Genomic DNA, 230686 nt, shown 5'->3' with positions numbered 1-230686 from the left:
ATGGTCAAGAAATCGAATTCCAACAAAATAGCCAACTCAACTATATCAAGCAAGGTTTGCACGCGCCTATCGGAAAAATCTCAAGCGACAACAACGAAACAATCGCCTTCACACTCAGCTTACATATCGATGGTATCGAACAGTTCTCCTTGGTTCCAATCGCAAAAAATAATCAAGTGACGATACGTTCTAAATGGGAACATCCACAGTTTTATGGTCGCTTCTTACCATCGCCTAAAGAGCGTAAAATCGATGCCAGCGGCTTTCAGGCTACTTGGAAAATTTCTTCCTTGTCTAGCAATGCACAACAACAATTTTTGGCGAACGAATACGGTCAACAAGAGACGAGAGTAATGACTAGCGCTCCGAACGGCGTCGAAGCCGCCGCACAAAGTGTGGCAAGCATCGATAGCTTTGGCGTTGCCTTTATTGAGCCGATTAATATCTACTCACAATCTGATCGCGCCATTAAATATGGTCTGTTATTTGTCGCGCTGAGTTTTGCTGCTTTCTTTCTGTTTGAGCTATTAAAGCAATTGCCTATCCATCCAATTCAATATGCTTTAGTTGGACTAGCATTGGTTCTGTTTTTCCTGCTGTTGGTGAGTTTGTCTGAACATCTACAATTTGTTTGGGCTTATATCATTGCGAGCACCGCTTGTTTATCCTTGATCAGCTTTTATCTCAGCTATGCATTAAGAAGTTGGAAACGCGGGGTCGGCTTTGGTGTCGCACTCACGCTCTTGTATGGCGTGCTCTTCGGCCTGCTTCAATCTGAGAATAATGCCTTGGTCATGGGAAGTATCTTACTGTTTAGCGTGCTGGCAGCCATCATGTTGATCACTCGCAAAGTCGATTGGTATCAAATCGGCAAACAATCCCTAAGCAATAATCCAACGACGACAGCTTAAGTCATCAACAATTCATCAAAAAACGCGGCTAGTGCTCATCTTAGGCTAGCCGCCATCCATGCGATAAAGCATTTCATTCTTAGGAGTAAGTGTCGCTATTTTCAGCGATCACTAACACATAAATTTTCATAAACATTTTCATATAAGCCGCCGAAAAACCACGAAACATCAATTGCAGATGCATACTCTATAAATGTGGTCTAAGATTACTCGGAGACAAATATTGTCGAACAATTTGTGGACACAAGTTCACCCTAGTTCGCACAAATCGCATCGTTTTCGCGCCTACCGATTTGCATTCCATTATCGAGTAAGCTGAACTTTTCATGAAGATTGGTTTTACGCTGTTACGATTGCTAGGAACTTGGCGATATACGCTAAGTATGCTGCTATGCTACGCGATATTTCCCGCTACTTTAGCCGCTAATTTAGACTCGCTACGTTTCGATCACATTAACCCTGACCAAGGCTTTAGCTATCAATCGATTACTGCAATTACACAAGATCAGCAAGGTTTTATGTGGTTTGGTACGCAAGCAGGCTTGATTAAATTTGATGGTTATCGCAGCACAGTGTTTCGCAGTGATCCGCTCAACCCGAAAACATTGAGTGACAATTTTACTTCTGCGCTTTACGTTCACCGTGACGGCAATCTATGGGTAGGCACGCAATCTGGTTTAAGTGTTTACGATCGCCACAGCAATAGTTTTACCAACTTTCTGCGGGGTGGAAAAGACGCTGTCTTATCGGGTAATTACAAAGTCTATGCCATCGTCAACGATGGTGCCGAAGGCCTGTGGCTGGCAACCGATTATGGCTTAATGCATTTTGATATGCGCAGCCATCAGTTTGAGGACTATCAACACGACAAAGACGATCCCACAAGTTTGCGTAACAATCTAATCACCGACATAGTCAGTGATGGTCAGCGCAATTTATGGATAGGCACGCCAGTCGGTTTAGATCAATTTAATCCAGTCACCAAGAAATTTACGCACATCCAACTCGACTTAAATAATCGCTCTAAGTTAAGCCAAAATAGCATTATTTCCCTGTCTATCCACCGCCAACAAGTCTTGTGGATAGCTAGCGATGCAGGTTTAAGCAAAATCGCACTCACTAGTGAAAACAAACAAGTTCAAGCATTTGGCGATGCTGAAGGTTTTGAGCTTGCACATATTCAAACCCTGTATCACGATAAAAACGATACGCTTTGGGTAGGCACGGTGAATCAAGGATTGTTTCGACTCAATCAAGCAAGTGAAAAATTTGAGCAATTTCGACATCGCCCACTCGATCCTAACAGCCTGCTCCATAACCATGTCAGTAAAATTCTGCAAGGTCAAACTGGTGTACTGTGGATAGGGACAAGATCATCCGGTTTAAGTCGTGTCGATCTGGCGAGTGGTGGCTTTCATCGCTATGTTCAACTACAAGATGACGCCACCGGCACCAGCGACAATCGGATTCGTGCGATCACAGCAGCGGATCCCGATCATTTATGGCTAGGCACTTACTCTGGCGGTTTGTTAAAAATGAACTTAAACAATCGCAAGGTCGAAGTCTGGCAAAAACAGCCTGGAAAAAAACTCGCGCTACAAGATAATCAAATCGTTAGCTTTTTGGCGGAGAAAAACGGCAGGATGTGGATAGGAACACGAACCGGTCTGACTTTTTTTGATCCAGCAAAAAACACCTTTACGCCCGTATTTATCAGCCATGATGCGAACGATAATTATATTGAACGTTCGATACTCGATCGCACCGGCACCTTGTGGGTTTCTAGCCGTGGCGGCCTACACCGAAAACTGCCGGGTCAAAATCACTTCACCACATTCCGACATGATGCGGATGATCCACATAGCCTAGCCAACAATTGGGCGTTGGCTTTAGTGGAAGATCATCATGGTGGAATCTGGATTGGCACCATGAATGGCTTAGATTATTTTGATAAACAAACCGAGCGCTTTGTGCATTTCCGCCATGATGAGAAAGATACGCGTAGTCTAAGCCACAATCGTGTGCACAGTTTATTCGTTGATAGCAAAAGTCATTTGTGGATAGGCACCTCAGGCGGTTTGAATCAAATGAAACAAGGCGCCGATGGGCGTATGCAGTTTCAATTTTTCCCTACACGTGCCGATGGGTCTGCCGAATCAGTGGGCGGAATCTTAGAGGACAAATCTGGCAATATTTGGATCAGCAGTACGGCAGGGATTTCGCGCTTGGATATCAACACTGGTAAGTTCAAAAATTTCACAGATAAAGACGGCATGATACAAGGTTCGTTTTTAATCGGTGCGGTGTATCAGTCCGAAGATGGCATTATGAATTTCGGAGGCTGGACAGGTTTGACTCGATTCAAACCGGAAGAAATTTCAGATAACCCCGTCCCTCCTAAAGTTCTGATCACGGACTTTCTAATCTCGAATCAATCGCTTAGCAAATTGCATAAAGATGGTGAGCCGCGTCTGCAAACTTCGATACACGAAGTCAAAGATATTTATTTAAGCTACCTTGATTCGATTTTTTCTATCGAATTTTCCGCGCTGCATTACGCCGATCCCAACGAAAATCGCTATGCCTATCAGCTAGAAGGATTTGATCAAAATTGGGTTGAAACGGATGCCAAGAAACGTTTTGCGACGTATACCAATCTTGATCCAGGTCGTTATGTATTTAGGGTAAAGGCCAGCAATAAAAATGATGTGTGGAGTGAGCAAGCGCAGGAATTAGTGATTTATATCGCACCACCGTTTTGGAAAACTTGGTGGTTCAGAATTTTGGTACTGGTTTTCTTGATCGGGCTGACCTATGCCATCTTCTTACTCAGAGTTCGTCAACTGATGCAGCAAAAACTTTTGCTGGAAGAGCAAGTCGTACACCGCACGCAAGAATTACAAAACCAAAAAGTAGCGGTCGAAAAACAAAAAGAAACACTCGAACATGCGCACAGAAATATCTCGCTATTAAGCGAGATAGGAAAACGAATCACCGCCACACTCAACACCGAAGCGATTATTGATTTACTGTACCGCAATGTAAATAATTTGATGGACGCGACTGTGTTTGGGATCGGTTTCTATGATAGAGACCGACAACTAATTGAATTTCCATTCGTGATTGAAGATGGAAAACCATACGCTCCATACGTGCGCGATTTCAACAATAAAAATCAACTGCCGGTCTGGTGTATTGAGCATAAGCGTGAGATTTTTATCGCAGACTTGTACCAAGAGTATCAAAACTATATTCAAGACTTGTCATTCACGATTAATCCAGAAACTTGGGGCGCGGTGTTAGAAGATGGCAGTCCTTCTGGAACACCACTTTCTGTCTTATACGTACCATTTTTCGTCAAATCAGAAATTCGCGGCATCATCTGTGTGCAAAGCTACCAGACACATGCCTATGAAACGACCGATCTCGACGTGCTACGCACATTGGCATCGTACGTGGGAATTGCGATGGATAATGCAGAAGCCTATCAACGGCTACAAGAAACGCAGGCGCAATTGGTCGAACGCGAGAAACTGGCAGCGCTAGGATCTCTAGTTGCAGGTGTTGCGCATGAGTTAAATACACCACTCGGCAATAGCTTGCTCATCGCCAGTTCAATTGAAGACAATGTGCAACAGATTTCGGAAAAAATTGAATCGGGTCCAGTGAAACGTTCTGATTTCAAAAATTTTGCTGAACGCTGCCAAGAAGCGGTCACGATGCTGCTACGTAGCTTAAACATCAGTGCCAATTTGGTTAGTAGTTTTAAGCAAGTCGCTGTCGATCAAGCCAGTGCACAGCTAAGACATTTCGATTTAAAACAAACTACCGCCGAAATCATCGCCACCATGATGAATCAAGTGCGGCATGCAGAACACCAACTGGTCGTCGATATTCCTGAAAAAATTGCGATGCACAGTTACCCCGGCCCTTACGGACAAGTGCTGATTAATTTATTGCAAAACGCCATGCTGCATGCATTTGATGGTCGCAAGCATGGACAGATGACGATTAGCGCGCAAAGCTTAGGTAATGATCAAGTGCAAATCACATTTAAAGATAATGGCGTCGGCATTCCTGAAGATTTTCTGCACCGTATTTTTGAACCATTCTTTACCACCAAGCTCGGTCACGGCGGCTCCGGATTGGGCTTAAACGTCACTTACAATATCGTGACCTCGCTATTGGGCGGGCAAATTTTTGTTAAGAGTGTGATGGGCGAGGGCACGACGTTCCGTTTAGAACTGCCGCTTAATGTGACTTAGGTGGTGCAAAAAACGCTGTAAAGATGCATCAACAAAATAATTCAAGAAATATAAACAATCCAAACACTTTATTGACGTGTGAGATCGACTTCTTGTTGTGGTCGATCTCACACCATTGCAGCTTACTTCAATCAACTTAGCTTAGCTAACTTAACTTACTTAACTAAGCTCAAGCTGTTTATCTCAGATTCTAGCCTCAACTCTTGATTGGCGTGACCAAACCCTTTTGCTTGGCGGTCTGTATCAAGCTCCAGATTTGCTGCTCTGCTTGTTGCGACATTTTATCCATCTGTTTGCCCATCTGGTCCATTTGCCTACCGAGGGCTTCCATTGGCTTAGCCGCATCCGCCATTTGTTTCTCTAAGGCTTTTAGTGGCTCAAGCGATTTCTCGTATTGTTGACTTAATTGTTGTTGCTGTTGTTGAAAGACCTGCGCATTTTTTTGGAAATCTTGCATTAGATGCTGATACTTTGATTGCTCTTTCTGTAGTGCGCTCAAAGCATCTTGACGTGCTTGTGCATCTTTAGCGTTTTCGACTTTTGCAGCTGCCGCTTGCATTTTCAATTCAAACGCAGCCATTTTTGCTTCATGGGCGCGCATTTTTGCATCGAACTGAGCACTGATTTTTTCATCAAATCCTGGCTGCACATCGCTCAATGTTTGCATTTGTTCGCCCAATCTTTCCATCACTGCGCCATGCGCTTCCATCTTTTTGCCTTGCGCTTCCATCTGCTCGCCCAAGTCCTGCATCGGTTTATATGCAGCGTTGGCTTGCTCCAATATGGCCTGGTCTTTGATTAAATATGACTGCCCTTTCTCGACAAACCACAGAAATTCTTGCGAATTCTCGCGCTTGAGCTTTTCAATTTCAGCCATTCCTTTGCCGTCACTACGCACGAAAGTCGTAGCGCTGCGATCGGGCTTAACCAAGGCAAACTGCATCACATTTTTTTCGCTTTTACTTTGCACTAGTGGTGACATCGCGGCGACGCTGGTTGTCAGTGATGTGTTAGTTGAAGTGTTAGCTGAAGTGGTGGTCACCATGGTGCTAGCGCTTGTATTAGAAGTTGTACTAGCAATCGTAGTCGAGCCAATGTTAGAGATTGCCTCAGCAGCGACGGCTGGTACAGAATGTGGCGACGAAATCGGTGTCGCCGGACTCAATACATTGGCCTGCGCAAATAATGCGAGGCAAGTGGCTCCCAGCCCAAAACTTGGCAGCACCAGTTTCCAGCCCGCGGTCTTGATTGTTGCATCGGTTTGTATCAATCGTTTAATACGTAACATAAGATTTCCTCCATGTGCCCCTTGGGCGAGTTGAGGTTGAATAAACTGGAATTGCTCCAGCTCGGATAATGCAAGTGCTAGACGCCGCGGTTCGCCTAACAGACTTGCAGCTAAATCATCTGCAATTTGTTCTCGCTCTTGTCGAATTTGCTTGGATAACCACCAAACAACAGGGTGATAAAACAAGACAATTTCAATCAAGCTCTGCAACAAATTAATCAGATAATCAAAACGTTTTATATGTGCGACTTCATGCGCCAATAAGGCTTCCACCAAGTGCGGGGGCATACCACTCAATAGTGAGGCGGGCACTATCACAATTGGTCGCCACCAACCAGCCGTAACCGGAAACGGCAACTGCGTTGAGATTCCCAAACGTAGAACCGATTTCACTCCCATTGCGGTCGCCATCTGTTGCAGCTTGGCTTGCCAAATCGGATCACTGAACTGTTTCGCACTCTTCACTTGTTGCGATACCCAACGCAAACCCAGCAACAGTCGCAAGATCAAAACAGCGACACCGATTGCCCACATCACCGCCAAATACGGCAACACAGGCTGAAGTGCAACCCACTGCTGATGGGCGAAATGTGACACGTCCATTTGCTCCACTGGATCGACCGCTTGCAAGACGCTGTTCGCAGGAACCAGTGATGAGTCCTTGATATGTGTCTGCGAAGTCGTTTGTGCGCTAGCTTGAGCAGGCGCATTTTGAATCAGGTAATTAATTGGAAGCAGTAAGCAAAAACTGAGCGCGATGCAGTTCAACAGATAACGCGACTGCGCCGACGCTTGACGTAATAAGCGCAGCAAGCCAGCGACAACAACGGCGATCACCACGCCTTGCCAGACAAAGTGGAGTAAGGCAGTGGCGCCCAGCATGATCCATGCGTCGAAATTGGCACTCATTTGTTGTCCCCGTTTTTGTCTTCGTGCAAGAAAGCTTGAATTTCGGCACGATCTTTATCGCTAACATGCTCCTTCAAAGCCGCCATGATTAATTCTTTGCCCGAGCCGGAAAAAGCTCGCTGTATAAAATCCTTGAGCAAGTTGGTTTGTAATTTCTCTTGCGGCTGCGCTGCGGCGTACACATGCGAACGCGCACTTTCATCCCGCGTAAGCAAATTATCGGCATGCATAATTTGTAGCTGGCGCAAAACTGTCGCTTGATTGATCTCTGGCCGATCTGCCTGCACCCGCTCGAAAACTTGTTTTGCCGTTGCTGGACCTTGTTGCCACAACACGCGCAATAAGGCTAATTCTGCCGCTGTCGGCTTACGAACCGGCGAAGTGATAGCACTCGTTTCGGGCGTTGTTGCTTTATTTTGCGTTGCGGAGTGATTGGCTTTTTTTGCGATCGACATACAGTTTCCTTTTCTGAATATCGTCAGCATAGAACATCTAGAAAATTTTTTCTAGAAAAATTTTTCTAGATAGATTGAAATCTTTCGAGAAGCCGTCGAGACCAAACTAGACGACTCAATATTTGCCACTTAGCAATAGTCATTAATCATCACTTAAAGGCAACAAAAAACAACAGTTTTCATACAAATTAATACAATTTTCTGAAAATCTGTTTGTTTAACTTAGTTGTTGAATACATACTTCGATTTGATGCTGAGTTTGATATAAATCAAATCCTTAGTATCAGATGAACAATTATGAAAAGACTGTTGGTTTTGATTAATTGATTTAAATTAAAAACAGTTGATACATAATTGGAGTTAGAACGTGTCAATTTATCGACAGTTCATGCAATTCAACTTACTTTTAATGCCAAACCTGGGGAGGCAAAATTATAATGAAAAAATTAGTAAAACTTACATTGGCTGCATCTGCCGTGATGTCTTGCTTTGCAGCACAAGCTGGTGAAATCCGTGGAATCAATGCTTCAAATGTGATTCCAAATCGTTACATTGTGGTGTTCAAAGACAATGCAATGATGAGCGCTAGGGGAGAGCGCCAAACATCCGAGATTGTTGCCAAGGGTGTGGGTATGCGCTTCGGTGCCAAAGTCGAACGCTCATTCAACCATGTTTTAAATGGTGCAGTAATTACAACGGATGTAGAAAACGCGAAGCGCATGGCGGATGATCCAGAAGTTGCGTATGTAGAAGCTGATCAAATTATGCGTATCAGCGGCACACAAACCAGCGCAACTTGGGGTCTTGATCGCATTGATCAAACCAACTTACCTTTGAATGGTTCTTTCACTTATCCATCGAGCAGCGGCGTACACGCTTACATTTTGGACACTGGTATTCGCGGTACGCACAATGACTTCACTGGCCGTATGGGTAACGGCTACACAGCAGTCAATGATGGTCAAGGCACAAACGATTGCCAAGGTCACGGCACACACGTTGCGGGTACGGTTGGCGGCACCACTTGGGGCGTCGCTAAAAACGTTACTTTGCATCCAGTACGCGTATTGGGTTGTGATGGTAGCGGTTCAAATTCTGGCGTGATCGCGGGGATGGACTGGGTTACTGCCAATGCAGTAAAGCCAGCAGTTGCTAATATGTCTTTGGGTGGCGGTGCTTCTCAGGCAACCGATGATGCGATTGCGCGCATGACTAATGCGGGGATTACCACAGTGGTTGCAGCAGGTAACGACTCAAGCAATGCATGTAACTATTCACCAGCACGCGCACCGAGCGCCATCACCGTCGGTTCCACCACTAGCAGCGATGCGATGTCTAGCTTCTCGAACTATGGTTCTTGCGTTGATGTCTATGGCCCAGGTTCCAATATCACATCTGCGTCTTATAGCTCCAACACTGGCTCCACATCCATGTCAGGTACTTCGATGGCATCACCACATTTAGCTGGTGTTGCAGCATTGTATTTGGCAGCCAATCCTAACGCTACGCCATCACAAGTGACAACTGCTATTGTCAATAATTCTTTGACTGGCAAAATCACTGGCATCCCATCGGGTGTGAATAAATTCGTCAACATTCAGTTCTTGAATGGTGACGTGGTGACTCCGCCAACAGGTGGCGAATTAACTAAAGATGTGGCGAAATCCTTCTCTGCCGCAGCTGGTCAAAGTGCAGCTTATACTTTCGTCGTACCCAGTGGCGCAAGCAATCTGACTTTCAAAATGTCAGGTGGTACTGGTGATGGCGACTTGTACACCAAGTTAGGCTCAGCACCAACTACTACTTCTTATTTGGCGAAATCAGATGGCTCTACCAATACCGAGACCATCACGATTGCAGCACCAGCCGCAGGTACTTACCATCTATTGGCGAATGCTTATGCCGCAGTCAATGGCGCATCAATCGTGGCCAGCTATCAAACCGGCACGACACCACCGACTGGCACAGCATTGGTAAGTGGCACGGCGCAAGGTGTGACATTGGCGACTAATGCATCGAAGCTGTACTACATCACAGTGCCATCTGGTAAAACCAGCCTGACATTTACTTTGTCTGGCGGCACCGGTGATGGCGATTTGTATGCACGTATGACAACCGCACCAACCACAACCAGCTACACGAAGAAATCGGATGGTTCCACTAACACCGAAACCATTACATTTAGTGCGCCAACTGCAGGTACTTACTACCTGCTAGTCAACGCATACGCTGCTGTGAATGGTGCAAGCGTGAAAGCGGTCGTGCAATAAGTTGTTAACTCAGGTCATCAACGATTTATCAAACCAATGAACCAATGGACCAATTCCCATCGAGACCAAGTCGATGGGGTGGCACTAACTAGTTGATGTGAATGCCTGAAATTGCCTGAGACTGCGTGAGATTGATCTCCATAAAACGAGAAAAATCTCACCAACAAAAAGCCGCTGACTCTGATATCAGCGGCTTTTTCTTTACTGATCAATCAAGCGTATAGATTCTCTGCTCTTTGCAACAAAACCCAACTCGTCAAAATGTATTTGTCGCCTGAAACCGGCACACACCCACGATGGGTATGTGTGAAATAGGCAGGCGCGATTACCATACGTCCCATGCGCGGCGTGATCGACTTCTTTTGATAATAGAACTCGGTCTCACCGCCTTGTTCAACATCATTTAGATAAAACATAAATAGCAAACTACGGTGCAACTGTTCATTATGTGGTGCCATGGGGAACACTTCACAATGCCAATAACGATAATTACCTAAACCTTGCGGATATTTTTGCGCTTGTACATTTCCCAGACGATACAGATACTTCATTAAATCTGCCGTCTTACCGCTAGCTAACTCGTCATAATTCTCAATCGTTAAAGGGGTCGCTTGCCCAGTCAACGGATGAGGCAAAGTGAGTGCCAATGGAGCGATCAGTGCAAACCGATATTTCTCCATATAGGCAGTAAGATATTCTGCCGTCACGCTAGAAATGTGCTGCAATAATTGTGCGTATTCAGGATGCGAATTCAGCAGTAGGTCTTGACTGATTTTTTTACTGGTGTCCACCAAACCACCCGCCTTACCTTGGATTAAATGCGGGCTTTGTTCAAATACGGCGATCATCTGCTGACAAAATTCGGGGCTCAAGGCCCCGTCATACACTTCAATAAAATCGTCCATTTGTCCCCCATTACTTGCTTTGGTTTTTATCGTTTTGTTGCAATCAGATTTATCCGAAAATCTGCATAGACATTCAATTTTATCAACCAATGCATAACGGGGGAAACACTTTACTCAACCGCTATGTTTAGCGCCGACAAACGGTCCCGCGAATAAGCTTTTCCACGCAGAATCACATGGCTAATGGTGTCGTATGCGCTTATTTCGCGTAATGGATTACGCTTAAGCAAGAGCAAATCAGCCTGCTTGCCAATCTCAACGCTACCGATACTATCTTGCATACCGAGTGCACGAGCATTCTGTATCGTCAATGCGCGAAATAGCTGTGGCAAACCAATCCCCGCTTCTAACCAGCGATCCATTTCCCAGCGCCCATTCAAGCCCGGAAATTGGGTGTAAAACGGACCACTTGGTGTGTCACTGCCGAACAACAGTGGCACATCACGCTGATTCAGCTTTTTCGTCATATTCACCACAGTTGCCAAAGGCTTGGCGTAACTATTCTTGATAGCCTGATACATCACGGCGGGAGATTGATTTTCTTTGACAACTTCTTGCGCCAACAAATTTCTCATCCATTGACCAGACTCCGTTTGATACCACGCCGCCAATCGTGCGGGAATCGCATGCGAGACAGCGGCTTGTTGAAAGAAATCTGGATTCAGCATTTCTTGTTCGCCGTAGAGAACTTGTATGGTTGGCTGCACCGAAATTCCAGCGCGTTTAAGTTCATCGGCAATCTGTGCAAGCCTTTGCTGGTTAGCAAATTGCTCGACATTTTTTGTTTCATGCCACAATCCATGCACCAAAGTTGTAACACCCGTTTTTAAAGCAAATTCATACGCCGCTTGTGAATTGCCATGCAAGTAGACAGGCATCTGCAAACTTTTCGCCTGTGCCACGACCTTTTGAATCAATTCGACCGAAGGCACGGGCAAGTTCTTTTGTGCACCAAATCCGGTTTCATAAAATACCTTGATGCACTGAGCACCGTCATTTTTAGCATTGGTCACCACGGCTTCGGCTGTATGCTGCGCGGGCTCGAAGCTGGCTGGATAAACTTGCGCTTGGGCGGGGTCAAATAGCATGTACTTAGTACCAGCGACTTGGAACTGCAATTCTTTTCCGATCCAAACCGCCGGATAGCCATTGGGTATGGTCACAGGTGCGCAAAAATGTGCGGTGGGCGCAAGCGCTTGCTTATTCCAATTCGCGATAAATGTTGGATCGCCTGTCAAATCCAGTACAGTGGTAAAACCAAAGTAGGCATAACTCCGAGGCATTTGTTGTTGCGCCTGATTGAGCATGACAAGATCTTTTTCCTGCCCCGCTCGATAACCGGGAATACCATCAAGATGAACATGGCTATCGATCAAACCAGGTATCAAGAATTGCCCACGCGCATCAATTTCTTGATCGATTTTGATTGCCGCTACGGCGGCCGACTTGCTTAGATTTTTCGTAATCCGGTCGATTTTACCGTCGCGAATTAACACATCGGTCGGCGCAGAAACTTTCGTTTGATCACCGCTAATGATTTGTACTTGCTTAATCAATAAAGTATCAGCGTGCGCATCGGTGCCATGCAGTGTTGCCAGACTGATCAAACTAAGTAGGCTAGAAAAACGTAAAGTGGATGAATAAAGTAGCGCTTGAAACATCATCTGTCCTCCATAAAAAAGAAGTCAGTGTGCTGATGCGCTCGCACATTTTCGACCTAAAACGCGATTAAGGTCAGAAAAGTAGCTAGAAAACACTTAAAAACGCAGTAAAAATATGTTTTATTTAACAAAATCAGGTTTGAGATGTTTTTTTGATGATGTGAAGAAAATCGCACATGCATCGATGGCAGATCGTTTATCATGATCAATATGACATCAATTATCAGCCACATTCAAACTGCCAACGCCGTTTTATGCTTATTAATGGCAGTGCAATTACTCAGCATGTCGGCGATGCGCCCAACGCCAAAACGCTTACTTGCGCTCAATTGCTTGCTATATGCACATCAAAGTTTGGCCTTGGTAATTATCTTCAACAGCAACATAGGCCACAGCTTAAGTGGATTTGGTTTCACCCGACCACTATTTGCCATGCTACTCGGTCCTGCCTTGTATCTCTATTTTTCTTGTGTGCATCGCCAGCCTTCGCAAATCAAGCTAAGTGATGCAATCCACTTCTTGATTGGCATTCTCATTTTTGCCCTTTTGGTTTGGATCAAACCTTTGCGCGCCTTTATTGATCTTGCAATTACGAGCAGCTTTGTGATCTATTTTTGCTTGATCGCGCTACGAATGCGTGCTGGAAAGCGAGCGCTTGCTCACCTAGATAGTTATGCCGATCCAGCCTATCGCTGGTTGGTATGTTTGATGATCATGGCATTGATTAACATCACGCTTGAATTAGCGGTGAATTTAGAAATGCGTGGGGGTGTCAAATTACCCGAATCAACTTCCTTGCTAATTGCCAGTCTTGCTTTCTTTCTCATCAATATCACAATGATCGTGGCGGCACTCCGCCGCAGTGCGTGGCTAGAATGGATGTATCAATTTGGACAACAAACTCTGCAAGCCACGATCCAAGCAAACCCTAGTGCGATTGACCCGGAGCTTGCTCAACAGACCTTTGAACGCTGGCAAAATCTAGTCAAAACCGAACGACTACATCAACTTGAATTTGGCATTACTTTGGCGCAAGCAGCAAAAAAGTTACAAGTGCCAGCACGCCAATTATCGAATGCGATCAACCAAATTTACGGTCACAGCTTTTCGGTGTATTTGAATGATCAACGCATACAAGAAGCGCAAAAACGCTTAATTGAACATCCCGACATGAGCATCATCGATGTCATGCAAGCATCTGGCTTTAGTAGTAAATCCAATTTCAATAAAGAGTTTTTGCGCGTTTGTGGCACTTCACCTTCCGCATATCGCGACATGCACAGACAAGCTGCATCGACTGCGCCACACGAACCTGCCTAAATTCAGTGGCGCAGGCTATTTCAAAGCAGCCTATTTTTGCCCAGGGTGATAACGACGCTTCGTATGCTTGGCGATGTCTTCTGGATAAAACAACACGTCTTTAAATTCGCCTTTGCTGTACATCTCGCCTTGGTCATTAAAATGCGGCGACGCTGGATCACCGCTATTGCCACCTGCCAAAATACTCTTAGCCTGCACCCGCGGACCAAATGACACCGCGGCAACAAAGCTATTCCCACGATCACCATAAATGCGCTTGGTGGTTTGCTTGCCGACCATACCAAATGCGGCTAACGATCCCCAGTTACCCGAAGCAAACGCCACTGGCCAACTTGGTTTGTTGTCGTCATAAGTTGCCTGAGTATCGCCAGATAGGCGCTGAAAGCGATTGATTTCGCCCCACGGCGTTTGCCATTGTCCGAAATCATCTTGCAAACGCTGGCTTGCGCGCTTCAATGCTGCCAGCAGAGCAGGTGCCGAAACGCTAGGCAAGTAATCAACGATAGGAATGTTTTTATGCTTTGCTTCACCGCCATGCTGCAATACTAGGTCTTGTGCCCAGTAAATGGCGAGCGAAGTCGCGCTTGAATTTAAGGTAGCACGCATGTCCCAGCTACGCAGTGCTTGAATTTGTTCCGCAAGCATCGGATCTGGTTTGGCTTCATACGCTTTAAACAAAGGCGGTAACAATGATTCGAATGCAGTTAATTCGCTGTCGTACGCCAGTTTGATTAAACCGTTCAAGTCGAGATTTTTCGCGTCCTTTAACATCTTCACAGCATGTAAGCCGCGCGCATTTTCGCCGTTACTCCACATATAGCGCGGAAAATCTTGCACACGAGGGCTACTGCTTTCTGCCCCAACACCAGAAGCCGAGAATGGCCAGTTATTGGTATTTTGTATCCATCCGGTTGCTGGATTGAAAATCTGAATAATCTCTTTAACGGGATGCAATCCCTGCCAATCTGCAGAACGCAAACTGCCATCAACTGGTTTGGTCCAATCAAGCTGCGGGTTGCGGCGCGGCACAAAATTGCCGTGGAAGTAGGCGATATTGCCATCTCGATCAGCGTACACCGTGTTGTTCGATGAGTTCGCACGCAACTCCATCACTTTGGCAAAACCCGCATAATCGCGCGTCTTCGTACGCAAATATGATTGCATTAAAGCCTTGGTCGGCTCATTCATCAATTGCACCGCGATCCACTTTCCATTTGCTGAACGCACCACCGGACCATGATGACTAAAGTAAGTTTTAATCTTACGGTTCACCATGCCATTAAATGCTTTAAAAGGCAGCGTCTGCTCGACTACTTTGAGTGGGCGTAATTGCCCTTCATACAGATAAAAATACTTATCGCCCTTTTGCGTTACATTCAAAGCAAACTCATCAATCACATCCGCCGCATTTGACGTGTGCATCCAACCGTTGTATTGATTAAAACCTTGGTACACGAAAAACTGTCCCCACGTCACGGCACCATAGGCATTCAAACCTTGCCCACTCATGACATGCACTTCTGGGCGGAAATAAAATGAGGTGTGTGGATTAATCATGAGCATCGCTTGCCCATTCGCGGTACGCGATGGCGCAATCGCAAAACCGTTAGAACCGCGCGGCTCAGGTAAGCTTACTGGCTCTTGTTGCGCTAACAATTCCGGCTTATCACCGTATAAAGCCTCCAAATCTTTCAAGTTGATCGACTCAATATCGCCGCCAATACTACCCTCACTAAACGCTAAGGCCATCCACGGTTCAAAATGGCTGATCAAACGTGGCTTTACTTCAGGATGGGTATGCAGGTAATAATTCAAACCATCGGCAAAGGCGATCATCAGCTGCTTTAGCCATGCAGGACTTTTCGCGTATTGCTGCTTTAGCTGCGCGGGCTGGATAAATAACTTCATCCGCAAATCACGCCAAATTTCAACTTCACCTTCAACCTCTGCCAGACGCCCGAGAGCATTGATGTAATTGAGCTCGATGCGCTTAAAGTCATCCTCCGCCTGCGCGTACAAAAGACCAAACACCGCATCTGCATCACTCTTGCCCTGCACATGCGGAATCCCCCACTGATCGCGAGAAATCGTCACCTTTTTTGCAGTCGCTTGCCAACGAGCGCGGTCTTTTGCATCCGCAGCTGGGGCAATTGGCGCCATTGGGGCACTATGCGCAACGGCCAAACTACTAAAACCTGAGCCCAGCAACAAGCAGATTGCCAACATTTTTTTGTGGAACAAAAAGGTCTTCAAGCCTGTCTGAGAATTGTTTAAAACATGTAAGCGCATATCTTGTCCGTATTCAAGTTAAGCAGAAATATTCTGCGTGAAAGACTAACACAGCTAACATGCAATGCAGCAGAATAAGGCGAGCTCATAGAACAGTCTTGTCTCAATTAACTACCGCCATTGCATGATGAAGCACGAATAAGTTAGAGACTCACCGAGGATAGATGAAGTTCCCAAACTGCATAAAGTACATCGCATGCGTAACGCGATAGTCTAAATAGATAAAAAAAGAAGATGACTGGGCAGGTTACTGAGCAGATCGGGAAACAAACTGAACAAGGGCATTCAACCGAAACACGTAATCAAGGCGAAACGAGGTGCATCATGATCAAACTAGTTCGATATGGATTCTATCTATGGATGCTTATTTTTACGCATGCTATCGCAGCGCAAGCGCTTCCCGAAAAGTTCCAGCCCGGTCTGATATCGAATGGCGGTGTATTCGGCTTTACGCTCTCACCTGATGGCAAGACTGCATTATGGGTAGAATCCCAAGGCAAACGAGAAAAACTCGTGATCATGGAATCGCATCTTCAAAACGGTCAATGGTCGCAACCCAAAGTCGCGCCATTCTCAACTGACAAGGGAGAATGGAAAGACATCGACCCTATCTTTAGTCCCGATGGACAAACCGTACTATTTCAGTCAAACCGCCCTGTGAACACCAATTCAGCCTATCCAGCAAACCAAACAAGCAAACAAGAACCAAAAAAAGATTTTGATATCTGGGCGGTAAAACGAAACGCCATAGGCTGGAGCGAGGCTTTTCACATGGGTGATGTGATCAATACCCAAGCCTCAGAATCGTACGCATCTATCGCAAACAATGGCAACATCTACTTTATGAAAGACCATGAAAGCCAAGCTGGCAATTCTGATCTATTCGTCGCCAAGCTAATTGATGGAAGATACCAAAAACCAGTCAATCTAGGCGCACCAATCAACACCGAGCAGTTCAGAGAATCCAATCCATTTATCTCGCCTGATGAAGACTATCTCATCTATTTTTCTTCTGACACCGCTGGCCATGGCGAGGTAGATCTCTACATCAGCTTCAATGAAAAAGGACGATGGTCAAAACCAGTCAATTTAGGTTTACCGATCAACTCAACATTCGCCGAGTTCTGTCCGTTTGTACATCAAGGAAAATTGTATTTCACTCGCCAGAAAAAAGAAGCAGACAGAATGATTGAGGATGTTTACGTGGTCGATTTTGATCCTTATTCCTACAAAGCGCTGGTGAGATAAATATAGTGCTTATACCGAATCGCGTCCTTGACGCGATCTTGAAGCTTGGTAGAATGCAAAATGATTACAGTGACGGTTTTCATAGAAAATTTAACACTAATTAAATACGCAGTACATTCATGAAGATCCTTACTACAAAAGGGTTTTAAGAAATTTTTATGCGAACTGCTTCGGGTTTATTCTACGAACTGTCACGGAAAACACGTTGTGCATTGAGGAGATCAAGATTGAGATTCGCTGATTTTTTTGAAAATGATGAGCCAGCGTACGATGTTTTTAATGCTTGTCATCAGATTGTATTCGCTGAAAGTAATGGAAGCACGGAGTATTTAGAACGAATCGGACTAGAAGCGAGACTTGTATATTTGTTGTGGTGCTTTGATGGCGAAGTTCACAATGGAGGTTTTGATCAGTTATTCTTTAACTCTCTAGGCGATCATTGTCTCGAAATACTAGAGGGTTTGCGAAGAATACGCGCCAATAAATCAACGGAACTACTTGAAAAGGCACTAAGCTGGTTTCCCGAATCTATGCCTTCCAGTGACCGAGAAACAAGATGGAAACAACTAGAGCAATATGAGGATGATGAGAATTATGAATCAGGATTAGATGACCTTGATAAAGAATTTTACAAGTATGAGGATAATTTGGCGGAATTATTACATAACTTTGTTCGCTCTAATAAAGAGGCATCTGTATATGCATAACAAAACATTCGAGTTCACTCCACTTCGTCCCCACGGACTTGCAGGCGCGTGCCGCTCAATTTTGCGTTACGCCTTATGACAGAAACTGTCGCGACCTCTACTACCGAAAACAACGAACGCCTTCTTGCTAAGATCGAAGACCTTGGTGGTGGATACTGCTGGGATGCCGAAAATTTTGCAGTAACACTGATGAACGTTACAGTCGAGGATGCAGACGCGGCAATCCTTTGTGAGCTTGTTGGTGTTCAACAGATAGCACTCGACGCCTCACTGTTGTCTTTCCTTGCGCTTGAACGAATTGCTCAAATTCCAGGATTGCAATCGTTGATTCTAAATGTATCAAAAGTATCAGCTTCGGAACTTGATGTGCTGAAACGCTTCGTTCCCGAAGTTCTCGCGGTTGACGAATAAGGAATAGCATGACTTTAGAAAATGACGCGCGAATGGGTGCGCTCTAAATCGATTGATTTACAGGCGCAGTTGGTTCCTAGTAGTTTTGAATTTGCTTTGAACTATTTGAACAATCACGAAACACTTGTCGAACTCTGTTCTTTTGTACACCAAGGCAAATTGTATTTACCCGTCAGAAAAAAGAAGCTGACAGAATTTGTGAAATAAGCCGGGAACAAATGCAACAGCACACACCAACACCACAGCTTAAAAATTGTGTTCAAAATTCAGCCGCATCGTGCGATACGCGGCCTTTGTTTCTAACTTAGTAGTGGTGAATCTTCGGTCATAAAACTCAAAACCATCGGCGTAAGCGCGCTTTAATGCGTTATCAATGCTAAAGCGCAATTGCGTTTTCTTATCAAACTTCCAGACCCCATACATATCAAGATAAGTTTGGGCCTGATGTAATTGACGTTGACTCAAACTGACCATGAGTGGATTGCCGTCACGGTAACGCAAACTAGCGCCTAGGCTTAAGGGAATATCTTTCGCGGTGTAGTCGATATTTGTGTTTGCGCTCAAACTGATTGGTGTGAGACGATTGTCTGGTGGTGGTAAATTCGAGAGCGAAGTCCAGTTCTTCGACACGGCAAAACTGAAATTCAATTCAGGTGCGTTAGCAACAAATCGCTTCAAAGGAAACTGCGTATCGAAACTGAGGCTCTTACTAATTGCATGCCCAGCATTCACGTATTGCTTCCACCAATCATTGCCAATTTTAAGTATATCTTGTCGGTGTAAATCATCGATCTTACGAAAGACTGTCCGTAAGTTATAGTTCCATTTATCGGCACCGTTATGCTCATACGCAGCTTCAAATGACCACGCCAACTCCGGTCTGAGACGCGGGTTAGCTAGATCACTAGGATTTTCTATTGAATTATTAATGAGCTTGAATCCTGGATTGACCAATTGAAAGTTCGTTGGCGCGTTATAAGTTCGCGCAACACCAATACGTATGCGATCAGTATTTTCAGAATTTGATCGAGGTAACTGCCATAAAGTTTGTACAATCGGACTCCAAACATGGGCGTTAAAACGGCCAGAAATCAATTGATTTCCAGCGGTCTCTACCTGCACCGTCTCCCAACGCAAACCGATAGATGCGGAAGATGTTTTTTGAAAACGCCAATCATCTTGGGCAAAAAATGCTAAGCGCGACACGACCGAGCGAGTACGCTGATCATTGACTAACTGCGTCACAGTGCCACTACTACCAAGCTTACTATCGACACTCAAGCTGCGCTCATTCACTACCTGACTGCTGGCATTCCACCCAGCTACGACATCATGATTTTCAAATCCGGGCGCCCTTAATTTCAGAGTACTATCGACACCACCACTGCGACGAACTCGCTTGATATCTCGATCCAAAACTAAGGCCGCATCGTCGGTAAAGTGCAGTTGGTTCAAATAATTTTTTGTGTAGCCGCCATTCAAACCCAAGGTCAAATCAATATTCACATCCTTCCAAATGCGATCACCGATTCTTAATACGCTATTCGCTGATTTTGTATAGTCGTTGACGCGCACGTTTTCATGAGTAACCAGAAAAGCAGGGTCTTTTAGAAAGCGATAGTCCTCAGTAATCTCAACCGGAAAATTGTAAAACGCGAATCCAGAATCCAAACCAACATAAAAACCATCGGGTGCTTTATATTGGATTTTTGGATAGATACTGATCATCTTGCTTTTAAATTTGCTTTCAAAGCGTGTGTCATACTCGCTGACAACGATATTGTCAGAATCACGTGTGCGAACTGAAGAGCGTTTCGGTGGGCCGAAGGCGTTACGATCAATTCCTGCTGCAATCGATAAGGCATATGACAACTTGTCATGCGTTGCCGATCCTCGCCAATCCAGTTTAGCCGCAGGCAAATACGCATCACTTGCGCTTAACTTGATTTGTTGCTGTGCTTCACGCGGAACTTTTTTCAAAATAATGTTGATCGTTCCTGCGATTGCAGCACTACTGAATTCCGCATTACCGAGTCGATAGATTTCAACGCGGTCAATCATACTCATCGGAATATGGTCGATATTTGTACCGCGTAGCGGCTCACCATCGAGCAAAATTTGCGTGTACTGTCCACCCATGCCGGTCAATTGTATCGCGCCGTTATTCACAATCACACCGGGTACACGTTTGATCGCATCGGTAACAGTGGTATCACCAAAACGCATCAATTCGGCATTTTCCACAACCAGCTTTGACGAAGCATCGCGCTTTGCATTTTCAGTAGCTGACTTGGCTTTTACCTCAACTTGCTGAGCTTGTTGAACTTTTTGCTCGAGGTTTTGGGCTTGAATGTTCGAACTGAAACCCGCTAGTAGAGCGCAAACAAGATTGACTGGAAGCTGGTTTGTACCAAGAGTTTTTTTCATCTGATCAAGCTCATTTTCCTTGCGCACCAATGACGAGAAAAACGATATATAGAGCGATAAAAGTCACGCCTAAAATACGCCATGCATAGTTCGAAACGTTTTTCTTATTTGAAGTCATCAGAATTGTGAATTCAACAAACTGCCTTCGTCCAACGAGGATAAATCCTAAACTCCGCTTGTTACATAGGCTTAAACCGCCAAGCATAGGCCTGACTTACTTTTAAAACTTCTTTGCTGCCGCGTAATTCAACCGTGACCTTGCCTAGTTCGTCGCGATGTGCTTTAGCGATGGCGTCGGCGCGGACGACGACGCTGCGGTGTATTTGCCAGAACACCTCTGGATCGAGTCCTTCGATAATTTCTTTTAAGGGCTTGCGCACATGGGCTTCATCGTCGGTACATACGACACGGGTATATTTTTCGTCCGAGGTGAAAAATAGGATTTTATCGATAGGGAACATCTTGATCGTATCGCCGACGCTGGCGCTAATCCAACGTATGCGTTCGACATTTTGTGGCCGTAGTCGCTTGTCTAATTCTTGCATCAGACTACTTAAATCTGTTGGTGTGGCTTTGACTTCTAAGCGGGCTTTGAGCCTTGCGATGGCATCGACTAGGCGTTCTCGTGAAATCGGTTTGAGCAAATAATCAATCGCGCCTGCCGAGAATGCCTCCAGCGCATGATTATCGTAAGCAGTGGTAAACACCGCATGACAACGGCCTTTGGTCGCATTGGCAACATCGAGACCTGTCATGCCTGGCATGCGAATATCAAGAAATGCAATGTCAGGATGATGCTGATGGATTGCTTCTAAGGCGTCGGCGCCATGTTCGCATTCGGCGATGATGTCGAGTTCGGGCCACAAGTCGTTTAGCATGCGGCGTAAGTCTTTGCGCGGTAAATCTTCGTCGTCGGCAATAATCGCTGTGGTCATAGTTATCCTTATTCTTGTATCTCGATGCTATTTTTAAATAGTTTTTTTACGTTTTACATTATCAATGAATTTCTACTGCCTAAGCAATTAAATACTTCGCGAAGGACGCGCTCAATTAGCGTCGCGCAAAAACTCAATGAAGTTACCGCTAAGCGATCAAAGGAATAACAATGCTGGCAATCACACCACCTTCAGGTCGTGCTTTTAAAGTGAGCTTCGCTTTATCGCCATACATGGATTCTAGACGTTCACGGATATTGGCTAGACCGATACCGGAACCAGAAGTAGTGCCGCCAAAACCCACACCGTTATCGCTCACTGATACTTCTAATTTTTCTTCATCACCATCGTCAAAATAGCGCGCATTGACAGCAACATGAACCGGGCCAATTTTTGGTTCTATGCCATGTTTAATCGCGTTTTCAACTAAAGAGATCAAAAGCAAAGGTGGGAAGGCCGCGTCTTTTAATTCTGATTCAACGCTATAACTAAGGCGCGGGATTCTGGCCTGCATTAAGCCTAGATAGGCGCGCGCAGCCTCTAGTTGTTTGGCTAAGCGACCTTGTTCGCTTGTGCCATCACCGCGCATTTGTGGAATGGTTGAACGTAAATAATCCACCAAATGATCGACGATCGCGGTAGCACGCAACGGTTCCGTCAAGATCGCTGAGCGTACGCCTGCCAAAGTATTGAATAAGAAATGTGGTTCGACTTGGGCAACCAATACGGATAAGCGCAACTCGGCTTCGCGACGCGCGTCTTGCGCGCGTTTTAATTCTTGTTGACGTAATGCCTCTGCAAGACGCTTACGTTGGCGGAAGAAAAACCATAAGTCGAAACCACTCGCGGTATAAATAATTAAAAATGCGATAGGGAAGGAACCAATGATCAATTGAATTAACTTGTCCAGCTTGACACTGTCGTTGTCCACGGGTTTTTCCTTAGTTTCAGGCTTTGCCACGCTCGCTGAATTTGCCTCGCTCTTTGTCGAGGAAGCTGCAGAAGTTTCAGCTGGAACGGAGGCAGGTGTTTGCGCTGAAGCTGAAGCCGCATCCGCCGTCGCTGATGCACTTGGTTGTTGATGATCCGCGTTGCTCTTTTTGTTTTTTGAAACGACTTTGTAATTCGCATCGCCATAGATCACAAACTTTGCCAAGTTATCTGTCGCCTGCGCAACGCCATAACTAATCGCGACGCCTGAAAGCAAGGCTACGCACAATAAGATCGTCTCTTTACGACTCGCAAAATTCTTTTGTCTCACCCACACCGCCATTGCTTGACCAACGGTCGTCAAGCTAAGCGCCGCCAACATCACTGGTACCATGGTAACGGCATAGACTTTCCAATCCCCCTTGGTGACCGCAGCAATCACCGTCACCAAAGCGGCGATAAAAATATAGACGCCAACAAAGGCAACGGTACGATAGCGAAACCACGTCTTCGAAAAGACCGGGAAGTTACGATAGCGATTTAACCAAGTATCACTTTGAATCGATACTTCTGACGGTAGAGCTTGTTCAGACATAGCAGGTTGGGTGGGAATTGATGACGGATTCATGACGCCTCCTTATTGATAACATCTACTATAAGTGAGTGCTGAATGCAGAAGTAAAGTTGCGATGAAATCGATTATGGCTAGACAAAAGCTGCCGTTCGGAAGATGAAATCAAAAGTTCAAATCGAACTAAACAAAGTGCTAGTTCAGACCAAACAAAGCCCATTTAAGCTGGACTACTTGGTGGATCACCAGCGCTAGCCGGTGTCTCTGAACTTGATTCGGCTTGCTGCTTTGAACGAGCCTGGCCAGCGATACGCAATATCGTATTACGAATGGATGTTAGCACCGCTGTAGTATTGAATGGTTTCACAATAAAACCAACAACGCCGCGACTTTGTGCGGCAGTGATCATTTCTGCATCCATCTTTGCGGACACCAGAAAAATCAGAGCTTTTGGTAATTGCGCTCGCACATTGTCTAACAAGGCAAGTCCGGTTTGATCTGCTTCACCGATATCCATACAGACAATTTGCGGTTGCAGTTTCACCATTTTGGCGAGATTGACTGAACTATGATTGCCATCACCAATGACTTCATGCCCGCCATTCATCAGCACCGAGCTCAACAAATTGCGCGCAACGGCTTGATTGTCGAGAATATAAACTTTTAACATGGTGAACTAAAGAGAGAATAAGTTGAGTTCATCATAATGGAAAACCTCGTGCTTGTATTCACAAAAGCGGCGAAATCCTAAGATTCGCAACAAGCTTCACCACAAGCCTCCGAGGATTTCATTATTTTGCGGCTGGCTTTGCGTTCTTTACATAACGATTGAGCCATTGGTCTTGTTCCCAAAGCATGTGCATTAAGGATTCTCTCGATCGATAAAAATGACTCTCGTGCGGTAGCATGACCAAGCGTGATGGCGTTCCCAAACCTTGCAAAGCTTGATACATACGCTCACTCTGCATCGGGAAAGTACCGGGATTATTATCGTCTTCGCCATGAATCAAGAGCAAAGGCGCATCAATATCGTCGGCATAATTAAACGGTGACATTTCTTTATAGGTGTTAAATGCGCGCCAATAATTACGATCTTCTGATTGAAAGCCAAATGGCGTCAAACTGCGGTTATAAGCGCCAGAACGCGCAATGCCGGCTTTGAACAAACTGGTATGCGCCAACAAATTGGCCGCCATGAAAGCACCATAACTATGACCGCCAATCGCGATCCGATGACGATCAGCGACCCCCAATTTCACTACTTCATCCACCGCTGCTTGGGCGTTCATTTTGAGTTGTTCGATAAAGGTATCGTTTGGTTCTTTGCGCCCTTCACCAATAATCGGCATAGAAAAACCATCTAAAACCGTGTATCCACGTGCCAGCATCACTTGTGGACCTTGCACATTGATACGATTAAATTTATACATGGAGCCGCTAACCTGACCAGCACTTTCGGCAGATTTGAATTCGCGTGGATACGCCCACATCAACATCGGTCGAGGGCCATCACGTTTTTCATCGTAACCTGGCGGTAAATAAAGTGTTGCGCTTAGACTCACGCCGTCTTCGCGTTCGTAATGAATTTGGCGTTTCTGGATGCCACGAAATTTAGGTGTTGGATGCGGATAATTGGTCAATGCTTTCGGCGCAGCGGTGCCTGCCAAATTACGCAAGAATAGATTCGGTCTTTCATCTGCTGCTTCGCGACTGGTAATGATTTGATGACCTTGATCATCTAACACGCCTAATACTTCTTCGTAATAGGGCGCTTTCGAACGCCATAAACGAATCACTTTTTCTGTAGGAATATAGTAACGATCAAGGAATGGTCGATCACCTTCTGGGCTAGCACCAACACCCGTCAAAAACATCGATTGCTCATCAGAGGTGAGGCGAATTACCGAGCGACCATATTGATTTAATTCCATTACCGGTGAGCCAGGATTGCTGTACTGATCTTCGGTTTTTCGGTGAAACAATAAGTCTGGCTTGGTAAAAGGCGCACCCGGTTGTATCCGCCAAGTGCGCGTTTCTCGGGTTTTAGCGGAACTCTCGGTGACCAAAGCGACATGATCATTACCCCACAAAACTTGGTTAAAGCGCCAAGGCATTTCCATCAACTTTTGTGGAGCACCGCCAAACGGAACACCGTGCTGCCACAATACGTCAGAAATGCGAGCATTCGCGTCGGCTTCTACACCATGTGCTTCAAGCCAATACAAGGTCGCAGGCTGATCATTACGCCAAGCAAAATTACGTGGACCGGCTTGTACTGCATCGCTAGCGCTTGGTAGACGTTCACGCATCACCACATCGGCGACGGTTTTGAGTTTCTTGCCGTCGATGCTCCAAACTTCAATCAAGTGACCAAATCGCTCCCACGGCAATTGATAGGAGTACGGGCGTTTCAATTGCGTTGTAAGTACCCACTTGCCATCTGGTGATGCTAGGACTTTGGATAAAGTCATAACAGGACCAAAACGACGTACCGATCCATCGATATGTACCACGGCTAATTGGGTTTGCAATTGCCAATCCAGCATATCGGCATCATGCGCATTTTTTAACAAATCTGGATAAGTACGTGTCTGCGCCAATTTGCCGCCACGGGTTTCTTGCATATTTGGGCCAATCGGCACGCGAGGTTCAATCGGTGCTGGCTTTTGCGAGCGTGGTAATAGTCTAACCAGTAATTGATCACTGCCGTTTAACCATGAAAAACCGGCGCCCATTACTGCATTCAGTTTCTCGTAAATCAATGGACGAGCCGTCGCTTGTTTCACATCGAGCAACCACAACTCCACGCCATTGCGCGCCCAGACGCTAAATGCCAACCATTTCTCGTCAGCAGACCAAGCCATATCGGCAATTTTGATCTTGCTTGGCAAACCCGTCACCTTACGAATTTTGCCGCTAGGGATATCTAATAAACTCAAACCGTCACTAAAACCACTACGCGATGCAGCACGCAATTTGGGATGTATGCGCAGTCCTGCTAGCTTTAATTCGGGTTGCGCAATCTCGGCAATACTTGGTAGGCCAGGAATATTGACTAACAAACCCGTCTTATTTTTTGGCCCAAGCCGAAACTCGGGACCACGCGGTGCATCCACCAAAGATTGCAGTTCAGCAGATGGCAATTGATAGCGACTATCGCTGGCAATAGCGGGGGCAAGCAAACCAAGGCTGAAACTGATTCCTAGGCTGACAAGCAAACCAACAAGTGAGTTGCTAGCAAACACACCGCCACGCTGGGTAAATCTTGACGACATGACTTCGTCCTTATGAATTCATCAAATAGCGTATGCGGCGTTCCTTCACATTCGCGCTACATACCGAAAAGCAGGCATTATAAAGACAAAAGCAGGCATATTCTCGCAGGGTGGGCGAACTAGCGGTCAGCGGGAAATCCCTAGCACATTAAAAATTTCATTTTCTACATCCCTATTTCCTATACTTATTAAACGCACAAAAACGCAGACAGTCTGTTGTTTTGCGATGAATTCCAAGACGAAAATACGCTCTTTGAAATGCTTTATTGGCATTTCCAAAGTAGACTAGAACGCTGATTAACCATGCAAAAAGGGCGAGCATTTGCCCAAGACGATAGAAATCATGTCTGAACTCACTCAGTTACAAATCGCGCAAAGATTGCAGCACTTGACCGAACTCAGTCTAGCTCTGAATGGTCTGGCAGATACGAATTCCTTACTGGAGCGAATTCTGCAAACTGCAAAAAAGTTGACCAATGCGGACGGCGGCACCCTGTATCGCATAGACAAAACGAAAACACAGCTTGATTTTGACATCGCGATCAATGACAGTTTGCATATTCATGTCGGCGGTTCGCAGCCGCGTAGTACCGATATGCGGGCGATCCCGTTATTCGATGAAAACGGCCAACAAAACTTGCAAGCGGTGGTCGCCTATGCAGCGAACTTGAAGCAATCAATACGTATTGCGGATGTCTATGCGGCGGATTTATTTAGTTTTTCTGAGATGCGACGCTTTGACGAACGCAATCACTATCACTGTCAATCCTTATTGACGGTGCCTATGCTCAATCACGAATCTGAATTAATTGGGGTTTTACAGTTAATCAATGCTACTGACCCGACAAACCAGCAAATCATTCCGTTTAGTGAAACCGATCAAAGCTTTATTGAGGCACTCGCCTCACAAGCCGCGATTGCACTGAGCAACCAAGAATTAATTTATCAGCTAGAAAACTTGTTTGAATCCTTGGTCAATTTGATCAATATTGGGATCGACGAAAAGTCACCGAATACCGGACGCCATTGCCAACATGTACCCGAGCTAACCATGATGCTAGCCGAAGCTGTGCATCGTAGCGAATTGGCCGTGTTCAAAGATTTTAAGATGAGTGAACGCGATCGTCGCGAATTATGGATGGCAGGCCTATTGCACGATTGCGGAAAAATCACAACGCCGGTTCATGTGATTGAAAAATCCACCAAATTAGAAACCATTTTTGACCGCATTCACTTGATCGATGCGCGCTTTGAGATTCTAAGACGCGATATAGAAATTCGTTATCTCAAAATGGCTGCGGAACAGCCTGGCAATCAACATAAGTTCATGACCGAAATGCAGCAAGCCTTGGCACAAGTCGAACTCGACCGCGCCTTTTTGCGTCATGCCAATATTGGTGGTGAACGCATGCGCGATGAAGATCAAGAGCGGGTACAAGAGATAGCCAAACAAAGTTGGATCGATAGTCATGGCGTACAACAGCATTTACTCAACAATGATGAAGTTGAGAATCTCACCATCAAAGCGGGAACCTTAACCTCAGAAGAACGCAAGATTATCAATAACCACATCGCCGTCACGATCCGAATGTTAGAAGCGTTGCCTTGGCCTAAACATTTAAAAAATGTACCCGAGTTTGCGGGTGGCCATCATGAACGCATGGATGGCAAAGGATATCCGCGCGGCTTAACTGGCGAACAAATGTCCGTACAAGCCCGAATTATGGCGATCGCTGATATTTTTGAAGCCTTGTCCGCCAAAGACCGTCCTTATAAAACTGGAAAAACTCTGACTGAATCTTTAGATATTCTTGGCAAATTTAGCCTAAATGGACACATCGACCCTGATCTGTTTCACGTTTTTGTCAAAGAAAAAGTGTATTTGGAATATGCGAAAAAATTCATGGATAGCGCACAAATTGACGAAGTCGATGAAAGCAAAATTCCCGGTTACCACCTAGCGATTCCCACTTAAGTCAGAACTTATCCGTCAACATCAAGCATGATCATGAAACGACGCTTCGGGTTTATTCCCTTATTCAGCTTGATATTTGTATTGATCGCGACTGCCGAAATCGTATGGCTGCACAAGCTACAACGATTGGATCATTTACTGTCCGACTTTCTGGTCAAAACACATGCAGAAAAATTGCAAGCAGATCCCGATATCGTGATCATCACGATCGACGACGCAAGTTTGGCGGAAATGGAAGCAAAAGTAGGGAAATGGGTATGGCCACGCTCAGTGCACGCTGAAATACTTGAAGCAATCTACCAACAACAGCCCAAAGCCATCGTCTTTGATTTAACTTTCAATGAAAAAGATAAAGATCGTCCCGAAAGCGATCAATTATTTAATGAGGCAATTCGTGGCAAGCAACATGTTTATTTTCCGATTACCTTACGCTCATTAAATAACGACGCCTATGTGGGACGTTTAAGCGATCTGCAACAAGCACTTGGCTTGATCAAAACCGCACAAGCAGATCCTGAAGCGCGCGGTGGTTTTCTACCGCCGCTGGCGATTGACATGGCATCTTGGCAGGTCGGTACCATCAATTTTAATCATGATCGCGGCATCGGTCGCAGCTACGATTTATATAGCAATTTATCGGGCTGGTTAATGCCTTCCTTGCCCGCCAAAGTGATGCAAAGCCTGGGTTATCCAGTACCGCAGCAAGCTGAGATCTTGTTATCGTGGCGTGGTAGCAAATATCCATACAAGCGTATTTCTTATAGCGAACTATATGCAGATATCGACCGCGCTAAGTCTTTACGCCCAGCCAATGAATTCCACAATAAGATCGTGATCATTGGTGCTGATGCCTCGTCTTTACACGATATTCGTCCAACACCAATTGATAACGAATACTCCGGCCTCGATATTCTGGCGACCGCGATGGACAATCTAAAGAATCAGCGTGCCATGCAGATGCCTTCGCAATGGCCATTCTTGTTAGTCACTTTGATGGCGATTGCTGCCATTTACATTTGCTTTGTGAAACGCATCAATGCACTCATTCCTGCGGTGGCACTCAGCATGATCACACCGCTAAGTATCGTGCTTGCCTATCTAGCCTTATCGCAATTGTGGATCATTCACATCATCACGCCGCTGTTGATCGTGTGGACGTATTACTTCAGTTTAGCCTTGCGTGAGTATTGGATAGTTCATCGCTCTTATCAAGCAACCATCAAAGAATTTGGACGTTACGTCAATCCCCATGTAGTCAAAGATTGGATCGCAAAAGAAGGCTCTGAGCATGTCGGTGAGAAAGCCGAAAGTCGCAACATCACTGTCCTGTTTTCAGATATTCGCGGCTTCACTAGTCTCTCGGAAAATCGCAGCCCTGAAGAAGTAGTAGCATTACTCAATCGCTATTTCACGCTACAAGTCGAAGTGATATTCCGCTTCAACGGCACCGTTGATAAATTTATAGGCGATTGCATTATGGCATTTTGGGGTGCGCCACTGGATAACCCGCAACATGCGCGCGATGCGGTGATGGCGGCAATTGAAATGTCTAAAGTATTGGAGAAATTTAAAGCAGAGCTTGAGGATACGAACCTCGATTTTGATGTTGGTATCGGTCTGCATTCCGGGCCTGCGGTGGTCGGTTCGATTGGTTCTGCTGAGCGAAAAGAATTTACCGCAATTGGCGACACCGTTAATCTCGCTAGTCGAATCGAAGGCTTAACCAAAGGCGTGTCGCGTATCTTGGTATCCGCCGAAACGATGCGACTATGTGGTGACGCGCTTGACTTTCACCCGGTTGGCTCCTATAAGGTAAAAGGACGTGAACAAGAAGTCATTTTGTTTTCACCACTCGCTCCAATTTGTCCTCCCTCGCCACAAAACGATAAGGATGCAATATGAATCATCAGCAAAAAGTCTTAGCACTTGCTTGCGTAATTGGCTTATCCAACAGTCCATTACATGCAAATGCACAAAATACTGGACAAGCTACGGTAGCCCGTAGCGCCGAGCTCAAAGCCCAACCTTTTAGTGATGCCGCGACGGTAAAAATGCTGGCAGAAAATCAAAAACTGGACGTACTCTCACGCAAAGCTAGCTGGATGGAAGTGCGAGATCAAGCACAAACAGGCTGGGTCAAAATGCTTAGTTTGCGTTTTGAAAGTAAGGGCGCGGAAACCAGCAGCAAAACCGGTGATACCGTCAAAAGCCTGTTGAGCTTTGTAAAAACAGGTTCTAGCGGCAGTACCACTACCACTGGGGCAAAAGGCTGGAGCAAAGAAAGTTTTGCGAACCTCACACCAAACCCTGATGCGTTCGAAAAAATGAAGTTATTGTATAGCGATAAATCTGATGCGATTAGTTTTGCAAAACAAGAGAACTTAAAAGAGCAAGAACAAGCCTATCTAAAAACCAAGGGAGAGCAACCATGAAGCCAATCATGCGTTCATCTGTGGGTTCAGCAGTGCGTTCCCGCCTACGTTCTCCCATTCGTATCAGTATCCTGTTAGCCAGCCTGCTATTTGCTACGCAAATTTCTGCAGAGCCACAATTTAAATTGGACATAGGCAAAGCTTTTTCTGCACTAAAAAACACCAAGAGTGCGGTCGTTCCGTTAACCGAACAAGAAGAGATCGCTTTGGGTCAAGGTGTGGCCAGCAATTTGATGAATCTAGCGCCTTTGGTCGCTGACAAGGAAGTCCAGCAGTACGTGAATCGAGTCGGACGTTGGATCAGTTTACATAGCGAACGCCCCGACTTACCTTGGACATTTGCCGTGCTCGATCATGACGATGTCAATGCCTTTGCCGCGCCCGGTGGTTATGTGGTGCTTACCAAAGGAATGCTGCTCAAATTGCGAAACGAAGCGGAGTTAGCCGGTGTGTTAGCGCATGAGATTGCCCACATTGTACGCAAGCATCATTTAAATGCGATTCAAAGTAGCAGTGGCAAACTTGCACTTAAAGAAGGTGCGAGTCTGCTCATGGACGCAAAAGGCAAGACGGATCAACGTTTGCTAACTGCAATCAGTGCTGGTACAGAAATTTACGGCAAAGGCTTAGATAAAGAAGATGAGTTTGATTCTGACCGTGTTGGTATCGTACTGGCGGCTAGAGCTGGTTATGATCCATACGGTTTGCCTGCGGCGCTACAGACCTTGCAAAGTATCACTGCGGACAGCTCTAGCTTGCAATTGATGCTAGAGACACATCCAAAACCGAATGATCGATTGGCACAACTAGATCAAATCATGGGTAAAGATTTTGATCGCTACGACAATTTGCCTGCACTACCAGGGCGCTTTGAAAAAATGATTGGCCGCTTAAAAGTAGCGTCGAAATAAATGCACTAAATAAGCGTGCTAAATCATTGCGCAAAATCATTGCCCGCTTAAATCGGCACAAAAAAACCTGCAAGTTGGAGCTTGCAGGTTTTTTTTATGGTCAATACATATAATCAACGCATCTGATTAATGTATTAAGATACTAAGGCACTAAACCATCATCGCATTAACGCTCAATCGCCAGCGCAACACCCATACCGCCACCGATACACAAACTCGCCAAACCTTTTTTGGCATCGCGGCGTATCATTTCGTGAATCAAGCTCACCAGAATACGGCAACCTGATGCACCGATAGGATGACCAATCGCAATCGCACCGCCATTCACGTTGATCTTATTGGTATCCCAGCCCATTTCACGATTGACACCGATTGCTTGTGCAGCAAAGGCTTCATTGATTTCCATCAAGTCGACTTCTTCATGCGTCCAACCAGCTTTTTTCAAACACAATTGTGCTGCTGGTACTGGGCCTAAGCCCATGATCGTTGGATCGATACCGGCGGATGAATATGCCTTGATTTTTGCTAACACTGGCAAACCCAATTCGGCTGCTTTTTTGGCGGACATCATAATTACTGCTGCGGCACCATCATTCAAACCAGAGGCATTTCCTGCGGTGACTGTACCTGCTTTATCAAAGGCTGGGCGTAATGCCGCCAAGGATTCTAAGGTGCAACCGTGTTTGATAAATTCATCCGTATCGAACACGGTCGTTCCTTTTTTGCTGACGATTTCGTAAGGAATAATTTCATCAACAAACTTACCAGCCTTTTGTGCGGTCTCAGCTTTGTTTTGTGAAGCTAAGGCAAAGGCATCTTGCTCTTCACGCGTAATGCCATGTTTTTTTGCGACGTTCTCAGCCGTAATACCCATGTGATATTGGTTATAGACATCCCACAAGCCGTCAACAATCATCGTATCGACGAGTTTTGCATCGCCCATACGGAAACCATCACGCGAACCCGCTAACACGTGTGGGGAGGCACTCATGTTTTCTTGGCCACCTGCGATCACGATATCTGCATCGCCCGCCATGATTGCCTGTGCTGCTAAGTGCGTTGCTTTCAAACCGCTACCACACACTTTATTAATCGTCATGGCAGGGACCATATTCGGTAAGCCGGCACGAATCACCGCTTGGCGCGCGGCATTTTGTCCCACACCTGCAGTCAATACTTGCCCCAAAATCACTTCATTGACGGCTTCTCCGCTCAAGCCAGTTTTTGCTAATAAGGCTTTAATCACATGCGCGCCTAAATCAGATGCGGCGACTTTAGCCAAGGAACCACCGAATTTACCAACCGCGGTACGTCCAGCGGCAACGATTACGACTTCTTGCATGTGTAACTCCCTAAAGAATTAAGTCAAAGTTGGGGGGAATTCATAAGAGTACACCAGTCTGTTCGGCTTCGTACGCAATTGGCTAGGAAAATATTGCATTGCGTCAGAATTGCTGATTTTTTATGCAACTAATCTGGTTTTTATAAAAATTACGGACGAAAAAAAAGCCTTCTTTTCAGAAAGCTTTTTTGCGCTGCCACTTCTAGGATTCGAACAAGTTCAATTGGACTTGTGGTCGAGAGCGGCGGCTTCTTAGTCGTTTAGGGCGTGGTTTAAGCACGCCCTGATCGGCTAAATTACTTCTTTTTTGCAGTTGTGGTTGCTTTTTCAGCAGCTTGTGTGAATTGCTTGGTTGCATTCGCCAAGTTGTCTTCCAAAGTTGCCACAGCTTGTTTGGTTGTTTTAGACAATTGTTCGTAACCAGCGTTGATGTTACCAACCACTGTTTTCAATGCAGTTACTGCTTGCTCGGAACCTGCTGGTGCATTTTTTGTTACTTCGTCGATTAAAGAAACAACTTTTGCATTAGTGTCAGCGATATGAGATTCCACTGCTTTAGTGAATTCTTGTTGTGTTGCTGAAGTGATGCTTGCCAAGTGACGGCCATATGCCAATGCTTTCTCTGCATTTGGTTTTGCTTGTGCAGAAGCCAAAGCGATCAATTCTTGTGCGTCTTTTGCTTTCAACAACTGTTGTGTTGCTGCTGTGCCTTCTTCGAAAGTTGCTTTAGCAGCGTTCACGTTCAAGGACACGAATTGTTCCAAACCTTCAAATGCTTTTTGGTTCAATGCGGTGATTGCAGCGAATTGCGCTTCTAAGTTTGTCTTAGTAGCAGCGATAAATTGTTCTGGTGTTGTGTACATGGAATTCTCCGATAAGTTGAGGATTTAGTTTGAATCAAAACGGCAGTGAGTCCAAAAAATCTTAAACATGGTGCACCGCAACAATTCGCATTCTACTGACTATTTTTTAAGCGTCAAGCTTTTTTTGTGCATCGCATCAAAATAGTTATCGGAGAGGGTATTTTTATTTGCTTTACGATAATTTTCTTTTGTTTTTCAAGGATTTAGCCGATTGTTTCAAAATATGGCTGGTCGTATTAAGTGAGTAAAATTTAATCATCATTTGACGATTTAATGCCCATTTTCTGTTGCTGATTTTTATTGACGACTTTCTAGTAACAATAAGCGCCGTTTATTTTCTAAACCGCCTGCATAGCCTTGTAAATCACCATTGGCGGCAATGACTCGATGACAAGGAATTACGATCGATAAGGGATTACGCCCGTTTGCCGCACCTACGGCACGAATTGCGTTAGGCCTGCCTATTTGCTGCGCCACTGCAGAATAACTACGCACTTCGCCGTAAGGTATCGTTTGCAAGGCTCGCCAAACCTCTTGCTGAAATGGCGTACCTTGGGTGCAATCTAAAGGCAAATCAAACTCACGTAACTGACCAGCAAAATACGCATCTAACTGTTGTGCAGCATCTTTTAGCAAAGCATCATTCGAATCTGCTTGCCAAGCACTATCGAGCTGCAAATGTTTGTGTTCAGAAAAATAGATACCCGCCAAGCCTAGCTCACTCGCCAGCAAACGCAATGCTCCGTATGGCGAGGGATGAATCAGATATTTTTTAAGCATAATTTATTCGCTAAAACAATTTTATAAAGATTGCCAAAGTAAGAGGGCAGCATAGCTACGCCACGGTGACCACGCTTCCGCACGTTGAAGTAGTTGCTTTTCCGTGCAACGCAAGGCAGTCTGCGATGGATCATGACTGACCGCCTTTTGTAAACCAAGATCACCGGCCGGAAAAGCATTAGAAAAACGCAAAGCGCGCATGGCGATGTATTGGGCAGTCCATTCACCAATCCCTGGCAATGCCTTTAATATTCGAATTACCTCGTGTAAGCTAATACCAGGCTTAAATTGCAAACCACCCGCTGCTGTAAATGCAGCGAACTGCTGTATCGTCGCAGCGCGTGTCTTCGGTACCCCTATGGTCGCGATCTGTTCTACGCTCAATTGCGCTAAACAGTCGGGGCTGGGAAAGTGATGCGAAATACCCTGCCAAGGGCTCTGCATAGACACACCAAATTTCTGCACCAAACGCCCGGCAACCGTGGTCGCGCCAGCGACACTGACTTGTTGCCCAAGAATTGCGCGAATCGCTAATTCGAATGCATCAAAACTTCCGGGTACCCGTAAACCTGGGGTACGACTCATTTGCTGTGCCAGTAGTAGATCTTGTTGCAAATGTTGTGCGATCACGATCGGGTTTGCTTCGACATCGAATTGTTGACGAATCCTTGCAAGCAAAGGCAAAAGAACCGAACTCAAACTAGGTGCGATGTGCAAAAGTAACTGCTGTTTATCGGCCGCGTGACTTACCTCAACCCAGCCAGTTTTTCCATCTAGCTGCACGCTACGACGGTAACAAGCTTGTTGCAGATCGACCTGTTCTAAACCTAACATCGCGCGCCCATGCAAATAGGCTAATAGCTGATTCCATGCATACGGTGGTCGATATGCCAGACGCAAGCTGATTCCTTGCTGACTTTCAGTAGGCGTTTGTGTGCGCCGGATGGAGGCTGGCGACATTTTGTAACGCGTCTCAAACAAGGCATTAAACCGACGCACGCTGCCAAAGCCAGAAGCAAACGCGATTTCTGTCATGCTTAACTTGGTCTCTTGTATCAGTTTTTTAGCAAATAACAAGCGCTGGGTCTGTGCCAATTCAACTGGACTGACACCAAATTCCTGCAACATGACACGCCGCAATTGACGTGAAGATAAACCGACCTGCTCAGCCAATGTTTCAACGCTTGCTTCGTTTAACGCACCCGCACTAATTTTTTGCCATATCGCGTGCGCCAGATTTTGTTGCAAGTTATACGGCGCTAACTCTGGCCGACAACGCAAACAAGGCCGAAAACCCGCCGCTTCTGCCGCCGCTTGTGAACTAAAAAAGACACAGGAAGTCTGACGAGGTGTTTTGACGCGGCAAATTGGGCGACAATAAATTCCCGTGGTCGTGATACCTGCAAAGAAGACGCCATCAAAGCGTGCATCTTTTGCGGCAAGCGCGCGGTAAAAATCATGATCTTGTGCGGAAATGTGCGGCTGCATTTTTTCTATTATCAAGTGAAACAAAACAGGTAAAACGAATCAGAACCCAAATTGCAGACAATTCGTCAAATCGACAACAAGGTCACACAATAGTTAATTAGGTAAGTACAGTTGCTCGTTAGCTTAACCCCGAATATCCTAAGCGACTAGCCATTTTCGGACAAACAAATGTTGGACTAGCCAAATAAAAAAGCAGCACATGAACGATCTCATCCAACGCATAGAAGAATGCTCACGACGCCATCCGCAATTGGCGATTTCGCTATTTCAAAAATTAGAACAACGTGCCTACCAAGAAAAACGTTTGTCGCAGGCATTAAATGCCTTGGTTCGCCGTTTTTTTATTTGCGAACGTTTAGGTAGTGGAGATACGCTCAATGACGCGCTGTATTCAGGTCTACAAAGCGCAGAGCACCAAGGTTTAACCTATCAAGCGGGTCGTGTCATGCTTTGCCTTGGTCGCATTCGCTATACACAGGGCATTTATAAAGAAGCGATCTATTTTTGGACCCGTTGTATCGATCTCTGCAAGATCACCCACGATACCGAGGTCGCGATTGAAGCTCGTATCGGGCTCGGGCAAATTTATGATGCGATGGGAGATTGGGAAACCGGCGCCAGCTTCCACCGACAAGCGGGCACCCAATTAGAAACCTTTGATCGCCCTTATCTCAAAAGTAAGCAAACGATCAATTTAGGTGTTAATTGCATGCAGTTGGGCCAAATTGAGCAGGCGACGGAACTATTTCATCAAGCGCTCGCACAAGCAAAGCGTGGCAATATCGCAGAATATGTGGCTGAGGCCCATTGGTATTTGGGCGTATTAGCGCAACGCAAAGGACAAACGCAAGTTGCCTACGATGAAGTGCAATTGTCGATTCAGTTAGCACAGGCATGTAAATATCAATGGTTAATGAGCCCGGCATTCAATACTTTGGGCGAAATTTTCATTGAACAGCAACTAACTGCACAGGCAATCGAAATCTATCTTCAAGCATTACAGTATGCAGAACAAACTGGCTCTCGCAAACAAAGTGCGCAATGTTGTCAGGCACTTTCCGCACTATATGAGGCAAACGGTGAACCTGCATTCGCACTGAAATACGCGCGTCTTCATCATCAGATCTCGACTGAAATTGCCGAAGTCAATGTGATTGATCAATTCAGTGCGCTACGTGAATATGATTTATCAAAAAAGCCGCCGGTTGAACTATTGCTTGATTTATCGTCGAATAGCCAATTAGAAAACAAGAGCTTATCCGAAGCATTAAATTATGTCGGCAATGAAGCAATCAATATTTTGGAAATTGATACCGTCTGCTTATGGCTGAAAGATGGGCAGAAATTACGCTGCGAAATGTTAGCGAATAGCTCTGCGAATGAATATCCTGAAGAACTTACCAAGCAAACTTCTTTGGGTTTCGGGGTTGGAAAAATTCTTGAACCGCAAGAATTTCTCAAATATTTTCAAGTAGTGCAAAACTTGCACACGCCAATTGCCATACATGATTTGCGCATCCACCCAGCGGCTGCTGAACTGAGCGCTTTGTATCAACCATTAGCTCTGTGTTCACTATTAGAGATTTCCGTGCGTTTGCACGGCAATCAAATTGGCGTGATTAGTTTTGGTAAAGCAGGACAAAGAAAAAATTGGTCGCGCGAAGATCTTTTATTCGGCAGCCATATCGCCAATTTAATTCAACAAATTTTAAGCCTAGACGAACATCGAAAAGCGCAAAGCCGTCTAGAAAATCGGGTGGCAGAACGCACCCAAGAGTTACAAGAACGAACCGAGCTGCTTCGAACCGCCCACCAAAATATTTTTATTCTCAGTGAAATCGGTAGAGAAATTACGTCTCAACTTGACCGTGAAGGCATCATTCGTACCTTGTATCAACATGTGCATAAACTGATGCCTGCAGAATTCTTATCGGTCGGTGTGTACAAGGCCGAACAAGGCTTAATCGACTTTCCTTGCAATATTTTGCACGGAAAAGATCTATTGCCCTATCACCGCGATTTGCAAGATCCTGATTTGTTATCGGTATGGTGTATTCAACATAAAAAAGCAATTTACATCAATGATGTGCATGAAGACTATTTGCATTACATCGGTATCGATGGCTTAGATAAACTGTTTGCCGAAGAATCTCTCGATGATACAGACATTCATTTTGCGCCGCTGTCTTTGATCTATGTGCCTTTGATTGTTAAAGACCGTTTACTTGGCTTACTTTCAATGCAAAGCTCGCGGCGAAATGCTTTTGAACGCATGCACGTTGATATGTTAACGACGCTGGCAGCTTATACCGCGGTTGCATTCGATAATGCAGATACCTACCAACAACTATCTTCGGCACAGCAGCTGTTGATGTCGAAAGAAAAGCTAGCTGCTTTAGGCGCTCTGGTGGCTGGGATAGCGCATGAAATCAATACGCCACTGGGAAACTGCTTGCTCACGGCAACCACCTTAAAAGAAAGCTCAAACAAATTTATTCGTCTTTATACCGAGAACCAATTAAAGCGTTCGGACTTTAATCATTTCACCAGTGTCTTACACGAAGCCAACGAAATGTTGATGCGAAACTTATTGAACGCGAGTGATTTGGTCAGTAGTTTTAAACAAGTGTCGGTCGATCAAACTAGCCAGCAACGTCGTTCGTTTAATTTGCTAAAAACCAGTCAAGAAATCGTGCGCACCATGCAAAGTCGGATCAACAAACAGAATCACCAATTGTTGATTGATATCCCAGAACAAATCGAAATCGATAGTTATCCAGGTCCATATGGTCAGGTGATTACCAATTTCATCAACAATGCACTCTTACATGGCTTTGAAGGTCACGATGCGGGTACCATGCAATTAAGTGCTAAACAAATCGATCGCAGACATATCAAGATATGCTTTAGCGATAATGGTAATGGCATTCGCCCTGAACATTTGCGACGCGTGTTCGATCCGTTCTTCACTACTAAATTAGGGCAAGGCGGCAGCGGCTTGGGTTTAAATATCGTACATAACATCGTCACAGATTTGCTACGCGGTACGATCAAGGTAGACAGCAAACTCGGCGAAGGAACAAAAATCACCCTGCAATTACCAGTATGTGTGGATTAAAATAAAAAAAACGCCTCCCAAGCTACTGAGAGGCGCGAAGTCCCACCAAGAAACAGTACAAATCAAATTGTTATTGTGTACGAGCGGTAGCAATGAATTTGAGTTTAGAACATCATCCAAAAGGTCTTTAAAGACGGATTTCAAAACTCACTGCACAACGCATTTTAAAACTTTGTCGAGATAGGATTCAGAGTCAGTTATTACGCCCAACTCTGAATCGTACTCACATTACTAAGAGTGATAAGCGGATTCACCATGACTAGTGATATCCAAGCCCTCACGTTCTTCATCTTCCGCCACGCGCAAACCAATCACCAAATCGACCAATTTGTAAGCGATCACAGAAACCACGGCTGACCAAATGATTGTCACACCAACTGCAGTTGCCTGAGTCGTTACTTGACCAACGATGCTGTAGGCGTCTGCGGACATTTTGTTGGCAACGTAATCAAAAATGCCTTGGCCGCCCAATGAAGGGGACGCAAACACGCCAGTCAACAAGGCACCTAAAATACCGCCGACGCCATGTACGCCAAACACATCAAGGGAATCATCCGCGCCCAACATACGTTTGAGTCCATTCACACCCCACAAACAAACGATACCCGAAGCCAAACCGATCAATAAACCACCCATAGGGCCAACGAAACCACATGCTGGGGTAATCGCGACTAGGCCAGCAACAGCGCCGGAAGCAGCACCTAACATCGATGGCTTACCCTTGCTCATCCATTCGCCGAAAACCCAAGATACCGTCGCAGCGGCAGTCGCTAATAAAGTATTCACAAAAGCTAAGGCCGCAATATCATTGGCTTCATAAGCAGAACCCGCATTAAAACCAAACCAACCTACCCACAACAATGAGGCACCAATCATCGTCATAGTCAAAGAGTGTGGTGCCATCGCTTCTTTACCGTAGCCGACGCGCTTACCGATCATGAAAGCACCAACCAAACCCGCAACTGCGGCATTAATATGAACCACAGTGCCACCAGCGAAATCTAACGCGCCCATTTGGAACAAGAAGCCCGCTTTTGCTGTTTCTGTCGCCAAAGTCGTAACGTCTTTGATCGCATCCGGACCAGTCCAGAACCACACCATGTGTGCGACTGGTAAGTAACTGAAGGTGAACCAAATCACGACAAACGCCAACACCGCTTTGAATTTTGCACGTTCCGCAAACGCACCAATAATCAAGGCACAGGTGATTGCTGCAAAAGTCGCTTGGAATGCGACGAAAACAAACTCTGGTATCACCACGCCTTTTGAAAAAGTCGCAGCACTCGTGAAACTAGCTTGCACAGGATCCCAAATTCCTTGCAGTAAGACACGATCAAATTTACCAATAAAACGACTGCCTTCAGTGAACGCAAGTGAGTAACCGTAAATACACCAAAGTACAACGATCACTGAAAAAATCATGAACACCTGTAATAAAACAGAGAGCATATTTTTGGCACGCACTAAACCGCCGTAAAACAGCGCCAAGCCTGGGATCGACATCATGGTGACCAATAAAGTAGCCACTAACATCCACGCGGTGTCGCCTTTATTTGCGGTTGGCGCAGGTGCAGCGGCGGCTGGCGTAGCTTCTGCTACGGCAGGAGCTACACTTGCAGCAACAGGCTCACTGCTAGCAGTCGCACTTGCTGTCGATGCAGCAGCGACCTCGGCAACGGCAGATGCCACACTCGCAGCAGCACTAGCGCTCGCCGCTAAATCTTCGGTATTTGCCCAAACAGTTTGCGCCATCGCCAGCACACAAACAAAGGCGGCAAGAGATTTCAATAGTTTTTTCATTTTCTTCTCTCGTCGATTAAAGTGCTTCGTTGCCAGTTTCGCCAGTACGAATACGGACGACTTGCTCTAAGGAATAGACAAAAATTTTGCCATCGCCAATCTTGCCTGTACGTGCCGCTGTTTCAATCGCTTCTATCGCACGATCAACGATGTTGTCTTCAACCGCAGCTTCGATTTTTGTCTTAGGCAAAAAATCGACGACATATTCAGCGCCACGATAAAGTTCGGTATGCCCTTTTTGACGACCAAAGCCCTTAACTTCAGTCACAGTAATACCTTGTACGCCTAATTCAGAAAGTGCTTCACGCACTTCGTCTAACTTGAATGGTTTAATGATTGCCGTTATCAGTTTCATGATGGTCTCGGTAATGTTTTAGTTTGGTCTTCGATTTGAACTAGAACTTAGAATGCTTTTACTGCCGACAGGACTAAACTGGTTTTGCCAGTGAACTTGCCTGCTGGTGTGTAGTAGTACTTAACGTCAGTGTTGGTACCAATGACTGCTAAGCTGAAATTGACGCCGACCAATTCTTTGGTCACGCCGAGTTTCCAATCGTTGTACGAGTAGGAAGAATTGTTTTTGATGGTCTGACGACCGTAGTGCAAGTTCAGGGTATAGCCTTCACCCATATCCAAGTTCGCGCCTAAGTCCAAGTAGCCACTATTTTTGCTGTCAACAAAGCCAAATAAGTTCGTCACAGAGTGAGAATATTTTGCATAGACTGGACCTGTGCTGATTTGGCCATAAATTTCGGTCGTATTGGCATCGACAAATCCAGCCACATTTTTTAATCCATTACTCGGATAAACATAAGACAAAACGCCGACGTCATAACTCACATCATCGGTAATCGAACCACGTTTGCCCGCATACAAATCCATTTCGATTTCGCCGCTACCACCTGCATCTTTAGTCCATTTAATCGTTGATAACCACGTTCCAGCATACAAGCCGTATGTGTTGTTCACGTAATCAGCACCGCCTTGTAATGCAGGTTTCAAACGAGATTGCGAAATTCCGCGATAGCGATAATCGCTAACCGCACCCAAATTAAAACTCACTTCGTGTTCAGGCTTTGCTTCTTGAGCTGAGACATTGCTCGCAAATAAACCACTAGCAAAACAACTACTCATTGCTGCACAGAATAAAATCTTTTTCATGGCGCTTCCCTCAGTTAGTTAAATATCAGTTCGTGTCAGTTCGAAAATTGGTGGCGCAAAATTGAACGCTTTCTTGCTTACTAGCAGATCTCGTGCCAGCTTTATTGCAGTGCGCAAATTCAGATTGATTTGTAGCGAGAAGCTTAGGTTTAAGCCCATTTGAGAGGCACAATTTCGCCTGTTTTAGGCTATTACGCTTGAGGCGCTATGAGAAAACTACGATTTAGCATCAATAAATACTCTACGCCTCAGGAGTAATTTATTTGCATTTATTTATATTAATTTTTTATTTCTCGCACTAAAATGACGCAAATTCATGTTGAGAAAAATCTATAATGCACCGGAAAAGTACTTTTCTATTTTCCATCCACTGGTAGTCATACATTAAGGCCTACCAATTCACATTAGGACAACTCTCATGGAACCGAATCAATTTTTTAATGATATGCAAGCCAAGATGCAACAGGCTTTAGAAAACTCACCTGCTAAAGATATTGAAAAAAACCTGAAGGCGATGATGGCCCAAGGTTTTGCCAAACTCGATTTGGTCACACGTGAAGAATTTGATATTCAGGCGCAGGTGTTAGCAAAAACGCGCAGCAAACTCGAAGCTTTGGAGTTACGGATTGCTGAATTGGAAGCACAATTACGAGACGAATAGCAGCACGCTCGTCTCTATTATGGGATAAGCAAACAGGATGGCACTCGCAGTTCTTAAAAGTCGCGCCTTAAATGGCATGGATGCACCAGAAGTCACTGTCGAAGTCCATCTTGCAAATGGTCTACCCGCATTTACGATCGTTGGCTTACCTGAAACCGAAGTTAAAGAATCCAAAGATCGGGTTCGAGCCGCGTTACAAAACGCCCGTTTTGATTTTCCAGCGCAGCGTATTACCGTCAACTTAGCTCCCGCTGATTTACCCAAAGAATCGGGACGCTTTGACCTACCAATCGCCTTAGGAATTTTGGCAGCATCAGGTCAAATTCCAGATGATGCTTTAGATCAGTATGAGTTTGCTGGCGAATTATCACTCTCTGGCGAACTAAGACCTATCCGCGGTGCGCTTGCGATGACTTTCGCGATTTGCAAAAGTGCGCAGCGCAATCAAACCGCAGCACGCGCATTTATGCTTCCAAAACAAAATGCTGAGGAAGCAGCATTAGTCAGTGATGCAAAAATCTATCCCGCCGAATCTTTGCTACAAGTCTGCGCCCATTTTGCAGCACGTGATCCAGATTCGAAAATTTCACCGCATCAAAGTCAGCCACATAAAAATACAATTTGCTATCCTGATTTCAGCGATGTGAAAGCGCAAACCCAAGCCAAACGCGCCCTAGAAGTAGCGGCGGCAGGGCGGCACAGTATCTTGCTAATGGGGCCACCAGGAACAGGTAAATCCATGCTGGCGAGCCGTTTTCCCGGAATCTTACCTGGCATGACAGACCAAGAAGCGCTTGAATCTGCCGCAGTGCAATCCCTCAGTAATGGCTTTAGCTTAGCAAGGTGGAAGCAACGCCCCTATCGCAACCCGCACCATACTGCTTCTGCAGTCGCGCTGGTCGGTGGTGGTGGAACACCTCGACCTGGAGAGATATCTTTAGCGCATCATGGCGTACTTTTTTTAGATGAATTACCAGAGTTTGACCGCAAAGTATTAGAGGTATTACGCGAACCTTTGGAGTCAGGGCAAATTCATATTTCGCGCGCTGCCAAACAAGCTAGTTTTCCTGCACGCTTTCAGTTAATTGCGGCAATGAACCCTTGCCCATGCGGCTACTTCGGTCATAGTAATAATAAGTGCCGTTGTACGCCGGATGCCGTGTTGCGATATCAAGGAAAAATTTCAGGCCCGTTAATTGATCGCATTGATATGCAAATTGTCGTACAAGCGCTGCCACAAGATGAATTATTTGCTTCTCATCAAAGTGAGAATAATGCAGCTATTCAAGCTCGTGTCGAATCAGCATTTCATCGGCAAATCAACAGGCAAGGCAAACCCAATAATCTACTCGACACCAAAGAAATCGATTTGTTTTGCACAGCCGACGCAGCCACAGAACAATTGCTACGTAGTGCGATGCTGAAATTAAATTGGTCGGCACGCGCCTATCACCGCGTATTAAAAGTTGCCCGCAGCATTGCAGATCTGGCAAACTCTCCAAGTATATTACCGGCGCATGTGGCGGAAGCGATACAGTATCGACGTGCTTTGCGTGAACATTAACTTCCAACAACAAGAGCTTCGCAATTTTCAAAACTTTGGCTTACACTGTTACTTAACGGTAAGTACACAAGGCACACATTACCGCAACTATTATTCGCCTTCTCGCTCGCTTCAATTCTCTTTTTCTAAGCAGAAATAAACTAAGCAAATTCTCTTTTTCACGAAATACGATTGTGCAGCTTGTTAGCTAAGGTCGGAAAACGATAGACGCCGACAGTTTTTTACAACATAAGTCGAGGTTTCTACATGAGTATCAAACGCAGAATTTGGGCCCTTCCTGTCATCGCGACCGTGATTTTTGGTGTTGGTATTGCAGCCAGTGTCTATTTTTCGACAACGGCGATGAAATCCATCAAAACGACGGAAACGATTGATTATCCGGTACTAGACCGATCAAAAAATATCCAAGCGGATGTTCAGGGCATTGTCGACGCACTCAAACAAGCCGTTGGTGAGGATGATAAGAAAGGTCTTGATGCTATTGCCGAGCGCGCGAAGAAAGTCAAAGAGAAATTTAAGAATCTCGCCAGCCTACCGGGTCAGCAAGCCTTAGGCGATCGCTTAGGAAAAGAATTTGATGCGTATTACACGCCAGCGATTTCGGTTGCCAAGATTATGCTCGGGGTCGATCAAGGTGATCCGCAAGCGGCGATTGGACAAATGCAATCCTCATTAAAAGTGCTAGAAGACGATTTAAAGAAAACTGTTGATACAGCACAAGCGCAGTTCACTGCCGGCGTTGATCGTAGTGCAGATAATGTGAGCCGTGTATTATGGACAGTGATTATTGCCGGTTTGATCGTGATTCTAGTACTTGGTGTTGTCTCCTACTTCATCATTCGTACCGTATGGGCGCAATTAGGTGGCGAGCCAGAATACGCACAAGAGATTGCTTCTGCTGTGGCGTCTGGCGATTTGACCATGCATATTGAGGTCGAACGAGGCGACACAAGCAGCTTGTTGGCGGCACTCGCTGAAATGCAAAGCCGTTTGCAAAACATGGTTTCTGAAATTAAGACTTCAGCCGAAACGATCAAAGTAGCAAGTGCAGAAATCGCCTCGGGCAATACAGATTTGTCCTCTCGTACTGAATCACAAGCCAGCAGCTTAGAAGAAACGTCTAGCTCAATGGAAACCATGACCGAAACGGTTAAACAAAATGCGGACAATGCCCGTCAAGCAAACAAAATGGTGCAAACCGCGTCAGAAGTGGCGGTGAAGGGTGGTGATGTAGTTAGCCAAGTCGTCACAACAATGGATGACATTAATCAATCGTCTAAGAAAATCGTCGACATTATTAGCGTGATCGATGGCATTGCATTCCAAACCAATATTTTGGCCTTGAATGCAGCGGTTGAGGCAGCTCGGGCAGGTGAACAAGGTCGTGGTTTTGCGGTGGTTGCGTCCGAGGTTCGCAGTCTGGCACAACGTAGCGCGGCAGCGGCAAAAGAAATCAAAACCTTGATTGGTGACTCAGTTGATAAAGTTGCGACCGGCTCTACTCTAGTCGATCAGGCAGGCCAGACCATGGAAGAAATTGTTGCGTCTGTTCGCCGCGTCAGTGACATTATGTCGGAAATTACCGCAGCAAGTCAGGAACAAAGTACCGGCATTCAAGAGATTGGTTCCGCAATTAATCAAATGGATGAAATGACGCAGCAAAATGCAGCATTGGTTGAAGAAGCTGCGGCGGCTGCAGAGTCATTGGAAGAACAAGCGGATTTGTTAACCAAAGCTTTGGACGTCTTCAAATTGAATAACATACACAGCTCGGCCAAACCAGCCAGTCGTGCCGCACCAGTCAAATCAAGCAGCAAAGCGTCGCCAGTCAGAATCGCCGCGACACCGTCATCAAGCAATACCAAAACGGAAAAAGCAAACGATGATTGGGAAGAGTTTTAAATTGAACTACTAGCACTTCTAGCCAAAAAAGCCAGCGTATCTCTATTGAATACGCTGGCTTTTTTATTGAAAATTTTATGGAGAAATTTAAAGTGCACGTCCCTCAACAAGGACAAGCTTAAACTTCTATACAACTGAGCTTGAGCAATACGATTTTATTTAGCTTTCAAAAATGCTTGTGTCAAAGCGACCCAATAACTCGCGCCAATTGGTAACAAGTCATCATTAAAATCATAACTTGGATTATGTAGATTGCATGGTCCTAAACCGTGACCAGCGCTGCGATGATCGCCCGTACCATTTCCTAAGAACACATAACAGCCAGGCTTGGCTTGCAACATGTAGGCGAAATCTTCTGCCCCCATCGTCGCTTCGACTTGGGTCTCGACATGATCACTACCTACCAAGTCGCGCATTACCTGTATCGCAAATTCGGTTTCATTCACATGATTGATTAATGGCGGATAGTTGCGCTGAAACTTGAATTCTATTTGTGCATCAAAAGCCTCTGCCGTTGATCTTGTGATGGTCTCCATGCGCCGTTCAATTAAATCGAGTGCATCAGTGCTAAAGGTTCTGACGGTGCCTATTAATTTAGCCTCATCAGGAATCACATTGGTCGCGCTACCCGAATGAATCTGGGTTAAAGATAATACGGCGGGTTCTAAAGGATTGACATTACGGCTAACGATGGTTTGCCAACTTTGCGCAATTTGGACTGCGATCATGACTGGATCAATGCCTTTTTGCGGTTGTGCTGCGTGAGCGCCTTTTCCAATTACAGTCACTTCAAACTCGTTGGAAGAAGCCATCATCCCGCCTGTCTTCACAGCGAATTGACCAGCCGCAATTCCTGGCCAATTATGCATACCAAATACCGCATCCATCGGGCATTTCGTAAACAAGCCATCTTCAATCATACGACGTGCACCGCCACCGCCTTCTTCAGCTGGCTGGAAAATCACATAAACCGTGCCATCAAAATCGCCAGCTTGCTGTAAATAACGCGCAGCGCCCAACAGCATCGCCGTATGTCCATCATGACCGCATGCGTGCATTTTTCCTGGATGTTTTGATGTATGAGAAAACTGATTGATCTCTTGCATAGGCAAGGCATCCATATCCGCACGCAAACCCAAAGCACGCGAGCTAGAACCGCGCTGAATCACGCCGACCACACCAGTGCCAGCCATACCGCGAATCACAGGAATTCCCCATTCCTCAAGCTTTTGCGCAACCACATCAGCTGTGCGAAATTCTTCAAAACACAATTCAGGATGTGCATGGATATCTCGCCGAATTGCTTGGATTTCTTGTTGGAATTGTAGAATAGGGTCAAATAGTTTCATGCTTTTCTCCAGACTGCTTTTATGCGAATACAGAGCTAAAGTGTAAAGCATTTCCCTTAAAAACAATGCGGCTTAAGATGGATGACATCAAGGAAGTAGCAAGGCGCGGAAAATTGGGCGATAGAAGCGGCGGTAGAAACAAATAGAAATGCGAAAGCCAAGATGCTAGATGAAAGATAAAGAAAATAGACAGAAAATTAAAAACAATTAAAGAAAATAGCTGAATGAACAATAAAAATTCAAGATATATATTTGGTTTATATCTGGTATACGAAAAATCAAGCAGACTTATTTGCTGCACTGCGATAAAGTAACTCCTGTCTCCTCCAACACCTCCTAAAGGTTTGGACTTAACCCGCAGCCTAGGCTAGCGGGTTTTTTTTCGCCGCAACAAGTTACGATTCAATTAAGCAAAAGAAAACAGCGCTAATTTTTCAATTAGCGCTGTTGATTATTCGAGAAGAAATGGGATTTTAGTGCAGCAAAACAGCCTGTCCCATATAGGAGTCAAATTTAGCAAGAAACTCGTCAATTTCTTCTATGCTAGGCTCATTTGAAATCAATTCTTGTACATCGTGACGGAAGGTCTCGGCCTGAATCCCACCAATAAAGCATTCACGGCGCACGGATTTATCGGTAATTTCGTATCCACCAAAACGTAATACTTCATGATCTGTTTGTGCACCAAACTCGACCACGCTGTATTGGTCGCTGTTATAAATAATATTCATTTTGTTCTTCCTCGCTGGTATTTATCTCTATTCAAGAACAAACCAAGGTGCTTTTGATCGATTTTTGGAGGCTAGACGAAGCTGCCTCCGTATGAATAGTTACGGCAAGGAAATGGCTGAACTTTAGCTCAAAGTATTATTTCATTTTCGCGCTGCAAAATGCTCGCGTAAGTTGGGCTTGATAAGGAAGTATTAAGTGCGGGTAAATGTTCTGCATCGTTCATAGCGATAAACAAATGACTAAGCCCTTGGCGCAATAAGCGATTTAAGGTCACACGCATGGCAATCTGGCCGATACAACAAAAACAGCCTGGTGCGATCCGTTCCAATTTGATGTTTGATGATGCTTGCAAAGACATTGAACCCGTTGGCAATCCTTCTAGCAATACACCATATTTTTGATACTCTGCAGCAGATTGAGCGCAGAGTTTTTGTAGCGCGGTAGTTATCCAAGCTTCCCGCTCAGAATAACTACCTCCAGCAACAATGGTTAACTTGGTTAGCTTAGTTGACTCAAGCTTACTCGCCACGCTTACCATATTTCACAGATTCAACGCCCAGTTGCTTCAATTTACGATACAAATGGGTACGCTCTAAGCCGGTTTTTTCAGCTACGCGAGTCATGCTTCCGCCTTCGCGATGCAGATGGTATTCAAAATAAATTCGTTCAAATGCATCACGCGCTTCGCGTAAAGGCAAATCAAAAGATAAATTATTAAATGAATGTTGATGGTTCTGCAGCATGTGATTTCCCATTGAGAAATCACGATTTTCATAGTTGGCTGGTGTCGCTGAAAACTGTGTAGTAGCAACGACATTCGAGGTCGTTTCCGATACATTGACGCGTGCAACAGGCACCACTGGACGTGGTACTTCAATATTTCTGGTCAATCCTTGCTGTACCGCTTTTAATAACTTTTGCAGGGCAATTGGTTTTTCTAAGAAATTGAGCGCGCCAATACGGGTCGCTTCAACCGCAGTATCAATCGTCGCGTGACCCGACATCATAATAACTGGCATCGTCAATAAACCATCACGCTGCCACTCTTTTAGCAAAGTCACGCCATCGGTATCAGGCATCCAAATATCTAACAAAACCAAGTCAGGGCGCGATTGCGCTCTTGCTTCGCGAGCTTGTTGTGCATTTTCTGCTAATTGAACGACGTGTCCCTCATCGCCCAAAATTTCCGAGAGTAGCTCTCGAATTCCCATTTCGTCATCGACGACTAATATGTTTGCCATAAATCTACCCTAAACCCTACTCCGCTATATTTACGTGATGTCATTCTTCTCTAAGGAAGCTCTTGAACTATTTTTGACCTTAGTTTTATCTTGATGAGATCAAACCTCGCATCATACTAAGGTATTTACATCTGGTGCTAACTTTAACAGCAAAATCGAAACTTTGGCACCGTTTGAATCAGTTCGATTTTGAATATCGATCTTACCGCCATGTTCATCGACAATTTTTTTCACCATCGCCAAACCTAAACCTGTACCGCGCGGTTTAGAAGTGGCATAGGGCTCAAACGCACGAGCCAATATTTTATTGGAAAACCCCGGTCCATTATCGATCACTGACAAACGTACAGCGACTCGCTCTGTCTTATCAGCGCTAATGTAATGAACGATTTCAGCAATCACATCGATACGAGGAATCTGTCCAGATTTTGCATTTTCACTCACCGCATCCTGCGCATTTTGCAGCAAGTTATGTATGACTTGGCGAATCTGAGTCGCATCACCCATGATTAAAGGCAAATCATTCGCGATTTGTAAGTGAATAATATCGCGTCCATCACCTGATAAGTATAAATGCAAAACATCATCAATTAAGGCAGATAAATTAATCTTCGACAAAACTGCTTGCGGTATTTTGGCGTAATCACGGAAATCATCTACCATCCGCTTCATCGAGGTCACTTGATTGACGATGGTGGTCGTACTTTTACTCAAAAATTGTGCATCGAGCTCGTTCAATTTATCCACCAATTTCATTTGCAAACGTTCTGCTGACAACTGAATTGGCGTTAAGGGGTTTTTGATTTCATGCGCTAATCGACGCGCTACCTCACCCCACGCAATCGAGCGTTGCGCTGAAATAATGTTCGTAATATCGTCGAAAACAATCACATAACCTACGCCGGAATTAACTGGTAGATGTGAGCCGCGCGCTAATAAGGTAACGCCTTTTTCTTCTTCGCTATTGGCGACTAATTTATCGGCTTCATTAATCCCTTCAAAAATCGAACTAGGCAATTCGATTTGTTGTTGCCAATGTTCTTGCTCAGGACCGCCAGCTGATTGCGCATGTTGTTCTGAAAATGCTTTATCAATTGCTGCCGCAAATACTTGCAGTCCTTGAATCTGCGATAAAGGTTTACCGATTTCTTTATCCAAGGCGCGTCGTAAAATTCGCTCAACGGAATGATTACAACTCACCAGACAAGCATTTTGATCTAACACCATCACACCGGCAGACATACTACCTAACACCGACTCTAAGTAAGCCTTGGCGTTTTCAAGTTCATTACGATTTTTTTCTACCGCGGATCTGGCTTCAAATAATTGATGCGTCATCGTATTAAACGACTGCGTCAAACTACCTAATTCATCTGAAGTGGTAGTGATAGGGCGGGGCGACAAATTACCTTCTGCGACCGCTTTGGTACCTTCAGCCAATAATAATAACGGTCGAGCTAGTTCACCAGAGATAAAAAATGCAGCGGTAATAGCTCCAAAAATCGCGAACAGGAGCAGCAAAGTTAAGGTGACTAAATACATATTTTTCAAACCATTACGGCTTGAAGATCGCTCTCGATGTTCTGCAATCGCGTTGGTAAATACTTTTGCTTGCGTATCTAGTAATTCGGGAACCGCTTGAATGACTTGTAGATAGTTTCGTTCTTTTTGAAAGCGAGAATCAATACCCGAAGATTGCAGAGGAATAATCACCCGCAAAAATTCTTGATTGCTGTTTTCGGTATTAGTATGTTGATGTGCTTCTGTGAACAAATTACGGGTTGCGTCTTCGCCAGCATGGTCTACATGACTACTAAATTGCGAATACTTACCTTCGGCACGCACCGTTTGTATCATTCCTGCGGTGGGTAACTCCGGCACCAATACACCTGGGTTTTCGTTGGATGTCGCAATCACACGACCACGGTGACTTACGATGGTGGCTTCCTTCACCTGCATTTGTTCCCGCAAACGAGATAAGCGGATAGGCAAAGAAGATGACATCGAACTATCAGCGATATCAGCAAGTTGATTCGCCATACTGCGTGCCTTACCTTCGAGATCTTTTAAGGTGTAATCTAAAGCCGTATGCCCTAAGTTCACACCAGAATTTAGCAAGGGATCAAGCTTAACGATAAACCACGAATCAATCGAACGAGTAACGAATTGCACTGAGACCAGATAAATCAAAGAGCCCGGCAAAATCCCCGTCAACGCAAATAGAATCACCAATCGCGTCATGATCCGCGAGCCAAATTCGCGTTGACGATAACGGCGTATCAATTGCCACAGCAAGGTGGTTACCATTGCTAACAAACCACAAGCAACCACCGCATTCGCCATTAATAGCAAAGGCAGATTTTCATTGATTGCACGAAAACGACTTGAGTTTTCTGTCGCTGTCATCAAGATGAACAACAAGACGCTCATCAGAACGCCGCCAATCACCAAACCTTGCCGCAAAAATCTTGTCACTTGTCGTCAGCCTTGAACGTAAATCGTTTCCACTCAGAGGCCAAACGCCAATCACTATTGCTAAACGAAGTTATTAACATGGGTTTTGATAATTGATTGCTGTCCAGCTTAAGACGCACTGCAACATTGTAGGTAGCACTCGGGTTTAGCGCTTTTTTATCAGCTACTAGCCAGCGCCGTGGACGCCACACTAAAGCCATCGCTTCTTCTAAGCTAGCAAAATTCTGTTTTAAACCACCATTCACCGCGGCAGTATATTGGCGTCGCCACAAATCATATTGGATTCTGACTGTCTGCGAAGAACGTATTGTTTTTTCATCGAACCAATACCAACGTGGTCGATTGATTTCAACTTCGGCCGTAAATGAAACTGGAATCCCTTCGTTGATCGCATTCTTTAAATCCGATCCCAATTCAAAAGAGAATGAGACAAAAACGCGATAGCCTTCATCAGTGCTTTCCAGTTTCGCATTCATTACTTCAACGTCAGCGGCTTGAACATAGGCGGACGAAAACAGCATGGGCGCGAAACACATCAGCGCCCATGCAAGAAATATTGATCTCGAAATGTGGATCAAGCCTTTGAACATGTGAAAACCAGAAATTCCCAAACCAAACTAAGTAGTACAATAAATAGTAAATTATTAAAACTCAACAAGTCTTATTGACATCATAACTTGAAACAAGTTTCAAACTTCTGGTTTTTGAAACAAGGCGTAAAACAAACCATCGTGTTCGTTGTTGATTTCTGACGTTGGTAGTAACTGTCCAGGCGTATCCAAGCGAATTGCCGAGTGCCTTTGTGCAAATGCTTTTGCTTGATTTTCTGATTCAATCGGCCAAATTGAACAGGTCGCTAGTAATAACTTTCCACCTGGTTTTAGCATACGCCATAAGTTATCCAAAATACGACTCGAAGTGACTGCCAATTGTGCCGCATCGGTTTTACGACGTAACCAACGTATGTCAGGATGACGACGCACAACGCCCGAAGCGGTGCAAGGCACATCAGCCAAAATTCGATCAAATTGTTGACCATCCCACCAATTCGACCAACTCGCATCACCTTCTTTGATGGTGGCAAACAATTGGAGGCGCGCCAAGTTTTCATGTATTTTGTCTAAACGCTTAACATCAACGTCAAGTGCCAATAAATCGACTTTTGCCAATTCCAAAATATGTCCGGTCTTTCCACCGGGTGCGGCACATGCGTCTAATACTTTATGACCATCTTGTAGATCCAACAAAGGCGCAGCCAATTGCGCAGCGGCGTCTTGCACCGACACCATGCCTTGGGCAAACCCTGGAATATTTTGTACCGGCATCGCTTTATGTAAGCGAATCGCAACAGGGCCAATTTGACTTGCCTCGATCTGCCCTTGTTTAAGCAATTCCAAATAATGTTCAACCGAACTCATTCTTTGATTGACACGCAAGGTCATTGGCGGCGGCGTACTAGCGGCATTTAAAATCGCTTGCCAATCTTGTGGATAGGCGGCTTTGCATTGGTCGACCCACCATTGAGGATAATTCCAACGTGCTGCAGCTTGTTTCACGACGATCGGTAATAGTTCATTTTTCTCGCGCAAAAATCGACGCAGAACTGCATTAACCATGCCTTTAGCAAAAATCATATTAGGTGAAGAAGCTGCCGCATTAACAGCTTGATCAACCACAATAAAATCATCGTAAGGCGCTTCTTCAATATCTTCTGTGACGAGTAAGCTCAAAGCACAGCACAACAGTCCATAAAGTACCGGTGGTTCTGGTGCTTTTGAAGTCATTAAAGAAATCAAAGCATCAACACGACCAATTTGTCGCATAGTGCGATAAGAGATATCTTGAATCGCGCCACGTGCTTGTGGGCTAGCATCTGTTTGTGTAAAAACTCGCGATAATGCCTGCGGTAAAGCGATGCCCTCTAAAACATAAGCAACGGCTTGTGCAGCACCGACCAAACTAAATGCCAAGGAATCTGACTTAATCTGCAAAGTTTCTGGCTCAACCTGCATTGGCTTTGTTGACTGAATTGGTTTCGTCGACTTGCTTGCAGTTTTTGACTGAATGGGTTCTTTATTAAGCTGCGCTTGCGATGCTTTGCGAGTTGGACGCGTTAATATTTTTCTGCTCGGTTCTACCATAAGAATTCCATTATTCTTTGCTTATTTAAATTCGATTGTATTCAGTGATTTCATCGACGAATCTTAGCGTCTTCGTAGTTACTGTTGATTGCTTTTGATTACTGTCGGTGACGTGGACTGACTTAAACTAATCCTTCATCTGGGATGAAATTTTGTTGATCCAACCAGATTCGTACATCTTCAAATACTGTTAATGCTTCTAATTCATTAAAAACTTCGTGATAAAAACCGGGATAAATTTTTGTTTGTAAAAGATGGCCATTTGCTGAAGCTTGCAGTTTTGCTTGAAAATTTTTTGCTCCTTGCGGATTGACGACGACATCGCCATCTGCAATCAATAGCAGGCTTGGAATTTTTAATGCAGTCGCATGATCTTTCACGTACTGCATCGTAGTTAGCATGCTTTGAAACAAACTCGCACTGATTCTGGCATGGACTAAGGGGTCATTTTGATAAGCTGCAACGACCTCACTGTCATGCGATAAATAACGTCCATTGGTACCATGCCCAACCGCTAAATGCGGAACAACAACGCGGCTAACTTTAAATAAACATTTTTCTAACCAACTAGTATGAACCGAGAAGGCTGGTGAAGACAAAATCAAACCACTTAAGGGTGTTAATCCTTCCAATGCAAATCGGGTTGCGAACAAACCACCCATGCTGTGTGCCAATATCAGTGGCGCTTGAGTTAATTGTTTGGAAAAGTCATGAATGACTAATCGCATATCACGTAAGATTGCATCAGCATCGGGAATATCACCACGAGCTCCAGCAGATTGGCCGTGCCCACGAAGATCAAAACTTCTTACCTTAAAACCTAAAGCATTAAAAAATCTGGCGACATGTACATAGCGACCAGAGTGTTCACCAAGACCATGCATGATCACGATTCCAGGTGCATGTTCAGAATGCTCTAAAGGCCAATCACGGATAAACAGAGAAGTACCGTCAACAGCGTCTAAAAAAAATTCATTGGTATGTTCTACATGCGCGGTCATCGCTTTATATTCCCCACAAAACATCCGTTTGTTTTTTATTTGCGGCTTTGAGCATTTCTAATATGGGATAAAGACGCGCTGATAAGCTAACGAAATCGCGTTTCTTTCTTTTTTCAAATTCATCTAAATCTTCTTCGTCTTCCAACTGCATTTTTTCTTGTTGTAGACGTTGTTGTTTGTCTGCTTCGATTAATTGTTCAATTTGCTGTATCGCATTTTCACTTTCAGCTGCAGTAATCACGCCACGATCGACATTTTTATTCAACATCTCTAATACCGAGGCGATATGTTCTTTATACATAATCACTTCAGCCGCTGCTTTTGATTTAAAAGTAACTAGCATGATAATTTTTCAAAATAAATTTTGTCGATAAGAGTAAATCAGAATCTACGCTTCAATTGAGTTTGATCGAGTCAAAAAACATATCCGCAATATCGGGGGTAAAAGATTTTTCTTCCCCCATCATCACAATTTGCATAATCCAAGGGCCATGCTGAGTAAAGCGAGCCACCATCTTGATCGCTTGTCCATTTTGTTTCTTGCCGATCGCGGTAATCGTGTTTTTGGGACTCGAATGATGACTAGAATTAGCGCCAGATGAAGCACTTGCCTGAACTATTGTGCCCTGAATATTTTTCAACATCCCTGCTTGCATAGCACTCAAAGCACGTTGCTGCTGTTGTGCTTGTAAACTTTTATCATTGTTTTCAATTTTTGCATAGGCGATCGCAAAGCTGAGTTGATTCACATCAGCGGCTGTCATATGTAATTTGACTTTGATTCCATCAAGTTCTATGTCTCGGCTATGTGTTGCTGGTTTTCCTGGAAAAGTAGCGATAAATGGCGCGTCTGTGTTTCTAATTTCACGCCAATCAAATTTAGGTGTACAGGCGGTAATACCAAGCGCTATCAAGATGATAGAAAACGACTTGAGTAAGTTATTCATACATTTTTTCCTACATATTTTTTGAGCAATATTTATAAGATAGAAATTTAAAAATTTTTATCAAATAATCGAATGGACTCCATTGTAGGTCATGTATCGCTTGAACTGACATTCAAATTCATCTCTTCAAGATTTTATCCAGTCATTGCGCTGATTTACTTGGCGCTTACTTGGCATTTGCTTGCCATTTATCCGCTCAATTTACCGTTGATCTATAGCTTTGCACGCTTAATCGCAGAAGCATAGAACGGTTTTTTTTCTATTGCTATTGTGTAGTCATAGCAGGAACCGAAAGCGGTAAATCAAATACCAACAATGAGGAGAACAACATGAATGCACAAAATTTAGAAACACAAGCCAATTCATCGACAACAGAGTTGATAGTGCTTGAAAACGCTTCATCCGAATATGCAGAAAAATCGACTAACTCAGGAGCAGAAAACATGAACACAAATACTAAAAACCCAGTGCTTGATTTTGTTTTAAACGTGGCAGAAACAGCTAAATATGTTTGGCAACGTTATGCAGAATGGATTATCGATGTCTCTTGGGGAAAATTATTGCTGGCTAGTTTATTGACATTGATTGTCGGTGGTTTGTTATCTATCCAATCCTTCGCAAATTGGCTTGTCATTGGTTCTTTATTACTGAAGTGTTTTATTGGCAAAGAAGATCAAGTGCAAACTAACACAACCGAAACACATAAGCCGGCAGAACAAAAGCCTGATGAGGAGAGCTAACATGAAAACGGATGATAAGAATAAAGTACTTTTGTTCATGCTGGATTTGATAGAGACAGGCAAAGTATTTTGGTGGAAGTTTTTTGATTGGCTAGCCGTCATTTCATGGAGCTACCTCATCTTTGTCTCCTTCTTAGCAATGATCATTGGTGCGATCTTAGGCTTAGGCGGATTTATACCTCTGTTAGCTTTTGTATCAATCATGATTAAAAGTTTGGCAGGCGGCAAACGTAAGGCGGAGTTAGTGGCGACTGATGCGGTGACACGTGCTGATGTTGAAGCTTTAGAGCGTCGTGTTTTAGAAGCCGAAATGGCGACTTTGCAAGCGCAGATTGAACCACATTTTTTATTTAATACCTTGGCTTTGATTGGCCAATTGATAGAAACGGATCCGCATCAAGCGTCGATTGTTCATCATCACTTAATTAAATATTTACGTGCCGCTTTACCGCAAATTCGCGAACAAGGTGGTGGCAAACTAGGACAACAATTAGAACTGTCACGCGCTTACTTGAATATCATGCAAGCACGTATGCAAGAACGTTTGACTTATCAAATCGAATGCCCAGCTGCATTAGAGCATGTCGCATTTCCATCGATGATGATACAAACTTTGGTTGAAAATGCGATTAAACATGGATTAGAACCGAAAACTGATGGCGGTCACATTCGGATTATTGCGCGTCAAGGTGAAGGGGAAATTCAAGTTGAGGTTAGTGATAACGGTATTGGTTTCGATTTACATGCGGACGATGGAATTGGTTTAAGCAATATTCGTGAACGTTTAAAAGTTTTATATGGTTTGAAAGCGAGTTTAGTGATCGAGATTCCTGAAACCGGTGGCGCTAAATTGACATTACATATTCCAGAAACAAACAATGAACATGCATAAAATCACAGCAATGATCGTGGATGATGAAGCCCCAATGCGGGCACATCTACGTAGCAAATTAAATCAAATTTGGCCTGAACTCAGCATTATTGCAGAAGCACAAAATGGTATTGTGGCGATAGAAGAAGCAGAAAAATTGCAACCACAAATTATTTTTTTAGATATTCGTATGCCAGGAAAAAATGGTATCGAAGCAGCAGCTCAGTTAGCGCAAAATGCGATGCTTATTTTTGTTACTGCTTATGATGAATATGCAATTCAGGCGTTTGAACGCGGTGCGATGGATTATCTATTAAAGCCTATCGATGTAGAACGTTTGCAGCAAACTTGTCAGCGCTTGCAACAAAGAATTGCAGAAAAAAATACTAGTCAGTTAGTTCTATCAAACAGCGATCAAGATCAAATAAAAAAGCAAGAATATCAATCAAAACAAGTAGAACAATTATTGACACAATTAATGCAGCAACAAGCACAACAAAAAGAATATTTGCGTTGGATACAAGCCAGTGTTGGCAGTAGTTTGCGCATGATTAGTACCAAAGAAATTATATTTTTTAAATCGGATGAAAAATACACTTTGGTACAAACAGAACAAGCAGAATTTTTGATTCGTAAAACCTTAAAAGAATTGGAAGATGAATTAGATCCTAAAGAATTTTGGCGTATTCATCGATCAACACTAGTCAGAGTCAGTGCGATTGCGGAAGTTACGCGTGATTTCCGTGGTCGACAAATGCTAGGTTTGAAAGGATGTTCCGAAAAACTCGAAGTGAGCCGCAATCATACCCATTTATTTCAACAAATGTGAATTATTTAAGCAGTTTTTTTGAGACGAAAAAAGTGTCCTTTTTCTTTTAATTGAATAAGTTTATATATATGAATAGTAGTAGTTGTTAACGTTGAAGTATTTTGTGGATAAGCGAAGTTAACCATGCAAAATCAAAGCGCTACAGAAAATATAAGTAGGCGGAAAATCTTTGTATGATAGCTCAACAAAATTTGTATAGGTTTTTGTGCTTGAACAAGTAAGTGAGTTTTACACAAAATCTCCAACACTTATACACAGCCTTATCCACAAAAAATATTTTTCTTATTGTTGTTTTTGTTGGAAATAGTGTCTTAGTCAATTTGTATTTTTCGATTTTCAAAATAATTCTTTAGAATTTCTAAGCTATACGGTGCGGCAACGTTTTTTACAAAACTAAGAAAGTCGACATCTGCCGTTTCATCCGCGCCATCAGATATAGTGCGTAAAATCGCAAACGGTAAGTTTTGTTCATTACAAACTTGCGCTATCGCTGCACCTTCCATTTCTACCGCCAATAAATCTGGTAAGGCTTGTTTTAACTCGCTTAACACATGGCTATCGTGAATAAATTGATCACCACTAGCAATTAATCCTGTACGTGTTTTTACCGTTTGCAGTTGAAACTCTTCAATTTGGCTTGCAGAGAAATGTGTCGGCATCGTTTGTATAAATTGGCTGGTCGCATTTTGCAGTGCTTTTTGCAGATTTTGATCTACAAGAAAGCGTGATTTTCCCGTTAAAGGAATTTCAAAACGTGGAAATAACGGTGAAGCATTCATATCGTGCTGTAGTAAGGCATTAGCGATGACGATATCGCCGACCTTTAAGCTTGGATCAGCAGCACCAGCAACCCCACTTAAAATCAATTGTGTCACGCCAAAATGATGGATTAAGAGGTTCGTAGTACTTGCTGCGGCTACTTTTCCTATACCTGCCAGTACCATGACTATCGGATGTCCGCAAAACTCGCCTTGTATGAACTCACGTTTAGCGATGTGGTGGATTTTTTTATTGCTGATGAAGTTTTGTAATCCTTCTTGTTCTTCACGCATAGCAAAGATGAGACCAGTGGTGTTGGGTTTAATAGAAATAGACATGCTTGGTAAAAATGATTGGGTGAGAGTAGGCAGCTTTGTTTTGTATACATAAGGTATATATATACATAGTAATAGTAGTTAACGTTGGCAAATTTTGTGGATAAGCGCGTTTACTGAATTGAAATCAAGGATTTAGCGCAAGGATAAAGACTAGGACAATGCTTGTACAGAAAAAGAATAGTTTCTGCATAAGATTTAGGCTGTGGAAAGCATCTGTGGTTTTGCACATAAGCTCCTCAAGATATGCAAAGACTTATCCACAGATTTTTGGCGTATTTTGGTGTTAAGTGAGTATGAATTTTTGTAAATAATCAATTGGTTTTATTTTTTTTCAAACACAAATAGGGAGCCATATAGTGCGCAACGATCTTTGCTTTGTAATTCTTGATTCCTAAGAGGATTGGTTTGCCAATGCGATTCTGTCGATTGAAAGACACGTTGTGGAAGTGGTAATTGCGTGCCTAAACTACGAATAAGCACTTTGGCACCCGGCGCAGCGCAACGATTAATTTCTTGCCATAACGAGTTGATATCGTTCGGATGTAAATAATCGAGGTGATCTTGTAAGACGAAGGCGTCGATCGAATCAGCATGTTGCTGTTGTAGAAAATCGATTAGGCGACTTTGTTGAGGATGTATCCGATGTGCGTATTGGCGTAGATGTGGAAAGACCTCCTTTTGTAAATACAGAGGTAGGCTTTGTTGTTGTGTGATTTGGTAAGTTTGGCCTAGTACTTGCTGTGCAAAATGGTTATCGTGAAGCGCAAAATCACAAAATAGGCGACGTAATCTTTGTATCAAAATTTGTGAAACTTCGTCTTGATTGGCGTTTTTGAGGCGACTGATTTGGTTTTGCTTAAAGCCCAATCGATGTAATACGAAGCGATGACGCATTAAGAACAGAAAGTAAGGATTCTGTAATGCTGGCAAAATATCTTGCTCAAAAATACGATTTTGCTGTTCTAGATTTTGTGCTTGTTGCAGCTTGTCAAAACGAGCCCCGAGCTTGGTTAATAAAAATCGTAGAGAACGTAGGCTATGATTGTAGTAGCCATGTTCTTGTAAATTTTGGCTAAAGGCATAGTAGCGTGGACGACCTAGTAGATTGCGCTGTTGCCAATAACGACTCGCCTGATCGGATAAATTGGCGCGCAAATGGCGTTGATAACGTTTTAGATTATCACTTTGTTTTGGCGAGGCCAGAAATTTCAATACAGCGTCATAATCTGGCAAATGCATTAAGGCTTTTGCTTTAATCTCAAGCAGGGCTAATTGGGCTGGATTGTTATCTACGCAGTGCACCGCTGCGGGTTTGGTGCTGAGATAAGCCAAAGCATGACAAGCTCCGGCGGCAATGGTCACGATATTCGTCGCGGGCTTGAGCGCCAAAGCTTCTAAATCGATATGGCTATCGGCCCAAGTTTGCGATTGGATTAACTTGTTTTGCGGTTTAGCTTCAGGAAAAAACTGTTTCACCGAGAAAAAATCAAGAATCGAATTTTTGAAAACAGAACTTAGTGTTTTATTCTGAAAATAGGTTTTCGTATTCATGATGGGCACCTGAAGTTGGGCTAGAGTTGAGCTAGAAATAAAATTAGGACTTACTCTAGGCTGATCAGGTGACAGGCTTATGACAATTATTTTTTATCTATCGAGGATTAATAATTTTTGTTTTTGCTAATTGCCTGTGTTGGTCAAAGTTGACCACAGCTTACAGCTATCGGTGGTGGCGACAATTCTGGTTTTTCTCCTGCTTTTGGATGTCTTACGCAGTAAGTTCCGTAGGGCGTTTTGATTTTACTTACAGGTCGACCATCGTAAGCAAATTTCTTCTCAACAATTACACCCTCGCGTTGAATTTGCGCCGCATCGGCGATGGCATTTGAGAATTTTTTCATTGCTTCGCTACTGCTTTTACTATTTGGCCTAAAGTTTTTCTCTTGTTTTAAAAAATCTTCTTTTAAGCTTAGGCTTAATTCACGGATATTTTTTTCTAGCGGAATTGCTGCTGTTGTGTTCGTTACTTCTGAGCTTGGGTCAGGTACTTCTATTTGCATCTCAGATTTGCTAGCGGTTGATATTGCGTTTGATTCTTGAATCTCGTTTTTGTGATTGATTCGAATTGTTGGTGCAGTCTTGTTTATTTTTGAGGCTTTCGCTTGCTGGATTGATTCAGCGGATCCTTGTATAGATTGGCGCGTAGGTATCGCACTTAAAAATAGGACTTTGTGTGAGTACTTTGGATTTTGGTTAGATGTTACTGTCCTTAAGAACAACAAAATTATTGCTATGTGCATTAGCAAAATAAGGCAAAGGCTTAGGTATCGGTATAAACGATGCTTGGATATTCCGCCTTGGATAGCTTGAGTTTGTTGGAAATACATCAAATAGGGATTTAATAATTTAGATTAGGGCAAACTATTTTCGTACGACGATTGGCGGAATTTAACACGCCTAGCTTGTATCAATTCATTTACTTTAATCACTTTTTCAAAATAAGTAGGTACTTTTTTGCCTTTTTTTAGAACAATAATTGCTAATTTTGGGCTGTGATGAGACTTTGTATTTACTTCTATTTTTGTCATAAATGATTAGGAACCGCACGATCAAATTAGGGTCTGAATAAACCCGCAATTTGATGATGATTTGACGATGTTCTGCGCTTGTGAGAACAGTGGGCTTGAGCGATACTGCGGGCTTGCTTATCCGCGTGTTTGGATAAATACAAAATAATTACACTTAAAAAGAAAGGCAATACGGAGATGGATTTTAGTAACCCAACCAGCATCACCTTCATTATCTATATCCTCGCGATGTTAGGGATAGGATTCGCCGCTTGGCGTTTTACGAATAATTTATCCGATTACATTTTAGGTGGCCGCAGTTTGGGTGCTTTTGTCACGGCGATGAGTGCTGGTGCATCGGACATGAGTGGCTGGTTGCTGATGGGCTTGCCGGGCGCTTTGTATTTCTCGGGGGTTTCAGAAAGTTGGATTGCGATTGGTTTGACTTTAGGCGCTTGGTTTAACTGGCATTTGGTCGCAGGTCGTTTGCGTGTGTATACCGAATTGACGAACAATGCGTTGACTTTGCCTGATTATTTTACGCACCGATTTGAGGATAGCAGCAAGTTATTACGGATTATTTCTGCGATTGTTATTTTGGTGTTTTTCACGATTTACTGCGCTTCTGGCATGGTGGCGGGTGCGCGCTTATTCCAAGAAACTTTTGGCATGAGTTATAACGTATCTTTGTGGGCCGGTGCTGCAGCGACGATTATTTATGTGTTTATCGGTGGTTTCTTGGCAGTGAGCTGGACCGATACAGTGCAAGCGACTTTGATGATTTTTGCTTTATTATTGGCACCAGTGATGGTGATTATGCATGTGGGTGGTTTTAGTGAAGCGATCACCGTGATCCAAAACATCAACCCTAAATACACCGATTTATTTAGCGGTACTTCCTTGATCGGCATTATTTCTTTGTTGGCTTGGGGTTTGGGTTATATGGGACAGCCACATATCTTGGCGCGTTTTATGGCGGCGGAAAATTTTGGCACGATTAAGAATGCACGTCGTATCGGCATGACTTGGATGATTTTGTGCTTGGGTGGTGCGATTGCAGTCGGTTTCTTTGGTATCGCTTACTTCGCTATGCATCCAGAACAAGCTGGTGCGGTGACTGCAAACAAGGAAACGGTGTTTATCTCTTTATCGCAAATTTTGTTTAATCCTTGGATTGCCGGTATTTTGTTATCCGCAATTTTGGCAGCGGTGATGAGTACTTTGTCTTGTCAGCTTTTGGTGTGTTCATCTGCTTTGACAGAAGACTTTTACAAACCTTTCTTCCGTCCAAATGCCTCACAAACCGAATTGGTGTGGTTTGGTCGCATGATGGTGTTAGTGGTTGCGGTGATTGCGATTTCGATTGCGGCAAATCCAACTAGTAGTGTATTAAGTTTGGTTAGTAATGCTTGGGCAGGTTTTGGTGCAGCGTTTGGCCCAGTGGTCTTGTTGTCCTTGATTTGGCCTAAGATGAACCGCAACGGTGCTTTAGCGGGCATGTTTGTCGGTGCCTTGACGGTATTGGTGTGGGGCGAGTTCAAATGGTTTGGCTTATACGAACTGGTGCCAGGATTCTTCTTTGGTTGTGCTGCGGTGTGGTTAGGCAGTCAGTTTGGCGCACCAGCATCAGAAAAAATGAAAGCAGCGTTTTCAAGTATGCGCGCGCAAATTAGCTGATTTAGGTTGATTGAATCAAGAAGTAAAAAGGGCGGTAAGGTGAAAACTTTACCGCCCTTAATTATTTATAAATGGTTTATTTTATAGAGTCCAAATAGTCATAATTGGATAAACAATTGCTGGGATTAAACCTAAACAAAAAGCAATAATGTCACCGGTCATATATGGTTTTTTTTTACTAAATTGAGTCTTCCAAAAAGTCTGGGACCATCCAGCTAGCCCCAAAATAATAATTATTGTTGGCAAGTACATTTTTTCCTCAATTTGTTCTAAGCCATAAATTAGAAAAAATGCCCAACTAAAAAGTGGATGAAAAATACGAAGAAGTGTATTCATTGATTTTGAATAAATGTAGCAGTAAAGGTACTTTATATTCCAATATTTACTTTTTTTCTGCCACAGTTTTCAAATTCTTCAAGCCATCTTCAAAATCTGGCCCGACCATCTTATCCATAAATGGCGCAAATAATTTCATCATAAAATTGCCTTCGCTACTGCCGACCATAGACCAAGTGACTTTGGTGGAAGACCCTTCAGGTTCTAAAGTCAATGCACCGTTAGATGGTTTTCCCATTCCTTCAAAATGTAATTCATAGTTGACGACTTGGTTGGCGGCGACGGTGGTCAGTTTCATGCCACCATTGCCTTGGCTTTCACTTTTCCAATCCCATGCTGCGCCAGCACCACTTTCTGGACCTGAAAAGACGATCGCCATGTTGGGATCGCGTTGATTCCAGACTGACCATTTTTTCCATTCTTTTGGGCTGGCAATTAAAGGATAGATTTTTTCTGGACGAGCTTGAATCTCAATGCTGCGGATCACGCCATAATGATTAGGCATTAGGTAGGCAAGGGCAATGATGAAACCAATCAGGCACAAGAGAGCAATTAGCATGCGTTTGAGGATTTTCATCGCAATCTCATCCTTTTTTTCTAAATGATATAAGCCATTGATTGTGCTTGATGGCGAGACTTCAAAGCAAGCGATTCACTGCATTCTTCCATGCTTGTAGTCGACTTGTGGCTTGCATCTGACTAATTTGTGGCAAAAAGCGCGCTTGTTCTTTCCATAGTGCAGCACATTCTTCTGCTGAGTTGTAGATACCTGTTTGTAATCCCGCTAGATACGCTACACCGAGCGCTGTTGTCTCAATTATTTTGGGACGGATGACAGGAATGCCAAGCAGATCTGCTTGAAATTGTAAGAGCGCATCGTTACTTGCGGCACCGCCATCAACCCGTAGTTCGACAATTGGAACGGGACTATCTTTTTGCATCGCCAGTAGTAACTCGGCGGTTTGAAACGCAATCGCTTCGATCGCAGCGCGGGCGATATGTGCAGCCGTACTGCCGCGGTGTAAGCCGAAGATGGCACCACGTGCATTGGCGTCCCAATAAGGTGCGCCCAAACCGGCAAAAGCGGGAACGAAGATTACGCCATCGCTGTCGCTAACACTACTTGCTAATGCAGCGATACGCTGTGCGCTAGGCGCGAGCTGTAACTGATCTCGTAGCCACTGCACCACAGCGCCACCGATAAAGACGCTGCCTTCTAACGCATATTGTGGATGTTGATTGGTTTGGCAAGCGGTAGTGCTGATTAAACCATGTTGAGATTGACTGCAAAACGCACCGGTTTGCAATAAGCTGAAACAGCCTGTGCCATAGGTATTTTTTGCCATACCAGAGTGAAAGCATGCTTGCCCAAACAGCGCAGATTGTTGATCACCTGCGATGCCAGCAATTGGGATTGCACTGCCAAACAAATGGCTGACACCAAAATCATGACTGGATGGATGGACTTCAGGCAAAAGCTGTCGGGGGATATCAAATAGATCCAATAATTCGGTATCCCATTGTTGGGTATGAATATTCCATAACATGGTGCGTGAAGCATTGGTGACATCTGTGACATGGCGGGTCTGTCCGCTGAGTTGGTAAGCTAGCCAACTATCGACGGTGCCAAAGGCAAGTTCACCGCGATCAGCCAGTGTGCGCGCTTCTGGCACGTGGCGCAGAATCCATGCGATTTTGCTGGCAGAGAAATACGGATCAAGCAGCAAGCCCGTTTTTTCTTGTATGGTTTTGCCATAGCCTTGTTGCTTTAATTCTTCGCACCAAGCTGCTGTGCGTCGATCTTGCCAGACGATGGCGCGGCAAATTGGTAGGCCTGTTTTGCGATGCCAAACAACGGTAGTCTCACGTTGATTCGTAATGCCGATCGCAGCAATGTCTTGTGCTTTGATATGGGATTGTTTGAGCACTTGATGGATGGTGGCGAGTTGGCTCTGCCAGATTTCCATTGCGTCATGTTCTACCCATCCAGTGAGTGGAAAATATTGGGTAAATTCTTGTTGTGCTGAGGCGACCAGATTGCCAAGATGATCGAAAAGAATAGAGCGCGAACTGGAAGTACCTTGGTCAAGTGCGAGTAAGTAAGCCATGTTTGCGCTCCTATTGATGGTCGTTCAACTGCTCCAGACTTCACCACCAAAAATATCGATTTGGGTTAGATATAGACGGCAATCAAGTTCATATTGATGATAGTTCGGTTCCATATAAGTACAAAGCTGATAGAAGGCTTTGTCATGCGCCTTTTCTTTGAGATGCGCGAGTTCATGGACTGCAATCATTTTGAGAAATTCTTCCGGCACAGTTTTGAATAAACTAGCGATGCGAATTTCATTTTTGGTTTTGAGTTTACTACCTTGTACACGCGATACATAGGTGTGTGTGCCAAGCGCGTTTTTGATCACATGCAATTTGTTGTCGTACACGACTTTGCTGATTTGATCGCCGTTGCGTAGTGCGGCGTTTTTTATATCTTGGACGTATTGATACAGTGCTTTATCAGTGCGAATCGCGTGGGTTTGCGGATACTTTTTGTGTAAATGTTGTGCTAACTGATTGTTCGCGATTAACTGCCTAACCTGTGCTTGTAAGTGCTCAGGATAGGCGGTTAAATAAGTTAATTTGTTTGATTCAGTATTCACCTTATTTTTTCGCTGGGCTGACTTTTAAAAGTCGTACGTCGAATATCAAATCTGAATTCGCTGGAATCAAACCATTACCGACCTCGCGTGCACCATAGGCAAGGGCTGCTGGAATAATTAAGGTGCGCTTACCGCCAACTTTCATACCTTGTACACCAAGATCCCAGCCACGAATAACTTCACCACCGTTGATGGTAAAACTAAATGGCTCGCGCTTGACTGAGCTATCAAATTCTTTGCCTTTTTGCCCTTTGGCTTTAGGGTCGCGCAACCAACCGGTGTAGTGTACCGTGACGGTGTTGCCGCTTTTGGCTTCATCACCTTTGCCTAATTTGCTGTCGATTTTTTCGATTTCTGGCATTTTGATGACATCGAGTAATTCGATATCGAAAATCAAATCGGCGTCTGGTGGAATTACTCCTTTACCTGCACCACGTGAACCGTAAGCGAGTGTGGAAGGAATCATCAACGTACGTTTGCCACCAACCTTCATACCGGGCACGCCTTGTTCCCAGCCGCGAATCACACGACCTTCACCAAGATTGAAACTAAATGGTGCGCGTCCGACCGAGCTATCAAAAGCTTTGCCGCGCTGATTTTCCGCTTGTGGATCACGCAGCCAGCCAGAGTAATGTACGATGACTGTTTTACCGACGACGGCCTCGATACCTGTGCCAACAACCGTATCGATTTTTTCCAAAACAGGTACTGCTACTGGTGTACTAACTTCTTGACTAACAGCGGCATTGCTGGCGCTGGTTGCAGTCGCACTTGCTACACTTTCTTGCTGCGTTTTTTGTTCAACTTTCTGCTCCGCTTTTTGTTCTGTCTTTTGTTCCTGTGCATGTACGGGATGAATGCAAACGGTGGTTGCGAGAGCGATGCTAATCAAGAGTGGTGATTTCATAAGCTTGATATCCTTTGGATCTTGGTAAATTATTGTAATGGTGTATTGGCCTTTAGCCGCTTGCGTATAAGCCTTGATCTAAGAACGTTTTAGTTTGGCTTCAAACGCCATATCTAATTTGCTGGCCTTACGTGGTGCTTCTTTATTGAGGCTGTTAACGAAGCGAACGAATTCATCGATTTCTAAAGGGGCGCATAATTTTTCTTGGGTTTCTGGATCATGTCCAAGTACCAGATAGAAATGCCCGCTGGCGGTGGAAACCATAGAGTAGGCTGCATTGTTGCTACGCTGTTGTAGTCGTAGAACTGCATTACTCGCTTTGGTGGAACGTGCCATGAAAACCTTCAAGTGAAATCGTAGAAGAAGACGCAGAAATTGCGCCGCAAACTGGTATCGCTAAGCTGCAACATGATAATCTAGTCGCTGGCTTTAGAGAATAGCAGAAGGGTAATCATGTCGATCATTTCACATTACATCAATGGCACCATCGTCAACCCAACAAATGCGCGTAGTCAAACCGTGTTGAATCCAGCGACTGGCGCGGAAGTCGCACAGGTCGCGTTAGCCGATCAACCTTTAGTTGATCAAGCAGTAGCGGCGGCGAATGCGGCATGGCCAGTATGGTCAGAGACAGCACCTCTGCGGCGCGCACGCGTGATGTTTAAGTTCAAAGAATTGCTGGATCAAAATCAAGAGAAAATTGCTGCGCTCATTACGCGTGAGCACGGTAAGATTTTTTCGGATGCGATGGGTGAAGTGACCCGTGGTATTGAAGTTGTTGAATTTGCTTGTGGTTTGCCGCAACTGTTAAAAACACAGTATTCAGACAATATCGGTGGCGGCATTGATCACTGGAATATCCGTCAATCGCTTGGTGTGACGGTCGGCATCACACCATTTAATTTTCCGTTTATGGTACCGATGTGGATGGCGCCACTTGCCATTGCTTGTGGCAATAGTTTTATTCTTAAACCGTCGGAGCGTGATCCCTCAGCTTCCTTACTGATCGCAGATTTGCTGCAACAAGCAGGTTTGCCAGATGGTGTTTTCAATGTAGTGCAGGGCGATAAAGTCGCAGTTGATGCCTTGTTGGCACATCCTGATGTTGCTGCGATTTCATTTGTGGGATCGACGCCGATTGCGCAGTACATTCATAGCGAAGCGAGTCGTTTAGGAAAGCGCGTACAAGCTTTAGGCGGAGCAAAAAATCATTTGGTGGTGATGCCTGACGCAAATCTAGATCAAGCGGTAGACGCATTAATGGGAGCCGCCTACGGTTCAGCAGGCGAGCGTTGTATGGCAATCTCAGTTGCAGTAGCGGTTGGTGAAATCGCCGACGCCTTGGTAGCGAAATTAAAGCCTCGAGTGCGGGCTTTAAAAGTAGGCGATGGAATGACAGCACAGGTTGAAATGGGCCCGGTAATTAGTGCAGCACATAAGGCGAAGATTGAGAGCATGATCGCCAGCGGCGTGGCGCAAGGAGCGCAGCTCGTAGTTGATGGTCGTGGATTACAAGTGACAGGTCATGAGCAAGGCTTCTTCATTGGAGGCAGTCTATTCGATCATGTGCATGAGGGTATGCAGATTCATCGCGAAGAAATTTTTGGACCGGTGTTATGCGTAGTTCGTGTCCCTGATTTCAGTGCGGCACTTGATCTAATTAACCGTCACGAGTTTGGTAATGGCGTGTCCTTATTCACAGCTGATGGCAATACCGCGCGAGAATTTTCTCGTCGAGTACAGGTTGGTATGGTCGGAATTAATGTACCTATTCCGGTACCGATGGCATGGCACTCATTTGGAGGTTGGAAGCGTTCTTTGTTTGGCGATATGCACGCCTATGGCGAAGAAGGAATTCGCTTCTATACGCGCTATAAATCAGTAATGCAGCGGTGGCCGGACAGCATTGTGAAAGGAGCGGAGTTCACGATGCCTGTAGCGAAATAGTGAGTCGATACGTAAGTGATTTAAAAAGCCAGAGCCGCGAATATCAGCGCATTGCTCTGGCTTAGGATCATAAAAATTAACAAGCTGTGTAATTATCGGGATCAACTTCAAGCATTTTGGTAATTTTGAGATAGTTCTTGATTCGCATTTGCTGCTGTTTGTAGCCGATATTATCGACAGGTTTCGAGCATTCGAGCGCGCCATTGATGCTGCGTACAGTTTCACCAAAACCTAATTTTTGTTTCATCGCAACATGGCTTGGTAGTGGGCCTGAGCCTTTGATTTCCATCCAATACCAAAGTGCGGTTTTCCACGCAACAGCTGGATCGCGTGAAACCATATCCGGATCATTTAGTAGATCCAAGCCGAGTGCCTTGCCTGCTAGTGCGTAATTAAAATTCCAACTTAGTTGAATAGGACCGCGTCCAAAGTATTGTTTACCTGGAGCGCAGGGTACGCCTTGTTTATCGTTGCAGTAGTGATCGTGCACGCTTTTATCAAGCTCGTTAATCGCTTGTAGTTCTATTGATTCATGCATGATATTGGCGAGAAAAGCTGCGACTTCCCGCTTGTTTTCTGCATCGCTGCCGAAGTTACCAAATTTGGGATAGGCTTTAATCGCTTCTTGTAAACCTGCAAAGGTGTAGAACGGTATGCGCTTGGGAAATAATTGTTCAAATTGCGCTTCGCTAATCATAAAGCCAGATGCTTTTTCTGATTTTGTTGGTGTGATATGGCACGCTGATAAGCTGATTGCAATTAAGGTGGCACTGATGGCACTGAGAGTAGAGAGGTATTTCATCGGATCTTTGACTTTCTAACGCGTGTTGAGAATCGGTTTGAAAACAAGCGGGCTTAGCTTAATCAAAGATTTATCAGAATGCAAAGAAGTGGTATTGAACTATGAAAAAAAACTATGCGATGCCGATCAATGCCGAATAGGAACCAGCATTGAAAAAAAAAATGGCGAACCGAAGTTCGCCATTTTTAAGCTTACGTACTAAGAATAAGAACTAATTCAATTAGAACTTGATCGTCGCACCTACACTGAAATAACGACCAACTGCGTCGTAGTATTGTGGGAAGGTGTTACCACTATTAGTACCAGTAGAACCAATCGTAGAACCAACCACTGGTGGCAACTTGTTAGTTGCGTTGTTAATACTCAAGTTCAAGCGGATATTTTTGTTGAAGTTCCAAACTGCGCTCAAATCGAGGTAGCTATATGCATCAATTTTTGCGTAAGCTGGCAAGAAGTTCGTGCCACCTGGTTCTTCAGTCAAACCGCTAACATAGCGCCAGTTATAACCAAACACAAATTCACCCACAGTCCATGCTGTACGTTGGTTGAACTTGTTTTTGTAGACGATCTTGTCACCGCAAGCTACAGAATAGTAGCCTAAGCAGTCACGATCAATCGACGCTGGTGTTGGTTGAGCATGGAATGACGTTGTTTTGTTCAAGTCAAAGCCGAAATCTAAACGACCGTGCTTTGCCTCTAAACCCAGCACTGTCATTGGCATTTGATACTTAACGCTCAAGTCGTAGCCCGCAGTACTTTGTGTACCGAGGTTAGACGTTGTTGTCACAACACCCTTAGAGTCCGTACCGTTAAAGCTACCGTTTGCTGTGCTACGCAAAACCAATGCGCAAGATGCATTTAAAGTCAAGCTTGGGTTGAACTTGGTTGAGTAGCAACCATCCAATACGTCAGTGGTAGTTGGAGAAGAGATCGCCTTAGTGATATCGATTTTGTAGTAATCGAGGCTGATTGCCAATTTTGGCAAAGGCTCAATCACGAAACCGATTGTTTTGGTTTTCGCTTCTTCAGGTCCGAGGTTAGGATTACCACCAGTTTGACGGTTAATTTGACCAGCAGAAGGTTTGTCGAGTGAACCGATAACACTAGCTGGAACACCAGTTAAACGGCACAAATTAGACAAAGTACCTGCAGTGTTGGCTTCTGCTGCATTGATCAAATTCAATTGGCACGGATCTGTTGCCAAATTGCTCAAACCTGTTGTTTGTGGTGCAAACATTTCGTTGACGTTTGGTGCGCGAGTCGCCAATTGAACCATACCGCGGAAACGGATAGATTTCACTGGTGCCCATTCACCACCGTATTTGTAGCTACCATAGTCTTGTGAATTTTTCGCTGTTTCGAAATTCGTTTGACGATAACCTAATTCCAAATTCAAAGCACGTGCGAAAGGCAAATCTTTGAGCAATGGAACCAATGCTTCAACTGCATACTCTTTCAATTTGAAAGTACCAGTACGATCTGGTGTAGGTGCACCAGTACCGAGTACCTCGCCTTGCAATTGTGATGCCGCATCAGATTTTGTATAGGCAGTTACTTTACGTTGTTCGGTACTTACCGCTACTTGGATTGGTTGTTTTGCCCAAGGGCTGCGGATATTACCTAAGTCACCTGTAGTCGATACCGCTGCAACGTCTTGTTCAACACCTTGCATCAAAATCGCGCTTTGGTTGATGAAGTTAGCTTGTTCTGGCGTAATCGAACCAGCTGCACCCCATACGTTCAAAGGTACGCAACCATTTGACGCGTCAACGCATTTACCAGCTGCGACAGAGTTCAAAGCTTGCTTAACTTTGGATAAGGAACCCCAGTTCTTACGAATTTGGGTTTGATCTGCCGTACCACGGCTCCAGTATGCGTCATAGCTCCAAGAACCAGCGATTTCACCTTTCGAACCCAAAGTGTATTGCAATGTTTTGTTATCGAAATCGTTGAAGCGTGGACCCAATTCAGTAATACGACGACCGATCGTCAATGGAACGATAGTTGAGTTGCCAACTACGCAATCCGCAGCAGCAATACCACGGCGTTGGCACAATTGTTCACGTGCAGCAGCTGGAATAAATGGATTACCGATAGGTACATTGAACGTGTTATTGAAGGTACCTGATTCAGCCAAAGTAGAAGCTACTTTACTCGCTGTGTAAAACATCTCGCCATAAACTTCAAAATTGTCATTAATTTTGTAGTTAGCCAAAGAAGTTGCTTGTGAGCGATCCAAGCCCGTTACGTAGTAATTGAGCGGGTTAAAGTTGTACAAACTAACTGGTTGTACAAGTTTGCCAGTTGCTGGATCAATTTGCCAAGTACCAGCCAAAGCGTCCGTACCGCCTGTACCTTTGGTGGTGGACATCGCTGCTGGCACCGTTGTGCCGGAACCGTCAGGAGCGCCCGTTACTGAGTTTAATGCGCTTAGACCATAGGAACGAGTGCCTTGTGTCAATGGGTCAGATTTAGTACGACCTAAGCTCAATACTACGTTGCCGCGGCCTTCGTCTAGACTTGCACCCATGGTGACGTCAGTGCGGTAACGTTGTGCATCACCTTTACTTGTTGAACCGTATGATGAGTTAACTTCGAAACCTTGGAAATTCTTTTTCAAATTGAAGTTAGCAACACCGGAAACCGCATCTGCACCGTAAACCACAGATGCACCACCCGTGACCAAATCAACGCGGCTTAATAAAGCAACAGGAATTGAGTTGGTATCAACTGTACCGCCGAGATCGTAAGGAACGATACGACGACCATTCACCAATACCAATGTACGGTTAGAACCCAAACCACGCAAATCAATCGTCGCTGCACCACCGGAACCATTGTTGGTACCAGGACCGATCGCTGGAACCGCCGCCGGTAAGCCTTTGAAGAATTCTTCAACAGCTACTGGTTGTGAAGATTTGATTTCTTCTGCAGTGATTGAACCGATAGGACTATTTGATGTCGTACCAGGGGACGTAATGCGTGTACCAGTAACTACAACAGTTTCAACTTTTTTGTCTTGTGCCATTGCTGGTAAAGCCATCGCGCCCATACTCGCGACAACACCACCTGTAAACATCAGTCGCATAGACCGCGACAAGATTTTTTCAATCATTTAGTACTCCTTGTGGATATGATGATTTTTTTGAGGAACTGCACCATTTGTTGATAAGTGTGAGATTTGCTGCTTCCCTCTTGCTTTATCTTTCTTTCAGCACGTCTTTATTGCGTGTCTTTGATTGCATACACTAGCTTTAGTAGATGCAGGCGCAATGAGACCATTTCCGCTTACGTCATGTCAATTAAAGATCCTGTTCTGTTTGAGCGATACAACAATGTTTTGCAATGCAGAAAAAAGAGTGTTGTTTTTGTAGTTGATTTGCGGCAATTCGATTGATTTTTCGGCGCTTTCATGAGCGTGGACTGCAGTTTTTGTTGCATAGTGAATGAGCTTATTTGTTCGGACTTAATTCTGTTTTTTGCCAAATTTTGGCTATGTGGGAGTCATGTGTTTGACTACGTACTGTTAGGATTCGCAGCTTTTTTTGCTGGATTTATTGATGCGGTGGTTGGCGGTGGTGGCTTGATTCAGTTGCCAGCTCTATTTTCGGTTTTTCCTGGAGCCGCTCCTGCTAGTTTGTTGGGTACTAGTAAATTTGCCGGAGTATGGGGAACATCCGTTGCTGCGGTAAATTATGTGAAGGCTGTGCGCTTGCCTTGGGCAGTGATTGTTCCAGCATGTATTGCAGCTTTCGCTTTTTCATTTCTTGGTGCGATCACTGTTACACACATACCTCCAACTTATCTTCGGAAGACGTTGCCGTTCATTCTAGTTGCGATAGCAATATATACCTTTTGGAAAAAGGATTTAGGCACACAATCTAAGCTCATGTACTCTGGGCGGCAGGAGCTTTGCTTGGCATTGGTGGTTGGATGTGTGATCGGTTTTTACGATGGATTCTTTGGGCCTGGCACTGGTAGTTTTTTCATCTTCATTTTTGTTCGTGTTTTTGGTTATGATTTTCTACACGCGTCCGCCTCTGCCAAGGTATTGAATGTGGCTTGCAACGCTGCTGCTTTACTTTGGTTTGGGTTTAGCGGTCACGTAATGTGGATGCTAGGATTGGGTATGGCGGTGTGTGGTGTGATGGGTTCCGTTGTGGGAAGTCGTATGGCAATTCAGCGGGGTAGTGGATTTGTTCGCATCCTCTTTTTGTTTGTGGTAAGTTGTTTGGTGATGAAAACATCGTACGATGCTTTTTTGAGGTAAGATTGTTTCACGTGAAACATATGATTAAGAGTTCTCGGAGCATATTTTGAGTCAGTTCACAAATAAAGTGTTTTGTCGTACAAGTTTGGGAGATGCAGAAATCCGGCAGCGCGATCTCGATTTGTCGAGATCGGAGCAGTTGGTTCTGGTTGCGGTTGACCAAGAGATTATTTACGCCACATTGGCAAAAGCCTTAGAGCAAGATGATGCGCTAGATTTAGATTCGGTTCTAGTTGCACTGCTTGGTCGAGGACTGATAAAGGAAGTTGTCGAGTCAGTGAGTGCTGAGAAGTCGAATATGGTTGGTAAGCTTGGATTGGATGAGTTTTATTCTTCTTCATTAGATCCTTTGCATAGTGGGTCTGGTTTGATGGTCGACACGCGCAATAATTTTGTGCGATCAGTTCAAAAACATCCATATAAGCAAGCGAGTATGGATGACGTTGATATTCCCTTGTCGTTGGAGCTGGATACCAAGCTAAGGATTAAAAAGGAAAAGCGCAAGAGCAAGTTAGTTCAGGTATTTCCTGAACCGCCAAAGCCAAAGAAGCGTAGGCGCTCAAAGCGTACGAAGGTGGTTCCTGTGAGTAAGTGGCCAATGCGTATCTACGCAGGCTTAACGATTTTGGGCGTGATTTTGTTGGTGTTCGCATTATTTGCTGGCGCTTGAATTTGTTTCACGTGAAACCATTTGTCGGTTTTTTTGATTTTTTGTCGAGAGAATCCGGTGTTTGAAGGGCAAAAACTACTATAATCGTGCCTCGCAACTATTTTGCGATATCTTCACCAAGCAACTCCTCCTTGAGCTATCCACATGTTTTATCCAAATGAATTCGATGTCATCGTCGTCGGCGGCGGTCATGCCGGTACAGAAGCTGCGTTGGCTTCCGCGCGTATGGGGCAAAAAACCCTATTGTTGACCCACAATATAGAGACTTTAGGTCAAATGTCTTGCAATCCATCGATCGGTGGAATTGGTAAAGGACATTTGGTTAAGGAAGTTGATGCCATGGGCGGTGCGATGGCGATTGCAACCGACGAAGCAGGTATCCAGTTCCGTATCTTGAACTCGTCTAAAGGGCCAGCGGTGCGCGCAACACGTGCGCAAGCTGACCGAATTCTATATAAGCAAGCGATCCGTAGTCGTCTGGAAAACCAAGAAAATCTATGGATTTTCCAACAAGCGGTTGATGACCTCATGGTGGAGGGTGATCGTGTGGTTGGCGCAGTTACGCAAGTTGGCTTGAAGTTTAAGGCGCGTGCGGTCGTGTTAACAGCGGGTACTTTCTTGGATGGGAAGATTCATGTCGGTCTAAATAGTTACTCTGCTGGTCGTGCAGGTGATCCTCCTGCTATCTCATTATCGAGTCGACTCAAGGAATTGGCTTTGCCGCAAGGGCGATTGAAAACGGGTACGCCACCAAGAATTGATGGTCGTAGTATTGATTTCTCGAAGATGGAAGCACAGCCAGGTGATCTTGATCCAATTCCCGTGTTCTCGGTGATGGGCAATGTTGCGATGCATCCACGACAAATGCCATGCTGGATTACGCATACAAATACAAAAACCCATGACATTATTCGAGCCGGTTTAGATCGTAGCCCGATGTACACTGGGGTAATTGAAGGTGTTGGCCCTCGTTACTGCCCATCGATAGAAGACAAAATTCACCGTTTTTCGGGCAAAGATTCTCATCAGATTTTCCTTGAACCAGAAGGATTAACTACCAACGAATTCTATCCAAACGGCATATCGACAAGTTTGCCATTTGACGTGCAGCTCGATCTTGTACGCTCTATGCAGGGGATGGAGAATGCTTATATTTTGCGTCCTGGTTATGCGATTGAGTACGATTACTTTGATCCACGTGGTCTGAAAACTTCGCTAGAAACACGTGCGATCCAAGGTCTATTCTTTGCAGGTCAGATCAACGGCACCACTGGCTACGAAGAAGCGGCAGCGCAAGGTATGTTGGCGGGCTTAAATGCTGCCTTGCAAACGCAGGGCAAAGAAGCTTGGGTTCCACGTCGTGACGAAGCTTATCTCGGTGTGTTGGTTGATGATCTTGTGACCAAAGGCGTGCAAGAACCTTACCGTATGTTCACAAGTCGCGCAGAATTCCGCCTCAGTCTGCGTGAAGATAACGCTGATATGCGCTTGACCGAAATTGGTCGCCAATTGGGATGTGTCAGTGATAAACAATGGAAAATGTTCGAAGAGAAGCGTGAAGCCGTTTCACGTGAAATGGAAAGATTGAAATCCACTTGGGTCAATCCTCGGATCGTCGAAGATATCGAAGCAGAACGCGTGGTCGGGAAAGCTTTGGAGCGCGAGTATTCATTGGCCGATTTATTGCGTCGTCCGCAAGTTACCTATGATCATTTGATGACACTTAAAGGTAAAGAAGGGCAATCTTTAGGAGGTGAAGCCGTCACCGATCCAGCTGTCAAAGAACAGATAGAAATTCAAATCAAATATTCGGGCTATATCGGACGACAAGCGAAAGAAGTAGAGCGTCAAGCGCACTACGAAAATTTGAAAATGCCAACCGACTTTGATTATTTAGAAGTGAATGGTTTGTCGATTGAAGTGAAGCAAAAGCTCAATGCGCAGCGACCAGAAACCTTAGGGCAGTGTGGTCGCATTTCTGGTGTGACACCAGCCGCTTTGTCTTTGTTGCTGGTGCATCTGAAAAAACGTGGTTTTAAAGGTTTTGCCAATGCAGCACCTGCCAATGAAGAACTGAATGACAAAGTGGTGGGTGAATAGTTTATGAGTCGTTTCGATAAAGAAGCTCTGGGAAAAGAGTTAAGAGAAGGTATTACCTCCTTAGGTTTGCCATTGACCGAAGAGCAGGTGGAAAAGATGCTGTCTTACTTAGCGTTGTTGATTAAGTGGAATTCGGTTTATAACTTGACCTCGATCCGTGATCCTCACGATATGGTGAAGCAGCATTTATTGGACTCCTTGTCGGCGGTCCATGCATTTACTCAAGCCAAGAATATTCTAGATGTCGGTTCGGGTGGTGGTTTACCTGGCATCGTTTTAGCGATAGTTTTTCCAACTGCTTCGGTCACGATGATTGATATCGTCAACAAGAAGACTGCTTTCTTAACCCAAGTAAAAGCGGAGTTGAAACTCAAAAATGTCACCGTGTATACGGGCCGAGTTGAGCTGCTGAAAGTCGAGCATCAATTTGACGTGATTACTTCTCGTGCCTTTTCTGAACTCAATAACTTCATTAATTGGTCGCATCATTTGTTGGCAGAGAACGGACGTTTTCTTGCCATGAAGGGCGTTTCGCCAACACATGAAATTGAACGACTACCAGACGGATGGGAAGTCGAGAGTATTGAACCTTTGCGAGTACCGGGTTTGGATGTAGAAAGACATTTGGTACATGTGAAGAAATTAGGCTCAGCCAAATAAGTCAGCAAGTATAAGTCAGCAAATTAAGTTACACGTGAAACAGCAGTTCTGGGATTTTCTTTTAACCGCAACTATTCTAAAAAGTATCTATGGCTAAAATTTTTTGCGTTGCCAATCAAAAAGGTGGTGTAGGAAAAACTACTACAACGGTCAATCTGGCAGCTGGTTTGGCGAAGCTGGATCAACGCGTTCTGCTGATTGATCTTGATCCTCAAGGTAATGCCACGATGGGGGCGGGTGTCAATAAAGCAAAGATAGAGTTGTCTGTTTATCAAGTTTTGCTTGGTATGGCCGATGTAAAATCGGCAGTGGTAAGATCAGAATCTGGCAAATTTGATATTCTTCCTGCTAACCGCGAGCTTGCTGGTGCTGAAGTCGAGATGGTCGAGTTGGAAAATCGAGATAAGCGTTTACGCTTAGCCTTAGACGAAGTAGGCGCTGACTACGACTTCGTTTTGATCGATTGTCCGCCGGCATTGTCAATGCTGACTTTGAATGGTTTATGTGCAGCAAATGGCGTCATTATTCCTATGCAGTGTGAGTATTACGCATTGGAAGGATTGTCAGATTTGGCCAATACGATCAAGAAAGTGTCTGCGAATTTGAATCCTGATTTAAAAATTGTTGGATTACTGCGCGTGATGTTTGATCCACGCATGACGTTGTCGCAGCAAGTCTCTGATCAATTGGAGCAACATTTCGGTGACAAGGTCTTTAAGACGGTGATTCCACGTAATGTGCGCTTGGCAGAAGCACCATCGTATGGAATACCAGGTGTCGTGTTTGACCCATCTTCCAAAGGAGCGCAAGCCTATATCGCCTTCGGCGCAGAGATGGTGGAAAGAATTAAAGCAATCGATAAAAAATAATTTTATTTTAAGTATGAACATGGCAATTAAAAAACAAAAAGGCTTGGGGCGTGGCTTAGACGCTTTACTAGATGGTGCAGGGGATTTTGCTGAAGCGGTACCAACGGTGGTTGGTGCTCCTACCAGCTTGCCAGTAACACAAATGCAAGCGGGTAAATATCAACCGCGTACGCGTATGGATGAGGGGGCTTTAGCAGAATTGGCAGCCTCCATTAAAGCGCAAGGCTTGATGCAACCCATTTTGGTTCGTCCTATCAGTCAAGCGAATGGCGTTACCAAATATGAAATCATCGCCGGTGAGCGTCGTTTCCGTGCTTCCCAATTAGCTGGATTAACAGAAGTTGCGGTTCTGGTGAAAGATGTGGACGATCAAGCTGCGGCAGCAATGGCGTTGATCGAAAACATTCAACGCGAAGATCTAAATCCGCTGGAAGAAGCGCAAGGTATCCATCGTTTGATCTCTGATTTCACATTTACGCACGAGCAAGCAGCAAATGCGGTGGGGCGCTCAAGAAGTGCCGTATCGAATTTACTGCGTTTATTGAATTTAGCGCGACCAGTGCAAACCATGTTGATGGCCGGCGACATTGATATGGGACATGCGCGCGCTCTGTTGGCGGTTGATGCCGCAACACAGATTCAATTGGCGAATCAAGTCGTCGCGAAACGCATGTCGGTACGAGACACTGAGAAGTTGGTCGCTAAAACGACGGCTGAACTTGCTGCACCAAGTAAACAAAAAGACAAAGCCGAAAAGTCACGTGATATTACTCAACTCGAAGAAGAGTTGTCGGATTTATTAGCAACACAAGTCACTTTGAAAATGGGAAGCAAGGGGCGTGGTCAAATGGTCATTGATTTTGCCGATCTTGATTCTTTAGACGGCGTGATACTAAAGATTCGCGGTCAATGAGTTTTGCTGCACGAGATTTTGAAGTCAAAGTATTAAGTTTGCCGATAATCCTCGGCAAACTTGCAAAATAGTCGAACAGTATTGGGCAAACGAAATTTAAAACAGAATTTGTTGCGTTGCATCAAACGTTTGACCTTGCTTATACATGCACGTATAATTCCGTGGCTTTGGAAAATCTGCCCAAAAATGCGCAAAACCCGCACCAAAATTGCGTTGGAGCAGCACCAAAATAGATCACACAAAACATCAAGCTAGCGATAAAACGCTAAAACGTAGCAAATAAAAAGAATTAAAAAGCAGCGTTTTTTGATGAAAAACGAATATTTGTTGTAAAACTGGGGAGTGGCATGGCGCGCATTATCCTGTTGCAAATTGCAGCAGCTTTCATCGTGGCGCTCGTGGCCTTATTAGTGTCTGGTCTCTCTGCTGGTTTATCCGCTTTGCTCGGCGGTCTCTGTTGCGCGCTTCCGAACGCGTTTTTTGCTTTACGCTTATTAAGTAGCGTACGAAAACCCGGCGGTGCCAACCCGATGAATTTTTTTGTCGGTGAGTTTATAAAAATTGCACTGACCATTGCTCTCATGGGAGCGGTGGTTTTGTTTTACCCCGAATTGAATTGGCTGGCGTTTCTCGCTGCATTCATCGTGGTAATGAAAAGTTATTTAATACTACTCTTTAGGCATTGATTATGAGCGCATCAGAAAACGCCCCAACCCCGTCAGAATATATATCCCATCATCTTGGGCATTTAAATAATGCCAACCAACAGCAAACAGCGTTGGTCGATATGTCTTATATCAACTACGACACCATTATTTGGTCGGTGTTCTGTGGTTTGGTAGCAATTATTTTGATGTACATGGCATCCCGTAAGGCAACTTCTGGTGTTCCAGGCCGTTTCCAATGCGCGATTGAAATGATTGTTGAGATGGTTAACGATCAAGCTAAAAGCATTGTTCACGGTAATGTTTCTTTCATCGCACCAATGGCTTTGACTGTATTCATGTGGGTTTCTTTAATGAACGCAATGGACTTCTTGCCAGTCGATTTGTTTTCCGTTTGGTTGTTCCCATTATTGGGTATTGACACTCATACTTATCACCGTGTTGTTCCAACAGCTGATTTGAATGGTACTTTGGGTATCTCCGTTGGCGTGTTTATGTTGATGATGTACTACTCAGTCAAGATTAAAGGTGCAGGCGGCTTCATTAAGGAATTGTGTACAGCGCCATTTGGTCCAATGATGTTGCCATTCAATATTATGTTGAACGTGGTTGAATATGCGGCAAAGACCTTCTCACTCGGTATGCGACTGTTCGGTAATATGTTCGCTGGTGAGTTGTTATTCTTGTTGATCGCATTACTCGGTGCTTACAGCCATTTTGGCGGTATCGGACAATTGATTGCTGGTTCGATCTGGGCAATCTTCCACATTTTGATCGTATTCTTGCAAGCCTTTATTTTCATGATGTTGACTTTGGTGTACATGGGTCAATCTCACGAGGCGCATTAATTTAGAGCAGTAGTTGAGCAGTAATATTGGTTTGTATCGAATTTAGTTTTTTGGTTTTAGTTTTTGGTTTTGGTATTTTAATTTTTTAACTTTTAGGGAGTTTTCTCATGACTAACGTCGCATTTGTAGCTTTGGCTTGTGGTTTGATCATTGGTTTGGGCGCTTTGGGTGCTTGTATCGGTATCGCTATGATGGGTGGTAAATATTTGGAAGCGTCTGCTCGTCAACCAGAATTGATGGACAAGTTGCAAGGCAAAATGTTGTTGTTGGCTGGTTTGATCGACGCTGCGTTCATTATCGGTGTTGGTATCGCGATGTTCTTCGCAACTGCTAATCCATTCCAAGGTTAATTTAATTTCCTTTTTCTACCGCAGCGTTGGTCAGCAGATCGGCGCTAGCGGAACGATAATTCACACAAGGAAACGACGATGAATCTGAATCAAACTATGTGGTATCAAGCTGGGGTGTTTTTCATCCTAGCTTTGTTTACCATGAAATTCGTTTGGCCACCATTGATTGGTGCCATCGATGCACGTATGAAAAAAATCGCAGACGGCCTAGCTGCTGCGGATCAAGGGCAAGCTGCCATGAAAGAAGCTGAGAAAAAAATTCAGCTTGAATTGGCAAATGCTCGTGAAGAAGGCTTGAAACATGTTGCAAACGCTGAGAAGCGTGGTCAATTGATCGTTGAAGAAGCTAAGAATGCTGCTAGTGCAGAAGCTGCGCGTATCATCGCTGCCGCTCAAGCAGAAGCTGCTAATCAAGTCACAAAAGCACGTGAAGAATTGCGCGACCAAGTTGCTGCTTTGGCAGTAAAAGGTGCAGAGCAAATTTTGAAACGTGAGGTTAACGCTTCTGCTCATGCAGATTTGTTGAACCAATTGAAGACTGAGCTGTAATCATGGCAGAACTCGCAACGATCGCTCGTCCTTACGCAGAAGCGTTGTATCGCGTTGCTAAGTCCGGTAACTTGTCCGCTTGGTCGGAACTGGTTGCTGAGATGGCGCAAGCCGCAGCGCATCCCGATGTAGTGGCTCTTGCACACAACCCCAAAGTCTCCGCAGCGCAAACTGCGGAGGCTTTCTTGTCCGTGTTGAAGTCTCCTGTAACTGCTGAAGCGAAAAACTTCGTGCTTACATTGACTGAATATGACCGTTTAACCGCTTTGCCAGAAATCGCTGTGCAATTTCATGCTTTGCAAAATGCCGATGCCGGCTCCGCAGATGCTGAAATCACAAGTGCGTTTGAAATGACAGATGCGCAGGTTAGCGAATTGGCGGCAACACTGGAAAAGAAATTTGGTCGCAAACTGCACCCAACCGTGAAGGTAGACTCTTCCTTGATCGGTGGTGTGCGTATCGTGGTTGGTGATCAAGTGTTAGATACTTCGGTTCGTGCCAAGCTGCAACAGATGCACAACGCTTTGACAGCTTAATGCTGTTCAAGTACTGAAACAATTTTAGGAGTTTGTATGCAACTCAACCCATCAGAAATCAGCGAGTTGATCAAGAGCCGTATTCAAGGCCTTGGCGACGGTGCTGAGATTCGTAATCAAGGTACGGTTATTTCCGTTACCGACGGCATCTGCCGCATCCACGGTTTGTCCGATGCGATGCAAGGTGAGATGTTGGAATTCCCAGGCAATACATTTGGTTTGGCTTTGAACTTGGAACGTGATTCCGTTGGTGCCGTTATTCTCGGTGACTACGAGCACATCTCTGAAGGCGACACAGTGAAATGTACTGGTCGTATTTTGGAAGTTCCTATCGGTCCAGAATTGCGCGGCCGTGTAGTTAACGCATTGGGTCAACCAATCGACGGCAAAGGCCCAATCAATGCAAAATTATCTGCGCCAATCGAAAAGATTGCTCCAGGCGTTATTGCACGTCAATCCGTTTCACAACCATTGCAAACTGGTTTGAAGTCTATCGACTCCATGGTTCCAGTTGGTCGTGGTCAACGTGAATTGATCATTGGCGATCGTCAAACTGGTAAAACAGCGGTAGCGATTGACTCCATCATCAACCAAAAAGGTCAAGGCGTTACTTGTATCTACGTAGCGATTGGTCAAAAAGCATCTTCCGTTAAAAACGTTGTGCGCGCTTTAGAAGCACACGGCGCGATGGAATACACCATCGTTGTTGCGGCAACTGCAGCTGAATCTGCAGCGATGCAATACGTTTCTGCGTACTCTGGTTGCGCAATGGGTGAATACTTCCGTGATCGCGGTGAAGACGCATTGATCGTTTATGATGATTTGTCTAAGCAAGCTGTGGCTTACCGTCAAGTTTCCTTGTTGTTGCGCCGTCCACCAGGCCGTGAAGCTTACCCAGGTGACGTGTTCTACCTGCACTCACGTTTGTTAGAGCGCGCCGCGCGTGTTAACCCTGACTACGTTGAAGCATTCACTAACGGTGAAGTTAAAGGTAAGACAGGTTCATTGACAGCATTGCCTATCATTGAAACACAAGCTGGTGACGTTTCTGCTTTCGTTCCAACTAACGTCATTTCGATTACTGACGGTCAGATCTTCTTGGAAACTTCTTTGTTTAACGCAGGTATTCGTCCAGCGATTAACGCGGGTATTTCCGTGTCTCGCGTTGGTGGTGCTGCTCAAACCAAAGTTATTAAAAACTTGTCCGGTGGTATTCGTACTGACTTGGCGCAGTATCGTGAATTGGCTGCGTTTGCGCAGTTTGCGTCTGACTTGGACGAAGCAACCCGTAAGCAATTGGATCGTGGTGCACGTGTAACTGAATTGTTGAAACAAGCTCAGTACGCGCCATTGTCAATTTCTTTGATGGCAGTGACTTTGTTCGCAGTGAACAAAGGTTTCTTGGATGATGTACCTGTGAAGAAAGTATTGGCTTTCGAAGCTGGCGTACACAACTTCATGAAAACAAGTCACGCAGCTTTGTTGCAAAAGATTGAAGAGACTAAGCAATTGGACAAAGATGGCGAAGCTGCCATGGCTGCTGCAATCGCTGATTTCAAAAAATCCGGCGCATTTTAATTTACCGTAGCTAGAAGGAGTCAATACTCATGGCTGTAGGTAAAGAGATACGTGGCAAGATCAAAAGCGTAGAGAATACGAAAAAGATCACGAAGGCGATGGAAATGGTCGCTGCTTCTAAAATGCGTAAAGCGCAGGACAGAATGCGTGCGGCTCGTCCGTACAGTGAAAAAATTCGTACGATCACAGCGAACTTGTCACAGGCCAACCCAGAGTACACGCATCCTTTCATGGTTCAACAAGATCAAGCTAAGAAAATTGGCTTGATCGTTGTGACAACCGATAAGGGTTTGTGCGGTGGCTTGAATACCAACGTTTTGCGTTTGGTCACCAACAAGATGCGTGAACTCGAAGGTAAGGGTTCAAAAATTGAAGCGGTCGCGATTGGTAATAAAGGTCTCGGTTTCCTGAATCGTGTAGGTGCAAAAGTTGTGTCGCATGCGACACAGTTGGGTGATACACCCCACCTCGATAAATTGATTGGTCCAGTCAAGTTGTTGCTGGATGCGTATCAGGAAGGCAAGCTCGATGCGGTTTATTTGAGCTACACCAAATTCATTAACACCATGAAGCAAGAACCGGTGGTTGAGCAATTATTGCCTCTGACATCGGACAAGCTGGAAACAAATAAAGCCCAACATTCTTGGGACTATATTTACGAACCAGATGCAGCTGCGGTGATCGATGAATTGTTGGTACGTTATGTTGAAGCACTGATTTATCAAGCAGTTGCAGAAAATATGGCGTCTGAACAATCGGCACGTATGGTGGCGATGAAGTCAGCTAGCGATAACGCAGGTAATGTGATTGGTGAGTTGAAACTGGTTTACAACAAAACCCGTCAAGCTGCGATTACAAAAGAGCTCTCCGAAATCGTCGCCGGCGCGGCAGCGGTTTAAACGAATTTTAATATTATTGAAGGAACGAACATGGCTAATGGCAAAATCGTTCAGTGTATCGGCGCTGTTGTGGACGTTGAATTTCCACGCGACGCGATGCCTAAGGTTTACGATGCCTTGAAAATGGAAGGCTCCGAGCTGACATTGGAAGTCCAACAGCAATTGGGTGACGGTATCGTCCGTACGATTGCTTTGGGTTCTTCTGATGGTCTGCGTCGCGGCATGACAATCACAAACACTGGTGCACCAATCATGGTTCCAACCGGCAAAGCAACGCTGGGCCGTATTATGGACGTATTGGGTAACCCTATCGATGAATGCGGTCCTGTAAGCCACGAGCAAACAGCATCGATTCACCGTAAAGCGCCTGCATACGACGAACTCTCTCCATCGCAAGAATTGTTGGAAACCGGTATCAAAGTTATTGACTTGGTTTGCCCATTTGCGAAGGGTGGTAAAGTTGGTTTGTTCGGTGGTGCGGGTGTTGGTAAGACCGTTAACATGATGGAATTGATCAACAACATCGCGAAAGCACACAGCGGTTTGTCCGTGTTTGCTGGTGTTGGTGAACGTACTCGTGAAGGTAATGACTTCTACCACGAAATGGCTGACGCGAAAGTGGTTGATCTGGACAATCCAGAGCAATCTAAAGTAGCGATGGTTTACGGTCAGATGAATGAACCACCAGGTAACCGTTTGCGCGTTGCTTTGACTGGTTTGACAATTGCGGAAGGTTTCCGTGACGAAGGTAAAGACGTTTTGTTCTTCGTTGATAACATCTACCGTTATACATTGGCTGGTACTGAAGTTTCTGCGTTGTTGGGCCGTATGCCTTCCGCGGTGGGTTACCAACCTACATTGGCTGAAGAAATGGGCCGTTTGCAAGAGCGTATTACTTCCACTAAGACTGGTTCTATTACTTCTATTCAAGCGGTTTACGTTCCAGCGGATGACTTGACAGATCCATCCCCAGCGACAACGTTTGCTCACTTGGATTCCACCGTTGTTTTGTCTCGTGACATCGCATCTTTGGGTATTTACCCAGCGGTTGATCCATTGGATTCCACATCTCGTCAGTTGGACCCACAAGTGGTTGGTCAAGAACACTATGAAACAGCACGCGCTGTTCAAGGTACGTTGCAACGCTACAAAGAATTGCGTGACATTATCGCGATTTTGGGTATGGACGAATTGGCTCCTGAAGATAAGTTGATCGTTGCTCGTGCACGTAAGATGCAACGTTTCTTGTCTCAGCCTTTCCACGTTGCTGAGGTATTTACTGGTTCTCCAGGTAAATACGTTTCACTGAAAGATACAATCAAAGGCTTCAAGATGATTGCATCCGGTGAACTCGATCACTTGCCAGAACAAGCGTTCTACATGGTAGGTACAATCGACGAAGCGATCGAAAAAGCGAAGAAAATGGCTGCTTAATATTGCGAACTCGTTTGCTTGAGTCGTCATGCCAAAGTAGGGCGACTCGAAGCAATCGACGCAAAAGGCAGACTTTTCGTGGTGCGCGTAAGCGTACTTAGACGAAAGAAAAGGTTAGCACATGGCACATACTATTCACGTTGACGTAGTTTCTGCAGAAGAGAGCATCTTTTCTGGCGAAGCTGAATTCGTCGCGTTGCCGGGTGAATCAGGTGAATTGGGTATTTATCCAAAGCACACACCATTGATCACACGTATTAAGCCAGGCGCGGTACGCATTAAGATTGCAGGTCAAGCCGAAGACGAATTTGTATTCGTTGCAGGTGGTATCCTGGAAGTTCAGCCTGATGCGGTTACAGTGTTGGCAGATACAGCGATTCGTGGACATGATCTTGATGAAGCGAAAGCAGCTGAAGCTAAGAAATTGGCAGAAGAAGCTTTGGTTAATCGCGATGCAGGCATCGATTACGCGCAAGCGCAAGCCGAGTTAGCATCTGCGATCGCGCAATTGGCAGCGATTCAGAAATTACGTTCTAAGCGTTAATTCTGTAAAGGTTTTTCTTTGCAGAAGCAGTAAAGTGGTTTTAATATAGAAGAGGCAGCTAAGGCTGCCTTTTTCTTTTTCCGTCTTCTAATTGATTGGACTACCAACTATGAGCGACACCCAAATGGAAGCACAAATCGATGCACAAACGAACACGCAGATTGATCAGTTGTTGAACCACGCAAAAACAATTGCGATCATTGGCGTGTCGAATAAACCAGAGCGCGATAGCTTTAAAGTTGCACAGTACCTAAAAGCGCACGGTTATCAAATACTTGCGATTAATCCCTTGTTGCAGGAGCAGACAATTTTAGGCGAGCCTTGCTATGCGAGTCTGAGTGAAGCGAAACAGCAGAGCGGGATGGAAATTGATATTGTTGATTGTTTCCGCAAAGCGGATGATATTCCACCCATCGTTAGTGAAGCCATTACAGTTGGTGCAAAAGCAGTTTGGATGCAGCTAGAAATTACGAATCAAGATGCGGCCGCGCAAGCGCGTTCAGCGGGTTTGGCAGTTGTAATGAATCGTTGCACGAAGATTGAACACAAACGCCTACATAACATCACCAATTAACTTAATCTAGGTGTCGCTCATGAGTATTTCAACACAATTTATCGCTACCAAGAATAGCCAAATTTTAGATAAAGACGCTAGCTTGCGACCTTTGGCTGTGAATAGTAATAAAGAGTTGATGAAGGTTAAGACGCTAGAGTTAAGTGAACAAATTGGAGAGTTTCAAAACATCCTCTATGCACAACAAAAGCATAAGCTGTTGATCGTGCTACAAGGCATGGACACTTCGGGAAAAGACGGCACGGTGCGCGTGGTGTTTGGCCGTACTAACCCCGCCGGCGTGCGTAGTATCAGTTTCAAAGCACCGAGTGCAAGTGAGCGGGCGCATGATTTCTTATGGCGAATTCATCAGCAGGTTCCAGCTACAGGTGAGCTAGCGATTTTTAATCGTAGTCATTATGAAGATGTGTTAATCACCAAAGTCCATGGCGATATCGACGAGACGGAAGTACAGCGTCGATATGCGCACATCAATGCATTCGAGCGCATGTTGAGCGAGACCGGTACCACCATCTTGAAATTCTTTTTGCATATCTCCAAGGATGAACAAAAACAACGATTGCAAGAACGTTTGAGTGATCCGAATAAGCATTGGAAATTTAACGGACAAGATTTAACCGAGCGCGCATCTTGGAGCGCATACCAAGATGCTTATCAAAGCGTGATTCGGGCGACCCATCAACAGCACGCACCTTGGTTCATTATTCCAGCCAACTCAAAAACACAAAGAAATTTAATCATTGCAGGCATTGTTGCCGAGAAATTGGCCGCCATGGATTTGAGCTACCCCAGCCCACAAGCCGACTATTTCAAAATTAAAATTGAGTAGTAAATGCGGGTGTTGTTCACACAGCTTGGTCGATCAAATTAGTTGCTTTCACCTATTTATCCACAAAAATAAACATAATATTTATCTAGAGAAATTAATTGAATCGAAGTTATTTTCAAAATACTCGTTATATTTCAACGAGTTGCAATTGTAAATTAAATTTAAATCTGTCTTAGTACCTCTAAGCACTAAATTATTCAAAAATTACCCACAAAGTTATCCACAGCGTGTGCTAACGGAAGTTCGTCTTTTCGGTTCAACTGAAACCCAAAGGTGCAGAAAAAAAATGTCGCAAATAAACACACATTGGGAACGTTTCCAAAAAAAAGTTGACACTATTTTTTATTGAATGCTATATTCCGAATCACAAATGGAAACGATTCCACAAAAGCACCCATTTTCAGAAAATACACCATTTTTTTTGAAACTGTTCGTTTGTATTTTGGGTTAGCCACCTAGACTGCGAACGCAAAAATCTGCTTCTTTGGAACAGAAATTTGTAATCGTCAGCAATACGATCGAACAAAAAAGAGCAAGAATTCGCAGCAAGGAAAATGACAGCACGATCAAAACCGAGCGAATCGACGCTTAGCAGTAACATCAGGCAAACTAAAAATGGTGAGCAAATCACCGAGTGACATTTAATGAAAGTTGGTAGCGCTAGTCGACTACCATCACAAGGAGACAAAATGTTTCAACCAAAAACCAAGAAAACAATTATGAGCGTCGCAGTAGCGAGTGCTTGTGGATTGATGAGTGTGCATGCTTATGCTCAACAAGCCGCCCCGGCAGAAACGAGCAAGTCAAGCGAACCAGCAAGCGACAAAAAAACAGAGAACAAGCAGTCAGACAAAATACAAGAGGTGAACGTAACTGCAACGCGTTACTCCACATCATTGTTACGTACGCCTCTCGCTGTAACGGCTTTTAATCAAGAAAGCCTGGCGCGTATGGGCGTCACAAGTGCGAAAGATTTAGCTAACGAAATTCCAAATGTCACCATTGTTCAATCGAATGATTCGGCAATTCAGGTGACTGTGCGTGGGATTACTTCAAGCAATACTACCGAGATCGGTGATCCTGCGGTTGGTTTCCATGTTGATGGAATGTATTCACCACGACCACAAGGCGCGCAAGCACTAATGTTCGACGTTGCTCAAGTCGAGGTCTTGCGTGGCCCTCAAGGGACTCTATTTGGCCGCAACTCTACAGGCGGTACCATCAATGTGATTTCCGCGAAACCTGATTTCAAAGGTAATTACGGCAGAGCTGAAGTTGAGTTGGGAAACTACAATAAACGTCAATTACATGCAGTGCAAAACATCAAGGTAAGTGACGATTTTGCCTTGCGTGCGGCGCTCATGAAAGTGACGCGTGATGGCTACGCCAATCAGATGCAAGATTTTAGTGAAGCGAACTTGCCATCCAAAGGGTGGATTCCGGACGGTATTCCAGACAATATTCAACGTTGGAATCGCAAAGTTGATCCTAGCGATTACTATACCAACCAGAATTCTTGGGCCGCGCGTTTAGCAGGTCTATATAAGGTGAATCGTGATTGGAAGTTGCACGCAACCTATGAGGAGTTTCAAGATTCTAGTGCAGGCGGTACCGCGTTTAAAGATTGTGACTCTGTCGCTGGCACGCGCTATGCCTGCCCAACAGGGTGGGGACGTTTTGACTTGAAAATTAACGTCCCTGGCATGACCGATATGAAGATTCGTACCTTACGTGCAGGCTCAAACTGGAACATCAGCAACGATGCAAGTTTGGATTACAACTTCGCGCTTGCGGACCAACGTCGTAGTCAACTTTATGACAACGACAAGGGAAACATGTCTGCACTGCCATTTCAAATCACGCAAGATCATCCACGTATTGCTGGTGGCAATAACTGGGGTACTTGGCCGTTGTCCGATCAGTATCAACAAACAGTTGATTCAAAATATGTATCAACCGTGCACGAGCTGCAGTTTAAGCAAAGAATTGACAGTTTGAGATATGTCGCTGGTTTGTTCTGGATGCACGAGAAAAATCAGATTAACTATGAAGTAGTTGATCTCTATCGCGCACCAGTAGGCTTGGCATCAGGGGCTTTCTATGCACAACCGAATCGCCAAGTTGATGCAAAAGCGGTTTTTGCGCAAGCCGATTGGGATTTTGTACAAGATTGGACTGCCACAGCAGGCCTACGTTTTAGCTCGGACAGCAAAACTGATAAAGACGGTTTGAACCTCGGTGGTTGGTGGGGACAGAAAGAGTTCTACAACGGTGGTTATGATCCTGGTACTCCAGGCACACCAGGATATCGTTTACCGCAAGGGAATGATCTCAATTACGGGCCCGGTGGTAGTGCAGCCGCTTACCGCTTGTATGGCACACCAAGTAAAAACGATCACAGTGAATCATGGCGTAAGCTAACTTGGCGTTTAGGTTTGCAAACCCAAATCAATAAGAATGAAATGGCATATGCAGCCTTGGCGACCGGTTACAAAGCAGGTGGATTTGGCGATCGCACTTTAGCTTGTGGTGGTAGTGCAACTGATCCAATTCAACGCGAATGTGCGGACGGAAAACCAAACACCGAAACCTTCTTACCGTATAAGCCAGAATTGGTGACGAACTTTGAACTCGGCTACAAAGGCAAATTCTTTGATAACACCTTGAGTTTGTCCGCGGTCGCGTTTGCCATGAACTATAAAGATCAGCAATTAACGGGTACTTACTTCGTCAGTAAGTATAAAACACCAATACCTTGTACATCCGATCAGCCTAAGTGTGACGTGTACGAAACCTGGCGCACAATCAACGTTGGTAATACGAAGATTCGCGGATTAGAAGTGGAGTGGGACTACAAGCCTTGGCCAGGTGCGAAGGTAGGCGGTGCATTCACTGTTCTAGACACGAAGATTCGTGATTACGGTTCGTATAGCGATGACTATAACTGCGATGCACGTGTAGAGTTCGGACAAACACCATGCCCAGCACAATTCACAGGTTTGGGACCAGACAATGGGAAACGCTTGTATGACGTGACAGACAACAATTTGCCGAATGCGCCGCGCAAAACTTTCATGCTGCATTTCTCACAGAAGTTTGACTTGCCGAGCGGATATTCAATCACGCCCTACGTCAAGTTAAATTGGCGTGACAAGGCATACTTTGATGTGAGAAACGACGAATTTGCACATATTGGTCGATTCCAAAAAGCTTATACATTAACTGATGCATCGGTTCGACTCGACTCACCAGAAGACGATTGGCATGCAGAGCTGTTTGTTCGTAACGCAACCGATAGTAAAGCAGCGTACTGGAGAGGTAGTGGTGTTGGGGCACAAATGAACTACGCGCCAGTTGAGCCACGCATGTTTGGTATTCGATTTGGGTTTAACTACTAATTACTAGTTTTTTGAGTATTCCTCGAGGGTGATTGGGTCTATGTCGTGCAAAATAAAACTTGCATTGCATAGACTCTTTTTTTTTATACTCTCGAGAGTGAGCGTCGTAAGGCTTGAATCATTTATCCTACATAAATCAAATGATCGCCAAATATAGTGAATGGATTTGTAGATGAGAGAGAATCGAATCAAAGATATTGTAATCGTGGGTGGTGGTACTGCCGGCTGGATGAGTGCGGCTGCGTTAATTCAATTGCTTCCTAATGGGTATAACTATCGATTAATAGAATCGGATCAAATATCCACCATAGGCGTGGGCGAGGCGACGATTCCTAGCATTCGAAATTTCAATATGCATCTTGGAATCGATGAAAATGATTTTTTGAGGAACACCCAAGGGACATTTAAGTTAGGCATCGAATTTGTTAATTGGGGAATCAATCACAGTAAGTATTTTCACGGCTTTGGTTCAGTTGGTCGGGACCAACCAACCGCCAATTTTTTTCATTATTGGCTTAAGCTCAATCAGTTAGGCATGGTCGGTGGTTTAGAGCCTTACTCGATCAATACGGTTGCTAGCATGCTCGGGAAATTTAGTGTTGGCCGACCTGATTTGCCCAACTCCCCTTTGTCTGATCTGTCTTATGCTTATCATTTCGATGCGGGACTGTATGCGCGATACTTACGAACATATGCTGAACAACGTGGCGTGAAAAGAACTGAAGGGCGTATCGTACAAACATTGTTACGACAAGACGATGGCTTTGTAGAAGCCTTAGTGATGGAAAACGGCGAGAAAATTAGCGCGGATTTCTTTATTGATTGTTCTGGGATGGTCGGCCTGCTAATCGAAAAAGCCTTGCAAACGGGCTACGATGATTGGAGTCATTGGCTGCCATGTGATACCGCAATTGCTGTACCGTGCGAACTTGGAGGTTCGACGCAGGCGCATACGCGTTCCACTGCGCATACCGCAGGTTGGCAATGGCGAATACCCTTGCAACATCGAATTGGAAATGGACATGTATTCTCAAGTCATTTTATGGATACAGCTCAAGCGCAAGAAATCTTGATGAATAATTTGGATGGCCGCGCTTTGGCTGAACCACGTCAGATTAAATTCACCACAGGAAAACGTAAAAAAGTTTGGAATAAAAACGTCGTGGCAATTGGTCTATCAGGCGGCTTCATGGAGCCTTTAGAGTCAACTAGTATTCATATGGTGAAAACTGGTTTGATGCGCCTTATTAGTTTCTTCCCAGATAAAGACTTTGATCAAGTTGATATTGATAACTACAATCGACTAACTGATAAAGAATATTCTCAAATACGCGATTTTTTGATTTTGCATTACAAAGTGAATCAACGCGATGATTCTGAGTTTTGGCGTTATTGCCGAAATATGCCAGTGCCAGACAGTTTGCAGCTGAAGCTCGATCTATTTACTAGCAATGGGCGCATTTTAAGAGAAAACGAAGAATTATTTCCCGAGGATAGTTGGCTACAAGTGATGCATGGACAAGGGATGCGTCCGCGTCGTTACAATCCGGTTGTTGATCAACGCACCAAAGAAGAAATCGCAGGATTTCTTTACAACACTCAAGCGGTGATTCGCAAGTGTGTCGATGCGATGCCAACACATTTGGATTACATTCGGGCGAATTGTCTTGCCAAGGCTATGCTCTAAATAGCGTTCTGAGCTTGAGTAACGCTATCAATTTGAAAGCTCGATGCAAAAAAAGCCACCAGCACTGAAAAGTCGCGGTGGTTTTTTATCTAAGGGTTTTTACCAACATTGGAACTTGCCACGCACTCCTTAGTCGAAGGCGTATGAAAATAATAAGATGAGATACTTCAGCATCTTGTCTCGGTTCCTCTTTTTCATACCCTCCACAACAACAATAAAGGCAAGAACATGCAAGAACGATTCAACAAAAATATGAAACCAGGGCGAGTTAGCGTGCTCGCATTTTGTATCTTGATTGGACTTAGTCCGATTAGTTCCGCACAAGATGCGACATCGAAAAAGATTGTCGAAATCGGTACGCAAGATCCCCAAGTAATGACATGGTTAGATATTCTGACTAATCGTTTTGGTGGACGCATGACGGGTAGTGACAACTACAGTCATGCCGCACGTTGGACCAAAAATCAAATGCAGCAATGGGGAATTGAAGCGGAATTAGAAGAAGCTGGGCAACAAAGTGTCGGCTTTAACCGTGGTCCCTGGTTTGGCAAAATCCTTACCCCAATTGAAAAGCCTTTGCGTTTTGGAACACCAAGTTATACCGCTGGAACCAAAGGCGTGCAGCGTGGGCCTGCGGTCTTAGGTCCGGCGACTGTGGCAGAAGCGCAAGCGCGCATGGCAGAATTTAAAGGTGCTTGGGTCTTGATTGCTGGCGAAAGTCGCGGCATGGGACGTGATGGTCGAAAGGAATATAAACCTGACGCGATCACCTTAAAACTGATCGAAGCCGGTGCGCTTGGTACTTTGCAAGCAGGTAAAGAACCTCTGTCTTTGCTTGATGCTAAACCAACTACTTGGGAAACATTACCAAGCTTGCCCGACATTAAGCTCAACGCAACGCAATACAATGAAATCCAAGAGCAAATAAAAAAGGGTGAAAAGCCAGAACTAGAATTTGATATTCGTAATTGGTTTTTCCCCGGCCCAGTAGCTTTTCATAATGTTGTCGCCCGAATTAAGGGCACAGAGAAACCCGATGAATACGTTGTCATCGGCGCACATTTAGATAGTTTTGATAGCGCAACTGGCGCTGTTGATGATGGCTCTGGTATGTCGCCGACCATTGAAGCAATGCGCTTACTGGCAAAAGCGGGTGCGAAACCGAAACGTAGTATTGTGATGTTAGCCTCGGCGGGTGAGGAGCTAGGGATTTTAGGTGCAGCCGCCTTTACCGAGAAGCACGCAAAAAGTATGGATAAGATGGTGATGATGCTCAATCGCGATGGTGCACCAGGCGCGATATCAGGCATTACTGTGCCTAGTGCTTGGAAGGCGCCATTTGAACGTGTCGCCAAAAGTTTGCAAGGACAATCTGGTGAATTTGGTTTTGAACTAAAAACCAGTGATTACCCACGCATACGTGCGGAAGCCTTGTCTGGAACTGATGCTTCGGCATTTTCTATGAAAGGTGTGCCGACGCCATCGGCTTCGAACAAAACAGATTTTGTCTATGGTCGCACTTGGCATACTTTATTAGATACCTATAACGAGGTCGTGCCATACGCCAAAGCGCAGCAACACTCGGCAATCGCTATTGCATTGATGGCCTATGAAGTAGCAAATGCGCCAGAGACCTTGAGTCGTGATGGTTATTACTTGCCGTCTGGTCTGTATGTCGAGCTAGTCACAAATCAAGGTAATGTTTTAGTCGAGTTGCAAGCAGAACTAGCTCCCGCCAATGTAGGGCGTTTGGTTGCTCAGCTTGAAACAAACTTTAAACCGCCTGCATTTAATCCTGGTGCCGCTCGTCTAAGCACGCCACCTGCGCCGATTGGGCAGGCAAACATCATTAATGGCAAATGGGAGTTTCGTTTGCATGGTAAATGGCCAGAAACAGCATTGAATGAGATAACTAAAAAGGCTGCTAACTCACAGGGTCATGTGGTCGCAATCAATGCGCAAGGTCATTTATTGATAGCCACGGCAGATAGTCCATTTACGAATGAATTTAATGTAATCGGTAGATTCACTGCCGGACAAGAGACTTTGAACAAAATAGATAGCAATACTGAGCTCAGACAAATTCGTGTAATACGCGTTGGTGCAGAAGCAAAAGCTTTTCTAGGAGAAGGGCAACAAAAGAAATAAGTTATTTTGCGTAGCAAGGTTTTGAGAAGAATCCGCCTTAGCAATATGGCGGATTTTTTTATGCAGTTGCTCTGCCATTCGCGCCAAATTCCCAGTCCCTAAGGCATAAAAATAGCCGATCGGTCGCATCTTTCTCGATTCCCTCTTATCAAGCAAGGATGATGCGGTCTCACGTTGTTGGTCATTGAAAGATCAGCAGCGAAGTTCGGATAGATTTCTATTTTTTGAGGGATATTTTTATGCGTTATTTGGCATTTGTTGATGGCATTAATCAGGGTGTGTTGCGCCTTCTTATTCGCTTTTCCTTGGTCTTCACGAGTTTGATTATCGCGGGTTGCGGTAGCAGTGGTCATGTCGATGATCGTGGCAACGAAGTCGTGATTGATGGACACAAGCTTGACAGTATCATTAATAAATCTGGACGTTATAACGTCTATCTCACTGGCACTAGCAATAACATTGTCATCGCCGAGAAAAATCAAGTTGGTCGCATACGTGTGACAGGCGTTAACAATGATCTCTCCATACGCAATAGCGCAACGGTCGAGCAAATTGATTTAGAAGGCGAGGGGAATACGTTGTATGTACCGAAAGGTTTCGTGTCACGCATTTCGAGGAGTGGGGTAGGCAATAAAATTATTGAGCGATAACACGCTGAAGGCTTGCCATGAACGTTCGGATGTTGTTGCGCCTTGCGCTATTATTCGTTTTCTTGCGTAGTTCTCTTGCTCCTACTGCTGGCGAAATGGATAGCGTTAGGATCTAGACTAAACTGATTTGATTGATTTCAGTGATCAGCAATTTTGCCTAAGATCTCGCGCATAAAAAATAGGGAAGCGACCTTGCGATACTTGCGCTTATTAATCGTATTTTTGGCTTGCCTCTGCCTAATGTTGGCAATCATCGGTATCTTTGTTCCGGGATTGCCAACCGTGCCATTTCTGTTATTGGCTGCTTGGTTGTCCGCAAAAAGCTCACCGCGCTTGCATCAATGGCTGCATAGCCACGCGGTGTTTGGCAAAATGTTGCGCGATTGGGAGACCAATAAAAGCGTTTCCCGAAAAAGCAAAATCATTGCGGTATTGATGCTCATAGTGAGTTACGCATTGATGTTATTGCGCGTGAATAATCTCTGGGTTCTGGGCGCTGTCGCATTACTTTTCTTGGCCGTTGCGGTGTTTTTACTTAGTCGACCAGAACCGAGTTAAATTTCGTCTCTTTTGCAGTCTATTCATCGAAAAATGCAGTTCGTCGGTTTTGCGCTGACGCCACTACACACAGCGATTACGATTCAATTTCTTTGATATCCGGCATGACATTAGTTAAACAGATGTAGTTATGCCGAACGTCGCATGAAAATCTATTTTTTTCATGTTCATACGAGAGGAAAAAGAAATGAATCATCTACAAAAAATGTTGTTTGTAATGGCAGCTAGTAGCATTACACCGAGTTCGGTACTTGCGGCAACACCTATTGAGTCCACAAACTCAGCATTAGCGCCCAAGTCTAGCGAAACAGAAAGTCTAGAACGCTCTCTCAATCCCAAGCTGATCAAACAATTCTCACCTGGATTAGCAGTAGCGGTGGTTTCGAATGGCAAAGTGATTTTTTCTAAGGGATTTGGTACAACCCAGATTGGTGGTAGTGTTACGGTCACACCAGACACGCCATTTTATATCGCTTCCAGTACCAAAGCTTTTACCGCCCATATCAGTTCTGATCTGGCACGTACCCATCCGCATTTAATGACAACGCCGGTACAAAAATTGATGCCGACTTTGCGTTTTCATCCTAGCGTGAGTGCAGAACAAGTGACGCTCGAGCGCTTACTGAATCACACGCATGGCATTAGTGGTGATGGTCCGGTGACTTATCGCACCGCCTTTACCGGCGAGTTTCAATCGAGCTCGGAGTTATTAGCACTCTTGTCGCATCATCCCGCCTCCGCTGCTGGAAATAACTTTGAGTATTCCAATCTAGGTCCGGTGCTTGCTGGTTATATTCTCGAACATCTCACCGGAAAAGCTTGGCAAGATTTGGTCGATGCATCGATCTTTCGCCCTTTGAATATGCGTAATAGCGCAAATCGTTTGACGCAACTAGATCCGCAAAAAATCGCGCAAGGACATGAATTCTTTGGCGATGCGTTTATGGTGAGTAAGGCGAAAAAAGTTGATAAAAACATGCACGCCGCTGGCGGCACTTATAGCAGTGCAAATGATTTAGCTGCGTGGTTGGGCGTCCATCTGCAACAAGGCCAATGGCAGGGAAAAGCGATTTTCCCGCCAGAACTGGTGGCAGATGCTTGGAAACAAACCGCCACGCAAAATCGTACCGTCGCAGGTATGAAACGTGTGGGTTGGTCACTCGGTTGGGATATCGCCGAATATAAAGGACAAAAAGTCTATTTGCGCCCAGGTGGTTTCACTGGTTATAGCGCGCACATGTCGATGATGCCGGAGCGTGGCTTTGGCGTCGTGGTTTTGAGCAATGGTGGGACACTCTCCAGCATGATGAATCAACATATTGTTGATGTGATCTACGCTAGTTTACTGAATGAACCTGAGCATGAGACAAAGCGACTAGAAGCGGAGACTAAGCTTCAAAGCAACTATGCAAAGATGCTGCAAGCACAGCTCGCCGAAAGGCAAAAACGCGCAGCGCGACAATTGCCATTACCTCTGCCTATGAGCACTTACGCAGGAATTTTTGAGAACGAGTTGGGAAGCTTGCAGTGCCAGATTAAAGACAATCAACTGATACTCAAGATGGGGATTGCCGAAGCAGATACCGAAGTTTATAAAGCAGACGAGCACGCATTTAGAACCGAGTTGTTAGGACGTGGCCAGATTCTGACTTACGTGATGAAAGACGGTAAGGTGGTCGGTTTGAATTTAGGTGAGAAGTTTTTTGCCAAGAAAAACTGAAATTTCTCTTTGCGCTTGTGGCAGCTTCCTGCCGCGGGCGCAATGCGTGGTACTACCGTGCCAAGCTTTCAAGCGCTTACTAACAATTAATCGATAGCATGCATAGATTATTTTCGTTTTGAAGTATATATTTACGCATTAAAATCGCGATGTGGTTTGGCTTATGTCAAAATTGAGCCGTCAATTAAGGACTCAATTTGGCATTCAAGCAATCGAACCAACATCGGTATTTAGCCTACTGTCGTGTAATTGTTACTTAACCGTTTGAGACTGCAAGGTATGAGCTCTGCCGAGAATTTTAAGCGCATTTTGTCTGGGGTTGCCCAGATGTTAGTCGACCTTGGATTCAAACGAAAAGGAGCGTGGTTCACGCAATGTCCAACGGGTTCGAGGTTTTATCTATGTATAAACCTAAGGAAGATACCGCAGGTTGGCACGAAGCGAACGGTATTTCAAATCGTTTCTTATGCGGGTGTCAAACCTGCCGAACAAGCATTTGCCATCAGTAGTTTAGATCAAGCTCTAAGCCTATCCAACTTTCAGCATCGTCTTATTGAGAATCAAATGGAGAAATTCTGGACGGTGTGGCCTTCCTCGAATACTGAGGAAATGATTCAGCAGGTCAACACACAGATTCGTTTGCACAGTATTCCCGCACTTGAAAACTATATTTTGCAATGACCAAACTAAAGCGTTTCAACTAGATCAGCTAAATGAAAAGGAGAATCAAAGTGATGAAGCATATCTTGGTTTTTACCGCACTAATAAATTGCGCTGCTTATGCTGCGGCACAGACACCGTCCGCTGCACAATGCCCATTTGAGCCTGAGTATTTGTCTAAGCATTTCGGGCATCCTTTTAAAGCGGGCGTGCCAGAGCGCGGAATATTGGGAAAGGCTTGTGTGTATAGTTCAGATGGGCCAAAAATCTGGATCGATGCAGGTGCTAATCCAGCCCCATCAGTTGAGATGTACCGAAAAATGAGTAATCCACCAGGTACGACATTTACCGCAGTAAATAATGACCCTGATAAAGCGGTACATATCAATGCCAAAGCTGATGCTCCCTCATTTGCCTCGATCAGTTATGTGCGCAAGGGCATCTTAGTAAATATTACCGTCACTGGTGTAGATGATAAATCGGCGATCGCAGCTTGGAATAGCAAACTGGTGCAATTGAAACGCATTCCATGAAACTAGGATTAGCGTTTACTTGGTGTCGCAGCGTGACTTACTATTTGATGACCCTACCGACAATCAGTGTCATGTTCACGGCATCTACTTGTAGGAGGCTCTGGTGAGCAATGTGTAGGACACAGCAAGCTACTGGGATTTGCTCGAGCCTATTTGGGACCAGATCGATATTTACACCAATCCCGAAACTTTTTTGACACAATTTACCCAATTGCCGCAAGCTGTTGGCGATTTATATGCTGCACATTGGCTAGTATCCGAAGTAGTGAATGGCGCGTTTCCACAGTTTTTCTCTAACTCAACTGGCGTATTGGCACCAGAAGCGCTTATTGCTTTACGAAGAATTGGTTTAACAGATGCTGCCGATATCACCGCAGCTTGTATGACATTTTTTGGTGACTCATATCCACGTGAGCGTGCGGTCCGATCCAAAATGATAGATTGGGTTTGGGCAGAAACGCTGTCTGAAGACGATGAACATAATCTCGACATCTTGCTCGACTTATTTAGTCAATTCTTGGATGCGATTGGTAAGGATCAGCGTGCGTTTCATCTTGCTGCGGATGAATATGCAAACCGTTATCGTGCTAGCTTGAAATAATTTGGCAGCTTCAATTTGTTATGAGAAACTCGATCTTTTAGTCGAATGTGCAAATCGATTATCATCACTCGCATGTTCAAGATCAGGAGTAAGGATGCAAGTTCAAAAAATCGCTGCTTTTTCTGACGGTGAAACTGGGGGAAATCCTGCAGGTGTATGTATCACCGAACAATTTCCAAGCGATAGCGAGATGCAGAAAATCGCGGCTGCGGTTGGATTTTCTGAAACCGTATTTGCAGTGCCAATCGGTACAGATTGGCGTGTTCGCTACTTTTCTCCAGAATCTGAAGTGCCATTCTGTGGTCATGCGACGATTGCGCTCGGGGCGGCACTGGCATTGCAACAAGGTAATGGCGTATTTTCTCTACAGTTGAATCAGGCAGTGATTACGGTCGAGGGCAAATCAGAAGCGGGGCGAATTTCTGCCGCACTACAATCGCCACCAACGCGTAGCATGGTCGCTTCGCCGCAATTAGTTGCTGAAGCATTTGCGATGTTTGGCTATCACGAAACGGATCTCGATCCACGGATTCCACCAGCGCGCATTCATGGTGGCGCAGATCATTTGGTATTGGCGTTGAAGTCGCGATCGGCATTGAGTGCGATGCATTACGATTTGTCGGCTGGTCGTGTTTGGATGAATCGCGAAGCATTGGTGACGATTTTATTTGTGTTTGCAGAGAGCAATCAGTTGTTCCACACGCGCAATGCGTTTGCTTCTGGTGGGGTGTTAGAAGATCCAGCAACTGGTGCTGCTAGCGCAGCATTTGCCGGTTATTTGCGTGATTTAGATTGGCCTCATGCTGGTCACATCGATCTTGTGCAAGGTGAGGATATGGGCATGCGTTCTCGTATTGCCGCTGACTTTAGTGCTGAATTTGGTAGTTCAATTCGTGTTTCTGGTCGAGCTAGACTGATCGTTAATTGAATAAGCGTCTCTATAAAATTTTGTCCGCGCTAAATAATTGTTGCGACCAAGGTTTTTTCGTAAATCTTGATAATGTGCAAATTGCAAAAAATGTCTTACCATAGCCGTCTGCGCATACTGGTGTCATTCGCCGCCAACTGATCGCGCATTTTTTCTACTATGCATCTCGTATTTTCAATTCCGCTTCTATGACAGATAAATTGAATCAAGATAAGTTACCCACGCCCGTCGCCGCCATTGCAAGCGCTGCGAAAGACACCGCAAAATTGATGGCTGCCGATGGTGAACTCAAAAAAGGCTATGGCATTGTTAGTGGCGTATGGGCATTAGGATTAGCGATTTTGTGCCTGCTCGGTGTGTTGGCATTTCATTTTCCACAGTATTTGACGACGCCAGAGTTACGGCGTCAGTATTCCCCTGATTTGATTCGTCATTTGATGTTCGCCGCCTTGGTGTTGTCTGGATCGATTAGCTTGGTGAATTTGATTTTGAACCGTGCTCGCAGCATTAATGCTGTCGCGGGTTTGCTGGTATTAATTAGTGTCTTACTAGGCGGATCACACGTGCCAGTTGACGATTTTCCAGATCACACGCCGTATATCGGCTTGGATTGGTTTATCTTGGATTTGTTAGGTTCGACTTTGATTTTTGTCGGCTTAGAAAAGCTTTTCCCTTTATATCGTGGTCAACCGATTTTTAGAAAAGAATGGCAAACCGATTTGGTGCATTTTGCGGTCAATCATTTCATTATTGGCCTAGCCTTATTGACGGTCAACTTCTTGATACACAAGATTTTTGGTTGGATTGCGATTCCAGCGCTGCAAGAATTAGTACAGGCTATTCCTTTTGTACTGCAACTGATTCTGTGTATTTTTGTTGCTGATCTGGCGCAGTATTGGACGCATCGCGCTTATCACGAAGTCCCGTTTTTGTGGCGATTCCATGCGGTGCATCACAGCACTAAGACGATGGATTGGTTAGCGGGTTCACGTATGCATATTTTGGAATTGATCGTCACGCGCGTTTTGGTTTTAGGTAGTTTATACGTTTTCGGTTTTGAAAAAACCGTGATGGATGTCTACATCATCGTCGTTGGATTCCAAGCAGTATTTAATCATGCCAATGTGCATCTTCCTTGGGGACCGCTCAAATATGTGATCGTGACGCCAGATTTTCATCATTGGCATCATTCGTCAGACGAGATCGCTATCGATAAGAACTATGCGGCGCATTTCTCGTTTATTGATTATTTGTTTGGAAGCGCGATTAAAGGACAAACTGGCTTCCCCAAAAACTATGGTGTATTTGGTGATTACATGCCAGATGGATTTACTGCACAACAGCGTTTTCCTTTTCATGTTGATCCATATCGCGCAGGCACCGCGGCACGTCTACGTTCACAACGTCGCAAACGCGATGCTGGTAAAGCGGGTGTGCGTGCTACCGACCAAGAATAAAACTATTACTATGTGAAAGCCAGATGATTGTCATGCAAACCAATCCCATGCTGCAGCAACTCAATTTTTTGCGTGAGATTGATCGCCTAAAATCGGTGATACGGCAATCACCTTTATTAGATCAAAGCCGCAAAGAAAATAGCGCTGAACACTCTTGGCATTTGGCAATGTACGCCTTACTGCTACATGATCACGCACATAGTCCCGTCAATTTAATGCGGGTCATCAAGATGCTGTTGATTCACGACATTGTTGAAGTGGATGTCGGTGATACGCCAATTCATAGTGGTGCTTCGCAACAAGATCAAGCGCTACAAGAGCAACAAGCCGCTAAACGTTTGTTTGGCTTATTGCCAGCAGCGCAAGCCGCCGAGCTACATGATTTATGGTGCGAATTCGAAGCTGCCAGCACCGACGATGCCAAGTTTGCGAAAGCGCTAGATCGCGTGCAACCTTTGCTAATCAATGTCGCCACCAATGGCGGTACTTGGGCTGAAAACAATGTCAGTTTAGAGATGGTGCTACAACGCTATGGCCCGACAATTGAACGCGGATCACCTGCTTTGTGGGCGTATTGTGAACAAGCTGCACGCGCGCATTTCGCAGCTAAGGCGTGAAGGAGTTAGGAAGCATGGATAAATTTCAGGCAGAACAAGCGGCAGACGCTTTAATTTCCTCAGCATCGCAAGAGCGAGAATATCAACGTAGTCAGAGAAGTGTAGCTGCATTCGCACAGCATGAAAAACGCAAGATTGCTTGGGCTGGATTGGCTGGCTTTGCGATCGGAGCAATCACTGCACATTATCTACAAGCACCAATCGTGCGTGGTGGCTTTTGGGGAACGATGTTGCTTAGTTTGCCAACTACTGTTTGGGTGCTGATACGCATTCAAAAGCACCACAAAGACAGTGCAGAAACTGCTGCTTCCGCTACACAAAAGACTGATTTCGAATAATGAAGCAATTGATTTTTACCAAAGGCTCGGGCAAACACGATCAGATGGACGTGGTGTTGGACGGCGTTTCGGTAGAAACGATTGCTTGTCCAAGACAAGGCATCATTCCGCATGACATGGTGCATTACGGTGTCGAAAGCATCTTGCACAAACGCGGTTTTGTGAATCGTATCTTGCATGGCGAAGCCGCCTCGTTTCAAATGGACGCCGACGCCGAGAGTGACGGCGTAGAGCGCTTGGTAGAAGTGTTTCAGGCAGACGGCTGGTCTGGCTGGACTAACCAAGCAGCGGATATGCTGGCGCTATATCAAGTGACTTGCCATGCACGGCAATGTGCGCCTTTAGCATTAGATGAAAATGATATTGAAGCCGTCCGCAACAAGCTTTTAGAACTCAGCGCACAATGGCAAGCGGTGTCGATTGGCGGTAGTTTGAAACTAGACTTTGTGTAATTCTAATTCACGAGGATGAGCAATGCACGATCGTCAAACTAATCAAAAACGCACTAGCTCACTTGTACTACTATTGTGCCCGCTGCCTTTTTTGCTGGGCTGCGTGATGATGGCAACCGCCTTTTGGCAAAATGATGCCGACTACGTTTTCGGAAGATTAAAGACGGTTGATGCCATCTTAATCGATGTAGGGCCAGCACATCCATCATCAGGTAGACCACGCTTCTTCCCCACTTTTCGTCTATTAGATGGACAGATTTTAAAGTTAGAAAATGCGCTGGTCGCAGATGAAATTCCACCCGCTAATCAAGCTGTGCAATTGCGTTGTAGCCTACGCAAATCACATCACTGCAAGACGCCAGCAAGCCCAGATATCGATCCCATTTTCTATGCGATTGCGGCTTTGTGGATGGTTTTAACGTTGGTGATTACAGTCGCGATGTGGCGAACTTTGTATTGCCGCTTGCTTGCACGTACAAGCTGAACAGTCAAAGCAAGCGCACTAAACGAGCAAACCAAATAAAACAAATCAAGCAAAACAAATCGAGCAAAACCAGAGGAGAGAGCGATGGAACACAAAGTATCTGACATCGGCCAAATCGCCATCACAGTCAGCGATGTTTCACAGGCCTTAGTGTTTTACCGTGACGTGCTTGGTCTGGAATTTTTATTCAGCCCCGCACCAACCTTAGCATTTCTGCGCGCAGGCTCGGTGCGAATTATGCTCAGCACACCACAAGGCGCAGGCGCTGTCGGCGCGAATTCCGTTTTGTATTTTAAAGTGAACCAGATAGAAAACGTCTTCAACGAAATCGTCCAGCGCGGCGCTCAAGTAGAACGCTCGCCACAACTAGCAGCACAAATGCCCGATCACGCGCTATGGATAGGATTTGTACGCGACCTAGATGGCAACTTAGTTGGATTGATGGAAGAGAAGCGGTGAGCATTGTTGTGTCACGCATTACCCGTCAATTCGCTGTTAGGTAGCAAAAAAATCGAACAGAAGCCGTGCTTTTTTGTTTATGTTGATAAAGCATGCCACTGTCTGCTGAAATGTGTCGTTTGCGTATTCCACTTTCTTAAAAATCGTCTGCACTTTTTGTCGGTTTGTTTAAACCGAGTTTTTACAGAGCATAAGCAAATTCATCTAAGGTTGATGCGGGTTTTCAGAGGGTAGAAACAAATTGCCAGATTTTTGATAGTCGGTTATCTTTTCAACTTGTCAAATTAAATCGCGTTATACAAACTGATATGGCAGATAAATTAGAGTTTAAAAAAAGCGATATCGTTAACGTGCTCAAACACATTGAAGAGTTGGTGGTATCACTTGACCGAATTACCGCGGCGTATCACGATGTGCCGCGTGAACAATGGAATGAGATTGTTGTCGAATATTTTCTTGAGTCAGAGGGTTTAATGGCGCTGTCAAACTGCCGAACAATATTGTCTGCGCCTTTTTCAACAGAGTTGGGCGACGATGACATGGACGAACTTGAACGCGCGTTAGTGGGAGTCAAGTACTGGTCATATCGAGAGTTCTGTAAACGACACAATGTATAACTCAACAATCGACTCGGACGCAATGCGCCAGTCATTTCGGCGTTATGTGTCAGACGAGCACTAGATGAAACTGAATACAGAGCATATTCCTGAGTCTTTACGAGTCCTTATCCCATTGGCTGAACGATGGGGAATTTCCGATGACAGTAAGCGTATTAAACTTATTGAACGAGCTAACGTTGCAGATCGTGTTGAACTTAAAACGATCATAGGAAAATACGATGATGAATTAGATAAATGGCTTGCCGATGCTGAAGCTTCTGGATCGGAATTTTCAAATGAATATATCGCTTTTAGCGCTATGAGAATGGCGGCTGACTATCTATGAAACACATAACATGTCAATTGATCGGAGTGGCCACGATGCGGCTATGTTTCTTATTAATTTCTGGGCGGCCATCCGCTCTTTTCGACGATAGTCAACATAAATACATATGAGCATCGAACTGCAGAAGCTAAAAGCCCACAGCGAGCATCTTTTGGATGGATTTCTCGGTTTGAGAGAACGATACGCGATGCTTGAGCCAATGCTTTTTAATATGTCAGTCATTGAAAAGAAGGGTAAGGGAGTTATGGGGCGAGGTTTCATAGCGATAAAAAACAACCTCTTCCTTTTTTGCTGCCAAGATATCGCAAAGCTTTCCTTGGATAAATACGACACATCACCAAGCATAAAACGTATCGTTGAAAAACTTCAAGAGGATCGCCTTCTAGCTACTTTAGAGGAAGAATTTTCGGTTTGGTACGTCGAACCGCCATCCGAGGAAAAAGATCCAATGGTTCTGGATTTGCTAAAGCGAATGGATGAAAAGGCGCAACTTGAGAGGAGAAGAGCTTTCAACGAGCTTGTTTTAAGGCTCAACGAAAATTGGCGAAAACTTGAAAACAAGCCTGCGCTTGATTCATTTAAGAAAATAAGGAACAAAGCATCTGCACATTTGGATGTAAACCTCGTAAATGGAATTTTTCAACCATTGGATATTGGTTCGCTTGGCGTCAAATGGAAAGACATCGGTGAAACAATAGCTGAAATGCAAGAAATAATCGAGCAGATCGGCTTGATCGTTCGCAACGCATCCTTTTCTTGGGACAGCTTAGACAGGAACCTTGAGAAAGCATCGAAGGGATTTTGGGAGTCTGAGGATGTCGTCTAACTGGCGGTTCAACTCGGACGCCAACACTGCTCATGCCTTCGGCATTTTAATGGACAGTGTTGGTGCCCTCCGCGCTTCTGCGCCGATTAACCTGGGAGTTAAAGAATAGTAAATGAGAAATCCAAATCTAGGCAAGATTATTTTTGTGACCTTACTTATTCCTTCGTTAAGCAGTTACGCATGCAGTTGTAGGTCTGATCTAAAAGCGAATGTGAATAGTGCTGAAAGAATTTTTCTAGCGAAAGCAATTTCTGCAAGAGTACATAACGAAGCAAATGAAGATTTATCTTACGTTGAAGTCGAGTTCGGAGTAATTCGAAAGTTAAAAGGTGAGGTTCCTAAAAGTGTCACTGTGAAGACTAGGCCACCAGGCGGAGATTGTGGAGTTTCAATTACTGTCGCAGAAAAATATGTGATTTTCCTTCGCAAAGGGGAGGAGCAAATTGGTATGTGCGGTGGTTCCCACCAAGTATATGGTTTTTTCCCTGATGAGCCAGAGGAAATTATAAAAATCGTTAAGCAGCAATCGAAATGAAGTTTTCTAACAGGATGATCGAACGTATTAGCCGTGATGCGGATCAACATTTATTAATTATGTGTGCGGCAAACAGCTCACCGTTACTTTACAGATCATGAAAAATTTGATGCTAGGTCTTATGCTGGGCGTGTTTGGAGTAGTTCTCATATTGTATTCAAAGCGCAGCATGAAACGCAGTAAAGATTTGGTAAAAGGCTTTGAATCGAAGAGTTCTGATACCTTAACTATCAATGTTGTAGCCTTAAATTCGAAAAGCTTCGAGAATGCTTTCAATACCATGTCGAGCGCTAACGAGGTTCGTGAATGGATTAATCTGAATCATAGTAAATATGGTTTTTTTAATGAATGGCCAAGAGGTGGCGGCCAAGGAGAAATGATTCGCGGGATGCAGACGTGTATATTTGCAAAGGAACTTGAGCAGGATGTAAAAAAGATCGAAGAATCTTGGTACTTGGGGAAAATGCCTTGGCTTATACTGACTCAATGATTCTAAAGATAGAAAGAAAAAACGCTCTAACATGGCGGAAGTCAGAGAATCGCTAATGAAGGTTTTTCTCTTAATTATTTTTGCGGCGACCCCGACACCTTAACGTGACATTTTATGGACTCCAACCATCGCTTCTCACCCCGCCTATTCGCTGTAATTCTTCTGCTAGTGACTGTTGCCGTATTCATTGCCCTGAAAGGGCCGTTAGCTTGGACTGTTGAAAATGGATCCCGTATTCGGCGAGCTCAAGGAGTGCAGTCCATCCCCTTGTACTTTATTCCCTACTATCTAATCCAGTTGATTTCTGGACTAACTTTTGACGAGCTGTGTAGACGTTGGCTAGCCTTCGGATGGGGCACCAAGATGGTCTGTTTTTTTGCACTCACCGCTTCAGTTGTAGTGGTGGTTTATTGTGGTCAGCATGTTGGTCTTAATCAACTATGGGTGGGGTTGGAAGCGGCAAGGTGAGATTTAATATGCGATTCGAAAAAGATTGCTTTTCTCGAGTTACTAATCGGCGCACGCGCCTTTTGACGTTTCGTAAGACCGCCTTTTGAGGACATTGCACCCATGAATCGAGAAGATTATGAAGCAGCATTAGACGCATTAGACGGGCGACTAACAATTGAAAGAGGTGGAATCCTACGATCAGCGTTCGCCACGCCTTATATTATTAGGCTATCAGAATGTGCTACGCCTAGACAAATCATGGCTCACGCGATTGAGTTGTTCTTTACTCTGCTTGATGACCCTACAGTACCACCGAGTTATTTAGTTCGTCGGTTCGTTCATCTTGCCAAGGATTTTCACCATCTTGATTATGACTTTAGATCATTTTGTCGAAGGATGGATGTTACGCAAATTAATCGACAAGTCCAGCCAGAATACATCAACATTGCGAAAGGCTCAAATCTGTCATCTTTCTTAAAGTTAGGAGGAGTAACTATAGAACGAGAAGCTGGTAATGCTTGGATTTTCGTAAAATTGACCCAGCCACTTTATGGGTATCAGAGTAATACTCTTCATACGTTCATTGAAAGCGCTGATATAGTCTATACAAAGAACTACTTACTTTTTTCAATTTCACCGGCGACAAAGTGGATTTCCTCTTACGAAGGTGAGATTGATCCATCAGTAAAAGATCTGTTTCATATTTCACGTTTTCTAGTTCGTTTCGATACTTTTAATGAAGAGGTTGAGCGTATTCTGAATGCATTACACTTTCTATTTCGAGGTCTTAACCTGACTGTGAATTTACGTCAGAACTGAAGAGACTCTCGCTTCATTTTTTGATCCATGGAACACCGAAAAAATTGTGCACTTTCTTTACCATTGCGCTCAGCTGTTGGTATCTTTGAACTCGTTGAATCAGGCAAGCTTAGAATATGGCAAAAGTTGAATTTGAAATTGAAATAGAAGCGCCAGTCGAGTTCGTTTATCAAGTTTCACAAGACTATTCTGTACGCTACGATTGGGATCCTTTTCCTGAAAGGATCGCGCTATTACACGGTGCAAGCGCTATAGAAAAAGGTGTGCAAGTTTTGGTATTGGCAAGGAATGGTCTAAAAATGGTGGTGGAATTTATTCCAGTTTCTCCCCCCAGTATTGCTGCCATCAAGATGGTATCTCGCCCATTCTTTATTCAGAATTTTTCAGGAAGTTGGATTTTTAAAGCCAATTCACGAGGGAGCACCAACGCAAAATTTGTGTACGTGATCAAAGCTAAAAAGTGGGCTTTGCCTTGGATTACCAATTATTTTGCGACGCTGTATTTTTCAAAAATCATTAAGGCACGACTGTTTGGCTTGAAGCGTTACTGCCAAGAGCATCGGTAAAAGTATTCAACTACCAGGCTCTTTAACTGCAATCTGCAAATCATCCAAATAATCGCAGTGATACTTTTTCTATGTCAGACGCCAAAATGCTGTCTTTGGATTTACAAGCATCGCTTGGTCAAGTTTTCCGTAGGGCAGTCGAAAATATTTTCGAGTATGAAATAAATTGTGAATTTAATTATCACAAGTTAATATGCCAAGCTGTCAATTTTCATTGAATTAACACGTTTAGGAGAAGTACCATGAAAATCGAAAACTTAGGTGCTGGTGTTTTTACAATCGACAATTTCTTGTCAAAACAAGAGTGCGAGCGCTACATCAACATTAGTGAAGACAAGATCTATGACCTGGCGACAATCAACGCGATTGCAGGTCCAGAAATAAACAAAGAAATTCGTCATAACGATCGTGTGATCTTTGATGACGTCGAATTGGCTAACATGTTATTTCAACGTGCCAGAGCATGTTTGCCGGCTTCCTTGCACGGCTGGTGACTGACTGGCTTTAACGAACGCTTTCGTTTCTATCGCTATCGTGAAGAACATTATTTCAAATGGCATAAAGACGGCACTTTCATTCGTAGCGATACGGAAGAAAGCATGCTCACGTTTCTCATTTATCTTAGTGACGATTTTGAACAAGGTCAGACCGAATTTCCTTGGGAAAAAATACAACCGAAAGCTGGCATGGCCTTAGTCTTTCCTCACAGGCTAAGTCATCGAGCAAATAATGTGCTCAATGGCACCAAGTATGTTTTACGTACAGATGTGATGTACAGCGAAATTGAGTAACAGTATGTAGACGTTTTTAGGTACACAAAAATTATTTGTTAGCAGTTACGGTATCAATGACGTTGAATTACAGCGCTTTTTGTTGAGCTGTATAAATCAAATTATTGTTGGGTCTAAGTAATTTCAATCAAGCCTGGCAAGGGTTTTCAGCGGTTATAACAAATTGCCAAATTTTTGATCGTCGCTTATCTTTGCAACCTATTAAATGCTTTTAGACTCTTTCAATTCATCCCATGACTCACATCGCAGAGCAATACATCGTGAACACAGCGGAACAATTGGCCACGCTTTTCGGCGAGGTTGGTGAGGCCTCGTTGAAAAAGAGGTTTCGTTCTTGCATCCGCACGATCGGGCACTCATTGAAGCATCTCCGTTCGCCGTGTTGGCAACGAGTGATCCTGATGGGCTAGATACTTCACCCCGTGGTGATCCTCCCGGTTTCGTGATCGTTCAAGATGAACACACGTTGCTAATTCCCGAACGTAGAGGCAACAACCGCGTCGATAGCTTGCGAAACATACTCACTGATCCACGGGTCGTTTTGCTGTTCCTCATTCCCGGCGTAGGCGAAACATTGCGCGTTAACGGTCGCGCTAGAATTACTACAGACCCTGATCTACTACAACGCTTTTCAATGGAAGGCAATTTACCCAAGTGTGTGCTCGTCGTCGAAGTCGATGCTGTCTTCTTTCAGTGCGCGAGGGCAATTCAACGTTCAAAATTGTGGCAACCTATTGCACCAAACGCTAAGGCTCGTGTCCAAAGCGCTGGCACGATGTTGGCTGCCCTTACAAATGAACAAATCGATGGGGAAAAATACGACCGTGAATTACCCTCAAGACAACGAGCTACGCTCTACTAAGCTTATTGGTACCGTGGGTAAAAAAAAGCGTCTAAGGCTATAGTCGTTGTGGTTTCACATTCAACTAATACTTATTTCAAGGAGAGAAGAATGCAAATTACTGAGATGATTGAAGCAGTTCAAAAGAAACTGAAAATCGAAGTCGATGGTAAGGCGGGAACCGAGACTTGGGGTGCGATTTATGCAGCGATTGTTAAGCCATCGATTAACGGGATAGATCCTAGCTTTGCCATCTCCAAAGCCGATGATCGGAGCGAACGGAACATCGCCACCTTACTCCCCGAAGTTCAACCCCTAGCGCGCGCATTGGTTCAAAAAGCAGCGGCAAATGGAATCACAATAAAAATAATTAGCGGGCTTCGAACCTACGCTGAACAAGATGCTCTTTATGCTCAAGGCCGAACTTCCCTAGGAAACAAGGTCACAAAAGCGCGCGGCGGCTATTCAAACCACAATTTTGGGATTGCGTTTGACGTTGGCGTTTTTTCTGGCAACAGCTATCTGCCAGAATCACCTAAGTACAAGGCTGTCGGTGTACTCGGAATGGATTTAGGCTTGGAGTGGGGGGGAAACTGGACATCAATTGTTGATCAGCCACATTTTCAACTTCGTCCAAGCTGGGCTGCGAACTTGAGTGAACGAGATATGTTGGCCGAATTGCGAAACCGCACGGCTACTAATTCGCCAATTTTCACGTAGTGTGACCCCTAAGCTTTTGTCGCAATTGCTTCATTTTTGTGGCAGCCAGAATCTAACAATGGGGGAGGGAACTTTCCTTTCCCTTATTTTGAGATCGATACAAGAATTGGCATTGTATGCGAGTCAGATGGCGGTTCGGTTGGTTTGATGGAGAGCGGAGCTGCCTGCTGAAATGTATTTTTCGCGTACGCAACCTTCTCAAAAATCATCTGCACTTTTTGTCGGTTTGTTTAAACCAATTCTTTACAGAACATAAGCAAATTAAGCTAAGCCTGATGCGGGCTTCAAGAGGATAGAAACAATTTGCCAAAGATTAGGTGGTCGGTTATCTTTGCAACTTGTCAAATTAAATCACGTTAGCCCTCATGGCACGCCCAATGTCACCTGAACGCGAGAAGGAGTTCGAAGAGCTCCTGGCGTTCTTAGATTTCTACTTCGAGAACCTCAAGAGGCCGACGCTTCCTGTCTCGATCTGCAACTTGCCGACGCTGAGAGCGGAAGCTGAACGCATTGCTCGGGAGCACGGCCGATCCAAGGCATTGGTCGGCACCCGCCAAGCCGTGAATGATGTCGCCGAAGAACTGAGTGACCTCGCGCCGGAGAGCGTAGAACTGCTCGATCAAGCGCTCCGGGGCGCGGGGTTGCTCACGCTATCTGAGGTCCGGCGCCGCTACTCCGCCTTGTACCGGCGGATTCTCAAGCGAGGCCATATCAAGACAGATACGGAGTACTACCTCGTGAATGGGGTGGTCGTGGATCAAACCTCGGCGCTCGAGCCGGAGGAGAGGGACAGACTGCAGGCGATGATCTCGGCATATGAGGGCTAACTTGTCAGTCGACTCGGACACGCTGCGGCACGGCGCCGCGCCGTTGAACATCCTGCACCTCGTGACACCTTGCCGCAACGTGCCGGTCACCTTTACGTTAGCTGCCACGGACGATGCGCACGTATCCTTTATATGACACCCAAGGAAGGCTTATTGGCTTTGAGATAAGTTCTGTACTATTGCGAAGGCTTGCTCGCCGTGTTTCCGCGTCGGTTCCAGGCGCCCGCATCGTTAGCACCAACCTTCGCGAAGATCGGTTCTGTGAATTCGAGATCGCTAGTACTCGATTCGCCATTGAAGAGCCGTTTGGAGATAACAGTCGCTACTGGGTCGGCCCGATAGATGAGTTGGCGGTTGAGGTAGTCGAGCGCGTACACGCTCACTTTGCAAACAACCGCACCGGCACTTGGGCAGTACGCCTTCGAGTTTTGCTTTGCTGCGGACTCATCGCGCTACCTCTCTATCAACCCGCCCGCCGATTCATTGAGCAAGACCGCTGCTTTGACAATGGCGGCCGTTGGAATCAATCTACTTTTAAGTGTGAGGGCGTAAAGAATGGCGGCTAACATGACAATCGATCGGACTGGCCGAGATGTGGCTCAGTGTTTTATAAATTTGTGGGCCGCCATCCGCTCACCGTTGCGTTAACGACTCTCCCCACCAACCGGCATCCGCAAATCATCCAAATAATCACGCGCAATATTCACACTGCACGACACGCCTAGATGCTGTCTTTGGGATTGCAACCATTGCTGCGCGCAGGTTTTTCCAAGATCACGTAATTGGTAAATTAAATGCGTATCCGTTTGAGATTTACTGGCAGCGGAATAGGCTTCGAGTTCTTCGCCGCCGTCAATGCGATGCATGAGGACGTCTTTGTAGCGCGTCGGGTCTAGCTTGCCATCGGCAAGAAGGCGTTTAACGAAATCAATCGCGCGCATTTCTGCGATGAGGGCGGCGTTGAAGGTCATTTCGTTGAGTCTGTCCAAAATATCGCTCGACGTTTTTGGCAAACTATCTCGTTGGATAGGATTGATTTGTACCAGCACCACGTCGCGGCTTTTGCATTCGTAAATGAGAGGATGGATGGCAGGATTGCCGGAGTAGCCGCCATCCCAATAATGTTCACCTTCAATCTCGACCGCTTGAAATACCGTGGGCAGACAGGCCGACGCCATCAGTGCGTCGGCAGTCAAACGTTTGCCGCTAAAAATCTCGGCTTTGCCATTGCTGACCTTGGTGGCTACCACAAACACTTTCATCAATTTGCAGTTTGCTACACGCTCAAAATCGATGTGGTTTTGTAGAAATGCCTTTAAGGGATTGATGTCTAAGGGATTGCTTTGATACGGCGAGACCGCGTTGCTCCACATACTGCCAATCGATTCAGAGATGAGTTGTGCAGGCGAGGGTGCGCCGACCAGCGCTGCCATGCCGCCGAATATCATATCGAACGGTACGCGTTGCGCTTGCACCAGACTATTTGATATAGCGCCCATCTGAATCACGCCATCCCAAAAATCTTTGAGTGACTGCCGTGCTGCTTCGCGCTTTGCTAGATCGGATTTCTTATCAGCAAGCGCAAAGCCATGCGCCATCGCGACCGCATTCATCGCACCAGCGCTGGTGCCGCTGATGCCTTCAAATTGAATCTGTCCGTCGTCTAATAAGCTATCTAATACGCCCCAAGTAAATGCACCGTGTGAACCGCCACCTTGTAGCGCGAGGTTAACGATTGGTCGTTGATTGGCTTTGGCATTCACACTCACAGATATCCTCTTGAATCTTTTGTTGAATTGGCGCGTTGGTCGAAAACAACGCGAGTAGAGTATAGCCCTTGTTGAAATTGAGGTGTACTAGCTTGTTGCCAGACCGGCTTCTGATAAGCTAGGCGCAAATCTTGAATCAAACGGCTTCGAAAGGTAGAAAAATGAACACAAGTGATGCAGTTGAACAGGTGGTCGCACAGCTCAAATCCTTGGGGCTCGATTCTTATCGCAACACGATGCTAAAACACGGCGCGCAAGAGCCCATTTTTGGTGTCAAGATCGAAGAAATGAAGAAGCTGATGAAGCCATACAAAGGCGATCTAGCATTTGCTTACGCCTTGTTTGACACGGGTATTTATGATGCGCAGTACATGGCGGGTTTGCTGGCCGACGGCAGCAAAATGACAGAAGTGCAATTACAGCATTGGGTAGAAGTGGCGAACTCGCATGGCATACGTGAATACAGTGTGGCCTGGGTGACGGCTGAGAGTTCGTTCGCCATGCCTTTGGCGCTGGCGTGGATTGATTCAAGTAACGCAGAAATCGCAGCGGCTGGTTGGTCTACTTTGAGTAGTTATCTTTCGGTGATCGATCATGCAAAAGTGGATTTGAAGGTATTTAGCAAATTACTTAGGCGCGTACAAACACAGATTCATCAAGCACCGAATCGTGTGCGTTATTGCATGAATGGGTTTGTCATTGCATTGGGTTCCTACGTCCCCGATTTGACAGAAGCAGCGATTGTGGCAGGGCAAGAGATGGGACAAATCAGCGTCGATATGGGTGGTACATCCTGTAAGGTTCCTTTTGCGCCAGATTACATCGGCAAAGTCGTCGAACGTGGCAACCTAGGAAAAAAGCGCAAAACAAGTAAGTGCTAAACTTTTACATCAAGCATTTTTCTTTATTTTGATAAAACCGTTTAGTGCTAAGCGCGCACTACGTGGATCATCGTTCAATAATTCAGCTTGTGTGATTTGCGCCGCGTGAAAGATGGTTCCTTCATAGAATATCGCGCGATTCCATTTTGCTTCAATCGTGTGCATGAGTTCGAAATAAGCGTTGCTGGCATGTAGATAGGCGGGTTTTGTCTCCAGTACTTGGTCGCAAACGTCGTTACTTGCGTGCTGCAAGTGATGAAGTAATTGTCGAATCTCATCATCATGACGTCGTGGGCGATAAAAACTGGTACCGCCTAATGCGGGACGATCAAACAAGTAAACAACCGCGGCAGCGATGCCAACACCAGGCGGAAAACTCTCAGCATCACGATGACAAAGCCTCTGCAAGGGAAGCAATTGTGCGGGCTGCAAAGTCGTCATCGACATTCGACAGGCGACACCAAGCTCACGCCTCGCTTGAAAGTGCGGACGCAAATGCAGCATGAAGTATTGTCCTAATGCGATGGCAAATTGTCGGCCTAAATTAACTTCCAAACCTGGGAAAAAGTTGTCTTGGTCATAGCGAAAAGCGTTCCGCTGCTGGCAAGCATGTTCTAACAAGGCTTTTGGATTGTTTAAGAAATCATCAATTACGACACAATGGTGACCATCAAACAGCGGAATTCGCTGTATCTTCGCCGCTGGATTAAATAGGTGAGCGGGATGATCGATAACGTATTCGCTAGACTTGATTGAAACGGAGTTCATATTCATCGCCTATTTTTGATACACCCGCACATAATCAATTTCAAACTTACTAGGGAAGATGCTGTCATCTACTGCTCCACCTAGATCACCACCGATTGCCAGATTTAGTATTAAATACTGCGGCTGATCGAAAGGCCATTTCTTGTAGTCACCGTTCTTGGGATTGAGAAACTGGAAGTAGTATTTATTGTCGACTCCAATCGCAATTTGATCTTGATCCCAAAATAGTTGATAGGTATGAAAGGCATCACATGCGTCGTTGACCACAGTTTCTTTGGTGTTGCCTGTTCCACTGGGCCAGTTGTAGAAAGCGGTATAAGCACTCCCAAGAATTTTTCCTTTGTTCTTGCCAACGTGTTCCATAATATCGATTTCACCATCATCGGGCCAGACGCCTTTGGTGCCGAGTGTCCAGATTGCTGGCCAAGTACCTAGACCGCAAGGGAGTTTGGCGCGGATTTCGAAATAGCCGTAAGTCCAGCTAGCCTTGCCGCGTGTAAGCAGGCGCGCAGAGGTGTAGGCCTGCCCGCCATAATCGCTTGCATTATTCAATTGTTCTTTGCGGGCAGTAATCGTTAGTAAGCCATTGTCGACTTGTGCGTTCTCTAATCGGTCTTTGGAATAGTATTGACGCTCATTGTTATACCAACCTGCTTTATTCCGTTCAGTATCAAACATCCATTTTGAGGAATTTGGTAAGCCCGCTAGATCGAATTCGTCCGCCCAAACTAATTTCCAGTTTGTTGGAATACCGGCGGCAGGTAAGGCAGGCGTGCTTTGACTCGGCGTCGTCGCTGGCGTGGCTGAACCAGCGGCATTATTTGATGAGGTGCTTGCGGAAGCGCCACCACCGCATGCGTTGAGTGCAACTAAGGCGGTACTTAGACTGAGCAAACACGCAGACAAGCGTACTTTGCTGTTGTTCCAAGTGAGTTCAATGTTTGTCCTCATGTCAGAATCTCCGATGGCGTTGTGCTCAGTAAGTGTTGATTGATCAGTAATAAGAAGCAAATTCCGCACTGTTGTATTCTTCTTTCGACAATGTGGAATCGTTTCCAATTTGGTGTAAAGTATGGCATTATTCATTTTCAAGTGTCAACTGAAAAGCCAATATTCTTAGGTAAAACACGTCAAACGATGAGAGCGCAATCTGCTGAAAATATAGACATGAAGACTTAAATCGAATTGTTTGACAGTAAAATTTGAAGAATGCTATAGTCTTTTAGCGTGGTAACGTTTCCAAAGTGGGCTTGTAAAAAGTGTGCGGAAACGTAAAAACTGAAAAATATCTGAAAAATAAAAGACAAAGAACGACGCAAGCAATACGAGGAAAGATATCTTCGATTATTTGCGATAGATTCAAAAAAAGAGAAACATCATGCAGACAAAGTATCTGCATCGTAAGGAGACTGGATGTTGAATTTTAAAAAGACGCTGCTGTCATTGAGTATCGCTTCAATCGCATCAGCATCCGCCTTGGTGGCAGGGCATGTTGTTGCTCAAAACAGCATGGTGCGAGCGGCCAAGCCAATCCCCGTAGAAAAAGCAGAAATCATTCATTGGTGGACTTCGAATAGTGAATCTGCAGCGGCCAAACTAATCGCAGAAAACTATCGCAAAGCTGGCGGCATTTGGGTAGACACCGCAATCGCTGGCGCCGATCAGGCTCGCGCAGTGGCTATTAATCGTATCGTCGGAAGCAATCCGCCGACGGCAGCACAATTTAATACAACGAAGCAATTTCTCGACTTGGTTGAGCAGGGTATGCTCAACAACGTCGATGATGTTGCGAAGAGTGAAGCTTGGGAAAAAATTCTGCCGGAACCTGTCCTTAACGTTATTCGCATAAATGGACATTACTATGCCGTACCCGTGAACATTCATATGCAAACTTGGTTTTGGTATTCCAAGGCAGCGTTTAAGAAGGCTGGAATAGCCAAAGAACCTGCCAGCATGGATGAGATGTTTGCGGCTATGGATAAACTCAAAGCCGTTGGTATCATTCCTCTCGCACACGGCGGGCAAGCGTGGCAGGAAACGATCGTCTTTCAAGCGATGTTAGCTAATATTGGTGGCAAGGACCTTTATCTAAGTGTGATTCGTGATCGAGATCAAAAGGCAATCAATTCAGAAGCGTTTAAAAAAGTTCTACTCGCATTCAAACGTATGCAGAGCTACATAGATGCAGGTTCGCCAGGTCGCAATTGGAATGATGCTACCGCAATGCTGATTAGTGGTAAGGCGGGAGTGCAGATTATGGGTGATTGGGTCAAGGGCGAATTTGCTGCGGCAAAGCAAGTGGCTGGTAAAGATTTTGGTTGTATCGCTGGGCTGACCCAGAACTCGCCGTACTTAATTCAAGGTGACGCGTTTGTTTTTCCAAGAACCAATAATCCTAGCACCGTGCAAGCGCAAAAGTTGTTAGCCAAAGTCTTATTGAATCCCTCCACGCAATTGGAATTTAACAAGCTCAAAGGTTCGATCCCAATTCGTAACGATGTCGATACAGCGACCATGGATATTTGTGCTCAAACTGGCATGGCGATTATGAAAGACAAGTCACGTCAAGTTGGTATTAGCGAAATATTTTTGACGCCAGATCAAAACGGCGCGTTACAAGATATTTTGACGGCATACTGGAATACCCGTATTCCCGTTGAAAAAGTGCAAAAAAGCATCGCTAGTGCGCTCAAGGATTGATCTCTCATGCATCTGAAGCACTTGTTCCGCCGTGTTGTTCCTGTTGCCGCTATTGTGCCGATGGCGTTGGTGACCTTGGTCGCCTACTTGGGCGCGACATTGTGGTCGATTAGGGTGTCGTTCTCTAACTCACGTACTATGCCAACCGACACTTTCGTTGGCGTTGCGCAGTATGTGAAACTGTTTGATAACGATCGATGGTTGCTATCAATTGAAAACATTGCTGTTTATACCGTGTTATTCATTTTGATTAGTATGATCCTGGGCTTTTTGTTAGCTGTTTTTATTGACCAGAAAGTGATGGCCGAGGGAGCATTGCGTACAGTCTTTCTATATCCCTACGCGATGTCATTTGTGGCAACGGGTCTGATTTGGCAATGGATGCTGACACCAGGAATTGGGATCGAATACGCGGTAAAACAAATGGGGTTCCCCGACTTTACTTTTGATTGGATTATTGATCAAGACAAAGTCATTTACACGATTGTGATTGCGACCGTTTGGCAGACTGCGGGTCTAGTAATGGCTTTGCTGTTGGCGGCACTGCGCGGAATCGATGAAGAAATTTGGAAAGCCGCTCGCCTTGATGGTATTCCTGTCTGGCGTGTCTATGTGTCCATTATTATTCCTATGCTAGCGCCAGCGATGGCGACGGTTTTTCTGTTGCTATCAACAACCGCGGTAAAACTATTTGATTCGGTAGTTGCGATGACGCAAGGTGGTCCGGGAACAGCCAGCGAGGTTCCTGCCAAATTTATTATGGATCATTTGTTTGGTCGCGCAAATATTGCACTTGCCTCTGCTGGCGCGGTGATGTTGCTAGTGCCGGTGATTGTGATTCTTGCTCCTTATGTGTACGCCCGCAGTCGGAGGAAGCTCGCATGACTGTCACCAAGGCTGTACAACATAAGCCTAAGTACGCAAAACGCGCAACACGCAGCTGGACGCCAGCCCGCTTAGGGATCTACGCTTTTTTGTTTAGCGCCGCTGTGTTCTTCTTGTTGCCGCTTTACATTATGCTCGTCACCTCCGTGAAAAGCATGGATGAAATTCGGATGGGAAATATTTTTGCCTTACCGACTCAATTTACCATCGAGCCCTGGATTGCTGCGTGGACCAGTGCCTGCACAGGTATAGCCTGTGAAGGCATTCGTAGTGGCTTTATGAATTCATTGTCAATTGCTATCCCTAGTACGATTATTCCGATCTTGTTAGGGGCCCTTAATGGCTATGCATTGTCATTTTGGAGACCGCGTGGTGCAAACGTCTTGTTCGGTATTTTAATGGTGGGGGCATTCATTCCTGTACAGGTAATGATTTTTCCGTTGGTCAGAATCTTAGCGAGCATTGACTTATATAGTTCCTTACCCGGTATCGTCTTGGTTCACACGGTGTTTAGTATGCCGGTAATGACGCTTCTGTTCCGCAATTATTACAGCACCATTCCACATGAATTGTTTCAGGCGGCACGTATCGATGGTGGAGGTTTTGCTCGTATTTTCGTGCAGTTGGTGTTGCCGATGTCAACCCCGATCATTGTGGTGGCGGCGATTATGCAATTGACGGGCGTGTGGAACGATTACATTCTGGGTTTGGTCTTTGCCGGGCGCGATCACTTGCCGATGACGGTGCAACTCAACAATGTGATTAACACGACGACCGGTACACGGCTATACAACGTGAACATGGCGGCGACAATTTTGACTTCATTAGTGCCATTGACGCTGTACTTTGTGTCAGGACGATGGTTTGTGCGCGGCATAGCTGCAGGTGCAGTCAAGGGATGATTGATTCACTTGAGAAACGATTAACAGTACATCTATTAAGCAGCACAAAAAGGGAAATAAAGGATACAACGTGGCGAATGTTCGTTTGCAAAATCTGGGCATCAATCTGAGCGGTAATCAGATTATTTCAGAACTCGATCTGGCAGTGGACGCTGGGGAGTTTTTGGTTTTGCTTGGTCCCTCTGGATGTGGCAAATCGACTCTGTTGCACGCTATTGCAGGCTTGATCGATGTCAGCGCGGGCAGTATTGAGATAGCCGGTCAAGACATGACATGGGCTGATCCTAGCGAACGCCAAATCGGAATGGTGTTTCAATCCTATGCGTTATATCCGACCATGACTGTTGAGAAAAACATGTCCTTTGGTCTGCGAATTAACGGCACTCCTAAGGCAGAGATCGAAAGACGTATCAATAAAGTCGCCGAGATGTTGCATCTGACGCCGCTATTGAAACGTAAGCCCGCGGCACTATCGGGTGGACAAAGACAACGGGTAGCGATTGGACGAGCTTTGGTGCGTGAAGCGGAAGTGTTTTTGTTTGATGAGCCTTTGTCGAATTTGGATGCGAAACTACGCACCAACTTACGTCGCGAATTAAAGTTACTGCACCAGCAATTGCAGTCAACCATGATCTATGTGACCCATGATCAAGTCGAGGCAATGACCTTGGCGACGCGGATTGTGGTCATGCAAGCAGGTAAAATTCAGCAGATCGGTACACCAGAATGTGTGTACGAGCGCCCGGTAAATTTGTTTGTGGCGGGTTTTCTAGGTGCGCCAGCGATGAATTTTATTCAGGGGCAATTGGATGCGCAACAGTGCTTTGTTTCCGAATCGTTAAGTCTAGACTTATCTTCTTATGTCTTTGCCGCCGACGGCGAGTGTCGCGGTGATGTGGTTCTTGGTGTGCGTCCTGAGCAAATTCAAATCCGTGATGATGGACAGTTTAACGGCGTGGTTACTTTGGTAGAGCCGATGGGAAATCATTTGGTCGTTTGGCTGCAGGCGGGAGCACAAACGGTTTCGTGCATAGTGAATCAACAGCGCTCATTCGCTATTGGTCAGAGTGTGTCGTATGGCGTTGATACAAGCAAGATTTCTTTGTTTGATCCTCGCACTGAACAGCGACTATAGGAAATAATTATGCAAAGTGAATTGACACTCAATACTGATGCAAACGCACAAAATACACGTGCTTTGAAAGATTTAATTATTGTTGGCGGTGGCACCGCAGGCTGGATGACCGCCGCAGCTTTATCACGTTGTTTGCCACAGGGTTTACGTATTCGTTTAGTGGAATCTGATCAGATTTCAACGATTGGGGTTGGCGAAGCAACGATACCGAGTATTCGCGCCTTTAATCAATTATTAAACTTAGACGAAGATGAGTTTATCCGTCAGACGCAGGCGACTTTCAAACTCGGTATTGAATTTGTTAATTGGGGGAAGCCCGGTGATTCTTATATTCATGGATTCGGTCAGATTGGGCGCGATCAGGTAGTTGCTAAGTTCTATCAATACTGGCTCAAGATGTATCAGGCTGGAAAGGCTCCAGATTTAGAAGCGTTTTCGATTAATACCGTTGCTCCGCGCCATGCCAAATTTATGCGGCCACCCAAAGATATGCCGAATTCTCCATTGTCGGATATCTCTTATGCCTTTCATTTTGATGCAGGTTTGTATGCCCGATATTTGCGCGGTATCGCAGAGCGTCAAGGTGTTTTGCGTACCGAAGGTCGGATCGTCGAAGTGCAGACCAATGCACAGAATGGGCATATCACTGCTTTACGAATGGAAAGTGATGATCTGATCAGTGCAGATTTCTTTATTGATTGCTCAGGTTTATCTGGCCTGCTGATCGAAAAGACTCTGCAGACTGGGTATGAGGATTGGAGTCATTATTTACCAGCTGATAGTGCGATTGCCGTGCCATGCACCTCATCTGAAACCTTGTTGCCTTACACACGTTCAACGGCGCATCAGGCCGGGTGGCAGTGGCGTATTCCCCTGCAACATCGGACTGGTAATGGTCATGTCTTTTGCAGTAAGTTCATGAGTGCAGATGAGGCACAAGCCATCTTGATGCGTAATTTAGATGGCGAGGCACTAGCAGAGCCACGCTTGATTCGTTTTACCACTGGTAAGCGTAAACGCGCTTGGAATAAGAATTGCGTAGCTATCGGATTGTCTGGCGGGTTTATGGAGCCACTCGAATCGACCAGTATTCACATGATACAAACGGCGATCATGCGACTTCTGAGTTTGTTCCCTGACCGTGGTTTCAGTCAGGTGGATATTGACACCTATAATGCACAAAATGATGAAGAATATCAGCGTATTCGGGATTTTTTGATTATGCATTACAAGTTAAATCAGCATCCAGATTCAGCGTTTTGGCGTTATTGCCGTGAAATGGAAGTACCAAAAGAAGTACAGCATAGAATTGATTTATATCGTAGCCATGGGCGCATTTTTAGGCTAGGAGAAGAATTGTTTGCAGAGGCGAGTTGGCTGCAAGTCATGCATGGGCAAGGTTTGCGTGCCAATGGTTACCATCCTTTAGTTGATCAGCGCAGTGAGGAAGATATAGCTTATTTCCTTAGTCAAGTTGAAAAAACGATACAAAAATGTGTCGATGTGATGCCTACGCATGCTGAGTTTATTGCTGCCACATGTGCTGCTGAAAAAGTGGATTTTGGTGTGATGCCGCAATCGCCGCGCTATGGTACTTAATTTTCTATGGGGCGAGGGTCTGGTGCCGTGACAACAAAATTGCATTCTTAAGGCGGCAACACGCAGACCAGTATTCTTACAAGTGGTTTTAAACGATGTATCGGTACGGTGTCGGTGAAGTATTGGAATTGATAGGAAGATGAAAGAGCGCGTTACAATACCTCTTTCCAGAATTGTTGAGCGCGGAACCCTGCAAGGGAAGCGAGAGTAAAAGAGATTATGGCAACCATAAAAGATGTAGCCCGTTTAGCGGGAGTCGGATTGGGAACAGCCTCACGCGTCGTGAGTGGCAAGGGGTCGGTGTCGCCTGCAACTTTGGAAAAAGTAAAAAAGGCGATTGAAGAATTAGATTTTCGGCCCTCCCATGCAGCACGTTCTTTGCTGTCGGGATCGACCCGTATGATAGGGGTGTATATACCACTACTCAAAGGGACATTCTACATGCCGATTTTGCAGTCGATTGACAATGAACTGCGCGCCGAAGGATTGCACATGGTTGTGGCGTTTGGTGTTGGTGCAGGAAATTTCCGAGAACAAGCCATCGATGGGATTAATTTTTTAATTGAGCGAGGCTGTGATGGCTTGATTGTGATGAGTAATGCGCTCGAAGATGCTGATATCGAGGTGCTAGGGAATAAGAAGACCAACTTGGTGGTCTTAAATCATCGATATGATTGTATCGCTGATCAATGTTTTACTGCCGATCATAATTTGGGTGGACGTATGGCAGCACAAGCTCTGTTAAAACATAAACACAAAAAAATTGCAGTGATTGCTGGTCCCTCTAGTGCGCCCGATAACGTAGATCGGATTGGCGGTTTTATGCATGAGCTAGAACTTGGTGGAATCGATGTCAGCAAGATGTGGGTTGCAGAGAGCAATTTTGCACCAGACGGTGGCTGGGCTTCTGCACAAGAATTAGTCGAGTCAGATTATGATTTTACCGCTGTATTTTGCGCCAATGATGAGATGGCGATTGGTACTTTATCGTATTTTCAACACGCGGGTATAGATGTACCAGGTGAGGTTTCGGTGGTCGGCTATGATGATACAGAAACGGCAGCGTTTTCAGCACCACGTCTGTCTTCGGTTCACATTGCTTGGCGTGAAATGACGATGAGTGGACTTAGTTTTTTACTGAATCGTTGCTACGATCTTGAACGACCAGTGCAAAGAAAATTTCCAGTAAGTATGACTTGGCGCAACTCAGTGGAAAAAGCACCACGTGCTTCTTTTCGCAAACGATAGGCGATAAACGCTGTAGGTTGACAGCCTTAGGTCACAAAAGAACATGCGATTTAGCGTGTTTTTTTTGAATGCCAAATGGAAACGATTCCAATTGAATGAGTGCAAAATTTGCTGAGTTAGAACAAGGTCGTTGGTGAATCAAAGTCGGTACTTTTTGATTTAGATAGTTGAAAAAAGACGTGAGGTAAAAAAGTGAGCAGGTCAAAACTAAGTGCTTTACAAAAAATCAGTAGAGAGGGCAAGCCATGATTTATACAAACTACCTCAAATCATTGCGTCAAACGGGTATGCACTGGTGTTCGCGAGGCGTATTAATGATGAGCTTGTGCATTAGTATCAACGCCTGCGGCTCAAGTGGTGCAACAAATGCCAGTGCGGTAACCGCGAGCGTTACTACGATCGTGCCAGTTCCACAAGTTGTGGTGCGTGAAAAACCAGTCATGCTGCGGACAGAAGGCACGCAATGGTTGCGCCCTGACGGCACGCAAAAAATACTAAAGGGAGTCAACCTTGGTAATTGGTTGATGCAAGAGTTTTGGATGATGGGACAGGGTACGAACGGAATAGATGATCAATGTAAGCTCGAAGCGGTATTGGATCAACGTTTCGGTTATGCGGAGCGTGAACGTTTGTATCGCCTCTTTCGACAAAATTGGATGCGCACAAGAGATTGGGATTTGATCGAACAGTTTGGCTTGAACGTGGTACGCCTACCGTTTATTTGGAGTTTGATCGAAGACGAAAAAAATCCACGCAAATTGCGTACCGATGCTTGGGAATTTCTTGATGATGCGATTGCGCAAGCTGAGCAACGTGGAATGCATGTGATCCTCGACTTGCATGGTGCGGTAGGGAGTCAAGGCTGGGAGCATCATTCTGGTTGCGCTGGAAAAAATCTCTATTGGGATAACGCCGAATTTCAGGAACGCACTATGTGGCTATGGCAGCAAGTTGCGGGTCGATATAAAGATCGAGCCGCGGTCGCTGGATACAGTCTACTCAATGAGCCATGGGGCGCAAGTCCTGAAGTGATGGCGAGGGAAGTAAAGCGCCTGTATCAGGTGGTGCGTGCAGTAGATCCCAACCACGTGATTATCTTGCCTGGTCATTCAAGCGGTATTGATGCTTATGGTCGTCCTGATGAGCAAGGATTACGGAATGTCGCATTTGAAATCCATCCATATCCCGGATTCTTTGGTTGGGGGCAACCAAGTTTGCAAGTGCATAAAGATTGGCTGCGTTGTAATGGTGCAGGCTTGAGTGGAACTGTCGGTGTTTGCGAATGGAATCGCCGTCTAAAAAATTTAAACACAGCCTTGTTTATTGGAGAATTTCAACCATGGGCAGGTTTAGGCGCTGAACTCGGTGGGCAAATTACACGCGTCACTTACGACACCTATGCATCGCTTGGTTGGGCTGCGACTAGTTGGTCTTATAAGCTGGTAAGTAACAACGGCGGTCAGGGCAATGGGACTTGGGGCTTAGTCACGAATAAAAGTGGACAGCCAATTCCAGCATTGGATTTCAACACCGCTAGTCTTAAAGAAATTGAAGTCCTGTTCCTTAGCTTTGGCAGTATTCCCTACGAACCGCAACAAGCCGTTATGACCTGGATGACTAGCGCGGTTGCTCCTAATCCTTTTGCTCAACCATAAACATGATGTCCTCAATGAATTCATCAGCAATCCTTAATACAGCCGTGACTTCCGCCGTGCCATTGCCAAACGTAACTCGCATGGATTTTCCGTCCAACTTTGTTTGGGGCTGTTCCACGTCGTCTTTTCAAATTGAAGGGGCGGCTCTCACCGATGGTCGAGTGCCATCGATCTGGGATACTTTTTGTGCCAAACCCGGTGCCATTCGTGATGGTAGCGACGGCTCCGTAGCATGTGACCACTATCATCGTTGGCCCGAGGATTTAGATATCGCAAAACAACTCGGTGTGAACGCTTATCGATTCTCAATTGCTTGGCCGCGCATTATTACCGAACCAGGTGGCGTCCCGAATCAGCAGGGCTTGGATTTCTATTCTCGCTTGGTTGATGGCATGTTGGAGCGTGGATTACAGCCTTGGGCGACTTTGTACCATTGGGATCTACCGCAGTACTTACAAAATCTGGGCGGATGGGAAAATCGTTCGACGATCGATGCCTATCTAAGTTATGTGGATGTAATGACTCGACACTTGGGTGATCGCGTTAAACATTGGATTACCCACAATGAACCATGGTGTACCGCAATGCACGGGAATTGGGATGGTATGCATGCACCAGGGAAAAAAGATTTCAAAGTAGCTCTACAGGTTGCACACCATGTGATGGTGTCACACGGATTAGCGGCACCAATCATCAGAGCCAATGTGACTGAATCTAGCGTCGGTATTGCATTAAGTCTTCATCCATTGCGTGCCGCCAGCAAAAATGAAGAAGATCAAGAAGCTATGCAAAGACATGATGGCTTACGAAATCGATGGTTCCTTGATCCTTTATTTGGCCTTGGCTATCCGCTTGATATACAAGCACATTGTGCTGAATACTTACCGGAGATGCTACCAGGAGACATGGACGCTATTGCGGTACCAATCGACTTCTTAGGAGTTAATTACTACTTCCCTGAGACCATATCAGCAGCACCACAGAATCCGCCATTACATACGGAATTAAAGCTATTAGCCGATCGTGAGCGAACTGGTTTTGGTTGGGAAGTTGCGCCAGATGGTATGCAAGAGCTTCTTTGTAGAATAAAGCAAGACTATCCGAGTATTCCTATTTATCTCACCGAGAACGGCTCCAGCTATGATGATCATCTAGATCAAGATGGGCAGATACAAGATACAAGTCGACGTAATTATTTTATTCGTCACCTTGATGCATTAAAGCAAGCGAGACAGTCGGGTGTTGATGTGCGCGGTTATTTCGCTTGGAGTTTGATAGATAATTTTGAGTGGGCGGAAGGCTATTTGCGTCGATTTGGCATGGTGTATGTCGATTTTGCGACACAAGTCAGAACAATCAAGCAAAGTGGGTATTGGTTTAGAGACTTTTTACAGTTGAAAAAGTAGCGATGATTTTGACAGTGAAATGCTTCTTCTCTAAATTAGAAGCTAGGCTGTTTGTACGACTTTTCCCGGGGGGGGAGAGGTGAGAGTGGGGGCGAACAAAGGCATGTAGGTTTTGCTGTTGTTCGCCCCGCATTCTGGGCATGAAGCTAAGCAGAAACAGGCGAGAAAAATTTTTTAAAAATAATTGGTAACGTTTCCAAAATTGATTTAGAATAAAACGGAAAGCTTCCCAGTCAGATGTAAACATTGGGAAAAAGGTGTGATTTGAATAGGGGTTGATCGACATTTCCTGAATTTATGAAAGCCTGTAATACCCAATCTCAGTGCTTTCTTGTCGAAGCAAACGTTGATCAAGCTTATCTGCAAACTGATGGATTACCCATTCTCAGTAAGTTTTGCCTTATTCACCAATATGCAAAACTGCAGGAAACACGAAGATAAATATCCAGTCGAGTCACGTGAACAAAGTGTGTGCTCTATCTGCGAAACAAAGCACGAAGAATTTTTGAAATCAATGTTAAACGAGTGCGCAATGACTCACATAGCAGAGTAAGAAATGCTGAGTATCAATGCAATGGAATCAAGATAAATAAGAGAGACAATCGTGAAATCAAACAAATATCAAAAGACTTTACTTAAATCCGTGCCACTCAGTTTGGCATTCGCATTTAGTTGCACTACAGCGTATGCATACACACAAAGCGGCCCTGAAGTAGCAGCGGTGATCAAAAGCCCGACAGACAAATCAAGTTTAAAGACATGGCCACGGGTGAAAAGTGCCATTGCAAAAGATCCTGTGATGGAGGCGAAAATTGCAAAGATGGTCGGGCAAATGAGCCTGGCACAAAAAGTTGGGCAGATGACGCAACCAGAAATCAAATTTATTACGCCCGACGACGTGCGTAAATATTATTTAGGTTCAGTACTCAACGGGGGTGGTAGCTGGCCAAAAATGAACAAGTATGCGACAGCTGCTGATTGGGTGAGTCTTGCAGACCAATATTACGCAGCATCGATGAGTACCGATATGGTTGATAAAGTACCAGTCATTTGGGGTATTGATGCGATTCACGGAAATAGTAACGTGGTTGGTGCAACCTTGTTCCCGCATAACATCGGTTTAGGCGCAGCACGTAACCCAAAAATCATTTCGCAGATGGCCGAACATGTCGGTAAATCTGTACGCGCCACAGGTATTGCTTGGGTGTTTGCCCCGACTTTGGCGGTGGTTCGTGATGCTCGATGGGGACGCGCTTATGAAAGCTTTGCAGAGGACGGTAAGCTCGTTAAAGAATATGGCGCACTCTATGTGAAAGGGTTGCAAGGTAGTTTCAAAGATGATCGAAATGTCGTTGCAACAGCCAAACATTTCATTGGTGATGGTGGTACGGATAAAGGTATAGATCGCGGCGTCACTAAATCGACTTTGCACGAAATGATTAATGTGCACGCTCAAGGTTACTACGGTGCATTTGCCGCTGGTGCGCAAACCGTGATGGCTTCATACAATAGTTGGAACGACGTAGCAGCAGGTGTCAATTACGGAAAAATGCACGGTAGCAAAGCGCTGCTGACAGATGCGTTAAAAGACAAAATGGGATTTGATGGCTTCGTTGTATCTGATTGGGATGGTATTGCCGAAGTGCCCGGTTGTAGCAACGACAGCTGTGCGCAAGCGATCAATGCTGGTATCGACATGGTGATGGTGCCAGAGAATTGGAAGAACTTTATCGCCAATACGATTAAACAAGTGGAAGCAGGCGAAATTCCAATGGCGCGTATTGATGATGCCGTGACGCGGATTATTCGAGTAAAAATGCGCGCTGGTTTGTTTGGTAAAAAACCGTCCGACAACAAATATGCGGGCAAGCAAGATGCCTTGCAAGCACGCGACCTAGCGCGTCAAGCTGTACGTGAGTCATTAGTGTTGCTAAAGAATGATCAGCAAACCTTGCCTTTGGCACGAGGTAAGAAAATTTTGGTGGTCGGCAAAAGCGCTGACAGCATGATTAACCAATCAGGTGGCTGGTCTATCACCTGGCAAGGAACAGAAAATAAAGAAAGCGATTACACACCAGGCGACACTATTTTGGCGGGGATCAAAGAAGCGGCTGGAGCGGTGAATGTGCATTACAGTGCAAATGCCGACGATGTTGATGTAGCTCAGTTTGATGTGGTGTTAGCTGTGCTCGGCGAGACGCCGTATGCAGAAGGTTTTGGCGATGTTGCGACAAGTCGGCCACTAAGCCATAGCCATTTATTTCCCGAAGATTTGGCGGTTCTGAAAAAGGTCGCGGCAAAAGGCAAGCCTGTTGTGACGGTATTGGTCAGTGGCCGTGCGGTATATGCCAATGACTTGATGAATATGTCAGATAGTTTTGTCGCAGCATGGTTGCCAGGAACAGAAGGCAAGGGTGTTGCCGATGTCTTGTTTAAAAATGCGCAAGGCAAAATTAATCATCCAATGAAGGGACGCCTATCGTTTTCTTGGCCAGCGCAAGCCTGTTTGAATGAGGCAGTTGCAAACGGTGGCAAGCAAGTTCTCTTTAAGTATGGCTATGGCCTGCAATACGGCAAAGCCAAGACGATCGGCAGTTTGCCCGAAGACCATATAAACCAGTGTACGAGCGGAAATTCCTTGCTCATTTCTGGTCCATCCGATTTGACCACATATCCCTTGTTTGTCACGACGGGTACTCGCAAGGTTACCCTGGCGCAAGATTTGGCAATTAGTCATAGCAATGACACAGTCAGTGTGAAGCCTGTGACTTTGGCAAATGTCGTCGGCAAGCAGGTGAGTTGGCGCGGCAAAGGTCGTTATGAAGCCTCTGCGCCGTTCGCAACACCTATTCCAGCATATCTTATTAACGAGGGGGTATTGCAATTTAAGACCCAAGTACATCAAGCACCTAGTGGCAAGGTCAGTATGTGGATGGAGTGCGGCGAGAATTGTGTATCCAGCCTTGATTTGAGTAAGAGCTTTCAAAGCTACCTAGGGGCAGGCGTTAAGACTGTGAAAATCCCGCTCGCATGTTTTGCCGCGCTTGGCGTCGATATGCGTAAAGTCAAAACACCGTTTAGTGTCAGCACCGAGGGCAGTTTTACCGCCGATTTTGCCGACATCCAAATCGTTGGTGGTGCAGCAAAAGATGTCGATGCGCTTGCATGCGACAAGCTAACCGGCAAGTAGATCAAGCACTAAAACGAAGCACTAAAACGAAGCACCAGAACGACGCATCAAAACGAAGCATCATTCGCAACGACATCACTAAAAATAACATCGCAAAGTAAATAGAAAAGGGAGACATTCTATGGCTAGCCAACCAAGTAGCAGTTCAGTCGCCAGTTCAGCTACGAGCCACATAGCTAGTAGTGCCGGAAACCAGCATCAAAGTGCTTTGGTGATTGTGACCTTACTATTCTTTATGTGGGGGCTGCTGACATCCCTCAATGATGTCTTGATTCCGCATTTGAAGGCAGTCTATACACTTAGCTATGTACAGGCGATGTTGGTGCAGTTCTGTTTTTTTGGAGCCTACTTTATTGTTTCATGGCCTGCGGGGGCGTTGATTAAGCGAATCGGGTATCAGAGCGGCGCGGTGACTGGATTGGTCATCGCTGCTGTTGGATGTGCTTTGTTTTATCCTGCGGCGACCAGTGGTTACGGCGTGTTTTTACTAGCGTTTTTTGTGCTCGCATCTGGCATCACGATCCTGCAAGTTGCAGCAAATCCATATGTAACGGTGTTGGGAGACGCGAAGACCGCATCGAGTCGTTTAACTTTGACACAAGCATTCAATTCACTTGGTACCACCATCGCACCAGCATTGGGCGGCCTACTGATCTTATCTGGCACAGTACTTACCGCTGCGCAGTTCGATGCCTTGCCTGAGGTAGAAAAGCTGGCACATCGCGCCAAAGAAGCTGCGGCAGTACAAGGACCTTATCTAGCTTTGGCAGCAGCTTTATTGGTGTTGGCAGTTCTATTTGCCTTGGCACGCTTGCCAAAAATTGTGCATCAAGATGAAGTACAAGCAGCTTCAACCACCGCCACAGGAAAAGATGACTCTGTGTTTTCGCATCGTCATCTGGTATTGGGTGCGATCGGTATTTTCTTGTACGTTGGTGGTGAGGTGAGTATCGGTAGTTTCCTGATCAACTTCTTAGGTGAAGCCAAGATTGCTAATTTAAGTGCTGCAGATGCTGCACATTACGTTAGTTACTACTGGGGTGGCGCAATGATTGGGCGCTTTATCGGTTTCGTTGTGATGCGTAAAGTCAGCCCAGGCAAAGCACTCGCTTTTAATGCCGCTTGCTCGATTGTATTGATCCTGTTAGCGATATTTGGTACTGGTGCCGCCGCAATGTGGGCCTTGATTGCGGTGGGATTGTGTAACTCAATCATGTTCCCTACGATTTTTAGTATGGCTTTAAAAGATTTGGGAAGACACACTGGACAAGGTTCAGGCGTCTTATGTATGGCGATTGTGGGTGGTGCCATCGTTCCATTTGTTCAGGGCTATTTTGCGGATCAGATTGGTCTGCAATGGTCTTTCTTTGTACCAGCGGTTTGCTACATATTTATTCTATTTTTCGGTTTGAAATATGCCGGTATGTATGACAAATCTGCCTACTAAGAGCAAGGAATTCATGATGCCAGAACAAGATACTTTAGCCCATAAATTCCCTGCTAAATTTGTTTGGGGTGTGGCGACTAGTGCGTATCAGATCGAGGGGGCAGCCAATGAAGGTGGTAGAGCGCCTTCGATTTGGGATACTTTTAGCCATACGCCCGGAAAAATTCTCGATCAGAGTAATGGCGATGTCGCCTGTGATCATTATCATCGATATGTAGAAGATGTTGAACATATCGCCAACTTGGGGCTGGATGCGTATCGCTTTTCTGTGTCATGGTCGCGCGTTCAACCTGATGGTTGCGGTGAGTGGAATGAAGAAGGAATGGCTTTTTACGCCCGACTGATTGAAGCATTAACGCAAAAGAATATTCGGGCGCACATGACTCTGTATCACTGGGATTTGCCACAAGCTTTGCAAGAGCAAGGTGGATGGTTGAATCGTGATACTGCTGTTCATTTTGCCCGTTATGCGCAAGAAATGGCAGCCCGTTTTGGAGACCAATTAGCTAGTATTGCTACCCATAATGAACCATGGTGTACCGCCAATTTGGGTTATGGTAATGGCCAATTCGCGCCAGGTGTCGTAGACCCTGTCGCTGCTTTGCAAGTATCGCATCATCTCTTGTTGTCGCACGGCTTGGCGATACAGGCAATGCGTAAGCAAAATAAAAGCGCCAAGTTAGGGATCGTGTTGAATCAGTGGACTGCCGATCCAGCGACCGACAGTGAGGAGGATCGTGCCGCCGCTGCGTGGGAATACGCACGTTCAGTACAGTGGTTCATGGACCCGATTTTTCGAGGACATTATCCAGAGCTCGCGCTCGCCAAAATCGATCGTAGTCGCTTTATCGTCGCCCCAGAAGATATGCAAACGATTCAACAGCCGATTGATTTCTTAGGTATCAATTATTATTTCCGCGCCTATGTCAGTACCGAGACGCCACCTCGTTTGCCAGAGGCCAAACTTGGCATAACAGATATGGGGTGGGAAATTTATCCCGAAGGGCTTAGTCGTCTCTTGATAGGCATACACCAAGAATACAAAGATTTAGGACTGCCACCGATCTATATAACAGAAAATGGTATGGCGGTTGCAGATCAATTAGAAGGCGAGCAAATCCACGACAGCCGACGCATTGACTACATGCAACGCCACTTTCAAGAAGTCGCCAAAGCAATTGAGGCAGGGGTAGATATACGAGGCTTCTTTTATTGGAGCTTGTTGGATAATTTTGAATGGAACTCCGGTTACTTACGCCGCTTTGGCTTGATTTACGTCGACTATGTAAGTCAGCGACGGATTTGGAAAGACAGTGCGATTTGGTTTAAAGGGTTTGTACAACAGTTTCAGCACTGGAGATCCTCAACCAAAGGCACATCAACAAGTCGTGAGCCTACTTAATTAAACCTAGCCGATTGGAGAAAATCGCATGTGGCAACGTATCTTGAACATTGCAAGCCTTGTGTTAGCTTCCTTTTCAGCATCAGCAACGCCAACAGTTGCCATCATCCCACTGCCACACAGCGTACAAGTAGAAAAAGGCAGTTTTACTTTTAATAATCAAACGACGATTTATGCGCAAGATGTGACAAGCTTGCAGAATGCAAAAATTTTGCAGCTGGCGATTAAGCAATTACAAGGCAGGCACCTCAATGTGAAATTGGGGCGCCCTAGCGCAGGTCAAAATAACGTCATCAATTTTTCTGCGCTCGCGCACACTGCAAGTACGGACACTACAAAGAAAGAAGCCTATCAATTAGTAATCAATCGCAATCGCATTACACTCCAAGGTAATGCCACCGGTCAGTTTTATGCAGTGCAAAGTCTGTTACAGATGCTGCCCATCGACTTAAAAAAGAATCTGAGTTTACCCGCCTTAGTGATCCAAGACCAGCCGCGTTTTGCTTGGCGTGGCTTACATTTAGATGTTGGTCGACATATGTATAGCGTGGAGTTTATTAAGTCTCTACTTGATCAAATGGCGATCTATAAAATGAATACCTTTCATTGGCATTTGACCGAAGATCAAGGTTGGCGTATCGAGATCAAAAAATATCCCAAATTGACACAGGTTGGTGCATATCGCAAAGAGACCATCAAAGACCGTAACTTCAATCCTTATATTGGTGATGGCAAACCTTATGGTGGCTTTTATACGCAAGAACAAATCAAAGACGTGGTTGCCTATGCTCAAGCAAGGCACATCGACGTGGTGCCCGAAATTGAATTGCCCGGCCATTCTTTAGCTGCATTAGCAGCTTATCCAGAATTAGCTTGTACTCCTGGTCCCTTTGAAGTTGGAACCGTTTGGGGCATCATTGATGACATCCTTTGCCCAAGTGAGACGACTTTCGAATTTTTAAATAATGTACTGAGTGAAGTAATCGACTTATTCCCCGGCCAATACATTCATATCGGCGGCGACGAAGCACCGAAAACCCGCTGGAAAGCGAGTCCATTGGCGCAAGCTGTCATGCAACGTGAAGGTTTAAAGAACGAAGAAGAATTGCAAAGTTATTTCATACGCCGGGTCGGCCAGTTCATCCAAAGCAAAGGCAAGCGCATGATAGGCTGGGACGAGATTTTAGAAGGAGGCTTAGCACCAAATGCCACCGTCATGTCTTGGCGCGGCGAGGCCGGTGGCATCGCCGCTGCGAAAGAAGGACATGAAGTCATCATGACACCGACAGCGTGGTGCTATTTTGATGCTGGGCAAGGTCCGAAAGAGCAAGAACTGTGGCAACTCGGTGGTGAAATTCCGATTCAAAAAGTGTATTCCTATGATCCTGTTCCCAGTGTACTTAGTCCATCGCAACAACGCTTAATCCGCGGTGTGCAAGCCAACGTCTGGACAGAATATTTACCGACCCAAGAAAAAGTTGAATACATGGTTTTTCCACGATTGCTGGCGATGGCTGAAGTCGCTTGGAGCGCACAAGAACAGCGCCAGTTCGCACAATTTGAAGAACGACTAGAGGCACATTATCCCCGATTAGATTGGCATCAAATCCGGTATCGAATTCCGCGTCCGCATGGTTTAGATCAAGTACAGTGGCAAGGTGAGCAAGCAAGAATTCAACTGCGCGCCCCCGTCCGCAATAGTCGCATGCACGTCAGCTTAGACGGAAGTACCCCCGACGAAAAGACGGCACCGACGACCCAAGCATTGCAATTTGCGGCTAGCCCAACGCAGCCAGTTACCGTAAAGGTATTAACAGTATTACCCGATGGCCGTCGTAGTGCGATACAACAACTGAGGGTTCCGGTATTGCCCCAAGCTGTTACGAAGTAATAGCGAGATGATGTCATGCCTTAGAACTACTCAAAAAACTTCTTTCACAAGGTGCGTAGTTCAGATCGCAAACTTTAGGTCTTGGTATTTTTACCGAGCACCCAGCCCAAAGAAAAAACATAGCGACTACCATCAACGACTTGTGTAACGCTATGTTCACTCACATCAGGCCGAAACAACTTGATTCGTGAAGTCGCGAACAGCGGATCTTTGCAAATAAACTCTCCACCAGATTTTGGTGATTTGAGAATGATATTTAAACGAAAATGTCTTCCTGACTTCACCTGATCGACATGCGGCGGAATCGCCGAGCCTTCTGGATAGCGAATCAAATACGAATCAAACGGAATCGGCCACGATGCTGTCAGCAAAAGCATTTTGTCATAGCCGGTACCCTGCCTTCCGCGTTGCCAGCGAAAAGCTTTTGATAGGTAATTTTGAATTGGATTTGTCATGGAGGGGAAGAGAGTTCAGCTATTCGGGACTGTAAAATTTGTGCGGCAATCAAAGATCTGGTGATTCATACATAAAAAATGCCAAAATCTGTCGTGTTCGACCTAGTTGGCAGGTTAGACTGCTCAAACAACGATTGGTCCATTGACGTCACTCTTTCGATAAATTTGTACGCTTTCATACTGATCTGAATCATCATGCAGTTGAAGTCTTAATGCACATGAAAATTGAATCTCTAAGGTCTGGTCATCAATTACTTTATAGCTTTGCACTGTTTTATTTAGAAGTCGCTGGAAAGACAAATTGTTCCAGCTTTTGATGTCGTTCCATACTGCCGTAAGCACATTGTTTTCAAAAACACTGACACGACTCTGGACGGCAATCCTCGTTTGCGATCCGAAAACAAATTGAACATCAAACCCACCCACACAAATCTGATCGAGGTTACTTCCAACAATGTCGTTTAAATTTAAATCTGTGGGGAATCGATACATGGTCGTTTAACGAAAATCTGGCGGGGTCGCAGGCGACATCAAAAGTAGAAGCGAAGTCATGAGGCGACTCATCAGTCAAAAGTGTTTTCAGAGCGCATATTGAGCCCCATCGTGCCAACCGTCCTGCAAAGCACCAACAGCGACAGTCTTTATCTCCGCTCTGGCTGATAGCCATGCAGATACCGCTGTACGATCTTCATCGGTAGCCGATCCGCGCACGCGAGATACAAACCCCGAGTCCACGCCACCACCATAAGAAAGACCACGAACTTCGACTAATTGCTCCAAAAATGCTGAGAAGAGCACATCCAGTATCTCGTGGGTGGGAGCACACTGCAATTCGATTGATACTGAGAAGGCCAGCTGTCTGAACTCACAGATCCGAAGTTTTTTCATTTGGCGTCGACTACGATTCTTAGACTTAGGTGGGTTTAATTTCACTTCGATAGGTTCTTTCAAACTGGAGCGACTTCAGAAAAAAGGTCTGTCGACTCGGGACGGATTGGATGCGCTCATATTAGTTTTAACCGTATTGGTAATGCGCGAAAAACTAACTTCTTGCAGAGCACTTTATGTACCCCCTTGAAGACCCACGTAAATTGGTGTTTTGCATTCTATCTTGTGATCTGAAATCGTACTACTTTGGATGTGAAAAGTTATATGAGGAATTGTAGACATTCTATCTTTCTATTGAGCCTAGTCAAGCAAACGATTTTTAGATGAATTGCAGCTTCTGTCGGGCAAATATTTGCGTGTGTGAGGCGCGACAATTATCCAAAAAAGCCAGAGTCGTTAATCACTGTTTTGCCCGATACGCCATAAAACACCAGACGGATCAATCAGGCAAAAATCACGCATTTGCCAGGCTTGCTTTTCTATCTCTGTCATCTTGACGTCGTATTTTTCTAGCACACCGCTAGCCTGAACGTGCTGCCACCATGTATCGACATTTTTTGTCAGCGTCGCCGACTAAAGCGAAGGCTTATGAGGCGTATTAGCAATGACAAGGCAGTTATCCATCTTGCCCTAGCGATTCTTCCACTTCTTAAGTTTTGTTCTCCATTAAAGCTGACCGCAAGAGTCCACTGTACGGGCTGTGTATTGGAAGTTTTAGTGAGCCGCGTGAGCCGAACACTGGCATCGTGCGCCAAAGGATCGATGGATTTTTCTTTTGCATAAATCGTCGATGGTGTGAAGTGAACTTTCGCATCGAGTAAGTCAAGCTGCACAGCACCAGGAAGCACGTCACCATTCGCTAGCTGATAATTTGTCGCCACCAGATAACTGCCAAATGCACCCAAGGCTAAGGCGTCCTCGCAGGGCTTTACGTAAGACTCATCATAATCAGAATCGCTCTTCGCATCGTCGCAAAACTGCCAAACTGGGTGTGTTTGTAGAAGACTCTCAGTCAGCAAGTTGGCGGGGATGGGGTTTGTGTTGAGCATGTATTGAGCTAGCTTGATTGTTCGCTATTTTCTTTTTAACTTTTATTCACTTAGGCACACTCGTAGCAAACGATTTCCTCGAGATTGCCAGTCTCATCCATCTTAAATAGATTGAAAACATCAAAGTAATCTTCAGGATTTTCTATCTCATCTTCGATTAGATCTTCGTAGTTTTCAATGCCTTGATACGAATATTCGACAACAATTCTGCTTGCTATGTTGTTGATCAGTTGAGGTTCGAGCGTGCCTATTTTTGTACAATTGTCGCCATTCATTCCATCCCAACCATGTTTGTCGGGTGAAAATATTTCTTCTCTTTTTTTACAAACAGGGCAAGCAAGAGTGATGGGAGCTAAGTGCATTTTTCCATTGTGTGAGGCAAATACATGCAGCATTGGATTGCCGCAAGAACACAAGATTTGTTTGCTCAAAAATTCTTTTGAAACTGCCCAATCCGATTGGGCATTTGTCGCATCAATCAGCGTAAATGTGCCAAAGCAACGAGGTTTTTTGCCTATAAATTCGTCATAAATATCGGACATGGATTACTCCTTTGCGCGCCGAAAGTTAGTGATATATGTATAAAGTTAATTTGTTGAATCGATTTTCAGGAAATTTGCTGCATAACTTGAACTAAGAACAGCATGCTCTGTTGTTCATATTATGTCTGGCACAGTCAAACACTATTTTGATTTGGGGGCAGCGGTTTTTAGTTCAGCTTTTTCATTATCGACCATCAAGATAAATCAACTTGGATTATTACTTTTTTTTGGAAATTACTGGAACCCACCAGCGAACACGCATTTCGCTCATGGGTCTAAAAGGTATAGGAAAATAAGACACAATGTCAGGTTTATTTCCATCTCTTTCATAAGCAGTTGTGGCAAACCAATCGCCATAGATATACCGATTTGTTTGCATTGATGTTTTATAGGTGCAAAAAAATTCCGCATAGGTGGCTGAGGGAACTGAGTGGAATTCAAACCCATCTGTTTCCAATATGTCTATCGCTTCTATGCCTAGAACATCAATGAATTCGTTTCGATTACCATTTTCTTTTGGAAAATAGGCTGACAGCATAGGCGCATTCGTTTTGGAACCTGGTCGCCCCTGATGTAGGTCCCCAAGCTTTCGATAGTTTTCTGAATTGACGTATTCTTTCCAGAATTTAGAACCGCTTTTAAGGAACTCTTCAAATTCAAATTCTTTGCTCTTACCAAAAATTTGGAAATCTGAAATTGTAATTATTTTATAGTTCATATTTTCTCCAATTTGATTTCTTAATGGGAAATAGACTCGATCGTAGGTCGAGAGCGTCGTAGAACTCCGGCGGGCTTGGCTCGGATTGATTCCATGCATTTTCCGAAAGGCACGTGCAAATGCATTGGGAGATTCGTATCCATATTTCAAAGCGATATCGAGGACACTTTTGTTGGTGCTCATTAGTTCAATTGCCGCTAAGCTAAGCTTTCGACTTCGAACATATTCTGCGCAAGTAACTTTAAAATTAGCGAAGAACATTCGATGAAAGTGATATTTAGAGCAACATGCTACTGTCGCGATATTCTCAACATGGAGCGCGCTTTCCAAATTGTTTTCAATATACTCAATGGCAAGATTCATTCGTTGTGACCAAGTCATACTTGATAAACCTCCTAAGAAGTTCATATTTTACGCAGTTACATAAATCACAATCTCACCTTTTCTTGCTATTTTTAAGTCCTCGTATTGTTTTTTATCTTTAGATTGGTGAGAAATATTCGCTAAGTATCATGACGCGTCTTTGACATTTTACGTATGCGGTTTGGGCTGAGATCAGGGATAATATCGGATTACCTATATTGCTCTGTGAAAGCACGCTATGTCTAACCAATTTGCTCCGCTCAAAAACGATACTTTTTTACGCGCCTTGTTGCGTCAAGAGACTGATTACACGCCTTTGTGGCTGATGCGTCAGGCGGGGCGTTATTTGCCAGAGTATCGTGCTACGCGTAAGGGTGCTGGTTCGTTTATGAGTTTGGCGAAAAATCCCGATTTTGCGACTGAGGTGACAATTCAGCCGTTGGATCGTTTTAAGCTTGATGCAGCGATTCTGTTTTCAGATATTTTGACCGTGCCAGATGCGATGGGTTTGGGCTTGTATTTTGAAGAAGGCGAAGGCCCTAAGTTTGAACGTCCTTTGAAGGATGAAAAATCTATTTTGGATTTGAAGGTGCCAGAAGAGGGCAGTTTGCAATATGTATTCGATGCAGTTACTCAAATTCGCCGTACCTTGGATGGTCGCGTGCCTTTGATTGGTTTCTCTGGTAGTCCTTGGACTTTAGCTTGCTATATGGTGGAAGGGCAAGGTTCGCGCGAGTTTCATGGTGTGAAGACCTTGATGTACAAACGCCCTGATTTGATGGACCGCATTTTGACTTTGAATGCAGAAGCGGTGGCGACCTATTTGAATGCACAGATTGATGCAGGTGCGCAGGCGGTGATGATTTTTGATAGCTGGGGCGGTGCTTTGGCAGATGGGGCTTATCAACGTTTTTCATTGAAGTACATGCAAGATGTGGTCAGCAAATTGCAAAAAGAAAAAGATGGCAAGCGCATTCCTTGTATCGTGTTCACCAAAGGCGGTGGTCTGTGGTTAGAAGATATCGCGAATATTGGCGCTGATGCCTTGGGCTTGGATTGGACTGTGAATCTTGGTCAGGCGCGTGCGCGTGTCGGTGACAAAGTGGCACTGCAAGGCAATCTCGACCCAGCCGTTTTATTCGCTGAGCCTGATCAAATTCGCAGAGAGGTCACAGCAGCTTTGCATTCTTATGGCAAACCTAGTGCAGGTCATGGTCATGTTTTCAATTTGGGACATGGTATCTCGCAATTTACTTCACCGGATGCGGTCAGTGTTTTGGTTGAAACTGTGCATGAAGTGAGTCGTCAACAACGTCAAGCCTCCTGATCTGCTGATGATTGGTCTTCGACCTTGTGGAATTATTGAATTTAACAAGGTCGTGGTTCAAGTGGTGTGGGAATGGTGTGTGTTTGGATCGGAAGTGCTGCCTGGGTTTTGTGTAGGATCTTCAAGCAGCATTAGTGCTGAAAAGCCATATTGAATGTGTAAGCTTGAAGTTTCGTCATGTTGCTGTGCAAAACATAATACTCATGCGGCTTCGCGAACATAATCGCGGATAGAACAAGTGATTTCGCGGTGGATAAGTCTGGTTTCGGTCTAGATTTTTTAGTAGTTATTCACAAAAAAAGACACACGAAAAAATAATATGAAAATTTGTTTTTTGCTTCAAATTGTTCTTTCTAAGTCATTGTTTATAAACAGATTTTTTTGTGCATCGCAATTGTGCATTCTGTTGAAACCCGCATAGAGACTAGGCTGGCGGCTTGTCAAGATGTCTTTGTCCACAAAGTTATCCACAGTTTGTGTGGATAGAGTAAAAAGAGCTTATGAAACCGATAGTTAGCGCATTACCTCAAGCCTTACATTAAGTTCGTGGAACCTATTTACCTCACCATTGCTTTAGATACCCCTCTTGACAGGTTGTTTGATTACCGTTGGGAGCCGGTTGCAGATGCTCCTTTGCCACAAGTTGGGCAAATTGTCTTGGTCCCTTTTGGTCGGCAAGAAATTGCTGGTGTAATTTTGGCCGTAACAACGCAGACCGACGTTCCCACCGACAAAATCAAGTCGGTATTAGCAGTGCGCCATCAATGTCCGGCATTGGATAGCCGCTGGATAGACTTATGTCGATTCGCTGCTGATTACTATCAACGGCCTTTAGGTGAGGTAGCGATTCCAGCATTGCCAAAAAATTTGCGTGTGCCGAAAGCGACCTCACTGGACCGTAATTTAAAAAAACTAGCAAAGCTGACTGCAGTGCAGGATGTACGCGCAGTTCAAGAGCCTGCCTTAAATGCGCAGCAGCAGAATGCGGTGGATACTATTTCTGCCAAAACCGCATTTGCCGCTTATTTGTTACATGGCGTGACTGGCAGTGGCAAAACCGAAGTCTATTTGCAAACAGCAGCACGGGTGTTGGCGCAGAATCAACAAGCGCAAGTCTTGATCTTAGTACCTGAGATTAATCTGACACCGCAATTAGAAAGCAATATTCGTGGTCGATTTCCGGGTTTGCAGATCGCAACTTTACACAGCGGTATGGCAGAAGGTGAGCGCCTACTCCATTGGCTAGCGGCGCACACTGGTCAGGCGAGAATTATTCTCGGCACCCGATTAGCCATTTTGTCGTCTTTGCGACATCTTAAATTGATCGTGATCGACGAGGAGCATGATCCTTCGTATAAACAACAAGAAGGCTTGCGATATTCTGCACGCGATTTGGCTGTGTGGCGGGCACATCAATTAGGTATTCCGGTGGTTTTGGGTTCCGCTACACCATCCTTGGAAACCTGGCAGCACGCCAAAGCTGGGCGTTATCAAAAACTAGAGTTAACTGAACGCGCTGTGCAGTCCGCTGTTTTGCCAGTCGTCAAAATTATTAATACGGAAAGAGAAAAGCCTTCTGAAGGCTTAACGCAGAGATTAGTGTCGGCGATTCGACAGCGTTTAGAGAAAGGTGAGCAATCACTACTGTTTTTGAATCGTCGTGGTTATGCGCCCGTGATTCATTGTGATGCCTGTGGTTGGATTAGCAATTGCACGCGCTGTACCGCGCATTTGGTGATGCATAAGTTGGATAAGAAATTGCGCTGTCATCATTGTGGTTTGGAGCAAAGAATTCCGCGTGCTTGCCCAACTTGTGGCAATGTCGATTTGCAACCACTGGGGCGCGGTACGCAACGCTTGGAAGAAGGCTTACAAGCGATCTTCCCGGAAGCCCGAGTTTTTCGGATTGATGCCGATTCAACCCGACTCAAAGGCAGCGCCGAAGCTGCGTTTGATACCGTGCATCGCGGTGAAGTGGATATTTTGATTGGCACCCAAATGGTGGCAAAAGGGCATGATTTTAAAAATCTAACCCTAGTGGCTGCGTTAAATCCCGATAGTGCGTTGTTCTCTCAAGACTTTCGAGCCAGTGAACGCTTGTTTGCGCAATTGATGCAAGTGGCGGGTCGTGCTGGACGAGCCGCGCAAAAAGAGGGGGGCAATGCAAGCGAGGTGCTGATACAGACGCGTTATCCAGATCACCCTTTGTACCACGCTTTGATGGAGCATAATTATCAGGGTTTCGCGGATGATCTTTTAGAAGAACGTCAACAAGCAGCGATGCCGCCATTTATTTATCAAGCTTTATTACGTGCCGAAGCGAAAGAATTAGAAACGGCAATTTTGTTTTTGAAAGAGGCGGCGAATTGCACGCCGCATCAAGGCATCACGATCAATGATCCGATTCCGATGACGATGACACGGGTACATAATGTTGACCGCGCCCAGTTATTGATCGAATCGAGCTCACGTCCGGCATTGCAAGCTTTTCTTAAAGTATGGATTGCTGATCTGCGTGCGCTAAAGACGCGTGTGAAGTGGGGCGTGGAAATTGATCCGGTGGATATATAGATTTAAGGATTTTGATTTGTCGTTGTTAGTTTCTCGTCATTAGATAATTAGATAGAACGTGCCGAACACACAAAATGTCTGAGTTGATCTTGCAACTCAATTGCATTAAGGCATAATGTTGGAAATGCTTATTCGTTTTGTGACGAAATTGATCACGGGTTGCAAGAGAAAAATGCTAACAAATGACCCAATCAAATCACACATGAGTAATCAGCAAGCAATTCGCAAGCTCAATGTAAGTAAAAGACCCGCATGAAAACTAAGCAAAGTATTCCTATTGTGCCGATTTCAGCTAAAGCTGATATGGCTGAAATCGAGGCCAAACTTCGCGCTGCACAGGTTCGCGTTACGCAAGCGAGACTAGAAGTATTGGCTTTGCTGTGTGCCCAACATCGCGCCATGTCGCACACAGAAATGCAAGACGCAATGCCGCAAATGGATAGAGTTACGTTGTATCGTGCGCTCGATTGTTTGACGGAAGCAGGTTTGGCGCACAAGATTGCCAGCGATGATCGCGTCTTTCGCTTTAGCGCGGGTAGTGAAATGGCACAAACCACGAACACGTATGTCCCAGGTGTTCATGCGCAACATCATCATGGGCATTTTAAGTGTACGCGCTGTGCCAAAGTGTTTTGCCTAGAGCAGCCAGATACCAATCACAGTTTGCGCGACCAATTGCAGGAAACTCTAGCCTCGACTGCGCTTAAAGGCTTTCAAAGTCACGACATTGAAGTCACCATCAAAGGATGGTGTGATCAATGTAGTGCGGCGTAATTTCATCTCAATTATCGACATTCATCATGGCATTAATTCCAACGACCATACTGACCGGCTTTCTTGGTGCTGGCAAAACGACATTATTAAATCGCATTCTGCAAGAGCATCACAGCTATAAGATCGCCGTGATAGAAAACGAATTTGGCCAAGAAAATATTGATAATGAAATCTTGGTGCAAGACAGCAATGAGCAAATTATCGAAATGAATAATGGCTGTATTTGTTGTACGGTGCGCGGGGATTTGATCGTCGCCTTGAATACCTTAACGCAAAGAAGAAACGCGGGTGAATTGCAATTTGATCGCATCATTATTGAAACTACCGGCTTGGCAAATCCAGGCCCAGTGGCACAGACATTTTTCGTTGATGAAGAAGTCGGTTTGCATTACATGCTTGATGCGGTGGTGACCGTAGTCGACGCTAAACATGGCATGATGCAATTAGACGAACATGAAGAAGCGCAGCGGCAGATCGGTTTTGCCGACAAGATTTTGTTATCCAAAGCGGATTTAGTGAGTGCGGAAGAATTAGCCTTGCTAAAGAATCGCATTATTCGAATGAATCCGCGCGCGCCAATCAAGGCGGTTGATTTTGGCAAAATCGCCATTAGTGAAGTGTTGGATTTGAAAGGCTTTAATTTAAATGCAAAGTTAGAGCTTGACCCAGACTTTTTGGTAGCAGAAGAACATCACGATCACGAACATCATCATGATGAACATTGCCACGATGATTGTACACATGCGCATCATGACCATCATCATGCACATCACTCTGATGAAGTTGCAGCCTTTGTCTATAAAACTACCCGTCCTTTTAATACAGAAAAGCTAGATTATTATCTTGGCGGATTGGTTCAAGTGTATGGTCCACGCATGCTTCGTTATAAAGGAGTGTTGTATATGGAACACGCTGATCGCAAGGTCATTTTCCAAGGGGTACACCAAATTATGGGTACCGACATAGGAGGAAAATGGGCGGACGATGAAATCAAAGAAAGTAAAATGGTCTTTATTGGTAAAAATTTACCGAAAGAGATTTTTATTCAAGGTTTGGAGCAATGTTTGGTATAAACTAGCGCCCTATTGAATTGAAACAGACGCTTTTCTGTCTTGATTGAATAGATTTGTATGCGGAACAAGCACGCTATATACTTGTCCTTGAGGGAAAGTGTCGGTAGCAACATTCCAATAAAGAAGAGTGTTCGGCCGCACTTGCGTATATTAACCTGTTGTATCGAAAGTAAGCGAAGTGGCAACTAAATCATCTAAATCAACAGCACCTGCTGGTGCTCCTGCAGCCCTCCTCACAGAAGAAGAAATCTTGAAGATGGGCGAGAAGGACTACATGAATGACGCACAATTGGCGTTTTTCAAAGCCCGTCTGCAACAACTTGAAAAAGATTTGCTGAAGAATGCCGACGAAACGACTGAGCATTTGCGTGAAACGGTCTTAGTACCAGATCCAGCAGATCGCGCCACGATCGAGGAAGAACATTCTTTAGAATTGCGTACCCGTGATCGTGAACGTAAATTGTTGCGTAAAGTGCAGCAGTCGATTGCCGCAATTGATGCTGGCGAATATGGCTGGTGCGAAGAAACTGGCGAGCCCATTGGTGTTCCGCGCTTAATGGCACGTCCGACTGCCACGCTCTCATTAGAAGCGCAACAACGTCGTGAATTAAAGCAAAAATTGTACGGTGACTAAGCCAGTTCACTGGTTGATGAAGCTGGTTAATCAAAGAATGCGCAGAATTTCACTGCGCATTTTTTTATGCGTTAGTGCTGCAACTTTGTTGTACTAGCTTTGTCATACACCACTGCCCGTTAAATCATTTATTGCCAAGCCTGTTGCGATAAAATGCCGAAAATTTCTAGGAAATAGCATTATTCCCTCAGTATCATCAAAGCACCAACCTAGTATGCAAAATTTGTCGATAAAAAATAGACGCCTGAAAGCCATCGTCCTGCTTTGGACTATGTTGCTTGTTCTATTGTCGGCCCAATGGCTAGGGTTCGCACATCGAATGTCACATATAAGCACCAATACCGGTGTGGTAATGACTTTAGCGTCCGATGGCGCAAAGTATCTTGGTGTGCAAAAACTAAGTAATGCCAACGAATCGAGTCTGCATTCATGTCTTTTGTTTGATGCTGCATGCATAACAGATGGTTTGCAGCATAGCATTATTGTTCTATTCACCACGGCTTCGCTTGATTTATCCCCTGTTCAGGATAGTAATTTTGCATGGCTTGCCGCTTTTAACGCTAACTTTTTAAGTCGCGCACCGCCTTTCTGATAACACGCCCTTAAGACTACTTTTACAGTCCTATTGTTGACCAACGTCGCTTAGTCGACGCTTTTCGCTATTTGTTTTCAGGAATTCCTATGTCATTACAACGCACTTTGTTAGCTGCTGCCGTTTGCGCAGCATTCGCACCTTTTAGCGCACAGGCGCAATCCACCACCGTTACTGTATCCGCCAATCCTTTAGGCAAAGAAGAGAGTTTGCAGATTTTAAGTCCGACTAAGATCTTGTCGGGTTCTGAGTTACGCTCGAAGATCGGAAGCTCCTTGGGAGAAACTTTGGGCAGTGAATTGGGCGTGAGTGCTTCTGGCTTCGGCGCTGGTGCATCACGTCCAATTATTCGTGGCTTAGAAGGTCCGCGCGTAAAGATTCTGCAAAACGGGATGGCGGTCGCTGACGTTTCGGGGTTGTCGAATGATCATGCGGTTGCTAGTGAAACGGCAAGTTCACAACAAATCGAAATTTTGCGCGGCCCAGCTGCGCTGTTGTACGGAAGTGGCGCGATCGGTGGTTTGGTTAACGTGGTCGACGGACGCATTCCGACTAGTTTAAGCAAACAGTTAAATGGTGAGTTTGAGGTGAAATACGTTGGCGTGAATGCCGAGAAGAGCGCTTCATTTTTCTTAGATGGCTCCATCAACGATATCGCTTTGCACTTAGACGGGAATAGTCGTGATACCAAAGACTATAAGATTCCTGGGTTTGCTGATGCCCACGGTGAAAGCGAAATGAAAGGACGTTTATCCAATAGTTTTACGCGTGAACATAGCTTGGGATTTGGAGCGACTTTAATTAAACCTTGGGGGCATATTGGTGCATCGATACAAAATATGCAGGATGTGTACGGTATCCCCACAGAGGAAATGTCGTATATCGATCTTGACCAAACCCGTTTTGATATAGATGCCGCGGTCTTCAAACCATTTTTGGCATTTGATACATTTAAATTTAAATTAGGTTCAACTGATTATCAACATACCGAGAAACTACAAGACGGTACGCCAGCAACCAATTTCAAAAACCGTACCTTGGAAACGCGTACAAGTTTGTCTCATACCAATTGGAATGGCTGGGAAGGTAGTCTAGGCGTACAGACTGAACATGCGAACTTTTCTGCCTTGTCTGCAGAAACTGGTCGTGCCGATACGGTACCAACGACACGCAGTACATCAAATGCCGTCTTCTTGGTAGAACAAAAGAACTTTGGACCTGTAACAATCAGTGGTGGTGGTCGTATCGAACAAGTGAAGCGTCAACCAAAAGCTGAGTTTAATTTGCCGCAGCGCGAATTTAATTTACATTCGTTTTCTGTCGGTGGCTTGATCCCAGTTGCGAATGGTTATGCGGTTGTGACCAGCTTATCTACAGCACAGCGCGCACCAACCACCGAAGAGTTGTATTCAAACGGCCCGCATGAATCGACCTTAACTTTTGACATTGGTAATCATCAATTAAAGAGTGAGAAATCAAGAAATCTTGAGTTGAGTTTGCAAAAAACATCAGGCTTGGTGCAATGGAAGATCAATGCATTTGTGAATAAAGTCGATAACTATGTATTTGGCGAAATTGACGGACTACGTGTCGATGAAGAAGGGCATGAAGATCCTGATGGTGAATTTACGCAGCGTTTTTGGAAGCAAGCGAAAGCAACAATTCGTGGTGGTGAAGCTGAGATTTCATATAACCAATTTGGTGAAGGATTTTCTATTCGTGGATTCGCCGATACATCGCGCGGTACTTTGTCTGCACGCGGCAGTTTGCCTTTACAGCCAGCGAATCGTATAGGAGCCGATCTCGGTTATCGTAGCGGACCGTGGCGTAACACAATCAGCATATTACACGCGCAAAAACAAGATCGTTTAGCAACTTCGGAAACTTATGTGACACCGTCTTTTACGAAAGTTGATTTGAATGTTACCTATACCCATCCGTATATGAACACGCAGATCACATGGTTTGCGCAAGTGAAGAATTTATTGAACCAAGATATTCGATTGGCGACCTCCGTATTGAAAGAAACAGTGCCGCAACCTATGCGCGGATTTATTGCAGGTATGCGCGTTAATTTCTAGATTGAGACTTCTGCGGAAGTTTGACGTGCGGGGGAGGCTTCGGCCTTTCCCTACATCTTCGTGGAATAAGGTAAGTAGTAATAAGTATTTTTCTCTATTGTTTTTTGTATTGAACTCTTGTTCTATTAAGTGTTCAAATTATTGGCTAAGCCGATGTGCCAGAATGCGTTTTTCGAAGAGACTTCGTTGAGTTCTAGAGATTTTTTGTTGAATATCAGATTTTGATACAAAAATTTTCAAATCGCTTTTATTTTCAAGTGTGCTAAATGAGCAAAACTGCTCGATTTCCGACTATACTTAGAATTAGTTTTTGAATCTTGATTTGAAGCATTTCAAAAACGAGCACAAGCTGGTCTGTTTACAAGATTGATCGGACAAGATTTTTGCATCATTTAATCAAAAGTTAGGTTGCCGTGGGGATTTTTAAGCTTTTCGGAAAGAAGCCAGGTCGTGAAGAGCGAACAAACTCTGAAAAACCAGCCTCTAAAAAATCGCGAGTGAAGGGTCAAAATACCGTCATTGGACAAGTCCAAGATGACGAGGCCTTGACACATGCGATGACCGAGAAAAAGCATATCGCGCGTGCCACCGAAAGAAAGATCGATGCGATTGAATTTGAAATGTCGCGCGATATGGGCAGGCCAAAATCAGTGCCCTCTAAAGTTGTCAGCGATACGCCGCTAACACGCACCGCTCCAAATCAATTTCACACCGATTTTGTCGCAACAGATTTTCAAAGTACCGTTGCGCTCGGCATGCAAACCACAGAACTTATTCTTGGTCATACGGACTTACAAGTAGCGCCGATGGCGCAGATTGAATCTGTGCCACTATTGGAAGAGGCGGCGATTTTATTTGCCACTGGTCAAACCAAAGTTGCTGAGCATATGCTGCGCAGTGCGATTGATCAGGACAATTTAGGAAACGCCACGCCTTTAGCTTGGTTCATGTTATTCGATCTGTATCAGATTGAACAAAATCAATATGCGTTTGAGAGCCTGTCCTTGGACTACGCAGGCAAGTACGAAACCTCGCCGCCTGTTTGGCGCAATTCCGAGATCAACCTAGATGCCGAAGAAAAGAAGGATGAAGGTGCAGTTCCAAGTTTAACTTTCCCCTCCAAGCTTGATGGCGAAATCATCAAGTTATTGCAAAAATTAAGTACCTTTAGCGAGACTAGCAAGGTATTGAAACTTGATTTTGGACGCGTTAAGACCGTGGATCCAGTTGGTTGCGGCTTGTTATTACGTGCAATTCGCAGCTTACAAAAATCCAAGCACGATTTAGTCTTGGTCGCTGCACAAAATTTGACAGAACAAATTCGTTCTATTCTCGAAGTTGGTCGCCGTGATGAGACTGAGGCACCTTGGTTGCTATTGCTTGAAATTTTGCAATTATTGCAGCTAAAAGAAGTATTCGAAGAAGCTAGTATTGATTACTGTGTCACCTTTGAGGTTTCCCCGCCCGCTTATGAAGCGCCAACTAGCAAAGTAACGACGGCCACCACCGAAGTTGTTAGCGAGGAAGAAAATACTGATCGATTCTTGATGCCTAAATCTATTGAAGGCAGTACAGAGGCATTGGTTAAGCAAATTAGTGACTTTGCAAAAGATCATCAGACCATCATTCTTGATTGCTCGCAATTGGATCGTGTTGAGTTCGGTGCATCAGCGCAGCTATTAAATGGTCTTGTCCCTATTTCTAGTAGCAAAGAAAAATCGGTGCAATTTCATGAAGTGAACTATTTGGTTATGCATTTGTTTAATGCAATGGGACTAAAGAATGTCGCTGCCATCTTCCCGCGTAAGCAATCTTAAGCTGATTCTATGGCCTTAGCCTTGTAATTAGCGAAAAACACCCCATTTCCGTATTTCTCAGCACTTCAAACTGATTGATGAAGTCGCTTTCGCCTATGCTTTTATTCGGCGGCAATTCTACGAGGACATTATGGAACAATTTCACGGCACCACAATTCTGACTGTACGCAGAGGCAATGTGGTGGCATTAGGTGGTGACGGGCAAGTCACTTTGGGCAATATTGTGATGAAGGGTACAGCCCGTAAAGTGCGTAAGCTATATCACAATAAAGTACTAGCTGGATTTGCTGGCGGGACTGCCGATGCATTCACGCTGATTGAACGTTTTGAGGCGAAGCTAGAGAAACATCAAGGCCACCTAATGCGCGCATCGGTTGAATTGGCCAAAGACTGGCGTACTGACCGCATGCTACGTCGCCTTGAGGCGATGCTATTGGTTGCGGATAAAGACACGACTTTAGTGATCACTGGAAATGGCGATGTGTTAGAGCCGAATGACGGCATTGGTGCGATCGGATCTGGTGGTACATTTGCGCAATCTGCGGCAATCGCCTTGTATCAGAATACCGATCTATCTCCGGTGGAAATTGTTAAGAAATCGTTGACGATTGCTGGCGAGCTTTGCATCTATACCAACCTCTCTCACACGATTGAGACCCTAGAATAAGTAATGTATTTGATATTGAGATCAAGATGATGAACATGACTCCGCAGGAAATCGTTTCCGAATTAGACAAGCATGTAGTTGGCCAAGATAAAGCGAAACGTGCCGTTGCAATTGCATTGCGTAATCGTTGGCGCCGTCAGCAAGTGGCAGAACCCTTGCGTTACGAAATTACACCGAAAAATATTTTGATGATAGGACCGACTGGTGTTGGTAAAACTGAGATCGCACGTCGATTAGCAAAACTTGCTGATGCACCATTTATCAAAATTGAAGCAACCAAATTTACCGAAGTTGGCTATGTCGGGCGCGATGTTGACACGATTATTCGTGATCTCGTCGATATCGGGATTAAGCAAACACGCGAAGCTGCCATGCGTAAAGTCAGGACGCGTGCTGAAGATGCTGCCGAAGACAGAATTTTAGATGTGCTTTTGCCGCCAGCGCGAGATTTTGGCATTGGGCAAGATGCCGCAGTTGACAACAACTCCACAGATAATGCGACACGCCAAACTTTCAGAAAACGTCTGCGTGAAGGGCAGTTAGACGATAAAGAAATCGATATTGAAGTTGCAGATGCCGTGCCGCAAATGGAAATTATGGCGCCACCAGGTATGGAAGAAATGACTGAGCAGATTAAGTCTATGTTCTCTGGTGTCGGTGCTGGTCGTAAAAAATCGCGTCGTTTGAAGATCAAAGATGCTTTGAAATTGATGATTGAGGAAGAGGCCGCAAAACTTGTTAACGAAGAAGAGTTAAAGCAAACCGCAATCAAGAATGTGGAGCAAAACGGGATCGTATTTTTAGACGAAATTGATAAGATTGCGTCGCGCTCGGAATCAGGTAGTGCCGAAGTGTCTCGTGCAGGGGTGCAGCGAGATTTGCTACCACTGGTAGAAGGCACCACGGTGAATACCAAGTTTGGCATGATCAAAACCGATCATATTTTATTCATCGCCTCGGGTGCGTTTCACTTTGCTAAGCCATCTGATTTGATCCCTGAATTACAAGGTCGTTTCCCTATTCGGGTCGAGTTGGAATCGTTGTCGATCGCTGATTTTGAACGGATTTTGACTAGTACCGATGCCTGTTTGACACGTCAGTACGAAGCGCTATTAGCGACCGAAGGCGTCAAGATTGAGTTCTTGCCAGAAGGAATCCAACGCTTAGCGGGTATCGCTTATTCAGTTAATGAGACCACGGAAAATATCGGCGCACGTCGTCTATATACAGTGATGGAAAAACTGCTAGAAGAGATCTCATTCGACGCGCATCAAAATAGCGGGAATACGGTGGTGATTGATGCTGCTTATGTAAAGGAACGATTGCAAGCCTTATCGGTGAACGAAGATTTATCGCGTTACGTATTGTAGGGTGGGGGTGATCGATTAAAGCGGTAAACTGGAGAGCAGGATGGCAAATAAGACTTTAGGCACACGTCAAAAATTGGTGTTTCGTCTCGATCCTGCTCAAAGCAAGCCGCGCAATCCTGTCGCCGCACTTGCCAAACGTGGCGGTGCTGGTAGTCATCAGAAAAATGCGGCGGCATTGCGACAAGCACAGAAACAAGCCTTAAAGAAATTGCCAATCGACACGGAACAGGATTAAACTGCAATAGCTTATTGCGTGATTGCAACAGTGAGATATGTAGATGATTGCTGCAAGATCTCGAAGTGTCTAAACAACGGAGTCTGATATGCCAGGCTGTAGAAAGCGTAAATGCTTGAATAAGTTTCGGCGACCTATGCGTAGGCGAGATTTGTTGACGCGGATGTTGGTCGACCTTGGTATGACTTACGCCGAGTCGTTCGGTGGGCTGAAAGCGATCGCATTTTTACGCGAGAAAAATGTACCCGAGCCGGTAATTACTCGGGTCATTGGTAACGACTATCCCTTATATTGATTCAGCTTTAGCGTCGCGCGATAGCAGGCGCTCTATCATTTCACGTGCTGCTACTTGTTCAAATAAGACACCTGCGACCGCATTGGTAATTGGCATCTCTATGTGCAAATCTTGTGCTAACGCTTTTACTGCTTGCGCACAGCGAACCCCTTCGGCGACATGACCTAGTTCTTGTACGATGACGTCCAGCGATTTGCCTTCTGCCAATGCCAGCCCAACTTTGCGGTTGCGAGAGAGATTGCCGGTGCATGTCAGGATCAAATCACCCACACCGGTCAGCCCCATCAAGGTTTCTAGACGCCCACCGAGCGCGGTAGAGAGTCGATTGATTTCTGCTAAACCTCGTGTCATCAGTGCGGCACGTGCGTTTAAACCTAATCCCAAGCCGTCGGCAACGCCAGTGGCGATCGCCAAAATATTTTTGACAGCACCACCAACTTCGACACCGACCACATCATCACTAGAATAAATACGAAGATTAGGTCCATGTGCAGCATCAACCACCATGCGACAAAGCGCATTTGAACTTGAAGCTATCGTTAGCGCGCAAGGCAAGCCCTGTGCGACTTCTTGCGCAAACGAAGGACCTGATAAAGCGCCAGCTAGGATCTGATCTCCCAACTCTTGTTTAACCACTTGATGCGGAAGCAAGCGAGTTGATTCTTCAAAACCCTTGCATAGCCACACCACATTTTTGAGGGGGTAAGATTTGCACTGTTGCAGAATAGGTCGCAGGCCCGACACCGAACTGGCAATAATCAATAATCCATCGTCGAGTGCATGTCTTAGGGCTAAATCGAAGTCAGCACTTGCCTGTAAATTTGCGGGAAGTGGGAAACCTAGTAAGTAATGTTGATTTTCGCGCGCGACTTGTGCCGCCTCCATCGCAGCTTGATTGCGTCCCCACAAAATGACCTGATTTTTTGCTGCAAGTGAAATAGCTAAAGCAGTACCCCAAGCGCCAGCGCCGAGAACGGTAATTTTCATCGTCAACCTAATTTAGCGGTGTGTTATAAGAGTGTGCAGATCAAAGGTGGAACTTATAGTCCCCATACTTCGCTGGTTCGAACAAATCCTGTTTGACCATCGCGGTGCTTCACTTTGACCCAAGCACCAATTGCCGGTTCGGCCATTTCTAACAAAACGTTTTTATCTGCGCTAAATACCATGCTCGCAGATTCTTCGGGTGCAACGCGAATCCTAGCATTCGCGGTTTTGACGATTAAGTTGCGTCTTGGGATTAAATCTTTTGCCTCTACCCAACTGAGGTCGCCATTCATATCGCGCACGCGGCACCACGCACCTGAAGTCAGAATGATTTCGACTGGCATACCAGCAGGTGCTACATAGATTTTCATGCCACGTGCTGAAGGCGCGTCATACATAATGATAGGCGTCGCTCCAACAGAGCGAAATTCGAGCGCGAAGGAAGAAGCGGAGACAGAACCCAATCCTAACAAAACCAGTGTTGATAGTCTGGAGATAAGGCGCATTGCGTAACCCTAGGATGAAGATCTAAAAGAGAAAACCCACTAGGTCTGACTTCAGGCTTAGTGGGTTCGTCATGCAATTCATCGCATAATGCTTAAATTGCGTCGCAATAATTAGTGCGTAGTTGCAGCAGCGTCAGTATTGCCAGCTTCTGCAGCCAATCGCGCTTGCTCAGCCATATTTGCCAAACGCTGTTGGTAGAAAGCTTCGAAGTTGATTTCTGTCAAATGAATCGGTGGGAAACCAGCGCGAGAAATCGCATCCGCTACGTTAGAACGCAGGTAAGGATAGATGATATTTGGGCAGCCGATGCCTAACAATGGATCCATTTGATCTTGTGGAATATTGCGCGCTTCGAAAATACCTGCTTGTTTTGCTTCTACCAAGAAAGCAACTTTGTCTTTTACTTTAGCAGTAACAGTCACGGTCACAGTAGCTTCAACGATGCCTTCAGCCAATGGCTCTGCACCTACGTCCAATGTCACTTCGATGCTTGGTGCATCTTGTTCCAAGAAAATCGCTGGAGAGTTAGGTTGTTCGAGCGATAAATCTTTCAGATAAACGCGTTGAATTTGGAAAATTGGCTGCAAATTTTGGTCTGACATGTGACACTTTCTTAAAATTCTATAAATTAATCAGGAACAACTAGCTACTTACATAGGGACAATTGAAGAATATTCAAGTCCCATTCTGCCGTGCTCCATGCGTGCTGCGAATAATTCATGCAAATAAACTATGCTGACTAACCAAGCAAACTGAGGTGACGAAACAGAATCAGCCTTCTATTGTAGCAAGCAGAGTGAAAAAACCGCAATCAAAGCCGCTTGTGCAGTGCGGTTTATGTTGGATTTAGCAGCGAATCAAGTTTTCCAGCACGGTCTAAGGCGGATAAATCGTCGAAACCACCAACATGTGTTTCTCCGATGTAAATTTGAGGCACGGTACGGCGCCCAGTTTTTTGCATCATCGCTTCGCGCACAGCAGGATCGAGATCGACTCTTACTTTCTCGATTTCTTCAACACCTTTTGATTTCAACAAACGTTCTGCCATGACACAATAGGGGCAAACAGCTGTGCTATACATTACTACATGGGCAACCATGACCACTCCTTACTTGATTGTTGGTAAGCCTTGCGACTGCCAAGCCGCAACACCACCGTCTAAACTAAATGCTTTCTCAAAGCCGGCTTTATTTAAAATTGATACCGCAGAACTTGAACGTACACCGCTGGCACACACGGTGATGACGACATTGCCCTTTGATTTTTCAATTTCTTTTATTCTTGATTCTAATTCTTTTAATGGAATGTTTTTTGCGCTTGGCAAGTGACCGGTTGCAAACTCTTCTGCACTACGCACATCCAAGACCAAGGTTTTGGCTTGATTCATGTATTGAGTCGCTTGTAGTTGAGAGACTCTGGCGCCACGTCTTTGCAAGTTAGGAAGTAAAAGAGCACCGCCAGAAATGATGGCGATAGAAAGCAGAAACAGATTGTCGCTAATGAAATTCACAGTTTTCCCGCGTTAAGAATGGTTATAAGTGGTTAAAGACAAGCGCCTCATTATAAAATAGATGGCGAAATTAGTTTTAAACTGTTTTAAATATCAAGCACATTCTATCTTGTCCTTTTCAACCTCGTAATTTAAGCAAATATTATGTATAAAATTGTATTGATGCGTCATGGCGAATCCACTTGGAATCTCGATAATCGTTTTACTGGTTGGACTGATGTTGATTTGACGGAGAAAGGCGTGGCAGAAGCGCGTCAAGCAGGAAAACTATTGAAAGAAGCTGGTTTTACATTTGATTTGGCGTATACATCCGTCCTCAAACGAGCGATTCGTACACTATGGGGCACTTTGGATGAGATGGATTTGATGTGGTTGCCAGTTCAACATGATTGGCGTTTAAATGAGCGTCACTACGGTGCGTTGCAAGGCTTGAATAAAGCGGAAACTGCGGCGAAGTACGGCGATGAACAAGTTTTGGTATGGCGTCGTAGCTATGACACGCCGCCGAATCCTTTAGATGAAAATGACGAGCGTACTTCTTTCAAAGATCCGCGTTATGCCGCATTAAAGCGTGAGCAAATTCCCCTAACGGAATGTCTAAAAGACACCGTTGCCCGCGTGGTTCCTGCTTGGGAAGATTCGATCGCGCCAGCAATTCGTTCAGGTAAACGTATTATTGTGTCGGCACACGGCAATAGTTTGCGTGCTTTGATCAAGATGTTAGATGGCATTAGTGATGAGGATATCGTCAACTTAAATATTCCTAATGGACAACCATTGGTTTATGAGCTTGATGCGGATTTAAAACCAATTAAGAGCTATTACCTTGGCGATCAGGCGGCGATTGCAGCTGCTTTGGCAGCGGTCGCGAGTCAAGGGAAGTCGAAATAATTTGATGTTTTCTTCTTTGTTTCGTCACAGATTGCGCGGCAAACGGCCTTTATCTCATTCGATAAAGGCGGTTTGCTTGCTTTGTACACTTGGTCTTTGCTCGACTGTCTTGTTTTCTAATCCTGTATTTGCGCAAAGCTCACGTGCTAAAGAAAAGAAACAGGCCGAAGCGAGCCGCATAGAATTGCAGCAAAAATTAAAGGCGCTGAAAAAAGACATCAGTAAGACCGAGTCTGCGAAAGAAAAAGCCAGTGATGCCTTGGAAGAATCTGAACAAGCTATTTCTGAAGCCAATCGTTCGATTCGTGATTTGCAGCTTGAGCAGCAAGCGGCCAATGAGCGCTTAAATCAATTAATCGCAGAGCAAGCCCGTTTGAGCGCACAAGTAGAGCAGCAGAAAAAGCAATTGTCTGATTTTCTGCGACGGCAATATATGCACGGTGATAGTGACCGCATTAAATTACTTTTATCTGGCGACAACCCAAATCGAATTAACCGTGATTTGCATTACATGAGCTATGTCTCGCAAACACAGGCAAAAATGATCGCCGCGCTACGTACTAGCTTGGAAGAAATCGAAAAGAACAAACAAGCGGCGCAGGAAACTAAAGATGAGCTCGATGAAATCGCCCAAGAAGAGCGCGAGCATAAACAAGGTTTAGAAAAAGAGAAAAAGCGTCACGCTGCATTGCTTTCACAATTGGCAAGCAAACTACACACGCAAAAGAAAGAAGCAGCGAGTTTGGAAAAAGACGAGCAACGTCTGAGCAATTTGGTTTCTCGCCTGAATAAATTGATGGAAGAGCAGGCCAGAGCAGAACAAGCGCGTTTGGCACAATTAGAAAAACAGAGACAAGAGCGCCTCGCACAAGAAAAAGCACAACGCGAGAAAAATCAAGTTGCAGGTAAAAATTCAAGCAAGTCAGTGCCTGATGTCGAGGACAATAAAACCAGCAAAGGCATGGTAGTTGAGCAAACACCAGTCTCCGGAATGTTTGATGGACGAGAATTCAATCGTCTTAAAGGGCAATTGTTTTTGCCAGTGAAGGGCGAGTTAATTGCCCGTTTTGGCACAAAGCGCGGTGATGGGCCGAGTTGGAAAGGCTTGTTTATCAAAGCCAATGAAGGTGCGGAAGTGAAGGCGGTCGCGGCTGGTAAAGTCGTGTTTGCCGAGTGGCTACGTGGTTTTGGCAATATGATTATTTTGGATCATGGCGGCCAATACTTGAGTCTTTATAGCAATGCGCAAGCGGTGTTAAAACATGCTGGCGATGTCGTGAAAGCAGGCGACACGATCGCCAATGCGGGCAACAGCGGCGGTAATGAAGAAACAGGTCTATACTTTGAAATGCGTTACAAAGGTCAGGTATTTGATCCGATGACATGGGTGCGCAAATAATACGAAATACGAGCAATCCTAATCATAGTGAATCGTGGCAGTTCACTTTAGCTAGTCAAATCTGAAATAGAGAATGGGTAGTTTTGGGGTGCGGAGCAGAATAGGTTTCCATGCTGAGTTTTCTAGGTTTAGTACGATAGATATAATTAAGTACGATTAAGGCGATTGCAAGAAAATGGGCAGTAAATTAAAAAGTTTAGGCTTGGTTGGATTCGGCGTGGTTGTCGGAGTTGCAGCTTCGCTGCAATATTCTGCGCTCGCACAAAAAATGCAAGGTTTGCCTTTGCCATTAGAAAAACTCAGCGAGTTCACTGAAGTTTTCGGCATGATTAAGTCAGATTATGTTGAAGCAGTGGAAGACGAAAAATTATTAGACGAAGCGATCAACGGCATGTTTGGCGCATTAGATCCGCATTCAGCTTATTTAGACAAGAAAGCTTTCAAAGAATTACGCGAAGGTACAGAAGGAAAATTCATCGGTTTGGGTCTAGAAGTCGGTATGGAAGATGGCTATGTGAAAGTCATCTCGCCGATTGAAGACTCGCCAGCTTCACGCGCCGGCATTTTGCCTAGCGATTTAATTACTCGCATTGATGGTGTGCCGATCAAAGGATTGAGCATCGATGATGCTGTCAAAAAAATGCGCGGTGAGCCGAACACAAAAATCACATTGACGATCGCGCGTAAGACCGAGGATAAACCTATCGTCGTTACTTTAACGCGCGAGCTAATTAAACAACATAGTGTCAAAGCTAAAGTGGTCGAGCCAGGTTATGCATGGCTGCGTATTTCGCAATTTCAAGAGCCAACACTAGACGACATGGTTAAGAAGATTAACGCGATCTATAGCCAAGAACCTGCGTTGAAAGGCTTGGTGTTGGATTTGCGTAATGATCCCGGCGGCGTATTGCCTGGAGCGATTGGCGTGTCTGCGGCTTTCTTGCCGAAAGATGTAGCGGTGGTTTCTACCAATGGCCAAGTCGAAGACTCTAAGCGCACTTATTATGCCAAACGTGAATTTTATGCCGGCCGAGTTGGTAGCGATCCTTTAGCCAAGTTGCCAGCAGCGGTGAAGCAAGTACCGTTGGTGGTGTTGATTAACACAGGTTCTGCATCTGCATCAGAAATTGTCGCCGGTGCTTTGCAAGATTATCGCCGTGCTACGATTTTAGGCACGCAAAGCTATGGCAAAGGTTCGGTACAGACTGTGCATCAAGTTACCGATGAGACTGCAATCAAGCTCACTACCGCACGTTATTACACGCCGCTAGGTCGCGCGATTCAAGCCAAAGGTATACAACCTGATTTACGAGTTGAAGAGACTGCCGATGGCGACGGCTTTAATGCATTGCGTTCTCGCGAGGCTGATCTGATCAAGCATTTGAGCAATGATAAAGAGGCTGAAGGCGAAACTACGGATCTTGATGAACTCGAAGAAGAAAAGCGCTTAATCGAATTAGCGAAGAAGAGCGTTCCTGTCGAGTTCGGTAGTAAAGAAGATTTTCAATTGCAGCAAGCCTTAAATCATTTAAAAGGTTTGCCAGTGAAAGTGACGCCTTTAAAAAAGTTAAAAGCTGAAACAGCCGCTAACGATGCTAACTTTTCTCCAGCCAAAGCAAAGCCCAACGCACAAAGGAATTAATGCGTCAGTTTGAGTCAATCAAGATGCGTCAAAATGAATGCATGCATCTGTGATTGCGATATAGATACTTGCATGTTGTTACTGACTGTAGCGTTTTTTTGCAGCAGTCTTAGTTGAAGAATTCCTATGAACGACGATCAATTACTGCGTTACTCGCGGCATATTTTGCTAGATCAAATTGGCATCGAGGGGCAGCAAAAACTATTGGATGCGCGTGTCCTGGTACTCGGCGCAGGCGGACTCGGTTCTCCAGCCGCTTTGTATTTAGCTAGTGCCGGCGTCGGTCATTTGACGATAGTCGATGATGATGAAGTTGATTTGACCAATCTTCAGCGGCAGATCTTGCACACTACGGAGCGTGTCGGTCAGAGCAAGGTTGCATCTGCCAAGTTGAGTCTGCAGCAAATTAATCCTGAAGTACAAGTTGAGGCAATTCAAGAACGTTTGCAAGGTGATCGTTTGCGTGACTTGATTCGTGCCGCAGATGTGGTGTTGGATTGCAGCGATAACTTTGAAACGCGGCATGCGGTGAATGCTGCCTGTGTTGAATTTGCGACTCCTTTGGTCTCTGGTGCTGCGATTTCGTTTGACGGCCAGATTAGTGTGTTTGATAGCCGTAATAAAGATGCCGCGTGCTATGCATGTTTATTTCCAGCCGAGCAGCGTGTTGAAGAAGTACGTTGTTCGACGATGGGCGTGTTCGCCCCTTTGGTGGGTATCATCGGCACAATGCAATCGGCTGAAGCCTTAAAGTTGGTGATGGGTCTGGGTCAAAGTTTACAAGGCAGACTGATGCTACTTGATGCGATGCATATGGAGTGGACTACGATCACGATACCTAAAAATCAAGAATGTTCTGTTTGTGGGCAATCGCATCCTTAGTGTGCATTAGCAAAGTTTTGCTTGCATTGCGCCACGTAGAGCGTTGCAGACAATGATCTCATCTGCGCGTTTTAATTCATCAAGACTAATTGAGCGTTCAATTACTTGTAGTTTGGGATCTTCTAATAAGACACTGCGCATCACACCAGGCAATACGCCATCATGCAATGGAGGTGTGAACCATTGTGTACCGAGTCGCACGAATAAATTGCTGCGACCGCCCTCGGTTACATGGCCGTTGGCATTGATGAATAAGCTATCGAACGCACCTAGTGATTCTGCCTGTTGCCAAGCGTGATCGTAAACTGCACGGTGGCTACTTTTATGTGCCAGAAAAACAGTCGAAGTGGTACAAGGCTCTGAGCTGATCATCAGTTTAACAGGTTCGGTGATCGGTGTTAGCTCCGCATATTGTATGTGGGGTTCTCCATCAGGTTTAAGCGACAAACGTAGCCGATATGGCTTAGCAGCTTGCAGCTGTGAACAAGCTTGTTTAAGCACATCTTGAAGTGCTGTTTTATCAAACACAAAAGCAAAATAATTTGCGGATTTTTCTAAGCGATTGAGATGACGTTCTAGATGCCGACAGCCATCCTCATACGTCGCATAAATTGTTTCGAACAAATGAAAATCTGGACGCAAACCGGTTAAAAACTTGGCTTTCAACGCACACTCAGCAAACTCCTCAGGTGCTTTGCTATCAAATACGATACCTGCGCCTACCCCCATTACACCGGTGCGACAGCCATACGCATCTTCTGCTTGCAAAGCTAAAGTACGAATCGGCACAGACAAACAGAAGTCACCAATTTGCCTCGATGACGCAGGCGGATCAAACCAACCAATTGCGCCCGTATAGATACCGCGATCTTCAGTTTCAATTTCGCGAATGATTTCCATCGTTCGATGTTTCGGTGCGCCAGTGATCGAGCCACATGGAAACAATGCCGACATGATTGTGTCGAGTTCCAGATCGTGACGTAAGCGTGCGCTGATCGTCGATGTCATTTGCAATACGCTGGTGAAGCGCTGCACCTCAAACAAGGCGGGAACTTTGACTGAGCCTGTTTCTGCGATCCGCCCTAAATCATTGCGTAATAGATCAACGATCATCAAATTTTCGGCACGGTTTTTAGGATCAAGACTGAGTTGTTCGGCAATCATGCGATCTTGTTCGTCATCACCGCTTGCGGCGGCGGTACCTTTCATCGGCTTCGCGATCAATTGTCCTTGTTGATGACGGATGAACAATTCAGGTGATAGCGACAAAATTGCGCCGCCATTCGGCAATGCGATCAACGCGGCAAAGGGCACAGGTTGTCGCAAGCGTAAAACCCGGTATAGCGCGACAGCGGAACCGTAAGTTTCAAAGTGGAGTCGATAGGTGTAATTGACTTGATAGGTATCACCCGCCGCGATGTACGCGCGAATTTTTTCGATGGCGTTCGTAAATTCGTCTTGATCAACGTTTGCGCGAATCGCACGGATGCCCGCGACTTCTTGCGCAGATTGTTGTGCTAGCCAATCGCTGACTTGCAGTTTCGTCCAATGCTGACATTGACGAAAGATCAGTAATTGCGTTGCTGGATGAACAAAATCTTGTGGCGTGCGTGCGGAAATTGTATGTAACTGTGCTCCCGTTTCATACGCCAATACTGCCAGTACAAAGTAACCAGCGTCCAGTGCTTGTTGCGCTTTTGTCCATAGTTGTAACCAATGATCGGTGCTGGGACATTCCACATGTTCGATCAAGTCGCTATAAAAACGGGAGTTCGCCTCATCACTTTGCGCATCATCAAGTAGTGCGAAGCAGTGCTGAACTGAGTTGAGAATGCGGGTCGTTGTTGAAGAGCTGGACACAATATATACGCCTGAATCGAATGCACGTTAGTTTACCTGTAGATTGCTATTCTTGCAGCAGTGTCAGATTTTTTTGATGGAATGTGAATAAAAGTAAAACTTGATGCGAATTAAAGAAAATAACTGCAACCAAATTGTGCCTGCTGCGTTAGCAGTGGAGAGTCGCTATAAGTCCGAATAAACGCGCTATAATGCGCGGACAAAGTGGCTCTATAAGCAGTCCTAAAGATGATAATTTGGTGGAAACTGTTAGCTACACTTTCAATGTTTTACTTGGGTTGTCCTATTCATTTGCTCACTATACTAAAGCCATGATAAAAAAATCTCCTATCGCCTTGGCGGCACTCATTTTAGCCCTTGGATCTGCATCGGTTTCTGTACTTCCAGTGACTGCGCAAGCGCAAACTGCCGAAGAAAAAGCAAAAAAAGAAGTCATTCGTAGTGAATGGTCTAAGCCATACACAGAAATTCAAAAACTGATTGGTGAAAAACAATACCAAGCTGCTTTAGAAAAAGTTGCGACATTGGACGCTTCTGACAAGAAAACAGATTACGAAGTATTTTTCTTGCATCGTACACGCGCTGCAATTGCCTCGGGCATGGGCGATAACGTCGCCTTGGCAAAGAGTTTTGATGCGATGATTGGCAGTGAGTTTTTGCCACCAGCGGATAAGTTGCGTTTCATGGAAGGTATGGCAGGAACCTTCTACAACTTGAAACAATATGCGGAATCACAAGTGTGGACTAAGCGCTATTTAGCTGCTAACCCAAGCAACACAATGATGCAAGATTTGATGGTGCAAAACTACTATCTGGCAGATGATTTTGCAAACGCTTTAAAAGAAGTCAAAGCGCAAGTAGCGAGTGATGAACAAGCAGGCAAAGTGCCAGAAGAAAAACGTTTGCGTTTATTGCACGGTTCTGCAATGAAATTGAAAGACATCGATTCTTCAACGCAAGCTTTAGAGTTATTGGTGAAATATCATCCAACCAAAGAATATTGGGCGGATTTGATGTATCGTCTGATTAGTAAGCAAGGTTTTAGTGATCGTTTGCGTTTAGATTGGTATCGTTTGATGTTGGCAAATGAGAATCTAGAAGACGATACGCAATATATGGAAATGGCAGAGATCGCCTTGTTGGCTGGTTTGCCACTGGAAGCGAAAAATATTGTCGACGCTGCCTATAAAGCAGGCTATTTCGGCAAAGGCAAAAATGCAGCTAAGCACAAGCCTTTGCAAGACAAAGCGAATAAACAAGCGGCTGACGATGCGAAAACCTTGGATGCTGGCGAAGCTGCAGCAAAAGCCACCAAGACTGGTTTAGCGATGACCAATATGGGCTATAACTTTGTCACTTACGGACAATATGAACGTGGTATCGCTTTGATCGAGGCTGGTTTAGCAAAAGGTGGTTTGAAATACCCAGAGGAAGCGAAGCTGCACTTAGGTATGGCATATCACAAGGCGGGTAATAAAGCCAAAGCCGCTGAAGTGTTGAAGACGGTGCAAGGAAATGATGGCGCGGTCGAATTGGCACGCTACTGGACTTACATGAAATAAGTGTGATTATTGTTTAGAAATTGCCTAGAAAAAAAGCAGTAAAGATTTCGTCTTTACTGCTTTTTTGTTTGTGCTAATTTGTACTAAACCGTGATCATGTTGCGTGAACTTATTTCGATTTCTATTTGATTGGCAAGGCCGTCGTGTTCTTTACCTCTTCCATCACTGCATAGGTATGTGTTTCGCGCACCCCACTTAATTGAAGTAGTGATTTACCGAGGAAGTCGCGATAAGCATTCATGTCTTTAACGCGTGCTTTGACTAAGTAGTCGAATCCACCAGCAACCATGTGGCACTCTAATACTTCGGGAATGGCTTGAACTCCGCGTTTAAATGCATCGAACACATCTGGTGTGGTGCGGTCTAATACCACTTCGATAAAAACCAAGAGCGCCACATCGAGTAAGTGTGGATTAAGTTGGGCGGTATAGCCTAGAATGTAGTTTGATTCTTGCAATTTGCGAACACGTTCCAAGCATGCTGCTGGAGACAAGTTAACGCGCGTAGCAAGTTCTACATTACTGATGCGGCCATCATTCTGTAATTCGGCCAAGATTCTTTTACTGATTTTGTCTAGCATAAGAAGGCATTGTTAGTAGTAGTTGAGTAATTATTACGTGTGATTTGAGGCTTATTAATAATATTTGGCGGAATTGTCGCACAAAATAGAATATTTCGATATACCTCAGAATTTCCAGAATTAATCCTCGCCAATGATCTATACAATTAAATCATATTTGCTTTTATAAATAAATGATGAATCCTTCCATGAATCCAACCACAAGCAACATGCCTTTCCAAGCCTTGCAGCAAGAGTTGCTGGCAAATCCTTCTACCTTACGAGTCAAAATTACTGAAGCTTATCGTCGCGACGAAGCCGAGGCGGTTGCTTGGTTGTTAGAAAATTTGCAGGAAATACCTGCAGCAAAAAACAACATTCATGAGCTCGCGAAAAAATTGGTTAGCTCCGTACGCCAACAACGCACGCGCGCGTCTGGTGTGGATGCGCTGATGCATGAATTTTCTTTGTCATCGGAAGAAGGTGTGGCCTTGATGTGTTTGGCGGAAGCTTTGTTGCGGATTCCTGATGCGGCGACCAAAGACAGATTAATCGCTGACAAAATTAGTAAAGGCGATTGGCGTAAGCATTTAGGCGAATCGCCTTCCTTGTTTGTGAATGCGGCGACTTGGGGTTTGCTGGTCACAGGCAAATTGGTCAGCACGAATAGCGACCAAGGTTTGGGTTCAGCATTGACGCGTTTGATCGCAAAAGGCGGTGAGCCTTTGATTCGTAAAGGCGTCGATTTGGCGATGCGTATGCTCGGCAACCAATTCGTCACCGGACAGACCATTGATGAAGCCTTAAAAAATAGCCAAGAAAATGAAGCGCGCGGCTATCGTTATTCCTACGATATGTTGGGTGAAGCCGCATTGACTATGCACGACGCTGCGTTTTACTACAAAGCTTACGAAACCGCGATTCACGCGATTGGTAAAGCTTCGAACGGTCGTGGCATCAAAGATGGCCCAGGTATCTCCGTTAAACTTTCCGCCTTGCACCCACGCTACTCGCGTGCGCAACGTGCGCGCACGATGGAAGAATTACTGCCATTACTCAAAAAACTCTTGGTCTTGGCGAAGCTATACAACATCGGCTTGAACATCGATGCGGAAGAGACCGATCGCTTGGAATTGTCTTTAGATTTGATGGAAGCATTGGCTTTCGATAAAGACTTAGAAGGCTTCGAAGGCATAGGTTTCGTGGTACAAGCCTACCAAAAACGTTGCCCGTTTGTGATTGATTATTTAATCGATTTAGCGCGTCGTAGTGGCCGTAAATTCATGGTGCGTTTGGTCAAAGGCGCGTATTGGGATTCTGAAATTAAGCGTGCGCAAGTGGATGGTATGCCTGGCTTCCCAGTCTATACACGCAAGGTATATACCGACGTCTCATACTTAATGTGTGCGCAAAAATTGTTGGCGGTCACCGATGTGATTTACCCACAATTCGCAACGCATAATGCCTTAACTTTGTCGACGATTTATAGCTGGGCGCAAGAGGCCAAAGTCACGGATTACGAATTCCAATGTCTGCACGGCATGGGCGAAACTTTGTACGATCAAGTGGTGGGCGCAGATAAGTTGAACAAGCCTTGCCGCATTTATGCACCAGTCGGCTCGCATCAAACTTTGTTGGCGTATTTGGTTCGTCGCTTGTTAGAAAACGGTGCAAACTCTTCCTTCGTGAATCAAATCGTCGACGAAAAAATCTCGATTGATTCTTTGATCGAAGATCCGATCAGCATCGCAAGTAAGCTCGCTGGCAAAATGCACAGTGGCATCAATTTGCCAGCGAATTTGTTCGGCAAAGAACGCCAAAATTCTGCGGGTATGGATTTCAGCAATGAATTGCAATTGCAAAAAATCAGTGCGCATTTCAGCGCATTCAGCCAGCAAGCTTTGACAGCAACGCCGCTATTGGCTGGCACGGTGTCAGCAACAAGCGCACGTCCAGTTTTGAATCCAGCGAACCACAGCGATGTGGTTGGTCAAGTCATCGAAGCCGATGCCAATGATGTACAAACCGCCTTGGCAGCAGCACAAGCGTATGCAGCAGAATGGCAAAATCAAACGCCAGCGGCTCGTGCTGCGTGCTTGAGTAAAGCGGGTGATTTGTTGGAAGCTCAGACTTTAGATTTCATGGCTTTAGCAATTCGTGAAGCAGGTAAATCTTTACCGAACGCTTTGGCGGAAGTGCGTGAAGCGGTCGACTTCTTGCGTTACTACGCAGCACAAGTTGATAACCAAGCGCAAACGCAGGCGTTGGGTCCAGTGGTTTGTATCAGCCCATGGAATTTCCCACTCGCGATTTTCATCGGTGAAGTCAGTGCCGCTTTGGCTGCTGGTAACGTGGTGTTAGCAAAACCAGCGGAACAAACACCATTGATCGCCTATCGTGCGATTCAACTGATGCATGAAGCGGGTGTGCCAGTCGGTGCATTGCAATTCTTACCAGGTACGGGTGAAGTCGTCGGTGCGCAATTGGTTGCCGATAGCCGCGTTAAAGGCGTGATCTTTACAGGTTCGACAGAAGTCGCGCAAATCATCAATCGTACTTTGGCAAAACGCTCGGTCGCAGAAGGGATTGATATTCCATTGATTGCTGAAACTGGTGGTCAAAATGCAATGATCGTTGATAGTAGTGCTTTGCCAGAACAAGTGGTGAATGATGTGTTGTCATCGGCTTTTGATAGCGCTGGTCAGCGTTGTTCTGCATTGCGCGTATTGTGCTTGCAAGAAGATATCGCCGATAAAACTTTAGAAATGCTGCGCGGTGCGATGCAAGAATTGCGCGTCGGTATTCCAGATCGTTTGGCAACGGATATTGGTCCAGTGATTGATGCAGAAGCGCAAAAAAATCTGCAAAGTCATATCGACGCGATGCGTGGCAAAGCCAAATCGTTCTACAGTTTAGAGTTACCAGCAAGCTGCAGCAACGGCACCTTCGTGGCACCGACTGTGATGGAAATTAATTCTTTGTCTGAGTTGACCAAAGAAGTGTTTGGTCCGGTGCTACACGTTTTGCGTTACCACCGTGACCAATTGCCAGCCTTGGTTGACGCAATTAATGCGACAGGCTTTGGATTGACTTTGGGCGTGCATTCTCGTATCGATGAAACAATCGAATTCATCACACAACGTGCACATGTCGGCAATATTTATGTGAACCGTAACATCGTTGGTGCAGTGGTTGGTGTACAGCCTTTCGGTGGTGAAGGTAAATCCGGCACCGGCCCTAAAGCTGGTGGTCCTTTGTATCTGAAGCGCCTGCAACACAATCCGACCATGAGCTTTAGTGGCAATACGGTGTATGAAAAACAAGCACCAGCGGCTTTGGACGCATTCACCATTTGGGCGAAAACCCACGGTCATGCGGATGTCGCTTTGTTAGCCGACCAATATGCACGTCAAAATCCCTATAAGATGACGATGCTGTTACCTGGCCCAACCGGTGAAACTAATACACTAGCATTTGCTTCACGCGGTAGCGTGTTCTGTGCAGCGAGTGATGTAGCGACTTTGCTCAATCAAATCGCAGCGGTACTCGCCACAGGTAATACCGTCGTGTTGGAAGAAAAAACCAAGGCCTTGTTGCCAGCTGATTTACCAAAATTGGTCAGTGATGCGATCAGCGTAGGTTCCTCTGAGCACGTGCATTTTGCTTTGCTTGGCCGTGATATTGCAGCCAATTACAAAATCGCCTTAGCGCAGCAAACCGGTGCGATTGTGTGTATCGCTGAATGCGATGCGAAGACTGAATTGCCTTTATGGCGTTTAGTCGCAGAACGTGCTTTGTGTGTAAACACGACGGCAGCGGGTGGTAATGCGAGCTTGATGAGTTTGCAGAGTTGATTCGTTCGCGCATTTGAAAAAGAAAAAGCCGCAGCAATTTGGGCTGCGGCTTTTTTATATCGCTGGCTTCTAGAACTTTTTTACTTCATCAATTTCGGTGCAGGTAAAGCAGGTCTTGCTTGTTCAAACGCATAACCCATCTTCAATAAACTCGCATCACTCCAAGCGCCTGCGAAGAAAGACAAGCCGACGGGTAAGCCTTTGACCAAACCCATTGGTACTGTCAAATGCGGGTAACCCGCAATCGCTGCTGGTGAACTCGCGCTGCCCGTAATCACATCACCTTTTCTATAGTTAATATCCCAAGCTGGGCCTGTAGTCGGTGCGATCAGTGCATCGAGTTGATGTTTCTTGAGCGCGGCATCGATCCCCTCTGGGCCAGAAAGACGCTTAGCACGCTCACTTGCTTCTACATAAGCTTTTTCGCTCAAAGGACCTTTGGCTTGCGCTTGCTGCATGATTTCTTGCCTAAAATGCGGCATCACTTGCTTCGCGTTTTTCTTATTAAATGCCATTACATCGGCCATGCTGCGGGTACTGACGCTAGTTGGAGTAGTGGCGAGATAGGCATTTAAGTCGGCTTTAAAATCGTAGAGCAAGACGGTATATTCATCTTTGCCAGTCTTTTCCAAATGCGGAATTTCTACTTGATCAATGATGATGGCGCCTTGTGCTTTTAAGATCTCGACGCTGCGGTTAAATAGGGCCAAGGTTTGTTTGTCATAGCCTTGGACCAATTTACTGACGATACCGATGCGTTTGCCTTTGAGTGCTTGCGTGTCGAGACCTTGGGTGTAATCGGTTTTGTGTTGATCGGCGTCTTTGGTTGCCGCATCATTGGCATCGCTACCAGCAATCACATTCATCAGTAGCGCGGCGTCACGTACCGTTAAAGTCATCGGTCCGGCGGTATCTTGGCTGTGTGAAAGCGGCACTACGCCGCTGCGACTCACCAAACCTAAAGTCGGTTTGAAGCCGACCAAACCATTCACTGCCGCTGGGCAGACGATGGAGCCATCAGTTTCGGTCCCGATTGCGGCAGGGATTAGGCGCGCTGCTACCGCAGCACCAGAACCAGAGCTAGAACCACATGGTGTTTTATTTAGATTATAGGGATTGCGCGTTTGCCCGCCTGCGCTACTCCAACCGCTGGTGGATTTGGTTGAGCGGAAATTTGCCCATTCACTCAGATTGGTTTTGCCAGCAAGCACCGCACCCGCAGCACGTAATTTGGCAACCAAGAAGGCGTCGCTGCTGGCGATATTATTCGCCAATGCAAGCGAGCCAGCAGTAGTTGGCATGCCTTGAATCGCGATATTGTCTTTGACCATGATCGGCAACCCTTGCAACAGCAAACGTGGATTGCGATTTCTGTCAGCTTGCTCAGCATCTTGTTTGGCCTCGCTACGCACAGCACTGACAGCACCCACGCGCGGATTGAGTTGCGCATGGCGGCTTTTGTATTGCTCTAACAGTTTGACTGCTGTGGTCTTCCCAGATTGCAAGTCTTGTTTGATTTGATGCAAATCTTCATTGCTTTGTGCATGAATTGCGCCACTTAGCGTGATGCAAGCAAGTGCAACGCTGAGTTGAATATTGAGAGCAAGTGGCCGTTGGCCAGTGAATTGTTGTTGCATGAAGTCTCCTATCTTTATTTTTGTTGATGCGGTTTTTTATTCATTGGATGAATACAGGATGATTTAGTTCATCCATGGCAGGACTTGCTTACTGAACGCGACCATCAAGATGTAGGCGAAGCAAGTTAGTGCCAGTACGAAACTGAGATTTTGCACCTGTGGATTGCTGGCACGTTTGATCGCAAACGTACCAGCAAAGATATACGCCAATAGCGCGAGTATTTTGGCAGCCAACCAAGTTTGCTCTAGAGGATTGATGCTGGCAATAATCGCCATCCCAATTGCACTTGCTAACAATATGGTGTCAATTGTATGTGGAAGAATTTTGACCCATTTTTTTTGTAACATACTTGGGTTTTGCTTACGCCAATAAAAGCGCGTAACGAACAGGATCAGGCTGAGAGTAATGCAAGTTAGGTGTAAGTGTTTAAGCTGCAGGTACATGATGTCGTTTGAAGTTATTGAGGCGACTTCATTTTATTGGATAATCAATTTTATTGCTGCGGCATCGCTTCCAACCTACCTGCGCTGACACCCCACACGCCACCGCTGACCAGAATCTCGCCATGACTGTTTTGGTTCACCGTTAAGCGGCTTGGTCGTTGGCGGAAACGGCCTTGTTGAATATGAATTGTTTGATCCGGCTTAACAAGTTGATGTGCGTAAAGATAGGCAGCAGCAGGGCCGGCGGCACTGCCGGTAGCGATATCTTCGACCTTGCCAGCATTGTCCCAAGTGCGAATTTCATGGTTTTGGATATCAAAGATGAACACAAATTTCGCATGGAGTTTAGCTAGTTCTTGTTCCAGATCCTTACCCGAAAAATGTACTTTATCGATTGCGCTGCTGTGTATCGGCAGGATCAAATAGTCTAAGCCGGTGGAAATCACTTGAGGAGGGCATGTATCAAGTAAATCGCTTGCTTGCAAACCGATTCTTTGTAACACGGCGCTGACAGCTTGTTGCGATAGTGGCGCTTGGATTTGCGGCTTGCCTTGATTCATTTGACATAAATAGTGGTCAGTAAGATGCTTACTCGTCACTAAGATTGTTCGCTCTCCAACGCGGATAGACCAAGTGCATTCTTGCAGATCTTGAGCGTGAGTACGATGCAAGATCGCAGCAGCACCCAGCATAGGATGACCAGCAAAGGGTAATTCTTCTTCCACCGTAAAGATTCTGGCGTTGGCACTGTATTCTTTGCCTGCTTGGATTTGCGACAGAAAGATCGATTCAAATTGCTGCATCTCTTGTGTGAGCGTTTGCATGAATTGAGAAGGCCAATTTTCTGTATCTAAAAACACCGCTAATCCATTACCACTAAAGGCTCGCTCGGCGAATACATCAACGTGAAAGTAGTTGCAATCCTGCATTTTCATCCTTTCTCTTTTTATTCGCAACGTGATCTCGGACTGTATTTCTGCGATGCTGCTCACGTCGAATCAATTAGTGACGTGAGCGCATTGACGATTATTCAGTAATACAGATTACTCGTTGATATTTTTTATCGCTGCGAGTAAGACAGTGTCCCGTCCTGCAAGGAAATCAGCAATCGTTGGTCGCACTAGGTGATGCGGTTGAATACCCACACCAACAAATGCTTTACCATCAGGATAGCTATCCAACTTGGTACATACGCGAGCCATTCCGCCGCCAGGTAAGTCAAAAAATAATGGCTGTCCTGTACTGCCCCCGGTCGCTTCACCGATGATTTTTCCTCTTTGCATTAAATCAAAGGCAATACTAAAGTCTTCTGCTGCTGAATAGGTTCGGGCTGATGTGAGCACCACCACTTTCCCAGCAAATTGATGTTGCGGGTCTGCTGCTTCTAGTGATTGTGGGAAGTGATGCAAAGATTCAGGATTGCCCCAAGCTCGTAGGCTCGGTTTGTAATCGCGGGTTGCCGCTGCACTGGTAGCAAAATTTTGTTTAGTGATGGTGCTGAGAATCTTGAAGCCGACACTACCATTACCACCACCATTATCACGAACGTCGAAGATGATCGCTTTGGCCTTACTGATCTCTGGGAATGCTTTGAAATATTCAATGGCAGCAGTGTCGTCATCAAAGCTATTCAGTGCAACATGGGCAATATTATCCGGCAGCATGCGCCAAGAAAAAGCTGGCAGGCCAGATAAAGCCTTATTTCGTTCTTTAATACTAACTCGGTCGATCTTGATTTGATGGCGCTTGCCTTGCGTGTCACGCACTTCTAATAGTGGTTTCTCCTTGGCCGATCCGATCAAGAATTCATACGAATAGATACGTGTTTCTAAGTCTTGCGGCGTGGAAGCACTGACGTAGGGAGCAAGATCCTTGCGCGCATAATCGTGCACATCACGGTGATTGACTTTGAGAATTTCTGTGCCAGCTACCAGCCCTTGTTTGATTAGCTGTGGATCGCCGACCTCAGTAACGAAAACCCGACCTTCAATTAGGCGTGTGCGAATCTTGGTAACAGCGAAGTCGGATTCATACAGCTCATCGGGCGCATAGACATTGGTGTGACCATCTTTCAATAGTGCACACATCTCCATCAATAATTTATAGTATTCCAGCGTACTTTTAGAAGCGCGAACTTTCGGCAGGTAGCGTTGATAGACGGCATCCCAATCGAGTTCGCGTAGGGTATTGGTGTAGACGAAGTTGTATTTTACTTCTGACCAAAATTTAGATAAGCCAGCGACTTTTTCATCCACGCTGAGATTAGCTTTGTAAGCGGTTTTCCAAACGCTGGAATTCCATAAACGGCCAAGAAAATCGGCGCGTTTCTGCATCGATAACATCAGGCCTCCCCAGCGCGGATCTTGCCGCAAGCTTTGTAAATCACTGTCTTGTTGACTATGTTTAACATCGACAAATCCAGCATCTATTGCACGCTGTAGCCACGTGAATGCGAGATCGACATTGCCCCTTAAAGCATGGGCACAAGCGGCGTTATACGCATAACTGCCGACTTCGGGTGCGGCATTGGCGATTCTTTGAAAAAGCTCTGCGGCGTTGGCGAATTCTTTCTTCTCTAAGGCTATTTGCGCTTCTTTTTCTAACCGTGCTAAATCTAGTTTGCTAATTGCCGCTGTGGTAGCTTGTTGTGCATGACTACAAGCGGCGATGAATGGCGTGATATAGAGTAAGCCGCAAATGGCGCTGCTAATCACATTTTTTGTCAGGTTTTTACGAAACATCCGCATTATTTTGATCCTATTTTGTGCGTCAAAAATTAAACAAACTGAAACAGGCAAGAGTGTAAACATCTGAAGCGCGATAGAAAAGTAAAAATATAATAATTTAAGCAATTGGATGGAAGATGTAACTTGCGATCCATAGTTCAACATAAATGGATGGTGAATAGCGGGATTTGCCCATTATTTACCCTGTATTTGCTGAGTAAAGTCAGCGCATGTCGCAGTGAATTTTCGCGTTGTTTTCAGCGGATTTCGATTATTATGCGGGCTGTGACTTTGTAATCATTTTTGATTTGGATAGGTTTATGAAACTTGCTTCTTCTTTATTGTTGGTCGTGTCTAGCGTATTCGCGCATTCTGCATTTGCTCAAGCTACTGCAAGCGCCACTACCGACGCCACTGCAGCCAGCACACCGCAAACGACCGCGCCCGCGCCATTACATCTGACCAAGTTGGGTATTATTGATAATGTGATTGGTACCGGTGATGAGGTTGTGAACGGCGCTATCGTCGAAGTGCATTACACAGGTTGGTTGTACAACCATAAAGCATGGAATTTACGAGGCGCACAATTCGATACTTCACGCGATAGCGGAACCCCTTTACAAGTGATGGTGGGCGCTAAGCAAGTGATTCGTGGTTGGGATATGGGATTATTAGGAATGAAAGTCGGTGGCAAACGCACATTGATGATCCCAGCTTACCTTGGTTATAGCACGCAAGGTTCTGGCAATATTCCACCGAATACGCATTTGGTTTTTGAAGTCGAACTTGTTTCACTCAAAAAATAGAAAACGATGGCACGCAGTTTACAAGGCAAGACTTTAGAAGCGATCTTGACCGAATTGCTTGAGGTGTATGGCTGGGATGGCTTGGCACATAGAATCGCGATTCAATGCTTTATCAACGATCCTAGCATTAAATCTAGCCTAAAATTTTTGCGCAAAACAGCTTGGGCTAGAGCAAAACTTGAGATGCTGTATTTGAGTTTGCCTGACTAATCGAGCTGTGATTCGTTCAAAATTGACAGTGACTTAAGCTGCGCCCATACTTTACCTACTAGTTGGCAGACCACTTTAATCGCAGTAAAAAAGGAATTCGTATGACCCTTCGTATCATCGCCACAGGTGGCACATTTGATAAACATTATGATGAATTGGCTGGTAAGCTGACTTTTCATGAAAGTCATTTGCCTGAGGTATTAAAACGTGCGCGCTTGACAGTCCCGGTTGAATTGGAAGTGCGTCCTTTAATTGATTCGCTCGATATGGTTGATCAAGATCGCAAAGAAATTCTAGCATCTTGCGAAAAGTCACCAGAGAAGGCGATTGTGATTATTCATGGTACCGATACCATGCGCGAAACTGCTCACGTGTTAGGTGCGGCAAAGCTTGATAAGGTGATCGTATTTACAGGTGCGATGATTCCTTATGGCGTAACGAATTCAGATGCATTTTTTAATCTTGGTTTCGCTTGTGCTGCCGCTCAGCTCATGCCTGCTGGTGTGTATGTGGCGATGAACGGTCAAGTTTTCCCTTGGGATAATGTGAAAAAAGATCGTAGTGTCGGCGTGTTTGTTCCTAACTAATTCGACCTTAGGCGAGACAGTGGAGGTCTACAGTGGCGTTGTTTTACACGTGCTTCGTCATCAACTTGCACTGTTTTGCAAACGCATTACCTATCATTTTAATTTCTAGAAGCCGATCATGAAACGCTTACTCTCCATTCTATTCTGCTGCAGCTTGTTCATACTTGCTGGTTGTCAAAAAAATGTACAAGTGCGTTTCGATTCGGTGTATTTCTTCCAAACAGAAGAAGATTTACAAAAGAAGAAAATTAATCTCGAACAGTTATCTCAATACACCAGAAATTTACAGACCCAAGTCGCCAAAGTGATGCAAAAAGGGCAGACCACGCCGGGTAATGGTTATGTGGTGGTGGCCGTGCGATCTGACCAAGAAGTGGCAGTGTGGTTAGATATGGAACCTGTGCTGCATGAATACTACGATTACGAAATCGTCGAGGCGATCAAAAAAATGCGTCCATTTGATGTCGATACTGGCATCGTCGTGTTCGCGATAAAGATGGCTATTGATACCCCAAAACACACCACCAAAGCGATTCCAGAACCAAAAGACTGGATAGACGCGAAGAAAAAAGTTGGTGATCCGAACGACGTTGAACAAGTCGTGCTGTCGATTTGGCCGGAAGAGTAGGTTTTTGGTCGCATTACTTTCTCTGTTGGCTTTCACTAATGTCGAACCTATCAATTATTCAAAGACTCGAAATGTCATTAGCCTCTTATGAGCGCGATGAAGTCACGCGTGATGATTTCGTACAATTCTTATCCAGTAGCATTCTTGCACTAGAAGGTGTGCCAGACAGTGTCCGTCATGAGCTACGTAATTATCAAAAAGAAATTGAGATAGAAGGCTATCTTGAGGATGAAGAGTTCGAAGCAAACACAATTGAGGTAAAAGAGAGTCTTGCAATCTGGCTTAAATCGTTGAAATTGAAGTATTGTGGTGGAAATTGCTAACATTGCATTCGAAAATGGCGTTTGCTTGGGCGTTTTCAAACTTCTACTTATCTATCAGCGCGCCTTTTAATTCAACGTATTAACCCATGCACATCCAAAAAGTTTTATATCTTGGCTATGTATGGCCAGAGCCGAATTCGTCTGCGGCTGGCAGTCGAACTATGGCGTTTTTACGTTTGTTTCGTGCGCAAAATTGGCAAGTCATATTCGCCTCAGTTGCGGCACTGTCACCGCATCGTGCTGATCTCTCTGCATTGCAGATCGAAGAAAAACAGTTAGCGCTTAATTGCGATAGTTTCGATCAATTTGTGCGTGATTATCAACCTGATTTGGTGGTATTTGATCGCTTCTTTACTGAGGAACAATTTGCTTGGCGGGTCGAGCGTCAAGTACCAAATGCCTTACGCTTACTAGATACTTGCGATTTGCATAGCTTGCGCGAAGCACGCCATCAATTATTAAAGCAGGCTTTGCAAGCGCACCCAAATGAGCGCGAAAGACAAGCGGTATTGCAGCCCAGCTCTGATCGTGCAAGCTTGGTACAGCAAATGGCGCAAAGTGACTTGGCCTTACGTGAAATTGCGGCGATTTATCGCTGTGATCTGAGTTTAATGATTTCGCGATTTGAAACTGAATTATTGCGTGATGCTTTTGCTTTACCGAGTTATCTATTATGCGAAAACAATTTGATGCTGACAGTAAGGACTGGAAGCACGTCTGACTTTCAGCATCGACAAGGGTTTGTCAGTATTGGTAATTTCCGGCACGCGCCAAATTGGGATGCGGTGCTGTATTTGAAGCAAGCGGTGTGGCCGCGCTTGCGTGCCAAAATGGCTGATGCACAAATTGATGTGTATGGCTCGTATCCACCGCCTAAGGCAATTGCCCTGCATCAGCCTGAGCAAGGTTTCTATGTGCGGGGTTGGGCAGATGATGCGCAACAAGTGATGGCAGCAGCGCGCGTGTGTCTTGCACCGATTCGTTTTGGTGCGGGAATTAAAGGTAAATTGGCGGACGCGATGGCTGCTGGAACACCCAGTGTAACGACGCCTATTGGTGCGGAATCGATGCATGGTGATTTGCACTGGGGTGGCGCGATCGCTGATCACTTAGATGATTTTGTGGACGCCGCAATTCGACTAGCGAGCGATCAGTCGGAATGGCGATTGGCGCAACAACGTGGACAACAAATCTTGCAACAGCACTTTGATTACGATACCGCGGCAAGCGATTTTATTGGCGCTATTCTGCAAGCACGTGAACAACAGGCAGTGCGACGATTACAAAACTTCACTGGTGCGATGTTACGACATCACAGTATGAAAAGTACCCAGTATATGTCGCAGTGGATACAACTAAAAAATCAAGGCACGACATCCGACCCGGCATGAATTTATTCGTCCGGATCTGGTGCGGTTAATAAGAATTGATGATCGCTAGAATCGCCAGCGAGTAAGGCATCTAAACCTTCGATAGGAATCGGTTTAGAGTATAAATAACCTTGGAAGGTCAGGCAGTTATGATCGATCAAGAAGCGTCTTTGCGCGACAGTTTCGACACCTTCGGCAATTACATCCAACCCGAGATTTAAGCCCAAAGAAATAATCGCCCGCACAATCGTCGCATCGTTTTCATCATCATTCAAATCACGTACAAACGATTGATCAATTTTTAATTGATTGAGCGGCAGTTTTTGCAGATAGGCGAGCGAAGAATAGCCAGTGCCAAAGTCATCCATAGAAAAGGCGATACCGAGTTTTTTCAATTGCTGCATTTTCTCGGTGGTCGCATCGACATTATCCAGAATCGTACTTTCAGTGAGTTCGATTTTGAGTCGGCTAGGATTGATATTGTGTAGACGCACGATCTCTGTCACGGTTTCGACAAAATTACTTTGTTGGAACTGTTTTGCACTGACGTTAACAGCCAAACTTAAATGCGCGGTTTTCGGATTGCGACCCCATTTTTTCAATTGATTACAGGCAGTTTCTAACACCCAGGTACCGATAGGAATAATCAAACCAGTTTGTTCTGCTACTGGAATAAATTCCAAAGGGGAGATAAAACCGCGATCAGGATGTATCCAACGCAATAAGGCTTCTGCGCCAATTACATTGCCATCCGCATCGACCTGAATTTGGTAATACAACTGAAATTGTTCTAGCGCTAACGCCACGCGTAGATTTGATTCCAACATCATTTTGACGACTAACACTGCTTGCATCGCTGGATCGAAGAAGCGGACGGCATTCCGCCCAGAAGTTTTGGCCTCGTACATCGCGGTATCGGCGCGTTTGAACAGGTCTTTGACTGTGACATCGCCACCTTGGAATAGGCAGACGCCGATACTTCCTGCACCGTGATGAATAAAATCAGTGATTTGGTAAGGCTCGTTAAGCAAGAGACGAATTTTTTCTGCGATCTTATCCGCTTGCATCACCGCTTCATTGCGATCATGGCTAAGTGCCTGTAGCACCACCACAAACTCATCACCGCCAAGGCGTGCCACGGTATCACTTTCGCGCACACAAGTTTGTAAGCGCTGCGCAGCTTCGACTAATAAGAGATCACCAGCGTCATGGCCACGCGTGTCATTCAGTGTTTTAAAGTTGTCGAGATCGATGAATAAAATAGCGCTATACGATTCGTCGCGCTGATTGATCGCGATCAAATGCTGCAACCTATCCATTAAGAGACGACGATTTGGCAGATGCGTGAGCGGGTCATAAAACGCTAAATTCAGAATCTCATCTTCATAGCCTTTATGCCGACTGATATCGGTGAACGAACCAATGTAATTGGTAATCATGCCGCTATCATTGGCAATTGCAGTCAAGGTAATCATCTGCGGAAAGGTATCGCCATCTTTGCGCGCAGCCCACAACTCGCCTTGCCAGAATCGATGTTGATCTAGGGATTGGTAAATTTTGTTGAAGAATTCTTCGTCTTGCTGCGGCGTGACCAACATCGGAAGAGGTTTATCCACCAATTCATGCATATCGAATCCGGTAATGCGTGCGTAGGCTTGGTTGATGCGCAATACGCGCCAATAATTATCGGTAACGAAAATTCCTTCCTGTGATTCAAACGTAATCGCCGCAACGCGCAGATCTTGTTCGGCAATTTTACGTTCAGTGATATCGCTAATGAAGCAGTGCCATAGCGTACTGCCTTCTGCACTTTCTAGTTCTGGTAATGCATCTAGAAACAACCAACGAATACTGCCGTCACGACGCTGATAGCGAAACTCCATTTGATACGGGCTTAAATGCTTGGTTGCATATTCGTGATTTTGTAGAAAAGTTTTTTTGTCGGCGCTATCGATGCGGGTCACTAAAATTGATGCGTTTAGGCGGATTTCTTCGACACTTAGCTCAAACATGGTTTCTATTGCATCACTTGCATACAGGATAGAAGTCGTGCGATCGCGGTGAATCCGGTATTGCATGACCACGCCAGGTAAGCGCGAAGCGACTTTATTAATTCGATCAAACGAATCTTTTAACTCATTACTAGCTTGCGTTCGCTCAGATTGCAGCGCATTGATGAGTAGTGCGGTCATCGACATGGTGCCGATGTATAGCCAAATAATGATCGAGCTTTCGGTCGGATCGAGTGATTGAAATGGTCCACGCCCATTGTAGGTGGCGATGATGGCAAAAGCGCATGAACCCAATACAGTAATTGCGGTGAACAAGTTGCCAAGCCGAATTGCGGCCCAGATCATGACCGCCATCGCAATAAAAGTCAGCTGTAATGGGCTATTTTTCGTTAAAAAAATCAACCAATGTGAAACCGCAAAAAAGCAAACAAAGATTAAGGATTCCTCGTAAATCAGCTTGGTTCGGATGCCACCGCGATGTAATGCAAATAATAGCGGTGCCAGTAATAAGATACCCGCCATATCTCCAGCCCACCAACTGATCCAAGCGAATTTTGGTTGTTCAAAATTGCCGGAGTGCCATAAGATAAAACAGCCCAGGCTAGCGGAGATGCTCATGCCAATTGCGCTACCGACAAAAAAGCGCAAGACATCTTCGCGGCGCGGAAAATGTACGGAAAAGTGTTTTTTGTTCAAATACCAAGCGATGGCTGCAGGTGCGAGGGTGTTCCCCAGCGCCATCACCGAAGAACCATAAAGCGCTACGTCAGTGATTACATTTAAACTGAGTGCAGCCAAAAAAATAGGAATACACATCACGAATCCCCAGCGCAATAGCGCGACCAGTGCAATCCCACTGGGTAGCCAGATCAAGGTCAGGTTCGGGGTCATGAAGGGAAAGTTTAGGCTAATGCCACCAGCCAAGAAAAAGGCACAAAAAACCAAAAATAGACGCAGGCTGAAATGCAGGCGGCTAATATTGGCTTGAGTGTTTTGAAAAACTTGTGGTGGCATTATGCAGTTTTATTAAACTTAGAATAACCTCTGCATTATGCGCGAAAGCGTCGTCAAAAAACATTCCTTATGGCAAATTTTTGTCAATTTAAGACGTTGTGGAGCAATCCACTTTTTATGTTGCAGATTGTCCAAACAATTAGAAAATCGGATCATTTTTAGGAGAGCCGACAGCAAGGAGATCCTTCTGGCAAGATGAATGATAGCTCCGCTGTAATAGCACACAAACACCCCAATTAACTTTGCAAATGACGACTTTGGCGTTTTGGGCTCGCTTTATGATGCGCGGCATCGTTGCTTGGTGCCTTTGCTGTGATTGGTCGATTTTCTGAGCGCAAGACTTCGGGACTTTGCTTGTGTTTGGCATCGCCAGCGTAATCTTTACCTATCATCGTTAATGCTTCTTGCTGTGGCATGCCACGTTCTTGAGTCAGCCATTGCGTGACCAGATTAGCGAGGCGGTCTAAGGCAATTTTGTGGGTTGCGTCGGTCTTGGCATAAATCCAGTCGGATAGCGCCATAAAATTTTTAAATGGCGCATCCGCTAAAATGACTGGCAAAGTGTGACTAAAACGACCAGAATTGGCGATTAAGTCCCAGTAACGTGCAAAACGGACTAATTTTTGCATCTCGGCAAATGGCACATCTTTATTCGCCAAAATAGTGTAGGGCGGGTAAGGATCAAAGCGCATGCCGAACTCTTCGGTGTGACGAATAATCGGCGTACCGCGTAGTCGCTTCAAAATACCAAATTGAATTTCATGCGGCCCTAATGCATACAGTTGATTAAAACCTGTAGCGAAACTGTCTACCGTCTCGCCCGGTAAGCCAGCAATCAAATCTACATGCAAATGGGCTCTTGAGTGTTGGCATAACCATTGAATGTTTTCTGCCGCCTTGGCATTGTCTTGCTTACGGCTGATACGGCTTTGTACTTCTGGGTTGAAACTTTGAATACCGATTTCAAATTGCAAACTGCCGTCTGGAAATTGTTGTATGCCTGCTTTGAGCGCGTCTGGCAAGTGATCTGGTACTACTTCAAAGTGGGCAAATACCGGATCGTCTGGGTTGGCTTCGAGTTTGTCGAGGAAAAACTGCATAATCTTTAAACTGGTTTTGATGTTCAGATTAAAGGTGCGATCAACAAACTTAAATAAACGTGCGCCTCGTGCATGCAGCTTTTCCATCTCTGCTAAGAAGCGGTCGATATCAAAAGGCCAAGCGGTTTTATCGAGTGCGGATAGACAAAATTCACATTTAAAAGGACATCCGCGCGAGGCTTCAACATACAGCGTGCGAGTTTGTATGTCTTTGTCGGTGTAATAATCGTATGGTAATTGCAATTCATCAAGCTTGGCTTGTACCCCAGCGTGAATTTTCATTAAAGGTTTAGGTCCATACAGGATCTGTTGGCAGAGTGCGGCAAAACTGATATCGCCCCAGCCAGTAATCACATAATCCGCTAAGCCAACAATTGTTTGCTCTTGCGTTTCGTATGAGACTTCAGGGCCGCCCAACACAATAATCACTTCAGGCGCAACGCGCTTTATCAACGCCACTAAGCGCGTGGTCTCTTCGACATTCCAGATGTACACACCAAAGCCAATAATTAACTTTTCATCCGCACGTTGCCAGCTCAATAAGCGTTCCAATAAGTCGGTTGTTTTGGCACCGATTACGAATTCTTGTAGATGGGTTTGCGATTGCAACTCTCCCATATTCGCATACAGGTAACGCAAGCCCATCGAAGCGTGAGCATAGCGGGCGTTTAAGGTGGACAGCAGGATGGTCATAAATTAATTACATTGCGAGGCGGTGAATAGCATTAGTAGCATGAATAGCGTTGAAGGCGAATCTCGCCACCCTCAGGGCTTTCAGGAAGGCCACATTGTACGCTGGCAAGCCGTTTCTGGCGTGATGCAGACCCAATTCTTGATTGGCATTGCTACAAAATATATTCGCCAGCGCATTTTGTGTCTTCGACCCCGTGTTTCTGCATTTCGTCGCAAGTTGATGGAAAGCGCAAATGATGCTGGCTATAGTTCAACCATCGACGCAGGTCGAACCAAGTAAAAACCTAAATTAATCTGACAAATCTCAATAAAGGAGTATAAAAAATGAAAACGACATTTACGACTAAAGTCATTATCGCAACGGTATCTAGTTTTGTAGTAATGGGCTCGGTACATGGCTTTCAAGCGAAACAAAGCGAAGCAGTTAAAGTGAACAATCTAAAGACACAACAAGTAACAGTGTCAGCAAAACGCATGAGCCCTGAAGAAAAATTGGCATTTGATTTGCAATCGACTGGCATGCAAACAGTCATCATTAGTGCAAAACGTTTGACTGCGGAACAAAAATTAGCAATGGACGCACAAGATCGTGCATGGCAAACAGCATCCAAAAGTAAAGCGAATTTGAAGGGCTAATCTTGAGGGGCTATTGCATGATGATCGTGTTCAAACCAAGAGTGTGCCTTGTTTGAATCGACTTGGTAGTTGGCGTGAAAATTGACTGTACCAAGTTTTATTACACCAGTTTATTCGGTACGCTTCACATTCTTCATTCACACTCTTTATTTACAATCTTCATATAGCGTGTACAAATCAAAGTCTTTTTTCAGTTAAGTTGGAAATGACTGAACAAAATCGAGAAGACTTTGATTTATACGTGCATAAAAATTCAGTATAAAAAACATGAATCGCCAGATTCCTCTGGCTGTTATCCTTAGTCTAGGATTCAAAGATCTGGCAATAATTCCGCGCCAAATATGCGGTGACGACCATGTTCTTTGGCTTTATATAATTGCGTATCCGCTAAACTAATCAAACCATTTGCGCTGCCATGTGCTTTTTCTGGCTTGCAACCAATACCAAGGCTGACCGTCACAAACGGTGCGACCGAGGAGGTGGCGTGCTCGATTTGTAAATTGATGACATCTTTGCGTATGGTTTCTGCCAGCTGCATCGCGCCAGCGAATCCCGTGTCGGGAAGTAGGCAAACAAATTCTTCACCGCCATAGCGCGCAATATTGTCACTAGATCGCATTAGACTGGTCTTTAAGGTTTTGGCGACGCGGCGCAAACAATCGTCGCCAGCTTGATGGCCATAGTGATCATTAAAGCGCTTGAAGAAATCAACATCGAGCATCACCAAACTGAGTGCGGTTTGATTTCGAATGGCGCGTCCCATTTCTGCATTGACGCGCTCGTCAAAGAATCGTCGATTGTGTACTCCAGTTAAACCATCGAGATAAGCCCAACTGCGTAGTAAGTCGGACTGCGCTTTTAATATTAAGTGAGTCTTAATGCGGGCGCGCACGATACGCGGATTGATAGGCTTAGAAATAAAATCAACCGCGCCTAGATCAAGACCTTTTTCTTCGGCAGATTCGTCAGTTTGTGCGGTGATAAATATCACCGGAATGTCGCGTGTGATGGAATCGGCTTTCAGTCGTTGGCACACTTGATAGCCATCCATTTCTGGCATGATCAAATCCAGTAAAACTAAATCAGGCTGCTTCGATGCACATAAAGCTAAGGCTTGCGCACCACTGGTCGCCATCAATACTTGATAGTCATGCGACAAGATCTGATACAACACCTGAATATTCGCTGCTTGGTCGTCCACAACGAGTAGTCGTGGTTTGGTCGGCAAAGGAAATAAGTCCTCACTTGGATGCGGCGGTTGATAGGTATTTGCAGTCACTTGGGGAGCCCTTCTAGCAGTTCATTACTGAGCGTTTGTGCAAGCTTAAAATCAAGCATGGAAATAGCGCTTTCGATTGGTCGTAATTGTGAGCCAAGCTGTTTTTCAAATCCTTTTTGTAAATCAAGGATAGTTTCGGTGGCAGCCATGTCTGCGTTATCGAGTTGTTCTATCAACTCCAGTAAATTACGTCGGAACCTCACTGGATCAAATTCCTTGTCAGTATCATTGATTGATTGATCGGTAGCGGTCGGTGATTTGATGGCCTCATTACGTTGCGCCAAATAACGTGCCAATTCCGCGAGTTGTAACTCAAGATCATGAATTAGTTCACAGGTTTCTTGTATGCATAGACGCGCGCTTGCTACTTGCTTCTCTTGATGTGTTTGCGCGAGTTTTTTCTCGATTTCTGCAAATATCTTCGCATGGCCATTGGCGCCCAAGGTTCCAGACATGCCTTTGACAGTGTGCAGATGGCGCAGCGCGGTGTTGATGTGATCAGGCATACAGCTCTGTAACTGTTCCGGCAAGTTTTGTAGATCTTTACGGAACATGTCTAGCATGCGTAAATAGACGTCGGTTCGACCACCAATGCGGTTCAGTGCTGGATAGATATCGAATCCGAGCTGTTTTGCTGTAGTGGTTAACTCTAGGTCTTCCGGTATCGTTAAATTGCTGTGGTCACGATTGACTTCATCGTCGTGCGATGTGTGCCGCAAAATAACTTGAATCAAATTTTGTAAATCAAATGGTTTGCCTACGTGATCATTTAAACCAGCCTCTAAACAAGCGATGCGATCTGATTCCATGACATTGGCTGACATCGCAATGATGGGTAAATTACTACGTCGCATTTCACCACGAATTTTCCGGGTCGCCGTGAAGCCATCCATCACAGGCATCTGTAAATCCATTAAAACCAAATCGAACGGACGTCGTTCGCTAGAAATAATTTCAATCGCTTCTAAACCATGCTGCGCGAGCATTACTAGTGCGCCTTCCGCCTCTAATAATTCGCGTGCAACTTGTTGATTATTTAGATTGTCTTCAACCAACAGAATGCGTAAATCTTGTAAGGGCTTGATCGCTTCGTTTGTTATGCTGTCGCTTTGTTCATCGACCCCGCGCAAGTTGTCAGCAAGTTTGCGCGCATTGACGGGTTTGAACAGAACGCGATCAAACAGTAATTGATCTTTGAGCGATGCGCGTTGGAATAAACCCCGCTCGGTTTCTCGCAGCAACAGCAGCATGGTTTGTGACGCGGCATGCGCAATGGCGCGGATCTCGCGAATCACACTCCAACCATCGGCTTCAATACTGTCCCAATCAATCAAAATCGCTTGGTAATTCTTAGGCTCATTGCGTAATGCTTCGAGTGCCGCTTGACTACTGTCGACAAAATCAGTGGTATAGGAGAGCTCTTGGCACGCGGCTTTTAAGTGTTCGCGCACAAATAAGTTGGCTTCTGCGATTAACAAATGGCGCGATGCGTTTATGTCTTGTTGATCCGCTTGACCTTGTTGGTTCTCTGCAATCGGCAACTGAATTTTAAAATGGAAGCAGGATCCCTCACCAATTGTACTTTCTACTTCTAAGCTACCACCCATCATTTCTACCAAGCCTTGGCTAATCGCAATGCCCAAACCTGAGCCGCCAAAACGACGTGTCGTTGAGGCTTCGGCTTGCGTAAAGCCGGTAAAAATTTTCTGATGATTTTCTGGTGCGATGCCTATACCAGTGTCCTTCACTAAGAAGTGTAGATGAACACTCTCGGCAGACTTTTCCAATACACGAATTGCGATCACAACTTCACCTTGCTCAGTGAACTTGACCGCATTGCTACCCAGATTCGTCAGGACTTGTCGCAAACGCATGGCATCACCGACCAAACGCGCTGGAACTTGCGGATCAATATCAAACAGAATATCGACCGGTTTATTGTTGAGATTCATGAACAATAAATCGGACAGCTCTAGCAATAGCTGATCTAGTTTGAAAGGATGTGGGTCGAGTGTCATTTTGCCGGCTTCAACTTTAGAAATATCTAAAATATCATTCAGCAAATTAAGCAAAGAACGTGCCGCACCTTCGGTTTTGCTAGCGTAATCATTCTGTTGCGGTGATAGTGGGGTTTTACGTAGCAAACTGAGCATGCCCAAAATCGCGTTCATCGGTGTGCGAATTTCATGGCTCATGTTCGCTAGGAAAGCCGATTTCGCTTGATTGGCGTCGTCAGCCGCTTGTTTAGCTAGCCGTAAGGCTTCTTCCGCTTGATATTGCAAAGTGATGTCACGATTGATGCCAGTGACTAAAATAGGTGTGCCATGCTCGTCGCGCTCGATGCCGCCAGCCGATTGTATGTAACGAATCCCCTTGCTTGGGCTAATGATACGAAATATTGGGCTATAACTTTGATTCCCTGCAATCGCCGCTGCGAGGTGGGCCTCAGTTTCTGCTAAATCGTCGGGATGGACCTTGGCACGCCAGAAGTCATAGAATAATTTGCTCTTCCTGAGATTGTGTGGAATTTCATAAATATCAAACATTCTGTCATTGAAAACCAGCTCATCGGTACGTAGATCACGGCTCCAAATGCCAAGCTCAGCAATTTCTGCCGCCTTGGTAAGCTGATCGCGAACAGCTAACAGTAGTTGCGTACTTTTCTGTAACTCTGCCTCGGCTTTTTTACGCTCGGTGATATCCATCTGCGTACCAGAGACCCACTCAGGTTTTCCGTCGGTTGTGTAAGACGAAATTCTGCCGCGCGTCAGTACCCAAATCCAGTTGCCATTTTTATGCTTTAAGCGGTTTTCACATTCGTAATAAGAAAGTCTATGCGCAAAATGTTTTTGCATCAGGGCTTTGGCTTTTTGCAGATCGTCGGGGTGTGTTAAGTTGTCCCAAGTCTGTACAGTTGGCGTTCCTAATTCATTTAATTCATAGCCAATTTGATCAGCCCAGCGCTCATTCAGGCGCATCTCGCCTGTGACCACATTCCATTCCCAAGTGCCGACATTGGTACCTTCAATAATATGCGCCAAGGCAGATCGTTGATTGGCTAAGCGGCTAGCCGCTTTCTTACTAGCAGTGATATCGGTACGGATAGAAATGTACTTTTCGATTTGTCCTTTTTCATTTTTGAAGGGGGCGATAAACGTATCGACCCAATACAAACTACCAGTTTTGGTGCGATTGCAAACTTCGCCACGCCAAGGTGTGCCGGTGGAAATCGTGCGCCACATATTCGAGAGGAAGTCGGGCGACTGCACGCCGGTTGCGACGATTTTGTGATTACCTTCTAAAATTTCTTCACGTGTGTAGCCACTAATACGGCAGTAAGCTTGATTGACTTCGACGATGCGACCTTCATGATTGGCGATAGACACAATCGCATGCATATTTAAGGTGCTGAGTAAGGCATCGCTGTCGCGTAATGCGGCTTGTAGACGTTGTTCTGCCAATTTATTATTGGTCACATCGGTGCAAATCGCGATGTATTTTTCGATCACGCCATTGGTATTTCTAAATGGGGCAATAAAGGTATCGACCCAGTACAGTCTTTGGTCGCGTGCGCGATTACAAACCTCACCGCGCCACGGCGTTCCGTTAGAAATATCACGCCAGATATCTGACCAAAACGCGTTATCGTGTTCTTTCGAACTGATAATTCGATGATTTTGACCAATTAAGGCTTCGCGGCTGTAGCCGCTAGTTCGACAAAACGCTTCATTGACATCAATAATTTCACCGCTCGCATCGGTTACAGAAACGATTGCATGCATGTTTAGAGTGCTGAGTAAGGCATCTTTGTCGCGTTCTGCGGCATCGAGCTTTTTCTGTATTTGCTCATTGAAGCTAAGCTGCATCTTCAATAAGGAAGCGAGCAAAGTACTGATTAGACTCATCGCAATGAAGAATGCGATTGGTATGGTTCTATGTAAGTTCGATTCAAATAGTGGGGTGCTGACGATGGTCAACTTAAAATCACGTTTATGAAAGGTGATCACGCGCGTGCTAGAGAACATCGCTTTTTTTATCTGTACGCTATTTTCTTTGGCGTCTGATGTATCAGTTTGCTTGTTCACTGCATTCTTACTCAGAAAGCGCGTGATCTCTGAGCCATTAAACGCCGCTGTGTTTTCTAGTTGAAATTGCACGATGTCGTTGTCGACATCGGCAATTGACGACATTAGTTCTTCTAGAAAAATGGGGGCATAGACGACACCGATTACGCTCGTTTGCCGTGTCTCTACGCTATCGTGGACAGAGGCGTTCTGGTATACCGGTACAAATAACAAAAGACTGGCTTTTTTCTCAGCTTTTGGTGGTGCATAAATTAAGGAACTGATGCTCGGCGAACCAGAATTGATGGCAGCTTCAATCGCATCGCGACGTCGACGATCAGAACCAAAATCGGTTCCTGGAACGAAATGATTGCGATATGGCGATTCAAAATACTTTGCTAGATAGCGGGTATCGGTCTCGTTCGGATCAAATTCTTGTAGTTTGAAGTCACTTCTGCCATTGCGTTGTTGTTGACTTAGGTAGTTATCTACCTCAGATTTTTTTACTTTCTCAATAAAACCAAAGCCGCGTACGCCTGGGTACTCAGTGCCGAGATCATGTGTTTTAATGGCGGCACTAAATTCTGCCGCGCTTAGTTGTTGATTGACGCCAAATAGACTTTTAATTCCATTTAAACCAAATATCGGAGTTGAAAATCGTTGCTCGATTTCGTTGGTGAGCCGCTCAGCCTTATTCTTAAACTCATTTTCGAGCTTATTTTTTTCGTTATGGTTTAGCCACCATGTGCCTGCGATTGCAAAGCACATGCCTAGAAAAAAGATGGCAGTGGGGAGATATTTGGGTAATAACCACTGCTTTGAGAGCCAGAATTTCTTCACGAAAATCAGTCCATGCAGGTCGATGCAATCAAGAATTTTTAAGTATTGCGGGGTTTTGATATTGCCGTCAATCAAATATTTCTTTTGGGAAGTGTCAATTTGCGCGAAAATGCAACATTTTGAATGCAAAATGTTCAAACCCGTTTGCGTCAGGACAGAATCGCTCGCCATGGCGTTTGTAGAATAGCGATGCCAGCTTGTTTGCTTAAAAATAAGCTAATGAAAAATTAACGAAGTACTCCGTTAAACTGCTTGCCGACATTGCACACCGTTTTGTAACCGATTCTTAGAAATTGCTTTCGTCTTTTTAATTACACCACTTATGAAAAAACATTATGCCGTTTATGGACTAGGCGCCGCCTTAGTTGACACTGAAATTACCTTGAGCGATGCCGATTTAATCGCCATGAACGTGGACAAAGGCGTCATGACCTTGGTTGATGAAGCGCGTCAGGCCGAGTTGATTGCCGCTTTAGATCACCATTTGGTTGCTTCTAAGCGTGCCAGTGGCGGCTCTGCTGCTAACACCACGATTGCAGCGAGTTACTTTGGTTGTAAGAGTTTTTATTCTTGCAAGGTCGCTAACGATGAAAATGGCGCCTTCTATTTAGCGGATTTAAAAGCCGCTGGTGTTGCGATCCCTGAGCATATTACGCCGCCAGCTGGTATCACCGGCAAGTGCTTGGTGATGATTACGCCGGATGCGGAGCGAACCATGAATACCTTTTTGGGTATTAGTGCAGAACTCAGTGTCAATGAATTGGATTTGGCTGCATTAAAAGAGAGTGACTTCGTCTACATCGAAGGCTATTTGGTGACTTCCCCCACTGGTCGTAAGGCGGCGATTCAATTGCGAGAACATGCGCAACAACACGGAACGCGTGTTGCATTGAGCTTATCCGATCCCGCCATGGTGCAATTCTTCCGTGATGGCTTGTTAGAAATGATCGGTAATAAAGTCGATTTGATCTTCTGTAATCGTGATGAAGTTTTGGGCTTTACGCAATCCGATAACTTTGAACAGGCTTGCGAATTATTAAAGCAATTTGCTGACAAATTTGCGATCACCTGTGGTGCAGATGGTGCCGTTGTGTTTGATGGTGAGCAGTTACATCAAGTCAGTGCACCGAAAGTGCAAGCGATTGATACGAATGGCGCTGGCGATATGTTTGCCGGTGCGTTTTTATATGCGGTACATCGCGGTGTTGATTTTGTTCGTGCGGCGGAGTTTGCCAATAGCGCAGCCGCCACGGTAGTCACGCAATACGGACCACGTTTACAAGCGCAGCAGTATCGCGATTTACGAAGCCAATTTTTTGCGGACGAAGCATCAATGTGATCAAGCAAGCGTCGGTTTCGTCTATCAATTGACATGTTCACTTCGTTCTCCAATCGGATAACTGGATATTTCGCCGCTGTGCTGTTAGCGGCGATGGGCATATTGTTTTTCCTTTGGTATGTGGGACTACCTGCAATCGGTTTAACTGGCGCACGTGAAGAGCGGCTTCTGAGCGCGATCACACAGTTAGAAATGAAGGCTGATTTGCAGAGAAATCTAGTGATCGCCGATCTGCAAGATAGTAGTGCTGATCTGAGTTTTATTTCTGAAAGTGTCGAGATCAAGCGGATTTTGACATCGATGTCACTGATCGGTGCAGAAAAGGATTTAGAAAAGAACGTAGATAAGAAGGCGGACAGAAGTAGTGAAAGCCGCAGTGAAAAAAGCCTTGAAAAAAATCTTGAATCAGCAGCCTTGTCGGCGCAATTAGAAAACAAATTTCAAATTTTAAGTAAGGCCCGTTCACGCCGCTTTCGTGGGTTGATGTTGATCGATTTATCGCGCAAGGCGGTACTAGCGAGTGCCGCATCGGGTGAGCAGACAACGATTCCCGAGCAAGATTTGAATGCATTGGCGGCGAGCCCCGATTTTGATTCGCTAATTTTGAGCTGGTCAGATACGCAGAATAAAGCCGCAGAAGCCGCACACAAGGTGCAAGCAATTGTGCTGCCAGTGAAATTGCATACAACAGAGCCGGCAAAGATCGTTTTGCTAGGTTTGTTAGATTTAGATTTGTTCTTGCAAGACCGATTGATGTTGGATGCCGATTTGGTCAAGCGTTTTGGTACCACTTTATTATTCGATGCGAAAGCAAATTTGGTTTTTAGCTTTCCTAAGATCGCCAGTTCTACACCTTTGTATATTCCAGATCGTGCCGTTTTGGGTGGCTTCGAGGGAAGTGTGTCTCAGCGCAATGCCGCCAATGAAGAATTGATCGCGGTGTACCGCAACTTGCGATTAAGTCGGACACAAATGTGGACTATGGTCTTAGTGACCAAAAAAAGTGATGTCTTATCCGGACTACTAAGAAACATTGATTTCTTATTGATCGCAGGTTGTTTGATTAGCTTGTTGGCATTGAGCTTGATACGTATGTTTGCGCGGCGCTTAACCCGACCATTAGATGGACTTGCCAGCAGCGCAGCACAATTAGGGCGCGGCGATCTAGGTGTGCGGGCAGTCATCAATCCAGACGATACAGGCGAAATTCGCACCTTGACCACTGCGTTCAATGGTATGGCAGATGCCGTGCAGAATGCCCAAGAATCCTTAGAAGCAACGATTGCCGATCGCAGTCAAGAATTGGCATGGTCAGAAGCACGTCACTTGACACTATTTAATGCTACGGCCAGCGCAGTGATTGTAATGGATGTCCGTCGTATGATCGATTGCAACCCTGCCGCGGTCAGTTTGTTTGGCGCGCGTGATCGTCAACATCTAATGCAATGTAAACCAATCGATTTGTCCCCAGAATATCAATCAGAAGGGCGCAGTTCTTTACAACTATCAAATCATTACTTTGCGCTAGCGCGTGAGCATGGCGCATATGCTTGTGAATGGATACATCAGCGTTTGGATACCGGCGTTTGTTTTGATGCGGAAGTATTGCTAAATTTAGTTGAGTTGGATGGTAAGAGCTTGATTCAAGCGAGTGTGCGTGATATTTCGGTGCGCAAGAAAGTGGAAGCGGCTTTGCATGCGAGCGAGGAACGACATCGTACTTTAGTCGAATGGTCGCCAGAAGGCATTAATGTGCATCGCAAAGGACGTCTAATTTATGTGAATGCTTCGGCGATTCGCATGTTGGGCGCAAGTTCCGCTGAACAATTGATCGGCCGGCCGATTACCGAGATTATTCATCCCGATTTCCATCATCTGTTGCAAACGCGAATTAAAACCATCAACGAACCTGGTGGACAAGAGCAAAGCTATGAAATCAAGTTTGTCAAAGTCGATGGCACCGCGATAGATGTGATGGCACAGGGAGCTTTAATTGAATTTGATGGCGCACCATCGGTGTATGTCGCTTGGCACGATGAGACCGAAGCCAAGCGCCATGCCGAATCGCAGCGCATTGCTGCCACCGCTTTTGAGTCACAAGAAGGCATGTTTGTGACCGATGCAAACTGGTTGATATTGCGAACCAATCAATCGTTTAATCAAATTACCGGATTTCATGCCGATGAAATCGTTGGCAAACCACCGCGCTTTTTAAGTGAGCAGTTTAAGCAAGACAGCAGTTATCTCGCGATGCTCAATAGCATTGCTGAGCGCGGTGCATGGCAAGGCGAAGTCGCCGACCAACGCAAAAATGGCAGTGTGTTTCCGGCGTGGGTGAATATTTCTAGCGTGACGGATGAGGCGGGCGTCATCACGCACTATGTTGGTACCTTTAACGACATTACTCTGCGTAAAACGGCGGAAGATGAGATTCGTAATTTGGCGTTTTATGATCCACTCACGCAATTACCAAATCGTCGTTTGCTGATGGATAGATTGGAGCAAGCACTAGCATTAGGTAATCGCCATCACCGTAAAGGCGCTTTGCTGTTTATTGATTTAGATAATTTTAAGACGCTGAATGACACCTTGGGTCACGATCACGGCGATTTGCTATTGCGCCAAGTGGCTGAGCGTTTAAGTCTTTGCACGCGCGAGGGCGATACGGTGGCGCGTTTGGGCGGTGATGAATTTGTCGTGATGCTTGAAAATCTGGACGAAGATATCTTTGACGCCGCGAATCAAGCTGAAACCGTGGCGATCAAGATATTGTCGGAATTAAATCAAACTTATTGGTTAGGTGTGAATGAACATCATAGCTCGCCGAGTATCGGTGTGACGCTGTTTGGCGAGAAACCAGAAACGATTGCTGAACCGCTAAAGCGCGCGGACTTAGCCATGTATCAAGCCAAAGCAGCAGGTCGCAATACGGTGCGTTTCTTCGATCCGAAAATGCAGGCAATGGTTACGCAACGTGCTGAACTGGAAGAAGATCTGCGTGATGCGATGCTGAATGACCAGTTTGAATTGCATTATCAAGCGCAGTTCAATGATCAAGGCCAATTATTCGCGGCAGAAGCGCTAATCCGTTGGCGTCATCCTGAACGTGGCTTGATCTCCCCAGCCGAATTTATTCCGATTGCAGAAGACACCGGCTTGATTACGATTCTCGGCTATTGGGTGCTCAACACCGCCATGCAACAGTTAGCGAAATGGGCGCAGGCTCCAGAATTTGCTGGCCTGACTTTGGCGGTGAACGTGAGTCCAAGTCAGTTTCATCAGAAAAATTTTGTTGATCAAGTCACCGATGTGATCGATTTAACTGGCGCAGATCCACGTCGTTTGAAATTGGAATTGACGGAAGGATTTTCGATTTCGAATATCGAAGAAGTCATCGCCAGAATGGCGGCATTGCGGCAACGTGGTGTGAGTTTCTCATTAGATGATTTTGGTACTGGCTATTCTTCATTATCGTATTTGAAACGCCTGCCACTGGATCAATTAAAAATTGACCAAAGTTTTGTGCGCGATATTTTGATCGATCCGAATGATGCGGCGATCGCAAAAATGGTGATCGTGTTAGCCGATAGTTTGGGCTTAAGTGTAGTCGCTGAAGGCGTCGAAACGCTGGCGCAAAAAGCCTTCTTGGAGCAACAAGGCTGCCGTGCGTATCAAGGTTTCTTGTATAGCAAACCTTTGGCCTTGGCCGAGTTTGAAGTCTTCGCCCGACACGCTTATCAAGTTTCCTACACTTGACTGACTATTTATTCTGCAGTCGATACATCCTTGCGCAACACATCTATTCCGTAAAAATAAATCAAGAGCAAATCAATTTTGCAATTTTATTTTACACGCATCTCAAATGTCGCCAGATTTGATCAAAGACATCGTGGCTAAATCGAACAAATAGTCATAAATCATCGTGTAAATTCCTGTGATCTGGAACTTATCCTAATCAAGTAAGTCCTACTTGCTTCACGCTCGCTTTTACTTGTTGTTCGACTGCATCGCTATCGCGTTTGGATAAACAAAGAGCCAGCGTCAAGTATTATCAGTAGTTGATTTCTCTACAAATTCTTTCAAAGTCTTTGGAGTAAACAGTAAAGAACAAAGAAAGCTCTTGTATAGAAGTCGAGGAAACAGGTTTGCAATTACCGACAATATCGATAAACAGGAGATGTGATGCAAAGACGTGATTTTCTACAAATGGGTGGTGCCGCTTTAGGTAGCTTGTTGTTACCTTCATTTGCGCGGGCGATTGAGGTTGAAGAGCTATTAAAGCCAGTCTCCAACCAAGCCCGTAAAACTTTAGCCGATATCGCCTTAAATGCGGCGACAACAGCCGGCGCGAGTTATTGCGATGTGCGAATTGGACGTTACTTAAACCAGTTCATTTCTACACGTGATTTGAACGTAGAAAACGTGGTCAATACCGAATCTGCTGGTGTCGGTGTGCGTGTGATTGCGAATGGTGCTTATGGCTTTGCCGCTAGTAACGATATGTCTCCCGATAGTATTGCGACAGCAGCGCGTCAAGCGGTGGCGATTGCGAAAGCGAATGCTAAATTACAAACCGAGCCGGTGCGCTTAGCAGCAGTGAAAGGTGTTGGTGAAGTTAGTTGGGCGACGCCGATCAAGAAAGATTGGCGTACTGTGCCAATCAAAGAAAAAGTGGAGTTGCTGTTAGCCGCGAACAAAGCGGGGATGGAAGCGGGTGCCAATTTCATGCAATCGGTGATGTTCCAAGTCAATCAGCAAAAATATTTCGCCTCCACCGATGGTTCTTATATCGACCAAGATGTACATCGTTTCTGGATGCCAGTAAGCGCAACTGCGGTCGATACAAAAACCAATAAATTCCGTACCCGTCAAGGTTTGTCCGCGCCCGTTGGCATGGGTTACGAATATCTCGACGCACGCCCAGAAGATAAAGTACAAGCAGCTGGTGGTGTCGCCACCTTATATAAAAATTCCTATGACTTGATTGCCGATGCACGCGCATGCGGTGCTAGCGCCAAACAAAAATTGACGGCGAAATCGGTCGTTCCAGGTAAATATGATTTGGTGTTAAGCCCAGAACATTTATGGTTGACGATACACGAATCGGTTGGTCATCCAACTGAGCTTGATCGTGTACTTGGCTATGAAGCTAATTTCGCAGGTACCAGTTTCGCTACGATTGATAAGTGGGAAAGCAAGAAATTCAAATATGGTTCTAGCAATGTGAACATCATTGCCGATAAAACTGTACCTGGTTCACTCGGTGCAGTGGGTTATGACGATGAAGGTGTCGCGTGCAAACAGTGGGATATCATTAAGGACGGTATCTTGGTCAACTATCAGGCAACGCGTGATCAAGTACACATGCTCGGTCAAACCGAGTCCCATGGTTGTTCTTATGCAGATAACTGGAGTAGCGTGCAATTCCAACGTATGCCAAACATCTCTCTGGCGCCGGGTAAGAAACGTCTGACGCCAGATGAAATGGTGAAAGACGTCAAGAAGGGTATTTACATTGTTGGTGATGGCTCTTTTTCTATTGATCAACAGCGCTTTAATTTCCAATTTGGCGGCCAAATGTTTTTCGAGATCAAGAACGGCAAGATCGGCGAGCAATTGGAAGATGTTGCCTACCAATCGAATACTCAAGAATTTTGGAATGCTTGCAGCGCCACCTGCGATGAGCGTGATTGGCGTTTAGGTGGTTCATTCTTTGACGGTAAAGGTCAGCCTAGCCAATCAAGCGCAGTCTCGCATGGTTCAAGCACGACGCGCTTTAATGGCATCAATGTGATTAACACCGCACGTAAGATTGCCTAAGGCGAGGATGACTATGAAAATATTGAATCAACTTAGCCAAGAAGAAGCAAAACGTATCTGCGACAAGGTCATGTCTTTTTCTAAGGCAGACGAATGCAACGTGCAACTTGGTGGCGGCAGTACAGGGAATATTCGTTTTGCCCGTAATGCTGTTTCTACCTCAGGGGTGATTGGCGATACGCAATTGGTAGTGGCGGTCGCCTTTGGTAAGAAGCAAGGCATTACAACCATCAATGAATTTGATGATGCATCCTTAGAAAAAGTGGTGCGCCGTGCAGAAGATTTGGCGCGCTTGGCACCAGAAAATCCTGAGTTCATGCCTGCTGTGACAAAGCAAAGCTTTCAAGCATCGCCAACTTTTCATCAAAAGACTGCGGATATCGATCCAGAGTTTCGCGCCGAGGTTGCTGCCTATGCGGTTGAAGCCTGTCGCAAAAACAAATTAGTTGGTGCAGGATTTTTCACCGATAACAACGGCTTTAGCTGCATCGCTAACTCCAATGGCGTGTTTGGGTTTCAACGTCAAACGGGTCTAGATTTTACTTGCACTGTGCGTACCGAAGATGGTCGTGGCTCGGGTTGGGTCAAGCGCTCAATCAGTGATGCTAGTCGTTTCGATGTGCGTGAAGCAGTCGATGTGGCGATGGATAAAGCCAAACGCTCTTTGAATGCAAAAGCGCTAGAACCCGGTCGTTACACCGTCATCTTAGAACCCGCTGCTACCTCCGATTTGATCGGCAATATGCTTGGCAATTTTGATGCACGTCAGGCGGATGAAGGTCGCAGTTTCTTATCGAAGAAAGGCGGCGGTAATCGTCTCGGTGAAAAGCTGTTTGACGAGCAGGTCAATATTTGGGCAGATCCTTGGCATCCAGAGATCGGCGTCTTGCCTTGGGATGGCGCTATGTTGCCGCGCCAGCGTACTGAAGTGATTAAAAATGGCCGGGTCAATTCGCTAGAATACTCGCGCTTCTGGGCACAAAAAAAGCAAGTCGCACCAATGGCGAGTCACGGCAATATGATCATGGCGGGCACCGATAAAACGACGGCTGAGTTGATCGCCAATACCAAAAAAGGGGTGTTAGTAACACGTACTTGGTATATCCGAATGGTCGATCCGCAATCAGTTCTATTAACTGGCTTAACACGCGACGGCACGTTCTACATTGAGAACGGCAAGATCATGTATCCGATCAAAAATTTCCGCTTCAATGAAAGTCCCATCAGTATGCTCAACAATATTGAGGAAATCGGAAAACCGGTCATTATTGCTGGCGATGAAGTGCCGTACCAAATGTTGATCCCACCAATGAAGGTGCGTGATTTCAACTTCACATCATTATCTGATGCTGTGTAGAAATCGGACTTACGGAAAACAGATGCTAGCGTCGGCGACGTGCCTAGCTGGCGTAATTTTGCATAGGTCCTAGGAATAAAAGAACAAAACAGAATTATTCACACAAGTATTTTTTCAGGAGTTGCTATGGAACGACGTAGCTTTTTAAAAATTAGTGGCATCGCAGCGGGCAGTTTGATCATTCCCGTATGTGGCAATGCGATTGCCGCAGAAGAATTATTAAACCCCGTTGGTAAAGCATTTAAGAAAAGTTTGGCCGATGCTGCGATGAACGCTGCCACTAAAGCGGGCGCTAGTTATTGCGATGTGCGCATTGGTCGTTATGTGAATCAATTCATCACGACGCGCGATACGCGTGTAGAAAATATCGTTAATTCTGAATCAATGGGTGTGGGCGTACGCGTGATCGCAGGTGGCGCTTATGGCTTTGCTTCTACCAATGATTTGTCTTTAGATGCGGTTGCCAGTATGGCCAAGCAAGCAGTGGCAATTGCGAAAGCGAATGCGAAATTGCAGAGCGAGCCGCTGATTTTGGCACCGGTTAAAGGTGTCGGTGAAGTGAGTTGGGCAACCCCATTCACAAAAGACTGGCGTGTCGTTCCGGTCAAGGAAAAAGTCGATATGCTGATTGCAGCGAATCGTGCTGGTCTAGAAGCTGGCGCGAATTTTATGCAATCGAATTTGTTCCAAGTGAATCAAGAAAAGTATTTTGCTTCTACGGATGGTTCTTACATCGATCAAGATATTCATCGCTTGTGGGCACCGATGACAGCGACCGCAGTCGACAAAGCGACCAACAAATTCCGCAGCCGTGAAAGCTTGTCTTCGCCAGTCGGTATGGGCTTTGAATTCTTTGATGCTAAGCCAGAACATAAAGTCAAAGCAGCAGGTGGTGTGGCGACGCTATACAAAAATTCACTCGATGTGATTGAAGAAGCACGTGAAGCCGGGCGTCAAGCACGCGAGAAATTGGCGGCGAAATCGGTCGAGCCAGGTAAGTATGATTTGGTCTTGAGCCCAGATCACTTATTCTTAACGATACATGAATCAGTTGGACATCCAACCGAACTGGATCGCGTTCTTGGTTATGAAGCTAACTACGCGGGTACCAGTTTCGCGACCTTGGATAAATGGCGCACCAAGAAATTTAAATTTGGCGCGGATCGCGTCAATTTCTTCGCAGATAAAACCACACCTGGTTCGCTCGGTGCGGTCGGCTATGACGATGAGGGTGTGCCATGCAAGCGTTGGGACATCATCAAAGACGGTGTGCTAGTGAATTATCAGGCGACTCGTGATCAAGCGCACATCATTGATGAAAAAGAATCGCACGGCTGTTCTTATGCCGATAGTTGGAGCAGCGTACAGTTCCAACGTATGCCGAATGTTTCCTTAGCCGCTGGCAAAACACCATTGACGCCCGATGAGATGGTCAAAGACGTCAAGAAGGGTATCTATATTTTAGGTCGCGGTTCTTACTCTATTGATCAACAACGTTATAACTTCCAATTCGGCGGTCAATTATTTTTCGAAATCAAAAACGGTAAGATTGTCGGCCCTGTTGAAGATGTCGCTTACCAATCGAATACCCAAGAATTTTGGAATAGCTGTAGTGCGATTTGTGACGAGCGTGATTGGCGTATGGGTGGTTCTTTCTTTGATGGCAAAGGGCAACCAAGTCAAGTCAGCGCGGTATCGCATGGCTCTAGCACGACGCGTTTTAACGGCATCAATGTGATCAATACAGCACGCAAGATTGCTTGATCCATTTCATGTAGCTAAACCAAATAAGCTTACAAAATAAGCCAATAAAAATAGGAAACATATGATGAAGAAAATGACTCAGGAAGAAGCAAAGCGCATCTGTGACCGTGTGATTGGGTTTTCAAAAGCAGATGAATGTCGCGTGGTAATTCAGGGCAGTCGCGCTGGCAATATTCGTTACGCACAAAACAGTGTCTCGACTGCCGGCTTGAATCAAGATACGCAGTTGTCGGTTAGCGTTGCATTTGGTAAGCGCCAAGGTACTGCGACGATCAATGAATTTGATGATAAGTCTTTGGAAAAAGCGGTGCGCCGTGCAGAAGATATCGCCCGCTTAGCGCCAGAAAATCCAGAATTCATGCCCGCAGCGAGCAAGCAAGAATTCAAAGCAACGCCAACTTATTTTGAAAAGACCGCCGCAATTGATCCTGAATATCGCGCCGAAGTGGCGGCACAAAGCATCAGCCTAGCGAAGAAAAATAAGCTGATTTCAGCAGGTTTCTTCCTTGATACTCTAGGCTTTGAAGTGATTGCAAACTCGAATGGTGTGTTTGGATTTCAAGAATCGTCTAATTTGAGTTTTAGTTGCACAGCACGTACCGAAGATGGTCGCGGCTCTGGCTGGGTAACGCGTAGCGCGAATGATGTGAGTAAGTTTGATCCGCGTGAGGCGTCTGAAATTGCGATCGAAAAAGCCATGCGTTCGGTTGATGCTAAGGCGTTAGAACCAGGACGTTACACGGTGGTTCTAGAGCCCGCCGCTTCATCTGATATTTTGAATTTTATGTTCAACGCATTTGATGCGCGTCAGGCCGATGAAGGACGTAGCTTCTTGTCGAAAAAAGGTGGTGGTAATCGACTCGGCGAGAAGATGTTTGACGAGCAGGTGAATATCTGGACCGATCCATGGAATGCCGATGCACCTGTGAGCCCTTGGGATAGCGCATCGATGTTGGCGCGCGAGCCTATGTCTATGGTCAAGAATGGCAAGATCGAATCTTTGCAGTATTCAAATTTTTGGGCGAAGAAGCAAGGCGTTGCACCCCGCGGTCGTGCTGGTAATACGATTATGTCCGGTGGTACCAAAACAACCGAAGAACTGATCGCCTCGACCAAGAAAGGTATTTTGGTGACGCGCACTTGGTATATCCGTTCGGTCGATCCACAATCTTTGCTGGTAACAGGTTTGACTCGCGATGGTACTTTTTACATTGAGAATGGCAAGGTCAAACATCCTGTCAAAAACTTCCGCTTCAATGAAAGCCCAGTCACGATGTTGAACAACATCGATGATTTGGGTAAGACTCAAGTGTTTGGTGATGGTCGAAAATCGGTGGTGCCAGCGATGAAGTTGCGCGATTTTAACTTCACATCTTTGTCTGATGCGGTTTAATTGAAAACGGATTGTCGTATTCAATTTTTTTGTGATGGATTGTTTTAATAACAGGAACGGTGAAGTTTTCACCGTTCCTGTTCTCCGCTGATCTTGATTACATCGTCATTTCTATCTTTGCTGTCTTTGCCATTAAATTTGAAACTTGCATGTCGAATTTCGATTTCTACTTCACCCGTGTAATGTACGACTCCGGCGATTGGGATGTGGATATCCGTATGCCGAGTAATATTTTGAATTCGTTGGTCGAGTACACCACCTTGCGGGTTGATACGGTAGAACGGGTTACTGCATTGTCTGATCCTAAAATTTTGGAAGCGCCGTTTTGCTATATGGCCGGACATAAGTTAGTGCAATTGAGTGCGATAGAGCGTAAACATTTAGAACGTTATATCAAAGGCGGTGGTTTTCTATTTGTAGACGATTGCAATCACGATATCGACGGCTTGTTTGCCAAATCGTTTGAAGCCGAAATTGCACAGATTTTTGGCATCAAAGCTTTAAAGAAAATCCCGAATAATCATCCTCTGTATTCCTGCTTTTTCCGCTTTGATGGCCCACCCAATACCAGTGTTGAACTCAATGGTTGGGGCGATGATTTGGTGCATGATTATTTAAAAGCAGTTGAAATCAATGGTCGTATTCGTCTTTTGTATAGCAACAAAGATTATGGTTGCGAGTGGGATTATGATTTTCGGAACAAGCGGTTTTTAGCCGTAGATAACACGCGTTTTGCCGTGAATATTATTCAGTATGCTTTAGGAGCGTAGTATGCAGTCGAATGTGCCAGTGAGTTGGAGTGAAGCAGAAATCGCTGATTTGAGCGCCAAAGTGCATGCCCTGACCACAAGTATGTCGCAAGTGATTATTGGGCAAAAAGATGTGATCGAATCTTTGGTGATTTGCCTGTTGGCGGGCGGTCATGCTTTGGTAGAAGGGGTTCCGGGTTTAGGTAAAACACTGTTAGTAAAATCCTTGGCGCAAGCCACAGAGCTTGAATTTCGACGAGTTCAGTTCACACCTGATTTAATGCCATCAGATATCGTCGGTACAGAAATTTTGGAAGAAGACACCAGCACGCGACAACGCGTATTTCGTTTTCAAAAAGGGCCGGTGTTCACCCAAGTTTTATTGGCAGATGAGATTAATCGTGCGCCACCAAAGACGCAATCTGCTTTGCTAGAAGCGATGCAGGAACGCGGTGTGACCTTTGCTGGGCAAACACATCGTCTGCCGAAACCTTTCTTTGTATTAGCAACACAAAATCCGATTGAGCAAGCGGGTACTTATCCTTTACCAGAGGCGCAGTTAGATCGCTTCTTATTGCGTATCGATGTTGGCTACCCAAGTGAAGACGAAGAAATGTTGATGGTGGAACGCACTACGCATGCTGGGATCGCCGACGCGGTCAGTGCAATGGATGTGGATAGTCTGTTACGCCTACAAAGTTTGGTACGTGATATTGAAGTGGGTGAACATTTGGTTCGCTATGCGACTCGCTTGATTCGAGCGACGCGCCCACAGTTGACGACGGTAGACAGTGTACGTAAGCATGTCGGTTGGGGGGCAGGCCCGCGTGCTGGTCAAGCGCTGGTGTTGGCATCCAAAGCACGCGCTTTGATGCATGGACGATTGGCTGTAACGCGTGAGGATATGGCGGCGATGTTATTGCCTGTGTTGGCACATCGCGTATTGCGTAATTTTGAAGCGGAAGCGGATGGTGTTGCGATTGCCGACATCTTATTGGCTTTGCGTGAACAAATTCGCGTCGACTAGATGATAGCTGCTAGCGATTTAATTCCCTCTTGTTATTCAACACCGCGTCGAAACCGTATGTTTTCCTATGCTTGATAGCGCTTCTTTGCTGGCGCATAGCCAGGATTTAGATTTGATCGTTCGCCATGTATTGGCGGGGCTCGGTCACGGCTTGCATGCAGGACGTGAGCGTGGCGCTGGGGTGGAGTTTTCGGAATATCGCGCCTATGCCCCCGGTGATGAGTGGCGTCGCGTCGATTGGAAATTGTTAGCGCGCAATGATCGCTATTATGTACGTGAAGCCGAACGCGATAGTCATGTGGCGATTTGGTTATGGCTCGATGCCAGTGCTTCGATGGCTGAAGCGAGTTATGACTACCCGAGTGTGAGTAAGCTCGATTTTGCACGGGTGATTTTTGCTTGTCTCGCCGCCGTGGCGCAACGACAAGGCGACGCGTTTGGACTGCTGATTGCGCAAAACGGGCGGCTACAAATTACGCCAGCGGCACGTGGCCCTCGGCAATTCCATCGTGTAATGGCGCAGCTAAAACAAACGAGCGCGGCCGGTGTTTTGCCTGACGCAGCTTTGCTCAAGGCGCAATTACACTTTGCACGTGCACCTAGCCTAATCTTTGCGATTAGCGATTTTTTGGAGTGGCCATCAGCGTGTTCGGAAAGCTTGGTGCGCTTGCGCCATATGCGACATGATGTGCGTGCCCTGTGTCTGCAAACGCGGGCCGAATGTGAAGCGGGATTTGCATCGACGATTGCTTATGTTGATCCCGAACACAATGCTGATCCGGTTAAATTTTCTGAAACTGCGAAGGCAGATTTTTTAGCCGCGCACACCGCACATTTTCAGCGCGTAGAACAGCAATGTCGTCAGGTCAATATTCCTTTCTTACGTGCTCGCATTGAGCAAGATGTCGGTAAGACACTCAGAGATTGGCTTAAGTTGGCAGGGCGCGCATGATGAACTTCAATCTTGGCTTGAGTCCTGCTTGGTGGTTGTTATTGCCGTTATTGATCTTACCAATCTGGTGGCTGCGCCAGCGACGTGAAACGCTAGTTAGAAAAACACTCGCGACTGCGAAGTTCTTATCCCCCGCAAAACCGCAATTGGTAAGGGTCTGGCGTTGGCGTGAATGGTTATTGATGTTATTGCGTTGCCTGTTGCTGCTGATGGTGATCGCTTATTTAGCGAGTTTGTTTATCGCTTGGCGTGGCGATACCGTATTGGTAGGCGACGATCTTGATCCGGTGTGGTTGCAGCAACAGCTCAAAGAAACTGGTATGCAAAACGCCAAGCAGCGTCGTTTTTGCGCACGTACTGAATGTGATGTGCAAAGCTCGCGGCTTTTATATTGGCTGGCTGAACATCAAAAAGACTGGCAAGCTGATGCGCGTGTTTTGATTTTGGCGCGAGCAGGGCAGTTGGCATGGAGTGCAGAATCACCACAATTATTGCCCAAGACTCAAATAAGAGTGCAAGACCATCCGTTTAAAGCGCCAGTGCGTACCCACTATATTGCATTGCGTAGCGATCATCCTGAAGTATGGCAAAGCTTGTTTCGTGCCTTTAGTGTCGCAGGCGATGGACAAGATCGCTATGTTTGGCAGCAGCAAACTGACGCCAAGACCGATTTAATTATTTGGGATAGTAATGAGCCTGCATCCAGTAATTGGCAAGCGCCGTACTGGTGGATGAAACGACCTGCTCAAGAATTGTCTAAGGATTGGATCGTACAAAACAATCCTGCGCTAGCCGGATTGGCTTTGCACCAATATCAGCGCGGAAAAGTTCGTTATTGGCTGACTGAGCAAGCAGGGCAATGGCCTATGTATAAATTAGAAGATACCAAACAATGGTATCGCGCTTGGCAACAAAGTCGCGCGCCGCAAGTTGATTTGATCTATACCAGCATGCAATTGCCTCGTGTACAGGTAAATCAACCGAGTCAGCAAGAAAATACACGTCAATTGTTATTACTGTGCTTGCTGGTGATTTTTGCTTTGGAGCGGATGTTAAGTCATGTCAAACGTCTCTGAATCAGTTATCAGCGAAGTGCTCACGCGCGTCTTCCAAACCTTATGGCACACAGCTTGTCGCCATCATTTGTTGGCGTGGTTAGCTTTCCTCGCACCTTGGATTATTTTGCGACAATTTGGGATCGTGATTCTAGGTCTTGCGTTGATGGTTTTGCATTTCTGGTGGTTGCGGAAACGTTTAGTGAAGAATTGGAGTAGTTGGGCGAATGCGGATTTTCCAGAACTAGAAGATAGTATGCAATTGCTGGTGCAGTCGGAAGTTCAAGCTCAAGCGCAACAACAAAATAGGCAAGAAAATCAGATCACACAGAATTCCGCGCTAGCTGCTTTGCAAGCACAGCGCGTATTAAAGCGGCTGCCACAAGTTCTGCATCCAGCCGCTTGTCGCCATTTTATTCAACGGCATTTGTCTTTTTCGCGCCTTTGCTTGGCATGTAGTTGGATAGCTGCTGCACTATCTATTTTGCTGCCGATTTGGATGCCGTCTTTACTCGCGATGAATCAGTCGATGCCAGCGGCAGCTTCAACCAAACCAGCAAGTAAGCTTGATCTCAATGCGAGTTTGACGATGCACGTGGTGCCACCAACTTATACCGGTTTAGCTAGCATTGATTCTGCTCCTAAGGAATTACAAGTTCCCGAAAATAGCCTAGTGACATGGTGCATACAAGCCGATCAAAATTTTGAAAAATTGCCGACTTTGAGTTTAAGCCACGGGCAGGAAATCCGCTTTACAAAAACGCAGTCTTCACTCGATCAAGACAAAGTTAAAGACAAAGCTATAGACAAAACCAAGCTCTGTGCAAGTTGGCAAGCGAGTGAGACGGTATTTTGGCATTGGAGTGGCGATGCAGGGAAAAGCCGTACTGTTTTGAAAGTGTTACTGGATCAAGCGCCACAAATTGACATTGAACAGCCAAGCGAATTGTTGCAGATTTTGGCAGCAGACACGCGCCAAGTTAAAATCGCTCTGCGTATAGCGGACGACTATAAGATCAATCAAGCCACCATGCATATGACCTTGGCACGTGGCAGTGGTGAGAATATTCGTTTTAGTGATAGAGAATTACCTATTCCGCAAGGTAAAAATCCGCAAATTCGGCAATGGGATAAAACTTGGACCTTAACTGAGTTAGGCATGGAACCGGGCGATGAGTTGTATTTCTTCGTGCGGGCGACGGATAACGCCGATAAGAATCCGCATATCACTCGCTCTGCAACCTACACCTTGCGTCTACCAGCACCAGAAGCGCAGGCGGAAGAAACTTCGGCCTTACCTATGTTGGCTAAACCAGAGTCATTGCGTAGTCAGCGTCAGATCATTATTGATACCGAACAATTGTTGGCGGATATGAAGGCCAATCCTAAGATGAATCCTAACTTGATTCGTAGCCGCAGCGAGACGATTGCTGGTGATCAAGGGACTTTACGCCGTCGTTACGGTAGATTTTTAGGCGAAGAATCGAGTTTATTCGGTGATGATGAGCATGCAGAAGGCCATAGCGCTGATGATGGACACGATCATGGCGATGCCGCACCACAGAATTTGGCAGCGCAGTATGGACATGCGCATGATCAAGAAGAAAATGCGACCTTGTTTGATGAAGCAACCAAGAAGATTTTGCGTCGCGCCTTAGTCGCGATGTGGGATGCAGAAAAAGCTTTGCGTGCAATTAGTCCAGCCACCGCTTTAGCGCCAGAAAATAAAGCTTTAGAAGCGATCAAACAATTGCAACAAGCGGATCGGATCTATTTACACAAGGCTGCATTTACACCACCAGCAATCAAAGAAGACAAGCGTTTAACTGGTGATGTGTTGGATTTAAAAAATACTCAAAAGCAGCAAGATGCGGCACAGCAAATCGTTCCTGAAGGAATACAAAATTTACTGCGCGCATTGCAAAGCGAAAACCCCTTGCCAGCGTTGTGGACGACTACCGCGCGTACTTGGTTTGCTGCGCATCTAACAAAAGAGGAGCAACGCCTAGCCGCACAAGCCGCGATCTTGGATGTGGAAAGCGGTTGCGCTCCATGTCGCCCAGTATTAGCGGGATGGATACGGCAGGCGATCCCGCAAGCCGAATTGATTTTGCAGGGGCGTTCTGAGTTTCAAGCAATACGCGAGAGCGGATTTGAACAAGCATGGAAAAAAATAAAGCCAAGTCCACGCTCAAGCTCAAGTAAGCCAGAGGTACAACGATGATGCATAGCTTGATTTCTTCAATGGCACTTGAAACTTGGCAAGTCGTACTGTGTCTGGGCGTGCTACTTGTAGTGCTATTCTCGACCTTGATGTACTGGCGACGAGCGAGGCGTAGCGATGGACTGATACATACTGCGATCATAAGCTCTGCTGGGTTTTGTTTCTGCATGATGATCATCGCGCCTAGCCTACCTTTGCAAAGCAACCCATTGCGCATTGATAGTTCGGAAAGTCACCACAGCATGGCGCAATGGGTGCAGCAAAGTCAGCATGCCGATTCCTACCAAGTTCACGGTGATGGTTTGCGTTGGATGCAATGGCAAGATTTGCCGCGCTTACCGATGCAAATCACGACAATACCTGTTGATCCCAATTCGACCAAGCTTGACGAAGTGTTGGATTTAGATTTTCCTACGCAGCTCACACAGGGTCGAATGTTTCATTTGAGCGTACAACGTCAACATGTTGATGGCGAGTGGCGTTTGCAATTGCTAGCTGAAAATCAGCAAGTTCTAGCAGAAACGCGAGGTCGCGAGAAACAACTCAGTTTGCAATGGCTACCGCCGGCGGTGGAGCGTTTGGTATTACAAGCAAAAATACTTGATCAGCATGGTCGCGTTATCGAGCAAGGGCCAATTCCTTTAGAGGTGATCGCACCACAAAGTTTGTTGGTGCAAGCTCGCTTTGCCGCGCCGTCTTTCGATGCCAAGGTGCTCAATGCGCTGCTTAGTCAAAGTCAGGCCAAGTTAGATTGGCAAACCAAGTTAGGCAAGACTGTTACGCGGTTTGAGACTGCTGATAATGTATCAACACCAACACCAACATCAACGCAGGCGAGCACAGCAAAGCCGGATTTGTTGATACAGGACGCCGCGTATTTCGAACAGCAAAATGTCCGAGCACGTGCGCAAGTATTACAGCAAGTAGCGGCAGGTTCATCCTTAATTATTCTTGGTGCGAATGCGAGCGATATTGGACTATGGCGACGTGAATTAGATTTGCGTTTGCAAGCTAGCGATACGAGCAAAGAGATCACCATCGATCCTTTGAAGAGCTTGAGTCCAAGCGCGTGGACGCCGCAAGTCAAGTCAGATGCGAATTGGTATCAGGTCAAGGGGCAAAGCTGGATGGCGCAGCGCGCTTGGGGGCAGGGGCAGATCGTATGGTTGAGTGTGGCTAATTGGCATCGTTACCAGATTAGTGCGACAAATTCTTTGCAAGCTTGGTGGCAAACTATTTTGGACCAAGCTAAGGTGAAAAAAAGCTTGGATTGGGAAGCGCGGTTTGAACCAAGGATGCCGATTGTTGGTCAGCGTATGCGTCTTTGTGCGCAGGGCTTTGAACAAGCTGAGCTGGTCTTGGCCGGGCATGAGCAAGGGTTGCCCTTGTTACCTGTACGCGATCATGCTGATGCCCAATGCGCTTCGTTTTGGCCAGAAAAGCCTGCTTGGTTAGATTGGCAAGCGCAAAAAAGAACGAAGTCAGAAACAAAATCAGCCGCAAAGGTAGTGCAAGGCAAGGGCACTAGCACACTTGCAACTGGCGTTGTGTACGTTTATCAACCAGAAGATTGGCCGGCTTGGCAAAGAGCGCAAGCACGTGCAGATACCGCAGCGATGTTGGCACTGGTACCTGTGGTCGCCGATAACACCAAGGATTTGCGTCGTAGTTTGCCGACTTGGCCGTGGGCCTTGGGTTTGTTGGCAGCGATGCTATTGCTGTGGTGGCGCGAGCAGCGAGATAAATAAACCACTCATGGAAGCTCACCGTGAACTCATAGTAAGTTCAAAGTAAGCTCAAAAACAGAAAGTAAGAATCAATAAAAAAGCGAGATGGCTGTTGATAGCCATCTCGCTTTTTTGATGCGTGCTAGTTGTTACTGCGGCTTGTTAAGGCATTTTATTTTTGCTGTGCCTTGACGACTTTTCCGCCTTTGATGACTACTGCGACATTTTCTAAAACGCGCACGTCTTTGCTTGGATCGCCAGCAACTGCCACCATATCGGCAAAACGACCAGCTTCGATGATACCGACATCTTTGCTCGCCAATGCTTCTGCCGCATTGATCGTCGCTGCTTGAATCGCTTGCACTGGCGTCATGCCATACTTGACCATGGTCGCAAATTGTTTGGCGTTGTCACCGTGTGGATAGATACCCGCGTCGGTGCCATAAACCATTTTGACACCTGCCGCATGCGCGCGACGGAAGCCTTCGCGTTGCACGTCGGCGACTTCACGGTCTTTGCGCAGATTGTCTTCCATCACACCATTTTTCTTACCTTCAGATTGAGTGTAATCCGTGTTGTAGATATCCATCGACAGATAAGTGCCATGTTTTTTTGCGAGCGCGATTCCTTCGTCATCGATCAAACTTGCGTGTTCTATCGTATCGATACCAGCGCGAATCGCATCTTTAATACCTGAAGTGCCATGCGCGTGTGCGGCGACACGTATGCCCCATTGATGTGCTTCTTCCGCAATTGCGGTCATTTCTTTCAAGCTCATTTGCTGTTGACCAGGCTCGGTATTGTGTGAGAACACACCGCCAGTTGCACAGATTTTGATGACTTGGGCACCGTGTTTGCGAATTTCGCGTACACGTTTGCGACCTTCTTCCGGACTATCTGCATTAAATGGACTTTGTTGATTCATTGAAGGCGGGAAGAAGGTCGAATCACAGTGCCCACCTGTCGCGCCAAATGAATAGGCCGCGGCAACAATGCGCGGTCCCGGTACTTTTCCTTCATCAATCGCTTGGCGCAAACCAATATCATTCCATGCGTCTGAACCCAGCGTGCGTACCGTTGTAAAGCCCGCTTCTAAAGTACGACTAGCATGTGGCACGTTCAGCATCGACCAAAAGCGATCGTTGTATTGCAAACTACTGTAACCGCCATAAGTCGGATCGGTATCTAAATGCACATGCATATCGATTAAGCCTGGCACGATAGTCATACCGGCGAGATCGATTTTTTGTACTTTGCTATCGGCACCGTTCGCATTTTGTTTCACGCTAATGATGCGCCCATCGCGAACCAAGATATGTGGGTTCGCAATCATTTTGCCAGTTCTGACATCCAACATTTGGCGTGCTGTGATCAGCGTGTCCGCAACATCTGCCTTACCTGAAGCGAGCGCTGGAGCGCTCATGCAAAATGCGGCGGTGATGAGGGCGGAACAAATAGTTTTTTTCATTCGATACTCCGAGTTTGATGTAATTGCCTGTTTGCTTTGTAGGGGGGATTTTCAGGCAGCCGCTCAGTATCTTACTTAGACCTGTGGTGGTCAAACTGGAATTGCAAAAATGATGCTCACGACCAACATTTTTGCCAATAACATTACTTAGCGGTGGCGAAGGGACTTTATCAGGATAAAGTCATTTGTCATTGTGAGAAGACAAAGGCAAGCAAAGCGAGGGTTTGGATTGATAGAGCTTTGAAAGTTTTATTCAGTGTTCATTCTATTTTTATGCCGCGTATTGGACCGTTTTCTGTAACAAGTGCGTTGTAATTGTACTTGCTCGTTATTTCAATTTAGCTTTATTGAGTGATAATGCAATCATGCAGCATCGTTGATTTTCGCTTTGATGAAAGAAGGAAAATATGCAGGTGAAGCCTAATAACAGTGTCGATAGTGTAGCTTCGGTAGCTAAGGTAGCTAACGAAAACAGCGCAACCCAACGTTTGATTTTCTTTAAACGATTACAAACCTTAACCAACAAGATTCACGCGAGTAATACGGTCGATCAAATTGTTTCAGATTTAATGATCGATATTTGTGACTTATTTGATTGCGATCGTCTGACTATTTATATAGTGGCGCCAGATGGTAGCAACCTGATTTCTAAAGTCAAAAAAGGACTCAATTCATTTAAAGATATACGCTTGCCGATTTCTGACCAAAGTATCGCTGGATATGTCGCGTTGAATCGTGAAGTGCTGTGTATTAATGATGTTTACGATGAAGCTGAGTTGCGAGCTATTTCGCCAGATTTGCATTTCCAAAAAGCGATTGATCAACGCACTGGTTATCGTACCAAAGAGATGTTAGTTGCACCGATTATTGATGCTGCAAAAGGCGATTTATTGGGCGCAATTCAGTTCATTAATAGTCGTCATGGCACCAGTTTTAATGCGATTGCACAAGAAGGCGTACGTGAGCTGTGCGAAACCTTGGCGATCGCTTTTGCGCAAAAGAACAAACCGCTGCCAATTCCGCCATCGAAATTGAATGGCTTGGTGTCTGATGGCATTTTATCTTTGCCCGAATTTGAATTGGCGATCAGCGCGGCACGCAAGAAACAAGCCGATTTAGAAGATATTTTGATCGATGAATTTCAGGTCCCTGTTGTGAAAGTTGGTTTGGCGTTGGCGAAGTTTTTTGGCGTGCCTTATGAGGCTTGGCAAGAAGGACGAGTGGTTGATGTTGAGTTAGTCAAAAAGTTGAAACGCCAATACGTTGAAGAGAATAATTGGTTGCCGATTTCTGAGGATAAGAGCGGCATGACGATATTGGCCTTAGATCCTGAAAAAGTGAAAACTACGCGTGTGGTGAATTTGATTTTTCCTGGTGCGCGTTTACTGTTTAAGGTCACAACCAAGCGCGAATTCAAGCTTACGGTAGATCAGTTTTTTGGACAAAGCGCAGACAGTGCCAGCGTCGGAGAATTGTTATCTGGCATGGAAACTGACGAGGATGACAACACGGGTGGCAATCAAGACGTTTCTGCTGCGGTCGAAAATGAATTAGTCAAATTACTTAATAAAATCATCGTCGATGCATATCAACAAGGTGCCTCGGATATCCATATTGAACCACGTCCAGGTAAAGAAAAGACGCTGATTCGTTTCCGTAAAGACGGTTCTTTGTCACCATATATTGAAATTCCCGCGAGTTATCGCAATGCCCTGTTGGCGCGCATCAAGATCATGTGCGATTTGGATATTTCAGAAAAACGTAAACCACAAGACGGCAAAATTAAGTTCAAGAAATATGGGCCGCTAGATATTGAATTAAGGGTTGCTACGATTCCTTCCGCCGCGGGCATGGAAGATGTGGTGATGCGCATTTTGGCAGCAGGCGAACCGATTCCTTTGGATAAGCTTGGTGTCTTACCGCACAATCTGCGACGCTTGAAAGAAGTGGTCGAAAAACCTTATGGCATTTTCTTTGTGTGTGGCCCCACTGGCTCTGGCAAGACCACAACTTTGCATTCGGTTTTGCATTATTTAAATCGACCAGAAACGAAAATTTGGACTGCCGAAGATCCGGTTGAAATCACCCAAAAGGGTTTGCGGCAAGTTCAAGTGAATCGTAAAGCGGGGATGGATTTTGCAACGGTGATGCGGGCATTTTTGCGCGCAGATCCCGATGTGATCATGGTCGGTGAAATGCGCGATAAAGAGACAGTTTCTATCGGGCTAGAAGCGTCCTTGACCGGGCATCTTGTCTTTGCGACGCTACATACAAATAGCGCACCTGAATCGATTATTCGTTTGCTTGATATGGGCATGGACCCCTTCAATTTTGCCGATGCGTTATTGGGTATTTTGGCGCAGCGTTTAGCCAAGCGTTTATGTAATCAGTGCAAAGTCGCCTATCAGCCGACACAAGAGGAATTGCTCAGTTTATTGAATGAGTATTGTGCTGAATTATTGGCCACTTCTGTATTCCAACAAGATGCAGAAGCCGCCAAGCGGAAGGTCTTTCAACAATGGTCTAAGGATTATGCCGATGCTAAAGGACAATTTACTTTATATCGTCCTCAAGGTTGCGATAAGTGTGTGAATGGTTATAAAGGCAGAATCGGCTTGCATGAGCTGATGGTGGGTACTGATCCAGTCAAGAAGCTAATTCAAGAACACGCACGCGTCGCACAATTATTTACTGCGGCGCTAGAAGACGGCATGTTGACTTTGAAAATGGATGGCATAGAAAAAGTCTTGTCAGGCATTACCGACATGAAGCAAGTCAGAGTGGTTTGTATCAAATAAAATGCCGTGATCAGCGCTGATTAATTGCTGGCCGATCGCTGGCTAATCGTTGACTAATCGATGATAAAGGCTTGCCTGTGTCAGGCTTAATTTGCTGTTCGGTTTGCTGCGCCGTTTGTAGATTTGTTAGCCGATGTTATCGCATCGCTTAGGTTTTCTTCTGGATTGGCGACCAAAGGCGGTAGTTTTTTATTGATCAATGGGAGATTTTGGCGTTCGCTGCCATCTGCTTGTACCGCTTGTTGTGCTGAAAGCCAATCGCCATTGTCTTTGTTTGATGTCATGCTGTGCTCCGATTTGGTGAGTACCAAGAAAGATAAACAGTGCTCAGCATAATCTGGAGGCAGACATGATTCAAAAAAAACGCGAGATTCTTTGCCTTAGCGCAAACCTTGATTCGCTGCAGATTCTTTTGAGTATCTAGGTACTCAAGTATTAAAGCAGAAAAGTACCAAAATACTTAAAGTAAGCGAAGGCTTAGCTAATCTTGGCAGCAGCTTCACTTTGATATGCAGGCAGGCGCGCACCGCAGTGTTGACAGAAGTTAGCGTCAGCCGCGTGACCTTCGCTTAAACATTCTTGGCAAGTGCGGGTTGTTGGTGTGCTCATAAAATGACGCCGTTGTGCGGTCATTTCGGCAGTAACAATCCCAGTTGGAACTGCCAGTACGCCCCAACCCATCAGCATCATTGTTGAGGCAATGAAGCGTCCCAGATCGGTTTTTGGTGTGATATCGCCAAAGCCCACTGTGGTCATGGTGGTGATTGCCCAGTAAATACTGGCAGGAATGCTGGTGTAGCCATGCGCCGGTCCTTCAACCGCGTACATCACCGTGCCCATAATCACGACGACCATTAAGACCACTGATAAAAAGACCAAAATCTTTCGAGCACTGGCACGTAGCGCTAAGCCCAGTGTGGTAAATTCAGTCAAATAGGCGGTCAATTTGAATATGCGGAAAATACGCAGTAAGCGCAACACACGTACATCCACTAAGACATACACTTCAGGGAAGAATAATGCCAAATAGCTAGGTAGCATCGCCAGTAAATCGACGATGCCAAAAAAACTTAATGCATAGCGCATTGGATATTTTACGCATGCCAGTCGAGCGACATATTCAAGTGTGAATAAGGCAGTGAAGGCAATTTCCACCCAACTAAAGACTGCAGAATATTTCGCATTTATTGTGGCGACACTGCCTAGCATTACAAATAAAACGCTCAATAAGATAGCGAAAATAAGAACGATATCAAAACAGCGTCCAGCCCTTGTATCTGCCTCAAAAATAATCGTGTACAAACGTAAACGCCAACCATCTAAGGGACGTCCTAAGCTGGTGTCGGCGGGATTACGTTTTTCCATAGAGGTCTCTTATGTGAAAGTGAGCAAAAAGTGAGTGAAAGTCGCTTACTTGAAATCAGGCGCCAAAAAACTCGGCGTGTACCGCTTGTAAAGCGAGCTTGGTGTCGTCTTGATGCACTAGCATGTAGGCTGCGACTTCGCTCGCGCCAGCCGCCGCCAAACATACGCGAACACCACTTGCAATCGCTGCCGATAAAGCGCGACTGGCAATTGCGCTGCCAACATCTGAGGCTTCTAGTACGCCATCGCCGACTACCGCAACAATCGCTACTTCAGCATTGCGCGATACTTCAACCACACCGGCTAAATGATGCTCTGCTAATGCTGCGTATGCCGCATCTAAATGATCGCGTGCCAGCAAAATATTGATCGCTGTTTGTGCCGTCAATACACTCTTGATATTGATGCCGAGACTGTCGAGCTGATTGGTGACGCGCGCTAAGATGCCGGCTTTAAAACCAACGCCGGGGCCGTGTAATTTTAAGATGGCGACATCATCGGTGGACGTCACACTTTTCACCACATCTTTGGTCACTTTGCGTTGTCCGTTAATGATCGTGTAGGGCTGTAAGCCGCGCTCAGGTTTAGTAATGTTCAAGATACGAATCGGAATGTCTTGGTCAAATAAGGGTTCGACAGTGCGAGGGTGCAAAATTTTCGCGCCGAAATAGGATAATTCTGCCGCTTCTAGATAGTTTAATTGCGCAATCGAGCGTGGCGTTGTCACGGTTCCTGGATCAGCACTCAAAAAGCCATCGACATCTTTCCATACATCGAGTGATTCTGCAGCTATGCAGCAAGCAATTGAGGCTGCCGAATAATCGGAACCACCGCGTCCGAACAGGGTTGCCTTGCCATCACGATCGACTCCGTAAAAGCCGGGTACCACCACCACGCCCTCGCCTGCCAGTGCTTGCGCTACTGACTCTTTGCTAGCAGCAAAATCACAAGCAGAATTACCAAATACGCCATCCGTAATTAAGCCTATGTCTTCTGGCAAAGCTTCGCGCGCTTGGATGCCGCGGCTTTGCAATACTTCGGTCAATAACAAACTGGATAAGCGTTCACCGTAACTGAGTATGGCATCGTAGACAAAAGTCGGAACATCTCCGATGCAGTGAATGCCGGTCAAATAGCGATCTAATTGATCGATCCGCACCGCTAAGGCTTGTTCAATACGCTCGCGTTGCGCTTGGTCGGCAACGTTTGCCTCGATCAGTTCACGCTTCAAACGTCGTAAATGTTGTGTGTAACTTTGACTCTCCGCCAAGGCTGCTTTGGTACCCGCGCCTTCTTTGGCAGCTTGTACGCAAGTAATCAAGGCGTTGGTGATGCCGTAAAAAGCCGATACCACCAAGATTAAAGGGCGCTGATAGGTTTGCACGACGTTGACGATACGATCAATGTCTTGTGGCTTGCGTAAATTCGAGCCGCCAAATTTCACAACGATTTTTTTCATTCTGTTTCCGGTCTGAGAGGGTGCGCCAAGTGTTTTTGTCGATGGCAGTTGGTTGAATGTGCGCGACTTTTATTATTTGTTTTATCAAGGCTTTGCACAAATCGAGAGGCGGCTAGGTTACTGCACTGTGCTCTGCTGGTCAATCCGTGGACTTGATTAATTAATACGATTTTGATGTCGAGTTTTGCTAATTGGGCTAGAAATCCCACTCTGTTCTGCTGATTTATCAAAGCGCGGAAGGAATATAGTGAAAGAAATTTAGCGAACAAGCTCTGTAGTTGAGTTTAAGCCTAACAAGCGCTATTGAATTAAATATTAAATAGAAATTTGTGCAAAATGAATTTAGCTCCGCAAGCGAATCCGTGGCAAAGCCAGTCAGTACCGATCCGTGCCAATACGGCACAGCGGTATTTGCGCTTTAGCGGCTATGATCCGCGTGCGGCTGGTGGACGGCAAACGCTGAAACTAGAATTGCCTGAGGATTTTGAGCCCGGCGTGCAGCAACTGAGTTTAAGCTGCCGTTCAGAATTGCTTACACAATCGTATGCACAATCACCTTCGCAATCACCTCTGCAATCACGTTCATCGATGGCGAGCTCGCATAGTTTGACGCGCAGTCCGGCGGGCTTATGGCCGCCATTGCTCTTAAGTTTTTCTACCAAAGCACGTGAGCATGGTCAGTATCCATTAGAGATTCGTATCAGCTATAAAGATGCAGCTGGTGATGCGCATTTATGGATTTGCACCAGTACGATTTTGTTGCCAAGAGCGAATGCCAGCTTGAGCGAAATTCATCAAGTTTTTTTAGCGACACACAAAAACTACCGCGTCCATGCAGAGGATGGCGCGATTGCGCGCTTACAAGGCTTGCCACAAGATAGCATTGCCACACCGATCAATTGTGATGTAGATATTTATGCCAAGGATGCGGCAATTGCGCAGCTTGATTTGCTTGCTACAACAAATGGACTGAATCAACAAGGACAGCACGCGGTTGGATTATCTAGTCTTGCTTGGCATGAGTTGCTGATGGAAGTGGAAGTGCCAAGTTCGCTTAATTTGATGCAAGTGGCTTTACCGATAACGAGTGCTGAATCAAATCCAACTGACGTTGTGACTGAATCGACTAGCGCCGCTGCGATCACATCTGCCAATTTAATCGCGAAATCTGATGCCCATGCGATCCCGATTCGTTTGTTGGCAAAGCAGGAATGGTGCTTGGGGCGTCATAAGGATTTTGCTGCGAAGCCAAGCGCCGATATTTGTTTGCAATATCAGTCACAAGCTGATCAAGATGCGACATTAGGCAAACGCATCAGCCATCGCCATGCGATTATTCAGCGACACGATGGACGGGTGCATATCACTGACATTTCGCGTTATGGCGTTTTGTTGGATGGCGTTATCTTGGAGAAGCATCAAGCGATGCCCTTGTTGCAAGGTGCGCACGTGGAGTTTTGTGCGAGTTTCAAAGGGCTGGTCGAATTACGAGTCGCGGCGATTTTGCCGCATGCGTTGATATTGCACAGACTGGTGCGCGACAAGCTGGTTGAGTTGTTTTATTTACTCAATCCCGAGCAACGACCAGAAGTGGGGAACTTGCCTGCAATGCTGCAAGGGCATAGCCTATTTTTCCATCGCCACGGACAATTTTGGCATCACGATACACAGAGTTTACAAGATCGGGTGCTGACGCCATCGACTGATCTGGCAGAGATTCATCCGAATCTGGCTTCTTATCGTTTTGAGTTGGCTACTTAGGTATGACTTAGTTATAACTAAGGTGCTAAGTAAGTGCTACGAAAGTGTTAATTAAGTGCCGCAGCTTGCGCACATTCCATAATCCTGATTTGACGGGTTTTTCACCCTCTATTCCTGCCTATTAATTAGGCTGCGGGTGCTATTCTTTTCCCTACTGCATCTTTTTGTATCGCGTCGCTCAGTTTTCGTTGCAATGCAGGTTGGATCGTTTTCACTGTTGGTTTGTTGCCGATCGCATTGGTCGGAAGGGATTTGGTATGCGCTCACTTTTTCATTCACTCAAGCTGCAATGCGCTCGTTGTGCTGCCTACTGTAGTTCCGCTGGTCCCAAACATGTGAACTATTGTCCACAATGCGGTTTATTAGTCGGTAGCCCGCCACATGAAGCGATTTTTAAGCAAGCGTATTGGTTGCCCGCCGATGATGAGATGGCAGTGTTTTTTGCGGTAGCATCGATTGATCAACTAGCGAAAACCGGCGTGCAAATTCCTGCTCGCGCGCGCGCCTTTGTATTGCAAAATGAGCGCTGTATCGAATTGCCATCAGGTAGCTACGATGCCGCAAGCTTGCGTGCGCGTACTAGCTCGCTCCAGTCTGAACAAGCGATTGAATTATTGATTACGCGTTCTCATCCATTAGCGTTGAATTTTGTTTTTGACGATCTGCATACAGCCGAATTTTTGCCATTGACAGCGAATCTTTTATTGCGCGTGAAGTTGGATCAAGTTGCCCGCTTTGCCAATCAATTCATGTTGGTGCCCGGCACACTCAACACCACGCAACTGCAAGCCTTGCTCGCACCGCTAGTCAGACAAGCTTTATTGAACGTGATTCGAACCAAGTCTCTGCGCAGTATTCAAGATGAATTGGATTTTTATCCGCAACTGGATGAGCAATTACTGTCGAATTTAAACGCCAGTTTTGCTGACTACGGATTGGCATTGACGCAAGTGCTGACGCAACAACTCCAGCATCCCTCTTTGTCGAAAGAGCGTGAAGAACTCAGTGAACAGACCGAGCAACAAGCTCTACAGCTTGATAAAAGTCGTGCGCAAATACAGCAAAGAAAACAAGCGGATGAGATGTATCGTGAGCGCGAGTGGCAAAGAATAAGTAAGCAAGAAGAACAAGTACGTTTGCGTTATCGCCATGAAGAAATGCGTGCGCAATTCGCCAAAGATTTAGGATGGTTGTACCTGCAAGGTGATTACGACAAAGCCAAGAAGCGTTTGAGTCGCGCTAAGCTGCAGCAAGATGAGGCGGAACGTTTGCAAACCATACGTTTGCGCGAATTAGATTTGTACGCGCAAATTGTCGATGCACGTACTCGTCAACAGGCAATTGACGCCGGTGCGACCGAGATGATCCGTGCCTTAGAGCAGAGTGCAAAAGAACAGCATGAAACGCGACAAAATGAAGCGGATCAATGGTTGCATGTGCGTACCTTAGCACGCATTAAAATGCGTTCGGAATCAGAATTAACACAACTATACAGCAAACAAGCAGCGCTATTATTGCAATTGCAAAGCGCGCAGCAGATGCAAAAAATTCAGCTTGAACATGAGATCGCTCAAAATAGTTTGATCGCAGATCAAACCGAACAAGCCGCACAGCGAGAATTGCAAAAGCAAAAGCAGCAGCATCTGCAGCAAGCTGAGCAAGAGTTAGCAGATGAACGGCAAAAACATGCCTTGATAAGCATCAGCTTAGAGACCGAATTACGGGCGCGTGAATTTCAGCGTATGCAGGCATGGGAGCAAGAGTTACATAAGACCCGCATTGACGATCTACAACAAGAACAGCAAAGAACGCAGCAACTTAAACAGATTGATGCGGCGCTGAAATTGGCACAAGTACAGGAACAGATTGACACGATTCAACAGCGAACAGAACAAACACGTAGCGCTAGCCAACAGGAGAAATTACAGCGCACGATAGAGTTGCACGCGCGCTTTCAAGATCAAGAGCAACAACGTCAAGAGCAAGCTGCATTGGCGGTGTACGCGATTGAAGAAAGTCGTATGAAATTACAACAGCAACATCAAATTGCGATTGAAGAAGCGCAAATCGAGCGACTACAAGCAATCGCGAACTTTAGTGAGACTGGCAAGATCGCCACCGCTGATGTCGCGAATGCGAATGCCTTGGCAGATTTGATGAAATTGCAAACGCAAGCGAGTATGAGTGCAGAGCAAATTCTGGCAACGCAAGCGGGACAATCGAGTCATGCGGCGCAAGCGATGAGTGCGATGGCGCAAATTCAGCATGGTATGAGTTTGGAGCAATCAATGAAGATGCTACAGGATCGTTTGCGCGAAGAGCGTGAACAACGCGAGGCTGATTTACAAAGACGGCATCAGCTTGATTTAAGCATCGTGCAAAATTTGATGTCGCTGCAACGCCAGCATGCGCCAGCTGCGGGTAGAAAATAGTGCGCCAAAAATTAGCTTGAGAATTTCGTGTGGAACTAGGTGTTGAACCCGTGTCGAATCAAGATCATGCAAAAGCCATTACATAAAATCCGTGAATTGCGTGATCTTTTGAACGAAGGTTTGTTGAGCGAACAGGAATTCACGCAAAGAAAGAACGCGATTCTCGATACGGAATTTGGTCCGAACGGCAGCCTTGCTGCTAGTCGCAGCGGCACCCTCGGCGCAAGTCTTGGTGTTAGTGCGTCGCCATTTGAATCATTGGATGGAACCGATCTTGGCTTTATTGCAGGCCAAGAGATAGGTGCGCAAGCGAAGCGTTACCAATTGGAGCGGTTATTAGGCCAAGGTGGAATGGGACAAGTTTGGCAGGTCAGTGATCTAGCGACCCAAGCTGCAATTGGCCATAGTGAAAAACTCGCCATCAAAATCTTGCCGCCACATTTCACCCAAAGTGCACTGCATACGCATTTACTAATTGAAGAAGCTTCGCTAGTACGTAAGTTGGCACATGAGCATATTGTGCGCGTCTATGACTGGGCGCGTGATCCTGCTACCAATAGCTATTTCATTATGATGGAATACTTGGATGGCCAAGATTTTGATCGCTATTTGGCGCAGCATCAACGCTGTGAATGGCAACAAGCTTTACGGATGTTGTTGCCGGTTGCGCAGGCCTTGCAATATGCGTGGGAAAAGCACAAATTGGTGCATCGTGATTTGAAACCGAGTAATTTGTTTTTGACTAAAGATGGTCAGGTGAAATTGCTTGATTTTGGTATCTCTGCTCGTCTTCGTACCCAAACTAGTGCTGGGCTCAGCACGCCGGGTTTTGCCTCGGTGCGTTCACCGCATGCCGGTACTGCAGGCTATCGTGCGCCAGAAGCCGATATTTCAGCACATGGTGGTTCACCGGTGTCGCCATATACACCAGCATTAGATGTGTATGCGATGGCGATCATGATTTATCAAATGTTGGAAGGGCGGCTACCGTTTGGTGAGTATCGACAAACCCAGCAACAAGCGCAAAAACCGCTGGGCATCAATCAAGCACAATGGTTGGTTTTGCAAAGCGGTTTTGCGATCGATATCAAACAACGACCAGCAACCGCTCTAGCACTTTTGGCTGCCTTAAAAAAAGCCGGACAACAAAGCAATCAGCCTGAGGTCTCTGCCTTTGTCGAGCAAGGTCAAAGTATGTCACCTTTTGAGAGCGCGGCGCAGCAACGTGCTGAGCAAAGGCGACAACGCAAAGAGCTAGAGCAGCAAAGACGTCAGCAAGCCTCTGCCGCATTGCATGCACTAGTCGAAAAACAAAAACGTTTGCGCGACTTAGAACAGCTAGAACGAGAAACTGAGCGCCAAAATAAGGCGGCAGAATTACGTTTATTGCAGCAAGCGCAACACGCCAAGATGAAAAGCCATGACACTGTCCAAGTGAGTAATATCAGTTGGGAAGATGCGCAGCGTTATTTGGCTGCGCTAAGCAAAGAACGTGGCCTGCCGTTTTGAGCTCTGCGCTTGTCGAGCACAACACTAAAATCAGTTTGAAGTAGCCGCTGCTTAAGGATGTGACGATGTGGAACCTGCATTGTTCTCTACATCAGAATGCAAGTCATTTTGCTCAAAAGGATTTTGTCGTAAAGCTGCGATTAAGATGTTCAGTGAGTCTTCTAATTGCGCGTGTTTGTCTTGCGGAATTAGATTAAATACTTGCGCCGCATGATTGTTCAGTGCGCTTTCTAATTTTTCGGCACGCACCCGGCCGAGTGGCGTCAAGCTCAGATTGACGCTACGTTTGTCGAGTTCACTCGGCAATTTTGACACGACACCATCACCGACTAGTGCGTCGACCGCTCGGCTAATCCATGCTTTGTCCAAGGATAATCGTTCGGCTAAAGCTTGCTGTGTAATTCCATCGACGCGCAATAATTCAGTAAGCACATGGCATTGCACATTCGAAGCCCCATCGACACATGCCGTTTGCGCACGTTGAGAACGAACAAATAGACGACTGACTTCTCTAACTAAAGAACCGGAATGGGATGGTGTGAGCATAGAAGATGGCGGAATCGATTGGGTAGAGCTATTCGGAAGCGCACATCATAGGAAATCGCCATTTAGTTGTCAATAACAACTAAATGGCGATGCTTACATTTGTTTATAGAAAGCCCAAGTTTCTACTGTTAGTATCAAAATTACGCAGGTTCGGTAACAAGTCAATTAACTCAGAATCAGTGATGCCCAACCACTTGCCCAGTGTTGCTGCATATTGTTCGACTGAGGTTGTCGGTAATAAGCGCCCTTGACCGACATCGTCTTCGCCATTGTTCGCTACTAGTGGCGCGGTGCCATACAAGCTGCCGCCCTTGACCGCGCCACCCAACATGAAATGCATACTGCCCCAGCCGTGATCACTGCCATCATTATTGCCAGTGAGGGTGCGACCAAAATCGGAAGCGGTGAAGGCCGTGACGGAATTGGCGACACCTAATTCGACAGTCGCGTTGTAGAAGGCGGCGAGTGCATCTGCTACCGTTTTTAGTAAGATCGGATGTTCAGTCAGTAAACCATCGTGGGTGTCGAATCCACCTAGAGAAACAAAAAACACCTGTCTCTTTGCGCTTAGTGCTGAGGCGGATGCAATCATGCGTGCAACCATCTTAAGTTGCGATGCCAAGCGATTATCCGCGGGAAACGGCGTCGTGATGGGTGGGGCAGAGGCGAGTGCTGCGCTTAGCACTTGATCTGCTTCGATCGAGCGAGTACTGACGCGATTGTATTCATGTTCAAACAAATGGGTTCGACTCTGCGTCACGATTTGGCGTAGCGCGTCGGAGCAGGCGCTTGAACCAAATAGTGGTGTACTTAAGCCATTTAATGGAACCGATCCATTACTGGTAACTTGATACTGCACCGCTTGTTGGCCCGATAAAAAGACCGCATTACCCGAGACATTCACGCAAGTGAAGGTGGCTTTGCCATTGCCACTGACGAATAAGTCGCCCATTCTGCCGCCCCATCCAGATACCGCCCCCTCAGGTGAGGATGATTGCCAAATCGATTGTTGATCGTTGTGTGAGAATAGTTTAGGTGGTAATGCTACCGACTTGTTTGTGTACTGCGTTTTGCTGGTTGGCTGCATTAAGCTACCAACGTTCAGCAGAACACCGAGTTTGCCGCTATCGAATAAGGGCAGCATAGGGGAGAGCTCTGGTGCTAGCGCGTATTGGCGTTGTACACCATTTCTATCGATCAATGCTTGCGATGACTTGAGTGCAGTGGCATGCAAGCGATCACGCGCATAAGCAAGGTTTGGCCGCAAACTTTGGTAGGCATTGTAGCTTTGGCTGTCATATGGCACTAGCGTATTTGCATAGTCGTTGCCGCCATATAAGAAGACGCATACGATCGCCTTATAGTCCTGCGCATTGGCGGCAGAAGCTTCCGCCATGGTAGCGAGATTCACCGCCCACGGTGTTGCTACTCCCGCCAGTGATAAGGCACTAACGCGTTGTAAAAAAGCGCGACGAGAAGGATTGGTTTCAGATGGATGATTCATGATGATCTTTCCTTAAACGTAGGCAAATTATTTCAGGACGATAAATTCGGGTGATGCAAGTACCAGCAACAGCGCGGCATAGATGCGCTGATACTTATTTCGCTCGGCATTATTGGTTCCGATCGAAATGCTGGCGATCGCATTTTGTATGGTTTGCACCGTGCTTGTGCTCAATTGTTCGGCAGCCAAAAGTAGATTGATTTCGGCAACTAGAGCCGCTGGCTTATCGGCCAGCGCTAACAAGCTGCTGTAATCCGCTTGCAAATCATTACCGCCACGACTGCCGTCAATGATGTCTTGCATAAAATTGACATAGCCCACTACCGAAGATTCGCTGACCATTTGCATTTCAGGTGCGCTTAGTGAAGCTGCTGCGATGCTGGTATTTGGCGGTACATAGCCAGGACGATAAAAATTAAATACGCTGGGCGAACGTAGTGGACTTTGTCCAAGCTTAGTTCCCGCATCGCTGGTATCGCCAATGCGCCATAGATCGGATGGCGAATTAGCGCTGAAAGCGCGTGCCCATGCTAAGAAGCGTTGCAGTGGTTCACGCACTTTGCCGAAGTAAGGCAACTGCGTATTGTTTAGATTGCGGGCTTCATCATCTAATAAAATGGCTTTGATCACGGCCTTCATATCGCCTTTGGCGTTGAGTCCGCTAGCTTGCCCATTATGATTAAATACCGCTGCTACGCGAGCCACATAGGCAGGACTTGGATTGCTGGTGACGAGCTTTTGTATCAGTTGTTTGGCGATGAACGGCGCCACATTCGTATGCGCGAAAATAATATCCAGACTACGACTTAAGGCTTCTTCGCCGCTAATGCCAGCCGGTATGGTTTGTCCCAAAAAACTGGATGCACCAGTTTCATGCTTATTTGGATATTGACGCAAAGGACGACGGTGATAATCGGGTGTTGAGGTGTTACCGCCAGTGAGATCGAAATCCCAACCAGTGAATACGCGCGCTAAACCAGTGATGTCTTCTAAACCATAGCTTTCGACGGCGATGCCATTCTGTGTTGCCAAACTGCCGTCTTGATTTAAGTTGACTAGACCAATGCTGAATAATTGCATCAATTCACGCGCATAGTTTTCGTCGGGTAAAGCGCTTGTGACGGGGTTGTATTTGCTGTTGCCACGATAAGTCAGATACAGACTCATCGCTGTGTTGGTCGAGATCTTCTGCAATAAATCGCGATAATTACCGAAGCAATTGGCTTCCAACAAATCGAGATAATTCGCCGCTGCAAAAGCTTTCCAGCCACCGCCATTGACCAAGCCTTCTATGCTCACTACTAAAATTTCGGATAGGGCAAAACAGATGCGTTGACGTAAGGTATCGGGAGAATTAATGAGTTTTTTCCAGGCACAAGAGTCGAAACCGGCTTGCGAGTTGCGATACTCGCTACTATCCATGCCTTTTGAGCGCAACCAATCCCAACGACTTTGGCTGGCGGGTATCGCCATTTGTTGATCTATCCATCCACTGTAGCCGAGCGCTTGAACACGCGCGATTTCAGCACGACTTGCTCCCATCGCGGCTTGCATCAGGAAGCGAGCCGCCGCTGCATCGCTGATGACGGTGGGAAGGACCGTTGCGCTACTGGCGCTGTTGCTAGCGTTGCCATTGCTACTAGCAGGCGGCGACGTTACAGTTTCGCTCGGGCCCACTTTGCCGTCGCCACCACAAGCTGTGGCTAACACGGCGGCGCTGCTGGTCGCCACTATGTTGCGCATGAAGTTGTTATCGGAGTTAGTCGAGCTATGTGACTGAGTTAGAGATTCTTTGCTGATCTCTTGTTGGGTTTTTTCATCAATGAGCATGTCGCGCCTCGCGGGAAAGTACTGGTAGGGAAATACCGAAGAAATCCCAGATTAGTGAGCATGGCAGGAGTCGACAAGAGTCGCTTTGTAAGCAAATGTGAGCAATCCAAATATCGATGAATTGGTCATTTGCTAGTCAAAAAGAGCCTGAATGCCGAGCTAAAAGTGTAAAAAGAGTGCAGATTCTGTTACATCTCTTGCGCAAAAACACAATTGCGCACTGCCATTTCATATGTATTCGGCAAATTATCTTGTTTGTTCGTATAGATAAAATAAATATCTGTGCAATGCTTTGATACAAGCTTTTACCCAAGATTAAGGTATCCTTGCCAACTTCAGAAAAAAGCAAAGCAATTTGAATCAAACCGCATGAAGTTGTACACAGAATCAAGAGAGCGCGAGCTAGAAGAACAAGGTGTTATTCATATCGAATTGCGGATCAGACCACGTCGTCTGATCGCGATTTTGCTTGTGCTGGCGATGCATGGCTTGTTTTTCTATTTACTTTTGAAGATTCGTGCGGATATTCAAAGCGGCAAGCCAGTCAGCGGTCCCATGGTCTTCATCATGGAAAAAGTGAAGCAAGTGCAAAAGGGCGAGCCAGAGCCGAAGAAAGTGGTAGCCAAATCAGCACCGACAAAAAACACGACAGCGAAAAAGACCATCATTAGTCCGCCCAATCCCGATGGGATTATTGACCCCAATTTGCCAGCAGAGCCACCGAAGAAGTATGAAGATGCGGTGCCTGATATGGCAGCAATGTTGAATGCAGCACGTGAACGCCGACAAAAGGCAGAAGCCGCCGCAGCAGCCGAAAATCGCGCAGCCGAGCAAGGCCAACGTGGTTTGAGTCCACAGCAAATCGCAGAAGCCAATGTAAGACGCAGTATGCAACAAGCCAGTGGGCAAGATGGCACCAATGGTGTGTTTCAAATCGTGAGTAAGAGCGTGAGGGTTGGTACCTTCACTTTCCGCGGCTGGAAAGTAAACAGTAACGGTTGGAAGCAAACCATCGAAGTTGATGCCGGTGTTGGTGGCAATCTCGATCTTGCGATGGTGCGTAAGATGATAGAAATTATTCGCACCCACTACAAAGGCGATTTTCGTTGGGAATCAAATCGCCTCGGTCGCGTAGTGACTTTATCTGCCCGAGTCGAGGACAGCGCCGAGTTGGAAGCTTTCATGCTAGAAGAGTTTCCAGAATTTGCTAAACCAAAACGTTGAGCTACATCGCTAGCGCAATGTTTTAGTGCAAAGTCTTAAGACATAGAAGAAGAGACGAGTTGGGTTTGCTGTTGTGCTGCTTGATGTAACTGGCGTGAGCGCAATAAGCGTACGGCGCGGCCGAGCAAAACACCACTAAAAATGCCAAGCACAGTGCTCACGCTAAGTACAAAGTTCAGGCTTTCTTGTAATTGTGGGCGTAACGTTAAACTCACTGTCATCCCATATTTGGTGATAAAAATACCCAGTATCAGCATCAATGGCAGCCAACTTCCTGTCACTGCAAATCGGGCGTTGTGCGGTTTGTAATCGTTCTGACGTGCAGGAAATAGTTGGATAAATAACCCACAACTCAGTACAAGACCGATGCTCCATGCTGCCAATGTGATCAATTGCGCACCTAACTGTTGATAAGTAGCGATCACCGACCAGACCATCATTGCCAGTGGTAACAACATCAGACGTGCGGCAGAAACTTCGCGTGTTTTTGTTTGTAAGTAACCGACAATACAGAGACCTGCTAACAGTAACCAGACCCAAGTTGGTGTATGTGTAAATAGCTGTGCCATTGTTGATCCTTTTATTCGACCGGTTTAATTGGTCATCGTCGTGAATGAATGACGTTAGTGTGCATGGTGTGGCGGATGACAGGCTAGCGATTTGCGACGAATCGTCGCTTGGTGAGCGTGGTTGGTTCTGCCATGGCGCCAAGCGAGTCGCGAGATTTACTGTTGCCGCGACATATGCCTGCTAAAATACAAGTCATCTTTTTCGCACAAACATATAGAGATAGCTCGTGATCAATTTACATCTTGGAAATATCGGACAAATTATTCAACTCGCCATTGCCCCAGTGTTTTTGCTGACTGGTGTTGGTACCAACTTGACGGTGTTGACCAACCGCTTGGCACGAATTATCGATCGCTCTCGAGTGTTAGAAGATATGGTTAGCGCGCAAGGCGCAGAAAAGCTAAGTCCGAATATGCGGATCGAGTTAGACGAGTTGTATCAACGCTCGCATTTGATTAACCGTGCAATTACTTTGAGCTCGACCTGTGCTTTGTTGATTTGCTTGGTGATCGCTGCTTTATTTTTAGGCGATGCACTCGATTTACATTTAGATAAAATTGTTGCCGCTTTGTTTGTGAGCGGAGTATTGGCCTTGATTGGTAGTTTTATTTACTTTCTACGCGAAATCTTTGTCGCCACCAAAACCTTGCGACGTCAACGCGAGCATGGCGCGCGCTTTTTGCCTTAGTTGACTTGTCTAGGCTGCCCTCATCTACCTAAAGCGTGCACGAAAAACCACGGCAGCTTCCTCATCTTTGTAAAACCTCGGCATATTCGCCCGATTGCACTTGCTTGCGCTTGAATTTGCGGCACAATAGGATTTCTCAATTGCATCGAAATCACTATCGCATGTGATCCCCAATTTAGGAGTTGGTGATGATGACTGTGCCTATTATTTTAGACATCGAAGCGTCTGGTTTTGGATCAGGCAGTTATCCTATCGAAATCGGATTTTCCGGTCGTCATGGCGAAGGTTGGTGTTCGTTGATTCGTCCCGAAGCGGAATGGACACATTGGGATTTAGATGCTGCGCGGGTGCATGGAATTCCGCGTGAAGTGTTGATCGAGCGCGGTAACTCGGTGCAGTTTGTGGCAGAACAACTCAATTTCTTTCTCGGCGGTCGTACGGTGTACACAGACGGCTGGGGACAAGACTATGTGTGGTTAGCAAATTTGTTCGAATCCGCACAAATCGTTCAGAAGTTCACACTAGCTGATTTGTATGAAATTATCGATGACGACCAGCTACCCGACTGGGAAGCCACAAAGCAGCAAATTATCCAAGAGCTGCGTGTGGCAAGGCATCGTGCCAGTAGCGATGCGCGGGTATTACAACTAACCTGGCTAAGAACTTACGATGAAGCCAAAAAACAGACTGTATAAAAAATCAGTCTTTTTTCACGTAGTGCGATTTTCCAACTAGGCACTCCCGTATAATATCGGGATGCAAAATCTCTTACATAATCTCAATCCCGAGCAGCTCGCTGCCGTCACCTTACCTGCGCAATCTGCCTTAATTTTGGCGGGCGCTGGGTCTGGCAAAACCCGTGTGTTGACGACCCGCATCGCGTGGTTGATTCAAACCGGACAGGTTTCACCCAATGGTGTGTTAGCGGTGACCTTTACCAATAAGTCAGCCAAAGAAATGCTGACCCGTTTGTCTGCTATGCTGCCAATCAATACGCGTGGTATGTGGATAGGCACCTTTCACGGCCTATGCAATCGTTTATTGCGTGCGCATCATCGCGATGCGGGCTTGCCACAAACGTTTCAGATTTTGGATTCGGGCGATCAGCTTGCGTTTATTAAACGTCTGTTAAAAGCAAATACTATCGACGATGAAAAGTATCCAGCCAAGACTTTGATGTATTTCATTAATAGCGCGAAAGAGCAAGGTTTACGAGCCGCACAGGTTGATGCCTATGATGATTTCAATCGCAAAATGGTGGCTTTGTATGATCTCTACGATTTGCAATGCCAGCGTGAAGGCGTGGTTGATTTTGCGGAACTATTGTTGCGAACTTATGAATTATTAAGCCGTAATCAACCGCTGCGCGAACACTATCAAGCGCGCTTTAAACATATTTTGGTGGATGAGTTTCAAGATACTAATGACTTGCAATATAAATGGCTAAAACTGATGGCGGGCACGCAGGGCGCGGTGTTTGCAGTGGGCGATGATGATCAAAGTATTTACGCTTTCCGTGGTGCGAATGTGGGCAACATGTCGGCGTTTGAAAAAGAATTTCGCGTCGAGAATTTAATCAAGCTAGAGCAAAATTACCGTTCACATGGGCATATTTTGGATACAGCAAATGCTTTGATTGAACACAATAGCAAACGCTTAGGCAAAAACTTACGCACCGATGCCGGACATGGTGAGCTAGTCAGAGTGTTTGAAGCCAGCAGCGATATACAAGAAGCGCAGTGGATTACAGAAGAAGCTAAAAACTTGATTCGTGATGGTTTTGAACGTAGCCAGATTGCGATCTTGTATCGTTCAAACGCGCAATCACGTGTAATTGAACATGCGCTGTTTTCTGCGAATGTGCCGTATCGCGTTTATGGTGGACAACGCTACTTTGAT

Annotated in this window: 195 protein-coding genes and 1 pseudogene (2 of these 196 only partly in view); 126 read left to right on the top strand and 70 right to left on the bottom strand. The window is 45.4% G+C overall.

Annotation, left to right across the window (positions count from 1 at the left end):
- Both creD and KDM92_RS04710 read left to right on the top strand, forming a co-directional pair.
- Nucleotides 1-911: the 3' portion of a cell envelope integrity protein CreD gene (creD, locus tag KDM92_RS04715; protein WP_212683229.1), read on the top strand. Its footprint begins 514 nt before the window's first position; the window shows 911 of its 1425 coding nt (coding positions 515-1425); the start codon falls outside the window, past its left edge; its stop codon occupies nucleotides 909-911.
- Between the two features lie 326 nt (nucleotides 912-1237).
- Nucleotides 1238-5176, top strand: a complete 3939-nt coding sequence (locus KDM92_RS04710) for a sensor histidine kinase (RefSeq protein ID WP_212683228.1) — start codon at nucleotides 1238-1240, stop codon at nucleotides 5174-5176.
- A 196-nt stretch (nucleotides 5177-5372) separates the two neighbouring features.
- Here KDM92_RS04710 and KDM92_RS04705 read toward each other — a convergent pair whose 3' ends face one another.
- Complete coding sequence (locus tag KDM92_RS04705; RefSeq protein WP_212683227.1) at nucleotides 5373-7373, bottom strand: M56 family metallopeptidase; 2001 nt, start codon at nucleotides 7371-7373, stop codon at nucleotides 5373-5375.
- Entirely contained in the window at nucleotides 7370-7828 is a 459-nt protein-coding gene (locus tag KDM92_RS04700; protein ID WP_212683226.1) for a BlaI/MecI/CopY family transcriptional regulator, read from the bottom strand. The genes KDM92_RS04705 and KDM92_RS04700 overlap by 4 nt, the downstream gene beginning before the upstream one ends.
- A 437-nt stretch (nucleotides 7829-8265) precedes the next feature.
- On the opposite strand from KDM92_RS04700, the gene KDM92_RS04695 reads away from it, so the two are divergent.
- The gene (locus KDM92_RS04695; protein ID WP_212683225.1) at nucleotides 8266-10098 is read left to right on the top strand and encodes a S8 family peptidase; all 1833 of its coding nucleotides are present in this window, start codon (nucleotides 8266-8268) and stop codon (nucleotides 10096-10098) included.
- 212 nt (nucleotides 10099-10310) lie between these two features.
- Here KDM92_RS04695 and KDM92_RS04690 read toward each other — a convergent pair whose 3' ends face one another.
- Entirely contained in the window at nucleotides 10311-11003 is a 693-nt protein-coding gene (locus tag KDM92_RS04690) for a 2OG-Fe(II) oxygenase (RefSeq protein ID WP_212683224.1), read from the bottom strand.
- Nucleotides 11004-11113: 110 nt separating this feature from the next.
- On the bottom strand, nucleotides 11114-12664 hold the full coding sequence (locus KDM92_RS04685) for an amidohydrolase family protein (RefSeq protein WP_212683223.1): 1551 nt from the start codon (nucleotides 12662-12664) through the stop codon (nucleotides 11114-11116).
- A gap of 210 nt (nucleotides 12665-12874) precedes the next feature.
- On the opposite strand from KDM92_RS04685, the gene KDM92_RS04680 reads away from it, so the two are divergent.
- The gene (locus KDM92_RS04680; protein ID WP_212683222.1) at nucleotides 12875-13984 is read left to right on the top strand and encodes an AraC family transcriptional regulator; all 1110 of its coding nucleotides are present in this window, start codon (nucleotides 12875-12877) and stop codon (nucleotides 13982-13984) included.
- 30 nt (nucleotides 13985-14014) lie between these two features.
- On the opposite strand, the gene KDM92_RS04675 is transcribed toward KDM92_RS04680, so the two are convergent.
- A complete protein-coding gene (locus KDM92_RS04675; RefSeq protein ID WP_230408170.1) occupies nucleotides 14015-16273 on the bottom strand; it encodes a penicillin acylase family protein in 2259 nt (752 codons plus the stop codon).
- A gap of 234 nt (nucleotides 16274-16507) precedes the next feature.
- Here KDM92_RS04675 and KDM92_RS04670 point away from each other — a divergent pair, with 234 nt between their 5' ends.
- From KDM92_RS04670 to KDM92_RS04660, 3 genes are all read left to right on the top strand, one after another.
- Complete coding sequence (locus KDM92_RS04670; RefSeq protein WP_212683221.1) at nucleotides 16508-17521, top strand: TolB family protein; 1014 nt, start codon at nucleotides 16508-16510, stop codon at nucleotides 17519-17521.
- Nucleotides 17522-17748: 227 nt separating this feature from the next.
- Nucleotides 17749-18228, top strand: a complete 480-nt coding sequence (locus KDM92_RS04665; RefSeq protein ID WP_212683220.1) for a DMP19 family protein — start codon at nucleotides 17749-17751, stop codon at nucleotides 18226-18228.
- 75 nt (nucleotides 18229-18303) lie between these two features.
- Nucleotides 18304-18639, top strand: coding sequence for a hypothetical protein (locus tag KDM92_RS04660; protein WP_212683219.1), 336 nt, complete (start codon nucleotides 18304-18306; stop codon nucleotides 18637-18639).
- 246 nt (nucleotides 18640-18885) lie between these two features.
- On the opposite strand, the gene KDM92_RS04655 is transcribed toward KDM92_RS04660, so the two are convergent.
- The 5 genes from KDM92_RS04655 to KDM92_RS04635 all read right to left on the bottom strand — a co-directional run bounded on the left by KDM92_RS04655 (nucleotide 18886) and on the right by KDM92_RS04635 (nucleotide 26777).
- Nucleotides 18886-21066, bottom strand: a complete 2181-nt coding sequence (locus KDM92_RS04655) for a TonB-dependent receptor plug domain-containing protein (protein WP_212683218.1) — start codon at nucleotides 21064-21066, stop codon at nucleotides 18886-18888.
- A 179-nt stretch (nucleotides 21067-21245) separates the two neighbouring features.
- Nucleotides 21246-22001, bottom strand: coding sequence for a LytR/AlgR family response regulator transcription factor (locus KDM92_RS04650; RefSeq protein ID WP_212683217.1), 756 nt, complete (start codon nucleotides 21999-22001; stop codon nucleotides 21246-21248).
- A gap of 148 nt (nucleotides 22002-22149) precedes the next feature.
- Nucleotides 22150-23559 carry a sensor histidine kinase gene (locus tag KDM92_RS04645; protein ID WP_230408169.1) on the bottom strand — a complete coding sequence of 470 codons (1410 nt, stop codon included), beginning with the start codon at nucleotides 23557-23559 and terminating at the stop codon, nucleotides 22150-22152.
- Between the two features lie 163 nt (nucleotides 23560-23722).
- Entirely contained in the window at nucleotides 23723-24172 is a 450-nt protein-coding gene (locus KDM92_RS04640; RefSeq protein ID WP_212683216.1) for a response regulator, read from the bottom strand.
- Between the two features lie 121 nt (nucleotides 24173-24293).
- The gene (locus tag KDM92_RS04635) at nucleotides 24294-26777 is read right to left on the bottom strand and encodes an alpha/beta hydrolase family protein (RefSeq protein WP_212683215.1); all 2484 of its coding nucleotides are present in this window, start codon (nucleotides 26775-26777) and stop codon (nucleotides 24294-24296) included.
- 343 nt (nucleotides 26778-27120) lie between these two features.
- Between KDM92_RS04635 and KDM92_RS04630 the strand changes: the two genes are divergently transcribed.
- The 4 genes from KDM92_RS04630 to KDM92_RS04615 are packed head-to-tail and all read left to right on the top strand — an operon-like array spanning nucleotide 27121 to nucleotide 32095.
- Nucleotides 27121-28752 (top strand): HD family phosphohydrolase, encoded by a 1632-nt coding sequence (locus tag KDM92_RS04630; RefSeq protein ID WP_212683214.1) that lies wholly within the window; start codon nucleotides 27121-27123, stop codon nucleotides 28750-28752.
- A 33-nt stretch (nucleotides 28753-28785) separates the two neighbouring features.
- Nucleotides 28786-30654 (top strand): CHASE2 domain-containing protein, encoded by a 1869-nt coding sequence (locus tag KDM92_RS04625; RefSeq protein ID WP_212683213.1) that lies wholly within the window; start codon nucleotides 28786-28788, stop codon nucleotides 30652-30654.
- Complete coding sequence (locus tag KDM92_RS04620) at nucleotides 30651-31184, top strand: SH3 domain-containing protein (RefSeq protein ID WP_212683212.1); 534 nt, start codon at nucleotides 30651-30653, stop codon at nucleotides 31182-31184. The genes KDM92_RS04625 and KDM92_RS04620 overlap by 4 nt, the downstream gene beginning before the upstream one ends.
- Entirely contained in the window at nucleotides 31181-32095 is a 915-nt protein-coding gene (locus KDM92_RS04615) for a M48 family metalloprotease (protein ID WP_212683211.1), read from the top strand. Before KDM92_RS04620 ends, KDM92_RS04615 begins: the two co-directional genes overlap by 4 nt.
- A 166-nt stretch (nucleotides 32096-32261) precedes the next feature.
- Here KDM92_RS04615 and KDM92_RS04610 read toward each other — a convergent pair whose 3' ends face one another.
- The 4 genes from KDM92_RS04610 to KDM92_RS04595 form a co-directional block, all read right to left on the bottom strand.
- A complete protein-coding gene (locus KDM92_RS04610) occupies nucleotides 32262-33437 on the bottom strand; it encodes an acetyl-CoA C-acetyltransferase (RefSeq protein WP_212683210.1) in 1176 nt (391 codons plus the stop codon).
- 296 nt (nucleotides 33438-33733) lie between these two features.
- Nucleotides 33734-34300, bottom strand: a complete 567-nt coding sequence (locus tag KDM92_RS04605) for a phasin family protein (protein ID WP_212675746.1) — start codon at nucleotides 34298-34300, stop codon at nucleotides 33734-33736.
- A 297-nt stretch (nucleotides 34301-34597) separates the two neighbouring features.
- Nucleotides 34598-35080 carry a methylated-DNA--[protein]-cysteine S-methyltransferase gene (locus KDM92_RS04600; RefSeq protein ID WP_212683209.1) on the bottom strand — a complete coding sequence of 161 codons (483 nt, stop codon included), beginning with the start codon at nucleotides 35078-35080 and terminating at the stop codon, nucleotides 34598-34600.
- Nucleotides 35081-35101: 21 nt separating this feature from the next.
- On the bottom strand, nucleotides 35102-36568 hold the full coding sequence (locus KDM92_RS04595; RefSeq protein ID WP_212683208.1) for a DNA-3-methyladenine glycosylase 2 family protein: 1467 nt from the start codon (nucleotides 36566-36568) through the stop codon (nucleotides 35102-35104).
- A gap of 199 nt (nucleotides 36569-36767) precedes the next feature.
- Here KDM92_RS04595 and KDM92_RS04590 point away from each other — a divergent pair, with 199 nt between their 5' ends.
- Complete coding sequence (locus KDM92_RS04590; RefSeq protein ID WP_212683207.1) at nucleotides 36768-39686, top strand: ATP-binding protein; 2919 nt, start codon at nucleotides 36768-36770, stop codon at nucleotides 39684-39686.
- Nucleotides 39687-39917: 231 nt separating this feature from the next.
- Here the strand turns inward: KDM92_RS04590 and KDM92_RS04585 are convergent, their stop codons facing one another.
- Genes KDM92_RS04585 through KDM92_RS04575 form a run of 3 tightly spaced genes read right to left on the bottom strand, consistent with a single transcriptional unit; the run spans nucleotide 39918 to nucleotide 42647 of the window.
- A complete protein-coding gene (locus tag KDM92_RS04585; RefSeq protein WP_212683206.1) occupies nucleotides 39918-41486 on the bottom strand; it encodes an ammonium transporter in 1569 nt (522 codons plus the stop codon).
- Nucleotides 41487-41502: 16 nt separating this feature from the next.
- Nucleotides 41503-41841, bottom strand: coding sequence for a P-II family nitrogen regulator (locus tag KDM92_RS04580; protein ID WP_186891440.1), 339 nt, complete (start codon nucleotides 41839-41841; stop codon nucleotides 41503-41505).
- A 47-nt stretch (nucleotides 41842-41888) separates the two neighbouring features.
- On the bottom strand, nucleotides 41889-42647 hold the full coding sequence (locus tag KDM92_RS04575) for a TorF family putative porin (protein ID WP_212683205.1): 759 nt from the start codon (nucleotides 42645-42647) through the stop codon (nucleotides 41889-41891).
- Nucleotides 42648-43065: 418 nt separating this feature from the next.
- Between KDM92_RS04575 and KDM92_RS04570 the strand changes: the two genes are divergently transcribed.
- From KDM92_RS04570 to KDM92_RS18855, 3 genes are all read left to right on the top strand, one after another.
- Complete coding sequence (locus KDM92_RS04570; RefSeq protein WP_212683204.1) at nucleotides 43066-43308, top strand: accessory factor UbiK family protein; 243 nt, start codon at nucleotides 43066-43068, stop codon at nucleotides 43306-43308.
- Nucleotides 43309-43345: 37 nt separating this feature from the next.
- A complete protein-coding gene (locus KDM92_RS04565; protein WP_212683203.1) occupies nucleotides 43346-44872 on the top strand; it encodes a YifB family Mg chelatase-like AAA ATPase in 1527 nt (508 codons plus the stop codon).
- Nucleotides 44873-45118: 246 nt separating this feature from the next.
- Nucleotides 45119-46774, top strand: coding sequence for a methyl-accepting chemotaxis protein (locus KDM92_RS18855; RefSeq protein WP_212683202.1), 1656 nt, complete (start codon nucleotides 45119-45121; stop codon nucleotides 46772-46774).
- 155 nt (nucleotides 46775-46929) lie between these two features.
- Here KDM92_RS18855 and KDM92_RS04555 read toward each other — a convergent pair whose 3' ends face one another.
- The 10 genes from KDM92_RS04555 to KDM92_RS04510 form a co-directional block, all read right to left on the bottom strand.
- Nucleotides 46930-48123, bottom strand: a complete 1194-nt coding sequence (locus tag KDM92_RS04555; protein ID WP_212683201.1) for a M20 aminoacylase family protein — start codon at nucleotides 48121-48123, stop codon at nucleotides 46930-46932.
- A 473-nt stretch (nucleotides 48124-48596) separates the two neighbouring features.
- Nucleotides 48597-48854, bottom strand: a complete 258-nt coding sequence (locus KDM92_RS04550) for a BTH_I0359 family protein (protein WP_186891486.1) — start codon at nucleotides 48852-48854, stop codon at nucleotides 48597-48599.
- A gap of 128 nt (nucleotides 48855-48982) precedes the next feature.
- Nucleotides 48983-49384, bottom strand: a complete 402-nt coding sequence (locus KDM92_RS04545) for a GTPase (RefSeq protein ID WP_212683200.1) — start codon at nucleotides 49382-49384, stop codon at nucleotides 48983-48985.
- Entirely contained in the window at nucleotides 49374-50096 is a 723-nt protein-coding gene (locus KDM92_RS04540) for a response regulator (protein ID WP_189345363.1), read from the bottom strand. The genes KDM92_RS04545 and KDM92_RS04540 overlap by 11 nt, the downstream gene beginning before the upstream one ends.
- A gap of 111 nt (nucleotides 50097-50207) precedes the next feature.
- Nucleotides 50208-52571, bottom strand: coding sequence for a sensor histidine kinase (locus KDM92_RS04535; RefSeq protein ID WP_212683199.1), 2364 nt, complete (start codon nucleotides 52569-52571; stop codon nucleotides 50208-50210).
- The gene (locus KDM92_RS04530) at nucleotides 52568-53092 is read right to left on the bottom strand and encodes a DUF4390 domain-containing protein (protein ID WP_230408168.1); all 525 of its coding nucleotides are present in this window, start codon (nucleotides 53090-53092) and stop codon (nucleotides 52568-52570) included. Before KDM92_RS04530 ends, KDM92_RS04535 begins: the two co-directional genes overlap by 4 nt.
- A 168-nt stretch (nucleotides 53093-53260) precedes the next feature.
- A complete protein-coding gene (gene rsmB / locus KDM92_RS04525) occupies nucleotides 53261-54583 on the bottom strand; it encodes a 16S rRNA (cytosine(967)-C(5))-methyltransferase RsmB (protein ID WP_212683415.1) in 1323 nt (440 codons plus the stop codon).
- Between the two features lie 251 nt (nucleotides 54584-54834).
- Nucleotides 54835-55713: an alpha/beta hydrolase gene (locus KDM92_RS04520; RefSeq protein WP_212683198.1), complete on the bottom strand. Its 879-nt coding sequence runs from the start codon at nucleotides 55711-55713 to the stop codon at nucleotides 54835-54837.
- 4 nt (nucleotides 55714-55717) lie between these two features.
- A complete protein-coding gene (locus tag KDM92_RS04515) occupies nucleotides 55718-56056 on the bottom strand; it encodes a DUF1840 domain-containing protein (protein WP_212683197.1) in 339 nt (112 codons plus the stop codon).
- A 52-nt stretch (nucleotides 56057-56108) separates the two neighbouring features.
- Nucleotides 56109-56660, bottom strand: coding sequence for a hypothetical protein (locus tag KDM92_RS04510; protein WP_212683196.1), 552 nt, complete (start codon nucleotides 56658-56660; stop codon nucleotides 56109-56111).
- A gap of 72 nt (nucleotides 56661-56732) precedes the next feature.
- Here KDM92_RS04510 and KDM92_RS04505 point away from each other — a divergent pair, with 72 nt between their 5' ends.
- From KDM92_RS04505 to KDM92_RS04490, 4 genes are all read left to right on the top strand, one after another.
- Nucleotides 56733-56906, top strand: coding sequence for a hypothetical protein (locus KDM92_RS04505; RefSeq protein WP_212683195.1), 174 nt, complete (start codon nucleotides 56733-56735; stop codon nucleotides 56904-56906).
- A gap of 83 nt (nucleotides 56907-56989) precedes the next feature.
- Nucleotides 56990-57400, top strand: coding sequence for a hypothetical protein (locus tag KDM92_RS04500; RefSeq protein WP_212683194.1), 411 nt, complete (start codon nucleotides 56990-56992; stop codon nucleotides 57398-57400).
- A 1-nt stretch (nucleotide 57401) separates the two neighbouring features.
- Complete coding sequence (locus KDM92_RS04495; RefSeq protein WP_212683193.1) at nucleotides 57402-58292, top strand: sensor histidine kinase; 891 nt, start codon at nucleotides 57402-57404, stop codon at nucleotides 58290-58292.
- A complete protein-coding gene (locus KDM92_RS04490) occupies nucleotides 58285-59100 on the top strand; it encodes a LytR/AlgR family response regulator transcription factor (protein ID WP_212683192.1) in 816 nt (271 codons plus the stop codon). The genes KDM92_RS04495 and KDM92_RS04490 overlap by 8 nt, the downstream gene beginning before the upstream one ends.
- A gap of 311 nt (nucleotides 59101-59411) precedes the next feature.
- Here the strand turns inward: KDM92_RS04490 and KDM92_RS04485 are convergent, their stop codons facing one another.
- The 3 genes from KDM92_RS04485 to KDM92_RS04475 all read right to left on the bottom strand — a co-directional run bounded on the left by KDM92_RS04485 (nucleotide 59412) and on the right by KDM92_RS04475 (nucleotide 62254).
- The gene (locus KDM92_RS04485; RefSeq protein ID WP_212683191.1) at nucleotides 59412-60197 is read right to left on the bottom strand and encodes a 5'-methylthioadenosine/adenosylhomocysteine nucleosidase; all 786 of its coding nucleotides are present in this window, start codon (nucleotides 60195-60197) and stop codon (nucleotides 59412-59414) included.
- Nucleotides 60198-60518: 321 nt separating this feature from the next.
- Nucleotides 60519-61748: a DUF3419 family protein gene (locus KDM92_RS04480; protein WP_212683190.1), complete on the bottom strand. Its 1230-nt coding sequence runs from the start codon at nucleotides 61746-61748 to the stop codon at nucleotides 60519-60521.
- A gap of 143 nt (nucleotides 61749-61891) precedes the next feature.
- Entirely contained in the window at nucleotides 61892-62254 is a 363-nt protein-coding gene (locus KDM92_RS04475; RefSeq protein WP_212683189.1) for a hypothetical protein, read from the bottom strand.
- A 705-nt stretch (nucleotides 62255-62959) separates the two neighbouring features.
- On the opposite strand from KDM92_RS04475, the gene putP reads away from it, so the two are divergent.
- The gene (gene putP, locus KDM92_RS04470) at nucleotides 62960-64438 is read left to right on the top strand and encodes a sodium/proline symporter PutP (protein WP_212683188.1); all 1479 of its coding nucleotides are present in this window, start codon (nucleotides 62960-62962) and stop codon (nucleotides 64436-64438) included.
- An 81-nt stretch (nucleotides 64439-64519) separates the two neighbouring features.
- Here putP and KDM92_RS04465 read toward each other — a convergent pair whose 3' ends face one another.
- From KDM92_RS04465 to KDM92_RS04440, 6 genes are all read right to left on the bottom strand, one after another.
- On the bottom strand, nucleotides 64520-64774 hold the full coding sequence (locus KDM92_RS04465) for a hypothetical protein (protein ID WP_212683187.1): 255 nt from the start codon (nucleotides 64772-64774) through the stop codon (nucleotides 64520-64522).
- A gap of 46 nt (nucleotides 64775-64820) precedes the next feature.
- Complete coding sequence (locus KDM92_RS04460) at nucleotides 64821-65351, bottom strand: SRPBCC family protein (protein ID WP_212683186.1); 531 nt, start codon at nucleotides 65349-65351, stop codon at nucleotides 64821-64823.
- Nucleotides 65352-65412: 61 nt separating this feature from the next.
- Nucleotides 65413-66882, bottom strand: a complete 1470-nt coding sequence (gene glpK / locus KDM92_RS04455) for a glycerol kinase GlpK (RefSeq protein WP_212683185.1) — start codon at nucleotides 66880-66882, stop codon at nucleotides 65413-65415.
- A gap of 24 nt (nucleotides 66883-66906) precedes the next feature.
- Complete coding sequence (locus KDM92_RS04450) at nucleotides 66907-67431, bottom strand: YgjP-like metallopeptidase domain-containing protein (RefSeq protein WP_212683184.1); 525 nt, start codon at nucleotides 67429-67431, stop codon at nucleotides 66907-66909.
- Between the two features lies 1 nt (nucleotide 67432).
- A complete protein-coding gene (locus tag KDM92_RS18850) occupies nucleotides 67433-68338 on the bottom strand; it encodes an FKBP-type peptidyl-prolyl cis-trans isomerase (protein ID WP_212683183.1) in 906 nt (301 codons plus the stop codon).
- Nucleotides 68339-68416: 78 nt separating this feature from the next.
- Nucleotides 68417-68674: a hypothetical protein gene (locus KDM92_RS04440; RefSeq protein ID WP_189345379.1), complete on the bottom strand. Its 258-nt coding sequence runs from the start codon at nucleotides 68672-68674 to the stop codon at nucleotides 68417-68419.
- Nucleotides 68675-68791: 117 nt separating this feature from the next.
- Between KDM92_RS04440 and KDM92_RS04435 the strand changes: the two genes are divergently transcribed.
- Nucleotides 68792-70285: a CoA-acylating methylmalonate-semialdehyde dehydrogenase gene (locus KDM92_RS04435; protein WP_212683182.1), complete on the top strand. Its 1494-nt coding sequence runs from the start codon at nucleotides 68792-68794 to the stop codon at nucleotides 70283-70285.
- Nucleotides 70286-70361: 76 nt separating this feature from the next.
- On the opposite strand, the gene KDM92_RS04430 is transcribed toward KDM92_RS04435, so the two are convergent.
- Together KDM92_RS04430 and KDM92_RS04425 are read right to left on the bottom strand one after the other, a co-directional pair.
- Nucleotides 70362-71087 (bottom strand): chitinase, encoded by a 726-nt coding sequence (locus KDM92_RS04430; protein WP_212683181.1) that lies wholly within the window; start codon nucleotides 71085-71087, stop codon nucleotides 70362-70364.
- Nucleotides 71088-71307: 220 nt separating this feature from the next.
- The gene (locus tag KDM92_RS04425; RefSeq protein ID WP_212683180.1) at nucleotides 71308-74202 is read right to left on the bottom strand and encodes a TonB-dependent receptor domain-containing protein; all 2895 of its coding nucleotides are present in this window, start codon (nucleotides 74200-74202) and stop codon (nucleotides 71308-71310) included.
- 393 nt (nucleotides 74203-74595) lie between these two features.
- On the opposite strand from KDM92_RS04425, the gene KDM92_RS04420 reads away from it, so the two are divergent.
- The 45 genes and pseudogenes from KDM92_RS04420 (at nucleotide 74596) to KDM92_RS04200 (ending at nucleotide 113875) form a co-directional block, all read left to right on the top strand.
- Nucleotides 74596-75357, top strand: coding sequence for a TSUP family transporter (locus tag KDM92_RS04420; protein WP_212683179.1), 762 nt, complete (start codon nucleotides 74596-74598; stop codon nucleotides 75355-75357).
- A 46-nt stretch (nucleotides 75358-75403) separates the two neighbouring features.
- On the top strand, nucleotides 75404-76027 hold the full coding sequence (locus KDM92_RS04415; protein ID WP_212683178.1) for a hypothetical protein: 624 nt from the start codon (nucleotides 75404-75406) through the stop codon (nucleotides 76025-76027).
- A gap of 144 nt (nucleotides 76028-76171) precedes the next feature.
- Nucleotides 76172-78127: a tRNA uridine-5-carboxymethylaminomethyl(34) synthesis enzyme MnmG gene (gene mnmG / locus KDM92_RS04410; protein ID WP_212683177.1), complete on the top strand. Its 1956-nt coding sequence runs from the start codon at nucleotides 76172-76174 to the stop codon at nucleotides 78125-78127.
- A 3-nt stretch (nucleotides 78128-78130) separates the two neighbouring features.
- Entirely contained in the window at nucleotides 78131-78787 is a 657-nt protein-coding gene (rsmG, locus tag KDM92_RS04405) for a 16S rRNA (guanine(527)-N(7))-methyltransferase RsmG (RefSeq protein WP_212683176.1), read from the top strand.
- Nucleotides 78788-78876: 89 nt separating this feature from the next.
- Nucleotides 78877-79656, top strand: a complete 780-nt coding sequence (locus KDM92_RS04400) for a ParA family protein (protein ID WP_189345387.1) — start codon at nucleotides 78877-78879, stop codon at nucleotides 79654-79656.
- Between the two features lie 19 nt (nucleotides 79657-79675).
- Entirely contained in the window at nucleotides 79676-80569 is an 894-nt protein-coding gene (locus KDM92_RS04395; RefSeq protein ID WP_212683175.1) for a ParB/RepB/Spo0J family partition protein, read from the top strand.
- A 347-nt stretch (nucleotides 80570-80916) separates the two neighbouring features.
- A complete protein-coding gene (locus KDM92_RS04390; RefSeq protein ID WP_212683174.1) occupies nucleotides 80917-81255 on the top strand; it encodes an ATP synthase subunit I in 339 nt (112 codons plus the stop codon).
- Nucleotides 81256-81257: 2 nt separating this feature from the next.
- Nucleotides 81258-82082 carry a F0F1 ATP synthase subunit A gene (atpB, locus tag KDM92_RS04385; RefSeq protein ID WP_189345390.1) on the top strand — a complete coding sequence of 275 codons (825 nt, stop codon included), beginning with the start codon at nucleotides 81258-81260 and terminating at the stop codon, nucleotides 82080-82082.
- A 107-nt stretch (nucleotides 82083-82189) separates the two neighbouring features.
- The gene (gene atpE, locus KDM92_RS04380; protein ID WP_186891519.1) at nucleotides 82190-82432 is read left to right on the top strand and encodes a F0F1 ATP synthase subunit C; all 243 of its coding nucleotides are present in this window, start codon (nucleotides 82190-82192) and stop codon (nucleotides 82430-82432) included.
- A 78-nt stretch (nucleotides 82433-82510) separates the two neighbouring features.
- Entirely contained in the window at nucleotides 82511-82981 is a 471-nt protein-coding gene (locus KDM92_RS04375) for a F0F1 ATP synthase subunit B (protein ID WP_212683173.1), read from the top strand.
- Between the two features lie 2 nt (nucleotides 82982-82983).
- Nucleotides 82984-83517: a F0F1 ATP synthase subunit delta gene (locus KDM92_RS04370; RefSeq protein ID WP_189345392.1), complete on the top strand. Its 534-nt coding sequence runs from the start codon at nucleotides 82984-82986 to the stop codon at nucleotides 83515-83517.
- 36 nt (nucleotides 83518-83553) lie between these two features.
- Entirely contained in the window at nucleotides 83554-85095 is a 1542-nt protein-coding gene (gene atpA / locus KDM92_RS04365) for a F0F1 ATP synthase subunit alpha (protein ID WP_189345393.1), read from the top strand.
- A 29-nt stretch (nucleotides 85096-85124) separates the two neighbouring features.
- Nucleotides 85125-85994, top strand: a complete 870-nt coding sequence (gene atpG / locus KDM92_RS04360; protein WP_212683172.1) for a F0F1 ATP synthase subunit gamma — start codon at nucleotides 85125-85127, stop codon at nucleotides 85992-85994.
- A gap of 30 nt (nucleotides 85995-86024) precedes the next feature.
- Nucleotides 86025-87428: a F0F1 ATP synthase subunit beta gene (atpD, locus tag KDM92_RS04355; RefSeq protein WP_212683171.1), complete on the top strand. Its 1404-nt coding sequence runs from the start codon at nucleotides 86025-86027 to the stop codon at nucleotides 87426-87428.
- A 121-nt stretch (nucleotides 87429-87549) separates the two neighbouring features.
- Nucleotides 87550-87972: a F0F1 ATP synthase subunit epsilon gene (locus KDM92_RS04350; RefSeq protein WP_212683170.1), complete on the top strand. Its 423-nt coding sequence runs from the start codon at nucleotides 87550-87552 to the stop codon at nucleotides 87970-87972.
- A 109-nt stretch (nucleotides 87973-88081) separates the two neighbouring features.
- Entirely contained in the window at nucleotides 88082-88546 is a 465-nt protein-coding gene (locus KDM92_RS04345) for a CoA-binding protein (protein ID WP_230408167.1), read from the top strand.
- A 19-nt stretch (nucleotides 88547-88565) separates the two neighbouring features.
- Nucleotides 88566-89375 (top strand): PPK2 family polyphosphate kinase, encoded by an 810-nt coding sequence (locus tag KDM92_RS04340; protein ID WP_212683169.1) that lies wholly within the window; start codon nucleotides 88566-88568, stop codon nucleotides 89373-89375.
- Between the two features lie 689 nt (nucleotides 89376-90064).
- Nucleotides 90065-92773 carry a TonB-dependent receptor gene (locus KDM92_RS04335; protein ID WP_212683168.1) on the top strand — a complete coding sequence of 903 codons (2709 nt, stop codon included), beginning with the start codon at nucleotides 90065-90067 and terminating at the stop codon, nucleotides 92771-92773.
- A gap of 172 nt (nucleotides 92774-92945) precedes the next feature.
- Complete coding sequence (locus tag KDM92_RS04330) at nucleotides 92946-94460, top strand: tryptophan halogenase family protein (RefSeq protein ID WP_212683167.1); 1515 nt, start codon at nucleotides 92946-92948, stop codon at nucleotides 94458-94460.
- A 228-nt stretch (nucleotides 94461-94688) separates the two neighbouring features.
- A complete protein-coding gene (locus KDM92_RS04325; RefSeq protein WP_212683166.1) occupies nucleotides 94689-96608 on the top strand; it encodes a M20/M25/M40 family metallo-hydrolase in 1920 nt (639 codons plus the stop codon).
- 239 nt (nucleotides 96609-96847) lie between these two features.
- Nucleotides 96848-97258 carry a hypothetical protein gene (locus KDM92_RS04320; protein WP_212683165.1) on the top strand — a complete coding sequence of 137 codons (411 nt, stop codon included), beginning with the start codon at nucleotides 96848-96850 and terminating at the stop codon, nucleotides 97256-97258.
- Nucleotides 97259-97450: 192 nt separating this feature from the next.
- Nucleotides 97451-97816, top strand: a complete 366-nt coding sequence (locus KDM92_RS04315; protein WP_212683164.1) for a YbaN family protein — start codon at nucleotides 97451-97453, stop codon at nucleotides 97814-97816.
- 187 nt (nucleotides 97817-98003) lie between these two features.
- Nucleotides 98004-99536 (top strand): serine hydrolase domain-containing protein, encoded by a 1533-nt coding sequence (locus KDM92_RS04310; protein ID WP_212683163.1) that lies wholly within the window; start codon nucleotides 98004-98006, stop codon nucleotides 99534-99536.
- A 279-nt stretch (nucleotides 99537-99815) separates the two neighbouring features.
- Nucleotides 99816-100217 (top strand): hypothetical protein, encoded by a 402-nt coding sequence (locus KDM92_RS04305; RefSeq protein WP_212683162.1) that lies wholly within the window; start codon nucleotides 99816-99818, stop codon nucleotides 100215-100217.
- Nucleotides 100218-100267: 50 nt separating this feature from the next.
- Nucleotides 100268-100729 carry a hypothetical protein gene (locus tag KDM92_RS04300; RefSeq protein WP_212683161.1) on the top strand — a complete coding sequence of 154 codons (462 nt, stop codon included), beginning with the start codon at nucleotides 100268-100270 and terminating at the stop codon, nucleotides 100727-100729.
- A 193-nt stretch (nucleotides 100730-100922) separates the two neighbouring features.
- Entirely contained in the window at nucleotides 100923-101330 is a 408-nt protein-coding gene (locus KDM92_RS04295; RefSeq protein ID WP_212683160.1) for a DMP19 family protein, read from the top strand.
- A gap of 94 nt (nucleotides 101331-101424) precedes the next feature.
- Nucleotides 101425-102258 carry a PhzF family phenazine biosynthesis protein gene (locus KDM92_RS04290; protein ID WP_212683159.1) on the top strand — a complete coding sequence of 278 codons (834 nt, stop codon included), beginning with the start codon at nucleotides 101425-101427 and terminating at the stop codon, nucleotides 102256-102258.
- A gap of 188 nt (nucleotides 102259-102446) precedes the next feature.
- The gene (locus KDM92_RS04285; RefSeq protein WP_212683158.1) at nucleotides 102447-103715 is read left to right on the top strand and encodes a sterol desaturase family protein; all 1269 of its coding nucleotides are present in this window, start codon (nucleotides 102447-102449) and stop codon (nucleotides 103713-103715) included.
- A gap of 32 nt (nucleotides 103716-103747) precedes the next feature.
- Entirely contained in the window at nucleotides 103748-104332 is a 585-nt protein-coding gene (locus KDM92_RS04280; protein ID WP_212683157.1) for an HD domain-containing protein, read from the top strand.
- 14 nt (nucleotides 104333-104346) lie between these two features.
- Entirely contained in the window at nucleotides 104347-104670 is a 324-nt protein-coding gene (locus KDM92_RS04275; RefSeq protein ID WP_212683156.1) for a hypothetical protein, read from the top strand.
- Nucleotides 104670-105122, top strand: a complete 453-nt coding sequence (locus KDM92_RS04270; RefSeq protein WP_212683155.1) for a hypothetical protein — start codon at nucleotides 104670-104672, stop codon at nucleotides 105120-105122. The genes KDM92_RS04275 and KDM92_RS04270 overlap by 1 nt, the downstream gene beginning before the upstream one ends.
- Before the next feature lie 22 nt (nucleotides 105123-105144).
- On the top strand, nucleotides 105145-105606 hold the full coding sequence (locus KDM92_RS04265) for a hypothetical protein (protein WP_212683154.1): 462 nt from the start codon (nucleotides 105145-105147) through the stop codon (nucleotides 105604-105606).
- An 84-nt stretch (nucleotides 105607-105690) separates the two neighbouring features.
- Complete coding sequence (locus KDM92_RS04260; RefSeq protein ID WP_212683153.1) at nucleotides 105691-106065, top strand: VOC family protein; 375 nt, start codon at nucleotides 105691-105693, stop codon at nucleotides 106063-106065.
- 308 nt (nucleotides 106066-106373) lie between these two features.
- A complete protein-coding gene (locus KDM92_RS04255) occupies nucleotides 106374-106682 on the top strand; it encodes a hypothetical protein (RefSeq protein ID WP_212683152.1) in 309 nt (102 codons plus the stop codon).
- A 64-nt stretch (nucleotides 106683-106746) separates the two neighbouring features.
- Nucleotides 106747-107010, top strand: coding sequence for a hypothetical protein (locus tag KDM92_RS04250; RefSeq protein ID WP_212683151.1), 264 nt, complete (start codon nucleotides 106747-106749; stop codon nucleotides 107008-107010).
- Nucleotides 107011-107116: 106 nt separating this feature from the next.
- Nucleotides 107117-107836 carry an AbiU2 domain-containing protein gene (locus tag KDM92_RS04245; protein WP_212683150.1) on the top strand — a complete coding sequence of 240 codons (720 nt, stop codon included), beginning with the start codon at nucleotides 107117-107119 and terminating at the stop codon, nucleotides 107834-107836.
- A 112-nt stretch (nucleotides 107837-107948) separates the two neighbouring features.
- The gene (locus KDM92_RS04240; RefSeq protein ID WP_212683149.1) at nucleotides 107949-108371 is read left to right on the top strand and encodes a hypothetical protein; all 423 of its coding nucleotides are present in this window, start codon (nucleotides 107949-107951) and stop codon (nucleotides 108369-108371) included.
- A gap of 97 nt (nucleotides 108372-108468) precedes the next feature.
- On the top strand, nucleotides 108469-108861 hold the full coding sequence (locus KDM92_RS04235; RefSeq protein ID WP_212683148.1) for a hypothetical protein: 393 nt from the start codon (nucleotides 108469-108471) through the stop codon (nucleotides 108859-108861).
- Nucleotides 108862-109431: 570 nt separating this feature from the next.
- Complete coding sequence (locus tag KDM92_RS04230; RefSeq protein WP_212683147.1) at nucleotides 109432-110130, top strand: hypothetical protein; 699 nt, start codon at nucleotides 109432-109434, stop codon at nucleotides 110128-110130.
- Nucleotides 110131-110246: 116 nt separating this feature from the next.
- Entirely contained in the window at nucleotides 110247-110696 is a 450-nt protein-coding gene (locus KDM92_RS04225; RefSeq protein WP_212683146.1) for an SRPBCC family protein, read from the top strand.
- Between the two features lie 242 nt (nucleotides 110697-110938).
- Complete coding sequence (locus KDM92_RS04220) at nucleotides 110939-111190, top strand: hypothetical protein (protein WP_212683145.1); 252 nt, start codon at nucleotides 110939-110941, stop codon at nucleotides 111188-111190.
- A complete protein-coding gene (locus tag KDM92_RS04215; RefSeq protein ID WP_212683413.1) occupies nucleotides 111191-111487 on the top strand; it encodes a 2OG-Fe(II) oxygenase in 297 nt (98 codons plus the stop codon).
- A 233-nt stretch (nucleotides 111488-111720) separates the two neighbouring features.
- Nucleotides 111721-112349 (top strand): annotated as a pseudogene (locus KDM92_RS04210) (pyridoxamine 5'-phosphate oxidase family protein).
- A 90-nt stretch (nucleotides 112350-112439) separates the two neighbouring features.
- Nucleotides 112440-113048: a M15 family metallopeptidase gene (locus KDM92_RS04205; protein WP_212683144.1), complete on the top strand. Its 609-nt coding sequence runs from the start codon at nucleotides 112440-112442 to the stop codon at nucleotides 113046-113048.
- A gap of 377 nt (nucleotides 113049-113425) precedes the next feature.
- Entirely contained in the window at nucleotides 113426-113875 is a 450-nt protein-coding gene (locus tag KDM92_RS04200) for a hypothetical protein (RefSeq protein ID WP_212683143.1), read from the top strand.
- Nucleotides 113876-114519: 644 nt separating this feature from the next.
- Here the strand turns inward: KDM92_RS04200 and KDM92_RS04195 are convergent.
- Nucleotides 114520-115650, bottom strand: coding sequence for a patatin-like phospholipase family protein (locus tag KDM92_RS04195; protein ID WP_438947458.1), 1131 nt, complete (start codon nucleotides 115648-115650; stop codon nucleotides 114520-114522).
- Between the two features lie 155 nt (nucleotides 115651-115805).
- Between KDM92_RS04195 and KDM92_RS04190 the strand changes: the two genes are divergently transcribed.
- Complete coding sequence (locus KDM92_RS04190; RefSeq protein ID WP_212683142.1) at nucleotides 115806-116525, top strand: DNA alkylation repair protein; 720 nt, start codon at nucleotides 115806-115808, stop codon at nucleotides 116523-116525.
- Between the two features lie 9 nt (nucleotides 116526-116534).
- Here the strand turns inward: KDM92_RS04190 and KDM92_RS04185 are convergent, their stop codons facing one another.
- Entirely contained in the window at nucleotides 116535-117293 is a 759-nt protein-coding gene (locus KDM92_RS04185) for a DUF6445 family protein (RefSeq protein ID WP_212683141.1), read from the bottom strand.
- Nucleotides 117294-117302: 9 nt separating this feature from the next.
- The gene (locus KDM92_RS04180; RefSeq protein WP_212683140.1) at nucleotides 117303-118244 is read right to left on the bottom strand and encodes a glycoside hydrolase family 16 protein; all 942 of its coding nucleotides are present in this window, start codon (nucleotides 118242-118244) and stop codon (nucleotides 117303-117305) included.
- 462 nt (nucleotides 118245-118706) lie between these two features.
- Between KDM92_RS04180 and KDM92_RS04175 the strand changes: the two genes are divergently transcribed.
- From KDM92_RS04175 to KDM92_RS04120, 12 genes are all read left to right on the top strand, one after another.
- Nucleotides 118707-119993 carry an ABC transporter substrate-binding protein gene (locus KDM92_RS04175; protein WP_212683139.1) on the top strand — a complete coding sequence of 429 codons (1287 nt, stop codon included), beginning with the start codon at nucleotides 118707-118709 and terminating at the stop codon, nucleotides 119991-119993.
- A gap of 6 nt (nucleotides 119994-119999) precedes the next feature.
- Entirely contained in the window at nucleotides 120000-120878 is an 879-nt protein-coding gene (locus tag KDM92_RS04170) for a carbohydrate ABC transporter permease (RefSeq protein WP_212683138.1), read from the top strand.
- Complete coding sequence (locus KDM92_RS04165; protein WP_212683137.1) at nucleotides 120875-121780, top strand: carbohydrate ABC transporter permease; 906 nt, start codon at nucleotides 120875-120877, stop codon at nucleotides 121778-121780. Before KDM92_RS04170 ends, KDM92_RS04165 begins: the two co-directional genes overlap by 4 nt.
- A 70-nt stretch (nucleotides 121781-121850) precedes the next feature.
- Nucleotides 121851-122915, top strand: a complete 1065-nt coding sequence (locus KDM92_RS04160) for an ABC transporter ATP-binding protein (protein WP_212683136.1) — start codon at nucleotides 121851-121853, stop codon at nucleotides 122913-122915.
- A gap of 9 nt (nucleotides 122916-122924) precedes the next feature.
- Nucleotides 122925-124514 (top strand): tryptophan halogenase family protein, encoded by a 1590-nt coding sequence (locus KDM92_RS04155; RefSeq protein ID WP_212683135.1) that lies wholly within the window; start codon nucleotides 122925-122927, stop codon nucleotides 124512-124514.
- 219 nt (nucleotides 124515-124733) lie between these two features.
- A complete protein-coding gene (locus KDM92_RS04150) occupies nucleotides 124734-125762 on the top strand; it encodes a LacI family DNA-binding transcriptional regulator (RefSeq protein ID WP_212683134.1) in 1029 nt (342 codons plus the stop codon).
- A gap of 245 nt (nucleotides 125763-126007) precedes the next feature.
- Complete coding sequence (locus tag KDM92_RS04145; protein ID WP_230408166.1) at nucleotides 126008-127417, top strand: glycoside hydrolase family 5 protein; 1410 nt, start codon at nucleotides 126008-126010, stop codon at nucleotides 127415-127417.
- Between the two features lie 14 nt (nucleotides 127418-127431).
- On the top strand, nucleotides 127432-128823 hold the full coding sequence (locus tag KDM92_RS04140) for a GH1 family beta-glucosidase (RefSeq protein WP_212683133.1): 1392 nt from the start codon (nucleotides 127432-127434) through the stop codon (nucleotides 128821-128823).
- 604 nt (nucleotides 128824-129427) lie between these two features.
- Nucleotides 129428-132013, top strand: coding sequence for a glycoside hydrolase family 3 protein (locus KDM92_RS04135; RefSeq protein WP_329603126.1), 2586 nt, complete (start codon nucleotides 129428-129430; stop codon nucleotides 132011-132013).
- A gap of 121 nt (nucleotides 132014-132134) precedes the next feature.
- Nucleotides 132135-133460, top strand: a complete 1326-nt coding sequence (locus KDM92_RS04130; RefSeq protein ID WP_212683132.1) for a sugar MFS transporter — start codon at nucleotides 132135-132137, stop codon at nucleotides 133458-133460.
- A 16-nt stretch (nucleotides 133461-133476) separates the two neighbouring features.
- Nucleotides 133477-134862: a GH1 family beta-glucosidase gene (locus KDM92_RS04125; protein WP_438947457.1), complete on the top strand. Its 1386-nt coding sequence runs from the start codon at nucleotides 133477-133479 to the stop codon at nucleotides 134860-134862.
- Between the two features lie 28 nt (nucleotides 134863-134890).
- Nucleotides 134891-136753 (top strand): beta-N-acetylhexosaminidase, encoded by a 1863-nt coding sequence (locus KDM92_RS04120; RefSeq protein WP_212683131.1) that lies wholly within the window; start codon nucleotides 134891-134893, stop codon nucleotides 136751-136753.
- Nucleotides 136754-136827: 74 nt separating this feature from the next.
- On the opposite strand, the gene KDM92_RS04115 is transcribed toward KDM92_RS04120, so the two are convergent.
- From KDM92_RS04115 to KDM92_RS04090, 6 genes are all read right to left on the bottom strand, one after another.
- The gene (locus KDM92_RS04115) at nucleotides 136828-137208 is read right to left on the bottom strand and encodes a 2OG-Fe(II) oxygenase (RefSeq protein WP_212683130.1); all 381 of its coding nucleotides are present in this window, start codon (nucleotides 137206-137208) and stop codon (nucleotides 136828-136830) included.
- A gap of 123 nt (nucleotides 137209-137331) precedes the next feature.
- Complete coding sequence (locus KDM92_RS04110; protein ID WP_212683129.1) at nucleotides 137332-137700, bottom strand: hypothetical protein; 369 nt, start codon at nucleotides 137698-137700, stop codon at nucleotides 137332-137334.
- 87 nt (nucleotides 137701-137787) lie between these two features.
- Nucleotides 137788-138096: a 50S ribosome-binding protein YggL gene (locus KDM92_RS04105; protein ID WP_230408189.1), complete on the bottom strand. Its 309-nt coding sequence runs from the start codon at nucleotides 138094-138096 to the stop codon at nucleotides 137788-137790.
- 560 nt (nucleotides 138097-138656) lie between these two features.
- Nucleotides 138657-139145, bottom strand: a complete 489-nt coding sequence (locus KDM92_RS04100) for a hypothetical protein (RefSeq protein ID WP_212683127.1) — start codon at nucleotides 139143-139145, stop codon at nucleotides 138657-138659.
- A 50-nt stretch (nucleotides 139146-139195) separates the two neighbouring features.
- Entirely contained in the window at nucleotides 139196-139687 is a 492-nt protein-coding gene (locus KDM92_RS04095; RefSeq protein WP_212683126.1) for a hypothetical protein, read from the bottom strand.
- A 217-nt stretch (nucleotides 139688-139904) separates the two neighbouring features.
- On the bottom strand, nucleotides 139905-140786 hold the full coding sequence (locus KDM92_RS04090) for an AraC family transcriptional regulator (RefSeq protein WP_212683125.1): 882 nt from the start codon (nucleotides 140784-140786) through the stop codon (nucleotides 139905-139907).
- Nucleotides 140787-141006: 220 nt separating this feature from the next.
- Here KDM92_RS04090 and hemE point away from each other — a divergent pair, with 220 nt between their 5' ends.
- From hemE to KDM92_RS04030, 12 genes are all read left to right on the top strand, one after another.
- Nucleotides 141007-142095, top strand: coding sequence for a uroporphyrinogen decarboxylase (gene hemE, locus KDM92_RS04085; RefSeq protein ID WP_212683124.1), 1089 nt, complete (start codon nucleotides 141007-141009; stop codon nucleotides 142093-142095).
- 546 nt (nucleotides 142096-142641) lie between these two features.
- The gene (locus KDM92_RS04080; RefSeq protein WP_212683123.1) at nucleotides 142642-144666 is read left to right on the top strand and encodes a primosomal protein N'; all 2025 of its coding nucleotides are present in this window, start codon (nucleotides 142642-142644) and stop codon (nucleotides 144664-144666) included.
- Between the two features lie 252 nt (nucleotides 144667-144918).
- Nucleotides 144919-145440, top strand: a complete 522-nt coding sequence (locus tag KDM92_RS04075) for a Fur family transcriptional regulator (protein ID WP_212683122.1) — start codon at nucleotides 144919-144921, stop codon at nucleotides 145438-145440.
- Between the two features lie 26 nt (nucleotides 145441-145466).
- A complete protein-coding gene (locus KDM92_RS04070; protein ID WP_212683121.1) occupies nucleotides 145467-146513 on the top strand; it encodes a CobW family GTP-binding protein in 1047 nt (348 codons plus the stop codon).
- Between the two features lie 178 nt (nucleotides 146514-146691).
- Nucleotides 146692-147147, top strand: coding sequence for an RNA polymerase-binding protein DksA (gene dksA, locus KDM92_RS04065; RefSeq protein WP_186891579.1), 456 nt, complete (start codon nucleotides 146692-146694; stop codon nucleotides 147145-147147).
- A gap of 319 nt (nucleotides 147148-147466) precedes the next feature.
- The gene (locus KDM92_RS04060) at nucleotides 147467-147739 is read left to right on the top strand and encodes a hypothetical protein (RefSeq protein WP_212683120.1); all 273 of its coding nucleotides are present in this window, start codon (nucleotides 147467-147469) and stop codon (nucleotides 147737-147739) included.
- A gap of 89 nt (nucleotides 147740-147828) precedes the next feature.
- The gene (locus tag KDM92_RS04055) at nucleotides 147829-149820 is read left to right on the top strand and encodes a TonB-dependent receptor (RefSeq protein WP_212683119.1); all 1992 of its coding nucleotides are present in this window, start codon (nucleotides 147829-147831) and stop codon (nucleotides 149818-149820) included.
- A gap of 497 nt (nucleotides 149821-150317) precedes the next feature.
- On the top strand, nucleotides 150318-151637 hold the full coding sequence (locus KDM92_RS04050; RefSeq protein ID WP_212683118.1) for an STAS domain-containing protein: 1320 nt from the start codon (nucleotides 150318-150320) through the stop codon (nucleotides 151635-151637).
- Between the two features lie 130 nt (nucleotides 151638-151767).
- Entirely contained in the window at nucleotides 151768-152304 is a 537-nt protein-coding gene (gene hslV / locus KDM92_RS04045) for an ATP-dependent protease subunit HslV (protein WP_189345426.1), read from the top strand.
- Nucleotides 152305-152333: 29 nt separating this feature from the next.
- On the top strand, nucleotides 152334-153674 hold the full coding sequence (gene hslU, locus KDM92_RS04040; RefSeq protein ID WP_212683408.1) for an ATP-dependent protease ATPase subunit HslU: 1341 nt from the start codon (nucleotides 152334-152336) through the stop codon (nucleotides 153672-153674).
- Between the two features lie 40 nt (nucleotides 153675-153714).
- On the top strand, nucleotides 153715-153909 hold the full coding sequence (locus tag KDM92_RS04035) for a hypothetical protein (RefSeq protein WP_212683117.1): 195 nt from the start codon (nucleotides 153715-153717) through the stop codon (nucleotides 153907-153909).
- A gap of 88 nt (nucleotides 153910-153997) precedes the next feature.
- On the top strand, nucleotides 153998-154204 hold the full coding sequence (locus KDM92_RS04030) for a hypothetical protein (protein WP_189345428.1): 207 nt from the start codon (nucleotides 153998-154000) through the stop codon (nucleotides 154202-154204).
- Here the strand turns inward: KDM92_RS04030 and KDM92_RS04025 are convergent.
- From KDM92_RS04025 to KDM92_RS04005, 5 genes are all read right to left on the bottom strand, one after another.
- The gene (locus tag KDM92_RS04025; RefSeq protein WP_212683116.1) at nucleotides 154196-155191 is read right to left on the bottom strand and encodes an NAD(P)H-dependent glycerol-3-phosphate dehydrogenase; all 996 of its coding nucleotides are present in this window, start codon (nucleotides 155189-155191) and stop codon (nucleotides 154196-154198) included. The genes KDM92_RS04030 and KDM92_RS04025 overlap by 9 nt on opposite strands.
- A gap of 53 nt (nucleotides 155192-155244) precedes the next feature.
- The gene (locus KDM92_RS04020; RefSeq protein ID WP_212683115.1) at nucleotides 155245-155697 is read right to left on the bottom strand and encodes an SH3 domain-containing protein; all 453 of its coding nucleotides are present in this window, start codon (nucleotides 155695-155697) and stop codon (nucleotides 155245-155247) included.
- A 111-nt stretch (nucleotides 155698-155808) separates the two neighbouring features.
- Nucleotides 155809-156300, bottom strand: coding sequence for a protein-export chaperone SecB (gene secB / locus KDM92_RS04015; RefSeq protein WP_212683114.1), 492 nt, complete (start codon nucleotides 156298-156300; stop codon nucleotides 155809-155811).
- 233 nt (nucleotides 156301-156533) lie between these two features.
- Nucleotides 156534-156797: a glutaredoxin 3 gene (gene grxC, locus KDM92_RS04010; protein ID WP_189345432.1), complete on the bottom strand. Its 264-nt coding sequence runs from the start codon at nucleotides 156795-156797 to the stop codon at nucleotides 156534-156536.
- A 9-nt stretch (nucleotides 156798-156806) separates the two neighbouring features.
- The gene (locus KDM92_RS04005) at nucleotides 156807-157208 is read right to left on the bottom strand and encodes a rhodanese-like domain-containing protein (protein ID WP_189345433.1); all 402 of its coding nucleotides are present in this window, start codon (nucleotides 157206-157208) and stop codon (nucleotides 156807-156809) included.
- A gap of 144 nt (nucleotides 157209-157352) precedes the next feature.
- Here KDM92_RS04005 and gpmA point away from each other — a divergent pair, with 144 nt between their 5' ends.
- The 4 genes from gpmA to KDM92_RS03985 all read left to right on the top strand — a co-directional run bounded on the left by gpmA (nucleotide 157353) and on the right by KDM92_RS03985 (nucleotide 162022).
- Nucleotides 157353-158099, top strand: coding sequence for a 2,3-diphosphoglycerate-dependent phosphoglycerate mutase (gene gpmA, locus KDM92_RS04000; protein WP_189345434.1), 747 nt, complete (start codon nucleotides 157353-157355; stop codon nucleotides 158097-158099).
- Between the two features lie 76 nt (nucleotides 158100-158175).
- Nucleotides 158176-159498, top strand: a complete 1323-nt coding sequence (locus tag KDM92_RS03995) for a murein hydrolase activator EnvC family protein (RefSeq protein ID WP_230408164.1) — start codon at nucleotides 158176-158178, stop codon at nucleotides 159496-159498.
- A 175-nt stretch (nucleotides 159499-159673) separates the two neighbouring features.
- Nucleotides 159674-161140 carry a S41 family peptidase gene (locus KDM92_RS03990; protein WP_212683112.1) on the top strand — a complete coding sequence of 489 codons (1467 nt, stop codon included), beginning with the start codon at nucleotides 159674-159676 and terminating at the stop codon, nucleotides 161138-161140.
- Between the two features lie 126 nt (nucleotides 161141-161266).
- A complete protein-coding gene (locus KDM92_RS03985) occupies nucleotides 161267-162022 on the top strand; it encodes a HesA/MoeB/ThiF family protein (RefSeq protein WP_212683111.1) in 756 nt (251 codons plus the stop codon).
- A gap of 6 nt (nucleotides 162023-162028) precedes the next feature.
- Here the strand turns inward: KDM92_RS03985 and pabB are convergent, their stop codons facing one another.
- Nucleotides 162029-163882, bottom strand: coding sequence for an aminodeoxychorismate synthase component I (gene pabB / locus KDM92_RS03980; protein WP_329603125.1), 1854 nt, complete (start codon nucleotides 163880-163882; stop codon nucleotides 162029-162031).
- A gap of 311 nt (nucleotides 163883-164193) precedes the next feature.
- Between pabB and KDM92_RS03975 the strand changes: the two genes are divergently transcribed.
- Nucleotides 164194-165444 carry a hypothetical protein gene (locus KDM92_RS03975; RefSeq protein ID WP_212683110.1) on the top strand — a complete coding sequence of 417 codons (1251 nt, stop codon included), beginning with the start codon at nucleotides 164194-164196 and terminating at the stop codon, nucleotides 165442-165444.
- A 121-nt stretch (nucleotides 165445-165565) separates the two neighbouring features.
- On the opposite strand, the gene KDM92_RS03970 is transcribed toward KDM92_RS03975, so the two are convergent.
- Nucleotides 165566-166024, bottom strand: coding sequence for an Lrp/AsnC ligand binding domain-containing protein (locus tag KDM92_RS03970; RefSeq protein ID WP_186891595.1), 459 nt, complete (start codon nucleotides 166022-166024; stop codon nucleotides 165566-165568).
- Nucleotides 166025-166200: 176 nt separating this feature from the next.
- On the opposite strand from KDM92_RS03970, the gene putA reads away from it, so the two are divergent.
- Nucleotides 166201-169857 carry a trifunctional transcriptional regulator/proline dehydrogenase/L-glutamate gamma-semialdehyde dehydrogenase gene (putA, locus tag KDM92_RS03965; RefSeq protein ID WP_212683109.1) on the top strand — a complete coding sequence of 1219 codons (3657 nt, stop codon included), beginning with the start codon at nucleotides 166201-166203 and terminating at the stop codon, nucleotides 169855-169857.
- 80 nt (nucleotides 169858-169937) lie between these two features.
- Here putA and KDM92_RS03960 read toward each other — a convergent pair whose 3' ends face one another.
- From KDM92_RS03960 to KDM92_RS03945, 4 genes are all read right to left on the bottom strand, one after another.
- Complete coding sequence (locus tag KDM92_RS03960; protein WP_212683108.1) at nucleotides 169938-171494, bottom strand: amidase; 1557 nt, start codon at nucleotides 171492-171494, stop codon at nucleotides 169938-169940.
- Nucleotides 171495-171557: 63 nt separating this feature from the next.
- Nucleotides 171558-171938 (bottom strand): SirB2 family protein, encoded by a 381-nt coding sequence (locus KDM92_RS03955; RefSeq protein WP_230408163.1) that lies wholly within the window; start codon nucleotides 171936-171938, stop codon nucleotides 171558-171560.
- Nucleotides 171939-171988: 50 nt separating this feature from the next.
- Complete coding sequence (locus KDM92_RS03950; RefSeq protein WP_212683107.1) at nucleotides 171989-172867, bottom strand: PhzF family phenazine biosynthesis protein; 879 nt, start codon at nucleotides 172865-172867, stop codon at nucleotides 171989-171991.
- 114 nt (nucleotides 172868-172981) lie between these two features.
- A complete protein-coding gene (locus KDM92_RS03945; RefSeq protein ID WP_212683106.1) occupies nucleotides 172982-174685 on the bottom strand; it encodes a S41 family peptidase in 1704 nt (567 codons plus the stop codon).
- 299 nt (nucleotides 174686-174984) lie between these two features.
- Between KDM92_RS03945 and KDM92_RS03940 the strand changes: the two genes are divergently transcribed.
- The 6 genes from KDM92_RS03940 (at nucleotide 174985) to KDM92_RS03915 (ending at nucleotide 178609) form a co-directional block, all read left to right on the top strand.
- Entirely contained in the window at nucleotides 174985-175470 is a 486-nt protein-coding gene (locus tag KDM92_RS03940) for an FKBP-type peptidyl-prolyl cis-trans isomerase (protein ID WP_212683105.1), read from the top strand.
- Nucleotides 175471-175476: 6 nt separating this feature from the next.
- Nucleotides 175477-175680 carry a VF530 family protein gene (locus KDM92_RS03935; RefSeq protein WP_212683104.1) on the top strand — a complete coding sequence of 68 codons (204 nt, stop codon included), beginning with the start codon at nucleotides 175477-175479 and terminating at the stop codon, nucleotides 175678-175680.
- Nucleotides 175681-175781: 101 nt separating this feature from the next.
- Nucleotides 175782-176267, top strand: a complete 486-nt coding sequence (locus tag KDM92_RS03930) for an asparaginase domain-containing protein (RefSeq protein ID WP_189345446.1) — start codon at nucleotides 175782-175784, stop codon at nucleotides 176265-176267.
- A gap of 118 nt (nucleotides 176268-176385) precedes the next feature.
- A complete protein-coding gene (locus KDM92_RS03925) occupies nucleotides 176386-176895 on the top strand; it encodes a hypothetical protein (protein ID WP_189345447.1) in 510 nt (169 codons plus the stop codon).
- 71 nt (nucleotides 176896-176966) lie between these two features.
- On the top strand, nucleotides 176967-177218 hold the full coding sequence (locus KDM92_RS03920; protein ID WP_189345448.1) for a hypothetical protein: 252 nt from the start codon (nucleotides 176967-176969) through the stop codon (nucleotides 177216-177218).
- 86 nt (nucleotides 177219-177304) lie between these two features.
- The gene (locus KDM92_RS03915) at nucleotides 177305-178609 is read left to right on the top strand and encodes a glycosyltransferase (protein WP_212683103.1); all 1305 of its coding nucleotides are present in this window, start codon (nucleotides 177305-177307) and stop codon (nucleotides 178607-178609) included.
- A 2-nt stretch (nucleotides 178610-178611) separates the two neighbouring features.
- Here KDM92_RS03915 and KDM92_RS03910 read toward each other — a convergent pair whose 3' ends face one another.
- Nucleotides 178612-181614, bottom strand: coding sequence for a bifunctional diguanylate cyclase/phosphodiesterase (locus KDM92_RS03910; RefSeq protein ID WP_212683102.1), 3003 nt, complete (start codon nucleotides 181612-181614; stop codon nucleotides 178612-178614).
- 236 nt (nucleotides 181615-181850) lie between these two features.
- Nucleotides 181851-183407 (bottom strand): B12-binding domain-containing radical SAM protein, encoded by a 1557-nt coding sequence (locus tag KDM92_RS03905; protein ID WP_212683101.1) that lies wholly within the window; start codon nucleotides 183405-183407, stop codon nucleotides 181851-181853.
- A gap of 40 nt (nucleotides 183408-183447) precedes the next feature.
- Between KDM92_RS03905 and KDM92_RS03900 the strand changes: the two genes are divergently transcribed.
- Complete coding sequence (locus KDM92_RS03900; RefSeq protein ID WP_212683100.1) at nucleotides 183448-183687, top strand: hypothetical protein; 240 nt, start codon at nucleotides 183448-183450, stop codon at nucleotides 183685-183687.
- 44 nt (nucleotides 183688-183731) lie between these two features.
- Complete coding sequence (locus KDM92_RS03895) at nucleotides 183732-184043, top strand: hypothetical protein (protein WP_212683099.1); 312 nt, start codon at nucleotides 183732-183734, stop codon at nucleotides 184041-184043.
- A gap of 310 nt (nucleotides 184044-184353) precedes the next feature.
- Here the strand turns inward: KDM92_RS03895 and KDM92_RS03890 are convergent, their stop codons facing one another.
- Both KDM92_RS03890 and KDM92_RS03885 read right to left on the bottom strand, forming a co-directional pair.
- Nucleotides 184354-185322: a diguanylate cyclase gene (locus tag KDM92_RS03890; protein WP_329603124.1), complete on the bottom strand. Its 969-nt coding sequence runs from the start codon at nucleotides 185320-185322 to the stop codon at nucleotides 184354-184356.
- Nucleotides 185319-190154 (bottom strand): PAS domain-containing protein, encoded by a 4836-nt coding sequence (locus KDM92_RS03885; protein WP_212683098.1) that lies wholly within the window; start codon nucleotides 190152-190154, stop codon nucleotides 185319-185321. The genes KDM92_RS03890 and KDM92_RS03885 overlap by 4 nt, the downstream gene beginning before the upstream one ends.
- 394 nt (nucleotides 190155-190548) lie before the next feature.
- On the opposite strand from KDM92_RS03885, the gene KDM92_RS03880 reads away from it, so the two are divergent.
- The 12 genes from KDM92_RS03880 to KDM92_RS03825 all read left to right on the top strand — a co-directional run bounded on the left by KDM92_RS03880 (nucleotide 190549) and on the right by KDM92_RS03825 (nucleotide 209654).
- The gene (locus KDM92_RS03880; RefSeq protein WP_212683097.1) at nucleotides 190549-191565 is read left to right on the top strand and encodes an adenosine kinase; all 1017 of its coding nucleotides are present in this window, start codon (nucleotides 190549-190551) and stop codon (nucleotides 191563-191565) included.
- Nucleotides 191566-191598: 33 nt separating this feature from the next.
- Nucleotides 191599-195321 carry an EAL domain-containing protein gene (locus KDM92_RS18845; protein ID WP_212683096.1) on the top strand — a complete coding sequence of 1241 codons (3723 nt, stop codon included), beginning with the start codon at nucleotides 191599-191601 and terminating at the stop codon, nucleotides 195319-195321.
- A gap of 426 nt (nucleotides 195322-195747) precedes the next feature.
- The gene (locus KDM92_RS03870; protein ID WP_212683095.1) at nucleotides 195748-197385 is read left to right on the top strand and encodes a TldD/PmbA family protein; all 1638 of its coding nucleotides are present in this window, start codon (nucleotides 195748-195750) and stop codon (nucleotides 197383-197385) included.
- Between the two features lie 22 nt (nucleotides 197386-197407).
- On the top strand, nucleotides 197408-198742 hold the full coding sequence (locus tag KDM92_RS03865) for a TldD/PmbA family protein (protein WP_438947456.1): 1335 nt from the start codon (nucleotides 197408-197410) through the stop codon (nucleotides 198740-198742).
- Nucleotides 198743-198868: 126 nt separating this feature from the next.
- Nucleotides 198869-200506, top strand: coding sequence for a TldD/PmbA family protein (locus KDM92_RS03860; protein ID WP_212683093.1), 1638 nt, complete (start codon nucleotides 198869-198871; stop codon nucleotides 200504-200506).
- Nucleotides 200507-200570: 64 nt separating this feature from the next.
- Nucleotides 200571-201899, top strand: a complete 1329-nt coding sequence (locus KDM92_RS03855; protein WP_212683092.1) for a TldD/PmbA family protein — start codon at nucleotides 200571-200573, stop codon at nucleotides 201897-201899.
- A gap of 149 nt (nucleotides 201900-202048) precedes the next feature.
- Entirely contained in the window at nucleotides 202049-202669 is a 621-nt protein-coding gene (locus KDM92_RS03850) for a DUF4159 domain-containing protein (protein ID WP_189345464.1), read from the top strand.
- A 1-nt stretch (nucleotide 202670) separates the two neighbouring features.
- Nucleotides 202671-203675: an AAA family ATPase gene (locus KDM92_RS03845; RefSeq protein WP_212683091.1), complete on the top strand. Its 1005-nt coding sequence runs from the start codon at nucleotides 202671-202673 to the stop codon at nucleotides 203673-203675.
- Nucleotides 203676-203742: 67 nt separating this feature from the next.
- Nucleotides 203743-204627 carry a DUF58 domain-containing protein gene (locus tag KDM92_RS03840; protein ID WP_212683090.1) on the top strand — a complete coding sequence of 295 codons (885 nt, stop codon included), beginning with the start codon at nucleotides 203743-203745 and terminating at the stop codon, nucleotides 204625-204627.
- Nucleotides 204627-205703: a BatA domain-containing protein gene (locus tag KDM92_RS03835; RefSeq protein ID WP_212683089.1), complete on the top strand. Its 1077-nt coding sequence runs from the start codon at nucleotides 204627-204629 to the stop codon at nucleotides 205701-205703. Before KDM92_RS03840 ends, KDM92_RS03835 begins: the two co-directional genes overlap by 1 nt.
- A complete protein-coding gene (locus tag KDM92_RS03830; RefSeq protein ID WP_212683088.1) occupies nucleotides 205687-207906 on the top strand; it encodes a hypothetical protein in 2220 nt (739 codons plus the stop codon). The genes KDM92_RS03835 and KDM92_RS03830 overlap by 17 nt, the downstream gene beginning before the upstream one ends.
- The gene (locus tag KDM92_RS03825) at nucleotides 207903-209654 is read left to right on the top strand and encodes a hypothetical protein (protein WP_212683087.1); all 1752 of its coding nucleotides are present in this window, start codon (nucleotides 207903-207905) and stop codon (nucleotides 209652-209654) included. Before KDM92_RS03830 ends, KDM92_RS03825 begins: the two co-directional genes overlap by 4 nt.
- A 151-nt stretch (nucleotides 209655-209805) precedes the next feature.
- Here the strand turns inward: KDM92_RS03825 and KDM92_RS03820 are convergent, their stop codons facing one another.
- Entirely contained in the window at nucleotides 209806-211101 is a 1296-nt protein-coding gene (locus KDM92_RS03820) for a Xaa-Pro dipeptidase (protein ID WP_329603123.1), read from the bottom strand.
- A gap of 407 nt (nucleotides 211102-211508) precedes the next feature.
- On the opposite strand from KDM92_RS03820, the gene KDM92_RS03815 reads away from it, so the two are divergent.
- On the top strand, nucleotides 211509-213899 hold the full coding sequence (locus KDM92_RS03815) for a GspE/PulE family protein (protein WP_212683086.1): 2391 nt from the start codon (nucleotides 211509-211511) through the stop codon (nucleotides 213897-213899).
- An 86-nt stretch (nucleotides 213900-213985) separates the two neighbouring features.
- Here KDM92_RS03815 and KDM92_RS03810 read toward each other — a convergent pair whose 3' ends face one another.
- The 3 genes from KDM92_RS03810 to KDM92_RS03800 form a co-directional block, all read right to left on the bottom strand.
- A complete protein-coding gene (locus KDM92_RS03810) occupies nucleotides 213986-214183 on the bottom strand; it encodes a hypothetical protein (protein WP_212683085.1) in 198 nt (65 codons plus the stop codon).
- A gap of 193 nt (nucleotides 214184-214376) precedes the next feature.
- Nucleotides 214377-215264: an ion transporter gene (locus KDM92_RS03805; protein WP_212683084.1), complete on the bottom strand. Its 888-nt coding sequence runs from the start codon at nucleotides 215262-215264 to the stop codon at nucleotides 214377-214379.
- Nucleotides 215265-215319: 55 nt separating this feature from the next.
- Entirely contained in the window at nucleotides 215320-216723 is a 1404-nt protein-coding gene (locus tag KDM92_RS03800; RefSeq protein ID WP_212683083.1) for an aspartate kinase, read from the bottom strand.
- A 336-nt stretch (nucleotides 216724-217059) separates the two neighbouring features.
- Here KDM92_RS03800 and KDM92_RS03795 point away from each other — a divergent pair, with 336 nt between their 5' ends.
- From KDM92_RS03795 to KDM92_RS03785, 3 genes are all read left to right on the top strand, one after another.
- Nucleotides 217060-218484, top strand: coding sequence for an FHA domain-containing protein (locus KDM92_RS03795; RefSeq protein WP_212683082.1), 1425 nt, complete (start codon nucleotides 217060-217062; stop codon nucleotides 218482-218484).
- Between the two features lie 257 nt (nucleotides 218485-218741).
- Complete coding sequence (locus KDM92_RS03790) at nucleotides 218742-220916, top strand: hypothetical protein (protein ID WP_212683081.1); 2175 nt, start codon at nucleotides 218742-218744, stop codon at nucleotides 220914-220916.
- A gap of 66 nt (nucleotides 220917-220982) precedes the next feature.
- The gene (locus tag KDM92_RS03785) at nucleotides 220983-222425 is read left to right on the top strand and encodes a serine/threonine-protein kinase (protein WP_212683080.1); all 1443 of its coding nucleotides are present in this window, start codon (nucleotides 220983-220985) and stop codon (nucleotides 222423-222425) included.
- Between the two features lie 51 nt (nucleotides 222426-222476).
- Here KDM92_RS03785 and KDM92_RS03780 read toward each other — a convergent pair whose 3' ends face one another.
- The 3 genes from KDM92_RS03780 to KDM92_RS03770 form a co-directional block, all read right to left on the bottom strand.
- Nucleotides 222477-222971 (bottom strand): MarR family winged helix-turn-helix transcriptional regulator, encoded by a 495-nt coding sequence (locus KDM92_RS03780; protein WP_212683079.1) that lies wholly within the window; start codon nucleotides 222969-222971, stop codon nucleotides 222477-222479.
- A 103-nt stretch (nucleotides 222972-223074) separates the two neighbouring features.
- Complete coding sequence (locus KDM92_RS03775) at nucleotides 223075-224475, bottom strand: DUF1501 domain-containing protein (protein WP_212683078.1); 1401 nt, start codon at nucleotides 224473-224475, stop codon at nucleotides 223075-223077.
- Nucleotides 224476-224502: 27 nt separating this feature from the next.
- Nucleotides 224503-226305 carry a DUF1800 domain-containing protein gene (locus tag KDM92_RS03770; protein ID WP_230408162.1) on the bottom strand — a complete coding sequence of 601 codons (1803 nt, stop codon included), beginning with the start codon at nucleotides 226303-226305 and terminating at the stop codon, nucleotides 224503-224505.
- Between the two features lie 369 nt (nucleotides 226306-226674).
- Here KDM92_RS03770 and KDM92_RS18515 point away from each other — a divergent pair, with 369 nt between their 5' ends.
- Nucleotides 226675-227529, top strand: coding sequence for a hypothetical protein (locus KDM92_RS18515; RefSeq protein ID WP_230408161.1), 855 nt, complete (start codon nucleotides 226675-226677; stop codon nucleotides 227527-227529).
- Between the two features lie 35 nt (nucleotides 227530-227564).
- On the opposite strand, the gene KDM92_RS03760 is transcribed toward KDM92_RS18515, so the two are convergent.
- Nucleotides 227565-228098 (bottom strand): DUF6622 family protein, encoded by a 534-nt coding sequence (locus tag KDM92_RS03760; protein WP_212683077.1) that lies wholly within the window; start codon nucleotides 228096-228098, stop codon nucleotides 227565-227567.
- A gap of 44 nt (nucleotides 228099-228142) precedes the next feature.
- Here KDM92_RS03760 and KDM92_RS03755 point away from each other — a divergent pair, with 44 nt between their 5' ends.
- The 4 genes from KDM92_RS03755 to KDM92_RS03740 all read left to right on the top strand — a co-directional run.
- Entirely contained in the window at nucleotides 228143-228283 is a 141-nt protein-coding gene (locus tag KDM92_RS03755) for a hypothetical protein (RefSeq protein WP_212683076.1), read from the top strand.
- A gap of 45 nt (nucleotides 228284-228328) precedes the next feature.
- Nucleotides 228329-228787, top strand: coding sequence for a DUF2721 domain-containing protein (locus KDM92_RS03750; RefSeq protein WP_212683402.1), 459 nt, complete (start codon nucleotides 228329-228331; stop codon nucleotides 228785-228787).
- A 188-nt stretch (nucleotides 228788-228975) separates the two neighbouring features.
- A complete protein-coding gene (locus KDM92_RS03745; RefSeq protein WP_230408160.1) occupies nucleotides 228976-229482 on the top strand; it encodes a 3'-5' exonuclease family protein in 507 nt (168 codons plus the stop codon).
- A 61-nt stretch (nucleotides 229483-229543) separates the two neighbouring features.
- Nucleotides 229544-230686: the 5' portion of a UvrD-helicase domain-containing protein gene (locus KDM92_RS03740; RefSeq protein WP_212683075.1), read on the top strand. Its footprint extends 1134 nt past the window's final position; the window shows 1143 of its 2277 coding nt (coding positions 1-1143); it begins with the start codon at nucleotides 229544-229546; its stop codon lies off the right edge, out of view.

The sequence above is a fragment of the Affinundibacterium baiyunense genome, from assembly GCF_018139645.1.
Classification (GTDB): Bacteria; Pseudomonadota; Gammaproteobacteria; order Burkholderiales; family Burkholderiaceae_D; genus Undibacterium; species Undibacterium baiyunense.
This window is presented reverse-complemented; position numbering and strand designations above follow the sequence as displayed.

Coding starts and splice junctions, on each gene's coding strand:
- KDM92_RS04710 (WP_212683228.1), top strand. CDS start 1,238: ATGAAGATTGGTTTTACGCTGTTACGATTGCTAGGAACTTGGCGATAT.
- KDM92_RS04705 (WP_212683227.1), bottom strand. CDS start 7,373: ATGAGTGCCAATTTCGACGCATGGATCATGCTGGGCGCCACTGCCTTA.
- KDM92_RS04700 (WP_212683226.1), bottom strand. CDS start 7,828: ATGTCGATCGCAAAAAAAGCCAATCACTCCGCAACGCAAAATAAAGCA.
- KDM92_RS04695 (WP_212683225.1), top strand. CDS start 8,266: ATGAAAAAATTAGTAAAACTTACATTGGCTGCATCTGCCGTGATGTCT.
- KDM92_RS04690 (WP_212683224.1), bottom strand. CDS start 11,003: ATGGACGATTTTATTGAAGTGTATGACGGGGCCTTGAGCCCCGAATTT.
- KDM92_RS04685 (WP_212683223.1), bottom strand. CDS start 12,664: ATGTTTCAAGCGCTACTTTATTCATCCACTTTACGTTTTTCTAGCCTA.
- KDM92_RS04680 (WP_212683222.1), top strand. CDS start 12,875: ATGACATCAATTATCAGCCACATTCAAACTGCCAACGCCGTTTTATGC.
- KDM92_RS04675 (WP_230408170.1), bottom strand. CDS start 16,273: ATGCGCTTACATGTTTTAAACAATTCTCAGACAGGCTTGAAGACCTTT.
- KDM92_RS04670 (WP_212683221.1), top strand. CDS start 16,508: ATGACTGGGCAGGTTACTGAGCAGATCGGGAAACAAACTGAACAAGGG.
- KDM92_RS04660 (WP_212683219.1), top strand. CDS start 18,304: ATGACAGAAACTGTCGCGACCTCTACTACCGAAAACAACGAACGCCTT.
- KDM92_RS04655 (WP_212683218.1), bottom strand. CDS start 21,066: ATGAAAAAAACTCTTGGTACAAACCAGCTTCCAGTCAATCTTGTTTGC.
- KDM92_RS04650 (WP_212683217.1), bottom strand. CDS start 22,001: ATGACCACAGCGATTATTGCCGACGACGAAGATTTACCGCGCAAAGAC.
- KDM92_RS04645 (WP_230408169.1), bottom strand. CDS start 23,559: ATGAATCCGTCATCAATTCCCACCCAACCTGCTATGTCTGAACAAGCT.
- KDM92_RS04640 (WP_212683216.1), bottom strand. CDS start 24,172: ATGTTAAAAGTTTATATTCTCGACAATCAAGCCGTTGCGCGCAATTTG.
- KDM92_RS04635 (WP_212683215.1), bottom strand. CDS start 26,777: ATGTCGTCAAGATTTACCCAGCGTGGCGGTGTGTTTGCTAGCAACTCA.
- KDM92_RS04630 (WP_212683214.1), top strand. CDS start 27,121: ATGTCTGAACTCACTCAGTTACAAATCGCGCAAAGATTGCAGCACTTG.
- KDM92_RS04625 (WP_212683213.1), top strand. CDS start 28,786: ATGAAACGACGCTTCGGGTTTATTCCCTTATTCAGCTTGATATTTGTA.
- KDM92_RS04620 (WP_212683212.1), top strand. CDS start 30,651: ATGAATCATCAGCAAAAAGTCTTAGCACTTGCTTGCGTAATTGGCTTA.
- KDM92_RS04615 (WP_212683211.1), top strand. CDS start 31,181: ATGAAGCCAATCATGCGTTCATCTGTGGGTTCAGCAGTGCGTTCCCGC.
- KDM92_RS04610 (WP_212683210.1), bottom strand. CDS start 33,437: ATGCAAGAAGTCGTAATCGTTGCCGCTGGACGTACCGCGGTTGGTAAA.
- KDM92_RS04605 (WP_212675746.1), bottom strand. CDS start 34,300: ATGTACACAACACCAGAACAATTTATCGCTGCTACTAAGACAAACTTA.
- KDM92_RS04600 (WP_212683209.1), bottom strand. CDS start 35,080: ATGCTTAAAAAATATCTGATTCATCCCTCGCCATACGGAGCATTGCGT.
- KDM92_RS04595 (WP_212683208.1), bottom strand. CDS start 36,568: ATGCAGCCGCACATTTCCGCACAAGATCATGATTTTTACCGCGCGCTT.
- KDM92_RS04590 (WP_212683207.1), top strand. CDS start 36,768: ATGAACGATCTCATCCAACGCATAGAAGAATGCTCACGACGCCATCCG.
- KDM92_RS04585 (WP_212683206.1), bottom strand. CDS start 41,486: ATGAAAAAACTATTGAAATCTCTTGCCGCCTTTGTTTGTGTGCTGGCG.
- KDM92_RS04580 (WP_186891440.1), bottom strand. CDS start 41,841: ATGAAACTGATAACGGCAATCATTAAACCATTCAAGTTAGACGAAGTG.
- KDM92_RS04575 (WP_212683205.1), bottom strand. CDS start 42,647: ATGAAAAAGATTTTATTCTGTGCAGCAATGAGTAGTTGTTTTGCTAGT.
- KDM92_RS04570 (WP_212683204.1), top strand. CDS start 43,066: ATGGAACCGAATCAATTTTTTAATGATATGCAAGCCAAGATGCAACAG.
- KDM92_RS04565 (WP_212683203.1), top strand. CDS start 43,346: ATGGCACTCGCAGTTCTTAAAAGTCGCGCCTTAAATGGCATGGATGCA.
- KDM92_RS18855 (WP_212683202.1), top strand. CDS start 45,119: ATGAGTATCAAACGCAGAATTTGGGCCCTTCCTGTCATCGCGACCGTG.
- KDM92_RS04555 (WP_212683201.1), bottom strand. CDS start 48,123: ATGAAACTATTTGACCCTATTCTACAATTCCAACAAGAAATCCAAGCA.
- KDM92_RS04550 (WP_186891486.1), bottom strand. CDS start 48,854: ATGAATATTATTTATAACAGCGACCAATACAGCGTGGTCGAGTTTGGT.
- KDM92_RS04540 (WP_189345363.1), bottom strand. CDS start 50,096: ATGGCAAACATATTAGTCGTCGATGACGAAATGGGAATTCGAGAGCTA.
- KDM92_RS04530 (WP_230408168.1), bottom strand. CDS start 53,092: ATGCTGTTTTCGTCCGCCTATGTTCAAGCCGCTGACGTTGAAGTAATG.
- rsmB (WP_212683415.1), bottom strand. CDS start 54,583: ATGCAGGTTGAGCCAGAAACTTTGCAGATTAAGTCAGATTCCTTGGCA.
- KDM92_RS04520 (WP_212683198.1), bottom strand. CDS start 55,713: ATGACCGCGCATGTAGAACATACCAATGAATTTTTTTTAGACGCTGTT.
- KDM92_RS04515 (WP_212683197.1), bottom strand. CDS start 56,056: ATGCTAGTTACTTTTAAATCAAAAGCAGCGGCTGAAGTGATTATGTAT.
- KDM92_RS04510 (WP_212683196.1), bottom strand. CDS start 56,660: ATGAATAACTTACTCAAGTCGTTTTCTATCATCTTGATAGCGCTTGGT.
- KDM92_RS04505 (WP_212683195.1), top strand. CDS start 56,733: ATGGACTCCATTGTAGGTCATGTATCGCTTGAACTGACATTCAAATTC.
- KDM92_RS04500 (WP_212683194.1), top strand. CDS start 56,990: ATGAATGCACAAAATTTAGAAACACAAGCCAATTCATCGACAACAGAG.
- KDM92_RS04495 (WP_212683193.1), top strand. CDS start 57,402: ATGAAAACGGATGATAAGAATAAAGTACTTTTGTTCATGCTGGATTTG.
- KDM92_RS04490 (WP_212683192.1), top strand. CDS start 58,285: ATGCATAAAATCACAGCAATGATCGTGGATGATGAAGCCCCAATGCGG.
- KDM92_RS04485 (WP_212683191.1), bottom strand. CDS start 60,197: ATGTCTATTTCTATTAAACCCAACACCACTGGTCTCATCTTTGCTATG.
- KDM92_RS04480 (WP_212683190.1), bottom strand. CDS start 61,748: ATGAATACGAAAACCTATTTTCAGAATAAAACACTAAGTTCTGTTTTC.
- KDM92_RS04475 (WP_212683189.1), bottom strand. CDS start 62,254: ATGCAAATAGAAGTACCTGACCCAAGCTCAGAAGTAACGAACACAACA.
- putP (WP_212683188.1), top strand. CDS start 62,960: ATGGATTTTAGTAACCCAACCAGCATCACCTTCATTATCTATATCCTC.
- KDM92_RS04465 (WP_212683187.1), bottom strand. CDS start 64,774: ATGAATACACTTCTTCGTATTTTTCATCCACTTTTTAGTTGGGCATTT.
- KDM92_RS04460 (WP_212683186.1), bottom strand. CDS start 65,351: ATGAAAATCCTCAAACGCATGCTAATTGCTCTCTTGTGCCTGATTGGT.
- glpK (WP_212683185.1), bottom strand. CDS start 66,882: ATGGCTTACTTACTCGCACTTGACCAAGGTACTTCCAGTTCGCGCTCT.
- KDM92_RS18850 (WP_212683183.1), bottom strand. CDS start 68,338: ATGAAATCACCACTCTTGATTAGCATCGCTCTCGCAACCACCGTTTGC.
- KDM92_RS04440 (WP_189345379.1), bottom strand. CDS start 68,674: ATGGCACGTTCCACCAAAGCGAGTAATGCAGTTCTACGACTACAACAG.
- KDM92_RS04435 (WP_212683182.1), top strand. CDS start 68,792: ATGTCGATCATTTCACATTACATCAATGGCACCATCGTCAACCCAACA.
- KDM92_RS04430 (WP_212683181.1), bottom strand. CDS start 71,087: ATGAAATACCTCTCTACTCTCAGTGCCATCAGTGCCACCTTAATTGCA.
- KDM92_RS04425 (WP_212683180.1), bottom strand. CDS start 74,202: ATGATTGAAAAAATCTTGTCGCGGTCTATGCGACTGATGTTTACAGGT.
- mnmG (WP_212683177.1), top strand. CDS start 76,172: ATGTTTTATCCAAATGAATTCGATGTCATCGTCGTCGGCGGCGGTCAT.
- rsmG (WP_212683176.1), top strand. CDS start 78,131: ATGAGTCGTTTCGATAAAGAAGCTCTGGGAAAAGAGTTAAGAGAAGGT.
- KDM92_RS04400 (WP_189345387.1), top strand. CDS start 78,877: ATGGCTAAAATTTTTTGCGTTGCCAATCAAAAAGGTGGTGTAGGAAAA.
- KDM92_RS04395 (WP_212683175.1), top strand. CDS start 79,676: ATGGCAATTAAAAAACAAAAAGGCTTGGGGCGTGGCTTAGACGCTTTA.
- KDM92_RS04390 (WP_212683174.1), top strand. CDS start 80,917: ATGGCGCGCATTATCCTGTTGCAAATTGCAGCAGCTTTCATCGTGGCG.
- atpB (WP_189345390.1), top strand. CDS start 81,258: ATGAGCGCATCAGAAAACGCCCCAACCCCGTCAGAATATATATCCCAT.
- atpE (WP_186891519.1), top strand. CDS start 82,190: ATGACTAACGTCGCATTTGTAGCTTTGGCTTGTGGTTTGATCATTGGT.
- KDM92_RS04375 (WP_212683173.1), top strand. CDS start 82,511: ATGAATCTGAATCAAACTATGTGGTATCAAGCTGGGGTGTTTTTCATC.
- KDM92_RS04370 (WP_189345392.1), top strand. CDS start 82,984: ATGGCAGAACTCGCAACGATCGCTCGTCCTTACGCAGAAGCGTTGTAT.
- atpA (WP_189345393.1), top strand. CDS start 83,554: ATGCAACTCAACCCATCAGAAATCAGCGAGTTGATCAAGAGCCGTATT.
- atpG (WP_212683172.1), top strand. CDS start 85,125: ATGGCTGTAGGTAAAGAGATACGTGGCAAGATCAAAAGCGTAGAGAAT.
- atpD (WP_212683171.1), top strand. CDS start 86,025: ATGGCTAATGGCAAAATCGTTCAGTGTATCGGCGCTGTTGTGGACGTT.
- KDM92_RS04350 (WP_212683170.1), top strand. CDS start 87,550: ATGGCACATACTATTCACGTTGACGTAGTTTCTGCAGAAGAGAGCATC.
- KDM92_RS04345 (WP_230408167.1), top strand. CDS start 88,082: ATGAGCGACACCCAAATGGAAGCACAAATCGATGCACAAACGAACACG.
- KDM92_RS04340 (WP_212683169.1), top strand. CDS start 88,566: ATGAGTATTTCAACACAATTTATCGCTACCAAGAATAGCCAAATTTTA.
- KDM92_RS04335 (WP_212683168.1), top strand. CDS start 90,065: ATGTTTCAACCAAAAACCAAGAAAACAATTATGAGCGTCGCAGTAGCG.
- KDM92_RS04330 (WP_212683167.1), top strand. CDS start 92,946: ATGAGAGAGAATCGAATCAAAGATATTGTAATCGTGGGTGGTGGTACT.
- KDM92_RS04325 (WP_212683166.1), top strand. CDS start 94,689: ATGCAAGAACGATTCAACAAAAATATGAAACCAGGGCGAGTTAGCGTG.
- KDM92_RS04320 (WP_212683165.1), top strand. CDS start 96,848: ATGCGTTATTTGGCATTTGTTGATGGCATTAATCAGGGTGTGTTGCGC.
- KDM92_RS04310 (WP_212683163.1), top strand. CDS start 98,004: ATGAATCATCTACAAAAAATGTTGTTTGTAATGGCAGCTAGTAGCATT.
- KDM92_RS04305 (WP_212683162.1), top strand. CDS start 99,816: ATGAGCTCTGCCGAGAATTTTAAGCGCATTTTGTCTGGGGTTGCCCAG.
- KDM92_RS04290 (WP_212683159.1), top strand. CDS start 101,425: ATGCAAGTTCAAAAAATCGCTGCTTTTTCTGACGGTGAAACTGGGGGA.
- KDM92_RS04285 (WP_212683158.1), top strand. CDS start 102,447: ATGACAGATAAATTGAATCAAGATAAGTTACCCACGCCCGTCGCCGCC.
- KDM92_RS04280 (WP_212683157.1), top strand. CDS start 103,748: ATGCAAACCAATCCCATGCTGCAGCAACTCAATTTTTTGCGTGAGATT.
- KDM92_RS04275 (WP_212683156.1), top strand. CDS start 104,347: ATGGATAAATTTCAGGCAGAACAAGCGGCAGACGCTTTAATTTCCTCA.
- KDM92_RS04270 (WP_212683155.1), top strand. CDS start 104,670: ATGAAGCAATTGATTTTTACCAAAGGCTCGGGCAAACACGATCAGATG.
- KDM92_RS04265 (WP_212683154.1), top strand. CDS start 105,145: ATGCACGATCGTCAAACTAATCAAAAACGCACTAGCTCACTTGTACTA.
- KDM92_RS04260 (WP_212683153.1), top strand. CDS start 105,691: ATGGAACACAAAGTATCTGACATCGGCCAAATCGCCATCACAGTCAGC.
- KDM92_RS04255 (WP_212683152.1), top strand. CDS start 106,374: ATGGCAGATAAATTAGAGTTTAAAAAAAGCGATATCGTTAACGTGCTC.
- KDM92_RS04250 (WP_212683151.1), top strand. CDS start 106,747: ATGAAACTGAATACAGAGCATATTCCTGAGTCTTTACGAGTCCTTATC.
- KDM92_RS04245 (WP_212683150.1), top strand. CDS start 107,117: ATGAGCATCGAACTGCAGAAGCTAAAAGCCCACAGCGAGCATCTTTTG.
- KDM92_RS04240 (WP_212683149.1), top strand. CDS start 107,949: ATGAGAAATCCAAATCTAGGCAAGATTATTTTTGTGACCTTACTTATT.
- KDM92_RS04235 (WP_212683148.1), top strand. CDS start 108,469: ATGAAAAATTTGATGCTAGGTCTTATGCTGGGCGTGTTTGGAGTAGTT.
- KDM92_RS04230 (WP_212683147.1), top strand. CDS start 109,432: ATGAATCGAGAAGATTATGAAGCAGCATTAGACGCATTAGACGGGCGA.
- KDM92_RS04225 (WP_212683146.1), top strand. CDS start 110,247: ATGGCAAAAGTTGAATTTGAAATTGAAATAGAAGCGCCAGTCGAGTTC.
- KDM92_RS04220 (WP_212683145.1), top strand. CDS start 110,939: ATGAAAATCGAAAACTTAGGTGCTGGTGTTTTTACAATCGACAATTTC.
- KDM92_RS04205 (WP_212683144.1), top strand. CDS start 112,440: ATGCAAATTACTGAGATGATTGAAGCAGTTCAAAAGAAACTGAAAATC.
- KDM92_RS04200 (WP_212683143.1), top strand. CDS start 113,426: ATGTCACCTGAACGCGAGAAGGAGTTCGAAGAGCTCCTGGCGTTCTTA.
- KDM92_RS04190 (WP_212683142.1), top strand. CDS start 115,806: ATGAACACAAGTGATGCAGTTGAACAGGTGGTCGCACAGCTCAAATCC.
- KDM92_RS04185 (WP_212683141.1), bottom strand. CDS start 117,293: ATGAACTCCGTTTCAATCAAGTCTAGCGAATACGTTATCGATCATCCC.
- KDM92_RS04180 (WP_212683140.1), bottom strand. CDS start 118,244: ATGAGGACAAACATTGAACTCACTTGGAACAACAGCAAAGTACGCTTG.
- KDM92_RS04175 (WP_212683139.1), top strand. CDS start 118,707: ATGTTGAATTTTAAAAAGACGCTGCTGTCATTGAGTATCGCTTCAATC.
- KDM92_RS04170 (WP_212683138.1), top strand. CDS start 120,000: ATGCATCTGAAGCACTTGTTCCGCCGTGTTGTTCCTGTTGCCGCTATT.
- KDM92_RS04165 (WP_212683137.1), top strand. CDS start 120,875: ATGACTGTCACCAAGGCTGTACAACATAAGCCTAAGTACGCAAAACGC.
- KDM92_RS04155 (WP_212683135.1), top strand. CDS start 122,925: ATGCAAAGTGAATTGACACTCAATACTGATGCAAACGCACAAAATACA.
- KDM92_RS04150 (WP_212683134.1), top strand. CDS start 124,734: ATGGCAACCATAAAAGATGTAGCCCGTTTAGCGGGAGTCGGATTGGGA.
- KDM92_RS04145 (WP_230408166.1), top strand. CDS start 126,008: ATGATTTATACAAACTACCTCAAATCATTGCGTCAAACGGGTATGCAC.
- KDM92_RS04140 (WP_212683133.1), top strand. CDS start 127,432: ATGAATTCATCAGCAATCCTTAATACAGCCGTGACTTCCGCCGTGCCA.
- KDM92_RS04130 (WP_212683132.1), top strand. CDS start 132,135: ATGGCTAGCCAACCAAGTAGCAGTTCAGTCGCCAGTTCAGCTACGAGC.
- KDM92_RS04125 (WP_438947457.1), top strand. CDS start 133,477: ATGCCAGAACAAGATACTTTAGCCCATAAATTCCCTGCTAAATTTGTT.
- KDM92_RS04120 (WP_212683131.1), top strand. CDS start 134,891: ATGTGGCAACGTATCTTGAACATTGCAAGCCTTGTGTTAGCTTCCTTT.
- KDM92_RS04115 (WP_212683130.1), bottom strand. CDS start 137,208: ATGACAAATCCAATTCAAAATTACCTATCAAAAGCTTTTCGCTGGCAA.
- KDM92_RS04110 (WP_212683129.1), bottom strand. CDS start 137,700: ATGTATCGATTCCCCACAGATTTAAATTTAAACGACATTGTTGGAAGT.
- KDM92_RS04105 (WP_230408189.1), bottom strand. CDS start 138,096: ATGAAAAAACTTCGGATCTGTGAGTTCAGACAGCTGGCCTTCTCAGTA.
- KDM92_RS04100 (WP_212683127.1), bottom strand. CDS start 139,145: ATGCTCAACACAAACCCCATCCCCGCCAACTTGCTGACTGAGAGTCTT.
- KDM92_RS04095 (WP_212683126.1), bottom strand. CDS start 139,687: ATGTCCGATATTTATGACGAATTTATAGGCAAAAAACCTCGTTGCTTT.
- KDM92_RS04090 (WP_212683125.1), bottom strand. CDS start 140,786: ATGACTTGGTCACAACGAATGAATCTTGCCATTGAGTATATTGAAAAC.
- hemE (WP_212683124.1), top strand. CDS start 141,007: ATGTCTAACCAATTTGCTCCGCTCAAAAACGATACTTTTTTACGCGCC.
- KDM92_RS04075 (WP_212683122.1), top strand. CDS start 144,919: ATGAAAACTAAGCAAAGTATTCCTATTGTGCCGATTTCAGCTAAAGCT.
- KDM92_RS04070 (WP_212683121.1), top strand. CDS start 145,467: ATGGCATTAATTCCAACGACCATACTGACCGGCTTTCTTGGTGCTGGC.
- KDM92_RS04060 (WP_212683120.1), top strand. CDS start 147,467: ATGTCACATATAAGCACCAATACCGGTGTGGTAATGACTTTAGCGTCC.
- KDM92_RS04055 (WP_212683119.1), top strand. CDS start 147,829: ATGTCATTACAACGCACTTTGTTAGCTGCTGCCGTTTGCGCAGCATTC.
- hslV (WP_189345426.1), top strand. CDS start 151,768: ATGGAACAATTTCACGGCACCACAATTCTGACTGTACGCAGAGGCAAT.
- hslU (WP_212683408.1), top strand. CDS start 152,334: ATGAACATGACTCCGCAGGAAATCGTTTCCGAATTAGACAAGCATGTA.
- KDM92_RS04035 (WP_212683117.1), top strand. CDS start 153,715: ATGGCAAATAAGACTTTAGGCACACGTCAAAAATTGGTGTTTCGTCTC.
- KDM92_RS04030 (WP_189345428.1), top strand. CDS start 153,998: ATGCCAGGCTGTAGAAAGCGTAAATGCTTGAATAAGTTTCGGCGACCT.
- KDM92_RS04025 (WP_212683116.1), bottom strand. CDS start 155,191: ATGAAAATTACCGTTCTCGGCGCTGGCGCTTGGGGTACTGCTTTAGCT.
- KDM92_RS04020 (WP_212683115.1), bottom strand. CDS start 155,697: ATGCGCCTTATCTCCAGACTATCAACACTGGTTTTGTTAGGATTGGGT.
- secB (WP_212683114.1), bottom strand. CDS start 156,300: ATGTCAGACCAAAATTTGCAGCCAATTTTCCAAATTCAACGCGTTTAT.
- grxC (WP_189345432.1), bottom strand. CDS start 156,797: ATGGTTGCCCATGTAGTAATGTATAGCACAGCTGTTTGCCCCTATTGT.
- gpmA (WP_189345434.1), top strand. CDS start 157,353: ATGTATAAAATTGTATTGATGCGTCATGGCGAATCCACTTGGAATCTC.
- KDM92_RS03990 (WP_212683112.1), top strand. CDS start 159,674: ATGGGCAGTAAATTAAAAAGTTTAGGCTTGGTTGGATTCGGCGTGGTT.
- KDM92_RS03985 (WP_212683111.1), top strand. CDS start 161,267: ATGAACGACGATCAATTACTGCGTTACTCGCGGCATATTTTGCTAGAT.
- KDM92_RS03975 (WP_212683110.1), top strand. CDS start 164,194: ATGATAAAAAAATCTCCTATCGCCTTGGCGGCACTCATTTTAGCCCTT.
- KDM92_RS03970 (WP_186891595.1), bottom strand. CDS start 166,024: ATGCTAGACAAAATCAGTAAAAGAATCTTGGCCGAATTACAGAATGAT.
- putA (WP_212683109.1), top strand. CDS start 166,201: ATGAATCCTTCCATGAATCCAACCACAAGCAACATGCCTTTCCAAGCC.
- KDM92_RS03960 (WP_212683108.1), bottom strand. CDS start 171,494: ATGCAACAACAATTCACTGGCCAACGGCCACTTGCTCTCAATATTCAA.
- KDM92_RS03955 (WP_230408163.1), bottom strand. CDS start 171,938: ATGTACCTGCAGCTTAAACACTTACACCTAACTTGCATTACTCTCAGC.
- KDM92_RS03950 (WP_212683107.1), bottom strand. CDS start 172,867: ATGCAGGATTGCAACTACTTTCACGTTGATGTATTCGCCGAGCGAGCC.
- KDM92_RS03945 (WP_212683106.1), bottom strand. CDS start 174,685: ATGCGGATGTTTCGTAAAAACCTGACAAAAAATGTGATTAGCAGCGCC.
- KDM92_RS03940 (WP_212683105.1), top strand. CDS start 174,985: ATGAAACTTGCTTCTTCTTTATTGTTGGTCGTGTCTAGCGTATTCGCG.
- KDM92_RS03935 (WP_212683104.1), top strand. CDS start 175,477: ATGGCACGCAGTTTACAAGGCAAGACTTTAGAAGCGATCTTGACCGAA.
- KDM92_RS03930 (WP_189345446.1), top strand. CDS start 175,782: ATGACCCTTCGTATCATCGCCACAGGTGGCACATTTGATAAACATTAT.
- KDM92_RS03925 (WP_189345447.1), top strand. CDS start 176,386: ATGAAACGCTTACTCTCCATTCTATTCTGCTGCAGCTTGTTCATACTT.
- KDM92_RS03920 (WP_189345448.1), top strand. CDS start 176,967: ATGTCATTAGCCTCTTATGAGCGCGATGAAGTCACGCGTGATGATTTC.
- KDM92_RS03915 (WP_212683103.1), top strand. CDS start 177,305: ATGCACATCCAAAAAGTTTTATATCTTGGCTATGTATGGCCAGAGCCG.
- KDM92_RS03910 (WP_212683102.1), bottom strand. CDS start 181,614: ATGCCACCACAAGTTTTTCAAAACACTCAAGCCAATATTAGCCGCCTG.
- KDM92_RS03905 (WP_212683101.1), bottom strand. CDS start 183,407: ATGACCATCCTGCTGTCCACCTTAAACGCCCGCTATGCTCACGCTTCG.
- KDM92_RS03900 (WP_212683100.1), top strand. CDS start 183,448: ATGAATAGCGTTGAAGGCGAATCTCGCCACCCTCAGGGCTTTCAGGAA.
- KDM92_RS03895 (WP_212683099.1), top strand. CDS start 183,732: ATGAAAACGACATTTACGACTAAAGTCATTATCGCAACGGTATCTAGT.
- KDM92_RS03885 (WP_212683098.1), bottom strand. CDS start 190,154: ATGTGCTTTGCAATCGCAGGCACATGGTGGCTAAACCATAACGAAAAA.
- KDM92_RS03880 (WP_212683097.1), top strand. CDS start 190,549: ATGAAAAAACATTATGCCGTTTATGGACTAGGCGCCGCCTTAGTTGAC.
- KDM92_RS18845 (WP_212683096.1), top strand. CDS start 191,599: ATGTTCACTTCGTTCTCCAATCGGATAACTGGATATTTCGCCGCTGTG.
- KDM92_RS03870 (WP_212683095.1), top strand. CDS start 195,748: ATGCAAAGACGTGATTTTCTACAAATGGGTGGTGCCGCTTTAGGTAGC.
- KDM92_RS03860 (WP_212683093.1), top strand. CDS start 198,869: ATGGAACGACGTAGCTTTTTAAAAATTAGTGGCATCGCAGCGGGCAGT.
- KDM92_RS03855 (WP_212683092.1), top strand. CDS start 200,571: ATGAAGAAAATGACTCAGGAAGAAGCAAAGCGCATCTGTGACCGTGTG.
- KDM92_RS03850 (WP_189345464.1), top strand. CDS start 202,049: ATGTCGAATTTCGATTTCTACTTCACCCGTGTAATGTACGACTCCGGC.
- KDM92_RS03845 (WP_212683091.1), top strand. CDS start 202,671: ATGCAGTCGAATGTGCCAGTGAGTTGGAGTGAAGCAGAAATCGCTGAT.
- KDM92_RS03840 (WP_212683090.1), top strand. CDS start 203,743: ATGCTTGATAGCGCTTCTTTGCTGGCGCATAGCCAGGATTTAGATTTG.
- KDM92_RS03835 (WP_212683089.1), top strand. CDS start 204,627: ATGAACTTCAATCTTGGCTTGAGTCCTGCTTGGTGGTTGTTATTGCCG.
- KDM92_RS03830 (WP_212683088.1), top strand. CDS start 205,687: ATGTCAAACGTCTCTGAATCAGTTATCAGCGAAGTGCTCACGCGCGTC.
- KDM92_RS03825 (WP_212683087.1), top strand. CDS start 207,903: ATGATGCATAGCTTGATTTCTTCAATGGCACTTGAAACTTGGCAAGTC.
- KDM92_RS03820 (WP_329603123.1), bottom strand. CDS start 211,101: ATGAAAAAAACTATTTGTTCCGCCCTCATCACCGCCGCATTTTGCATG.
- KDM92_RS03815 (WP_212683086.1), top strand. CDS start 211,509: ATGCAGGTGAAGCCTAATAACAGTGTCGATAGTGTAGCTTCGGTAGCT.
- KDM92_RS03810 (WP_212683085.1), bottom strand. CDS start 214,183: ATGACATCAAACAAAGACAATGGCGATTGGCTTTCAGCACAACAAGCG.
- KDM92_RS03805 (WP_212683084.1), bottom strand. CDS start 215,264: ATGGAAAAACGTAATCCCGCCGACACCAGCTTAGGACGTCCCTTAGAT.
- KDM92_RS03800 (WP_212683083.1), bottom strand. CDS start 216,723: ATGAAAAAAATCGTTGTGAAATTTGGCGGCTCGAATTTACGCAAGCCA.
- KDM92_RS03795 (WP_212683082.1), top strand. CDS start 217,060: ATGAATTTAGCTCCGCAAGCGAATCCGTGGCAAAGCCAGTCAGTACCG.
- KDM92_RS03790 (WP_212683081.1), top strand. CDS start 218,742: ATGCGCTCACTTTTTCATTCACTCAAGCTGCAATGCGCTCGTTGTGCT.
- KDM92_RS03785 (WP_212683080.1), top strand. CDS start 220,983: ATGCAAAAGCCATTACATAAAATCCGTGAATTGCGTGATCTTTTGAAC.
- KDM92_RS03780 (WP_212683079.1), bottom strand. CDS start 222,971: ATGCTCACACCATCCCATTCCGGTTCTTTAGTTAGAGAAGTCAGTCGT.
- KDM92_RS03775 (WP_212683078.1), bottom strand. CDS start 224,475: ATGAATCATCCATCTGAAACCAATCCTTCTCGTCGCGCTTTTTTACAA.
- KDM92_RS03770 (WP_230408162.1), bottom strand. CDS start 226,305: ATGCTCATTGATGAAAAAACCCAACAAGAGATCAGCAAAGAATCTCTA.
- KDM92_RS18515 (WP_230408161.1), top strand. CDS start 226,675: ATGAAGTTGTACACAGAATCAAGAGAGCGCGAGCTAGAAGAACAAGGT.
- KDM92_RS03760 (WP_212683077.1), bottom strand. CDS start 228,098: ATGGCACAGCTATTTACACATACACCAACTTGGGTCTGGTTACTGTTA.
- KDM92_RS03755 (WP_212683076.1), top strand. CDS start 228,143: ATGAATGACGTTAGTGTGCATGGTGTGGCGGATGACAGGCTAGCGATT.
- KDM92_RS03745 (WP_230408160.1), top strand. CDS start 228,976: ATGATGACTGTGCCTATTATTTTAGACATCGAAGCGTCTGGTTTTGGA.